206 protein-coding genes, 3 tRNA genes and 3 pseudogenes (3 of these 212 running past the window's edge) are annotated in these 228246 nt (G+C 72.4%); 76 read left to right on the top strand and 136 right to left on the bottom strand.

The annotated features are described in order from the left end of the window. On the bottom strand, nucleotides 1-8 hold the start of the coding sequence (locus tag ABD340_RS03695; RefSeq protein WP_344586953.1) for an ABC transporter ATP-binding protein. 697 nt of this gene lie to the left of the window's left edge; 8 of the gene's 705 nt are visible here — the first part of the coding sequence; it begins with the start codon at nucleotides 6-8; the stop codon falls past the left edge of the window. Then, nucleotides 1-1827, bottom strand: the 5' portion of a protein-coding gene (locus ABD340_RS03690) for an ABC transporter permease subunit (protein WP_344586952.1). Its footprint begins 9 nt before the window's first position; the window shows 1827 of its 1836 coding nt (coding positions 1-1827); the start codon lies at nucleotides 1825-1827; its stop codon lies beyond the left edge, outside the window. Before ABD340_RS03690 ends, ABD340_RS03695 begins: the two co-directional genes overlap by 17 nt. After that, on the bottom strand, nucleotides 1824-2684 hold the full coding sequence (locus ABD340_RS03685; RefSeq protein ID WP_344586951.1) for a branched-chain amino acid ABC transporter permease: 861 nt from the start codon (nucleotides 2682-2684) through the stop codon (nucleotides 1824-1826). The genes ABD340_RS03690 and ABD340_RS03685 overlap by 4 nt, the downstream gene beginning before the upstream one ends. 14 nt (nucleotides 2685-2698) lie before the next feature. Next, on the bottom strand, nucleotides 2699-3421 hold the full coding sequence (locus ABD340_RS03680) for an ABC transporter substrate-binding protein (RefSeq protein ID WP_344586950.1): 723 nt from the start codon (nucleotides 3419-3421) through the stop codon (nucleotides 2699-2701). Further along, nucleotides 3422-5212, bottom strand: a complete 1791-nt coding sequence (locus ABD340_RS03675) for an urease subunit alpha (protein WP_344586949.1) — start codon at nucleotides 5210-5212, stop codon at nucleotides 3422-3424. Further along, nucleotides 5209-5820, bottom strand: a complete 612-nt coding sequence (ureA, locus tag ABD340_RS03670) for an urease subunit gamma (RefSeq protein WP_344586947.1) — start codon at nucleotides 5818-5820, stop codon at nucleotides 5209-5211. Before ureA ends, ABD340_RS03675 begins: the two co-directional genes overlap by 4 nt. A gap of 121 nt (nucleotides 5821-5941) precedes the next feature. On the opposite strand from ureA, the gene ABD340_RS03665 reads away from it, so the two are divergent. Next, the gene (locus tag ABD340_RS03665) at nucleotides 5942-7129 is read left to right on the top strand and encodes a PucR family transcriptional regulator (protein WP_344586946.1); all 1188 of its coding nucleotides are present in this window, start codon (nucleotides 5942-5944) and stop codon (nucleotides 7127-7129) included. 20 nt (nucleotides 7130-7149) lie between these two features. Here the strand turns inward: ABD340_RS03665 and ABD340_RS03660 are convergent, their stop codons facing one another. The 12 genes from ABD340_RS03660 to ABD340_RS03605 form a co-directional block, all read right to left on the bottom strand. Beyond that, on the bottom strand, nucleotides 7150-7344 hold the full coding sequence (locus tag ABD340_RS03660; protein WP_344586945.1) for a ferredoxin: 195 nt from the start codon (nucleotides 7342-7344) through the stop codon (nucleotides 7150-7152). A 25-nt stretch (nucleotides 7345-7369) separates the two neighbouring features. After that, on the bottom strand, nucleotides 7370-8512 hold the full coding sequence (locus ABD340_RS03655) for a cytochrome P450 (RefSeq protein WP_344586944.1): 1143 nt from the start codon (nucleotides 8510-8512) through the stop codon (nucleotides 7370-7372). Between the two features lie 254 nt (nucleotides 8513-8766). Continuing rightward, entirely contained in the window at nucleotides 8767-10851 is a 2085-nt protein-coding gene (locus ABD340_RS03650; RefSeq protein ID WP_344586943.1) for a WD40 repeat domain-containing protein, read from the bottom strand. 42 nt (nucleotides 10852-10893) lie between these two features. Then, nucleotides 10894-11841, bottom strand: a complete 948-nt coding sequence (locus tag ABD340_RS03645; RefSeq protein WP_344586942.1) for a PDR/VanB family oxidoreductase — start codon at nucleotides 11839-11841, stop codon at nucleotides 10894-10896. Next, the gene (locus ABD340_RS03640; RefSeq protein ID WP_344586941.1) at nucleotides 11838-13181 is read right to left on the bottom strand and encodes an acetyl-CoA carboxylase biotin carboxylase subunit; all 1344 of its coding nucleotides are present in this window, start codon (nucleotides 13179-13181) and stop codon (nucleotides 11838-11840) included. Before ABD340_RS03640 ends, ABD340_RS03645 begins: the two co-directional genes overlap by 4 nt. Next, nucleotides 13181-13654 carry an acetyl-CoA carboxylase biotin carboxyl carrier protein gene (locus ABD340_RS03635; protein ID WP_344586940.1) on the bottom strand — a complete coding sequence of 158 codons (474 nt, stop codon included), beginning with the start codon at nucleotides 13652-13654 and terminating at the stop codon, nucleotides 13181-13183. The genes ABD340_RS03640 and ABD340_RS03635 overlap by 1 nt, the downstream gene beginning before the upstream one ends. Then, nucleotides 13651-15312: an acetyl-CoA carboxylase, carboxyltransferase subunit beta gene (accD, locus tag ABD340_RS03630; protein ID WP_344586939.1), complete on the bottom strand. Its 1662-nt coding sequence runs from the start codon at nucleotides 15310-15312 to the stop codon at nucleotides 13651-13653. Before accD ends, ABD340_RS03635 begins: the two co-directional genes overlap by 4 nt. After that, nucleotides 15309-16919, bottom strand: coding sequence for a PfaD family polyunsaturated fatty acid/polyketide biosynthesis protein (locus ABD340_RS03625; RefSeq protein WP_344586938.1), 1611 nt, complete (start codon nucleotides 16917-16919; stop codon nucleotides 15309-15311). The genes accD and ABD340_RS03625 overlap by 4 nt, the downstream gene beginning before the upstream one ends. Then, on the bottom strand, nucleotides 16916-19030 hold the full coding sequence (locus ABD340_RS03620; protein WP_344586937.1) for a hotdog family protein: 2115 nt from the start codon (nucleotides 19028-19030) through the stop codon (nucleotides 16916-16918). The genes ABD340_RS03625 and ABD340_RS03620 overlap by 4 nt, the downstream gene beginning before the upstream one ends. Then, entirely contained in the window at nucleotides 19027-25200 is a 6174-nt protein-coding gene (locus tag ABD340_RS03615; protein WP_344586936.1) for an SDR family NAD(P)-dependent oxidoreductase, read from the bottom strand. Before ABD340_RS03615 ends, ABD340_RS03620 begins: the two co-directional genes overlap by 4 nt. After that, nucleotides 25197-25769 carry an SGNH/GDSL hydrolase family protein gene (locus tag ABD340_RS03610; RefSeq protein ID WP_344586935.1) on the bottom strand — a complete coding sequence of 191 codons (573 nt, stop codon included), beginning with the start codon at nucleotides 25767-25769 and terminating at the stop codon, nucleotides 25197-25199. The genes ABD340_RS03615 and ABD340_RS03610 overlap by 4 nt, the downstream gene beginning before the upstream one ends. Before the next feature lie 11 nt (nucleotides 25770-25780). Next, nucleotides 25781-26968 carry an NAD(P)/FAD-dependent oxidoreductase gene (locus ABD340_RS03605; protein ID WP_344586934.1) on the bottom strand — a complete coding sequence of 396 codons (1188 nt, stop codon included), beginning with the start codon at nucleotides 26966-26968 and terminating at the stop codon, nucleotides 25781-25783. A 172-nt stretch (nucleotides 26969-27140) separates the two neighbouring features. Between ABD340_RS03605 and ABD340_RS03600 the strand changes: the two genes are divergently transcribed. Further along, nucleotides 27141-27659: a PaaI family thioesterase gene (locus ABD340_RS03600; protein ID WP_344586933.1), complete on the top strand. Its 519-nt coding sequence runs from the start codon at nucleotides 27141-27143 to the stop codon at nucleotides 27657-27659. A 48-nt stretch (nucleotides 27660-27707) separates the two neighbouring features. On the opposite strand, the gene ABD340_RS03595 is transcribed toward ABD340_RS03600, so the two are convergent. From ABD340_RS03595 to ABD340_RS03585, 3 genes are read right to left on the bottom strand one after another with little or no spacing between them, the layout of a single operon-like run. Next, nucleotides 27708-29303 carry an AMP-dependent synthetase/ligase gene (locus ABD340_RS03595; RefSeq protein ID WP_344586932.1) on the bottom strand — a complete coding sequence of 532 codons (1596 nt, stop codon included), beginning with the start codon at nucleotides 29301-29303 and terminating at the stop codon, nucleotides 27708-27710. Nucleotides 29304-29316: 13 nt separating this feature from the next. Continuing rightward, a complete protein-coding gene (locus tag ABD340_RS03590; RefSeq protein WP_344586931.1) occupies nucleotides 29317-30243 on the bottom strand; it encodes a LysR family transcriptional regulator in 927 nt (308 codons plus the stop codon). 7 nt (nucleotides 30244-30250) lie between these two features. Then, nucleotides 30251-31168, bottom strand: a complete 918-nt coding sequence (locus ABD340_RS03585; protein WP_344586930.1) for a LysR family transcriptional regulator — start codon at nucleotides 31166-31168, stop codon at nucleotides 30251-30253. 180 nt (nucleotides 31169-31348) lie between these two features. Between ABD340_RS03585 and ABD340_RS03580 the strand changes: the two genes are divergently transcribed. Continuing rightward, a complete protein-coding gene (locus ABD340_RS03580; protein ID WP_344586929.1) occupies nucleotides 31349-31828 on the top strand; it encodes a PaaI family thioesterase in 480 nt (159 codons plus the stop codon). A 6-nt stretch (nucleotides 31829-31834) separates the two neighbouring features. Here ABD340_RS03580 and ABD340_RS03575 read toward each other — a convergent pair whose 3' ends face one another. Genes ABD340_RS03575 through ABD340_RS03550 form a run of 6 tightly spaced genes read right to left on the bottom strand, consistent with a single transcriptional unit; the run spans nucleotide 31835 to nucleotide 36707 of the window. Next, on the bottom strand, nucleotides 31835-32671 hold the full coding sequence (locus tag ABD340_RS03575) for an acyl-ACP desaturase (RefSeq protein WP_344586927.1): 837 nt from the start codon (nucleotides 32669-32671) through the stop codon (nucleotides 31835-31837). A 20-nt stretch (nucleotides 32672-32691) separates the two neighbouring features. After that, the gene (locus ABD340_RS03570) at nucleotides 32692-33522 is read right to left on the bottom strand and encodes an SAM-dependent methyltransferase (RefSeq protein ID WP_344586926.1); all 831 of its coding nucleotides are present in this window, start codon (nucleotides 33520-33522) and stop codon (nucleotides 32692-32694) included. Next, a complete protein-coding gene (locus ABD340_RS03565; RefSeq protein WP_344586924.1) occupies nucleotides 33519-33773 on the bottom strand; it encodes an acyl carrier protein in 255 nt (84 codons plus the stop codon). Before ABD340_RS03565 ends, ABD340_RS03570 begins: the two co-directional genes overlap by 4 nt. Nucleotide 33774: 1 nt before the next feature. Then, nucleotides 33775-34272, bottom strand: coding sequence for a PaaI family thioesterase (locus ABD340_RS03560; RefSeq protein WP_344586923.1), 498 nt, complete (start codon nucleotides 34270-34272; stop codon nucleotides 33775-33777). Further along, a complete protein-coding gene (locus ABD340_RS03555) occupies nucleotides 34272-35063 on the bottom strand; it encodes a ferritin-like domain-containing protein (protein WP_344586922.1) in 792 nt (263 codons plus the stop codon). The genes ABD340_RS03560 and ABD340_RS03555 overlap by 1 nt, the downstream gene beginning before the upstream one ends. Nucleotides 35064-35075: 12 nt before the next feature. Continuing rightward, nucleotides 35076-36707 (bottom strand): fatty acyl-AMP ligase, encoded by a 1632-nt coding sequence (locus tag ABD340_RS03550; RefSeq protein ID WP_344586921.1) that lies wholly within the window; start codon nucleotides 36705-36707, stop codon nucleotides 35076-35078. A gap of 176 nt (nucleotides 36708-36883) precedes the next feature. Here ABD340_RS03550 and ABD340_RS03545 point away from each other — a divergent pair, with 176 nt between their 5' ends. Genes ABD340_RS03545 through ABD340_RS03535 form a run of 3 tightly spaced genes read left to right on the top strand, consistent with a single transcriptional unit; the run spans nucleotide 36884 to nucleotide 40273 of the window. Continuing rightward, a complete protein-coding gene (locus ABD340_RS03545) occupies nucleotides 36884-38104 on the top strand; it encodes a cytochrome P450 (protein WP_344586920.1) in 1221 nt (406 codons plus the stop codon). A 19-nt stretch (nucleotides 38105-38123) separates the two neighbouring features. Further along, nucleotides 38124-39326, top strand: a complete 1203-nt coding sequence (locus ABD340_RS03540) for a cytochrome P450 (RefSeq protein ID WP_344586919.1) — start codon at nucleotides 38124-38126, stop codon at nucleotides 39324-39326. A gap of 44 nt (nucleotides 39327-39370) precedes the next feature. Then, nucleotides 39371-40273, top strand: a complete 903-nt coding sequence (locus ABD340_RS03535; protein ID WP_344586918.1) for a LysR family transcriptional regulator — start codon at nucleotides 39371-39373, stop codon at nucleotides 40271-40273. A 174-nt stretch (nucleotides 40274-40447) separates the two neighbouring features. Here ABD340_RS03535 and ABD340_RS03530 read toward each other — a convergent pair whose 3' ends face one another. The 8 genes from ABD340_RS03530 to ABD340_RS03495 all read right to left on the bottom strand — a co-directional run bounded on the left by ABD340_RS03530 (nucleotide 40448) and on the right by ABD340_RS03495 (nucleotide 45481). Further along, a complete protein-coding gene (locus ABD340_RS03530) occupies nucleotides 40448-41338 on the bottom strand; it encodes a JmjC domain-containing protein (RefSeq protein WP_344586917.1) in 891 nt (296 codons plus the stop codon). 69 nt (nucleotides 41339-41407) lie between these two features. Further along, nucleotides 41408-42610 (bottom strand): MFS transporter, encoded by a 1203-nt coding sequence (locus tag ABD340_RS03525; RefSeq protein ID WP_344586916.1) that lies wholly within the window; start codon nucleotides 42608-42610, stop codon nucleotides 41408-41410. 46 nt (nucleotides 42611-42656) lie between these two features. Beyond that, nucleotides 42657-44318, bottom strand: coding sequence for a B12-binding domain-containing radical SAM protein (locus ABD340_RS03520; RefSeq protein WP_344586915.1), 1662 nt, complete (start codon nucleotides 44316-44318; stop codon nucleotides 42657-42659). Continuing rightward, nucleotides 44299-44556: a hypothetical protein gene (locus ABD340_RS03515; RefSeq protein WP_344586914.1), complete on the bottom strand. Its 258-nt coding sequence runs from the start codon at nucleotides 44554-44556 to the stop codon at nucleotides 44299-44301. Before ABD340_RS03515 ends, ABD340_RS03520 begins: the two co-directional genes overlap by 20 nt. 68 nt (nucleotides 44557-44624) lie before the next feature. Next, nucleotides 44625-44780: a hypothetical protein gene (locus tag ABD340_RS03510; RefSeq protein ID WP_344586913.1), complete on the bottom strand. Its 156-nt coding sequence runs from the start codon at nucleotides 44778-44780 to the stop codon at nucleotides 44625-44627. Nucleotides 44781-45261: 481 nt separating this feature from the next. Next, a tRNA-Thr gene (locus ABD340_RS03505) sits at nucleotides 45262-45335 on the bottom strand. A 1-nt stretch (nucleotide 45336) separates the two neighbouring features. After that, a tRNA-Phe gene (locus tag ABD340_RS03500) sits at nucleotides 45337-45408 on the bottom strand. A gap of 1 nt (nucleotide 45409) precedes the next feature. Then, nucleotides 45410-45481: transfer RNA gene (locus ABD340_RS03495), tRNA-Gln, on the bottom strand. 244 nt (nucleotides 45482-45725) lie between these two features. Here ABD340_RS03495 and ABD340_RS03490 point away from each other — a divergent pair. Beyond that, complete coding sequence (locus ABD340_RS03490) at nucleotides 45726-48095, top strand: SpoIIE family protein phosphatase (protein ID WP_344586912.1); 2370 nt, start codon at nucleotides 45726-45728, stop codon at nucleotides 48093-48095. Between the two features lie 55 nt (nucleotides 48096-48150). Continuing rightward, the gene (locus ABD340_RS03485; RefSeq protein WP_344586911.1) at nucleotides 48151-48762 is read left to right on the top strand and encodes a dihydrofolate reductase family protein; all 612 of its coding nucleotides are present in this window, start codon (nucleotides 48151-48153) and stop codon (nucleotides 48760-48762) included. A gap of 18 nt (nucleotides 48763-48780) precedes the next feature. Here the strand turns inward: ABD340_RS03485 and ABD340_RS03480 are convergent, their stop codons facing one another. Further along, nucleotides 48781-49371 carry a hypothetical protein gene (locus tag ABD340_RS03480; protein ID WP_344586910.1) on the bottom strand — a complete coding sequence of 197 codons (591 nt, stop codon included), beginning with the start codon at nucleotides 49369-49371 and terminating at the stop codon, nucleotides 48781-48783. Beyond that, on the bottom strand, nucleotides 49368-49637 hold the full coding sequence (locus ABD340_RS03475) for a hypothetical protein (protein WP_344586908.1): 270 nt from the start codon (nucleotides 49635-49637) through the stop codon (nucleotides 49368-49370). Before ABD340_RS03475 ends, ABD340_RS03480 begins: the two co-directional genes overlap by 4 nt. Nucleotides 49638-49810: 173 nt before the next feature. Here ABD340_RS03475 and ABD340_RS03470 point away from each other — a divergent pair, with 173 nt between their 5' ends. From ABD340_RS03470 to ABD340_RS03455, 4 genes are all read left to right on the top strand, one after another. Next, entirely contained in the window at nucleotides 49811-50956 is a 1146-nt protein-coding gene (locus tag ABD340_RS03470; RefSeq protein ID WP_344586906.1) for an NDMA-dependent alcohol dehydrogenase, read from the top strand. A 70-nt stretch (nucleotides 50957-51026) separates the two neighbouring features. Continuing rightward, nucleotides 51027-51932: an LLM class F420-dependent oxidoreductase gene (locus ABD340_RS03465; RefSeq protein ID WP_344586905.1), complete on the top strand. Its 906-nt coding sequence runs from the start codon at nucleotides 51027-51029 to the stop codon at nucleotides 51930-51932. Nucleotides 51933-51955: 23 nt separating this feature from the next. After that, a complete protein-coding gene (locus ABD340_RS03460) occupies nucleotides 51956-52834 on the top strand; it encodes an SDR family NAD(P)-dependent oxidoreductase (RefSeq protein WP_344586904.1) in 879 nt (292 codons plus the stop codon). 103 nt (nucleotides 52835-52937) lie between these two features. Beyond that, nucleotides 52938-53699 (top strand): SDR family NAD(P)-dependent oxidoreductase, encoded by a 762-nt coding sequence (locus tag ABD340_RS03455; RefSeq protein WP_344586903.1) that lies wholly within the window; start codon nucleotides 52938-52940, stop codon nucleotides 53697-53699. A 44-nt stretch (nucleotides 53700-53743) separates the two neighbouring features. Here ABD340_RS03455 and ABD340_RS03450 read toward each other — a convergent pair whose 3' ends face one another. From ABD340_RS03450 to ABD340_RS03410, 9 genes are read right to left on the bottom strand one after another with little or no spacing between them, the layout of a single operon-like run. Next, nucleotides 53744-54910 carry an acyl-CoA dehydrogenase family protein gene (locus ABD340_RS03450; protein ID WP_344586902.1) on the bottom strand — a complete coding sequence of 389 codons (1167 nt, stop codon included), beginning with the start codon at nucleotides 54908-54910 and terminating at the stop codon, nucleotides 53744-53746. 7 nt (nucleotides 54911-54917) lie between these two features. Beyond that, nucleotides 54918-55643, bottom strand: coding sequence for an enoyl-CoA hydratase-related protein (locus ABD340_RS03445; protein WP_344586901.1), 726 nt, complete (start codon nucleotides 55641-55643; stop codon nucleotides 54918-54920). Further along, the gene (locus tag ABD340_RS03440) at nucleotides 55640-56935 is read right to left on the bottom strand and encodes an amidohydrolase family protein (protein WP_344586900.1); all 1296 of its coding nucleotides are present in this window, start codon (nucleotides 56933-56935) and stop codon (nucleotides 55640-55642) included. Before ABD340_RS03440 ends, ABD340_RS03445 begins: the two co-directional genes overlap by 4 nt. A gap of 10 nt (nucleotides 56936-56945) precedes the next feature. Continuing rightward, nucleotides 56946-57266 (bottom strand): hypothetical protein, encoded by a 321-nt coding sequence (locus ABD340_RS03435; RefSeq protein ID WP_344586898.1) that lies wholly within the window; start codon nucleotides 57264-57266, stop codon nucleotides 56946-56948. Next, complete coding sequence (locus ABD340_RS03430) at nucleotides 57263-57694, bottom strand: hypothetical protein (RefSeq protein ID WP_344586897.1); 432 nt, start codon at nucleotides 57692-57694, stop codon at nucleotides 57263-57265. The genes ABD340_RS03435 and ABD340_RS03430 overlap by 4 nt, the downstream gene beginning before the upstream one ends. Continuing rightward, nucleotides 57691-58401 carry an ABC transporter ATP-binding protein gene (locus tag ABD340_RS03425; protein WP_344586896.1) on the bottom strand — a complete coding sequence of 237 codons (711 nt, stop codon included), beginning with the start codon at nucleotides 58399-58401 and terminating at the stop codon, nucleotides 57691-57693. Before ABD340_RS03425 ends, ABD340_RS03430 begins: the two co-directional genes overlap by 4 nt. Then, nucleotides 58398-59123 carry an ABC transporter ATP-binding protein gene (locus ABD340_RS03420; protein ID WP_344586895.1) on the bottom strand — a complete coding sequence of 242 codons (726 nt, stop codon included), beginning with the start codon at nucleotides 59121-59123 and terminating at the stop codon, nucleotides 58398-58400. The genes ABD340_RS03425 and ABD340_RS03420 overlap by 4 nt, the downstream gene beginning before the upstream one ends. After that, a complete protein-coding gene (locus ABD340_RS03415; RefSeq protein WP_344586894.1) occupies nucleotides 59107-61218 on the bottom strand; it encodes a branched-chain amino acid ABC transporter permease in 2112 nt (703 codons plus the stop codon). Before ABD340_RS03415 ends, ABD340_RS03420 begins: the two co-directional genes overlap by 17 nt. Further along, complete coding sequence (locus tag ABD340_RS03410; protein ID WP_344586893.1) at nucleotides 61218-62588, bottom strand: ABC transporter substrate-binding protein; 1371 nt, start codon at nucleotides 62586-62588, stop codon at nucleotides 61218-61220. Before ABD340_RS03410 ends, ABD340_RS03415 begins: the two co-directional genes overlap by 1 nt. Before the next feature lie 295 nt (nucleotides 62589-62883). On the opposite strand from ABD340_RS03410, the gene ABD340_RS03405 reads away from it, so the two are divergent. Together ABD340_RS03405 and ABD340_RS03400 are read left to right on the top strand one after the other, a co-directional pair. Further along, nucleotides 62884-63921 carry an NAD(P)H-dependent amine dehydrogenase family protein gene (locus ABD340_RS03405; RefSeq protein WP_344586892.1) on the top strand — a complete coding sequence of 346 codons (1038 nt, stop codon included), beginning with the start codon at nucleotides 62884-62886 and terminating at the stop codon, nucleotides 63919-63921. A gap of 62 nt (nucleotides 63922-63983) precedes the next feature. Beyond that, nucleotides 63984-64823: an acyl-CoA thioesterase gene (locus tag ABD340_RS03400; RefSeq protein WP_344587143.1), complete on the top strand. Its 840-nt coding sequence runs from the start codon at nucleotides 63984-63986 to the stop codon at nucleotides 64821-64823. Here ABD340_RS03400 and ABD340_RS03395 read toward each other — a convergent pair. The 3 genes from ABD340_RS03395 to ABD340_RS03385 are packed head-to-tail and all read right to left on the bottom strand — an operon-like array spanning nucleotide 64813 to nucleotide 68310. Beyond that, entirely contained in the window at nucleotides 64813-65733 is a 921-nt protein-coding gene (locus tag ABD340_RS03395) for an ArgK/MeaB family GTPase (protein WP_344586891.1), read from the bottom strand. The two genes, ABD340_RS03400 and ABD340_RS03395, sit on opposite strands and share 11 nt — an antisense overlap. After that, entirely contained in the window at nucleotides 65730-66884 is a 1155-nt protein-coding gene (locus ABD340_RS03390; RefSeq protein WP_344586890.1) for a thiolase family protein, read from the bottom strand. The genes ABD340_RS03395 and ABD340_RS03390 overlap by 4 nt, the downstream gene beginning before the upstream one ends. Then, the gene (locus ABD340_RS03385; protein ID WP_344586888.1) at nucleotides 66877-68310 is read right to left on the bottom strand and encodes a class I adenylate-forming enzyme family protein; all 1434 of its coding nucleotides are present in this window, start codon (nucleotides 68308-68310) and stop codon (nucleotides 66877-66879) included. The genes ABD340_RS03390 and ABD340_RS03385 overlap by 8 nt, the downstream gene beginning before the upstream one ends. A gap of 66 nt (nucleotides 68311-68376) precedes the next feature. Here ABD340_RS03385 and ABD340_RS03380 point away from each other — a divergent pair, with 66 nt between their 5' ends. Continuing rightward, the gene (locus ABD340_RS03380; RefSeq protein ID WP_344586887.1) at nucleotides 68377-69138 is read left to right on the top strand and encodes an SDR family NAD(P)-dependent oxidoreductase; all 762 of its coding nucleotides are present in this window, start codon (nucleotides 68377-68379) and stop codon (nucleotides 69136-69138) included. 113 nt (nucleotides 69139-69251) lie between these two features. Here ABD340_RS03380 and ABD340_RS03375 read toward each other — a convergent pair whose 3' ends face one another. From ABD340_RS03375 to ABD340_RS03325, 11 genes are read right to left on the bottom strand one after another with little or no spacing between them, the layout of a single operon-like run. After that, nucleotides 69252-70019: an enoyl-CoA hydratase/isomerase family protein gene (locus ABD340_RS03375; RefSeq protein ID WP_344586886.1), complete on the bottom strand. Its 768-nt coding sequence runs from the start codon at nucleotides 70017-70019 to the stop codon at nucleotides 69252-69254. 1 nt (nucleotide 70020) lies between these two features. Continuing rightward, entirely contained in the window at nucleotides 70021-71121 is a 1101-nt protein-coding gene (locus ABD340_RS03370) for an acyl-CoA dehydrogenase family protein (RefSeq protein WP_344586885.1), read from the bottom strand. Then, a complete protein-coding gene (locus tag ABD340_RS03365) occupies nucleotides 71108-72043 on the bottom strand; it encodes an acyl-CoA dehydrogenase family protein (protein ID WP_344586884.1) in 936 nt (311 codons plus the stop codon). Before ABD340_RS03365 ends, ABD340_RS03370 begins: the two co-directional genes overlap by 14 nt. Next, a complete protein-coding gene (locus ABD340_RS03360; RefSeq protein WP_344586883.1) occupies nucleotides 72021-73424 on the bottom strand; it encodes a class I adenylate-forming enzyme family protein in 1404 nt (467 codons plus the stop codon). Before ABD340_RS03360 ends, ABD340_RS03365 begins: the two co-directional genes overlap by 23 nt. Beyond that, a complete protein-coding gene (locus ABD340_RS03355; RefSeq protein ID WP_344586882.1) occupies nucleotides 73421-74488 on the bottom strand; it encodes a CaiB/BaiF CoA transferase family protein in 1068 nt (355 codons plus the stop codon). Before ABD340_RS03355 ends, ABD340_RS03360 begins: the two co-directional genes overlap by 4 nt. Then, complete coding sequence (locus ABD340_RS03350) at nucleotides 74485-75441, bottom strand: LLM class F420-dependent oxidoreductase (protein WP_344586881.1); 957 nt, start codon at nucleotides 75439-75441, stop codon at nucleotides 74485-74487. The genes ABD340_RS03355 and ABD340_RS03350 overlap by 4 nt, the downstream gene beginning before the upstream one ends. Before the next feature lie 46 nt (nucleotides 75442-75487). After that, entirely contained in the window at nucleotides 75488-75925 is a 438-nt protein-coding gene (locus ABD340_RS03345; protein ID WP_344586880.1) for a cobalamin B12-binding domain-containing protein, read from the bottom strand. Next, nucleotides 75925-77505, bottom strand: a complete 1581-nt coding sequence (locus ABD340_RS03340) for a methylmalonyl-CoA mutase family protein (RefSeq protein WP_344586878.1) — start codon at nucleotides 77503-77505, stop codon at nucleotides 75925-75927. Before ABD340_RS03340 ends, ABD340_RS03345 begins: the two co-directional genes overlap by 1 nt. Continuing rightward, the gene (locus tag ABD340_RS03335; protein ID WP_344586877.1) at nucleotides 77502-78965 is read right to left on the bottom strand and encodes a FadD3 family acyl-CoA ligase; all 1464 of its coding nucleotides are present in this window, start codon (nucleotides 78963-78965) and stop codon (nucleotides 77502-77504) included. Before ABD340_RS03335 ends, ABD340_RS03340 begins: the two co-directional genes overlap by 4 nt. Further along, nucleotides 78962-80140 (bottom strand): amidohydrolase family protein, encoded by a 1179-nt coding sequence (locus tag ABD340_RS03330; protein WP_344586876.1) that lies wholly within the window; start codon nucleotides 80138-80140, stop codon nucleotides 78962-78964. The genes ABD340_RS03335 and ABD340_RS03330 overlap by 4 nt, the downstream gene beginning before the upstream one ends. 36 nt (nucleotides 80141-80176) lie before the next feature. After that, nucleotides 80177-81715 carry an AMP-binding protein gene (locus tag ABD340_RS03325; RefSeq protein ID WP_344586875.1) on the bottom strand — a complete coding sequence of 513 codons (1539 nt, stop codon included), beginning with the start codon at nucleotides 81713-81715 and terminating at the stop codon, nucleotides 80177-80179. 62 nt (nucleotides 81716-81777) lie between these two features. Between ABD340_RS03325 and ABD340_RS03320 the strand changes: the two genes are divergently transcribed. The 3 genes from ABD340_RS03320 to ABD340_RS03310 are packed head-to-tail and all read left to right on the top strand — an operon-like array spanning nucleotide 81778 to nucleotide 84191. After that, a complete protein-coding gene (locus tag ABD340_RS03320; protein WP_344586874.1) occupies nucleotides 81778-82755 on the top strand; it encodes a 2Fe-2S iron-sulfur cluster-binding protein in 978 nt (325 codons plus the stop codon). A gap of 34 nt (nucleotides 82756-82789) precedes the next feature. Further along, entirely contained in the window at nucleotides 82790-83506 is a 717-nt protein-coding gene (locus ABD340_RS03315) for an enoyl-CoA hydratase/isomerase family protein (protein WP_344586873.1), read from the top strand. Beyond that, the gene (locus ABD340_RS03310; protein ID WP_344586872.1) at nucleotides 83499-84191 is read left to right on the top strand and encodes an alpha/beta hydrolase fold domain-containing protein; all 693 of its coding nucleotides are present in this window, start codon (nucleotides 83499-83501) and stop codon (nucleotides 84189-84191) included. The genes ABD340_RS03315 and ABD340_RS03310 overlap by 8 nt, the downstream gene beginning before the upstream one ends. On the opposite strand, the gene ABD340_RS03305 is transcribed toward ABD340_RS03310, so the two are convergent. Next, nucleotides 84184-85620 carry an aldehyde dehydrogenase family protein gene (locus ABD340_RS03305; protein WP_344586871.1) on the bottom strand — a complete coding sequence of 479 codons (1437 nt, stop codon included), beginning with the start codon at nucleotides 85618-85620 and terminating at the stop codon, nucleotides 84184-84186. The two genes, ABD340_RS03310 and ABD340_RS03305, sit on opposite strands and share 8 nt — an antisense overlap. A gap of 270 nt (nucleotides 85621-85890) precedes the next feature. Here ABD340_RS03305 and ABD340_RS03300 point away from each other — a divergent pair, with 270 nt between their 5' ends. The 9 genes from ABD340_RS03300 to ABD340_RS03260 are packed head-to-tail and all read left to right on the top strand — an operon-like array spanning nucleotide 85891 to nucleotide 93021. Beyond that, a complete protein-coding gene (locus ABD340_RS03300; RefSeq protein ID WP_344586870.1) occupies nucleotides 85891-86697 on the top strand; it encodes a TauD/TfdA dioxygenase family protein in 807 nt (268 codons plus the stop codon). Then, nucleotides 86694-87398, top strand: coding sequence for an SDR family NAD(P)-dependent oxidoreductase (locus ABD340_RS03295; protein WP_344586868.1), 705 nt, complete (start codon nucleotides 86694-86696; stop codon nucleotides 87396-87398). Before ABD340_RS03300 ends, ABD340_RS03295 begins: the two co-directional genes overlap by 4 nt. Continuing rightward, nucleotides 87395-87922 (top strand): carboxymuconolactone decarboxylase family protein, encoded by a 528-nt coding sequence (locus tag ABD340_RS03290; RefSeq protein WP_344586865.1) that lies wholly within the window; start codon nucleotides 87395-87397, stop codon nucleotides 87920-87922. The genes ABD340_RS03295 and ABD340_RS03290 overlap by 4 nt, the downstream gene beginning before the upstream one ends. Nucleotides 87923-87956: 34 nt before the next feature. Then, complete coding sequence (locus ABD340_RS03285) at nucleotides 87957-89228, top strand: aromatic ring-hydroxylating oxygenase subunit alpha (RefSeq protein WP_344586864.1); 1272 nt, start codon at nucleotides 87957-87959, stop codon at nucleotides 89226-89228. Next, nucleotides 89215-89535, top strand: coding sequence for a hypothetical protein (locus ABD340_RS03280; protein ID WP_344586862.1), 321 nt, complete (start codon nucleotides 89215-89217; stop codon nucleotides 89533-89535). The genes ABD340_RS03285 and ABD340_RS03280 overlap by 14 nt, the downstream gene beginning before the upstream one ends. Then, nucleotides 89535-90770: a metal-dependent hydrolase family protein gene (locus tag ABD340_RS03275; RefSeq protein ID WP_344586861.1), complete on the top strand. Its 1236-nt coding sequence runs from the start codon at nucleotides 89535-89537 to the stop codon at nucleotides 90768-90770. The genes ABD340_RS03280 and ABD340_RS03275 overlap by 1 nt, the downstream gene beginning before the upstream one ends. Then, complete coding sequence (locus ABD340_RS03270) at nucleotides 90754-91167, top strand: nuclear transport factor 2 family protein (RefSeq protein WP_344586860.1); 414 nt, start codon at nucleotides 90754-90756, stop codon at nucleotides 91165-91167. Before ABD340_RS03275 ends, ABD340_RS03270 begins: the two co-directional genes overlap by 17 nt. After that, nucleotides 91154-92242 carry an acyl-CoA dehydrogenase family protein gene (locus tag ABD340_RS03265; RefSeq protein ID WP_344586859.1) on the top strand — a complete coding sequence of 363 codons (1089 nt, stop codon included), beginning with the start codon at nucleotides 91154-91156 and terminating at the stop codon, nucleotides 92240-92242. The genes ABD340_RS03270 and ABD340_RS03265 overlap by 14 nt, the downstream gene beginning before the upstream one ends. Then, on the top strand, nucleotides 92239-93021 hold the full coding sequence (locus ABD340_RS03260) for an acyl-CoA dehydrogenase family protein (RefSeq protein ID WP_344586858.1): 783 nt from the start codon (nucleotides 92239-92241) through the stop codon (nucleotides 93019-93021). Before ABD340_RS03265 ends, ABD340_RS03260 begins: the two co-directional genes overlap by 4 nt. A 74-nt stretch (nucleotides 93022-93095) precedes the next feature. Here ABD340_RS03260 and ABD340_RS03255 read toward each other — a convergent pair whose 3' ends face one another. The 3 genes from ABD340_RS03255 to ABD340_RS03245 are packed head-to-tail and all read right to left on the bottom strand — an operon-like array spanning nucleotide 93096 to nucleotide 95934. After that, a complete protein-coding gene (locus ABD340_RS03255) occupies nucleotides 93096-93887 on the bottom strand; it encodes an enoyl-CoA hydratase (RefSeq protein WP_344586857.1) in 792 nt (263 codons plus the stop codon). A gap of 50 nt (nucleotides 93888-93937) precedes the next feature. After that, nucleotides 93938-95086, bottom strand: a complete 1149-nt coding sequence (locus ABD340_RS03250; RefSeq protein WP_344586856.1) for an acyl-CoA dehydrogenase family protein — start codon at nucleotides 95084-95086, stop codon at nucleotides 93938-93940. Continuing rightward, nucleotides 95083-95934 carry an acyl-CoA dehydrogenase family protein gene (locus tag ABD340_RS03245; RefSeq protein ID WP_344586855.1) on the bottom strand — a complete coding sequence of 284 codons (852 nt, stop codon included), beginning with the start codon at nucleotides 95932-95934 and terminating at the stop codon, nucleotides 95083-95085. Before ABD340_RS03245 ends, ABD340_RS03250 begins: the two co-directional genes overlap by 4 nt. Before the next feature lie 168 nt (nucleotides 95935-96102). Here ABD340_RS03245 and ABD340_RS03240 point away from each other — a divergent pair, with 168 nt between their 5' ends. Next, nucleotides 96103-96783: a TetR/AcrR family transcriptional regulator gene (locus tag ABD340_RS03240; RefSeq protein ID WP_344586854.1), complete on the top strand. Its 681-nt coding sequence runs from the start codon at nucleotides 96103-96105 to the stop codon at nucleotides 96781-96783. Nucleotides 96784-96841: 58 nt separating this feature from the next. On the opposite strand, the gene ABD340_RS03235 is transcribed toward ABD340_RS03240, so the two are convergent. The 4 genes from ABD340_RS03235 to ABD340_RS03220 all read right to left on the bottom strand — a co-directional run bounded on the left by ABD340_RS03235 (nucleotide 96842) and on the right by ABD340_RS03220 (nucleotide 100993). Then, entirely contained in the window at nucleotides 96842-97891 is a 1050-nt protein-coding gene (locus ABD340_RS03235) for a phosphotransferase family protein (protein ID WP_344586853.1), read from the bottom strand. Continuing rightward, a complete protein-coding gene (locus ABD340_RS03230; RefSeq protein ID WP_344586852.1) occupies nucleotides 97888-99240 on the bottom strand; it encodes an acyl-CoA dehydrogenase family protein in 1353 nt (450 codons plus the stop codon). The genes ABD340_RS03235 and ABD340_RS03230 overlap by 4 nt, the downstream gene beginning before the upstream one ends. Nucleotides 99241-99374: 134 nt before the next feature. Further along, nucleotides 99375-100055 carry a TetR/AcrR family transcriptional regulator gene (locus ABD340_RS03225; protein ID WP_344586851.1) on the bottom strand — a complete coding sequence of 227 codons (681 nt, stop codon included), beginning with the start codon at nucleotides 100053-100055 and terminating at the stop codon, nucleotides 99375-99377. Nucleotides 100056-100174: 119 nt separating this feature from the next. Further along, nucleotides 100175-100993 carry an NAD(P)-dependent oxidoreductase gene (locus ABD340_RS03220; protein ID WP_344586849.1) on the bottom strand — a complete coding sequence of 273 codons (819 nt, stop codon included), beginning with the start codon at nucleotides 100991-100993 and terminating at the stop codon, nucleotides 100175-100177. 263 nt (nucleotides 100994-101256) lie between these two features. Here ABD340_RS03220 and ABD340_RS03215 point away from each other — a divergent pair, with 263 nt between their 5' ends. The 4 genes from ABD340_RS03215 (at nucleotide 101257) to ABD340_RS03200 (ending at nucleotide 104447) form a co-directional block, all read left to right on the top strand. Next, nucleotides 101257-102117 carry a mycofactocin-coupled SDR family oxidoreductase gene (locus ABD340_RS03215; RefSeq protein ID WP_344586848.1) on the top strand — a complete coding sequence of 287 codons (861 nt, stop codon included), beginning with the start codon at nucleotides 101257-101259 and terminating at the stop codon, nucleotides 102115-102117. A 25-nt stretch (nucleotides 102118-102142) separates the two neighbouring features. Then, entirely contained in the window at nucleotides 102143-102334 is a 192-nt protein-coding gene (locus tag ABD340_RS03210; RefSeq protein ID WP_344586847.1) for a ferredoxin, read from the top strand. A gap of 95 nt (nucleotides 102335-102429) precedes the next feature. Beyond that, nucleotides 102430-103800 carry a cytochrome P450 gene (locus ABD340_RS03205; protein WP_344586846.1) on the top strand — a complete coding sequence of 457 codons (1371 nt, stop codon included), beginning with the start codon at nucleotides 102430-102432 and terminating at the stop codon, nucleotides 103798-103800. A 191-nt stretch (nucleotides 103801-103991) separates the two neighbouring features. Then, nucleotides 103992-104447 carry a MarR family winged helix-turn-helix transcriptional regulator gene (locus ABD340_RS03200; RefSeq protein WP_344586845.1) on the top strand — a complete coding sequence of 152 codons (456 nt, stop codon included), beginning with the start codon at nucleotides 103992-103994 and terminating at the stop codon, nucleotides 104445-104447. Here ABD340_RS03200 and ABD340_RS03195 read toward each other — a convergent pair. Genes ABD340_RS03195 through ABD340_RS03175 form a run of 5 tightly spaced genes read right to left on the bottom strand, consistent with a single transcriptional unit; the run spans nucleotide 104419 to nucleotide 109385 of the window. Continuing rightward, on the bottom strand, nucleotides 104419-105300 hold the full coding sequence (locus tag ABD340_RS03195; protein ID WP_344586844.1) for an NAD(P)-dependent oxidoreductase: 882 nt from the start codon (nucleotides 105298-105300) through the stop codon (nucleotides 104419-104421). The two genes, ABD340_RS03200 and ABD340_RS03195, sit on opposite strands and share 29 nt — an antisense overlap. Next, nucleotides 105297-105716: a carboxymuconolactone decarboxylase family protein gene (locus ABD340_RS03190; RefSeq protein WP_344586843.1), complete on the bottom strand. Its 420-nt coding sequence runs from the start codon at nucleotides 105714-105716 to the stop codon at nucleotides 105297-105299. The genes ABD340_RS03195 and ABD340_RS03190 overlap by 4 nt, the downstream gene beginning before the upstream one ends. A gap of 14 nt (nucleotides 105717-105730) precedes the next feature. Next, entirely contained in the window at nucleotides 105731-107152 is a 1422-nt protein-coding gene (locus tag ABD340_RS03185; RefSeq protein ID WP_344586842.1) for an aldehyde dehydrogenase family protein, read from the bottom strand. A 28-nt stretch (nucleotides 107153-107180) separates the two neighbouring features. After that, on the bottom strand, nucleotides 107181-108359 hold the full coding sequence (locus tag ABD340_RS03180) for an acyl-CoA dehydrogenase family protein (RefSeq protein WP_344586841.1): 1179 nt from the start codon (nucleotides 108357-108359) through the stop codon (nucleotides 107181-107183). Between the two features lie 3 nt (nucleotides 108360-108362). Then, nucleotides 108363-109385 (bottom strand): acyl-CoA dehydrogenase family protein, encoded by a 1023-nt coding sequence (locus ABD340_RS03175; RefSeq protein ID WP_344586840.1) that lies wholly within the window; start codon nucleotides 109383-109385, stop codon nucleotides 108363-108365. Between the two features lie 451 nt (nucleotides 109386-109836). Between ABD340_RS03175 and ABD340_RS03170 the strand changes: the two genes are divergently transcribed. The 3 genes from ABD340_RS03170 to ABD340_RS03160 are packed head-to-tail and all read left to right on the top strand — an operon-like array spanning nucleotide 109837 to nucleotide 112069. Then, a complete protein-coding gene (locus ABD340_RS03170; protein ID WP_344586839.1) occupies nucleotides 109837-110775 on the top strand; it encodes a cyclase family protein in 939 nt (312 codons plus the stop codon). Nucleotides 110776-110816: 41 nt separating this feature from the next. After that, nucleotides 110817-111203, top strand: coding sequence for a DUF427 domain-containing protein (locus ABD340_RS03165; RefSeq protein WP_344586838.1), 387 nt, complete (start codon nucleotides 110817-110819; stop codon nucleotides 111201-111203). After that, nucleotides 111200-112069: an acyl-CoA thioesterase gene (locus tag ABD340_RS03160; RefSeq protein ID WP_344586836.1), complete on the top strand. Its 870-nt coding sequence runs from the start codon at nucleotides 111200-111202 to the stop codon at nucleotides 112067-112069. Before ABD340_RS03165 ends, ABD340_RS03160 begins: the two co-directional genes overlap by 4 nt. A gap of 49 nt (nucleotides 112070-112118) precedes the next feature. On the opposite strand, the gene ABD340_RS03155 is transcribed toward ABD340_RS03160, so the two are convergent. From ABD340_RS03155 to ABD340_RS03135, 5 genes are all read right to left on the bottom strand, one after another. Beyond that, on the bottom strand, nucleotides 112119-113015 hold the full coding sequence (locus tag ABD340_RS03155) for an LLM class flavin-dependent oxidoreductase (protein ID WP_344586834.1): 897 nt from the start codon (nucleotides 113013-113015) through the stop codon (nucleotides 112119-112121). Next, entirely contained in the window at nucleotides 113015-113716 is a 702-nt protein-coding gene (locus tag ABD340_RS03150) for a TetR/AcrR family transcriptional regulator (RefSeq protein ID WP_344586832.1), read from the bottom strand. Before ABD340_RS03150 ends, ABD340_RS03155 begins: the two co-directional genes overlap by 1 nt. Nucleotides 113717-113874: 158 nt before the next feature. After that, nucleotides 113875-115359: a class I adenylate-forming enzyme family protein gene (locus tag ABD340_RS03145; RefSeq protein ID WP_344586831.1), complete on the bottom strand. Its 1485-nt coding sequence runs from the start codon at nucleotides 115357-115359 to the stop codon at nucleotides 113875-113877. Nucleotides 115360-115500: 141 nt separating this feature from the next. Further along, on the bottom strand, nucleotides 115501-115977 hold the full coding sequence (locus ABD340_RS03140; RefSeq protein ID WP_344586830.1) for a hypothetical protein: 477 nt from the start codon (nucleotides 115975-115977) through the stop codon (nucleotides 115501-115503). 14 nt (nucleotides 115978-115991) lie between these two features. Then, nucleotides 115992-116600, bottom strand: a complete 609-nt coding sequence (locus ABD340_RS03135; protein ID WP_344586829.1) for a TetR/AcrR family transcriptional regulator — start codon at nucleotides 116598-116600, stop codon at nucleotides 115992-115994. Nucleotides 116601-116791: 191 nt separating this feature from the next. Between ABD340_RS03135 and ABD340_RS03130 the strand changes: the two genes are divergently transcribed. The 3 genes from ABD340_RS03130 (at nucleotide 116792) to ABD340_RS03120 (ending at nucleotide 118772) form a co-directional block, all read left to right on the top strand. Further along, nucleotides 116792-117223, top strand: a complete 432-nt coding sequence (locus ABD340_RS03130; RefSeq protein WP_344586828.1) for a pyridoxamine 5'-phosphate oxidase family protein — start codon at nucleotides 116792-116794, stop codon at nucleotides 117221-117223. A gap of 44 nt (nucleotides 117224-117267) precedes the next feature. Further along, complete coding sequence (locus ABD340_RS03125) at nucleotides 117268-117981, top strand: carboxymuconolactone decarboxylase family protein (RefSeq protein ID WP_344586826.1); 714 nt, start codon at nucleotides 117268-117270, stop codon at nucleotides 117979-117981. 224 nt (nucleotides 117982-118205) lie between these two features. After that, the gene (locus ABD340_RS03120) at nucleotides 118206-118772 is read left to right on the top strand and encodes a TetR/AcrR family transcriptional regulator (protein WP_344586825.1); all 567 of its coding nucleotides are present in this window, start codon (nucleotides 118206-118208) and stop codon (nucleotides 118770-118772) included. Between the two features lie 182 nt (nucleotides 118773-118954). Here ABD340_RS03120 and ABD340_RS03115 read toward each other — a convergent pair whose 3' ends face one another. From ABD340_RS03115 to ABD340_RS03080, 8 genes are all read right to left on the bottom strand, one after another. Beyond that, a complete protein-coding gene (locus ABD340_RS03115; RefSeq protein ID WP_344586824.1) occupies nucleotides 118955-120133 on the bottom strand; it encodes an amidohydrolase family protein in 1179 nt (392 codons plus the stop codon). 119 nt (nucleotides 120134-120252) lie between these two features. Then, nucleotides 120253-121458: a CaiB/BaiF CoA transferase family protein gene (locus tag ABD340_RS03110; protein WP_344586823.1), complete on the bottom strand. Its 1206-nt coding sequence runs from the start codon at nucleotides 121456-121458 to the stop codon at nucleotides 120253-120255. Next, nucleotides 121455-122891 carry an aldehyde dehydrogenase family protein gene (locus ABD340_RS03105; protein ID WP_344586822.1) on the bottom strand — a complete coding sequence of 479 codons (1437 nt, stop codon included), beginning with the start codon at nucleotides 122889-122891 and terminating at the stop codon, nucleotides 121455-121457. The genes ABD340_RS03110 and ABD340_RS03105 overlap by 4 nt, the downstream gene beginning before the upstream one ends. A 167-nt stretch (nucleotides 122892-123058) precedes the next feature. Continuing rightward, nucleotides 123059-124207, bottom strand: a complete 1149-nt coding sequence (locus ABD340_RS03100; protein ID WP_344586821.1) for an acyl-CoA dehydrogenase family protein — start codon at nucleotides 124205-124207, stop codon at nucleotides 123059-123061. A 55-nt stretch (nucleotides 124208-124262) separates the two neighbouring features. Continuing rightward, nucleotides 124263-125270, bottom strand: a complete 1008-nt coding sequence (locus ABD340_RS03095; RefSeq protein ID WP_344586820.1) for a phosphotransferase family protein — start codon at nucleotides 125268-125270, stop codon at nucleotides 124263-124265. A gap of 200 nt (nucleotides 125271-125470) precedes the next feature. After that, nucleotides 125471-125983 carry a DoxX family protein gene (locus ABD340_RS03090; protein WP_344586819.1) on the bottom strand — a complete coding sequence of 171 codons (513 nt, stop codon included), beginning with the start codon at nucleotides 125981-125983 and terminating at the stop codon, nucleotides 125471-125473. Between the two features lie 24 nt (nucleotides 125984-126007). After that, a complete protein-coding gene (locus ABD340_RS03085; RefSeq protein WP_344586818.1) occupies nucleotides 126008-126961 on the bottom strand; it encodes an alpha/beta fold hydrolase in 954 nt (317 codons plus the stop codon). Then, entirely contained in the window at nucleotides 126958-128628 is a 1671-nt protein-coding gene (locus ABD340_RS03080; RefSeq protein ID WP_344586817.1) for a thiolase C-terminal domain-containing protein, read from the bottom strand. Before ABD340_RS03080 ends, ABD340_RS03085 begins: the two co-directional genes overlap by 4 nt. Before the next feature lie 121 nt (nucleotides 128629-128749). On the opposite strand from ABD340_RS03080, the gene ABD340_RS03075 reads away from it, so the two are divergent. Further along, nucleotides 128750-129928 carry an NAD(P)/FAD-dependent oxidoreductase gene (locus ABD340_RS03075; RefSeq protein ID WP_344586815.1) on the top strand — a complete coding sequence of 393 codons (1179 nt, stop codon included), beginning with the start codon at nucleotides 128750-128752 and terminating at the stop codon, nucleotides 129926-129928. A 34-nt stretch (nucleotides 129929-129962) separates the two neighbouring features. Here the strand turns inward: ABD340_RS03075 and ABD340_RS03070 are convergent, their stop codons facing one another. Then, complete coding sequence (locus ABD340_RS03070; protein WP_344586813.1) at nucleotides 129963-130766, bottom strand: NAD(P)-dependent oxidoreductase; 804 nt, start codon at nucleotides 130764-130766, stop codon at nucleotides 129963-129965. Between the two features lie 102 nt (nucleotides 130767-130868). Then, entirely contained in the window at nucleotides 130869-131279 is a 411-nt protein-coding gene (locus ABD340_RS03065) for a VOC family protein (protein WP_344586812.1), read from the bottom strand. Nucleotides 131280-131440: 161 nt separating this feature from the next. On the opposite strand from ABD340_RS03065, the gene ABD340_RS03060 reads away from it, so the two are divergent. After that, complete coding sequence (locus ABD340_RS03060) at nucleotides 131441-131695, top strand: DUF1876 domain-containing protein (RefSeq protein ID WP_344586811.1); 255 nt, start codon at nucleotides 131441-131443, stop codon at nucleotides 131693-131695. Between the two features lie 47 nt (nucleotides 131696-131742). Here the strand turns inward: ABD340_RS03060 and ABD340_RS03055 are convergent, their stop codons facing one another. Beyond that, nucleotides 131743-135900, bottom strand: a complete 4158-nt coding sequence (locus ABD340_RS03055) for a Pls/PosA family non-ribosomal peptide synthetase (protein WP_344586810.1) — start codon at nucleotides 135898-135900, stop codon at nucleotides 131743-131745. A gap of 497 nt (nucleotides 135901-136397) precedes the next feature. On the opposite strand from ABD340_RS03055, the gene ectB reads away from it, so the two are divergent. Continuing rightward, a complete protein-coding gene (gene ectB, locus ABD340_RS03050; protein WP_344586808.1) occupies nucleotides 136398-137654 on the top strand; it encodes a diaminobutyrate--2-oxoglutarate transaminase in 1257 nt (418 codons plus the stop codon). Nucleotides 137655-137680: 26 nt separating this feature from the next. Beyond that, entirely contained in the window at nucleotides 137681-138355 is a 675-nt protein-coding gene (locus tag ABD340_RS03045) for an HAD family hydrolase (RefSeq protein WP_344586806.1), read from the top strand. Here the strand turns inward: ABD340_RS03045 and ABD340_RS03040 are convergent. From ABD340_RS03040 to ABD340_RS03015, 6 genes and pseudogenes are all read right to left on the bottom strand, one after another. Further along, nucleotides 138341-139258 (bottom strand): FAD:protein FMN transferase, encoded by a 918-nt coding sequence (locus ABD340_RS03040; protein ID WP_344586805.1) that lies wholly within the window; start codon nucleotides 139256-139258, stop codon nucleotides 138341-138343. The genes ABD340_RS03045 and ABD340_RS03040 overlap by 15 nt on opposite strands. Nucleotides 139259-139270: 12 nt before the next feature. After that, nucleotides 139271-139726 (bottom strand): FMN-binding protein, encoded by a 456-nt coding sequence (locus ABD340_RS03035; protein ID WP_344586804.1) that lies wholly within the window; start codon nucleotides 139724-139726, stop codon nucleotides 139271-139273. 34 nt (nucleotides 139727-139760) lie between these two features. After that, nucleotides 139761-141380, bottom strand: a complete 1620-nt coding sequence (locus ABD340_RS03030) for a ferredoxin reductase family protein (RefSeq protein WP_344586802.1) — start codon at nucleotides 141378-141380, stop codon at nucleotides 139761-139763. Nucleotides 141381-141518: 138 nt separating this feature from the next. Beyond that, nucleotides 141519-141743, bottom strand: a pseudogene (locus ABD340_RS03025) (helix-turn-helix domain-containing protein); the annotation flags it as partial. Between the two features lie 250 nt (nucleotides 141744-141993). Next, a complete protein-coding gene (locus tag ABD340_RS03020) occupies nucleotides 141994-142905 on the bottom strand; it encodes a hypothetical protein (protein WP_344586801.1) in 912 nt (303 codons plus the stop codon). Continuing rightward, the gene (locus ABD340_RS03015) at nucleotides 142898-143488 is read right to left on the bottom strand and encodes an IS607 family transposase (RefSeq protein ID WP_344586800.1); all 591 of its coding nucleotides are present in this window, start codon (nucleotides 143486-143488) and stop codon (nucleotides 142898-142900) included. The genes ABD340_RS03020 and ABD340_RS03015 overlap by 8 nt, the downstream gene beginning before the upstream one ends. 296 nt (nucleotides 143489-143784) lie before the next feature. On the opposite strand from ABD340_RS03015, the gene ABD340_RS03010 reads away from it, so the two are divergent. Beyond that, entirely contained in the window at nucleotides 143785-144882 is a 1098-nt protein-coding gene (locus ABD340_RS03010) for a CapA family protein (protein ID WP_344586799.1), read from the top strand. 6 nt (nucleotides 144883-144888) lie between these two features. Here ABD340_RS03010 and ABD340_RS03005 read toward each other — a convergent pair whose 3' ends face one another. The 10 genes and pseudogenes from ABD340_RS03005 to ABD340_RS02960 all read right to left on the bottom strand — a co-directional run bounded on the left by ABD340_RS03005 (nucleotide 144889) and on the right by ABD340_RS02960 (nucleotide 155526). After that, nucleotides 144889-145656 carry an FkbM family methyltransferase gene (locus ABD340_RS03005; protein ID WP_344586798.1) on the bottom strand — a complete coding sequence of 256 codons (768 nt, stop codon included), beginning with the start codon at nucleotides 145654-145656 and terminating at the stop codon, nucleotides 144889-144891. Nucleotides 145657-145740: 84 nt separating this feature from the next. Continuing rightward, nucleotides 145741-147918, bottom strand: a complete 2178-nt coding sequence (locus ABD340_RS03000; RefSeq protein ID WP_344586797.1) for a serine/threonine-protein kinase — start codon at nucleotides 147916-147918, stop codon at nucleotides 145741-145743. Between the two features lie 26 nt (nucleotides 147919-147944). Continuing rightward, nucleotides 147945-150041: an outer membrane protein assembly factor BamB family protein gene (locus ABD340_RS02995; protein WP_344586796.1), complete on the bottom strand. Its 2097-nt coding sequence runs from the start codon at nucleotides 150039-150041 to the stop codon at nucleotides 147945-147947. Nucleotides 150042-150314: 273 nt separating this feature from the next. Continuing rightward, a complete protein-coding gene (locus ABD340_RS02990; protein ID WP_344586794.1) occupies nucleotides 150315-151172 on the bottom strand; it encodes an SAM-dependent methyltransferase in 858 nt (285 codons plus the stop codon). Nucleotides 151173-151259: 87 nt separating this feature from the next. Next, nucleotides 151260-152004 (bottom strand): annotated as a pseudogene (locus ABD340_RS02985) (Hsp70 family protein); the annotation flags it as partial. Between the two features lie 170 nt (nucleotides 152005-152174). Next, the gene (locus ABD340_RS02980) at nucleotides 152175-153329 is read right to left on the bottom strand and encodes an acyl-CoA dehydrogenase family protein (RefSeq protein WP_344586792.1); all 1155 of its coding nucleotides are present in this window, start codon (nucleotides 153327-153329) and stop codon (nucleotides 152175-152177) included. 83 nt (nucleotides 153330-153412) lie between these two features. Then, nucleotides 153413-154051, bottom strand: a complete 639-nt coding sequence (locus ABD340_RS02975; protein ID WP_344586791.1) for a 4'-phosphopantetheinyl transferase family protein — start codon at nucleotides 154049-154051, stop codon at nucleotides 153413-153415. Further along, nucleotides 154048-154899, bottom strand: coding sequence for a metallophosphoesterase family protein (locus ABD340_RS02970; protein WP_344586790.1), 852 nt, complete (start codon nucleotides 154897-154899; stop codon nucleotides 154048-154050). The genes ABD340_RS02975 and ABD340_RS02970 overlap by 4 nt, the downstream gene beginning before the upstream one ends. A 23-nt stretch (nucleotides 154900-154922) precedes the next feature. Continuing rightward, nucleotides 154923-155285, bottom strand: a complete 363-nt coding sequence (locus ABD340_RS02965) for a hypothetical protein (protein ID WP_344586789.1) — start codon at nucleotides 155283-155285, stop codon at nucleotides 154923-154925. 79 nt (nucleotides 155286-155364) lie between these two features. Further along, entirely contained in the window at nucleotides 155365-155526 is a 162-nt protein-coding gene (locus ABD340_RS02960; RefSeq protein ID WP_344586788.1) for a hypothetical protein, read from the bottom strand. A gap of 175 nt (nucleotides 155527-155701) precedes the next feature. Between ABD340_RS02960 and ABD340_RS02955 the strand changes: the two genes are divergently transcribed. The 6 genes from ABD340_RS02955 (at nucleotide 155702) to ABD340_RS02930 (ending at nucleotide 160904) form a co-directional block, all read left to right on the top strand. Then, nucleotides 155702-155932, top strand: coding sequence for a DUF397 domain-containing protein (locus ABD340_RS02955; RefSeq protein WP_344586787.1), 231 nt, complete (start codon nucleotides 155702-155704; stop codon nucleotides 155930-155932). Nucleotides 155933-156018: 86 nt separating this feature from the next. Continuing rightward, nucleotides 156019-156864, top strand: coding sequence for a helix-turn-helix domain-containing protein (locus ABD340_RS02950; protein ID WP_344586785.1), 846 nt, complete (start codon nucleotides 156019-156021; stop codon nucleotides 156862-156864). A gap of 67 nt (nucleotides 156865-156931) precedes the next feature. Continuing rightward, nucleotides 156932-157129 (top strand): DUF397 domain-containing protein, encoded by a 198-nt coding sequence (locus ABD340_RS02945; RefSeq protein ID WP_344586784.1) that lies wholly within the window; start codon nucleotides 156932-156934, stop codon nucleotides 157127-157129. A 385-nt stretch (nucleotides 157130-157514) separates the two neighbouring features. Continuing rightward, a complete protein-coding gene (locus ABD340_RS02940) occupies nucleotides 157515-158333 on the top strand; it encodes an ATP-binding protein (RefSeq protein ID WP_344586782.1) in 819 nt (272 codons plus the stop codon). Between the two features lie 150 nt (nucleotides 158334-158483). Beyond that, nucleotides 158484-159467, top strand: a complete 984-nt coding sequence (locus ABD340_RS02935) for an alpha/beta hydrolase (protein ID WP_344586781.1) — start codon at nucleotides 158484-158486, stop codon at nucleotides 159465-159467. Between the two features lie 135 nt (nucleotides 159468-159602). After that, complete coding sequence (locus tag ABD340_RS02930; RefSeq protein ID WP_344586780.1) at nucleotides 159603-160904, top strand: protein kinase domain-containing protein; 1302 nt, start codon at nucleotides 159603-159605, stop codon at nucleotides 160902-160904. Nucleotides 160905-160916: 12 nt separating this feature from the next. Here the strand turns inward: ABD340_RS02930 and ABD340_RS02925 are convergent, their stop codons facing one another. The 5 genes and pseudogenes from ABD340_RS02925 to ABD340_RS02910 form a co-directional block, all read right to left on the bottom strand. Next, nucleotides 160917-161741, bottom strand: coding sequence for an IclR family transcriptional regulator (locus tag ABD340_RS02925; RefSeq protein WP_344586778.1), 825 nt, complete (start codon nucleotides 161739-161741; stop codon nucleotides 160917-160919). After that, complete coding sequence (locus tag ABD340_RS02920) at nucleotides 161738-162055, bottom strand: hypothetical protein (RefSeq protein WP_344586777.1); 318 nt, start codon at nucleotides 162053-162055, stop codon at nucleotides 161738-161740. The genes ABD340_RS02925 and ABD340_RS02920 overlap by 4 nt, the downstream gene beginning before the upstream one ends. Before the next feature lie 37 nt (nucleotides 162056-162092). After that, nucleotides 162093-162470: pseudogene (locus ABD340_RS47870) on the bottom strand (hypothetical protein); the annotation flags it as partial. A gap of 184 nt (nucleotides 162471-162654) precedes the next feature. Then, on the bottom strand, nucleotides 162655-164718 hold the full coding sequence (gene ligA, locus ABD340_RS02915; protein ID WP_344586776.1) for an NAD-dependent DNA ligase LigA: 2064 nt from the start codon (nucleotides 164716-164718) through the stop codon (nucleotides 162655-162657). Between the two features lie 106 nt (nucleotides 164719-164824). Next, on the bottom strand, nucleotides 164825-165928 hold the full coding sequence (locus ABD340_RS02910) for an epoxide hydrolase family protein (RefSeq protein WP_344587142.1): 1104 nt from the start codon (nucleotides 165926-165928) through the stop codon (nucleotides 164825-164827). A gap of 180 nt (nucleotides 165929-166108) precedes the next feature. On the opposite strand from ABD340_RS02910, the gene ABD340_RS02905 reads away from it, so the two are divergent. The 4 genes from ABD340_RS02905 to ABD340_RS02890 all read left to right on the top strand — a co-directional run bounded on the left by ABD340_RS02905 (nucleotide 166109) and on the right by ABD340_RS02890 (nucleotide 169717). Continuing rightward, entirely contained in the window at nucleotides 166109-166585 is a 477-nt protein-coding gene (locus ABD340_RS02905; RefSeq protein WP_344586775.1) for a MarR family winged helix-turn-helix transcriptional regulator, read from the top strand. 120 nt (nucleotides 166586-166705) lie between these two features. Beyond that, the gene (locus tag ABD340_RS02900; RefSeq protein WP_344586774.1) at nucleotides 166706-167230 is read left to right on the top strand and encodes a PadR family transcriptional regulator; all 525 of its coding nucleotides are present in this window, start codon (nucleotides 166706-166708) and stop codon (nucleotides 167228-167230) included. 4 nt (nucleotides 167231-167234) lie between these two features. Then, nucleotides 167235-167975: an ABC transporter ATP-binding protein gene (locus tag ABD340_RS02895; protein WP_344586773.1), complete on the top strand. Its 741-nt coding sequence runs from the start codon at nucleotides 167235-167237 to the stop codon at nucleotides 167973-167975. Further along, nucleotides 167972-169717 carry an FtsX-like permease family protein gene (locus ABD340_RS02890; RefSeq protein WP_344586771.1) on the top strand — a complete coding sequence of 582 codons (1746 nt, stop codon included), beginning with the start codon at nucleotides 167972-167974 and terminating at the stop codon, nucleotides 169715-169717. Before ABD340_RS02895 ends, ABD340_RS02890 begins: the two co-directional genes overlap by 4 nt. Nucleotides 169718-169732: 15 nt before the next feature. Here ABD340_RS02890 and ABD340_RS02885 read toward each other — a convergent pair whose 3' ends face one another. Next, nucleotides 169733-169939: a hypothetical protein gene (locus tag ABD340_RS02885; RefSeq protein WP_344586770.1), complete on the bottom strand. Its 207-nt coding sequence runs from the start codon at nucleotides 169937-169939 to the stop codon at nucleotides 169733-169735. Nucleotides 169940-170007: 68 nt separating this feature from the next. Here ABD340_RS02885 and ABD340_RS02880 point away from each other — a divergent pair, with 68 nt between their 5' ends. Continuing rightward, a complete protein-coding gene (locus ABD340_RS02880) occupies nucleotides 170008-170478 on the top strand; it encodes a hypothetical protein (RefSeq protein WP_344586769.1) in 471 nt (156 codons plus the stop codon). Nucleotides 170479-170481: 3 nt separating this feature from the next. Beyond that, the gene (locus tag ABD340_RS02875; RefSeq protein WP_344586768.1) at nucleotides 170482-174867 is read left to right on the top strand and encodes a HEAT repeat domain-containing protein; all 4386 of its coding nucleotides are present in this window, start codon (nucleotides 170482-170484) and stop codon (nucleotides 174865-174867) included. 145 nt (nucleotides 174868-175012) lie between these two features. Here ABD340_RS02875 and ABD340_RS02870 read toward each other — a convergent pair whose 3' ends face one another. Next, the gene (locus tag ABD340_RS02870; RefSeq protein ID WP_344586766.1) at nucleotides 175013-175702 is read right to left on the bottom strand and encodes a TetR/AcrR family transcriptional regulator; all 690 of its coding nucleotides are present in this window, start codon (nucleotides 175700-175702) and stop codon (nucleotides 175013-175015) included. A gap of 78 nt (nucleotides 175703-175780) precedes the next feature. Here ABD340_RS02870 and ABD340_RS02865 point away from each other — a divergent pair, with 78 nt between their 5' ends. Beyond that, entirely contained in the window at nucleotides 175781-176713 is a 933-nt protein-coding gene (locus ABD340_RS02865; protein WP_344586765.1) for an alpha/beta fold hydrolase, read from the top strand. Nucleotides 176714-176746: 33 nt separating this feature from the next. Here ABD340_RS02865 and ABD340_RS02860 read toward each other — a convergent pair whose 3' ends face one another. The 3 genes from ABD340_RS02860 to ABD340_RS02850 all read right to left on the bottom strand — a co-directional run bounded on the left by ABD340_RS02860 (nucleotide 176747) and on the right by ABD340_RS02850 (nucleotide 179771). Further along, entirely contained in the window at nucleotides 176747-177148 is a 402-nt protein-coding gene (locus tag ABD340_RS02860) for a hypothetical protein (RefSeq protein ID WP_344586764.1), read from the bottom strand. Nucleotides 177149-177249: 101 nt separating this feature from the next. Next, nucleotides 177250-178500 carry a tetratricopeptide repeat protein gene (locus tag ABD340_RS02855; protein ID WP_344586762.1) on the bottom strand — a complete coding sequence of 417 codons (1251 nt, stop codon included), beginning with the start codon at nucleotides 178498-178500 and terminating at the stop codon, nucleotides 177250-177252. Beyond that, the gene (locus ABD340_RS02850) at nucleotides 178419-179771 is read right to left on the bottom strand and encodes a DUF7779 domain-containing protein (protein ID WP_344586761.1); all 1353 of its coding nucleotides are present in this window, start codon (nucleotides 179769-179771) and stop codon (nucleotides 178419-178421) included. The genes ABD340_RS02855 and ABD340_RS02850 overlap by 82 nt, the downstream gene beginning before the upstream one ends. A 756-nt stretch (nucleotides 179772-180527) precedes the next feature. On the opposite strand from ABD340_RS02850, the gene ABD340_RS02845 reads away from it, so the two are divergent. The 3 genes from ABD340_RS02845 (at nucleotide 180528) to ABD340_RS02835 (ending at nucleotide 184026) form a co-directional block, all read left to right on the top strand. Continuing rightward, on the top strand, nucleotides 180528-181241 hold the full coding sequence (locus tag ABD340_RS02845; protein ID WP_344586759.1) for a TetR/AcrR family transcriptional regulator: 714 nt from the start codon (nucleotides 180528-180530) through the stop codon (nucleotides 181239-181241). Between the two features lie 260 nt (nucleotides 181242-181501). Continuing rightward, nucleotides 181502-182425 (top strand): ABC transporter ATP-binding protein, encoded by a 924-nt coding sequence (locus ABD340_RS02840; protein ID WP_344586758.1) that lies wholly within the window; start codon nucleotides 181502-181504, stop codon nucleotides 182423-182425. Continuing rightward, nucleotides 182422-184026 (top strand): ABC transporter permease, encoded by a 1605-nt coding sequence (locus ABD340_RS02835; RefSeq protein ID WP_344586757.1) that lies wholly within the window; start codon nucleotides 182422-182424, stop codon nucleotides 184024-184026. The genes ABD340_RS02840 and ABD340_RS02835 overlap by 4 nt, the downstream gene beginning before the upstream one ends. A gap of 31 nt (nucleotides 184027-184057) precedes the next feature. Here the strand turns inward: ABD340_RS02835 and ABD340_RS02830 are convergent, their stop codons facing one another. After that, entirely contained in the window at nucleotides 184058-184996 is a 939-nt protein-coding gene (locus ABD340_RS02830) for a LysR family transcriptional regulator (RefSeq protein WP_344586755.1), read from the bottom strand. 116 nt (nucleotides 184997-185112) lie between these two features. Between ABD340_RS02830 and ABD340_RS02825 the strand changes: the two genes are divergently transcribed. From ABD340_RS02825 to ABD340_RS02815, 3 genes are read left to right on the top strand one after another with little or no spacing between them, the layout of a single operon-like run. Next, on the top strand, nucleotides 185113-186417 hold the full coding sequence (locus tag ABD340_RS02825) for a CitMHS family transporter (RefSeq protein WP_344586754.1): 1305 nt from the start codon (nucleotides 185113-185115) through the stop codon (nucleotides 186415-186417). A 45-nt stretch (nucleotides 186418-186462) separates the two neighbouring features. Next, on the top strand, nucleotides 186463-187803 hold the full coding sequence (locus ABD340_RS02820) for an acyclic terpene utilization AtuA family protein (protein WP_344586752.1): 1341 nt from the start codon (nucleotides 186463-186465) through the stop codon (nucleotides 187801-187803). Next, a complete protein-coding gene (locus ABD340_RS02815) occupies nucleotides 187784-188122 on the top strand; it encodes an AtuA-related protein (protein WP_344586751.1) in 339 nt (112 codons plus the stop codon). The genes ABD340_RS02820 and ABD340_RS02815 overlap by 20 nt, the downstream gene beginning before the upstream one ends. On the opposite strand, the gene ABD340_RS02810 is transcribed toward ABD340_RS02815, so the two are convergent. Together ABD340_RS02810 and ABD340_RS02805 are read right to left on the bottom strand one after the other, a co-directional pair. Next, the gene (locus tag ABD340_RS02810; protein ID WP_344586750.1) at nucleotides 188113-188772 is read right to left on the bottom strand and encodes a maleylpyruvate isomerase family mycothiol-dependent enzyme; all 660 of its coding nucleotides are present in this window, start codon (nucleotides 188770-188772) and stop codon (nucleotides 188113-188115) included. The two genes, ABD340_RS02815 and ABD340_RS02810, sit on opposite strands and share 10 nt — an antisense overlap. 188 nt (nucleotides 188773-188960) lie before the next feature. Next, nucleotides 188961-189593 carry a TetR/AcrR family transcriptional regulator gene (locus ABD340_RS02805; RefSeq protein ID WP_344586749.1) on the bottom strand — a complete coding sequence of 211 codons (633 nt, stop codon included), beginning with the start codon at nucleotides 189591-189593 and terminating at the stop codon, nucleotides 188961-188963. Nucleotides 189594-189771: 178 nt separating this feature from the next. On the opposite strand from ABD340_RS02805, the gene ABD340_RS02800 reads away from it, so the two are divergent. Both ABD340_RS02800 and ABD340_RS02795 read left to right on the top strand, forming a co-directional pair. Continuing rightward, on the top strand, nucleotides 189772-189960 hold the full coding sequence (locus tag ABD340_RS02800; RefSeq protein ID WP_344586747.1) for a hypothetical protein: 189 nt from the start codon (nucleotides 189772-189774) through the stop codon (nucleotides 189958-189960). A gap of 110 nt (nucleotides 189961-190070) precedes the next feature. After that, the gene (locus ABD340_RS02795; RefSeq protein WP_344586746.1) at nucleotides 190071-191132 is read left to right on the top strand and encodes a PP2C family protein-serine/threonine phosphatase; all 1062 of its coding nucleotides are present in this window, start codon (nucleotides 190071-190073) and stop codon (nucleotides 191130-191132) included. Between the two features lie 42 nt (nucleotides 191133-191174). Here the strand turns inward: ABD340_RS02795 and ABD340_RS02790 are convergent, their stop codons facing one another. The 3 genes from ABD340_RS02790 to ABD340_RS02780 all read right to left on the bottom strand — a co-directional run bounded on the left by ABD340_RS02790 (nucleotide 191175) and on the right by ABD340_RS02780 (nucleotide 193952). Beyond that, a complete protein-coding gene (locus tag ABD340_RS02790; protein ID WP_344586745.1) occupies nucleotides 191175-191837 on the bottom strand; it encodes a potassium channel family protein in 663 nt (220 codons plus the stop codon). Continuing rightward, nucleotides 191830-193197 carry a TrkH family potassium uptake protein gene (locus ABD340_RS02785; protein WP_344586744.1) on the bottom strand — a complete coding sequence of 456 codons (1368 nt, stop codon included), beginning with the start codon at nucleotides 193195-193197 and terminating at the stop codon, nucleotides 191830-191832. Before ABD340_RS02785 ends, ABD340_RS02790 begins: the two co-directional genes overlap by 8 nt. 299 nt (nucleotides 193198-193496) lie before the next feature. Beyond that, entirely contained in the window at nucleotides 193497-193952 is a 456-nt protein-coding gene (locus tag ABD340_RS02780) for an SPW repeat protein (protein WP_344586743.1), read from the bottom strand. A 256-nt stretch (nucleotides 193953-194208) separates the two neighbouring features. On the opposite strand from ABD340_RS02780, the gene ABD340_RS02775 reads away from it, so the two are divergent. The 7 genes from ABD340_RS02775 to ABD340_RS02745 all read left to right on the top strand — a co-directional run bounded on the left by ABD340_RS02775 (nucleotide 194209) and on the right by ABD340_RS02745 (nucleotide 201259). Continuing rightward, nucleotides 194209-195360, top strand: coding sequence for a S1 family peptidase (locus tag ABD340_RS02775; RefSeq protein WP_344586741.1), 1152 nt, complete (start codon nucleotides 194209-194211; stop codon nucleotides 195358-195360). Between the two features lie 195 nt (nucleotides 195361-195555). Further along, on the top strand, nucleotides 195556-197337 hold the full coding sequence (locus tag ABD340_RS02770; protein WP_344586740.1) for an LTA synthase family protein: 1782 nt from the start codon (nucleotides 195556-195558) through the stop codon (nucleotides 197335-197337). Nucleotides 197338-197477: 140 nt separating this feature from the next. Next, entirely contained in the window at nucleotides 197478-198794 is a 1317-nt protein-coding gene (locus ABD340_RS02765) for a DUF6777 domain-containing protein (RefSeq protein WP_344586739.1), read from the top strand. Between the two features lie 244 nt (nucleotides 198795-199038). Beyond that, nucleotides 199039-199497 carry a hypothetical protein gene (locus ABD340_RS02760; RefSeq protein WP_344586738.1) on the top strand — a complete coding sequence of 153 codons (459 nt, stop codon included), beginning with the start codon at nucleotides 199039-199041 and terminating at the stop codon, nucleotides 199495-199497. A gap of 237 nt (nucleotides 199498-199734) precedes the next feature. After that, complete coding sequence (locus ABD340_RS02755; protein WP_344586737.1) at nucleotides 199735-200091, top strand: GNAT family N-acetyltransferase; 357 nt, start codon at nucleotides 199735-199737, stop codon at nucleotides 200089-200091. Between the two features lie 53 nt (nucleotides 200092-200144). Beyond that, nucleotides 200145-200720 carry a CGNR zinc finger domain-containing protein gene (locus ABD340_RS02750; protein ID WP_344586736.1) on the top strand — a complete coding sequence of 192 codons (576 nt, stop codon included), beginning with the start codon at nucleotides 200145-200147 and terminating at the stop codon, nucleotides 200718-200720. After that, on the top strand, nucleotides 200720-201259 hold the full coding sequence (locus ABD340_RS02745) for a GNAT family N-acetyltransferase (RefSeq protein ID WP_344586735.1): 540 nt from the start codon (nucleotides 200720-200722) through the stop codon (nucleotides 201257-201259). The genes ABD340_RS02750 and ABD340_RS02745 overlap by 1 nt, the downstream gene beginning before the upstream one ends. Nucleotide 201260: 1 nt before the next feature. Here ABD340_RS02745 and ABD340_RS02740 read toward each other — a convergent pair whose 3' ends face one another. The 8 genes from ABD340_RS02740 to ABD340_RS02705 all read right to left on the bottom strand — a co-directional run bounded on the left by ABD340_RS02740 (nucleotide 201261) and on the right by ABD340_RS02705 (nucleotide 209792). Then, the gene (locus tag ABD340_RS02740) at nucleotides 201261-201710 is read right to left on the bottom strand and encodes a hypothetical protein (RefSeq protein WP_344586734.1); all 450 of its coding nucleotides are present in this window, start codon (nucleotides 201708-201710) and stop codon (nucleotides 201261-201263) included. Nucleotides 201711-201808: 98 nt separating this feature from the next. Further along, nucleotides 201809-203176 (bottom strand): serine/threonine-protein kinase, encoded by a 1368-nt coding sequence (locus ABD340_RS02735; protein ID WP_344586733.1) that lies wholly within the window; start codon nucleotides 203174-203176, stop codon nucleotides 201809-201811. Nucleotides 203177-203457: 281 nt separating this feature from the next. Further along, the gene (locus ABD340_RS02730) at nucleotides 203458-204639 is read right to left on the bottom strand and encodes an ABC transporter ATP-binding protein (RefSeq protein WP_344586732.1); all 1182 of its coding nucleotides are present in this window, start codon (nucleotides 204637-204639) and stop codon (nucleotides 203458-203460) included. A gap of 8 nt (nucleotides 204640-204647) precedes the next feature. After that, nucleotides 204648-205484 (bottom strand): carbohydrate ABC transporter permease, encoded by an 837-nt coding sequence (locus tag ABD340_RS02725; protein WP_344586731.1) that lies wholly within the window; start codon nucleotides 205482-205484, stop codon nucleotides 204648-204650. After that, a complete protein-coding gene (locus ABD340_RS02720; protein ID WP_344586730.1) occupies nucleotides 205481-206410 on the bottom strand; it encodes a carbohydrate ABC transporter permease in 930 nt (309 codons plus the stop codon). The genes ABD340_RS02725 and ABD340_RS02720 overlap by 4 nt, the downstream gene beginning before the upstream one ends. Before the next feature lie 59 nt (nucleotides 206411-206469). Next, nucleotides 206470-207813: an ABC transporter substrate-binding protein gene (locus ABD340_RS02715; protein ID WP_344586729.1), complete on the bottom strand. Its 1344-nt coding sequence runs from the start codon at nucleotides 207811-207813 to the stop codon at nucleotides 206470-206472. Nucleotides 207814-208182: 369 nt separating this feature from the next. Next, entirely contained in the window at nucleotides 208183-208875 is a 693-nt protein-coding gene (locus tag ABD340_RS02710) for a GntR family transcriptional regulator (protein ID WP_344586728.1), read from the bottom strand. A 29-nt stretch (nucleotides 208876-208904) separates the two neighbouring features. Next, nucleotides 208905-209792 carry a dihydrodipicolinate synthase family protein gene (locus ABD340_RS02705; RefSeq protein ID WP_344586727.1) on the bottom strand — a complete coding sequence of 296 codons (888 nt, stop codon included), beginning with the start codon at nucleotides 209790-209792 and terminating at the stop codon, nucleotides 208905-208907. A 154-nt stretch (nucleotides 209793-209946) separates the two neighbouring features. Between ABD340_RS02705 and ABD340_RS02700 the strand changes: the two genes are divergently transcribed. From ABD340_RS02700 to ABD340_RS02685, 4 genes are read left to right on the top strand one after another with little or no spacing between them, the layout of a single operon-like run. Next, nucleotides 209947-211293 (top strand): MFS transporter, encoded by a 1347-nt coding sequence (locus ABD340_RS02700; protein ID WP_344586725.1) that lies wholly within the window; start codon nucleotides 209947-209949, stop codon nucleotides 211291-211293. Next, a complete protein-coding gene (locus ABD340_RS02695; protein WP_344586724.1) occupies nucleotides 211290-212312 on the top strand; it encodes a dihydroxyacetone kinase subunit DhaK in 1023 nt (340 codons plus the stop codon). The genes ABD340_RS02700 and ABD340_RS02695 overlap by 4 nt, the downstream gene beginning before the upstream one ends. After that, on the top strand, nucleotides 212312-212923 hold the full coding sequence (locus ABD340_RS02690) for a DAK2 domain-containing protein (protein ID WP_344586723.1): 612 nt from the start codon (nucleotides 212312-212314) through the stop codon (nucleotides 212921-212923). Before ABD340_RS02695 ends, ABD340_RS02690 begins: the two co-directional genes overlap by 1 nt. Further along, a complete protein-coding gene (locus tag ABD340_RS02685; protein ID WP_344586722.1) occupies nucleotides 212920-214311 on the top strand; it encodes an FAD-binding oxidoreductase in 1392 nt (463 codons plus the stop codon). Before ABD340_RS02690 ends, ABD340_RS02685 begins: the two co-directional genes overlap by 4 nt. Here ABD340_RS02685 and ABD340_RS02680 read toward each other — a convergent pair. Genes ABD340_RS02680 through ABD340_RS02670 form a run of 3 tightly spaced genes read right to left on the bottom strand, consistent with a single transcriptional unit; the run spans nucleotide 214286 to nucleotide 220055 of the window. Further along, the gene (locus ABD340_RS02680; protein ID WP_344586721.1) at nucleotides 214286-216529 is read right to left on the bottom strand and encodes a serine/threonine-protein kinase; all 2244 of its coding nucleotides are present in this window, start codon (nucleotides 216527-216529) and stop codon (nucleotides 214286-214288) included. The genes ABD340_RS02685 and ABD340_RS02680 overlap by 26 nt on opposite strands. Then, nucleotides 216526-217938 carry an outer membrane protein assembly factor BamB family protein gene (locus ABD340_RS02675; protein ID WP_344586719.1) on the bottom strand — a complete coding sequence of 471 codons (1413 nt, stop codon included), beginning with the start codon at nucleotides 217936-217938 and terminating at the stop codon, nucleotides 216526-216528. Before ABD340_RS02675 ends, ABD340_RS02680 begins: the two co-directional genes overlap by 4 nt. Next, entirely contained in the window at nucleotides 217935-220055 is a 2121-nt protein-coding gene (locus ABD340_RS02670) for an outer membrane protein assembly factor BamB family protein (protein ID WP_344586718.1), read from the bottom strand. The genes ABD340_RS02675 and ABD340_RS02670 overlap by 4 nt, the downstream gene beginning before the upstream one ends. 883 nt (nucleotides 220056-220938) lie before the next feature. On the opposite strand from ABD340_RS02670, the gene ABD340_RS02665 reads away from it, so the two are divergent. Beyond that, nucleotides 220939-221475, top strand: coding sequence for a hypothetical protein (locus ABD340_RS02665; RefSeq protein WP_344586717.1), 537 nt, complete (start codon nucleotides 220939-220941; stop codon nucleotides 221473-221475). On the opposite strand, the gene ABD340_RS02660 is transcribed toward ABD340_RS02665, so the two are convergent. The 4 genes from ABD340_RS02660 to ABD340_RS02645 all read right to left on the bottom strand — a co-directional run. Then, the gene (locus tag ABD340_RS02660) at nucleotides 221451-222758 is read right to left on the bottom strand and encodes an ATP-binding protein (protein ID WP_344586716.1); all 1308 of its coding nucleotides are present in this window, start codon (nucleotides 222756-222758) and stop codon (nucleotides 221451-221453) included. The genes ABD340_RS02665 and ABD340_RS02660 overlap by 25 nt on opposite strands. A gap of 155 nt (nucleotides 222759-222913) precedes the next feature. Further along, complete coding sequence (locus ABD340_RS02655) at nucleotides 222914-225562, bottom strand: AAA family ATPase (RefSeq protein WP_344586715.1); 2649 nt, start codon at nucleotides 225560-225562, stop codon at nucleotides 222914-222916. A gap of 78 nt (nucleotides 225563-225640) precedes the next feature. Next, nucleotides 225641-227398, bottom strand: coding sequence for a DJ-1/PfpI family protein (locus ABD340_RS02650; RefSeq protein ID WP_344586714.1), 1758 nt, complete (start codon nucleotides 227396-227398; stop codon nucleotides 225641-225643). A gap of 321 nt (nucleotides 227399-227719) precedes the next feature. Beyond that, on the bottom strand, nucleotides 227720-228246 hold the 3' portion of the coding sequence (locus ABD340_RS02645) for a response regulator transcription factor (RefSeq protein ID WP_344586713.1). Its footprint extends 79 nt past the window's final position; the window shows 527 of its 606 coding nt (coding positions 80-606); its start codon lies off the right edge, out of view; the stop codon is at nucleotides 227720-227722.

The raw sequence follows: 228246 nt of genomic DNA, 5'->3' as shown, positions 1-228246 counted from the left end.
GTCAGCATGCGTCCGCCCTAGGTAGCTGCTCAGGACCCGCTCGTCGGCCCGGATCTCGTCGACGCTGCCCTCGGCCAGGACGGCCCCCTTGTGCAGCACCGTGACCGGGGCGCCCAGTTCGCGGATGAACTCCATGTCGTGCTCGACGACCACCACCGTGCAGTGAGAGGACAGCCTCTTCACCAGTTCCGCGACGAGACGGGTCTCCTCACGTGTCATGCCGGCGGTCGGCTCGTCCAGCAGGACCACCGCGGGGCGGGCCGCCAGCACCATTCCGATCTCCAGCAGCTGCCGGTGCCCGTGGGCGAGCTCGGACGCGGGGCCGTCCGCCCGCGCCGCCAGGCCCAGCCATCCGGCCATCGCCCGCGCCCGCCGGTCGGCCTCGCGCACCGAACGGCAATCGGCGTACGCCGCCAGCCACAGGTTCTCCAGGACGGTCGCTTCGAGGTAGACGCTGGAGACCTGCGTCTTGATCCCCACGCCCAGCCGGGCCCGCCGGAAGGCCGGCCGCCCGGTGATGTCGGCGTCACCCAGGCGGATCGTCCCGCTCGTGGGGCGGTTCCTCCCGACGAGCAGGGAGAACAGGGTGCTCTTGCCGGCGCCGTTGGGGCCGACGATCGAGTGGATCCGGTGCGCCTCGAAACGCAGGGAGACACCGTCGGTGGCGACCAGCCCTCCGAAGCGCTTGACCAGGTCGTGCGTGCTCAGGGTGGCGGCCCTGCCCTCGTCCCGCGGGAGCGGCGGATCACCGTCGATCGGCTGGATCGCGGTATCGGCGTCCGCGGCGGCCCCGTCCCGGGCACGCAGCCGGCGGACGAGGCCGGCCAGCGTCGGCACGAGCCCGGCGGGAACCACCAGGACCACCAGGATCAGGACCGCGCCCAGCACGATCGGCCCGAAGTCGCCGCCGGCACCACCGAGCGCCGAGGTCAGCGGCTCCACCAGCACGACGCCGGCGAGCCCGCCGAGCAGCGACTGCCTCCCCCCGACCAGGACCCACACGACGACCATGGTCGACTGGGCGAGACCGAAGACGGACGGATCGATGTAGAGGGCGCTCGCGGCGTACAGGGCACCGGCGAGGCCCGCCACCACGCCGCCGAGCGCGAAGGCCGTCAAGCGCACGCGCCGCGGGTCGTAGCCGAGCAGTTCGGTCCGCTCCCGGTTGCTCGCGGTCGCGAGCACGACGCGCCCGAAGGGCCTGCGCATCAGCGTCCGGAGGCCGACGGCGACCAGTGCGGTCACGATGACGACCAGCTGGAACGTCGCGATGAGCGGCAGGCCGTCCGGCGCCCAGGGAACGGTCAGGGCCGAGGTCGCGAGCCCGTTGTATCCGCCCAGTGCCACGGAGCCGATGTGGTATTTCGGGTCGGACAGGCTGCCCATCACCGTGAGCAGCAGCAGGGAGAAGGCCAGGGTCACGATCGCGACGGGAAGCTCGCTCAGCCGGCCGTAGAAGACGAAATAGCCGATCGACGCCGCGGCGAGCCCGGCGACCAACGCCGCACCGGCGACCGCCGAGACCGATTCGCCGGTCATCGGAAGGAGGTTGCCCGCCAGCACGCCGTAGGCGTAGGCGCCGATGCCGAAGAGGGCGCCCTGGGCGAAGCTGAGGATGCCGGCCTTGCCCCAGACCAGGACGAGGCTCAGCGCGAGCAGCCCGTAGACGGTCCAGGTGGTGAGCCGCTGGGCGGCGGCGTCTCCGAGCGCGCCGGCGGCGAAGGCGGCGGCGAGGGCGATCACGAGGATGCCGGGCGTGCCCGACGCGAGCCGCAGCACGGCGGCGCGGCGGCCGGCGGAGGCGCCCTGGGCAGGATGGCCGGTCACAGCGTCGCCTTCCGGAACCGGCCCGAGATCCCGTCGGGCAGCAGCCGCAGGATGACGGTGGCCGTGGCCAGCAGCGCGGCCGTCCCCAGCAGCGGCGTGGACGCCAGGCTGACGACCTGGCGGACCGCGCCGAGCAGGCCGGCCGCGGCGACCATGCCGGTGACCACGGCGGGACCGGCGAGGACGACGCTGATGAAGGCCGACGAGATCAGGGGCACGCCCATCGTCGGCACCACGGCCAGCACCGGCGCGAGGAACGCGCCCGCGACGCCGGCCAGCGCCGCGCCGAGGCCGAACGTCAGCGCGTTGACCCGGGCGGTGTCGACCCCGAGGTCGCCCGCCATGTCGCGGTTCTGCATGGTGGCGCGGGCCAGCAGCCCGTACCGGGTGCGGCGGAACACCAGCAGGACGAGGCCGACCAGGCCCGGCGCCGCGATGATCAGCACGATGCTGTACCACCCGATCGCGTAGCGTCCCGCGTGGACGCTGCCGAGCGGGGTGGCGATGCCGCGTGGGCTGCTGCCCGCCTGGAGCGTCATGGTCTGCTGGAGTATCAGGCTCAGCCCGAAGGTGACCAGCAGCGTGCTCTCGATCCGGCGGCCGTACAGCCTGCGGATCAGAAGCCGCTCCGTGACGATGCCGGCGGCGCCGGTGAAGGCCGGGGCGGCGAGGATGCCGGCCCAGAGCGGAAGTCCCGTCTGGACGGCGAGCACCGCCGTGAAGGCGCCGAGCATGATGAACTCGCCGTGCGCCATGTTGATGACGCCCATCATGCCGAAGATGATCGAGAGGCCGAGCGAGACCATGATGAGGCCCGCCATGTCGTAAAGGATGTTGACCGCGAGGTTGCCGAGCATCGCCCGCACTCCTTTCAGGGGGTGAAGGCGCGGTTCAGGGAAGGGTTCTTGACCAGGTCGCACACCGACTTCTCATAAACGGGGGCCTGATTCGGGATCGTCTTGACGAGGTCGAACCCGCGCCGGTCGTTCACCCTGCCGAGGGTGATGTCCTCGACCACGTGGTGGGACCGTCCGTCCAGGGTGACCTTGCCGGCCGGTGAGTCGATCGAGACCTGGCCGGACTCGACGGCCTTGAGCACCTTGTCCCGGTCCAGGCTGCCCGCCTTGTTGACGGCGGCGGCCCACAACTGCCAGCCGTTCCACTCCGAGACCGCCAGGTCGGTGATGTACGGCTGGTTCGCGCCATGGGCGCCGGCGAACTTCTTCAGGAATTCGGCATTGGCGGGGTTCTTGAGCTCCTCGTAGTAGTTGTAGGAGGTGATGACCCCCTTGGCCTCCGCCGGACTGAGGATCTCCTGTTCGTTCCCGAGCCCGAAGGACGGTGAGACGATCTTCATCTTCGCGTTGAGCCCCTTGGCGGTGAATTCCCGGTAGAAGGGAACATGGTTGGCGCCCACGAGCACGGAGACGATGACGTTCGGAGCCTGCTGCTGGATATTGTTCAGCGTCGCCGCGAAATCGCCGCTGTCGAGCGAGATGAACTCCTTGCCGACGACCGTGGCGCCGAGCTCGCGCGCGTACTTCTCGATCCACTGGGCGGAGATCCGGCCGTAGTTGTAATCCGCGGCCACCACCTACATCTTCTTGCCGAGATTCTCGGCCGCATAACCCATCAGCGGCTTCAGGAACTGCGACGCGGTCTCACCGGTGATGACCTGGTTGCGGTCGCACACGCCGCCCTCGTAGAGGCTGTTGTAGAAATAGAGCGGCAGGTCGGTGGCGGCCGGGACGGTGGTCTCGACCCCGTCGACGAGCACCGGGCCCGGCGTCCGCGGCACCTCGACCCTCGGGGCCGCCGTGTTGTGCAGCATGTCCGCCCTGGTCAGGCCGCGTGCGGAGCGCACCGGCGCGTACGTCAGCCCACGCGGAAGGGCAGCGGAGGCAGTGCCGTCGGAGAGCGCGGCCGCCGCGACGAAGATCCGCGAAAGCCGGGCCGGCGCGTCGCCCAACGCTCCGAAGTACGGACGGTACCGGCGCGGCTGGGTGAGCCTGGTCGAGCCCGAGCCGGAGCCGGCGTTGCCCCAGGCGACGAACCCGCCCTTGATGACCAGTTCCGGCTTGGCCCCGAACCAGGCCGGATGCCACAGCACCAGGTCGGCCAGATGTCCCGGCCGGAGCGTGCCGACCTCGTGCGCCAGGCCGTGCGCGATGGCCGGATTCACCGTGATCTTGGCCAGGTAGCGCAGCACCCGCTCGTTGGCCGGATCCTCCGCACCCCCGTGCCCGGCCCGCAGCGCCTGGACGTGGGCGAGCTGCCAGGTGCGCCGGGCCGTCTCGGCGATCCGGCCCATGCCCATCGAATCGGAGTTGACGATGCTGATGGCGCCGAGGTCGTGGAGCACGTTCTCGGCGGCGATGGCGTGGCTCCGAATGCGCCCGCGCGAGATCGCGACGTCGGTTTCGACGTGCTGGTTCTGGCGGTGCACGGTCATGGTCATCGGGAAGAGCTCGGCCGCCGTGTTCACCGTGTACGGGACCGTGGGCGTGGTGGAGGAGGCCAGGATGCTCCGCTCGGAAAGGATCTCCAGCAGGTCGGGGTGACCGCCGCCGCCCTCGACGTGGTAGGCGTGGACGGTCCGTCCCCGCGTCGCGTCGACCGTGTCCCGCAGATAGCCGGACTCGTTCAGCGAGTCGGTGTGCAAGGCGACCGGCAGGTCGGCGTGCTCGGCGGTGTCCAGGCAGGTGTCGATGATCCGGGGGGTGGCCCCGAAGTCCTCGTGGATCTTGAAACCGCCGGCCCCGGCCAGCACCGACCGGTCCAGCACGGCGCGGGAACTGGACGAGCCCCGGGCCAGGAACGCCACGTTCAGCGGGGTCCCCCGCCATGAGGACATCAGGGTGTGCAGGTTGTTCTCCGGATTGCAGCCGATGTCCCACACCCCGCCCAGGCCCATGCCGACGATCGTGGTCACCCCCGCCGCGAGCGCGGCGGGCCCGACCTCCGGCGAGGAGAGATGGACGTGGCTGTCGACGATGCCCGGTGTGGCGATCAGCCCCTCCCCGGTGACCACCGCGGTATGCGAGTCGATCGCGAAGTCCACCGGCGCCATGTCCGGGTTGCCGCCCCCGCCGACCGCGACGATGCGGCCGTCCTTGACGCCGATGTCCGTCTTGCGCACCCCGAGGACCGGATCGATCAGGAGCACGCTGGAGACCACCAGGTCCAGCGCCGACATCCGGTCGGAGTGCGGCGAGGCGAGCAGGCCGTCCCGGACCGTCTTGCCGCATCCGCCGAGGAGCTCGTCGCCGGGGACGCCGTCGTCGGCCTCGACCTCCACCCACAGGCAGGTGTCGCCGAGCCGGACGCGGTCCCCCGTGGTGGGGCCGTAAAGGGCGTTGTACGTGCGCCGGTCGACCCTTGTCATACCGCCGTCTCCCGTTCCGCCGGACCACGCCGGCCCTCCACTAGTCGGACCTCCCGTTCGACGCCGGGCTCGAAGGCCAGCGCGGTGCCCGCGGCGATGTCCAGCCGCATCCCCAGCGCGGCCGCCCGGTCGAACTCCAGGGCCGCGTTCGCCTCCGCAAGCGGGTAGTGCGACGACACGTAGATCGTCCGATCGCCGGTGTTGCGCACCGTGAGCATCAGCCGCCCGCGGCCGGCATTGATCTCGACCGGCCCTTCCGCGGTCCGCACCGCCCCGGGCCCGGCCCCGCCCCCGCGCGCGCCGGCCGGAGCGATGGGATCGTCGATCGCGACCAGCGAGGTCCCGCTGGGGAAGAGCGCCTCGACCTGGATCGTCGGGATCATCGACGGCACCCCGTCCATGACCTCCTCCGGTGACAGCGCGGCCCGGCCGGCCGCGATGACCTCCTCCAGGCTCAGCCCGGCCCAGGCGGCCTCCAGGACCTCGTCGCAGATGATGGCGATCGCCTCCGGCGTGTTCAGCCGCCGCCCCCGCGCCCGGCGGCGCCGCGCGAGTTCGGCGACGGCGAACATCTGGACCCGCTCCAGCTCGCGAGGAGTCAGATGCACTGCTACAACCTCCTGGCCACACACGACCCGATTGCGGATCTTCCGTTCTCCCACGATCCCGGAAGGTGAAAGCGGCGGCCAACGTTGAATCACCGCCAATGCAGCCTCTAGGTTTGTGCAGATGCACACCCCGGTCTCATCTGCCCCTCCCCCGGCCCCCCGGGTCATCGAACTCGCCGTCGACTGCCTCGACGGCATCGACGGCCTCATCGGGGAGTGGATGGAGGTCGTGCGACCGGTACGCGCCGCATACGGCGACCTCGTCCCCGACCAGGAGCTCCACGGCGCCGCGGTGCACGCCTTCGAGCTGGTGCTGCACACCGTGGCGGGCCTGCCCGTGCCGGACGAGGTCACCTCGGTGTCGGAACGCGTCGGGGAGCGGCGTGCTCGGCAGGGGGTCCCGCTCGAAGCCCTGCTCGACGCCGCCCGGCTGGACTTCCGCGTCGTGTGGACCGCGCTGGTCGAGCGCGCCGGCCCTTCCGACATGGCCGAACTGGCGTCCTCGGCCTACCACGTCTGGGAGGCCGTCGAAGGGCACGTGACGGGCATCCTGCGGGCCTACCAGCGGACCGTCCTGGAAATGGGCCGCCGGGCCGCCGACGAGCGCAGAATGTGGTTCGCCCGCCTCCTGGACAACGGCGGCCGCAGTCCCACCGTCGTCCGCGACGCCGCCCTGGCGCTGGGCTTCGACCTGAAGGCCGACTTCCTGTGCGCGGTCGCGGCCGCCCGGGACGGTGCGCGGCTGCTGCGTGCCACGGCGGCCCTTCGCGCCACCGGCGCCGTGCTGCAGCAGCAGCCGGCCGTCTCGGACGAGGTGCTCGTCATCGGCCTGGGACCCCGCATGACTCAGCGAACGGTCCTGGATCATCTCCAGGACGTACCGTGCGGCCTGTCACCGGTCATGAACGGACTCGCCTCGGTGCCCCGTGGAGTCGTGCTGGCCACCGCCACCGCGCGCGTCCTCCCGGCCGACGCGACCGGCCCGCGCGGACTGGAGGACAGCTGGCTGGACGTCCTGGTCCACCGCACCGGGGACCTCGCGGGCGACCTCGCGGACCAGGTACTCGGCGCGCTCGACCCCTCGGCGGGCCCCGATTCGGAGGCCCGCCGGCTCCTCGACACCGCGCGGGTGCACCTCGCCGGTACCGGATCGATCGCCGACACCGGCGCGGCCCTCTTCCTCCACCGCAACACCGTCCAGCACCGTTTCAAAAGGTTCCACGAGCTCACCGGCCGGGACCTGCGACGCCCGCAGGACGCCGCCCTGGTCGCGCTCGCCCTGCGGGCCAGAGACCAGAGCGGCGCATAGCCGCGCCCTGGCGGACCTCGTCATTCCTCGATCGTGATGGCCAGTGCCGGGCACACTTCTACGGCATGCCGCACGTCGTCGGCCTGCTCGGAGGATGGATCCTCATCGAGGAGAACGACGATGCCGTCCTCTTCGCGCTGGTCGAAAACCCTATCGGCCGCCATGACGCATTGCCCGGAGCCAATGCACTTGTCCTGATCAATGGTCACCTTCACGGGATGCTCCTTGCTCGCCTTGGTGTCACCAGGTCACGGGCAGTTCATGGACGCCGTAGATGAACGCGTCATGTTTGAACGGGATGTCGTCCAGCTGAGTGGCCAGGCGAAGGGTAGGGATGCGTTTATAGAGGGTGCCGTAGACGACTTGGAGTTCCATGCGGGCCAGCGGCTGGCCGAGGCACTGGTGGACTCCGAAGCTGAAAGTCACATGGCGGCGAGCGTCACGGCGCAGGTCCAGCCGATCCCCGTCGGGGAACACCTCGGGGTCGCGGTTGCCCATGTCGTTGAGGAGGATCATCCCCTCGCCGGCGCGGATGGTCTGGCCGGCGATCTCGATGTCCTCCAGCGCGACGCGGCGCATCCCGAGGTGCGGGATGTTCAGGTAGCGAAGCAGTTCGTCGACCGCGCCGGCGACCGGTTCCGGATCGTCGGCGTCGCGCAGCAGGGCCAGCTGGTCGGGGTGTTCCAGCAGGGCCAGAGTGCCCAGGGCGATCATATTCGCGGTCGTTTCGTGCCCGGCGAACAGCAGCAGGACTGCCATCGCGGCAGCTTGCTGCCGGGTCAGCGCGCCCTGCTCTACCTTCTCTCCCAGTTCGGACAGCAGCGCCTCGTCGGGATCGCGGCGCTTGGCGTCCAGCAGGTCGCCGATGTAGGCGAACAGCCGCTGGTGGGCTTCGGCCCGCTGCGTCGGCGTCGAGGAGCGCATGATGACGGCTTTGCTGTTCGCCTGGAAGAAGTCGTGGTCTTCGTAGGGAACGCCGAGCAGTTCGCAGATCACCAGCGAGGGCACCGGCAACGCGAACGCCTCCACAAGGTCCGTCGGCCTCGGGCCCGCCAGCATGTCGTCGATCAGGCCGTCGACGGTCTTCTGCACGGCCGGGCGCATGGCCTCGATCCGCTTGATGGCGAACGGCGCGGTGACCATCCGGCGCAGCCGGGCGTGCTCGGGATCGTCCATGTTCATGAAACTGAGAAGATGGCTGTCGTCGGCGGGTTCCTGGCCGTCGACGTGACCGGTTTCATCGTCGCCGTCCCCGTGCGGGACGTCCGGCCCCGGGTAGCCGGGGAGGGTGGGGTCGACACTGACCCTCGGGTCCGCCAACAGCGCCCGTTGCTCGGCGTACCTCGTCACCGCCCACGGCGTGCTGCCGTCACGCAGCCGCACCCGCGTGAGCGGCCCTTTCTCCTGCAGGGCGCGAAACGCAGGCGGCGGATCGAACGGGCATCCTTTCGCCCGGGGCATGGGAAATTCCGGAAGCTCCCCGCTCTCGCCGGACGAACTGGTCGTGCTGGTCATGACTTTCCCCCAAGTCCTGTCTGTTCGCATTCGGGACGAGCCGCCGATCTTGACCAGGTCGTCCTGAAGTGTAACGAGTCAGGGACACAGCGTTCGGTTCACGCTCGACTGCCGGTGCCGGGTCACCAGCAGTCGACGTCGGCTCCTGTCGTGATGATGCGGAGGGCGGCGAACGCGGCGGCGGGGCGGTCCGAGCCGTTGACGCCGTACTGGTCGGGCAGGGGGAGGACGGGGAGCAGGTCGAGGACGGCACCGACGTGGCCCAGCTCGGTGGCCTTCCTGACCAGGTCGGCCGTTTCGTGGTCGCGGCGGACGAGGGGGATCTTGAGGAGGTCGGTGTGGGCCTGCTTGAGAGTCTCCACGTCCTCGGCCGCGGATTCTCCGGTGCGGCGGGCCTCCGCCAGGGAGTCCTTCACCCACACGTTGTGGCGCTCGCCGTAGAGTTCCAGCAGGTCGGGCAGGACGTGGCGGACGAGCAGGCGCACCGCCTGCCAGTCCTCGAACCATCCTGCGCGCAGGAGCTCCTCGGCCCTGCCGGTCTCGCCCCGGCGCAGCAGGTAGCCGAGGTAGGGGACGTCGTCCCTCCAGACGGGGACGCCCGTTCCCTCGTCCAGCAGCGCGCGGGCCTCGTCCTCGCGGCCGCACTCGGTGAGCGCCCAGATCACCGGCAGGCGGTCGCGCCAGGCGTCGGACGACGGGATCGCCTCGCGCGCGCGGCCGAACCAGCGGTCCGCGCGGGACGTGTCGCCCAGGGCCGCGCAGGCGCCGCCCACCGCCCCTGCGACGGCGGCCCTCCCCCGCCACATGGTCTCGATCTCGTCGTCGGTGTGCGGGAATCCGGTCCGGTCGCCGAGGATCATCGCCACCTCCGCGGCGGCGTGCGGGCGGTTCTCGTCCCGCTGCTTGGCGACGAGGTCAAGCGCCTGACGCACCTCGCCGCGGCGGGCGCGGATGACCGCCGCGCCGCGCAGCACCTCCTCGGCCCAGATCTGCTGCGGCGACTCCGTCTCGTCGTAGGCCGTCTCGAAGGTGCGGAACAGGTCGTCCACGGTCCCGGCGTTCGGCGGCGGCCAGCCGCGCGTCGCGGGGAAGGGCAGTCCGGGGCCGCGGAAGGACGCCAGGCGCTCGCGGTCCGGCGGCGGCAGGTGGTCGACGGCGGCGATCGCGTCGGGGACGACCTCCAGCCCGCCCCACTCCGCGGGCCAGGCGAACCGGCGGCCGACGGCCCAGCAGAGGGACGCCGGCAGGAGCGTCGCGTACTCGTCGTGCTCCGTGGGCGCGATCACGACGCCGGACGAGAAGGCCGCCGCCCAGGTGTCCGGGTCGAAGGCGTACGTCGGGTCCCGCGGGAAGTCCTCCGCGAGGTCGCGGCCGTCCAGTTCCAGCGGACGGGGCCCGGACGGCCGGAGGTTGAAGTGGTGACAGCCTATGAACGCGCCGTCGGTGCGGTTGAAGTAGAGCGCGGTCGCGGAGGTGGAGACGACGATGTCGTCGGCGCCCCACAGGACGCCGGTCGCGTCGGTGGGTGCGAAGTGCAGCACGTCGGTCTTCTCCGCGCCGTCGCCGAGGGTCCAGATGTCGATCTCATCCGCGGTGGTGAGGCAGGCGCCCTGCCTGGCGTCGGGTGACCAGGCCCATGCGCGGGGGGCCGAATCGAGGTCGTAGAGGTGCCGGCCCGCCGCGTCCAGGATGGTGACGCCGTCCGCTTCGAGGACCGCGCGGCGTCCGTCGGACGACAGGGCCGAGGAGGCGGGGGCGGGCGCCCGCACCTGCTCGTCGAGCGCGCCGCCCGCGCCGAAGGGGTCCCACGTGCCCTTGCCGGTGAGGACGCGCGTGCCGTCCGAGGACCATCGGATCTGGTCGGCGCCTTCGGGAACGTCGATGACGTTGACGCAGCGCCCTTCGGGAACCTCCCAGATGGCGAGGGCGCCACCGGCCGTCGCCAGCCAGCGGCCGCACGGGCTCAGCGCGCAGGCGGTGAGGGGCCCGGAGTGGACGTCCTGGTGGAACAGCACCGCGCCGTGCTCCTTGAGCCGCCCGGTCGTGTACCGGTGCGCGTCCTTCACCAGGCCGTAGTGCCTGTCCTGCAGACCGGCGAGGGCGGCGCGCAACGGCGGCAGGTCGCGTTCGGGGGTGAACGAGTCCCAGTCCGCCGCCTGGAGCGCCTCCAGGAAGGCTTCCGCCTCCAGGTCCTTCTCGATCTTCATGATGCGCGATCGTAGGGCCCGGGACCGACAGCCCGTCACTCTTCACAAGTCCAGGACCAGGCGCGGGGTCTTGGCGCGGGAGACGCACACCAGGATGGACGTGCCCGCGGCGCGTTCGGCCTCGCTGAGCACGCTGTCGCGGTGGTCCGGCACGCCGTCGAGCACCCGGGTCTCGCAGGTGCCGCAGGTTCCTTCCTCGCATGAGGTCATCACCTGCACCCCCGCCTGCTCCAGCACCGCCAGGAGCGACCGGTCGGCGGGAACGGACAGGGTGCGGCCCGAGGCGGACAGTTCCACCTCGAACGCCGACCGCGGCTCGGGCGCCGGGACGGACTTGGGTGTGAAGCGCTCGATGTGCAGGGCGCCGGGAGGCCAGGACGAGCACGCCTTCTCGATGGCGGCGAGCATCGGTTCGGGCCCGCAGCAGTAGACGGCGGTGTCCGGGAGCGGGGTGCCGAGCTCGGCGTCGAGATCGATCAGGCCGCCCGCCCGGATGGCGACGCGCGGGCCGTACCGGCCGGTCAGGTCGGTGCGGAAGGCCATGGACGCCTCGCTGCGCCCGCCGTACACGAGGCGCCAGGGAGCCCCGCGCGCGGTGGCGGCCGCGAGCATGGGCACCAGCGGCGTGATGCCGATGCCCCCGGCGAGGAACAGGTAACGCCCGGCGGGCACGAGCGGGAAGTGGTTGCGCGGCCCGCGAACGCCGACCGTCGCGCCGGGGGCCAGGCCGTGGGCCAGCACCGATCCGCCTCTGCCCCGCGGTTCGAGCAGGACGGCCACGAGATGGCGGGAACGGTCGGCCGGGTCGCCGCACAGGGAGTACTGGCGTACGACGTCGCCCATGATCAGGTCGATGTGCGCGCCGGGTTCCCAGGCCGGCAGCGGCGCGCCGCGGGGGTCGCGCAGGTCGAGCAGCGCCACTCCCTCGGCGATGATCTCCCGGGCGTGCAGCCGCATCTCGTTCACGCCGGCGTTCACGTCCGCGTTCACGTGCTGCTCCCGACGAGCGAGGTGTCGTGCGTGGCGGCCCTGAAGCGGGGATCGTCCAGGAGATCGTGCAGGAACCCGGCGGTGACCGCCACGCCCGGGCCGCGCACGACCAGCTCCGAGAGGGCCGTGCGCATCCGCGCGATGGCGGCCGGACGATCCGGCGCCCACACGACGACCTTGGCCAGCAGCGAGTCGTACGCGGCGGGTACGCGGTAGCCCGTGTGGGCGTGGGTGTCGACCCGGACGAAAGGCCCGCCCGGCAGGGAGACCTCGGTGAGCTCGCCCGGCGTGGGCGCGAACCCGCGCGCGGGATCCTCGGCGTTGACGCGGCACTCGATGGAGCATCCGTCGAAGGCCACGTCCGCCTGCTCGTAGCCGAGCTTCTCCCCGTCCGCGACGCGCAGTTGCTCTGCCACCAGGTCGAGGCCGGTGACCATCTCCGTCACCGGGTGCTCGACCTGCAGCCTGCAGTTGACCTCCATGAAGTAGTAGCGCCCGGCGGCGTCGACGAGGAACTCGAACGTCCCCGCCCCGACGTACCCGGCGGCCAGCGTGGCGCGCAGGGCGGCCTCGCCCATCTCGGCCACGATCGCCGGGTCGAGGCCGGGCGCCGGCGACTCCTCGACCAGCTTCTGGTGGCGCCGCTGGACGGAGCAGTCCCGCGCGCCGAGGTGGACGGCGTGGCCGTACCGGTCGGCGAGCACCTGGATCTCGACGTGCCGGGCCGACTCCAGGTAGCGCTCGACGTAGACCCGGCCGTCGCCGAACACGGCCTGGGCGTTCGCCCTGGTCTCCCGGTAGGCGGCGTCGAGCTCGCCGGGGTCGTGGACGATGCGCATGCCGCGTCCGCCGCCGCCCGCCACCGCCTTGATGATCAGGGGATAGCCGATCTCGCCGGCCAGCCCGGCGGCGTCGCCGGCGCTCTCGACGGCCTCGGTGCTGCCCGGCAGGAGCGGGAGCCCGGAGTCGACCATCATGGCGCGGGCGGTGGCCTTGTCCCCGAGGCGCCGCATCACCGGCGCGGGCGGGCCGACGAAGACGATGTCCTCGTCCTCGCACACCTCGGCGAAGTCGGGGTTCTCGGAGAGGAACCCGTATCCGGGATGGATCGCGTCGGCGCCGGTCATGCGGGCCGCCTCGATGACGGCGGGAATGTTGAGGTAGCTGGACCTGGCGGGCGCGGGCCCGATGTGGACGGCCTCGTCGGCGAACGCCACCACGGCCGAGTCGCGGTCGGCCGTGGAGTAGACGGCGACGGTGCGCAGGCCGAGGCGCCGGCACGTGCGGGCGACGCGGAGCGCGATCTCGCCCCGGTTGGCGATGAGCACGGTGCCGGCCATCAGGCGATCTCCGCCGGGAGCAGGGCGAGCAGCGGCTGGCCGTACTCGACGGCGGTGGCGTCGGCGACGAGCACCTCCAGCACCTTCCCGGCCCGGTCCGCCGTCACCGGGATCATGAGCTTCATCGCCTCGATGATCCCCACCTGCTGACCGGCCGAGACGTCGTCGCCCACGGCGGCGAAGGGCGGCGCGCCGGGTTCGGGTGCGTGGTAGAACACGCCGACGGTCGACGCGGCGATCTTCTCGACGCCGCCGTCATCGACGCCGCCGTCATCGATCACGGCGGGCGCGGGCGGTCCGGCGGGCGCGGCCGCGCCGCCCGCGGGTTCGTCCCAGTCGATCTCGATCGAGGCGTCGCCCGAGGTGATCCGCACCCGGCTCGGCGGGTGCGCGGTCGCGGTGGCCAGCGCGACGGCGTGCTCGCGCAGGGCCGACAGCACCTGTTCGGCGGGGGCGGAGGCGGGGGTCGTCACGCGGTCTTCCTCTCGGTCGCGGGTACGGCGCCGAACCCGCGGAATCTGGCATGCCGGTCGACCACGAGGTTCATCGCGTCCAGGGGCATCAGGTCGCGCAGCGTGGCGGTCAGGGCCCGCCGCAGCGCCGCGGCGGCGGCGTGGGCGGCGCCGGCGCCGCCCTCGGGCTCGGGCACCACGCCGTCGATCACGCCCTGTTCGAGCAGCTGCCGGGCGTCCACCCGCAGCGCCTCGGCGGCGCGCGGCGCGGCCGCGGGGTCCTTCCACAGGATCGCCGCGCAGCCTTCCGCGCTGATCACCGAGTAGACGGCGTTGGCGCACATCAGCACCCGGTTGGTCACGGCGAGCGCGAGCGCGCCGCCGCTGCCGCCCTCGCCGGTGACGACGGCGACCGTCGGCACGGGCAGGCCGGCCATCAGACGCAGGTTCTCGGCGATCGCGACGGCCTGGCCGTCCTGCTCGGCCTCCAGGCCGGGGTAGGCGCCCGCGGTGTCGATGAGCGTCACCACCGGCAGCCCGAGCTTGGCGGCCAGCCGCATGAGCCGGGCGGCCTTGCGGTATCCGGCCGGGGCCGGCATGCCGTAGTTGCGCCGGACGAGCTCGGCGGCGGTGCCGCCCTTCTGGGTGCCGATCACCATGACGGGGATGTCGCCGAGCCGGGCGAGTCCGCCGACCATGGCCGCGCAGTCGGCGCTCCGGCGGTCGCCGTGCAGCTCGACGAACCCGTCGGTCATCATGGCGATGTGGTCGAGCGTGGACGGCCTGCCTAGGTCCCGCGCGGCGCGCACGGCGTCCCACGGGTGCAGTTCGGGCAGCGCGCCGGGATCGGTGATCACGGCGGGTTCCGGGGCGTCGGCCACCGGGGCGTCGGCGGGACGCCGGGTGGCCACCGACAGCAGCGCGGCCAGGGTGGGGCGCAGCCGGTCGCGCGGGCTGATCACATCGACGATCCCGTGCTCCAGCAGGTACTCGGCGGTCTGGAACCCTTCGGGCAGCGACTGCTTGATGGTCTGCTCGATGACCCGCGGCCCGGCGAACCCGAGCCGCGCGCCCGGTTCGGCGACGATGATGTCGCTGAGCGTCGCGAACGAGGCGGCCACGCCGCCGTAGGTGGGGTCGGTGACCACGGTGACGGTGAGGACGCCCGCCTGGTCCAGCTGCGCGAGCGCCTGGCTGGTCTTGGCCATCTGCATCAGGGAGAACACCCCCTCCTGCATCCGCGCGCCGCCCGACGCGGTCACGATGATCAGCGGGGTCCGCCGCCGCAGCGCCAGCTCGGCGGCGAGCGTGATGGATTCGCCGACGGCCGTGCCCAGGCTCCCGCCCATGAAGCCGAAGTCCATCGCCGCGACGACCACGGGATGCCCGCCGAGGGTGCCCCGCGCGCAGGCCACCGCCTCGTCCAGCCCGGTGCGCTCGCGCGTCCTGCGCAACCGTTCCCGGTACGGCTCGCTGTCCTCGAAGTCCAGCGGGTCCGCGTCGGGCACGGCGAAGGCGAGCGGCTCCATCGACCCCTCGTCGAGGAGGCGGCCGAGTCGTTCGGGGGCGCTCAGCGGCGCGTGGTGCCCGCAGTGCGGGCACACTCGGGCCGCGCGCTCGAACGCCCGGCCGTAGACCATTTCCCGGCAGCCGGGACACAGCAACCAGTGCGAGCTCATCGCGGACTCCCTTCGAGAACGGCGGCGGATTCAGGACCGGACACGGGGTCGGACGCGGGGTCGGACGCGGGGACGGGACGGTAGGCGGTGCCGCGCGCCGGCAGCCGCACACCGGCGAATCGCAGCCCCGCGACCCGGCTGTGGAATGCGGCGCCCCGCATGATCTGCGCGGCGAGCTCGGCCACGTGGCGGTTCTCCACGGGCGCCAGCCGGCTGCCCGCGGCCCAGGAATTGAACGCGCCCATCGCGGGACCGCACCAGACCTGGTAGTCGGGCGCCCGGCCGGCCTCGCCGGCCATGCTCCACCGGGACGAAAGGCCCAGGTACCAGCGGAAGACCAGTGCCATCCTGCGTTTGGGGTCGCCCTCAGCCCGTTCGATCTGGGCCGGGTCGCGATCCGAGAAGTAGTCGACCGTGTCCCGCCAGACCTCGTCCAGCGGACGCCTGAAGATCCTGGTCTCCAGCTCGGCGCGCTGGGCGGAGGGGATGTCGTCGATGCCGCCGCAGGCCCGGTACAGCTCGTACAGCTTCTTCGCCCGCCCGGGGAACATCGTTCCGCGTTTGAGGACCTGGACGTCCACGCCGAGCTCGAACATGTCCGACGACGGCGCCATCTCGCAGTCGGTGACGTCCGCGGCGGCCAGCAGCCGCTTCACCGCCGGGGACTGCCCCGACTCGACGGCCGCCTGGTTGATGGAGCCGGTGACGACGTACGCGGCGCCGAGCGCGAAGGCCGCGAACGCCGCCTCCGGGGTGCCGATGCCGCCCGCGGCGCCGACGCGCACGGGGTGCCGGTAGCGCAGCTCGGCCTGCAGGGCGTCGCGCACCCGCAGCAGCTCGGGCAGCAGGACGGCCAGCGGCCGCCGGTCGGTGTGCCCGCCCGAGTCGGCCTCCGCCGTGACGTCGTCGGCCATCGGCACCCGCCGCGCCAGGTCGGCCTGCTCCGCGGTGATCTCGCCGGCGGCGACCAGATCGTGCAGGATCGGCTCGGGCGCCGGCCTGATGAAGCGCTCGGCGACCTCGGCGCGCGACACCTTGGCGATCACCCGGTGCCCGGTCCGGACCGCGCCGTCCGGCCCTCGGCGCAGGCCGAGGACCCGGTACCGGACGATCTGCGGGGTCAGGTCCAGGAAGGCCGAGGCCTCCACGCACCGCACCCCGTGCCGCAGGCACAGGTCCACCGTGGACCTCTCCAGCGCCGGTTCGCTCGGGCTGTGGATCAGATTGCACGCGAACGGCGCGCCGCCCGCCTGCCGGCTGATGTCGGCGAGCGCGGCGTCCACCGTGGCGGGCGCGTTGGACGCGGCGCCGTACGAGGCCAGGAAGCCCGCCCTCGCCATCGCCGTCACCAGCGGCACCGAGGCGATGCCGTTGGCCATCGCGCCCGCCATGTAGGCGTGCCGCACGCCGTGGTCGCGGCGGAACGAGGCCGAGCCGAGCCGGTCCGGCGCGACGGGCGGCGCGGCGGCCAGCACCCGCGAGCCGGCTGCGCGGGCCGCCCGCTCGTCACCGGTGACGGCCATGCCCTCCCGGTCGACGACGAAGCAGGGACGGTCCAGGTCGGCGAGGACCGCGTAGATCTCGTCGGGGACTCTGGCCAGGGTCATGTCCGGGCTCCTCGCAGCTCCACGCCCACGTTCTCGAGGCCGTAGATCCTCAGGTGCGGCTTCCACACGTTCGCGTCGGCCACCACGCGGACGCTCTCGTCGTCCTGGATCACATCCTTGATGTGCGCCTCCACGGTCATCTGCCCGTCGGAGGCCAGGATCTGGCCGCGGTACCGCCAGCTCATCGGCAGGCCCGCGGGAAGGACGAACCGCGCGTCCACCAGGTGGGCGGCGAGCCCGGAGTCGACCAGCCACTCCTGAAGGGCCTGGACGACCGCTTCCACGCCGAGCGAGCCCGGCATGACCGGATCGAGATGGAAGTGCCGGCGGAAGAACCAGTCCTGTCCGCTGATCGGGCGGACCGCGCGCAGGTAGCCGCGGCCGTGCTCGCCCGCCCCGTCGGCGACCTCGATCTCGTCGAGCAGGTGAAGGTGGCCGGTCGAGCCCGCGGGCCCCACCTTGATCGTGCGGGTCGCTGGCGGCCGCTCCTGGCGCTCCAGCCAGGTCGGCACGTACGCCCCGCCGTCCAGTCCCGTCTGGTTGGCCAGGGCCTGCTCGGAGAAGAACCCGAACAGCGACTCGCCCTTGTAGAACGGCTCGCCGTCCACGCTCAGCTCGTACGCGAAGTTCTGCAGCACCGCCCCGCTGAGCACGCTCGTGCCGAGGAGCTCCGAGCGCTGCCTGATCGTCTTGTCGCGCAGATCGACCTCGCGCAGCACGGTGGCGGTCCCGTCGAGGTTCCGCAGGCTGTAGTCCTCCTCCGGGTCGGTGAGCGTGGCCCCCAGGTAGTAGCCGAGCAGCAGGGCGGACTGGAGCGACGTCTCCATGTAGATCACGTTGGGCATGGAGGAGTTGGCGGTCTCGAGGTAGTACCAGGAGTCGGCCGGGGAGTCGTACTCGCTCTCTCCCCGGGCGTGGTCGAGCCGGTGCCTGGTGCCCTCCACCCGCATCAGCCGGTCGCACAGGCGCAGGCCGCCCGCGGGCATCCGGGTGGCCCGCCGCCCCGCCGTCCGGGCGAACTCGGGACCGAGCGTCACCGCCAGGTCGCCCCGGGAGCTGTGGATCATGTGGAACTCGCCCAGGAGGGCGCGCTCGCCGGCGGCGTTCTTGCGGCCGAGGAAGCCCGGGACCACCCCGCCCTCGCCGGGGCCGACCGGGACGCCCTCACCCTCCCTGATCTCCAGCCGCAGGCCGTGCACCCGGGCGACCGTCGCGCCGCCCGCGCGCAGCTCCGCCTCCGCGGTCAGCCAGGGCCGGGGGATCAGGTCCACGTCGGAGATCTCGAGCTCCAGCTCGTGCTCTCCCGGCTCGATCGGCCCGACCAGCTCGACCTCGCAGCCGCGCGGCGCGAACGCCGTGCCCGCCAGGCACAGATGCAGGCCCAGGTTGAGCGCGAAGACCTGCGCCGCCTGGGCGGCGGCCTCGGCCACCGCCCGCACCGCGTCCGACGCCGCACCGGGCAGCGCGCACGCCGCGCGCATCCGGCCGTGGTGCCAGCGGCCCGCGCGCCTGGTGGTCTCACCGACCTCGACGAGCATCCCGTGGCCGGTGGTGAACAGCCGGATTCCGGGATTGCAGCCGTCCTGGTCGTACGCGGCGCCGAAGACCCCGGCGACGTCGCCCGACCGCAGCCGGTCGAGGTCGTCCGGGCCGAGCCGCTCGGCTCCGGTGCGGGCGAGCGGCTTGAACGCGCCCTCCGTGGTGGCGGGTCGAGGGAGCTCGCGCGGCCTCGCCTCGATGGGGGTGGCGACGATGGCGAGCCCGTCGCCGCCGGTCCGTTCCATGGTCACCACGAAGGTTCCCAGGACAGGGGCGACCGCCCGGGGCCGGGCGAGGTCGGCGGCGGGCACCTCCGGCATGGGCGCGGTGGTCAACGCCGCGACGCGCAGTCGCTGCAGCGCCTCCTGCGCGGCCAGCGCGGAGGCGTGCGCCGTGGCCACGCGGTCCCGCAGCCTGCCCGCCACTCTCGCCACGGCGTCCGGGCCGCGCACACCGGAGGGACCGGGCCGTGCCGGGCGGGCGGGCTGCGGCTCGACGTCGAAGGCTCCGACGTCGAAGTGGAACGCCTCGCCCTCGAACGCGAGCAGGTCGTCGTCCGCGGTCGTGGTCATCGGGCCTTCTCCGTTTCCGCGGCGACACCGCGCCGCCGCACCGCCTCGGCGAACTTCGCCCGCATGTCGGGCGTCGCCACCACCGTCACATCGGTGAGCCGCTGCAGGACGCGGCCGTCCGCGTCGCGGACGGAGACGTCCACCGTGACCGTCATGGGCGCGTCACGCAGGTTGTCCACGACCACGACGAACGGCGCGCCGCCGGGCAGCGGCTCGAAGAACTCCCAGCTCTTGAAGGCGAGCGGCAGGCAGCCCGCGTCCATGAACCACACGCCCAGCACCGCCGCGGCCTGGAGGACGACGTCCCCGAGCACCGGGCTGTGCAGCGCACCGGCATAGGCGCCGCGGGCGAGCGGAGGGTCGGGCAGCCGGCACTCGGCCACCAGCCTGCGGGGCTCGCGCTCCAGCAGCCTGCGCACGCCCTGCAGGAGCGGCCCGTGGAAGAGGTCGGCGTCGGCATAGGCGCGCAGGCCGTTCTCCTCGCCCTCACCGAGCGCGTACCCGGTTTGGCCGGACGGCGCGGGAGCGGGCGCGGGACTCGGCGCGAGGACGAACGTGCCCCGGTAGTGCGACTGGGGCGCGGCGTCGACGTTGGAGAGCACGGCGGCGGTGACCACCAGCCGCCCGTCGGCGTCGCGTTCGCCCGGTTCCGCCGAGAGCCGGTACGCGGGCTCCTCGGATCCGTCGAACACCACGCCGCGCTGCACGTCGAACCCGCGCGCCTCGATCACGCTCAGCCCGGGATGGGCCCGCTCCAGCGTGTAGATCATCCAGCCGAGCGCGGCCGAGGCGGGCAGCACCGGGTGCTCGCCGATGCGGTGGTCCCCGATGATCGGTGCCTCGCCCAGCCCTGTCAGGTCGCGCCGGGCCAGCAGTTTGCGGCCCGGCCCCGCCTCCGGCGGCGCGGCCAGCGCCCCGGCCTGGCCGATCAGCACCTCGACGTCGTCGTGGCGGCCGGCGGAGAACTGCTCGGCGAACCTCGCCGCGCCCTCGTCGAGCGGCAGCAGCGCCACGCCCCGGGCGCGGAACACCTCCCGCAGATCGGGCGTGACCATGCCGCCGTCCCACGCGCCCCAGTCGATGGCCGTGACCCGCCGCTCGGGCGCGGCACGCTTCCAGCTCGCGGCGAGCCGCCCCAGGGCCTGGTTGGCCACGGCGTAGTCGGCCTGGCCCGCGTTGCCGTAGACCCCGGCGACGGAGGCGAACAGCACGACATGGCGCAGCGGCGCGGTGTCCAGAGCGTCCAGCACGGCGCGCAGGCCGGTCAGCTTCGCCCCGAGGACCGTGCGGACGTCCTCGGGCGTCTTGTCGGCCAGCAGCGCGTCGGCGAGCGCGCCCGCCCCGTGCACCAGCCCGGTCACCCTGGGCGCGTCGTCCGCCAGCGCCGCCTGCACGGCATCGGCGTCGGTGACGTCCACGGCGATGTAACGCGCCCGCGCGCCGGTGGCGTCGACCGCGTCGAGCGTCTCCTGGATCTCACGTCGGGCGAGCAGCTCCCGGAACCGCCGTTCGACGTCCCGGGGAGCGGGGACCGCGCCGTCGGCGCGCATGGACTCGATCAGCTCGGCCTTGAGCTCCGGCTCAGTCACTCCGGTGGTCCAAGCGGGCACGGCACCGTGTTCGGTGCGGCCGAGCAGGATGAACTCGCCGCGTCCTCCCGAGGCCAGGGCCCGCACGCAGGCCGCGGTGACGCCGCGCGCCCCGCCGGTCACCACGATGACGTCGTCATCGGCCAGTTCCCCGGCCGCGCCGTCGCCTTCGGCGGCGACCAGCCGGGGCGTACGGCGCGAGCCGCCGGCGTCGACGGCGACCTCGGCCGTGGCCGTGTCGGCGTCCTCGATCTCGGCGAGCACCTGCTCCCACGCGGCGCCCGGCGACAGGTCCACGACCCTGGAGAACACCTCGGGCCGTTCGTGGCGGAGCGTCTTGACCAGGCCCGCCACCCCTCCGTGCAGCGCGGCCGCGGGGTCTTCGGTGCCCTCGTGGCCGAGCGCCCCGTCCAGCCGGGTGACCGCGACGAACGACGCCCTCGTGCCCTCTCCGGCGACCTCGGCCAGCCGTCCGGAGATGTGCTTGGCCAGCAGGATCGTGTCCGCGAGCGACCGCACGTTCGGGTGCCACGAGCCGCTCCCGGAAAGGACGGTCAGGCACAGGTCGACCCTGCCCGCCTCGGCCAGTTGCGCGGCGAAGTGCCGCTCGACCGCGGCACCGTCCCAGTCGGACAGACCGGCGCCGGGCGGCCGCGTCAGCTTGACGACCCGCCAGCCCTGGCGCTCCAGCTCCTCGGCCAGTTCATCCCCGTCCCCGTCGATGACGGCGACCGGCTCGTCGGCGTACGCGCCTTCCGCACGGTCGACCGCGGGAAGCGGGACGAGCTCCAGCCGCAACCGCTCGATCCCGGTCGGGCCGGCCTCCCGGACAGCCGGCGCCGTCCGCTCCCCCGCCGTGGCGAACTCCACGATGTCGGCCAGAGTACGAAGCTCACCCACCTGCGCCGGAGTGATGACCGGCAGCCCCGGAAACGCCTCCTGCAACGCCCCCAGAATCTGCACACGCTTGATCGAGTCGATCCCCAGATCAGCCTCAAGATCCATCGTGGGATCGACCAGCTCAGTGGGATACCCGGTCTTCTCCGCGACCACATCGACCAGCGCGGAAAGCACATCACCCGACGCAGGCGCAGACGCGCCTACCGGCTCTCCTGCCTCAGAGGCGAACTCCACGATGTCGGCCAGAGTACGAAGCTCACCCACCTGCGCCGGAGTGATGACCGGCAGCCCCGGAAACGCCTCCTGCAACGCCCCCAGAATCTGCACACGCTTGATCGAGTCGATCCCCAGATCAGCCTCAAGATCCATCGTGGGATCGACCAGCTCAGTGGGATACCCGGTCTTCTCCGCGACGACATTGATGAGCGTGGAGAGCACGTCCGCCGCGGGTGCCGCCGCTACCGGTTCGGGCTCGGGGGGTGGGGAAGGGAGCAGCGCGGGCGCGCTCGACGCTGCGCCCGGGTCGGCGGCGGCAATGGGGACGGGAGGCTGCTCGGGCACCGGTGCCGGTGCCGGTGCCGGTGCCGTGCGGGTGAACTCGATCTCGGTCAGCGCGGAGAGGATCTCGTTGACCCGGACGTGCGCGTCGCCGATCGCGAGGCTGTGCTCGGTGATGGCCTCGACCGCCGAGTGCGTCGCCGGGTCTTCGGAGCGGCGCAGGGCGTCGACCAGGCCGTCGGCGATGCGGAGCTGGCCCTCGACGTACCGGGTGTGCAGGTCCAGGTGGCGGTCGGCGACCTCGCGGAGACCGTCGGCCGGGGACGCGGCGGGCATTGGAGAAGGAGAAGGAGTGGGAGCGGGCACGGCGGGTCGAGGGGGAAGGGCTACCTGGTAGGAGCCGTCCAGTGCGGCCTCGTAGGCGGCCTTGCGGTCCTCGGGGACGAAGTCGCGGCCGTTCAGCGTCACGGTCATGCCCGTCGGGTCGGCCCGGGGCAGGGGGTCGGCGTCGAAACGGTTGATGTCGCTGAGGGGTACGCCGAGCACGGCGAGTCGGACGGCGGCGCGCTTCAGCGCCAGGTCTCCGTCGACCTTGGGGCCCAGGTCGGTGGCGATGGCGATGACGTCCTCGCCGAGGGTGCGCTCGGCGAGCCGGGTCAGCACGGACTTGGGGCCGAACTCGACGAACACGGTGCAGCCGGCGTCGCGCATCCCGGTCAGCACGTCCACGAACTCGACCGGCTCGCGCAGTTGCTCGGCGAGGGTCGCGCGGTTGGCCTCCACGTCCGCGTCGTAGGCGGCGCCGGCGGAGTTCGCGAACACCGGGCTCTCCGGCGCGCGCACGTCGACCCCGGACAGCGCTTCGCGGAAGGCCTCCACCGCGTGCTCGACCCGGTCGGTGTGGAAGGCGGCGGCGACCGGCAGCGGCTTGGCGTCGATGCCGCGCCGCTCGCACTCGGCGGCGACCGCGGCGACCGCGGCCGTGAGCCCGCCGACGACCACCTGGTCGGGGGCGTTGTGGTTGCAGAGCGCGACCTCTGGGTGCTCGCTGAGCAGGTCGAGGACCGTCTCGCGGCTCGCCGGGACGGCCAGCATGGTGCCGGCGTCGAAGCCGGGCTCCTGCGGCGGCTCCATCGCCAGGCCGCGCGCCCGTGCGAGGGAGAAGTACGCGGCGTCGTCCAGCGATCCCGCCGCCCACAGCGCGGTGAGCTCGCCGAAGCTGTGTCCCGCGTACGCCGAGCAGGTCAGGCCCAGTGCGGTCAGGAAGCGGAACTGTCCGGCGGCGAGGGCGCCGATGGCGGGCTGGGCGAGCGAGGTGCGGCGCAGGGCCTCCTCGCGTTCGGCGGGAGTCTCGCCGTCGAAGGAGGCCGGCGGGAAGACGACCTCGGCGAGGGTCCGGCCGCCGTCGGCGAATGCCGCGTTGGCCTCGTCGAAGGCGCCGCCGACCAGGGGGTTGTTCAGGACGGTCGTGCGGCCCATGTCGACGTACTGGCTGCCCTGCCCGGCGAATAGGGCGCCGATCCGGGGGTCGGGCAGCGCGGTCCGGCGGTAGTGCACGCCTGCCGGGTGCGTCCACGCCGGGGCGTCGAGGTCGGCGGTGAGCCGTTCGACGGCCAGGTCGCGCAGCCGGTCGGCGTCGTCGAGCGCGGCGAACCCCACCCGGGCGTGGCCGGACGGGACGGGCCCGGTGGACGGGGCGGCGCCCGAGCGCAGCAGGTCGAGCAGTGCGGCAGGGTCGGGGGCGTGCCACAGGTGCGCCCGGGCGGTGCTGTGCTGAGTGCGGATGCGCGCCCGGTCGGCGTCCGCCTCCTCCACGACGACGTGGAAGTTCGTGCCGCCGAACCCCATGGCGGACGCGGCCGCCCGCCGGACGGGACGGCGCGGGTCGGTGATCCACGGGCGGGTGGAGGTGTTGAGGTAGAAGCCGGCGTCGGCGAGGTCGATCGCGGAGTTGGGCCGGTCGACGTTGATCGTGGGCGGCAGCGTCTTGTGGTAGAGCGACAGCGCCAGCTTGATCAGGCTGGCCGCGCCTGCGGCGCCCTTGGTGTGCCCGATCTGCGACTTCACGCTGCCGATCGCGGCGAACCGCTTCTCGGTCGAGGCCTCGCTCAGCAGTTCGCTCAGCGCGGTCAGCTCGGTCTTGTCGCCGACGCGGGTGCCGGTGGCGTGCGCCTCGAACAGCCCGATGGACGCGGGCGAGCAGCCGGCGTCGTCGTACGCGCGGCGCAGCGCGACCGCCTGGCCTTCGGCGCGCGGCGCGTAGATGCTCTTGTACCGGCCGTCGCTGGAGGCGCCGATGCCGCGGATCACGGCGTACACCCGGTCCCCGTCGCGCTCGGCGTCGGCGAGCCGCTTCAGCGCGAGCATGCCGATGCCCTCGCCGACCAGGGTGCCGTCGGCGTCGTCGTCGAACGGGCGGATCCGGCCCGATCGGGAGAGCGCCTGCGTCTTGCTGAAGCACATGTACCCGAAGATCGAGTTCTCGGTGTCGCAGCCGCCGGTGATCATCATGTCGGCCCGGCCGGAGGCCAGCTCGTTCACCGCGACGTGCACCGCCGACAGGGAGCTGGCGCAGGCCGCGTCCACGGTCATGTTCATGCCGCCGAGGTCGAGCCGGTTGGCGACCCGGCCGGCGATGACGTTGCCGAGCAGGCCGGGGAAGGAGTTCTCCTCCCAGGGCGGGAACGCCTCGACGTAGCGGGACGCGATCTCCTCGGCGTCCTGCTCGCTCAGGCCGCAGCTGCGCACCACCGACTTGAGCACGGGGGTGCTCAGCCGCGCGGCCAGCGGATGCGACAGCGTGGTGGGCCCCGCGACCCCGAGCACCACGCCGGTGCGGGCCGGATCGTACCAGTCGGAACCGGTCGCCCTCGCGTCGCGCAGCAGGTCGCGGGCCACCATGAGGCTCAGCATCTGGACGGCGGTGGTGACCTCGAGCTGGTTGGGCGGAAGCCCCCATTCGAGCGGGTCGAACGCCACGTCGGGCACGAAGCCGCCCCGCGTGCTGTAAGTCTTGTCGGGCGCGTCCGGATCGGGGTCGTAGTAGTCCTCGACCCGCCAGCGGGAGGCGGGCACGTCCTCGACGCAGTCGGCGGCGTCGACGATGTTCTGCCAGAAGTCGCGGTGGTCGCGCGCCATGGGGAACAGGCCGGCGACGCCGACGATGGCTATCTGGTTGTTCACTGCCGTCCTTCGAGCAGGGCGGCGAACTCCGCCGCGATGACCTGGTGTCCGGCCGGGCTCGGGTGCATGCCGTCGGGGGCCCACATCGCGGGGTCCCTGGTCAGAGCGGTGTCGACCATGTCGTAGCAGAGCACGCCCAGCTCGGCGGCGAGCTTGTTCATGAAGTCGTTGGCGTCGGCGAACCGGAGCCGCAGGGCGCGGCGCTTGCCGTCGGACAGCCCGGGGACCTTGCCGGGGATGTCGGGCCAGTTGATGGTGAAGACCCGCGCGCCGCGCAGCGTGAGGCTGGTCAGGGTGTGCCGCAGGTTGCCGCGGAAGACCTCGGGGTCGAAGTCGCGGGCCACCAGGTCGTTGCCGCCGACGGTGACGCCGTACAGCGGCGCGTCGCAGCTCAGCGCCTGGGCGAGCTGCCGGTCCACGACGTCCTGGGTCGTGGCGCCGAAGGCGCCCAGGTTGCTCACCTCGCGCAGGTCCAGCCGCTCGGCGAGCTGCGGGACCCAGCCGCGGAACGTGCCGTCGGGCAGCGTGTCGCCGCCGCGGCCCTCGGCGAAGCTGTCGCCGATGGTCATCAGCTCGATCGTCACTTCGCGGCCCCGATCATCCGGGCGACGTTCTCCGGGGCGAAGAACCGCTCGCCGGTGATGGCGCCGGCGATGAGGTTGAAGAAGTCGCGGGCGTACTCGGGCTCGCGGCCGAGCGCGTTGAACACCGCCTCCAGCTCGGGCGGCAGCTTCAGCGCGCCGATCGTGGCCGCGAACTTGAACGCCGAGAGCGTGCGCTCGTCGCGCTCCCGCTCGTAGTCGGCCAGCGCCTCGGCCATGGGGCGCTCCCCCGCCAGGCCCTCGTGCAGCCGGTCGGCCAGCAGCTCGGCGTGCACGAACGCGTCGCTGATGCCCTGCCCGGTGATGGGGTCCTTGTGGTAGCCGGCGTCCCCGACCAGTGCCCAGCCGGGACCGTGGGAGCGGCGGTAGTAGTTGTCGGGGTAGCGGATGCCGTGGAAGGGCTCGGTCCGCTCGCCGCCGCCCGCGATCTGCTCGGCGATGTCGGGCACGACGTCCTTGACGACCTGCAGGAAGTTGCCCTCGACGTCGCTCCGGAACTCGTCCCAGCGGCTCAGCGGCTTCATGATCGCGATCAGCGTCCCGCCGTCGCCGGTGGGCCACGCGCCGACCTGCTGGTCCACCCCGATGCGGCTGTGGAAGTGGATGTCCAGGCCGGACCAGTAGGAGTAGTAGACGAACGACTCGGCGGGCAGGCTGCGGTAGATCTCGGCGCCCGCCTGACGGGCTACCAGGGAGCCGCTGCCGTCGGCGCCGATGACCACGCTCGCCCGGTCCCGCGTGCCGTCGGCACCCTGGACGCCCGCGACCCGCCCGTCCTCAACGATCAGTTCGCGCACGGCGTGGCCCTGCCGGACCTCGGCGCCCGCCGCGTCGGCGGCTTCCAGCAGGATCGGGTCGAGCACGGTGCGCCGGGGCGCGTAGGTGACGTCGATGCCGTCCAGCGGGTCGGCGAAGCCCTCGATCAGGGAGTCCCGGTAGGAGATCGTCATCCGCCGCATGGGGGTGACACCGGTGCCCGCGAGGGTGTCGAGCAGGTCCCACTCCTTGAGCTTGCGGAGGCCGTACTGCTGGATGTAGTGCGTGGACACCGTGTCGCTCGGCTGGGTCACCTTGTCGACCAGCAGGACGCGGTGGCCGCGCCGGGCGAGCAGCATGGCCACGGGAGACCCCGCGCACCGCGCGCCGACGACAATTGCGTCATACATTGCTTGACTCCCACGATCGCCGCAATATTCTCGCTTTTTCTTTATAATGAGCGGCGGAGCGGGGTTCAATGACTATCTGCCGTTCCAATCGCGCCATTCACATCGGGGTGATTCCCGTAGTGTGCAGCACCGGTTAACCCGCTGTTCCCGAATGCTGCCGGAGATTATGGGCATGCCCCCAAAGAGTAAGTTCTCAGCGGAGATCCTGCAGGCGCAGGCGGCATTCGCCGGCGGCGCGGCCGACTACGAGCGGATTCGCCTGATGGTCGATTCGGTGGTGCCGTTCAACAACCACGTCGGCGTCCGGGTGACCGAGCTGGCGCACGCGCGGGCGGTGGCCGAGGTCGCCGACAGGCCCGAGATGCGCAACCACCTCGGCACCGTCCACGCCGGCGCGATGTTCCTGGCGGCCGAGGTCGCCTGCGCGGGCGCGTTCTCCGGCGCGGTCGCGCGGCGCTTCGCGCAGGTGCAGAGCTTCGTGCTGCGCGAGAGCAAGGTCAGCTTCCTGCGCCCGGCCTCCGGCCGGATCAGGGCCATCGGCACGGTGGACGAGGCGGTCGTCGAGTCGATCCTCGCCGGGACGGGCGACTCCCGTCACGAGATGACGGGGAAGGCCTTGCTGCACGACGACCAGGACACCCTCGTCGGCAAGGTGGACCTCGACTACGTCTGCTGGATGAAGGGCGCCTGACCGTTCAGGCGCCCTTCGCGCTCAGTCCATACCGGTCAGTCGAGCCGGTCAGTGCAGGTACATGGCTTCGATGTGCGCCGCGTACTCCTTCTCGATGACCGCGCGCCGCAGCCGCAGTGACGGGGTCAACTGGCCGCCCTCGACGGTGAAGTCGCCCTCCAGGACGCGGAACCGCCGGATCGACTCCGCCCGCGAGACCAGCGCGTTGGCGGAGTCGACCGCGGCGGCGATCTCGGTGTCCAGGTCGCTTCCCCGCCACTCGCCGAGCGCCGTCCGGTCGAGCGTCACCAACGCGGTGACGAACGGTCTGCCTTCGCCGACGACCATGCAGTTGGACACCAGCGGGTGCAGCCGCAGCCGGTCCTCCAAGGGCGCCGGGGCGACGTTCTTGCCTCCGCTGGTGACCAGGATCTCCTTGCGCCTGCCGGTGATGCGCAGATAGCCGTCCTGGTCGAGCTCGCCCAGGTCGCCCGTGCGCACCCACTCGTCCGGAGCGCCCCCGGCATGGTCCGGCCAGTAGCCGGGGGAAACCTGGGGACCGCGGACCAGGATCTCACCGTCCTCGGCCACCGCGACCGTCGTGCCGGGCACCGGCCTGCCGACCGAGCCGGGCCGGTTGGCCGACGGGGCGCTCATGGTGACGGTCGAGGTGGTCTCGGTCAGGCCGTACGCGCCGAGAACGGTCAGCCCCGTCCGGGTGAAGAAGTCCAGTGTGGAGGCGTCGAGCGAGGCGCCACCGCAGATCATGTGCGTGAGCCTGCCGCCGAGGAGGCCGCGCACCCACGCTCCGGCCTCGCCGTCCGGCCCCTCCCCGACCCGCGCCCGCGCCGCCTTGCGGATCTTCTCCAGGATGTACGGGACGCCGACCAGGAACGTCGGCCGGAACGACGGCAGCGCGGACAGGAGGGCGTTGGGGCTCCCCACCAGCCCCGTCCTGGTCCCGGCGGCCACGCAGCCGAAGAGCACCACCCGCCCGTACACATGCGCGAGCGGCAGGAACAGCAGCGTGGACGGCCGGTCCCCTCCATCCGTCCCGCGGAAGAGCTCGGGCAGCAGCGCGACCACGTTGCCCGCGGCGGCGAGGATGTTGCGGTGGGTCAGCACGCAGCCCTTGGGCGTTCCGGTGGTGCCGCTGGTGTAGACGATGGTGGCGATGTCGTCGGCGCCGACCTCCGCTCTCCGTTCGTCGACGACGGCGTCGGGCAGGTCCACCCCGATGCCCTCGGCGGGTTCTCCCAGGGTCCACACCCGGACCTCACTCCGGACCGCACCGGCCACGAGCGCACGCTTGTCCGGGACGGTGAAGCAGGCGGCCGGCCGGGCGTCGCGCAGCACGGCGTCGATCTGCTCGGCCGAGGCCGTGGGATAGATCGGCACGGTGATCGCGCCGACGCTGAGCACCGCGAAGTCGGCGACCGCCCACGCCACGCTCGTCGGGCCGAGGACCACCACCCGGTCGCCGCGCCGCACACCTGCCGCGATCAGTTCCTTGGCCTGGGCGCGGACCATCCCGGCGAACCGCCCGCAGGTCACCTCGTCGAGCACCGCCCGGTCGGGGTCGGCGTGCGCCCAGGCGTACGCCATGTCGGTCAACGTGTCGTCGTCGGCGATCTCCACCAGCGCCTCGACCGAGTATTCCCGCACTGTCGGCTCCTGTTCATGAGGGGGCATGGGTTTCCCTGTCGTTCGTCGCCGCTCCGGCCGTGCCCGGGCCTCGGAGGCAGCGCAGGAACACCGCGACGGCCCCGGTGGCCGTCCCGGTCCGCCAGACCGCGTGAACGGGCAGGCTGGGGGTGGGATCGGCCAGCGGCACGGTGACCAGCCCGGCGCGGACGCTCTGGTCCCACCGGGGAGCGGAGGTGAAGCCCACGAGCCCCCGCGCGCGCACCATGACGGCGGTGGCGAGCGGGTCGTTGCTCTCCTCCGCGACGTCGAGCCGCGTCCCGGTCCGCGCGGCGACCGCCTGGATCTCGTCGTACATCGCGGGGCACTGCTCGCGGCCGAACAGCACGCAGGACTGCCCCGCCAGCTCGCGGAAACTCACCCTCCCCCGGCGTGACCAGGGGTGCTCCTCGCCCACCAGGGCCATCAGGTCCACCCGCTGGATCTGCGTCGACCGCCATCCGGGCCGCGACGGCGCGCCGAACACCAGCGCGACGTCCAGCCCGCCGTCGGCCAGGGCGCGCAGTTGCGGCCCGCTCTGCGCGCTCTTCAGATCCACCCGCAGGCCCGGGTGCTCGGCCCTGATGCGCCGCAGCGCACCGAGCAGCACCAGTTGGCCCGCGGCGAAGTTGAAGCCGACGCGGAGCCCGCCGCTGCGGCCCTCGGCGACCGACCGCGCCGTCTCGACGGCGACGTCGGCCAGTTCGAGCACCCGCCTGATCTCGCCGCGGAACGCCTCGCCGGCGGGGGTCAGCCGGACCGGCCGGGACGAACGGGACACCAGCTCAAGGCCGAGATCCCGTTCCAGCCCCTTGATCTGGAGGCTGACCGAGGACTGTGCGACGCCCAGCCGGTCCGCGGCCCTGCTGAAGTTGTGCTCCTCGGCCACGGCGAGGAACGAGGCCATCTGCTGGAACTCCACGGGACCCCTACCTCGCCTGTCCGGTGCTTCCCTGGAGCACGGACATCTCGTCCAGGCAGCCCAGCAGCGCGCGCGTGGGCGACGGGCCCTGCCCCGGGCGCCACACGACGTGCAGGTCCACGGCGGGCGCGGGCGCGGTGAAGGGGACCGCGACCGATCCCAGACCGCCGGCCGCGGCGTGCTCGCCGCGATGGCGGGAGACGAACGCGACGACCGGCTGGGTCGCGACCACCAGGGCGGTGGCGTTGAGATCGTCCACGTGGTGCGCGACGTCGAGCCGGATCCCGCGGCGGTCGGCGGCGGTGAGGATCGCGTCGTACATGGCGGGGTTCTGTTCCCGGGCGAACAGGATGCAGCGCTGCCCGGCCAGGTCGGCGAAGTCGACCCTGGGCAGGCGCGCCCAGGGATGCCCGGCGCCGACCAGGGCCACGATCGGCACCTCCATCATCCGCCGGTGCCGCAGGCCCGCGGCGGTGGGCCTGCCATGGCCGAACACGAGGTCCAGCTCACCGGCCGCGAGGGCGGCCTGCGCCACCCCCGACCGCATCTCCGACAGCTTCACGGTGATCCGCGGATGCCGCTCGTGCATCCGGGCGAGCACCTTGGGCAGGATCATCTGCCAGGCCGAGAAGTTGTAGCCGACCCGGACGGTCCCGTGGCGGCCTGCCGCGGCCTCCCGGGCGGCCTGCGCGGCACCGTCCATCCGCTGGACGATCACGCGGGCGTGGTCGCGGAAGACCTCGCCGGCGGGCGTCAGCCGCACCTCGTGCGACGTCCTTTCGAGCAGGGTCACGCTCAGTTTGCGTTCGAGTCTTTGTAGTTGCTGGCTCAACGAGGGCTGAGTGAGATGGAGCTTGGCGGCGGCTCTGCCGAAATGCAGTTCCTCGGTCAGGGCGAGGAAGGAACGAAGGTGGCGGAACTCCATTACGACCTCCCAGGTCCTCACCAGGCTGGCGCAGCCGCGGGTAACGATGGGGGCGGGCGGGAGCGAATTATCGGTGAAATGAAACTCTCACCGCAATCACGCGATCGGAGTTCCGCATCACCGGTATTCCGCCACGTGGCATTCACCCGGCGTCCATTCGTTCCTGCTCGAATCCGACCCATGAACGCGAACCGGACCGCCGCCCGCATCCACGAACTGCGCACCGTGCTCGACCAGGGGATCCGCGAGGGGCTCGGAGTCGGCGCCTCGCTCGGGATCGACGTGGAGTCCCTTGAGGAGGGGCTCGCGGTGTACGTCCTGGACGCCAACCCGGCCACCATCAACGCCCTGTTCACCGTGCACGGCGGTGTCCTGGCCACGCTGATGGACACCGCCATGGGCAGCGCCGTGTTCACCACCCTCGAAGACGGCGTCGGGTACACGACCCTGGAACTGAAGGTGAACTTCACCCGGGCGGTCGCCCTGGGCCTGGACCGCGTCGCCGGCGGCTTCGTCCCCGACCCGGAGACCGACCGGCTGACCTGCGTGGCCCGGACCGTGCACGTGGGGCGCCGCACGGCGACGGCCGAGGCCCGGATCACCGACCCCAAGGACAGGCTGATCGCGCACGGCTCGTGCACCTGCATGATCCTCCGTTGATCCGCGTCAGCGGGCGAGGGCGCCGCACTCGCCGATGAACCCGGTCAGCTCGGTCAGACGGTCGGACTTGGCGTCCACGGCCCGGTCGATCACCTTGATCAGGTGCTCGTAGGCGCCGGTGTGGTCGTAGCTCGCCACGTCGGCGATCTTCAGCGCCCAGCGCCAGTAGCCGCGCATGGTGTCCGCGAGCGGCATGCGGAACGCCGCGATCACGTCCCGGATCGGCTCGACGGCCGCGTCCCCCTGCGCGCGCAGGTACCGGCCCACCATGTCGGCCATGAACGTGAAATGGCGGGCCTCGTCCCTGGCGAGCCGGGTCAGCACGGCTCCGAGCACCGGGTCGCCGGAGACCTCGCGCAGGTGCTGGTAGTAGATCTGGGTCGCCTTCTCCTGGACGAGGGCGTAAGCGAAGAACTGCACCGGGTGCTCGTAGGGCAGGTCGAACCGCTTCCGCCCCTCCGCCGCCAGCTCGCCCCGGAGCAGGTCACGGTTTGCCATGCCGCTCGCCCGCTGGTAACGGGCGAGCGCGCGGGCGTGCGTGTCCTCCTCCGCCGCCCAGCGGACGGTGAAGTGGTACAGCTCCCTGTTGTGCTCGAACTCGGCCGGGTCGACGGTGTCGTCGACGGGGAAGCTGCGGTGGTAGACGTCGAAGTAGCCGGGCAGATGGTCTTCGATGATGGTGACGAACTGGACCGCGGAGCGCTGCCCCTCGGTCAGCCGGCCCGCGTCCGCCGCCGTCCAGTCGAAGGCGGTCTCCACGTCCCAGGCGCGGGCCGCGGACGTGGCGGCCATGAAGCCGTCCACGGCCTCGGCGACGTCGGCGGGATCGAGCAGCTGCTGCACGGGTTTCTCTCCGATCGGGGTCAGCGGGAGTTGCGGCAGGTCAGGGCGTAGTGCTTGGTGGTGTAGCCCCAGCCCGCGTTGGCGATCTCCAGGTAGTGCCGCAGCCGGCCGGCCAGCCCCGGGCCGAGGGCGTCGAGCTCGGCGGCCGCGGCGTCCACGTTCGCCAGCCAGTCGTCGATCGTGCGGCGGTAGTGGTCGGTGAGGTCGTCCACCGCGACGATCGTGAACCCGGCGCCCTCCGCGGCGGCGACCAGCTCCGACAGCGGGCGCATGTCGCCCCAGCCGAAGATCTCCTCACGGACGAAACCGGTCCCGGCGCGCCGGTCGAACGCCGCGTGCGCGGCCGCGCTCCGGAAGCAGCTCTCCGACACGTACAGCGTGCCCTTGCGGCGCAGGACGGCGCGGGCCTTGCCGAACACCGCGTCCAGGTCGGGCATGTGCACGATCGACCCGAGCATGGTGACCGCGTCGAACGACCGCTCGGGCAGGTCGAGGTCCTCGAAATGCCCGACCCGGGTGCTCACCAGGTCACCGACCCCGAGCTCGGCGGAGCGGCCGGCGATGTAGTCGTGCTGGCGCGCGGCCGGGCTCACCCCGAGCGAGGCGCAGCCGTACTCGCGGGCCATGAACAGGATCAGCGCGCCCCAGCCGCAGCCCACGTCGAGCAGCCGCTCGCCGCCGTCCAGGCCGAGCCGTCCGGCCACGAACCGCAGCTTGTGCTCCTGCGCCTCGGCCAGGGAGTCGCCGTCGTCGAGATACAGCGCCGAGCTGTACTTGCGCAGCGGGTCCAGGAACCGGCCGAAGATCTCGGGGTCGAGGTCGTAGTGCTGGTTGGTCTCCGCGACGGTCACGCCGGCTCCCGCAGGGACTTGTCGACCACGAGGGCGACGTCGCGGACGGTGGCGACGCTGAACACGTCCTCGTCCTCCAGCTCGATGTCGTAGGCGCGCTCGATCTTGGCGATCATGCGGAGCACCTTCACCGAGTCGACGCCCGCGACGCCCCGCAGGTCGAGGTCGGGTCCGAGGTCGGCGACGGGCAGGCCGGTCTCGGCCGCGGCGATGTCGGTGATCGTCTGGATCAGCTCGTCGAGGGTGTGCATTTCAGGCTCCGTTCGCGGTGAGTGCTTGAGTGAGGAGGGCGACCTCGTCGTCGCCGAGCGTGAGCTGGTCGCGCACGTCCTGCAGGGTGAACGGCTGGTAGGTGGCGGTGGCCGTGGCGCACATGTCGCCCTCGGCGTCCACCACCTCCGCCGAGGCGTGGATCAGCGGCGCCTCGGGCCCGTCGTGCAGCCGGGCGACGCACACGTAGTCGCGGTCGACCAGCAGCGGCGCGACGAACCTCGTGCGGAGGGAGACGGTGAAGGCGGTGCGGCGGCGGTCGAGGACGATCAGGTTGCCCATGGTCTCGTCGCAGATCACGCCGACGAGCCCGCCGTGCACCACACCCGGATAGGACTCGAATCCCCGGTCGAGCCGGAACCGTGCCTGGACGCCCTCCGGGTTCGGGGTGAAGGTGAGGCCCAGCCCGGCGGGGTTGTGCGGGGAGCAGCCGAAGCAGCGGTAGTCGGGCAGCACCGACCACGGCACCTTGATGCCCATCAGGCGGCCAGCGCCTCGGCGAGCGCCCGGCGGACCTTGCCGTTGGTGCTCAGGTCGAGTCCGGTCATGCCGCCGAACGTGCGCCGGACCTTGCCGTGCAGCGTGTCCAGCTCCCCTTCGGCCGCGACCTTCTCCAGGAACAGCTCGAAGCCGGTGTCGATCGTCTCGTGCTCGCCGAGCTCGGTGATGCCCGACTTGAAGGTGCTCACCGGGTGCTTGATCTTCGCCTCGGAGCTGTATACGTACAGCGTCTCCAGGACCGAGGGCAGCTCCTCGGGCCGCACCGCGAGCCGCTGCGTCGCGTAGTGGATGAACTCGCGCGCGTGCGCGGCCTCGTCGCGGCTGGCGTTCAGCAGCAGCGTCCTGAGCACGGGCTCGGTCACCCAGCCGGAGACCGCGCGGTACACGTGGTTCACGGTCAGCTCGGAGATGATGTTGGTGGCGAGGGTGGCCGACGGCGTCGTCCCGGGCGCGTACGGGTCCAGCATCAAGGCCACCGCGCGGTCGTCGACGGCCTCGCCGACGGCGGCCAGCCACGCGCGGAACGCGTAGTGGTGCTGGACCTCCTGCTGGCCCCACACCACGGCGAACGTGGAGAAGTCGTAGTCGTCGGCGAACTCGCGGAGGAAACCGTGCACCGCGGCGATGACGTTGGACTCCCCCATCGTCGCGCTCTTGGCGAGGGTCACGTACTCCGGGCGCACCTGGTCGCGGTCGATCGTGTCGAGTTCGAGGTCGCCGAGCTTCCAGTGCTGGCGTTCGTAGTGGCGGAAGACGTCGAAGCTGTGCACCGAGACTCCTAATCAGGGAACTGGGACGAGCAGGTCGCGGGCGGCGAGGCGCCGGACCTTGCCGCTGCTGGTGCGCGGAATGGAACGCGGCGGCACCAGGTGGACGGTGACCGCGGCCAGGCCGAGCTCGGTGCCGATCCGCGCGGCCAGCCCGGCCCGCAGGGCATCGGCCTCGGCGCCGGTCAGCGTGGACTCGGCGATGACGAGCATGGACTCCGAGCCGTCCGGCGCGGCCACCGCCACGCACCGCCGGCGGAAGACGCCGGGGACCTCGCGGGCGACGGCCTCGACGTCCTGCGGGTAGACGTTCGCCCCCCGGACGATGATCATTTCCTTGCGGCGGCCGGTGACGAAGACCTCGTCCCCGCGCCGGTAGCCCAGATCCCCGGTGCGCAGCCAGCCGTCCGCGAAGTCGTCGGCCGTCGGCGCGGGCAGGTAGCCGGGTGTGACGGGCGCGCCCTGGATGAGGATCTCCCCCACCTCGCCGTCCGGCCGGTCCGTCCCGGTGTCGGGGTCCGTGATCCGCAGCCGGACGCCCGCGACCGGCCGGCCCACTCCGGCGATCGCGCGGGCGCCGGCGGCGTCCCTCGCGACGGGTACGGCCAGGCCCGTGGCGGTGAGTTCGGCGCGGTCCACCCACTCGAACAGCGGCGCGCGGCCCAGCGGGGGGAACGTGACCGCGAGCGTGGCCTCGGCCATGCCGTAGACGCCGAACATGGCCTCCGGGGCGAACCCGGCGGGCGCGAACCGGTCGAGGAAGGACTGGACGGAGCCGTGCGAGATGGGCTCGGCGCCGTTGAAGGAGATCCGCCAGTGCCGCAGGTCGAGCTCGGCGGCCTCGTCGGGCAAGACGGCGCCCAGGAGCTGGTCGTACCCGAAGTTGGGCATCGCGCTGATGGTCGCCCCGCTCGCGGCGAACTCGCGCAGCCACCGGGCGGGATTCTTGACGAACGACAGCGGCGACCAGATGTGCGCGGGGATGCCCGCGAACACCGCCGAGAGCGTCCCGAACAGGCCCATGTCGTGGAAGAGCGGCAGCCAGAAGCCGCCTCCGTCGCCCGGCCCGAGGCCGATGCCCTCGCTGATGGCGGTCAGCCCGCTCATCACGTTGCGGTGGGTGAGGCGCACGCCCTTGGGACGCGCGGTGCTCCCCGAGGTGAACTGGACGATCGCCAGGTCGTCGGGCCCGACGGCGGGCAGCGCCGCGCTCCCGGCGTCGTCGGGCCGCGCCGAGGTCTCGATCGCCTCGACCCCCGGGAGCAGGCCGGCGAACGTGTCGGCGGCCCCGAAACGGTGCGACACGATGACCCGGCGCATACCCGCCGCCTCGGCGATGGCGGCCAGCCGGTCGTGCCCGCCCGCCCCCATCGGCAGCGGCATCGGGGCGGCCGCGCCTCCGGCGGCGAGCACCGCGAACAGGCCGACCAGGAACTCCGGCGCGTTGGGGCAGAGGATGCCCACCGGCTCGCCCCGCCCCACCCCGCGCGCGGCGAGGGCGCCGGCCATCGACCGCGCGTCGCGGTCCAGCTCCCGGTAGGTGATGGTCTCCGACTCCGTCCAGAACCGCGCGGACACCGCGGCGTGCGCCGCGGCGACCTCCCGCAGCCGGGCGGGCAGCGTCTCACCATTCCATGCGGAATCCATGCCTTCGACCCCAGCAGCCATGCGTGGCCCCGAAATGAATGACCAGTAAATAAAGGCCGCGATCGGGGATCTTGCAATTGCGTGATAGGCAACGCTCATTCCACATTGCCCGCCGCGGGCGCCGCCCCCGATTATTGCCGGACGACGACACGCCCACCGAAATTCGGAGCGGTGAAATGAATCCGGATGTTCAGCAGGCCGTCATCGACAGCGTCGACCCGCGCTGCCGGCACGACCCGTACCGTGCCTACCGGGTGCTGCGCGACGAGGGCGCCTTCGTGCCCGGGCCGCTCGGCGCCCGGCTGGTGCCGCGCTACACCGAGGCGGCGGCGATCATGCAGGACCCGCGATGGAGCCACGCCGAGGAAAGGGAGCTGCTGCACGCCGAGAGCGACGTCGAGCTGCCCGCCTCGTTCCTGTGGATGGAGCCTCCGGACCACACCCGGCTGCGCGGCCTGGTCAGCAAGGCCTTCACCGCGCGCACCATCGAGGGCATGCGCGGCCGGGCGGAGCGGCTGGTCGCGGACCTGATGGACAAGATCCTCGCCGCGGGCGAGGTGGACCTGCTGGAGGCGCTGGCCTACCCGCTGCCGCTGACCATGGTGTGCGAGCTGCTCGGCGTGCCCGCCGACGCGCACGAGGCCATCCGCTCGATGTCGGGCGGCATCGCGCGGGGCCTGGACCCGGACGCGCTGCTGTCGCCCGAGGAGCTGGCGGCGCGCACCCGGTCGGTGCACGAGTTCACCGGGTTCTTCGGCGACCTGGTCGAGCAGCGGCGGGCACGGCCCCAGGACGACCTGATCACCGCGCTGGTCCAGGCCGAGGCCGCCGGGGTCCGGATGACGACCACCGAGCTGCTCGGCACCCTGCTCATCCTGGTCGTGGCCGGCCACGAGACCACCGTGAACCTCATCGGCAACGGGGTGCTCGCGCTGATCCGCGACCCCGGCCAGTTCGACCTGCTGCGCGCCGAGCCCGGCCTCGCCGCGGCCGCCGCCGACGAGATCCTCCGGTACGACGCCCCCGTCCACCTCACGACCCGTACGGCACGGGAGGAACTGACGGTGTCCGGCCAGGAGTTCGCCCCGGGCGACAGCGTCATCGTGCTCCTCGCCTCCGCCAACCGGGACCCCGAGGCGTTCCCCGGCGCGGACCGGCTCGACCTGACCCGTTACGCGAGCGGCCGCCAGGACGCGAAGACGAAGCGGCACCTCTCGTTCGGCCTCGGCCTGCACTACTGCCTCGGTGCTCCGCTGGCACGGCTGGAGATGGAGGTGGCCATGCGCGCCATCGCCGAGCGGGTCTCCGCGATCACCCTGCTGAACGACCCGCCCCCCTACCGGCCGAACCTGGTCGTGCGCGGCATGTCAGAACTGCACGTCCGGGTCGAAGGCTGACCGAACGAGGAGGAACACCGTGTTCACCTTTTCCGATCCCGCATACCGCACCGACCCCTACTCCCTCTACCGCAAGGCCCGCGACGAGGCCGCGCTGATCCCGTTCCACCTCGGCGACGTGCCGGTCACGCTGGTCACCCGGTATGAGGAGTGCGCGGCCGTCCTGACCGGCTCCGACTGGGGTCACGGCTACTCCGCGGGCATCAGCCCGTTCCGGGACGCCGTCGCGGCCATCCCCGGCTCCTTCGTCCGGATGGACCCGCCCGAGCACGCCCGGCTGCGCGGGCTGGTGAACAAGGCGTTCACCCCGCGGACGGTGGCCGAGATGGTGCCGCTCGCGAACCAGGTGGTCGACGAGCTGGTGGACGCGGCCGTGCGGCGCGGAAGCCTCGACGTGCTGAACGACCTGGCGGTGCCGCTCGCGGTGGCGATGATCCCCGGCCGCCTGCTCGGCGGCGACCTGGCCGACGGCGAGCGGTTCCGCCGCTGGCAGCTGGCCATCGCCCGGGGCAGCGACCCCGACACGCTGCTGCCGGAGGAGGACATCGAGGCCAGGACGCAGGCCGCCCGGGAGTGCATGGGGCACTTCGCCGAGCTGATCGCCCGCAAGCGCGCGGAGCCCACCCCGGACCTGCTGAGCGAGCTGGTCGCGGTGGAGCAGGAGGGCGACACCCTGACCGAGGCCGAGGTGGTGGGGCTGTGCGTGCTGCTGCTGGTCGCCGGGATGGAGACCTCGATCAACCTGATCGGCAACGGCATGCTCGCGCTGCTGCGCAACCCCGGCCAGCTCGCGCTGCTGCGCGAGCGCCCCGAGCTGATCCCCGCGGCCCTGGACGAGATGCTGCGCTACGACGCGCCGACCCAGTTCACGATCCGGGTCGCCCTGAACGACACCACCGTCGGCGGGCGCGAGTTCCGGCGCGGGGACGGGGTGATCGTGCTGACCGCGTCGGCGAGCCGCGACGAGCGCGTCTACCCGGACGCCGACGCGTTCGACGTCACCCGTTACGCCGGGACCAGGCCCGCACGCCGCCACCTGGGCTTCAGCCTCGGCGTCCACTACTGCGTCGGCGCACCGCTGGCCCGTATCGAGGCCGAGGCGGCGATCCGGACGCTCCTGGACCGCGCACCCGAGCTGACCCTGGCGACCGACGAGGTCGAGTACCAGCCCAGCCTGATCCACCGGGGCATCCTGTCGCTGCCGGTCACTGTCACGACCTGATCCGTTCACCGGTTGCACGCCCGCCCCCGTTAGCCTCGGCCACCGTGGAACTGCGTCACCTCATCTCGTTCCTCGCCATCGCCGACGAACTGCACTTCGGCCGCGCCGCCGCCCGGCTCCACCTGGCCCAGCCCTCGCTGAGCCAGCACCTGCAACGCCTGGAGCGCTCGGTCGGAGTCGAGCTGGTCTCCAGGAACTCGCACGAGGTACGCCTGACGCCCGCCGGAGAGGCCTTCCGCGAGGTCGGCCAGGACATCGTGATCAGGGTGCAGCGGGCCCGGGAGGCGGCGGTGTCCGCGGCGGCGGGCCGTACCGGGACCATCAGGGTCGGTTACAACTTCCCCGCAGGCCAGCGGGTCCTCCCCGGCACGCTGGCCCGCTTCAACGCACGCCACCCCGGCATCGGGCTGGACATGGTCAGCATGCGGACGGGCCCGCAACTGGACGCGCTCGCCCGGGGACGTCTCGATGTCGCCATGGTCTACGGCCGGCCCGCGGCCGCCGGGATGCGGAGCCGTCTCCTGCTGCGCGTGCCGCTGGTGGCGGTCGTGGGCCTGGAGCACCACTGGGCCGGCCGGGAGGACGCGGCGTTCGTGGAGCTGGCAGGCGAGGAGTGCATCCTGTTCCGCAGGACGCAGTCGGCGGCGATGTACGACGCGATCTTCGCGGCGGCGCGGGCCAGCGGCATCGAGCTGAACGTCGCGGAGGAGGTGGACGACCCGGGCGCCACGGCCATCGTCGCCGCCGTCAAGCCGGTGGTCGGCTTCGCCTCCGCGGTGCGCGGCAGGTTCGGGGCCGCCGGCCGGGGCGGTCCGCGCACCACGTCGGTACGGCTCTACGCCCCGGTGCCCATCCTGGACCTGAACGCGGTGTGGAACGCCGACCACCGCCCGCTGGTGGGCGCCCTCCTCGACTGCCTCCCGGCACCCGACCCACTTCAGACCTGACCGGACGAAGGCGTCCAAACGGGTCAGGTTCACCTGCCGCGTCAGCTGAGTACGCCGACTGCCAGTCTCGGACTGGCTGTCACGTCCGGTTTGCGCGAGGAGCCTCGCCACGGCCGGTCCTGCAGGCGGCAGCGTTGGCCCGTCCGCCAAGGCGTTTCGTCGTGCTGGTCGGAGTCACCGGCCGGCGATGTCGCGCAGTCTTACGTCTCCGGTCCGGTACTGGGCGCTGATGAACTCCTTCACCAGAGCGTCGGCATCGGAATTCTCGAACTCGTCCAGGATTTCAAGATAAGCGGACTGGGTCTCCTCCAGAGTTGCGGATTCTCGCATATTTCGCAACGTGTTGATGAGGGCGACGCGGAGCATGTGCGCGGGTGAAACGTAATTGATGCCGAAAGACAGATGGATCGAGAGAGTGCTGGGATCGGCGGACGCGGCGTGGCCCCAGCCTCGCGGGATGACCAGGGTGTCCCCCACCTCGAGTTTCACTTCGGCCGACAGTGACTCCGGTGCGGGGCGTGTGTCGTCGTCTTCGGTCCAGCCGTGCGGTGGGGCGTCGTAGAGCCGCCAGATCTTCGTTCCCTCGGTCTGCACCACGACGACGTAGTCGTCTCGGTCTCTGTGCTGGTGGAAGCCGCTGGTGCCGGGAGGGGTGAGGAAGATCATCGTGTTGAGCGAGGCGACCATGGCCTCGACCGTTTCCAGCGACATGCGCCGCAGGTTCTCCTCCCACAGCTCCGGACAGCTGAGAACCATCGTGTGGCCGTCTTTGACGAGGAGCCGCGCCTTGTCCGCCGATATCAGGAACGGCCATCGTCTGCCCTGGACTTCCACATCGGAGGACATGAGGGACAAGGGAGCCGCGCTGTTGTCCCGGGAAAAGGAGACCGCTGCCGTGGTGATCTGGCCCCGGTCGAGCCAGGTGTCCACCCGTTCGGCGGTGACGCGGTATTCCGGCGACAGGGCCACGCGGGCCGCCAGAGGGCCGTCCGGGCGCTCGGCGGCCGTGGTCGCAAGGAGTTCACTTACCGACACATGCGTCGTCACGGCTCGTAGATCACGCATGTCACGGTCCTTTCGGCTCCAGCGGTGTTCATCCCCTCGGCCCCTGGGTGAGGCGCAGGGAGCAGGCGATCACGACTTGCCTTCCGGTACCAGTGCGGTGGTGCGACTGAGAGCGACCACCACGCCGACGGCGGCCACGGCGGCGGCCAGGGAGCCGAAGATCACCATGGTGCCGGCGGCTCCGAACACGGCGACGGCCGGGGCACCTGCCATGGCTCCGCCGATGGAGGCCGTTTGAACAAGCGCCCCGCTCGCGGCGAAGGCGCGTCCTCGGAGTGCTTCGGGGGTGCATAGCCGGATCACGACCCCTTCTCCCGCGTTGCTCATTCCGTTTCCCACGCCTCCGATGACGGCCGCGGCCAGCGCGAGCGGGTAGTTTCCGGCCAGCCCGATTCCCAAGACCCCAAGGCCGAGCATCAGGTTGCCCGCCGCCAGCAGTTTTTCCTCACGTCCTCGGCTGAGCTTCGATGTGAATGCCTGGATGCCGATGAGTTCGCAGACGGAGTACAGCGCTTCATAGACGCCGAATCCGACGGCGCCGACGGCGAAGTCGTCAGCGAACCGGTAGGGGGCGGCGACGTTGTCGGCCAGGGCGATGCCGGCGGCCAAGGCCGTCAGCGGGATGGCCAGGCGCAGGACCGGCTGGCGCACCAGGAAGCGGAATCCGGCCTCGACGGAGTCGCCGACGCCGCCATCGCCGCCGGGCGGACCGCTGGGCCGTCGGCGCGCGCCGACGGTGGTCAGGGCCAGCGCCAGGATGAGGAAGCTGGCCGCATTGATCAGGAGCGCGGCGCGGGTCTCGCCGGCCACGCTGACGAATCCGCCGATCGCGGGGCCGCCGATGGAGCCCAGGGCCCTGCCGGTGCTCAGCCGTGCGTAGCCGCGTGTGGCGTGCTCCTCCCCGGTGATGTGCGGCACGAGGGCGCCCGCCGCCGGACGTTCCACCGCCGCCTGAGTGCCCAAGAGCGCGACCAGCGCGACGATGGCGATCGGGCTGCTCGCCATGCTCAACGCCACGCTGACGATCGCTTGGCCGATGCTCACGACGATCAGAAGCGCCCGTGCTTCCAGGCGGTCGACGAGCCATCCGGCCAGTGCCCCCATGAGGATGAACGGGGTGAGTTCGGCGAGTAGCAGCGCGGTCACCCAGCCGCTGCCGTCGTGACGCAGGTGCAGGACCATGGCCAGGAACGCCGCCGTGGTGCCGAGCATGGAGAAGCCGTAGGCAGTGGTGACGACCGCGAGGTCCCTGCGTGGACGCCTACTTCTCACCGAGCCTCCGGCCTCGGGACGAGTGGAGTACAGCCGACTCGCTCGCTCATTGGTACGCGGCCCCGGAAACCCGCAGGGCGCGGTCGAGTTCGTCCCGCTCCAGACCGAGTCGGTCGCTCAACCGCTCCAGCGCCTCGGCCGCTGAGGCGATCAGGTCGTCAAGCGTCGTCGTGCGGCGTCCGAATCCGTGCAGGCCGATCTCCTCGAGCGTGTCGGGCTTGCTGCCCGCGGCGAGCTGATCCACCAGGCGGCGGAAGAACATCACCGGCGCGTGCCGCAGCGTGATGCTGTCCAGTTGCAGGCAGGACAACTCCGTCCACGGCCCGGTGCGGCGGCGAAGGCATTCCACGGCACGGGGGTGCTTGAGCAGGGTCTCGCATTTGGCCAGGAGTTGGTCGATCCTCCCCTGGTACCGGCTCTGGAATTCTTGGGCCGACCTCCACCAGGTGCGCAGTTCCGGGCGTTCGAACAGGTCCGCCGTGTCCGGCAACATGCCCGTCGGGAAGGGCTTGCGCCAACGTTGCTCGTAGAACTGGCGAATGGGCGTGCCCTCGTACAGCGCGAGGCTGGTGTAGAAGTGCTCATGGGGGTAGTGGTCGAGGAAGTGACGTTCGATGAAGGCCATGTTCAGCCGCAGGTCCTCGACGGTGCTCGCCGGGTCGACCATGATGAAGTCGAGTGCGATTTCGACACCGGTGCGGGTCAGGAACGACACGGCCGCGTCGTTGACATCGGGATCGACGCCCTTGGCGAGACGTTCCAGCACGCTCGGCGAGGCGCTCTCCACGCCCAGTTCGATGAATCGAAGTCCCAGCGGAAGCATGTCCCGGATCACGTCCTGGGCTTTGAGCACCTGATTGACCCGGGTGCCGAAGCTGAAGGTGATGCGGTCGTCGGCTTCGTGGAGCGCCCGGACTATTTCCAATGCCCGCATGGCCTGCACGAAGAAGTTGGCATCGCTGAAGTAGACGTGCCGGTAGTCGACGCCGTCGTGCCGCCGGAAGAACTCAAGCTCCTCGACGACGCTCTCCGGACTGCGCGAACGGTAACGTCGTCCGATGGTGAGGACTCCGCAGAAACTGCAGTTGTAGGGGCAGCTGCGCGAAGTGTTGATCGTCAGCGCGGGGCGCAGTTCGTCGCGGAGGCCGTCGTAGAAGTGAAGCCGACCGTACTCCCGGTCGGTGATGAACTCCGCCGCGGGAAACGGCAGGGCGTCGAGATCATCGAATGCCGGCATCTCGGGGTTGGCCCGGACCTCGCCGGCCTTGCGCCAGGTGAGGTTGGGGACCGCGGCCAACTCGTCGCCGGCCTCCAGGCACCGGACCAGCTCCAGCGCGGGATGTTCGCCTTCCTTGCGCACGACCGCGTCGATGTCGCGGTGGTCGCGGATGATGACCTCGTGGGTGGCGGTGGCCTGCGGGCCTCCCATGATGACGAAGCAGGAGGGGTTGCGCCGCTTGATCTGGCGGGCCATCTCGAGGGCGATGTGGAACGACTCGTTGTACACGGACATGCCGACCAGATCGTGCTCCCAGAGCCGATAGTCCTCCACCAGCCGGGTGGGACCCGTTGTCGAGTCGCCGAAGTCGAAGCCGGTGGACGGGTAACCGTGCGATTTCAGGAACGCCATTATGTAGGCGAGGCCGATGGGGATGGACTTGCGGCGGTCGGCGAACCCGACCGAAGGGTTAAGAAATGCGATCCGCATCAATGCCGTCCATGTCTTCGCTGGGTCTGATCACACCTCGGGCGATCAGCAGTTGCACGAACGCCCGGCCGTCCTCCGGCAGGTCTGCGATATCGCAAGTCCCGGTGGCGGCCAGGTCGCGCCACAGCGCGCTCCCGCGCTGATTCAGCCGAACCGCCGCTCCGTCGTCGCCGAGGCCCGGGATGTACACGCCACCGCATTCATCGAGATAGGGCATGGCAATGGTGTAATGTGTCATACCAGGAAAGTCTCCGATAGAAGGTCGCTGCGGAAGGGGAAGCCCCTTTCGCAGCGACCGGGGTCAAACTAGTAGCGCTTGCCGAGCATCTTCGTGTAGGTGGCGCTACCCATCTCCACAGCGGAGAAGCCCGGAGCCTCCTCCTGCTCGCGCTGGAGTTCGTCCTCGACCAGGTCGCGCAGCGACTTGCGTTCCACGCTGACGGACTTGCGGTCCACGCTCATACCGATTCCCCCCTCCCGGGTGTACGGCCGTCCGAAAAGACAGAAGCACAATCCAGGCGACCTAAGCGGTTTCTCGTGGGGCCGATCCTCCGTGACGCTTCACTCGCTGTCAACCATGATCTTGACATCCCAAATATACGGCTATCTGCTCACATTGTCGCCCTATCCAACGGCAGGCGGTCCGCCATCTCGAGATCATTCTTCTTCGCGGGCTGATTATGTGTCGATATGTCAGCCTCTAACTCACCGGCGGTGTATCCGAAGGGAACACAATGTTGTCCGGGCTGGCAAGCTTCTACTTCACCGGACCACACCTACCCTCGCGCCGGAAGCCTCGCCCAACAACAGGGCCATAGCCCGTGCGGAGCCTGAGAGCCGGGTACGTGACGTTCCCATCACCTGAAAGTTTTCCTCTGTTCAAGAGGTGTACACCTGCGATGATCAACCCGCTACCGGTGTTTTCGCTGGTCAGAGGGGTAGGAGCCTTCGGCCGGAATCGAACCGGCGACCTACCGCTTACGAGGCGGTTGCTCTGACCGACTGAGCTACGAAGGCGTGGCCCCTCGAGGAATCGAACCTCGGCCTCCTGGGCTTCAACCAGGCGCTCTTCCAACTGAGCTAAAGAGCCGCTGAGGAACCAGGATTCGAACCTGAATCGCCGCGTCCAGAGCGCGGTGTGCTGCCGGTTGCACCATTCCTCACCGATCACTCACCACTGTGCCCGGCCGACATAATTCGCAGCAACCCAATATTCCCGCTGCTGCGAGCGGGGTTCGCGGGGTGGGAGGGGCGTCAGGGAGGAGCGGTCGTCCACTGGGGCGGGGCGTTCGCGGCATGGGGCCGCGCCCGTCTCGTCTGGTTTGGCCAGGCGGCTTCCGGGCATGGCCGAACTCGACGTCGCTGGCGTTCGCTCCCCCTGACCCACCGGGTTGACGCCATGCGACCGTGGAGATCATTGTGGGCCATAAGCCGGGTGCCGACCTCACGGCGATCATCGACCCGCGGGGCATCGTGACGGGGTGGAGCGAAGGGGCCCGGCGGCTGACCGGCTACGCGCCCGAGGACGTCGTGGGCCGGCAAGCGACAGACCTGCTCGTCGAGGACCCGCCTGCACTGCATGTGCCGGCCGCATTCAGTGGCGTGGTGGACCTGCGGCACCGGGACGGGCACACCATCCGGTTGGCCGTCCGGACGTGCACTGTCATGGACGGGGACGGCAGACCGCAGGCGTTCGTGCTCATCGCCACGGAGCCGACGGTGGGCGAGCAGGTCATCCAGCAGGCGTCCATCCCGATGGCCGCCTACGACACCGAGCAGCGTTATCTGTGGGTCAACGAGGTGGGTGCTTCGGTGATGGGGGTCGGCAAGGAGGCGTTGCTGGGGAGGCACTTCGGGGACATCTTGCCGGGGGAGCCTTCCACCCAGGGGTTCCTGGAGTATCAGCGCAAGGTGATCAGGACCGGGGCCCCCGCCCGCTACGAGAGCTATGCCCGTGCTCCGGCCGAATCCCGGGAACACGCCTGGAACCTCGAGATGTGGCCGGTCCTGGACGCCTCAGGGGAGGAGGTCTTCGCGGTCGGCCTGGTCGCGTTGGACAGCAGCGAGCAGTACTGGGCCCGGCGGCGGCTGGCCCTCCTGAACGAGGCCGCGGCCACCATCGGCAGCACCCTGGACGTGGTGCGGACCGCTGAGGAACTGGTGGAGGTGCTCGTCCCGCGGTTCGCCGACTTCGCCAGCATCGACCTGCTCGACTGGGTGCTGAGAACGGAGGCGCCCGAAGTGGCGGACGGGCGCGCCGGCCTCGTGCTGCGGAGGGTCGCGCACCGGTCCCCCACCGAAGGCACGCCGGAGGCCGTCGTCGGGCTGGGCGAGGTGGACGCCTACCCGCCGTTCTCACCGCCCGCCCGGGCGGTGGCGGACGGGCAGCCGGTGCTCAGCGGGGCCGCGGAACCGGATTTCGACCGGTGGATCGCCGGTCACGCGGGGCGGATCTCGAAGATCCGCGAACACGAGGCGAGCGTCCATTCGCTGCTGGCGGTGCCGCTGCGGGCCCGGGGCACCACGCTCGGCGTCGCGGTGTTCGTCCGCGCGCTGAACCCGAACCCCTACACCGGCGACGATGTGGCGTTCGCCGAGGAACTCGCGAGCCGAGCCGCCGTCTGCGTCGACAATGCCCACAGGTTCACCCGGGAACGGGCGACCGCGCTCACCCTCCAGCACAGCCTGCTGCCCCAGCACCTGCCCGGGCAGGCCGCGCTGGAGGTGGCCCACCGCTATCTCCCGGCAGGTTCCCTGGCGGGAGTCGGCGGCGACTGGTTCGACGTGATCCCGCTGTCCGGCAGCCGGGTCGCCCTGGTCGTCGGGGACGTGGTGGGGCACGGCATCCACTCCTCGGCGACCATGGGACGTCTCCGCACCGCGGTGCGGACCCTCGCCGACGTGGACCTGCCGCCGGACGAGCTCCTCACCTACCTCGACGATCTGGTCATCCACCTGGCGAGCGAGGACAGCGACGAGGACGTCGCGGAGCTGGGCGGCACCTGCCTGTACGCGGTCTACGATCCGGTCTCGCGCTGCCTGTCCCTGGCCAGCGCCGGGCATCCGCCGCCGGCGGTCCTGCAGCCGGGCGGCACGGCGCGGCTGGTCGAGATGTCGACCGGGCCGCCGCTCGGGGTCGGCGGCCTGCCCTTCGAGGCGACCCGGCTCGAGCTGCGCGAGGGCTCCCTGATCGCCCTCTACACCGACGGGCTGATCGAGGGCCGTACCCGCGACGTCGACCGCGGCACCGCCGAACTGTGCCGGACACTGGCGCTTCCCGCCGACTCGCTGAACGCCGTTTGCGACAGGATGCTGAAGACCCTGCTGCCCGAGCGGCCCGGCGACGACGTCGCCCTGCTGGTGGCCCGGACCCGTGCCCTGGACGCCGGCCAGGTCGCCGCCTGGGACGTGCCGCCGGACCCCGCCCAGGTGGCCACCGCCCGGCAGAACGCCACCGCGCGGCTGAGCGAGTGGGGGCTGGACGAGGCCGGCTTCGTCACCGAGCTGATCGTCAGCGAGCTGATCACCAACGCCATCCGGTACGGCGAGCCGCCCATCCGGCTGCGGCTGATCCGCGACCGCGCGCTGATCTGCGAGGTGTCGGACGCCAGTTCCACCTCGCCGCACCTGCGCCGGGCCCATGCCTACGACGAGGGCGGCCGCGGTCTGCTGCTGGTCGCCCAGCTCAGCCGGCGCTGGGGCAGCCGGCAGACCGGCGCCGGAAAGACGATCTGGGCCGAGCAGTCACTGCCGGCGCCCGTCCCGCCGGGCCGATGAGTTCGCCGGCGCTCGCGTGTCCATATGGGTACACGGACCACGAAGGGAGCAGGCAATGGAGATCACCTTGGCGGTGTTCTTGACGTTGGACGGGGTGATGCAGGGCCCCGGGATGCCGGACGAGGACCGCAGCGGCGGTTTCGAGCACGGCGGGTGGCAGTTCCCCTATGCGGACAAGGAGCTCTACCGAGCCACCGCCGACTGGTTCGCCAGGGCCGACGGGTTCCTCCTGGGCCGGAGGACCTACGACATCTTCGCGGCCTACTGGCCGACGGTCACCGACCCCGACGATCCGATCGCGTCCCGTCTCAACACCCTTCCCAAGTACGTCGTCTCCACCACCCTGGACGAGCCCGGCTGGAACAACACGACCGTCGTCAAGGGCGTCGAGGAGGTCGCGGCGCTCAGGAGCAGGCCGGGCCGGGAACTGCAGGTCCACGGCAGTGGCCGCCTCGCCCAGACGCTGCTCGACCACGGCCTGATCGACGAACTCCGGTTGTGGACCTACCCGGTGATCCTGGGAAGCGGCAAGCGCCTCTTCGAGCCGGGCCGCGTCCCGGCCGCGCTCAGGCTGGTCAGCTCGGAGGCGACCGGCTCCGGTTCCGTGCTCAGCGTGTACCGGCCGGCGGGCAAGCCGGCATACGGCGACTTCACCCGGGAGGCCTGAGCACCGGCGTCCATCCGCTCAGGAGCCGGGCTCGGCGGGTTTGTCCAGGGCGCGCTTGTAGTAGGCCCAGGGCGAGTCGAAGTCCGAAGGGACGATCAGTTCCCAGCCCTGTTCGTCCATGGCGCGCCGGCGGCGGCGCGACGGCCACCACATCCGCCGGTGCTCCCACCGGTGCGGTGACGCCTCGACGAGATGGAAGAGGTACCCGTAGTCGACGACGTGCCATCCGCGGCGGCCTTCCCGCTCCAGCGCCTCCATCTCGTTGAAGGCGTTCAGGGGCTTGAGCACCCTGCGGGGCGGGGCGTCGCCGGAGTCGGGCCGCCCGCGGCCGGCGGCCGGGGCGCCGAAGCGCTGCTGCGCGGCCTGGCGGCTGATGCCCAGCAGCTGTCCGAGGGCCTCCCAGCTGTGCCCCGCGGTTCGGGCGCCGGTGATGGACTGGCGCAGCAGCCGGCCGGCCTCCTCCGCGGCGACCCGGGACGCGGTGACCATGAGCAGATGGGCGTCGGGGTCGCTGTCGAGTTCTTCGCGTCCCCGCGCGCAGGCGGTCAGGACGGCTTCGGCGACGGCCTCGCGGATGGCGCTCGCCTGCTCTTCCGTGAGGGTGTTCAACGGTCGCCGGGGACGGGCGGGAACGGTTCGAGCTCGTCCAGCCTCGCCTCGTCGGAGTCGGTGGCGGGACCGGACGAGCGCTCGCGCGACGCGAGGGCCGCCGTCACCGCGCCCAAGATGAACGTCGCGAGCGCGACCCCGACGAACAGGCTCCACAGAAGCCAGCCGCCGAACGCGGACTGCGCCAGGAGAAGGAGCGTCGTCAGCGACAGCAGAAGGCAGAAGGTCCCCGATCCAGCGGGCGGGATACGGACATGTCGATTCATGGCGTCAAGAATTCCTTGACATCGGCACCATGTCAACCTTTCCTTGACATCACGCGCGGGCCGGAGCCCTAGGCAGCGGCGTGGCGGACGGTCAGGATGTGGTCTACGACGCGGCCGCCGCCAGGCGGCCGGCGGCGTTCGTTTGTGATCGGCCCGTCGATTGAGGAGGCACCGTGCAGACACGAGCGGCGATCCTGTGGGAACCCCGCACCGAATGGAGCGTCGAGGACATCGAGCTCGACGACCCCAAGGCGGGAGAGGTCAAGGTCAAGCTCGCGGCGTCCGGCCTGTGCCACTCCGACGAGCACCTCGTCACCGGGGACATGGTCCTCGACCCCGAGACGGCGGCGCTGCTCCAGCTGGAGCAGTTCCCGGTCATCGGCGGGCACGAGGGCGCCGGCGAGGTCGTCGAGGTCGGTCCCGGCGTCACCACGCTGAAGGAGGGCGACCACGTGGTGCTGTCGTTCGTCCCGGCCTGCGGGCGCTGCCCGGCGTGCGCGCAGGGCCGGCAGCACCTGTGCGACCTGGGCGCCCTGCTCCTCGCCGGGCGGCAGGTGGGCGACCTCACCTCGAGGCACCGCTCCAAGGGCGGCAAGGACCTGGGGATCATGTGCTGTGTCGGCACGTTCGCGCCGTACACGGTCGTCAGCGAGACCTCCTGCGTGAAGATCGACGACTGGCTCCCGCTGGACAAGGCGGCCCTGGTCGGCTGCGGCGTCACCACCGGGTGGGGCTCCGCCGTCAACGCCGCGGGCGTCCGGCCGGGCGAGACCGTGGTCGTGATCGGCCTGGGCGGCATCGGCATGAACGCCGTGCAGGGCGCGGCCATGGCCGGTGCCCGGCACGTCGTCGCGGTCGACCCGGTCGACTGGAAGCGGGACAAGGCCGCGACGTTCGGCGCCACCCACGCCGCGGCGTCCATCGAGGAGGCCGCGGCGAAGGTCGGCGAGCTCACCTGGGGCGCCAACGCCGAGAAGGCGATCCTCGCCACCGGCGTGGCCACCGGCGACCTCGTCGCCCCGATGATGGCGCTGGTCGGCAAGGGCGGCCGCGGTGTCGTCACCGCGGTCGGGCCGATCCTCCAGGAGGACGTCAAGCTCAACCTGTTCGACATGACGTTGCAGCGCAAGGAACTGGTCGGCTGCATCTTCGGCAACGCCAACCCGCGCCGCGACATCCCGCGCCTGCTGCGCCTGTACGAGGAGGGCAGGCTCAAGCTGGACGAGCTGGTGACCGCCACCTACACCCTGGACGGCGTCAACCAGGGCTACCAGGACATGCGCGAGGGCAAGAACCTCCGCGGAATGATCACGTACTGAGCGGGACCTGCTCGCCGTGTCGCCCTCGAACATGAGAGGATGGTTCTCAAATAGCGAGAGGTATCCTCTGATGATGCGCTTCATCTTCCACTACCCGGAGACGAGCGGGCTCGAGGGCGACGTTCTCGACGCCGGACCGCTCGGCGAGGTGGCGGCGGCGGCGGAACGGGCGGGCTTCGACGGGTTCTCGCTCAGCGAGCACCCCGTGCCGGGGGCGCGCTGGCTGGCCTCGGGCGGGCACCAGACGCTCGACCCGTTCGTCGCGCTCGGCCACGTGGCCGCGGTGACCGAGCGGCTGCGGCTGCTCACCTACCTGGCGGTCTCCCCCTACCGCAACCCGTTCCTGCTCGCCAAGACCGCGGCGACCCTGGACAAGCTCTCGGGCGGACGCCTCATCCTCGGGCTCGGCACCGGATACCAGAAGAGCGAGTTCTACGCCCTGGGCGTCGACATGGACGAGCGCAACGCCCTGTTCGACGAGGCGCTCGAGGTGCTCCCGCTGCACTGGAGCGGCGAGCCGTTCAGCTACCAGGGCCGCCACTTCAGCGCGCGCGAGGTGATCGCCCGGCCGCGCCCGGTCCAGGACCCCATCCCGATCTGGATCGGCGGCAACTCCCGGCTGAGCCGCCGCCGCGCCGCCGAACGGGCACAAGGATGGATGCCGATGACCGGCGGGTCGCAGCTGAGCACGACGGCGCGCACGCCCGCGCTCGGCTCGCTCGGAGACCTGTCGGCCGCCATCGCCGAGGTGCGCGAGTCGGCGGCGGCGGCCGGCCGCTCGGACCGGATCGACGTGCTGCACTCCTACCAGGGCGAAGGGATCCACACGCCCGCCGTCGAGCCGGACCGGCACCGGGAGGCGTTCGCGGAGATCGAGAAGGCCGGCGCCACCTGGACGGTGGTGTCGAGCGGCACCGATACCCTCCCGGCCACGCTGGAGTTCCTCGACGCCTTCGGCTCGACCTACCTCTCGTGACGACCGGAGGGAGCGCGCCTCTCATGGGATGGTTCGAGGAACGCGGCGGCCTCGGCGGGACCGTCGCCGTCGTCACCGGGGGCGCGGGCGGGCTCGGCGAGGCGATCGCCACCGACCTGGCCGCCAACGGCGTCCGGCTCGCGTTGATCGACATCGACGGCGAAGCGGTCGGCGGCCTGCGCCGCACGCTGGACGGGCAGGGGGCCGAGGCGATCGTCCACCACGGCGACGCCCGCGACCCGGACGCGCTGACCGCCCTGTTCGAGGCGGTCGACGAGCGGTGGGGCCGGCTCGACACCCTGGTCAACGTCGTCGGCGGCACCTTCCGGGCGCCGTTCCTCGACACCAGGCCCAAGGGGTGGGACGCGCTCCTGCGCGTGAACCTGCTCCACGTCCTGCACGCCTGCTCGCTCGCGGCGCCGCGGATGCGGGCGGGCGGCCGCGGCGGCAGCATCATCAACCTCACCAGCGTCGAGGCCCACCGCGCGGCACCCGGTTTCGCCGTCTACGCGGCCGCCAAGGCCGCCGTGGAGCATTTCGCGCGGACGCTCGCCGTCGAACTCGCCCCCGACGGCATCCGGGTCAACAACATCGCCCCGGACTACACGCCGACCCCCAACATGGCGAAGCTCTCCCGCGGTGGCGGCGACAACGCGCTGTCGACCCCGGCCGGCGTCCGCGTCGCCATCCCCATGGGACGGCCCGGCGTGGTCACCGACGTCTCTGGCTGTGCGGTGTTCCTGGCGTCGAGGCTGTCCGCGTACGTCACCGGGTCCACCCTCCACCCGGACGGGGGCACGTACGCGTCGGCGGGCTGGTTCAACTGGCCGGACTCGGGCTGGGGCAACCACGCCCCGTCCCGCCTGCTGGACCACTTCGCCCACGGAGCCGAGGAGGGCTGAGGACCGCGGCTCGGAACCACGCCCGAAATATCAATCTGAGCTAGGCAGAATGCTATTCTCTTCATAGAGAACGTCCTATCGGGCGTTGTGCGGGAGGGAAGCGATGGGATACGCGGCGGAGCTGTTCGATCTGACCGGCAGGGTCGTCCTGGTGACCGGGGGCAGCCGGGGCCTGGGCAGGGAGATGGCCTTCGCCGCCGCCCGCTGCGGCGCGGACGTCGTCATCGCCAGCCGCAAGCGCGACTCCTGCGTCGCCGCCGCCGAGGAGATCGAGCGGGCCACCGGCCGGCCCGCGATGCCCTACGGCGTGCACGTCGGCCGCTGGGACGAGCTGCCGGGCCTGGTCGACGCCGTCTACGAGCGCTTCGGCAGGCTCGACGCACTGGTCAACAACGCCGGCATCTCACCGGTGTACGACTCGCTCGCCGAGGTCACCGAGAAGATGTTCGACTCGGTCGTGAACCTGAACCTGAAGGGCCCCTTCCGGCTCTCGGTCCTGGCCGGTGAGCGGATGAAGGCGGCCGGCCGCGGCTCGATCGTCAACGTCAGCTCCACCGGGTCGATCCGGCCCGGCCCGGCCATCGTCCCCTACGCCGCCGCCAAGTCCGGCCTCAACACCCTCACCGAGGGCCTGGCCAAGGCACTGGGGCCGCAGGTCCGCGTCAACACGCTGATGGCCGGGCCGTTCGCCACCCAGGCCACCCGGGGCTGGGACCGCGACGGGCTCGCCGAAGGCGTGCGCCCGCACGCGCTCCAGCGCATCGGCGAGCCCGCCGAAGTCGTGGGTGCCGCCCTCTACCTGATCTCGGACGCCTCCAGCTACACCACCTCCGCGACGCTGCGGGTCGACGGAGGGATCCCCTAGGGCACGCCCGGCCCCGCCCGCCGAACGCGGGGCGGGGCCGGGCGTCACCAGCCGAGACGTCCGGCGCCCGACACCAGCGACCTGGCTATGACCAGCCGCTGGACGTCGTTGGTCCCCTCCCCGATCGCCATGAGGGGAGCGTCCCGGTACAGCCGCTCGACCACGAACTCCGCCGAGTAGCCGTAGCCGCCGTGGATGCGCATCGACTCCAGCGCGCTCTTGATGGCCACTTCCGAGGCGTACATCTTGGCCATCCCGGCCTCCATGTCCACCCGGCCGCCGGTGGCCTCGGACCGGGCCGCGGCCCAGTACGTCAGCAGCCGGGCGGCCTGGATCTCGGTGGCCATGTCGGCGAGCTTCAGCTGGATGGCCTGGAAGTCGGAGATCGGCCGGCCGAACGCCTCCCGCTCGCGCGAGTAGCCGAGCGCCGCGTCGTAGGCCGCCTGGGCGACCCCGACCGCGCGCGCCGCGATGTTGATCCGGCCCACCTCCAGGCCGCCGAGGATCTGCTGCATGCCGCGGCCCTCCTCGCCGCCCAGCAGGTTCTCCACCGGCACCCGGACCCCTTCGAGGACCAGTTCGCTGGTCTCCGGCCCCTTGTACCCGAGCTTGGGCAGATCCCTGGTGACCTTGAACCCGGGCGAGGACGTGTCCACCAGCAGCACCGACAGCGCCCGCGGGGACCGCTCGCCCTTCCCGGTCCGCACCAGGACGGGCAGCACGCCTGCGACGCGCGCGTTGGTGATCCAGGTCTTGGCGCCCGTCACGACGTAGTGGTCGCCGTCCCGGACGGCCGTCGTCGCGATCCCCTGCAGGTCGGTGCCCGCGCCCGGCTCGGTCAGGCAGATCCCCGACCGCAGCTCGCCGGTCGCCATCCGGGGCAGGTACCGCTCCTTCTGCCCGTCGGTGCCGTTGCGCGCGACCAGCCAGCAGGCGACCGAGTGCGGGCCGAACAGCCCGGCCGCGCCCAGCCAGGCGCGGGCGATCTCCTCGAACGCCAGCGCGTAGGAGACCCGGTCGGCGGCCAGGCCGCCGTACTCCTCGGGCACGTTGAGCCCGAACAGCCCGAGCTCCCGCAGCCGCTCGACGATCTCCGCCGGGTACCGGCCGGTCCGCTCCCACTCGGGGGCGACGGGCATGATCTCCTTGTCGGCGAACTCCCGCAGCGTCTGCCGGAACAGCCGCTGCTCGTCGTTCAGCTCGAAGTCCACCGTTCGGTCACCTTCCTGTCCATGCCGGCGGCCTGCGTTCGGCGAACGCACGTGCCCCCTCCTCGGCGTCCGCGCTGCCGAAGACCGACTCGACCTCGGCGGGCGTGCACCAGCGCCGCTCGCGCATCAGCTTCTTGGTCATCGCGACCCCCAGCGGGCCGTTCGCGGCGATCCGCTCGGCCAGCGCCAGCGCCTCCGGCACCACCCGGCCGGCCGGGACGACCCGGTTGACCAGCCCGAACTCGTGGGCGCGGGCGGCGGTGACCGGATCGCCGGTCAGCCCCATCTCCATCGCGACGGCCGTGGGGACCCGCTGCGACAGCAGCGTTCCGCCGCCGCCCGCGAACAGGCCCCGCTTGACCTCGGTCATCCCGAGCCGCGCGTCCTCGGCCGCGACCACCAGGTCGCAGGCCAGCAGCAGCTCGAAGCCGCCGGCGAGCGCGGAGCCGTTCAGCGCGGCCACCACCGGGGTCTGGATCCCCCGGTGGTAGAACCACAGCAGCTTCTTGTAGTCGGCCCCGCGGGCGAACGCCTTCAGGTCGAGCCCGGCGCAGAAGACGGTGCCCGCCCCGGTCAGGACGACCGCCCGGACCTCCGGATCGGCGTCGGCCGCCCGGAGCACCACGGTCAGCCCGTCCATCAGCGCGGGATCGAGCGCGTTGCGGGCCTCGGGCCGGTTCATCGTCGCCACCAGCACGTTCCCGACCCGTTCGGTCAGGACGACATCGCTCATTGGGCGGCTTCCACCGCCCGCCGCGCCCGGTCCCGGTAGCCCTCCAGCTTCTCCGAGGGCGTGATGACGCGGTGGCTGAGGGCCTGGATGGAGACGTCGTGGCCCTCGGCCGCCTTGCGCAGCGCCCCGACCGTGGCCTGCTCCCGCGGGACGTGGGCGAACGGGTCGAAGGAGTACCAGCGCATGGCGTTCTCGTGGGTCATCTTGTCGATGTCGGAATCGGACACCTCGCACCGCACCAGCACCTCGTGCAGTTCCTCGGGCGCGCCCGGCCACATCGAGTCGCTGTGCGGGTAGTCGGCCTCCCAGCAGATGTTGTCGATGCCGATGTCGTGCCGCAGCCGCACCCCGAGCGGGTCGCTGATGAAGCAGGTCAGGAAGTGCTCGCGGAACACCTCGCTGGGCAGCCTCCCGCCGAAGTCCTGCAGCGTCCAGGTGGCGTGCATCTCGAAGGTCCGGTCGACCCGCTCCAAGAAGTACGGGATCCAGCCGGTCCCGCCCTCCGACAGCGCGATGCGGATGTCGGGGAACTCCTTGATCACGCGAGACCACAGGAGGTCGGCGGCGGCCGACACGATGTTCATCGGCTGCAGGGTGATCAACACGTCCGGCGGCGAGTCCACGGCCGGCACCGCCAGCCGGCCCGAGGAGCCGATGTGCACGTTCAGCACGGTGCCGGTGTCGCACAGCGCCCGCCACACCGGGTCCCAGTGCTCGCTGTGGAAGCTCGGGTAGCCCATCGCGGCCGGGTTCTCGCTGAAGGTCAGCGAGTGGCAGCCCTTGGCCGCCACCCGGCGGATCTCCTGCGCGCAGGCCTCCGGGTCCCAGATCACCGGGAGCGCCATCGGGATGAACCGGCCGGGGTGGGCGCCGCACCACTCGTCGATGTGCCAGTCGTTGTAGGCGCGGACCAGCGCGAGCGAGAAGTCGGGGTCCTCGGTGGCGAACAGCCGGGCGGCGAAGCCGGGGAAGGACGGGAAGTTCATCGACGCCAGAATGCCGCCGGCGTTCATGTCCTTGACGCGCTCGTGCACGTCGTAGCAGCCGGGGCGGATCTCGTCCAGGCCCGCCGGCTCCATGCCGTACTCCTCCTTGGGCCGGCCGGCGACCGCGTTCAGCGCCGCGTTGGGGATCACCGTGTCGCGGAACCGCCACACGTCGGTGCCGTCGTCCCGGTGGATCAGCTGCGGCGCCTCGGCCTTGTACCGCTCCGGCAGGTGGTTCACGAACATGTCGGGCGGCTCGATGATGTGGTCGTCGACGCTGATCAGGATCATGTCGTCGCGTTTCATGGCGTTCCCTTCAGTCGGAGGCGGGCAGGGGTTTGGCGGCCTTGAGGGTCATCGGGACGCCGTCGCAGCTCAGCTCGCCCGGTCCCGAGGAGACACAGAGCAGTTCGAGCGTCGCCGCGGCGTTCACGTAGCGCTTGCCGATGAGGGTGACGGCGTCGCCCGGGTCGGACGACGGCTGCTGGGCGGAGGATTTGCCGGGGACCATCGGGCTGCCGCCGCAGGTGATCTCGGGCCGCTCCTGTCCGGGAGCGCGCACGACGACCACCCGGGTGCTGCAGACGGCGCTGGCGAGCTGTTCACCGGGGCGCAGGGCCGGGGCTGGTGAGGTCATGGGCGGGTGTCCCTTTCGATCAGGCGGTCGGCGAGCAGGGTGAGGTCGTAGGACTGGCGGGCCATCCAGAACCGCAGGAACCCGGTCAGCGAGTACCGCACGAAGAGCGCGGCGCCCACGACGCTCCCGGCGACGCCGCCGAGGGCGAGGGCCAGGGCGTCGCGCTGGACGAGCGGGTCCCGGGTGCTGTGCGCCATCAGGAAGGCCGCGACGCCCAGCACCGGTCCCAGCGCCATCAGCGTCGCGCCGAGCCGCAGCCAGAGGCCGGCGCGGGCGGCGGCCGGGTCGGGGATCTTGAGTTCGGCCAGCTCGCGGACGAAGCGGTCCGCGCGGGTCTCCTCCGCGGCGCTCCCCGCGGGAGTCCCGGTCTCGGCGGCCTTCGTGCCGGTCGAGGGTGGCTGTGTCGAGGGTGTCTCGGTCGAGGTCATGCGGAGCTCCCCAGGTAAAGGGCCGACAGTTCGGTGCGCAGTTCGCCGGGGGCGCCCTGCCGTTCGATCCGGCCGCGCACCAGGACGGCGGCGTGATCGGCGATGTCCAGGACGGCGGCCGCGAACTGCTCGACCAGCAGCACGGCGACGCCCTGCCGGGCGATCTCGGTCACCTGCTCGTAGAGCCGGCTCACGATCAGCGGGGCCAGCCCCATGGACAGCTCGTCCAGGAGCAGCACGGCGGGGTCGGTCGCCAGGCCGCGGGCCAGCGCGAGCATCTGCTGCTCGCCGCCGGACAGGGTCCCCGCGGTCTGCCCGGCGCGTTCGGCGAGGGCGGGGAAGCGGGCGAACGCCGTCTCCTCGACCTCCTCCCGGCCGCGCCCGGTGAAGGTCATCATCAGCAGGTTGTCGCGGACCGACAGGTTGGGGAACACGCCCCGCCCCTCGGGGATCAGGCAGACGCCCTTGCGCGCCAGATCGTGCGGGGCCGCGCCGGTCACGTCCCGGCCGCCCAGCAGCAGCCGGCCCGACGCGGGGGGATGGATGCCCGCCGCGACCCGCAACGTGGTCGTCTTGCCCGCGCCGTTCGGCCCGAGCAGCGCCACCACCTTGCCCGCGGCGACGCCCAGGTCCACCCCGTGCAGGACGGTGATCTGCTCGTACGCGGCGCGCACGTCGCGCAGTTCGAGCAGGGGGCGGTCGTTCATGCGTCCCCCAGGTAGGCCGCCAGGACCTTCTCGTCGTTCCGGATCTCCGCGGGCGGGCCAACGGCGATGACCTTGCCGAGGTCGAGCACGTGCACCTCGTCGCACACGCTCATGACCAGGCCCATGTCGTGCTCGACCAGGACGACGGCGGTCCCGTCGTCGGCCAGCGAGCGCAGCAGGGCGGCGAACCTCTCGGTCTCCTCGCCGTGCTGGCCGGCCGCCGGCTCGTCGAGGAGCAGGAGCCTGGGCCGCACGGCCATCGCCCGGCCCACCTCGACCAGCCGGGCGACGCCGGTCGGCAGCGTGTCGGCGGGGCTGTCGGCGGAGCCGGCCAGGTCGAGCCGGTCCAGGATCTCGGCGACGGCGCCGTCCGCCCGGCGGCGCTCGGGCCCCAGCTCCGCGGCGACGAGCAGGTTGTCGCGGACGCTCAGCCGGCCGAACAGCTCCAGCCGCTGGAACGTCCGGGCCAGCCCGTGCCGGGCCCGGCGCATGGGGCCCAGCCGGGTGACGTCCCGGCCGTCCAGGACGACCCGTCCCGAGGACGGCCTGCGCAGCCCGCACACGACGTCGAACAGGGTGCTCTTGCCGGCCCCGTTGGGCCCGATCAGACCCGTGACGCGGCCCTGCTCGGCGGTCATGGCGACCCCGTCCAGAGCTCGGTTGCCCCCGAAGGAGACCACCACTCCGCGCACTTCCAGCGCCACGCTATCCGGCGACGGCACGGCCCAGCACCTCCCCGTCCTCCGCACGCCAGGGGCGCCGCACGCCCCACCATTCGACCGGGACCTCCGGCTCGGCGGCCGGGGCCGCCTCCCTCCGCGTGGCGTGGCTCTGCACGATCCGCGCCCCGACCAGCAGGGCGACGAAGAACGTCCACCCGTTGATCAGCTCGGCGAAATGCAGCAGCCAGCCCGCCGCGACCAGGCCGAGCAGCGCGGTCAGGGCGGTCCGGTTCCTGCCGAGCGGCTCCCAGCCGGCGCGCATCATGGGCAGCACCCCGTCCGGGTGGCGGCTGATCCCGATGCCGACCAGGGCGGTCAGCAGCGCGATCGGGTTCTGGGTCCACGGGGCCACGCTGACCAGCACCTGCGGGCCGACGAAGGACGCCCCGGAGAACACCCCGTTCCCGACCCGGCCCAGTCCGCCGATCACCGCGATCAGGAAGATCGGCAGGCCCGCCACCAGGTTGAAGTTCTCGGCCGTGACGGACCTCAGGTGCATCCCGTACAGCGCGCCGCCGAGCCCGGCCAGGCCCGCCGACAGCGAGAACACCATCAGCTTGGCCAGCAGCAGGTTGCCGCCGAGGGTCGCGTAGGCGGCCTCGCTGTCGCGCAGCGCGATCAGCCGCCGCCCGAACGCGCCGCGGCGCAGCGCCGCCACCCCGAGCACGGCCAGGGCCAGCACCACCGCGGCGAGCACCATGATCTCCCGGGTCTCGTCCGCCTGGAACCCGAGCAGCCGCGGCCCGGCCATCTCCACCGACCCCTGCTGGAACAGCCCGATGCGCACGCCGAACAGCTCGAACGAGGGAAGCGTGAAGATCCACCGGTCGAGGACGATCGTGAAGGCGGCGGTCCCCAGCGCCAGGTACACCCCCGACAGGCGCAGTGCCGGCAGCGCGATCAGCGCGCCGACGACGGCCGACACCAGGACCGTGGCGCCGAGCGCCCACACCTCCCCGTTCGCGCCGAGCTGCGCCCACACGACCGCGCCGATCCCCGCGATGCTGAACTGGCACAGCGAGACCTGGCCGGCGTACCCGGTCAGCGGCACGTACGACAGGGCGACGATGCCGAGCGCGAACATCGACCCGTAGGTGATGGCCTGCTCGTCGCCCAGCGTCGTCGCCAGGAACAGGCCGCCCGCGACGATGCAGACCGCGAACACCGCCGTCCCGCGCACCGGCGGCACCGGCACCTGGATCAGCTTGCGGTCCCGCCCGCGCAACCGCCGGTGCGGGAACAGCAGCAGCACCGCGAACAGCAGCAGCGCGGGCGCGGCCAGCCGCAGCCCCGGCAGGAAGTCGTTCTGCGGCAGGTAGCCGGTCAGGTAGCTCTCGGTGCAGCCGACGACGACCGCGCCGAAGAAGGTGAGCGGCAGGCTGCGCAGCCGGCCGAAGATGGCGGAGGCGTAGGCGCTGACGATCAGCAGCGAGAGCATCTGGGCGTCCAGCGCGACGGTCGGCGCGATGAGGATGCCGCCGATCGCGGCCAGCTGGGTGCCGAGCATCCACGCGACCCGGTTCGCCCGGACCGGGTCGGCGCCGGTGAGCCCGACCAGCGCCCGGTCGTCGACGGTCGCCCGCATCTCCGCGCCGGTGCGCGTCCGATACAGCAGCGCCCACAGCCCGGCCGCGACCGCCACCGCGACGACCATGGTGAGAGCCTGGTGCCAGGTGACCACCGCGGGGCCGATGCGGATCGGCGGCCGGTCGACGAAGAACGGCGAGAGCGGCCGGGCCTCGTTCGGGTCCCAGATCCAGCGCGCCACCGCGATGAACCCGCTCAGCAGCGCGACCGTGATCACCAGGCGCTGCGCGTCGCCGAGGGCCTGGGCGTCCCGCAGCACGAACCGTTCCAGCAGGAGCCCGAAGACGGGGGCGAGCACGAGCAGCACGATCGCCAGGGCCACCGGGGCCGGCAGGCCCCACCCGCCGGTCAGCTGCCAGTAGGCGAAGGCCGCCAGCATGCCGGTCGCCCCGTGGGCGAAGTTGAACACGCCGGTCGTGGTGTAGGTGAGCACCAGACCGCTGCCGATGACGGCGTAGATCGCGGCGGTGCTCAACCCCACCACACCGAAAGCCAGGAACTGCTCCATCACTTGAAGTCGCTCATGCTCTTGCCGACGTCGGGGAGGGTCACCGGCTTGGGGTAGGTCCCGGTGTACTTGTACGGGGCCGAGTTGCAGCGGTAGACGCCGTTGTCGGCCTTGAAGTCCGTGGTCTTCCAGCCCTTCGAGGTCGCCTTGACGGCGTTCCAGCACTTCGGCGGGGCGTCCTTCACGGACGGATCGATGGGGGCGATCAGGCCGCCCGCCGTCCACCGCTTCTCCTTCTGGGCCGCCTCGTAGACGCACTTGCGGGTGAGGCCGTCGCCGCAGCTCGCGGCCGCCTTGGCGAAGAGCAGCCAGGTCGAGAACGCGCGCAGCGCCGGCTGCGTCGGCTCCTTCCCGGGAGCGTACTTGTGGAACAGATCGATGAACTGCTTGGTCGCGGGGTTGCTTGAGGCGCTCTCCAGCGGGTGCATGCCGCTGAGGTCGGCCATGACGTTCTGGAAGTCGAGCGTCTTGCCCGCGATCTTGATGAACGCCGCGTTGTAGGCGCTGGCGTTGGCGTCGATCCAGTCGAGCTTGTAGTTGATGTTGGTCAGCGCCTGCATGAGCTTGGCGAGGCTGGCGAAGTCGCCGTTGAACACCAGGGCCTTGACGCCCTTGTTCTTGATGGACTGGGCGTAGGGCGTCCAGTCCGAGACACCCGACGGCGGGTACAGGTCGCTGTAGGCGACCTTTCCGCCGGCGGCGGTGAGGGACTCCTTGCCCTGCTCGGTGATGATCTTCGGACCGGGGCTGTCACCGGAGATGAAACCCAGGGCGCTCGCCGAGGACGGGTACGCCTCCTTCACCAGCCACCGCCAGAAGCCGTCGTAGCGGCTGTAGGAGGGGCCGACGCCGAGCGGGTAGACCTGCAGGTCCGAACCGTTGGCCTCGAACTGGACGGTCTGGCCGGCGAAGTCGGGCAGCAGGCACGACAGCCGCTCCTTGACGCCCGTGCCGTCGAACGCCGAACCGCCGCCGACCAGCGCGAAGTCCTCCCGGCACGACTCCAGCACCCGCTGGCGGACCTCGAACAGCTTGGCGTCGCGGGTGTTGGAGACGAGCTTGCGGCCGTTGATGCCGCCCGCCTCGTTGCACCAGGACGTGAACACCTTGGCGGTGTCCACGAACTCCGACTTCTTGGTGAAGCCCATGTCGGTCAGGGTGCCGACCTCGATGGTGTCGGCGGTGACGCCCTGGGCGGGGGAGCTCTTGGCGTCACCCGCGTTGCAGATGCGCTTGAGGTCGCCGAAGTCGTAGGACACGGCCTTGGCGGTGCCGGTGGGTGACTCCTCTGTACTGGAGCCGCTGCGGGCGCAGCCGGCGGCCAGCAGGGCGACCGCTATGAGGGCGGCGAGGCTCTTCTGCGGTTTCACGGATCTCCTCCTCGGTATCCCCCGGCCGGCTGGTGGGTCAGACGGTCACGCGCGCGCCCTGTGTGCGGCGGGCGGTGACGGCGGCCTGGCGGACCGAACAGTCCCAGGTTGCGGAGTCCGGCGGCGTCCCATCAGGCAAGCTCCTCTCGGTATGAGGAAACTAGCTTTTCACTTGGTGAGAATCAACCATGCGTTCAGCAGAACGATGATCCGCTATCGTCGCCGCTCGCGGTTCGGTATTGACCATCTCATCCATGAAGAATAGCGTTCTCGCCAAGGGAGATCGGGAGGACCCATGTCCGAGGCAAGGCTCGACGTCGTCCAGTGGGCCACCGGGAACATCGGGACGCGCGCGCTCCGCGGGGTCATCGAGCACCCGGCCCTCAACCTGACCGGCGTGTACGTCCATTCGGCGGACAAGGCGGGCACCGACGCCGGGCCCCTGTGCGGGCTCGGCGAGACCGGGATCAAGGCCACCCGCAGCATCGAGGAGGTCCTCGGCCTGGGCGCCGACTGCGTCCTCTACATGGCGGCGGCCTGCGACTTCGACGAGGTCTGCCGGCTGCTGGCCGCGGGGGCGAACGTCGTCACGACCAGGGGCGAGTTCCACCGTCCCGAGAGCATGGACCCGGCGGTCCGCGAGCGGGTCGAGGCCGCCTGCGAGGAGGGCGGCACCTCCATCCACAGCACCGGGAGCAGTCCCGGATTCATCACCGAGGCCGTCCCCCTGGTCCTGAGCTCCATCCAGCGGCGGCTCGACGGCCTGACGATCAGCGAGTTCGCGGACCTGTCGCGACGCGACTCGCCGGACCTGCTCTTCGAGGTGATGGGCTTCGGGAAGCCGCCCGCCGAACTGGACGAGCGCCGCCTGTCCCACGGGAAGACCAGCTTCGGCCCCTCGCTGGAAGTGGTCGCCGACGCCCTGTCGATGCCGCTGGACTCGATAGAGGCGGGCGGCGAGGTCGCCACGGCCCGGCAGCGGACCCGCATCGCCGCCGGGACGCTGGAGGCCGGCACCGTGGCCGCGCAGCGGATGACGGTGTCGGGCATGCGCGACGGCCGCGCGGTGGTGCGCTTCCGCGCCCTCTGGTACTGCACCACCGATCTCGACCCGGCGTGGGACGTCCGCGAGACCGGCTGGCACATCGCGGTCGACGGGGACGCGCCGCTCGACATCGACATACGCTTCCCCTTCCCGCTGGAGCGGATGGCCGAGACCTCGCCGGGCTACACCGCGAACCGCGCCGTCAACGCCGTGCCGTTCGTCTGCGCGGCGGCGCCGGGCATCCGCACGTCCCTCGACCTCCCCCAGATCCACGCCGTGCTCGGCTGAGCGCAGGCCGGTGCCCCCGTCCCCCGCCTCCCTCTCCCCCGCCCGGAGCGCCCGTGAACGACATGTGGAACGACCTGCTCGACTGCCTCGACCTGCACGACCTCACCCCGGGCGGGGAATCCCGCGGGGCGTCGGACGACGGCGGGCGGCCCCCGGCCCACGCGGTCTTCGAGGGGCGCAACCAGAAGCTGGACTACCACCGCGTCTTCGGCGGGCAGATCCTGGGCCAGTTCGCCCGCGCCGCCGTGCTCGCCTGCCCGGGCAAGGCGGTCAAATCGCTGCACGTCCTCTTCCCCCGGGCGGGCCGATCCGATGAACCCCTCCGGTTCGAGGTCGAGCGCCATCACGAGGGCGGCACCTTCGGCACGCTGGGGATCGCCGCCCGCCAGTCGTCGGGAATCGTGGCCACCGCCTCGGTGTCCCTGCACGCGGCCGAGGACGGACCGGACCACCAGACCGTCCCGCCCGTCCCCGCGCCGCTCGGCGAGGAGCACCGGGTCGAGTTCGACCTGATCCCCTGGGAGACCAGGGCGGACGCCGATCTGAACTCCCCGAAGTCGGCACCGCCCGACCTCGGCATCTGGATGCGCACCCCGAAGGTCGACGCCGGGCTCGCCCCGGCGCTGACGGCCTACGCGACCGACCTGAACCTCATCGGCACGGCGCTGCTGCCCGTCGAGAACGTGAGCCAGCAGGACGCGGGCAAGGCGTTCACCTCCGCCGTCACCTCGCACACGCTGTGGTTCCACCGGCCGTTCCGCACCGAGGACTGGCTGCTGCTCCACCAGCACAGCCCGATCCTGGCGCACGGCCGCTGCTTCGGACGCGGCGACGTCCGCACCGAGGACGGCGCCCTCGTCGCCTCCTTCGCTCAGGAAGCCCTCCTCCGGTTCACCGGGTGAGCCGGCCGGCCGGCCCGCGCGGGTCGCCGAGCAGCCGGTCGGCCGCGGTGTAGGCATCGTGGCGGCCGTCGGCGACGGCCTCCGCCAGGTCCGCCAGGCCCGGGTGTTCGCGCAGGCGGCTCTGGGCCAGCGAGAGGATCTGGGCGCGGGCGCGGGCCGTCCGGCGCTCGCGGGTGTCGGCACGGTGGTGGGCGTCGATCGCCGCCACCAGCTCCGCGAGCCCCTCGCCCTTCGGGGCGACGAGCGTGAGCACCCGGGCGCCGGTCTCGTTGCGCAGGTCGCGGACGGTCTGCGCGGCCCCGTCCCGGTCGGCCTTGTTGACCACCAGCAGGTCGGCGACCTCCAGCAGGCCCGCCTTCGCGGCCTGGACGGCGTCCCCGGCCCCCGGGGCCAGCACGACGACGGCCGGGTCGGCGACCGCGGCGATCTCGATCTCCGACTGCCCGACGCCGACCGTCTCCAGGAGGACCAGGTCGTAGGAGAGGGCGGCGAGCACCCGCACGGCGGCGGGCACCGCCGCGGCGAGCCCGCCCAGGTGGCCGCGGGCGGCCAGGGAGCGGATCAGCACACCGGAGTCGGTCGTGTGCGCCGCCATCCGGATCCGGTCGCCGAGCAGCGCGCCGCCGCTGTACGGCGACGACGGGTCGACGGCCAGCACCGCGACCCGCAGCCCCCGCTCGCGGTACGCCCCCACGAGCGCCGCGATGGTCGTCGACTTGCCGGCTCCCGGCGGTCCCGTCACCCCCGCGACCCGGACGGCCGGAGCCGGGCCCAGGGCGGCCAGCACCTCATGGCGGCGGTCGCCCTCGACCAGGCTGAGGAGCCGGCCGGCCGAGCGGAGCGAGCCGCCGCGCGCCGCGGCCAGCAGCTCCGGGACGCCCGCGGGCGCCGCCCGGCCGGGCCCGGTCACGGTGCCGGGACCTCGATGACCGTGGCCGACCCCATCCCGCCGCCGGCGCACATCGCGGCCACGCCGACGCCGCCGCCCGTGCGGCGCAGCTCGTGCACGAGCGTCACCAGCATCCGGGCGCCGGTCGCGGCGACCGGATGACCGAGCGAGCAGCCGCTGCCGTTGACGTTCACCCGGTCGGGGTCGATGCCCAGCAGGCCGATGGTGGCCACGCACATCGCGGCGAACGCCTCGTTGATCTCGAACAGGTCGACGTCGGAGAGCGCCAGCCCGGCCCGGGACAGCGCCTTGGGGATCGCCTTCACCGGCGCCAGTCCCGTCTCGGCCGGGTCGACGCCGACCGACGCCCAGGACCGGACGGTCGCCAGCACCGGCAGGCCGGCGCGTTCGGCGCCCCGGTCGCTCGCGACGACCAGTGCCGCCGCGCCGTCGTTGCCGCCGCAGGCGTTGCCCGCGGTGATGCTGAACCCCTCGATCTCCGGGTGCAGCGGCTTCAGCGCCGCCAGCCTCTCCAGGCTCGTGTCGCGGCGCGGGTGCTCGTCCACCGCGAAACGCCCGTGCGGCGTGTCGATCGGGACGACCTCGGCCTCGAAGCGCCCCTCGTCGATGGCCCGCACGGCGTTGCGGTGCGAGCGCAGCGCCCAGGCGTCCATCTCGGCGCGGGTCACGCCCGCCTTGACCGCCGCGTTCCAGCCCACAGTGATCGACATGTCGATGTTCGGCGCGTCGGGCTGGTCGGGATGGGTGGGCGGGGTCCAGGGGTCGGCCCAATCGCCGTCCATCTGGAAGCGGGACTTGGGCGCGGTCGACGCCGAGTTCACCCCGCCCGCGATGACGAGTTCGTCCATGCCGGCCCGGATGCTCGCGGCGGCCCCCTGGACGGCTGCCTGGCCCGCCGCGCAGTGCCGGTTGTGGGCCAGCCCCGCCACCGAGGTGAGCCCGGCGGTCAGCGCGGCGTGCCGGGCGACCACGCCGCCGCCGTAGAGCCCCTCCCCCAGGATCACGTCGTCGACCGACTCCGGATCGAGGCCGTCCGCCGCGGCGGCGACCACGTGGTGGGCCAGGTCGTAGGCGGTCGTGTCGCGCAGCGTCCCCTTGAAGGCGGTGCCGATGGGAGTGCGCAGAGCGGACACGATGACGGCTTCAGGCATGGGTGTTCTCCAATTCGGCCTGCAGGACGCGGCGCAGCACCTTGCCGGTGTCTGTCTTGGGCAGCCGTGCGCGGAAGACGACCGTGTCCGGGGTCTTGGACGAGCGGAGCCGCTCCCTGACCCACCGCCGGATCTCCTCCGGCTCGCCGTCGCCCGCGACGACCGCGACGAGCCGCTGGCCCCACTCGGGGTCGGGGACGCCGACCACCGCCGCCTCCACGATCCCCGGATGGGCCAGGAGCACGTCCTCGATCTCCGCGGGGGCGATGTTCTCGCCGCCCCGGATGATGGTGTCGTCGGCGCGGCCCTCGATGAACAGGTAGCCGCCCTCGTCGAGCCGTCCCCGGTCCCTGGTCGGGAACCAGCCGCCCTCGTCCAGGGTGCTCCGCCCGCCGTACTCGCCGGAGATCTGCTCGCCCCGCACGAACACCAGCCCGGTCTCCCCGGTCGGGAGCGGCTCGCCGTCCTCGCCGCGGATCTGGAACTCCACGCCCGGCAGCGGCCGGCCCACCGACGACAGGCGGGCCCGGACCAGCGGATCGTCCGACGCCAGCGCCTTGCGGTGGTCCCCGGGCCCCAGGACGGCGATCGACGACGCCGTCTCCGTAAGCCCGTAGGCGTTGACGAATCCGGTCCCGGGGAACACCTGGAGCGCCCGTTCCAGGACGGGCCGCGGCGTGCGCGCACCGCCATAGGCCAGGCTGCGCAGGGTCGGCGTCCCGGCGTCGTCGCCGTCCACCGCGGCGACGATGCGCGCCAGCATCGTCGGCACCAGGAGCGCGTGCGTGATCCCCTCGCGCCGGACCGTCTCCAGCCACTCCCCCGCGTCGAACGCCGGCATGTAGACCACCCGGCGGCCCGTGTAGAGGTTGGTGAGGAGGTTGGCCAGCCCGGCGATGTGGTAGGGCGGGACCGCCACCAGCGCCGCGTCGTCCACGCCGGCCGAGGCGAACTCCAGGGTGTTCAGCACGTACGCGAGCAGGTGCCGGTGCCTGAGCACCGCGGCCTTCGGGGCGGCGGTCGTCCCGCTCGTGTAGAGCAGCACCGCGACGGCGTCGCCGTCCGGCTCCGGCGCCTGCCCGGGTGCTTCTTCAGGTTCTTCTCCGGGCTCGCCGGGTTCGACGAGGGCGTCGAGGTCGGCGGGGTGCAGCTCCAGCGCGCCGGGATGGCGTGACCGCAGGTCGGACAGCTGCTCCTCGCCGAGCCGGTAGTTGAGCGGGACGAACGGGACGCCCGCCAGGGCCGCGCCGAACAAGGCGACGGGATAGGCGGGGTGGTTGGCGCCCAGGTAGAGGACGGCCGGGCGGCCGCGGAACCGGCGCGCGGCGGCGCGGGCGAGGCCGCGCAGCTCGGACGCGGTCAGCGAGCGGCCGCCCGTGGTCACCGCCGCCCGGTCGCCGGCCGAGACCGCCATCTCGAGGAGCATGCCGATATTCATGAGAATGCTATTCTCTCGCACAAAGATCCTTCCTTGCAAGAGAGGGAAACGTCCATGCAGATCAGCGGAAGTTCCGCCCTGGTGGTCGGCGGCGCGGGCGGCCTGGGTGAGGCGACCGTCCGCCGCCTGCACGCGGTGGGCGCGAAGGTGGTCGTCGCCGACCTGGCCGACGAGCACGGCAAGGCGCTGGAGGAGGAGCTGGGCGTCCGGTACATGCGGACCGACGCCACCAGCGAGGACGACGTCCGCGCGGCGATCGAGGCGGCCGCGGCGGCGGGGCCGCTGCGGATCTCGGTGGACGCGCACGGCGGCCCGGCGACCGGCGGGCGGCTCGTCGGCAAGGACGGCACGCCGCTGGATCTCGACGGTTTCCGGAAGACCCTCGAGTACTACCTGACCGCCGTCTTCAACGTGATGCGCCTGGCCGCCGCCGCCATGGGCCGCCAGGAGCCGGTCGACGGCACCCGCGGCGTCATCGTGAACACCGCGTCCATCGCCGCCTACGAGGGCCAGACCGGCCAGATCCCCTACGCGGCCGCCAAGGGCGGGGTGGTCAGCATGACCCTCGTCGCCGCCCGGGACCTGTCGCCCCTGGGCATCCGGGTCGTCACCATCGCCCCGGGCACGTTCCTGACCCCGGCCTACGGCACGGCCGGCGACAAGCTGGAGGCGTTCTGGGGACCGCAGGTCCCGCACCCCATGCGCATGGGCCGCTCGCCCGAGTACGCGGCGCTCGTCGAGCACATCTGCGAGAACGACTACCTCAACGGCGAGGTCGTCCGCCTCGACGGCGCCCTCCGGTTCCCGCCGAAGTAGCGGCCCGCACCGGCGCCGCGCACAGGGACGCCGGTCGCGGGGACGCCGCCCACCGCGGGCGCACGCGGAGGCCGCGGTGGGCGGACGGGGGCGCCGCGGGCCCCCGTCCCTCCTCACCCCTTGCCCGCGGTCAGCTCGGCGATGATCGCGCGGAAGTCCTCGCTCTGGAAGGACAGCTCCTCGGCGGTGGTGGCGAAGTCGAGCGTGGCCAGCACCGCGCGTTCGACCTGGAGGTTGAGCAGCCGCTTGGTGCTCTCGACCGCCTGCCGCGGCAGTTTGGCGATCCGCTCGGCGCACGCCACGGCCTCGGCCAGCGGGTCGGCCACGACATGGTTGGCCAGCCCCATCTCCAGGGCGCGCTCGGCCTTGATGCGGGCACCGGTGAAGGCGTACTCCTTGGCCAGGTGCAGGCTGGTGTGCAGCGGCCAGGTCAGCGGCCCGCCGTCGGCCGCGACGAGGCCGACCTGCACGTGCGGGTCGGCGAGGTAGGCCGACTCGGCGAGGTAGACCACGTCGCTGAGCGCGACCAGGCTGCACCCCAGCCCGACGGCCGGGCCGTTGACGGCGGCGACCAGCGGCACCCGGCAGCGCACCATGCCCAGGACCAGGTCCCGGCCGTGGGCGATGGACCGGGCCCGCAGGTCGCCGTCCTGGCGCAGCTCCTCCAGGTAGGCGAAGTCCCCGCCGGCCGAGAACGCCCTGCCGTTCCCGGTGAGGACGGCGGCGCGCGCGTCCCGGTCCTCGCTCAGCCGGGGCCACAACCGGGCCAGCCCGGTGTGGAGGGCGTCGTTGACGGCGTTGAGGTCGTCGGGGCGGTTCAGGGTGATGATCCTCAGCGGGCCGTCCGCACGGACCTCGATCTCATCCGGCATGTCGTACATGTCAGGCTCCCAATCCGAGGATCCGCGACGCGATGATGTTCTTCTGGATCTGCGACGTCCCGCCCATGACGCTCTGCGCGCGGCTGTAGAGGTAGGCGCCAAGCAGCTCGGGGTCGCGGGTCCCGCCCACCGCGAGCGCCGCATGGCCGACCGACTGCTCGACCCAGGTCATGAGCAGCTTGTCCAGCGAGCCGTCGGGCCCGTGCGCGACGCCGTCGAGCCGTTCCGACAGCCGCCGCCGCACGTGCAGGCGGAGCATCTCGGTCTGCACCGACGCCCAGGCCAGCTCCGCCCGGGCGTCCGCCCCGGCGGCGCCGTCCGTGCGGGACGCCAGTTCGCGGACGAGCTTGCCGTACCGGGCCGAGAAGCCCAGCTCGGCGGGTTCGCGCTCGTGCCCGACGACCGTCATCGCCAGCGCCCACCCCTCCCCCGGCGCGCCGACCATCTGGTCGGCCGGCACCCTGGCCCCGTCGAACAGGACCTGGCCGAACTCGGTGGTCACGCCGCTCATCATGCGGAGCGGGCGCTGCTCGATGCCCGGCTGGCGCATGTCGACGACGAACGCCGAGATGCCCTTGTGGCGGGGCACCTCCGGGTCGGTCCTGGCCAGCAGCAGGCACCAGTCGGCGACGTCGGAGTAGCTCGTCCAGATCTTGTGCCCGCGCAGGACGTACTCCGCGCCCTCCAGGGTGGCCGCCGTCGACAGGGACGCCAGGTCGGAGCCGGCGCCGGGCTCGCTGAACCCCTGGCACCAGCGCTCGGTCCCGTTGATCATTCCGGGCAGGAACCGCCGCCGCAGCTCCTCGCTGCCGTGCCGGCCCAGCCCCTGGACCAGGTAGCCCAGGCTGGGCCGCGGCGGCGCGCCCGCGCGCGCCAGCTCCTCGTCGAGGATGACGTCGTAGACGGGCGGCAGCTCGTGCCCGCCGTACTCGCGCGGCCACGACAGGCCGAAGAAGCCGGCCTCGTAGAGCGCACGGTGCCATTCGCCCTGCCGTCTCCAGTAGTCGTCGCCCGAGGTCGGGAACGTCCCGGCGCGTTCGGCGAGCCAGGAGCGCAGCCGCTCCCGGAAGGCCGCCTCCTCAGGCGAGTCACGAAAGTCCAAGGTCGATCTCCTCCAGGGCGACGGGGAACAGATCGGCGGACGTCAGGGCCCGCCGCAGGTGCACATGGGCCAGGCACTCCCAGGTGTTGCCGATCCCGCCGTGCACCTGCACGGCCGTCTCGCAGACGGTCCGGGCGGCCCGCGCACAGTAGAGCTTCGCGACGCGGGCGGCCCGGACCGCCTCGTCCGGCGCCAGTTCGTCGACGGCCCAGGCCGCGTGCCGCAGCACGCTCACCGACCCCTCGATCAGGGCGAGCCCCTCGGCCAGCAGGTGGGCCACGGCCTGGTACGACCCGATGGTCCTGCCGTACTGCTCGCGCACCTTGGCGTACTCGCAGGCGAGGGCGTGCGCGCCGCGGGCCGTCCCGAGCAGGTCCGCGCACGTGACCACCAGCGCCAGCGCCCGCCACCGCCCGGCCGCCTCCGCCGCCAGTTCCCCGGCCGGTTCGAGCGGGCCGAGCACCTCGGCGCCGCGCCTGGTGAGGTCGGCCCCGGGGACGAGGGCGCCGACCCGTCCGGCGAGGACACGCGCGCCGTCGAGGGAGAGGGTCCGCGCCATCCCGCGGGCGTCGAACGCCTCGGCGTCCACCGCGATCGTCAGCGGGCCGGGGCCGGGGCCGGGGCCGGGGCCGGGTCCGGGTCCGCCGCCGGTGCCCGTGCGCAGGTCGTCGGCCAGCAGCGGGCCGAGGAGCGGGACGTCGACCAGCCCGCGCCCGAACTCCTCGACGACGATCGCCGCCTCCACGCCGGACGCCCCGTCGGAGCGCAGCGAGCGCCAGCCGGTCGCGGCGACCGCCTTCTCCAGCCGCTCCACGCGCTCGGCGTCGTCCAGGTCGTGGACGGAGCCGGGGCCCAGCTCGCCGGCGAGCCGGGCGGCCGCCTCGCGCAGTTCCCGCTGTTCAGTCGTCAGTCTGGCGTCCATGACGCTCCTTGAGTAGTCGGCGCAGCACCTTGCCGGAGGGCAGGCGGGGGATCTCCGGCACGAACACCACCCGGCGCGGCCGCTTGTAGGAGGCCAGCCGCTCGCCGACGCGCCCGATCAGCTCCGCGGGCTCGACCGGGCGGCGGACCGTGACGGCCGCCACGATCACCTCCCCGTCGGCGGCGTCGGGGACCCCGAACACGGCGCAGTCGGCGACGTCGGGATGCCCGTGCAGGACGGCCTCGACCTCGGCGGGCGCGACCTGGAACCCGCGCACCTTGATCATTTCCTTGGCGCGGTCGGTGAGCCGCAGCCAGCCGTCGGCGTCGATGGCGCCGACGTCGCCGGTCCGGTACCAGCCCTCGCTCAGCGCCTCGGCCGTCGCCGCCTCGGGCAGGTATCCGGCCATCAGCGACTCCGACCTGGCCTGGATCTCCCCGATCCCGCCGGGCGCGACCGGCTCCCCGGTCTCCAGCGACACCACCCGCAGGCTCACCCCGGGAACGGCGCGGCCCGCGCTGTCCAGCCGCGCGCCCTCCAGCGGGTTGCAGGCCAGGACGGGCAGCTCGCTGGCCCCGTAGGCGGGGACCCAGCCGACGCCGGTCCGCCGGGTGACGGTCTCGGCGACGTCCGGCGTCACCGGCGTCGCGCCCCACATGATGTAGCGCAGCGACGACAGGTCGTACGACTCCAGCTTCGGATGCGAGGCCAGTGCCAGCGCGATCGGCGCGACGGCCATCTCCACGGTGATCCGGTCGGCCTCGATGTGGTGCAGCATCCGCTCCAGGTCGAACCTGCGGTGCAGCCGCATCCAGGCGCCCGTCTCCAGCACGGTGACGATGTTCAGCAGCCCGAGGATGTGCGAGGGCGGGGTGGTGATCTGGATCCGGTCCCGCCCGGTCAGCCCGAGGGCGTCCCGCCAGTGCCCGACGGCCGCGCCGATCGAGGCGTGCGTGTGCCGGACCGCCTTCGGCAGCCCGGTCGTCCCCGAACTGAACACCAGGAGGGCGTCGGTGTGCGGGTCGGGCTCGGCGTACGGCCCGCCGCCCGGCGCGATCGGCTCGTCCAGGTGCAGCATCGGCATCAGCCCGGCCAGCACCGGATGGTCGCCCACGGCGTGCGCGGGCTCGGTGACGGCCAGGGCGTGCTCGGTCTCCCCTTGCTTCCACGCCGGGCTGAGCAGCACGACGGCGGCGCCCAGCCGCCAGATCGCCAGTACGGCGAGCACGAACTCCGGCCTGTTGGAGGACATGAGCGCCACCCGGTCCCCCGCCTGGACCCCGCGCCGCGCCAGCGTCCCGGCCAGCCCGTCGGCCAGCGCCTCCAGCCGCTCCCTGCTGTATTCCCGGTCGTCGAAGACCAGGACCGCCCGCCCGCTCACGGCCCCTCCCCCGCGATCGCGCCGGTGAGCCCGCCGTGCTCGCCGAGACGGGGCGGCGGGCGGTAGTCCGGTTCGTGGCCCGCGACCCGTACCGGGCTGCCGACCAGCCGGAAGTCCCCGGCGGTCACGACCGCCTCGGGTGCCTCGGCCAGCGCCTGCGGAAGCGTCCGCACCGCGGCCGCCGGGACGCCCAGCGGACGCAGCCGCGACTCCCACCCGCGCGCCGTGTCGGCGCCCAAGGCCCGTGTCACCAGGTCCAGGACCTCCTCGCGCCGCGCCGCACGCTCGGCCATCGACGCGAAGCCGCCGATCCCCGCCTCCGCGCAGAAGGACTTCCAGAAGGCGTCATGGGTGATGAACAGGGCGAGATGCCCCTCGGCCGTGGGGAACAGCTGGGCCGGGACGTAGTACGAATGCGCCCCGTTGGGCAGCCGCCGCGGCTCGACCCCGTCGTTGAGGTAGGCCGCGGCCCGGTAGTTGAGCTGCGAGAGCATCACGTCCCGCAGCGACACCTCGACCTGGCCGCCGCGCCCCGAGACGAGCTGGGCCAGCAGGCCGAGCGCGGCCGTCAGCCCCGCGGAGTTGTCGGCGGAGGAGTAGCCCGGCAGCGTCGGCGGCCCCTCGGGATCGCCGGTGAGCGCCGCGACGCCGGTCGCCGCCTGCACCACGTAGTCGAAGGCGGGCTCGTCGCCCGCCGCCAGGCCGTAACCGGTGATCGCGACGCAGACGATCCGCTCGTTCCACCCGCGCAGGTCCTCGTAGGTGAGCCCGAGCCGCCGGATCGCCGACGGCTTCAGGTTGACCAGCAGCGCGTGCGATCCGGCGACCAGCTCGCCCAGGCGGGCGCGGCCCGCCGCGGCGGTCAGGTCGAGGCGGACGCTGCGCTTGCCGCGGTTGAGGCTGGCGAAGTAGGCGTCGCTCACCTGCCGCGACAGGTCGCCGCCCGGCGGCTCGATCTTGGTCACCTCGGCGCCGAGGTCGGCCAGCATCATCGTCGCGTACGGTCCCGCGAGGATGTGGCCGGCCTCCAGGATCCGGACGCCCGCCAGCGGTCCGGTGCTCATCGCAGGTCCGCCGCGATCCCGGCGAGCACGTCCCGGGTGCGGTGCTTGGAGGCGACCAGCTCGTCGCGGTCCGCGCCGATCGGCAGGAGCCGCACCGACAGGTCGGTGACGCCGGCGTCGGCGAACCGGCGGAACCGGGCCGCGATGGCCTCCTCGTCCCCGGCCGCGCACAGGTCGCCGACGTCCTTGGCGTCGCCGTAGTCCAGCAGCCGCTGGTAGTTCGGCGAGATCTCCGCCTCGCCGAGGATCCGGTTGGCGCGCTCGCGGGCCGCGTCCACCTCCGACGGCCGGCACAGGCACACCGGGATCCCCGCGACGACGCGCGGGGACGGCCGCCCCGCCGCCTCGGCCGCCTTGGTGATGCGCGGCACGACGTGGTCGGCGACCGCGCGCTCGTCGGCCATCCACAGCACCGTCCCGTCGGCCCGCTCGCCCGCCAGCGCCAGCATCACCGGGCCCAGCGCGGCCAGCAGCACCGGCAGCGGCCCCACCGGGCCCAGGCCGAGCGGGTTGTGCACGGTGAACGACCCGTTCTCCACGTCGACCGGGCCGGGGCCGGTCAGCGCCGCGTCCAGCACGTCCAGGTAGTCGCGGGTGAGCCCGGCCGGCCGCTCGTAGGGCAGCCCGAGCATGTCCCGGACGATCCAGTGGTGCGAGGGCCCCAGGCCCAGCGCCAGCCGGCCGCCCGCGGCCGCCTGCGCCGACAGCGCCTGCCGCGCGAGCGCGATCGGGTGCTGGGCCTGCAGCGGGACGACCGCCGTGCCCAGTTCTATCCGCTCGGTCCGGGCGCCCATCAGCGCCACCGCCACCAGGGCGTCGAAGTCCGTCGGAATCTGCGGGATCCACGCCGAGTCCAGCCCGGCGCCCTCCGCCCACAGCACGTCCTCGATCATCCGCGCGACCTTCCGCGCGGAGTCACCCCGCTCCGGCCCGATCATCACGCCAACCCGCACGGTCCCTCCAAGTCCTTGGTCTCCGAGATCTGAATGTGTCCGGGTGTCAGGGCGGGGCGGGCGCGGCGGCCAGGGCGCCGACCTCGGCCACGATGGCCTCGAGCGGCGTGCCCGTCGGGAAGACCGCGGCGGCGCCCGCCTCCTTCAGCGCCGGGACGTCGGCCGCGGGGATGGTGCCGCCGACGACCACGGCCATGTCGCCGGCATCCGCCGCGCGCAGCGCCTCGACGGTGCGCGCGGTCAGCGCCACGTGCGCTCCGGACAGGATGCTCAGGCCGACGACGGCGACGTCCTCCTGGAGCGCGATCGCCACGATGTCGTCGACGCGCTGCCGGATGCCGGTGAAGACGACCTCGAAGCCGGCGTCGCGCAGCGCCCGCGCGACGATCTTGGCACCGCGGTCGTGGCCGTCCAGCCCGGGCTTGGCGACCAGGACGCGGCCCGGCTGCGAAGGCGCTCCGGAGGAGGCGGGAACGTCGGCCATCAGAACACCACCGGCTGCTGGAACTCGCCCCAGACCGCCTTGAGCGCGGCGACCATCTCGCCGACCGTGCAGTAGGCGTTGGCGCAGTCGATCAGGGGACCCATCAGGTTCTCGGTGCCCTCCGCGGCACGGGCGAGGTCGGCGAGGCGGGCGCGGACGGCCGCCGCGTCGCGTTCGGCCTTGACCTTGGCGAGCCGTTCGAGCTGCCGCTCCCGCCCCTCGGCGTCGAGCTCGTAGGTCGCGAGGGCCGGGGCGGGCTCGTCGGAGGTGAACCGGTTGACACCGACGATCGGCCGGGTCCCGTCCTCCATCTCCCGGTGCAGGCGGTACGCCTCGTCGGCGATGAGGCCCTGCAGGTAGCCGTCCTCGATCGCGCGGACCATGCCGCCGTGCCGCTCGAGATCGTCCATGATCTCGACGATCCGGTCCTCGGTGGCGTCGGTGAGCGCCTCGACGAAGTAGGAGCCGCCCAGCGGATCGACCACGCGGGCCACACCGGTCTCCTCGGCGAGGATCTGCTGGGTGCGCAGCGCGAGCGTCGCCGACTCCTCGCTGGGCAGCGCGAACGGCTCGTCCCACGCGGCGGTGAACATCGACTGCACCCCGCCCAGCACCGAGGCCATCGCCTCGTAGGCCACGCGGACGACGTTGTTGCGGGCCTGGGGCGCGTACAGGGACGCCCCGCCCGCGACGCAGCCGAAGCGGAACATCGACGCCTTGTCCGAGGTCGCCCCGTACCGCTCCCGGACGATCGTCGCCCAGCGCCGCCGCCCGGCGCGGTACTTGGCGATCTCCTCGAAGAAGTCGCCGTGCGTGTAGAAGAAGAAGGAGACCTGCGGCGCGAACTTCTCGATCGTCATCCGGCCGCGGGCCAGGACGGTGTCGCAGTAGGTGACGCCGTCGGCGAGCGTGAACGCCATCTCCTGCACCGCGTTGGCGCCGGCGTCGCGGAAGTGCGCGCCCGCCACCGAGATCGCGTTGAACCGCGGCACCTCGGCGGCGCAGAACTCGATCGTGTCGGCGATCAGCCGCAGCGACGGCTCGGGCGGCCAGATCCAGGTGCCGCGCGAGGCGTACTCCTTGAGGATGTCGTTCTGGATCGTCCCGGTCAGCCTGGCCCTCGGGACCCCCTTGCGCTCGGCGGCCGCCACGTAGAACGCCAGCAGGATCGCCGCCGTCCCGTTGATGGTGAAGCTGGTGCTGATCTCCTCCAGCGGGATCCCGGCGAAGAGGATCTCCGCGTCGGCGAGGGTGTCGACCGCGACGCCGACCCGGCCGACCTCCTCGCCGACCTCGGGGTCGTCGGAGTCGTACCCGCACTGCGTGGGCAGGTCGAGTGCCACCGACAGACCGGTCCCGCCCTGCTCCAGCAGGTAGCGGTAGCGGCGGTTGGACTCCTCCGCCGTGCCGAACCCGGAGTACTGGCGGAACGTCCACAGCTTCTTCCGGTAACCGGAGGCGAAGTTGCCGCGCGTGAAGGGGAACTCGCCCGGTCCGGGGGGCTCGGCGCCCCGGTCCGCCGGTCCGTACACCGTCCGGAGGGGGATGCCGGACGAGGTCCGGACGGAATCGTCGCTCATGAGGGCTCTTCCTTCATGAGTTCGTCATTGATGAGCTCGTCCTTCATGACCTTGCCGGTGGCGTTGAGCGGCAGCTCCTCCAGGAACCTCACGGACCTGGGCACCTTGAAGCCGGCCATCCGGTCGCGGCTCCAGGCGACGAGCTCCTCCTCGGTGACCTCGCCCCGCCGGACCACGAAGGCCCTGCCGACCTGGCCGAGCCGTTCGTCCGGGACGCCGACGACGGCGGCCTGCGCGACGGCCGGATGCTCCATGAGGAAGCTCTCGATCTCGGCCGGGTAGGCGTTGAAGCCGCCGACGATGAACATGTCCTTCTTGCGGCCGACGATGCGCAGGTGACCGCGCTCGTCCTGGGTGCCCAGGTCCCCGGTGTGCAGCCAGCCGTCGGCGTCGACCGCCTCGGCCGTGGCCCGCGGGTCGTCGAGGTAGCCCTTCATGACGGTGTAGCCGCGGATGAGGACCTCTCCGTCGGGGGCTATCGCGGCCTCGACCCCGTCGCACGGCCGGCCCACCGTGGCGGCGATGTCCTCGAACGAGTCGCCGGGCCGGGACGCGGTGGCGGTGCCCGCCTCGGTCAGGCCGTACCCGGTCATGATCGTCTGGAACGGCAGCTCGGTCACGACCCGGCGGATCAGCTCCACCGGGATGTCCGCGGCGCCGGTCACCGCCGCGCGCAGCGACGACAGGTCCCACTCGCCCTGCGCCTGCGCCTCCAGCAGCGAGTGGTACAGCGTGGGCGGGCCGGGCAGCATCGTGATCCGCTCGCGTTCGATCAGCTCGAGCACGCGGTCCACGTCGAAGACCGGCACCGGGTGGACGGTGGCCCCGCGGATCATGGACGCGACGCAGCCGGCCTTGTACCCGAAGATGTGGAAGAACGGGTTGACGATCATGTAGCGGTCGCCCTGCCGCAGGTCGGCCAGGTCGCACCACTCGGCGTACAGCCGCAGCGTCTGGGCGTGGGTCATCATGACGCCCTTGGGCCGCCCGGTCGTGCCCGAGGTGAACATGATGTCGCAGACGTCGTCGCCGCGGCTCGCGCGCTCGAACGGCGAGCCGCCGGCCAGGAAGCCGGACTTGATGTCGATCGTCGGCACCCCGGGCGGGCCCTCGTAGTCCTGGTCGAGGAAGCCCTTCTGGACCAGGACCAGCCGGGCCCCGCTGCGGCGGATGATGTCGTGCGCCTCGGCGGCCTTGAAGCGCGTGTTGACCGGGACCAGCACGCCGCCGGCGGTCAGCAGGCCGAACGCCGCGATGATCCACTCCGCCGAGTTCGGCGCCCAGATCGCCGCCCGGTCGCCCTTGCCGATCCCGGCCTCCGCGAACGCGCCCGCGGCGACGCGGACGCGGTCGGCGAGGTCGGTGAAGGTGAGCCGGAGCGGCCCGTCGACGACCGCCTCGGCCGAGCCGAAGCGGTCGCCGGCGCTGAGCACCATCTCTGGGATGCTCTCCCAGGTCATACCGACATCATGCGGGCCAGGTTGCCGCCCATGATCTTGGCCTTGTCGGCCTCGCCCAGGTTCTTGAGCTCCTTGATGTAGCTCGCCGGGTCGGCCAGGCCCTCGGGGTGGGGGTAGTCGGAGCCGAACAGCACCCGCTCGACGCCGAGGACGTCGGACAGCTCGGCCATGTCCTCTTCCCAGAACGGGCTGATGTGGATGTTGCGCCTGACCGCCTCGATCGGGTTCTCGCCGAACTCGTGCGGCATCTTCTTGTACGTGTCGGCGAGGTTGCCGAGCAGCGGCTGCAGCCAGGAGGCGCCGTTCTCGATGACCGCGATCTTCAGCTCGGGGAAGCGGGTCAGCGCGCCGTGGCAGACCAGCGACGCCACCGCGTCCTGGATCGGCCGCCACTCGTTGAGCTGCCGGAAGGCGTTCGGCTTGAAGGGCAGCATCTCGTTCCGGTGCCCCTCCCAGTCGCTGGCGTACCGGGCGTAGCCGCTGTCGGAGGAGTGCAGGCCGACCACCACGCCGGTCTCCACCACGCGCTTCCAGAACGGGTCGAACTCCGGCAGCGCGAACGAACGCGGGCCGCGGAAACCGGGCACCGGCGCCGGCCGGACCAGGATGGCCTTGGCGCCGCGCTCCACGCACCAGTTCAGCTCGTCGATCGCCTTCTCCACGATCGGGAGCGTGATGATGGGCGTGGTGAAGATGCGGTCCTTGTAGTTGAACGACCACACCTCGAAGAGCCACTGGTTGAGCGCGTGGATGACGGCGTGGATGAGTTCCGGGTCGTCCCGCATCCGCTCCTCGATGAGGCTGGCCAGCGTCGGGAACATCAACGTCCGCTGGATGCCCTGCTCGTCCATCAGCTCCAGCCGGGGCGCCGGCTCGCGGAACGCGGGGATCGACTTCATCGGCTCGCCGAAGATCTCCCGGCGGGTCTTGCCGTCGGGGTTCCCCACCCGGAAGTACTCCTCCATCGCGCCGGGACGGGCGACCACCTCGAAGGTGGGGTTGGGGATGTACTCGCTGATCTGGCCGCGAATGGCGATCTTCGTCCGGCCGCGCACCTGCACGTACTCGATCGCGCCGTCGTACTCCTTGGGGAGGTGCCTGGTCAGCGCCTCCTGCGGCTCGTAGAGGTGGTTGTCCGCGTCGAAGAGCGGATAGGGCAGTTCACGTGACGGCATCGAGATCCTCCCTTGCTTGATTTGAGAAGACTATTCTCAACTCTGTCGGGCTGCAATATTGCGGCGGAGAACGTACTTCTGAACCTTGCCGCTCGCGGTGCGCGGGAAGTCCTCGACGGCGTGCAGCTCCTCCGGCCACTTCTGCCGCGCCAGGCCGGCCCGCTCCAGGTGGGCCCGCATCCCGTCGATCGTGGGCGCCGCGCTCCCAGGCCGGAGCCGCACGAAGGCCGCGGCGTGCTCGCCGAGCCGCGCGTCCGGGGCGGCCACCACCGCGGCCTCGGCGACGCCGGGCATGGCCAGCAGCGCCTCCTCGACCTCCAGCGCGCTGATGTTCTCGCCGCCGCGGATGATGACGTCGGACTTGCGGTCGGTGATGGTGAGGTAGCCGTCCTCGTCCAGCACGCCGATGTCGCCGGTGCGGTACCAGCCGTCCTCGTCGAAGACCGCGGCGGTCAGGGCCGGATCGGTGTAGCCGACGCACAGGTCCGGGCCGCGACTGAAGATCTCGCCGTCGCCGGCCAGCCGGATCTCCACGCCGGGCATCGCGTCCCCGTCGGTGAACAGCCGCTTGTCCTCGGGCGCGGTGTACCGGGAACCGGTGATCGAGGGGTGCTCGGTGCTGCCGTACGAGCGGAACACCGTGATGCCCAGCCCGGCCAGCCGGGTGGTGACCGCCGCCGGCACCGCCGCGCCGCCGAGGCCCGCGTACTTCATGCTCGCCAGGTACTCCGGCTTGAAGTCGGGGTGGTCCAGGAGGCTCGTCATGAAGTACGCGGCTCCGCCCCCGACCGAGAGCCCGTCGCTCTCCATCAGCGCCAGCGCCTGCCCCGGGTCCCACACGTCGGTGAGGTTCACCGCCGTGCCGTCCAGCACCGGGATCAGGAAGGCGTTCACCATGCCGATGAAGTGGCCCACCGGCGCCGCGGTGAGCTGGGGCGACCGGTCCGGCGGGTAGAGCCCGGCGAGCTGGCGCGTCTCGAACCCGAGCGTCCGGTGGCTGTGCACGACGCCCTTGGGGTCGCGCGTGGTGCCCGAGGTGAACGCGATCAGGGCCGGGGCCGCGGGGTCCGCCGCGACCGTGCCCGCCATGGGCTCGGCGGCGAGCAGGTCGTCGAAGTCGCGGCCCACCACGCCGACGACGGGCACGTCCGCCGACAGCTCCGGCCGGTACTCCATCCGCCCGAACCGCTCGGCCGTGACGAACACGCGGGGCTTCACCGCGTCCAGGATGTAGCCGACCTCCTTACGCCCGTAGAAGTGGACGATCGGCACCACCACCGCGCCGAGCAGGGACGACGCCCAGAAGACGGCCGCGGCCTCCATCCAGTTGGGGAGCTGGAAGGCGACCGCGTCACCGGGGCCGACGCCCCGTTCGCGCAGACCGCCGGCGAGCCGGCGGGCGACCAGCTCGACGTCGCGGAAGGTCCCCCGCCACGGCCGCACGGCCGAATGGACGGCGAATCCGGCCTGCGGCGCGGCCGCGAGCCCGCGGGCGAGCAGGTCGCCGATCGTGTCCCGGGTCCACCAGCCCTCGGCCTCGTACCGCTTGGTCAGCTCTTCGGGGACGGTCCGCATGTGCGCACTCCTTCCACAAACGATAATTGCACTCTCGCATGAAGAGAAGCTAGATTCCACCTATGGCGCGAGACCATGGCTTCCATCCGGTCCGGATCAAGCGGATCGTCCAGGAGACGGCGGACGCGCGCACGTACGTGCTCGACGCGCCGTTCCCTTACCGGGCAGGCCAGTTCCTGACCCTCCAGGCCTGCGGCACCCTGCGCAGCTACTCGATGTCGAGCTCGCCGGACACCGACGACGAGCTGATGACCACCGTCAAGCGCGTCCCCGGCGGGCTGGTCTCCAACTGGATGCACGACCACCTGGCGGCCGGCGACCGGCTCTCGGTCACCCTCCCCGCCGGGGTGTTCTGCCTGCGCGACACCGCCGCGCCGCTGGTGGCCCTCTGCGGGGGCAGCGGCGTCACCCCGATCCTGTCGCTGGTCAAGAGCGCGCTGGCCACGACCGGCAGGCGGGTGCGGGTGCTGTCGGCCAACCGGGACGCCGACGCGGTCATCTTCCGCGCGGCCCTGGACGAGCTGGCCGCGCGCCACCCGGACCGGTTCGAGATACGGCACCATCTGGACACCGCGAACGGATTCGTCACCGCGGACCAGGTCCGGGACTTCGCGGGAGGCGACCGGGACGCCGACTTCTACCTCTGCGGGCCCGAACCGTTCATGGACCTCACGGAACGGGCGCTGCTCGACCACGGCGTCGACGCCGAGCGGATCCTCGTCGAGCGTTTCGAGCACTCCTCCGACACCCCGGCCGGGGACGAGAAGGAGGGCACGGTCACCATCGTGCTGGACGGCGCGCGCCGCACCGTCCCGCAGCATGTCGGCGAGACCCTCCTGGAGAGCGCCCGCCGCGCCGGCCTCACCCCGCCCTTCTCCTGCGAGTCGGGCAACTGCGCGACGTGCATCGCCCAGATCACCAAGGGCGAGGCCAAGATGCGCGTCAACAACGCGCTGGAGGACGACGAGATCGCCGACGGCTGGATCCTCACCTGCCAGGGCGAGCCGGTGACCCCCGAGGTCACCGTCGTCTACGAATGAGCACCCACGGGAATAGGCGACCACGGAGAGCCGCATGGTAGATCTTGAGCTGGAGCAGGGGCTGGCGGTCATCACGATCAACCGCCCGCGGGCCCGCAACGCGATCGCTCCGGCCACCATGGACCGGCTGGAGGAGGCGCTGGACGCCGCGGCCGGTGCGCTGGCCCTGGTCATCACGGGCGCGGGCGACCGGGCCTTCGTCTCCGGCGGCGACCTGAAGGAGCTGGCCGCGATCCGGACCGAGGACGAGGCGATGGCCATGGCCCTGCGGATGCGGGGCATCTGCGACCGGCTCGCCGCCTTCCCCGCACCGGTGGTCGCCGCGCTGAACGGCCACGCCCTGGGCGGCGGGGCCGAGGTCGCGGTGGCCGCCGACATCCGCGTCGCCGCCGCCGGCATCAGGATCGGCTTCAACCAGACCGCGCTGGCGATCATGCCCGCCTGGGGCGGCGCGGAGCGGCTGGCCGCCCTGGTCGGCCGGGGCCGGGCGCTCATGCTGGCGGGCGCCGGCACCCTGCTGGACGCCGCCGAGGCGCAGCGCGTCGGGCTGGTGGACCAGGTCCTGCCGCGGGAGTCCTTCGAGACGGGGTGGCGGACGCTGGCCCGGTCGCTGGCCACCGTCCCGGCCGGCGAGATCAAGCGGGTCATCGCGGGACCGCCGTCCGCGGACGCGGCGGCGCGGGCCTTCGCGCGCCTGTGGGTGGCCGACGAACACTGGGAAGCCGCGGAGAGGGTGATGAAGCGTGCCTGACGTTCTACTCGAAGAGGGGCCCTCGGGCCTGACCGTGCGCCCGCGCGACGGAGCCGGCGGGCAGGTCGTCCTGTACGTGCACGGCGACCGGCACTTGTCGGGCGCCCCCGACACCGCGCTCGACGCGGCCGGCCATCTCGCGCTGCGGACGGGCGCCACGATCCGCTGCGCCCGCTTCCGCGCGACCTTCCCCGCCGCCCTCGACGACGTCCACGCCGCGCACGAGGCCTGCGGGTCCGCGGGGCCGGTCGCGGTGGCCGGCTCGGGTGTCGGGGCGGGGCTCGTGGCCGCGCTGCTGGTGCGGCTGCGCGACTCGGGGGCGCCCATGCCGCGCCGCGCCACGCTGGTCTCGGCGCTGCTCGACCTCAGCCTGCAGGCGGCGAGCCTCCAGCTCAACGCGGCCGCCGATCCGGGCTTCGACCTCGCCGAACTGCGGCGGCGCGTGGCGGGTTACGCCGCGGGCACGGCCCCGACCGACCCGCTGCTGAGCCCGCTCTTCGCGAACCTGCACGGGCTGCCGCCGATCCAGCTGCTGGTGGCCGGCACCGATCCCCTGCTGGACGACTCGCTGGCGTTCGCCGCCCGCGGCGCGCGCTCCGGCGTCGCCGTCGACCTGCAGGTACGCCCCGACGCGGCCGCCCTCCGCGCCGAGGCCCTCCCTGCCATGGCGGCCTTCATCAGGTGACCGGCTCCCCGAAGGTCTTGATCTGCAGGAACTCCTCCAGGCCCTGGACGCCCATCTCGCGTCCGACGCCCGACTGCTTGTAGCCGCCGAACGGGGCGTTGGGACCGAAGAAGTTGCCGCCGTTGATGCTGAACGTGCCGGTGCGGATCCGGCGTGCCACCGCGAGCGCCCGGTCCCGGTCGCGGCCGTGCACCGCGCCGGACAGGCCGTAGATCGAGTTGTTGGCGATGCGCACGGCGTCGTCGTCGTCCGCGTAGGGGATGACCGCCAGCACCGGCCCGAAGACCTCCTCCTGCGCGATCTCGCTGTCCGGGTCCACGCCGCCGAGCAGGGTCGGCGCGTAGTGGAAGCCCGGCTCGGCCTTCTCGCCGCCGGTCACCAGCGTCGCCCCGGCCGCGACGGCCCGCTTCACCATGCCGTCGACCTTGTCGCGCTGCCGCTCGCTGATGAGGGGCCCCATGAAGGTCTTGGGGTGCGTCGGGTCTCCGTACCGGACCTTGCCCATCGCGGCCGCGGCCTTCGCCACGATCGCGTCGTGGTGCTCGCGCGGCACCAGCAGCCGGGAGGTGAGCGCGCAGCCCTGCCCGGCGTGCACGCAGATGGTGAAGGCGGCGAGCATGGCGGTGGCGTCGAAGTCGGCGTCGTCGAGCACGATCATCGCCGACTTGCCGCCCAGCTCCAGGAAGACCCGCTTGACGGTGCGGCTGGAGGCGGCCATGATCCGCCGTCCCGTCTCGGTGGAGCCGGTGAAGCTCACGATGTCCACGCCCGGGTGGGTGGTGAGCAGCTCTCCGACCTCGGCGCCCGAGGAGGAGACGACGTTGACCACGCCGGGCGGGATGTCGGTGTGCTCGGCGATCAGCTCGCCCAGCGCGAGGGTGACCAGCGGGGTGTCGGGCGCGGCCTTGAGCACGACGGTGCAGCCCGCCGCGAGCGCGGGGGCCAGCTTCGCCAGTGCGAGCTGGTTGGGGTAGTTGTACGGCAGGATGGCGCTGACGACGCCCCCGGCCTCCTTCTCCACCCAGCGGCGGTGGCGCGCCCCCTGGTACTCGATCTCGCCGATCTCCTCGCGCATGGGGTGGGTCCGCAGCAGGTCGGCGTAGTAGCGGACGATCTCCAGGGGGTCGTCCAGCTGGGCGCCGTGGGTGAGCATCCGGGTCGCGCCGGCGTCGGCGATCGTCAGCTCCCGCAGTTCCTCCTTGTGCTCGACCAGGGCCTCGTACAGCCGGTCGAGGCCGCGGATCCGGGCCGGCACGTCGGTCGCCCAGCCGGTGGTGTCGAAGGTGCGCCGGGCGGCCTCGATCGCGGCTTCCGCCTGCTCCTTCGAGGCGTCGGGGGCCTCCCCGATCACCTCGCCGGTCGCGGGGTTGCGGGAGGGGTAGGTCCGTTCTCCCTCGACGAGCTTTCCATCAATGAGCAGGCGCTTCACGGCGGCACCACATTTCCGTCCTCGGCGGCTCCGGCAACCGGCCCCCTGCCCTTGCGGCGCTCCAGGCGGCCCCGGGCACGGACGGGCCGGCCTCTGAAAAGTACATTCTCCAAACATGCGAATCAAGCATTCGGAAATGAGAACAGCTACATCGGAGGTCGCCCCGGCGCGACCGCGACACCGCCCCGGCCCCGGCCCGGCACCGCCCGGGGCTTTCGGATGGTCGGACGCCGAGAGTATGATTCTCCCATTCGGAAGGGAGATTTCCACATGATGGAGACGAGAGCACTGTCCCCGAGCCTGGGGGTGGCGGTCTCCGGGGTCGAGGACCCGTTCGACGACACCCTGATCAGCCGGTGCCTCGAGGCGCTCAAGTGGCGCGGCGTGCTGCTCGTCCGCGGCCTGGACCTGGACGACGCGGGGCAGCTCGCCTTCAGCCGGAAGCTGGGCGAGGTCGTGGCGCTGCGCGGACGGGAGATCTTCACGGTCTCGCTGGACCCGTCCAAGAACCCCATGGCCGAGTACCTCAAGGGCACCTTCGACTGGCACCTCGACGGCACCAGCGACGAGGTGCCGATCAAGGCCACCACGCTGACCGCCCGGCACGTGGCCATGGTCGGCGGCGGCACCGAGTTCGCCAGCACCTACGCCGCCTACGAGAACCTGTCCGAGGCGAATCGCAGGCGCTACGACGGGCTGCGCGTGGTGCACAGCTTCGAGGCGGCGCAGCGCCTGGTGAAGCCGGACCCCTCCGAGAAGGAGCTGGCGGGCTGGCGCAGCGTGCCGACCCGCGAGATGTCCCTGGTGTGGGAGCGCCGTGACGGCCGCCGGTCCCTGGTCATCGGCGCGACCGCCGACCACATCGTCGGCATGGACCCCGCCGAGAGCAGGGCGCTGCTGGACGAGCTGCTCGAATGGTCGACTCAGCCGCGCTTCTGCTACACGCACGACTGGGCGGTCGGAGACCTCGTGATGTGGGACAACACCGGGATCCTGCACCGCGCGCTGCCCTACGACGCGTCCTCGCAGCGGACTCTGCACCGCACCACCATCGTGGGCGAGGAGGCGTTCGCTTGAGGACCGCCGTCGTGACCGGCGGCGGCTCGGGCATCGGCCTGGCCATCGCCGAGCGGCTGTCCGCCGACGGGCACCGCGTCGCCGTCCTCGACCTCAAGCCGACCGGGGACTTCTTCGCGCGCGGCGCCGACGTCACCGACCGCGCCCAGGTGGAGACCGCGCTGGCCGACGTCCGGGAGCACCTCGGCCCGATCGGGATCCTGGTGAACGCCGCCGGACTGGAGGGCTACAAGCGGTTCGCCAACCTGACGTTCGAGACCTGGCAGCGGGTGCTCGACGTCAACCTCAACGGCGTCTTCCACTGCGTCCAGGCCGCGCTGCCGGACATGACCGAGGCGAAGTGGGGCCGGATCGTCAACATCTCCTCCTCCAGCGCCCACTCGGGCCAGCCGTTCATGGCGCACTACGTCGCGGCCAAGTCGGCCGTCAACGGGCTGACCAAGTCGCTGGCGCTGGAGCTGGGCCCGCTCGGCATCACCGTGAACGCGGTGCCGCCCGGGTTCATCGACACCCCGATGCTGCGCAGGTCCGAGGAGCGCAAGCTGCTCGGCGGCACCGTCGAGGACCACATCGCGCGCACGCCGGTCCGGCGCGTCGGCCGTCCCGAGGACATCGCCGCGGCCTGCGCGTTCCTGGTGTCCGAGGACGCCGGCTACGTCACCGGACAGATCATCGGCGTCAACGGAGGACGCAACACATGACCCCCCGACTGCCTCCCGTCCCCTACGAGGACTGGCCCGCCGGCGCTTTGACGACTCCGGACGGCCGCAAACTCCCCCCGTCCAACGCGCTGGGGCTGTTCGCCCATCACCCGGCACTCGCCAAGGCGTTCATCCGCTACAACGACCATCTGCTGATCGGGTGCAGCCTGCCGACCCGGGACAAGGAGCTGGCGATCCTGCGGGTGGCCTGGCGGCGGCGATGCAGGTACGAGTGGGCCTCGCATGTGCGCTTCGCGCGGAAGGCCGGTGTGACCGAGGAGGAGATCACCGAGGTGCGCGTGGGCGCCCGCACACTCATCAACCGCGCCACCGACGAGCTGGACGGCGGGCGCCCGCTGTCGGACGAGACCTACGCGGAGCTGGCCAAGGGCTACGACGAGCGGCAGCTCCTGGACTTCGTCTTCACCGTGGGCACCTACGGCCTGCTGGCCCTGGCCTTCGAGACCTTCGGCGTCGAGATCGATCCGGGACGCACTGACGAGAATTTCGATAGCATCAACTGAGAATGCTATTCTCTTCCGAGAAAGGGGTGTGACCATGCCGCACTTCCCCAAGCCGTCCGCGGGCAGCTGGACCGAGCAGTACCCCGAGCTGGGCACGGCGCCGGTGAACTACCGGGACTCCATCGACCCGGCCCACTACGAGGCCGAGCGCGAGGCGATCTTCAAGAAGACCTGGCTGAACATCGGCCGGGTGGAGCAGGTGCCGCGCGTCGGCAACTACTTCACCAAGGAGCTGGCCGTCGCCGACACCTCCATCGTCGTCGTGCGGGGCAAGGACAAGGAGATCCGCGCCTTCCACAACCTGTGCCGCCACCGCGGCAACAAGCTGGTGTGGAACGACTACCCCGGCGAGGAGGTCAGCGGCACCTGCCGCCAGTTCACCTGCAAGTACCACGCCTGGCGGTACGACCTCGAAGGGGCCCTGACCTTCGTCCAGCAGGAGAGCGAGTTCTTCGACCTCGACAAGAGCGAGTTCGGCCTCAAGCAGGTCCGCTGCGAGATCTGGGAGGGGTTCGTCTTCATCAACCTCGACCAGGACGCGGAGCCGCTGAAGCAGTACCTCGGCGACCTGGCCAAGGGGATCGAGGGCTACCCCTTCCACGAGATGACCGAGGTCTTCAGCTACAAGGCCGAGATCGGCAGCAACTGGAAGCTGTTCATCGACGCCTTCGCCGAGTTCTACCACGCGCCCGTCCTGCACCAGAAGCAGGCCACCAAGGAGGAGGCCGACAAGCTCCTGGGGTACGGCTTCGAGGCGATCCACTACGAGATCAAGAGCCCGCACTCGATGATCTCCACGTGGGGCGGGATGGCGCCGCCCAAGGACCCCGGGATGGTCAAGCCGATCGAGCGGGTGCTGAGGAGCGGCCTGTTCGGCCCGTGGGAGCGCCCCGACATCGAGGGCGTCGCGCCCGACCGGCTGCCGCCCGGGCTCAACCCGGCCGGGCACCGCGCCTGGGGCGTGGACTCCTTCCACTTCTTCCCCAACTTCATGCTGCTGGTGTGGGCGCCCGGTTGGTACCTCACCTACCACTACTGGCCCACCGCGGTGAACCGGCACATCTTCGAGTCGAAGCTGTACTTCGTCCCGGCCAAGACGGCGCAGGAGCGGCTCCAGCACGAGCTGGCGGCGGTGACGTTCAAGGAGTACGCGCTCCAGGACTCCAACACGCTGGAGGCCACCCAGACGATGCTCAAGAGCCGGGCCGTCCTCGACTTCCCCCTCAACGACCAGGAGATCCTCCTCCGTCACCTGCACAAGGTGGCCGGCGACTACGTGAAGGAGCACACCCATGCTGCCGGCTGACTTCGCGGCGCTCGAGCCGTACGGCGACTGGGTCCTGCCCGGCGAGCCCGAGCGGTACGCCAAGCGGCTCGCCAGTTCGATGGAGGAGATGCAGGCGTTCTACGACGCGGCGTTCCCCCTGCTGGAGCCGGCGACCGAGCACCTCGGGAAGTTCGCCATCGACGACCTGCCCGAGCCGGAGCGCAACCTGCTGCTCCTCATGTGCTCGCTGGTGATGGTGTCGTTCCCGGTCGAGGTCTGGAAGCAGGCGCGGGTCCCCGACAGCGGCGCGGCCTACCTCGACGTGATCGCGGAACCGCGGATCTGATGGCGCTCACCCTCGAGGCGGCGCGCGTCCTGCACGTCGAGACGGGAGAGATCGAGGCGCCGGGCCGGGTCACCGTCGACGGCGACCGCATCACCGCGGTCGGCGGCGGCCCCGCGGGCGACGGCGGGGCGGGCGAGGTCCTGGACCTCGGCGACGTCACGCTCCTCCCCGGCCTGATGGACATGGAGGTCAACCTCCTCATGGGCGGCCGGGGCGAGACGGCGCTGCTCTCCCCCGTCCAGGACGACCCGCCGCTGCGGATGCTGCGCGCGGTGGGCAACGCCCGCCGCACGCTGCGGGCCGGCTTCACCACCGTCCGCAACCTCGGCCTCTTCTGCAAGACCGGCGGCTACCTGCTGGACGTCGCGTTGGGCAAGGCCATCGACGCAGGCTGGGTCGACGGCCCCCGCGTCGTCCCGGCCGGCCACGCGATCACGCCGACCGGAGGGCATCTGGACCCCACGATGTTCGCCGCCTACGCGCCCGGGATCATGCCCCTCTCGCTGGAGGAGGGCATCGCCAACGGCGTGGAGGAGGTGCGCAAGGCCGTCCGGTACCAGGTCAAGCACGGCGCCAAGCTCATCAAGATCTGCGCGTCGGGCGGGGTGATGTCGCACACCGGCCTCCCCGGAGCGCAGCACTACTCCGACGAGGAGCTGCGCGCCATCGCCGACGAGGCCCACCGGCGCGGTCTCAAGGTGGCGGCGCACACCCACGGCGCCGACGCCGTCCGCTCGGTGGTCGAGGCGGGCATCGACTGCATCGAGCACGCCTTCCTCATCGACGACCCGACCCTCGACCTCATGGCCGAGCGCGGCACCTGGCTGGTGCCGACGACGGCGCTGACCGAGGGGATGGACCTGTCCCACGCGGCGCCCGAGCTGAAGGCCAAGGCCGCGGAGATCTTCCCGCGCGCCCAGACGGTCATCGCCCGGGCGGCCAAGGCGGGCGTGAAGATCGCGGCCGGCACCGACGCGCCCGCGATCCCGCACGGGCGCAACGCCACCGAGCTGGTCGCCATGGTCGAGCGCGGGATGACGCCGCTGCACGTGCTGCAGTCCGCGACCGTCAACGCGGCCGAGCTGATCAGCGCCGACGACCGCGGCCGGATCGCCGAGGGCCTCCTCGCCGATCTGATCGCCGTCCCCGGCGACCCCGTCGAGGACATCTCGGTGACGACCGAGGTCCGCTTCGTAATGAAAGGAGGGAAGGTCTTCCATGACAAACGCGGTTGAGGACGTCATCGAGATCCAGCAGCTGCTGGCCAAGTACGCCGTCTCGATCACCAAGGGCGACATCGACGCGCTGCTGGAGGTCTTCACCCCCGACGGCACCTACAGCGCGTTCGGCGAGGCCTACCGGCTGGACGAGTTCCCCGCCCTGGTCGAGTCCGCGCCCAAGGGCCTGTTCATGGTCTCCCCGCCGCTGCTGGACGTCCGGGGCGACGAGGGCACCGGCGTGCAGAACCTGTGCTTCATCGACCACGCGTCCCACGACATGCGCATCGGCTACTACAACGACACCTACCTCAGGACCCCGGACGGCTGGCGGCTCCGCACCCGCGCCATGACGTTCATCCGCCGCAACGGCGAGCACAACTCGGGCCGCCCGCACTCCCATGCGCGTCGATGAGTTCCGGACGGGGCTGCGGGCGTGGCTCGACGAGCACGACCTGCGCCCCGTCCACGACGGGGGGCTCGACGGGGAACTGGCCCAGCTCTCCCGGGTTCGCCGGGCGCTGTTCGAGGCGGGCTGGATGCGCCGGGGCTGGCCCGAGCACGCCGGGGGCCTCGGCGGGCCGGTGATCCTGCGCGCGGTGCTCGGCGAGGAGGTCATGGCGCGCAACCTCGCCGATCCGGGCCTCTACACGCTGATCGAAGTGCTGGCGCCCACGCTGATCCGGTACGGGTCCCCCGATGCGGTCGCGTTCGTCCCGACGCTGCTGGCCGGCGAGGAGACCTGGTGCCAGGGGTTCTCCGAGCCCGGCGCGGGAAGCGACCTGGCCGCGCTGAGCACCCGCGCCGTCCGCGACGGCGACGCGTGGGTGATCGAGGGGCAGAAGGTGTGGACCTCCCTGGCCCAGTTCGCCGAGCGCTGCGTGCTGCTGGCCCGCACCGGCGGCCCCGGCCACCGGGGCATCTCGGCGTTCCTGATGGACATGGACAGCCCGGGGATCACGGTGCGTCCCATCAAGACCATGCACGGCAGGGACGAGTTCGCCGAGGTGTTCCTCGACGGCGTCCGCGTCCCGGCCGCGCGGATGCTCGGTGCCGAGGGGCAGGGCTGGGAGATCGCGATGAGCATCCTCCCCGACGAGCGCTCCTCGTGCTTCTGGCAGCGGATCACCTACCTCTACACCCGGCTGGACCGGCTGCTGGCGGAGGCGCCCGCCGCGTCCGAGCGGCAGATCGGCGAGGCGTATCTGGACCTGCACGCGGTGCGGTCGCGGTCCCGGCTCACCCAGCACCGCCGCGACCGGGGGGAGACGCTCGGCGCGGAGACCTCCATCGACAAGGTCCTCCTCGCGACCGCCGAGCAGTGCCTGTACGACACCGCGCGGGAGGCCTTGCCCGGGGTCGTCGAGTACGGCTCCTCGTCCTGGCAGGAGGAGTACCTCTACTCCCGCGCCGCCACCATCTACGGGGGCACCGCCGAGATCCAGCGCAACATCATCGCCAAGCGGCTGCTCTCCCTGGGGGACGAATGATCGACGCGTCCGATCTGGCCCTGCTGTCCTCGGGCCTGCGCTCGGCCATGGAGACGGAGGCTCCCGACGGCCTGGACGCCGCGCTCGTCGAGCTGGGCTGGCACGACCTGCTGGAGGAGGCCCCGGACGAGGCGGTCGCGCTGGTCTTCGGCCTGCTCGGCGAGACGGGCGCGCACGCGCCCGTGCTCAACGACGTGCTGCTGCACTCGATGAAACGCCCGCTCGGCGGCGTGGTGGCGCTGGCGGAGAGCGGCCTGGCGTTCGGCCGCCCCTGCGTAGCCTCGGACGGGCTCGACCCGGCGCTGGGCCTGTGCCGGGTGGAGTGGGAACCGCTCGGCGCGGAGGCCCTGGCGGCGGGCCGCCGGGCGCTGGGCTTCCAGCTCGTCGGCGCGGCTCGGGCGGCCCTGGAGCTGGCGCGGGAGCACGCGCTGGCGCGGACCCAGTTCGGGCGGCCGGTGGCCTCGTTCCAGGCGGTCCGGCATCGCCTGGCCGAGACCCTGGTGGCGCTGGAGGCGGCGGAGGCCGCGCTGGGCCACGCGTCCGATCCCATGACCGCCAAGCTGGGCAAGGCCCTGGCCGGGCGGGCCGGCCTCACGGCCTCCCGCCACTGCCAGCAGGTGCTCGCCGGGATCGGGTTCACCGCCGAGCACCGGTTCCACCGGTTCGCGCGGCGGATCCTCATCCTGGACGATCTGCTCGGCTCGGCGTCGGCGCTGACCGCGGAGATCGGCGGGGACCTGCGCGCCGCCGGCCGCGCGCCCCGTCTCGTCGACCTCTGAGATCCCGAGGATCGGCGAAGGTGCGGTGGGACGCCGGGCGTCCCACCGCACCTTCGCCGTTCACGCTTGCCGTTTCACTGCGTCTTGAGCTTCTTCTTCATTTCGTCGAGGCGGACCAGGACGGGGAAGCCGTCGACGCTGAGGGCGTTGCCATGCCCGGTCTGGTGCACGTCGAAGACCGATTGGATCGCGGCGTAGAACCCCTGGACGTCGAGGGTCTGGTTGACCGCCCGCTTGGCCTGCCGCAGCGCGAACGGGTGCATCTTGGCGATCTGCCCGGCCAGCTCCATCGCGGCGCCTTCCAGCTCCTCCAGCGGCACGACGCTGTTGACCATGCCGATCCGCTCGCCCTCCTCGGCGGTGACGGCGCGGCCGGTGAACAGGATCTCCTTGGCCTTGCGCGGGCCCAGTTCCCAGGTGTGGCCGTGGTACTCCACCCCGCCGATGCCCATGTGCACCACCGGATCGGAGAACTCGGCGTTCTCGGCCGCCACGATCAGATCGCACGGCCAGCACAGCATCAGCCCGCCCGCGATGCACTTGCCCTGCACCGCCGCGATCGACGGCTTCGGCACGTTCCGCCACCGCAGCGTGTACTCCAGGTAGCGGCGCGACTCGACGCTGTAGATCCACTCCAGGGTCATCTTCTCCGGGGCCCACTCGCGGTCCTTGAGGTCGTGCCCGGCCGAGAAGTGCTTGCCGTTGGCCTTCAGGACGATGACCCGCACCTCGTCGTCCGCGGCCGCGCGGCTCCACGTCGCGTCGAGTTCGTCCAGCAACTCGCCCGTCTGCGCGTTGGCGGCCTCCGGACGGTTCAGGGTGATGACCGCCACGCGGTCCTTGACCTCGTACAGGATCTGGTCCATGTCCGCCTCTCCTGCCTCTCCTTGGCTGGTTCTCTCCTGGCCGGTCCGGGTCACCTGGGCAGGCCGAGGATGCGCTCGGCGATGATGTTCCGCTGGATCTCGGAGGTGCCGCCCGCGATCGTCCCGGCGAAGCTGCGCGTGTAGCGCTCGAACCAGCTGGAGGTGAAATCCTCGAAGTCCATGTGGTTGAACGGGGCGGTCGCCGCGGGGTGGACGAGCCCGTCGGGCCCGCGTTCCTCCAGCGCGTGCAGGCCGGCGGTCTGCGCGGCCTCGGAACCGAGGAGTTTGAGCAGCGACAACTCTGCCGGATCGCGTTCGCCGCCAAGCTGCCGGTAGCCCAGCAACCGCAACGCCTGCAGATCCATCTGCAACGTCGCGTACCACTCCTGGTCGCTGCGCGCGTCCCGGAGCAGGTCCTCCAAGCGCTCGGCGAAGCTCAGCCACAGCATGGTCCGCTCGTGGCCCAGCGAGCCGTGCGCCACGGCCCACCCCTTGTTCAGCGGCCCGATCAGGTTCTCGCGCGGTACGCGCACGTCGGTGAAGAAGACCTCGTTGAAGTCCAGGTCCTCGGGGTCCGCGATGGAGCCGAACGGCTTTCGCACCATGCCTTCGGTCTCGGTGGGGATGAGCAGGACGCTGATGCCCTTGTGCTTGGGGGCGTCCGGATCGGTGCGCACGAACGTCAGCAGCACGTCCGCGTGATGCGCCCCCGACGTCCACACCTTCTGCCCGTTCACCACGAAATGGTCGTCCTCAAGGACGGCGCGCGTGCGCAACCCCGCCAGGTCCGAGCCGGCCCCGGGCTCGCTCATGCCGAGCGCCGCGGTGATGTCGGCCCGGAGAATCGGGACGGCCCACTTCCGCTTCTGCTCCTCGGTCCCGAAGGTCAGGATCGAGGCCGCGATGATGCCCAGGCCCTGCGGGTTGAAGCTGTGGTAGATCCGCCGTCTGGACAGTTCCTCGAGATGGGTCAGCTGCTGCGGCAGGGTGGCGTCGCGTCCGCCGTACTCGGGCGGATTGCCCGGCAGCAACCACCCCGCGTCGAACAGCTTGCGCTGCCACCGCCTCGCCCACCCCGGCACGTCCGCGCTGGACCGGGCGCGCGGGACGGCCTCTTCCTCGCCGGGCAGGTTCGCGTCCAGGAACTCCGAGAAGTCGGCGCGGAACTTCTCCAGCTCGGGGTCGGTGGTCAGTTTCACGCGAGGAGCGCCTTCCTGTGCACGGACGCGGTCCCCAGCAACAGGTCACATGCCTTGGCCCGCTTGAGATGGAGCTGCAGCTCGTGCTCCCAGGTGAACCCCATCGCCCCGAACAGCTGCAGGCCGTTCCGGAACACCACCCGCTGGCACTCCCCCGCGGCCGCCTTCGCCATCACCGCCGCCCTGCCCCGCCCCGGATCATCCTCCGCGATCGTCAACGCGGAGAAGTACGCCAGCACCCGGGCCCGCTCGATGGCCACGTACATGTCCGCGGCCTTGTGCTTCACCGCCTGGAACGACCCGATCGGCACATCGAACTGCACCCGCTGCTTGACGTGCTCCACCACCAGGTCCAGGATCCGCCGGCACGCGCCGACAGTGGTGATCGCCAACCCCATCAGGGTGAGGTCGGGAACCCCCGCGACCAGGTCCCGCGCCTCCACATGGGCGACGTGCAGCCTCGGGTCGAAGACGTCCACCCGCTCGGCCGCCACATCCGCGCCCTTCAGCACGACGACGCCGTCACGGGTCAGCAACGCGACCTCGTCCGCCCTGTCGGCGTCCAGGACGAACCGCCCCGTCCCGTCGCAGACCCCTGTGCCCGCCCCCTCGGGCAACCGGCCCGCCAAGGGGGCGAACCACGTCGCGGTGGCCAGGAAGGGGGTCGGGTCGGCGACATACCCCAGCTCCTCCAGCACGATGGCCAGCTCCACCGGAGGGGCCTCCAACCACCCCAGCTCCCGATACCGCGCCCACAACCGCTCCTCCGGCTCCGACCGCAGCCCCGCCACCGTCTCCCGGACCATCCGCTGCAACAGCCGCTGATCCTCGTCCAACTCAACATCCATCGGCGACCTCCACGACAGCGCACGCAGGAAGGCGAGCGGCGCGATAGTATCATTCTCATTATAGGGTAGTAAGCGTCTCAAGTATGCAAGCAACGATTCCGCAAAGTGCGACGGTCCCATCCCCGGAGCCGTGTACTCCTACCGAAGAAGTGGAATAACGTTCTGTCCGTGACCGAAGCCTCCGAAGGTCCCGCCTGGCGCCGGCGCGCCGTCGAGCGGTCCATCCGTGCCGTGCGGCAGCGTGCCGAGCAACGGGTACAGCGCTTCCTGGACACCGCCCAGGAGGTCATCGCGGAGAAGGGAACGACCGACTTCACCGTCCAGGAGATCGTCGACCGGTCAGAGCAGTCGCTGCGCAGCTTCTACCAGCACTTCAACGGCAAGCACGAACTGCTTCTGGCACTGTTCGAGGACGCGCTCGCCAGGTCGGCGGCCAACATCCGGGAGACGGCCCTCGCCAAGCGGGACCCGTTGCAGCGTCTCAAGGTCGCGGTGGAGATGCTGTACGAGTCGTCCCGCCCCGACCCCAACGTCCAGCGCCCGCTGTTCAACGACTTCGCCCTTCAACTCCTGGTCAGGCACCCCACCGAGGTGGCGGCCGCGCACCTGCCCCTGCTGGTGCTCTTCACCGAGCTCATCGAGGACGCGGCCAAGGAGGGCGCCATCTCCGCGGACCGGCCGCGCCGCGTCGCCGCCCTCATGATGCAGACCACGATGTTCACCGCCCATGCCAACGGCTCCACCTTCAGCGACCATTCCACGCCGCTCACAGCGGAAGAGGTGTGGCGGTTCTGCCTCGGCGGGATCTCCGGTCAGCCCGGCGGGCCGCACCCGGACCGCGAGGAATAGGAGAGACCGGAGGCAGGCCGATCGCCTCGCGCCGGGGTGCGAGGCGATCGGACCGGGCTCATCCCTGGGAGATCTCCTGCTCCGCCTTGGCCCATAGCCATTTCGCGTAGCCGTGCAGGCCCTCTCCGGTCGGACGGTGCATCCTGCCGTTCAGGGCGCGGAAGTAGCTGCCCTCCAGGAGGGCGGCGAGCCGGAAGCACGCCAGCACCTGGAACCACCGGAACCGGGAGACGTCCCTCCCGGTCAGTTCACCGTAGTGCGCGACGAGTTCGGCGCGGCCGGGCATGCCCTCCCAGGGTTGCAGCTGCGGGTCGCTGCCGGGCGGGTCGCCCTTCTCCCGCCACGCGGTGAGGATCCACGCGAGGTCGAGCAGGGGGTCGCCGAGCGAGGCCATCTCCCAGTCGACGATCGCCGCCAGCCGGGGCGCGTCGTGGCGGACCATCACGTTGGCGAACTGCAGGTCGCCGTGCACGATCCCGACCGCCGCGGTCTCCGGGCGGTTGGCCTGCAACCACTCGCTGACGGGGCCGACGAGCGGCGACTCGTTCTCGCGGTACTCGGCGGACTCGCGGTAGCCCTCCAGCATCTTCAGGTAGCGGGGGGTCTGGCGCTCCGCCCAGCCGTCCCTCTTGCCGAGGTCGCCCAAGCCGACCGCGTCCGGGTCCACCGCCGCCAGCTTCGCGGCCCCGGCCACCATGTCGAACGCCATGTCCCGCCGCCAGCCCGCGTCGGTGCCGAACGCGCCGGGAAGCCGCCCCCTGGGAGTGAAGCCCTCGATCTTCTCCAGGACGGAGAACGGCACCCCGAGCACGCCGTCGTCGAGGCTGCCGCCGTACCGCCGCGGATGCGGCACGTCCGTGCCCGCCAGGGCGGTCAGGACGCGGGACTCCCGGGCGAACGGGCCCGTGGCGTCCGGGCGCGCGTGCGGTCCCGGACGGCGCAGTACCAGTTCGGTCCCGTCGGCCCGGACCATCGAGTAGAGCAGGTTCTGCGCGCCGCCGGTCAGCGGGCCGAGCGAGGTGACGGGACCCTCGCCGGGAAGGCCGGCGTCGCGCACCCAGTCGTTGAGCCGGTCCAGGTCGACCAGCGACGCCGGATCGTCGCTCATCGGGCGCCCGCCGCCTCGCCCAGCGTTCCGGCGAGCTTCTCGCGGGCCGCCGCCAGGCGCGTCGGGATGTGCTCGGAGCCGAACAGCGGATCCTCGGCCGGGACGGCGTCCTTCAGCAGCAGCCGGGCGACGACGTCCTTGTGCGCCTCGGTCGGGCCGTCCGCGACCCCCAGCACCGGACCGCCCTGCCACATCCGCATCAGCGGCAGCTCGTTGGAGACCCCGAGGGCCCCGTGCAGGTGGACGGCCCGGTAGATGACGTCGACGAGCAGCCGCGGCGTGGCCGCCTTGACCGCCGAGATGTGCAGCCGGGCCGCCCTCTTGTGGTCGGGGTCGCCGGTCTCGACCGACTGGTCGACCTGCCAGGCGGCGTGCAGCACCTGGAGGCGGAACTGCTCGATCTGGATCCAGGAGTCGGCGAGCGCGTGCCGTACGGTCTGCTGCCGCGACAGGGGCTCGCCGCGCGTGGTCCGGCTGGCGATGCGCTCGGTCATCATCTCCATAGCGCGGCGGCACTGGCCGATCGTGCGCATCGCGTGGTGCAGCCGGCCGCCGCCCAGGCGCGTCTGCGCGATGGTGAAGCCCGTCCCCGGCTCCCCGAGCAGGTTCTCCGCCGGGACCCGGCAGTCGGTGAAGCGCAGGTAGCCGTGGACGCCCTCGCCGACCGGCTCGCCGGACAGCCCGGTGCCGCGCACCATCTCCATCCCCGGCGTGCCGCGCGGGACGATGAACATCGACGATCCGCGGTGGACCGGCACGTCGGGATCGGTGATGACCATGGCGATGACGAACGCGGCGTGCGGGTAGTTGGAGGCGAACCACTTCTCGCCGTTGATCACCCAGCCGTCCCCGTCGCGCACCGCCCGGCAGGTGAAGCCGCCGGGGTCGGCGCCGCCCTGCGGCTCGGTCATCGCGTAGGTGGAGACGATGCGCCCGTCCAGCAGCGGTTCGAGGTACTCCGCGCGCTGCTCCGCGGTCCCGTAGTGCGCGAGGATCTCCGCGTTGCCCGAGTCGGGGGCCTGCGTCCCGAACACCATGGGCGCCCACTGGGACCGTCCGAGGATCTCGTTGAGCAGGCCCAGCCTGACCTGGCCCATGCCCATCCCGCCGAGGGACGGCGGCAGGTGCGCCGCCCACAGGCCCTGCTCCCTGACCTGGTCCTGGAGGGGCCGGACGACGTCCAGGAAGACCTTGCTCTCACGGTCGTAGGGGTCGGCCGTGCCCGGGTACAGCACGTCGATCGGCTCGATCTCCTCCTGCACGAACCGGGCGACCCAGTCGAGCTTGGCCTGGTAGTCGGGGTCGGTGCTGAAATCCCACACGCGGCAGTCCTCTCTTCCGGCGGGCACGCCCGCCCCTCCCCGTGTTCAGAATGATGATCTGAAGATAACAGAATGCCGTTCTCGGATCCAGAAAGGTCACTCTGCCCAGGTGAGAAGGTTGGGAGGGTTGATGCGGAGGCCTCCCGGCCGGTGCGGGCCCCTCAGCCGGCGTCCGCCGAGGCCTTCACCCCGGCGAGCAGGAACGCGACCAGGCGGTCCAGGTCGTCATCGGACGGCACCTGCGCCTTGAACAGGTAGAACTGCATGGCGGCGACCGCCGCGCCGGCGACGGTGCGCGCGGCGTGCAGCGGTTCCCGTGCCCCGAGCTCGGCGGCGGGCTCGGCGAACAGCTCCGCCAGCGACTCCACGAGGGCGACCGAGGCGTGCGGCGCGTCCGGCGACACGGCGGTGGAGTTGCTCAGCACGGCGCGGGTCTTGGCGGCCAGGCCGGTGTCGGACGCCTGCTTCATGATCGCCTCGACCCCGGCGCGGAGGCGCCGCTCGGGGTCGCGGGCGGACGCGATCCGGTGCCGGACGTAGCCGACCACGGTCCGCGCGCCCTGATCGACGATCGCCTCCACCAGTTCGTCCTTGCTGGCGAAGTAGCGGTAGAAGGAGTCGTTGGACAGCCCGGCCGCCGCCACGATGTCGGCGACCCGCGGGCCGCGCCGGCCGCTGGCCTCCACCATCAGGGCCAGCCCCGCCTCCATGAGCGCGCGGACGTCGGACTGCGCGACCTCCTCCACCACCGAGACCCGGCGGCGGACCGCCCGCTCGGCGAGCGTCCGCTCGGCGAGCGTCCGGCCCGCCCGGCCACGGTCGGCACCTCTGTCGGAAGGCATGCGGCATCCTCACGCTCTGTCGACGGGCCGGGCGGCCGCCCGCCGCCCGTCCACCCAGTACGTGGAAATGATATTCCCCCGGCAGAGAACCATCATGCCATCCGCCCTCCGGGCCGGCCTCAGCGCCGGTGGCCCATCACCTCCAGGGCGGCGTCGGCGGCGTCCAGCACCACGCCCGCCGGAACACCGGCCGCATCGGCGATGTCGGCGAGCAGCCGGACGTCCTTCTGGAGCAGCGGCCCGGCGCGTTCGCCCATCGCGTCGAGGGTCGCGCCGGCGGCGGCGACCCTGGTCAGCGCGAAGCTGGCCGCACTTCCGTGGGAGAGGACCCCGGCCAGGCGGGTGGCGTCGATGCCCAGGCCCCGCCCCAGCTCCAGCAGGCCGGCCGCGGTACCGAGCTGGGCCGTGAAGAGCAGGTTGTTGAGCAGCTTGGCGACCTGCCCGGCCCCCAGGTCGCCGAGGTGGACCACGGGATCGCCGTAACTGGCGAACACCGGGCGGCAGCGCTCGACGGTGTCGGTGTCCCCGCCCACCATCACCAGGAGGCGCCCCTCGGCCGCGGCCGGGCCGCCGCCGCTCACCGGAGCGTCGACCAGCGCGACGCCCCGCTCGGCCGCCCGCGCCGCCATCCGGCGGCAGGTGTCGGGGTGGACGGTGCTGTGCACCGCGATCACCCCGCCCTTCCCCAGCCCGGCCAGCACCCCGGTGTCGCCGGTGACGACCTCCTCCACATCGGCGTCGCCGACGACGCAGAGGCAGACCAGATCGCTGGCCGAGGCCAGCTCGGCGGGCGAGGCGGCCGCCTCCGCGGACGTCCCGCCGAACGGCTCCAGCGTGGCGGACCGCCGCGCCCACAGCGTCGTCGGATGGCCCGCTTCGATGATCCGCCGCGCCATGGGGGCGCCCTGGCTGCCGAGTCCGATGAACCCCACGCGCATCAGCGGGCCTCCCCCGGGGTCTCGGCGGCGACTCCGTGCGCCGCGACTCCGTGCGCCGCGGCTCGCTCGGCAGGCTCGGTCATGGTCGCTCCGCTCATGGACGCTCCTTCCGGGACCGGAGAATGAATCGTAGTTCATTACTCTTGAACTCTCTTCACTGAAACTGAATCATTGCCTAACAGACTGGCTGCGCGTACGGCGGCACCGCATCCCGTTCAGCGACGCGGGCCGGGCAGCGGCTCACAGACGGAAGGACAGCGGACATGGGACGTGTTGAAGGGAAGGTCGCGTTCATCACCGGTGCGGCACGCGGCCAGGGCCGCAGCCACGCGGTGCTGCTGGCGGAAGAGGGCGCCGACATCATCGCCGTCGACATCTGCCGGGACTTCGAGACGGTCGGGTACCCGCTGTCCGGCCCCGACGACCTCAAGGAGACCGTCCGGCTGGTCGAGGACCTCGGACGGCGCATCGTGGCGGTGCAGGCCGACGTGCGCGACGCCGGGCGGCTGCGCGAGGCGCTGGAGCAGGGCGTGCGCGAGCTGGGCCGGCTCGACATCGTGGTGGCGCAGGCGGGCATCGCGCCCACGCACGGCAGCCCGCCGCTGCAGGCGTGGTCGGACGTCATCGACGTCAACCTGATCGGGACGATCAACACGATCCAGGTCGCCATCCCACATCTGACCGAGGGCGCCTCGATCATCGCGACCGGCTCGACGGCGGCCCTCATGAACCACGGCATCGTCCAGACGCCGGGCTCGAACCCCGGCGGGGCGGGCTACGCCTTCACCAAGCGCACGCTGTCGGCCTACGTCCACGAGCTCGCGATCAACCTCGCCCCGCTCAAGATCCGCGCCAACGTCGTGCACCCGACGAACTGCAACACGCCGATGCTGCAGAGCGAGCCGATGTACCGGTCGTTCCGCCCGGACCTCGAGCACCCCACCCGCGAGGACGCCGAGCCGGCCTTCCACGTGCAGCAGGCCATGCCGGTCCCGCACATCGAACCGCGGGAGGTCAGCGAGACCGTCCTCTTCCTCGCGTCGGACGAGTCCCGTTACGTGACCGGAATGCAGATGCGGGTCGATGCCGGCGGTTACCTCAAGTGGCACGACTACCACGTCTGACCCCGCCTCCAGGAAAGGAACCCACGTGAAGGTGCAGGTCGATTCGGAGCGCTGCCAGGGCCACACGCTCTGCGCCATGATCGCCCCCGACAGCTTCGAGCTCAACGACGTCGACGGCCACTCCTCCCCCGTCCGGCAGGACGTCCCGGCCGACCAGGAGGGCCAGGTCGCCGAGGCCGTCAACTCGTGCCCGGAGCGGGCGATCTCCATTTCCTGAGCGCACGGCCCGAGCACAAGGCTTGAGCACGAGCCTGAGCACCCGCCGGCGACCGCGTCCGGCTTTCCCACCACTTGCAAGGAAGGGACGACCCCGTGAGCACGGAGGACGTCGGCAACGGCGACGAGCGCAAGAAGCGGAGATACCGGTTCGACCGGCACACCCCCGAATACCACCGGCAGTTCGAATCGATCACCCGGGAGATGCAGGCGCAGTGCCCGGTCGCCTGGTCGGACACCTACGACGGGCACTGGGTCGCCAGCACCTACCGCGCCGTCTTCGATCTCGCCCGGTCCGCCGAGTACCTCTCCAACGACCATGACGTCAAGGGCGAGCGGCGCGGGTACCGGGGCATCACCATCCCCTCCGCGCCCCGCGGCAAGGGCATGCGGGGCGGTTTCCTGGAGATGGACCCGCCCGAGCAGCGCTACTACCGGCAGACGCTCAACCCCTACCTGTCGCCCGCGGCCATCAAGCGCTGGATCCCGGTGATCGACGAGCTGGTGCGGGCCTGCCTGGACGAGAAGATCGAGGAAGGGCGGATCGACTTCGTCGAGGACCTCGCCAACGTCGTCCCGGCCGTCCTGACCCTGGCCATGATGGGCATCCCGCTCAAGAAGTGGGAGATGTACAACGAGCCGGCCCACGCCGGTGTGTACACGCCCCACGACTCGCCCGACATGAAGCGGGTCGTGGAGATGCACATGGCGATGATGAAGGACCTGGCCGCCTCGATCGTGGAGGTCCGGGAGAACCCGCGGCCCGGTCTGGTGGACGCGCTCGTCAACGCCGAGATCAACGGTCAGACGCCCCCCGACGACGAGCTGGTGGGAGTGCTGGGCCTGCTCATCGGCGGCGGTTTCGACACCACCACGGCGCTGACCGCGCACGCGCTGGAGTGGCTGTCGGAGAACCCGGCGGAGCGGGAGCGGCTGAGCCGCGAGCGGGACACACTGCTGGACCCGGCGACCGAGGAGTTCCTGCGCTTCTATACTCCGGCGCCGGGCGACGGGCGCACCATCTCGGCCGACTGCCGGATCGCCGACACCAGCTTCGAAGAGGGCGAGCGGCTGTGGCTGTCCTGGGCGATGGCCAACCGCGACCCCTCGGTGTTCCCCGAGCCGGACAGGATCGACCTGGGCCGCAAGGGGAACCGGCACACCGCGTTCGGGCTGGGCATCCACCGCTGCATCGGCTCCAACGTCGCCCGCACCGTGTTCAAGCGCATGATCATCCAGGTGCTCGACCGGATGCCCGACTACCGGTGCGACCCCGAGGGCGCGGTGCACTACGACACCATCGGCGTCATCAACGGCATGCGGAACCTGCCGGCGACGTTCACCCCCGGCCCCAGGGTCGGCGCCGGGCTCGATGAGACGCTGGAGGTCCTCCAGCGGTCGTGCGACGAGCAGCGGCTGGCGGAACCCGTCACGACCCGCAAGTCGGCGGCGAAAGTGGAGGACTGACCTCCCGGCCGGCCGTCCGGAGCCGAGAAGGGCCGCCCGCTTTCGGCGAAGCGGGCGACCCTTCTCACCGGCGTGCGGTTTGATATGCACAATGCACACGATATGTGCCATGCATATCAACTGTGATAGACCTACTGCTGACGGATGCGGGGCCGGGAACCGGACGCAGGAGAATCCGGAGGAGGCCTGACATGGGCGATCCCAGAGGGCGGATCGAGTACGAGACGATGCTCATCGGGCGCCACCGCGACATGATGGTGCCGCACGCCACCCACGGCGACCGCCGTCTGGACCGCAGCGCCTACCTGCTCCTCAGCCGCATCCGGGTCGAGGGCCCGATGTCCATCGGACAGCTCAGCGAGGCGTTCGGCCTGGACGCCTCCACGCTCAACCGGCAGACCTCCGCCATCCTGCGGGCCGGGCTGGTCGAGCGCATCCCCGACCCGCAGGGCGGCATCGCCCGCAAGTTCCGCATCACCGACGAGGGCCTGCGCCGCCTCGAACACGAGCGCGCGGAGAACCTCCAAGGGCTGGAGAAGGTCCTGGCCGGCTGGACGGCGGAGGAGATCTCCGCCTTCGCCGATCAGCTCACCCGGTTCAACACCGACATCGAACGCCTCACCGGGCGTCCCTGGCCCCGTTCCTGAGCACGCCGTCGACGAAGGGGAAGATGCGCGTGAAGTCGGCGCCCGGCTCGGCCGCGGCGAACCCCTCCCACAGCGACGTCGTCACCGACCCGATCGAGGCGGGGCCGTCCTGCTCGCGGACGGCGTCCAGGTAGAGCCGCACGTCCTTGAGCATGAGCGAGTTGGTGAAGCCGGAGGCGTAGCGGCCGGTGAGCACGTGGTCGGGGAACTTGTCCCGGCTGGCCGCGCTCTGGCCGCTGGCCCCGTTCAGCACCTCCAGCATCGTGCCCATGTCGAGCCCGGCCGCCACGCCGAAGGCGACCGCCTCGCTGGTGGCCGCCAGCGCCGTCGCCGACAGGAAGTTGTTGGCCACCTTCAGGGCCTGGCCCAGCCCCGGCCGGTCGCCGACCCGGTGGCGGCGGTCGCTCAGCCCGGCGAGGACGGGCTCGACCCGTTCGCAGGCGCCGTCGGAGCCGGCGTACATCACCGCGAGCGTGCGGGCCCGCGCCCCGGCCGGGCCGCCCGACACCGGCGCGTCGACGTAGCCGATGCCGCCGCGGGACAGCGTCCCGGCGACGTCCCGCGCGGCGCGCACCCCGATCGTGGAGGTGTCGACGACATGGGTGACGCGGCGCCCGGGCGCCGCGACGATCTCCTCGGCGACCTGCTCGCAGACCGCGCCGTCCGGCAGGCTGAGCACCACCACGCCCGTCTTCGCGGCGACCTGCGCCACGTCGGCGGCGGAGGCGGCGCCCTCCGGCGTGCGCTCCGGGCCAGCGGCGTCGTAGGCCACCACCTCGAAGCCCGCGCCGACCAGGTTCGCCGCGAGCGCGCCGCCCATGTTGCCCAGGCCGACGAAACCGACCGCGGTCATCGCGGGGCCTCCTCGCGCGATTCCCGCAGGGCCCGCACGGTCCGCCTGGCGGCGACCCCGGCCGGCGCACCGCAGTAGCCGGCGATCTGGAACAGCAGTTCGTCGATCTCCGCGTCGGTGACGCCGGCCCGGTGCGAGCTGCCCGCGTGCAGGCGGAACTCCTCCATCCGTCCCAGCGCCGCGGTCATCGCCATCACCAGCAGGCTCCTGTCCCGTGGCGTGAGCGGCCCGCCCCGGGCCCACGCCCCCCAGGCCATCGAGGTGATGAAGTCCTGGAACTCCCGGCTCGCCGGGTCGGGGTCGGCGGTCATGCCGTCGACGTAGGCGTCGCCGAGCACCGCCCTGCGCATCGCGCGGGCGGCCCGCAACTCGTCGGGCTCTCGTTCCTCGGGCTCTTGTTCATCCGGCTCTCGCATGGGGCCTCCCAGGCTCAGTGGAGGGACAGGCTGACGGTCTTGATCTGGGCGTACTCGTGGAGCGCCTCGACGCCCTTCTCCCGCCCGTATCCGCTCGACTTGAACCCGCCGAACGGCGTCTCGATGCCGAGCGCTCCCCCGTTCACCGCCACCTGGCCCGCCTCGATCCGCTCGGCGAGCCGCAGGCCGCGGCCCGCGTCCCCGCTCCAGACGGCGGCCACCAGCCCGTAGTCGGTGTCGTTGGCGAGGGCGAGCGCCTCGTCCTCGCCGGTGAACGGCATCGTGACCAGGACGGGCCCGAAGACCTCCTCGCGCGCGATCCGCGCCCCTGCCGGCACCCCGGCGTAGACGGTCGGGCGCACGTACTGCCCCTCCGCCCCGGGGCCGCCGTCATAGGCTCCCCCGCCGGTGACGGGCACCAGGCCCGCGGCCCCGGCCTCGGCGAAGTGGTCCAGCACCTTGCCGAACTGCGCCTCGGTGATGATCGGGCCGAAGTCGACGCCCGGCCGGAGCCGCTCGACCGCCTCGGCCACGGCCGCGACCACCTCGTCGTGCACCGCGGCCTCGACCAGGAGCCGGGTGGTGGCCGAGCACACCTGGCCGGCGTTCATCGCCACCGCCTGGACGGCCGCGGCGACCGCCCGGTCGAGCGCGGCGTCCGCGAACACCACGATCGGCGACTTGCCGCCCAGTTCGAGCGTCAGCGGGACGAGCCGCCCGGCGGCGATCCCGGCCAGGTGGCGGCCGGTGGCGACGGATCCGGTGAAGGCGATCCGGCGCACCCCCGGATGGGCGGCCAGCGGCGTCCCCACGTCGGGGCCGGTGCCCGTCACCACGTTCAGCAGCCCGTCCGGAAGGCCGGCGTCGCGGGCCAGCCGCGCCAGGCACAGCGTCGAGGTGGAGGTCAGCTCGGAGGGCTTGGCCACGACGGCGTTGCCGGCGGCGAGCGCCGGGGCCAGCGCGCGGCACGCCTGGTTCAGCGGCAGGTTCCACGGCGTGATCGCGGCGACGACGCCGTAGGGCTCCAGCCGGGTGTAGGTGTGGTGGCCGGCGCCCTGGTCGATCGTGCGCCCGTGGTGGGCGCGCAGGACGCCCGCGTAGTAGCGGAAGTAGGCGGCCGACATGTCGACCTCCACGCGGAGCTGGGCCGGGACCTTCCCCGTGCACGCCCGCTCCCGCTCCATCAGCTCGGCGGCGCCGGCCTCGATCGCGTCCGCCACCGCGTGCAGCGCCTCGGAACGTTCCGCCCCGGAACACCGCGCCCAGTCCGGCTGGGCCGACGCCGCCGCCGCGACGGCGTTCCCGGCATCGGCCTCGGAGCCGGCGGCGATCTCGTCGCCGGGCCGGCGGGTCGCCGGATCCAGCGTGGGCAGGTAGGCGCCCGTCGCGGGCCGCACCGCCTTGCCGCCGATCCAGTGGTCGTGCCGAACGGCCATCCGCCCTCCCTCTCGCAGATGTGCCCGGTCAGCCGCCGGGCCGGTGCCGGGGCAGGCCGAGGCGGCGCTCGGCGATGATGTCGCGGAGGATCTCGCTCGTCCCGCCGTAGACCGTGGTGACCACGGCCGCCCGGAAGTCGTGTTCGAACATGCCGCCGGCCGGGGCGCCGGGCGCCTCCGGCGCCAGCACCCCCTCGACGCCCAGGATGTCGAGCGCGTCGCTGTAGTGCCGCTGGGCCATCTCGCTCCAGAAGAGCTTGCGCATGGACCCTTCGGGACCGGGGACCCCGCCCTTGGCGGCGTGCCAGTTCATCCACTGCCCCAGAAGCCGCGAGACTTCCTCGTCGACGCGTATCCTGCCGATCCGCTCGGCGACCAGGGGGTCGTCGAGGACGGGGGTCCCGTCGGGACGGCGCGCCTCGCGCGCCCAGACGGTCAGGTCCTCCGACAGGGTCTGGTCGACGGACTGGGGGCTGGCCACGCCCCGCTCGTACACCAGGGCCACCCGCATGACGTTCCAGCCTTCGTCGACTCCGCCGACGCGGGCCGAGTCCGGCACGCGCACGTCGGTGTAGAAGGTGGCGTTGGTGACCTGGCCGCCGAGCGTGTGGATCGGCTGGATCTCGAAGCCCGGCGCGTCCGTCGGCACCAGGAACAGCGTCAGCCCCTTGTGCTTGGGGACGTCGGGGTTCGTGCGGGCCAGGACGAAGACGTGGCTGCTCACCTGCGCGGTGCTGGTGAACATCTTCTGGCCGTTGACGACCCACCCGTCGCCGTCCCGGACGGCGGTGGTCTTGGCCGCCGCCACGTCCGAGCCGGAGTCCGGCTCGCTGTAGCCGAGCGCGATCATCATGTCGCCGCGCAGCGCGGCGGGCAGGAACTCGCGCTTCTGCTCCTCGGTCCCGGCGTGCTGGATGGTGTAGGTCACCATGGTCGTCGTCGCCCACCCGTCGAAGTGCAGGCCCCGCTGTTTGCACTCGTCGAAGACGGCGCCGGCGAAGCCGGGGTCGACATCGCTTCCGCCGTACTCCGGCGGACGGCCGGCGGCGAGGATGCCGTCGCGGGCGAGCAACGCGTGCAGGGCCATCGTCTGGTGGCAGCCGGTGCGGTGCTGCTCCTCGGCCCACTCGGGCCGCACGTTGGCCTCCACCCAGGCGCGCGCCGCCTCGCGGTGCGCGGCGAGCTCGTCGGACTGCCAGAAATCCATCGGTCACCCTTCGGACAGGCGGCGGGGCAACTGCGCGTAGAGGGCCCGGGGGTCGCCCGCCGCGAGGGGCCACGCCTTGGCACGCCGGAAGTACAGCTGGATGTCGTACTCGAGGGTGTAGCCGTAGCCGCCGTGGAAGTGCAGGCTGTCGGACGCCGTCCGGAACGCCGTCTGCGCGGCGAACAGCAGTGACATCGTGGCCAGCACGCCGGCCTCCGGCAGGCCCGCGTCACGCGTCCACGCCGCCTTGTAGGCCAGCAGCCTGGCCCCTTCGAGGGCGGTCGCGTTGTCCGCCAGGCGGTGCTGGACCGTCTGGAAACCGCCGATGAGGACGCCGAACGCCCTGCGGTCCAGGACGTAGTCGATGCCGAGTTCGAGCGCCCGGGACGCGATCCCCACGAGGGCCGCCCCGGTCAGCAGCTGCCAGTGGCGCACCGCCCGGGTGTGGGCGGCGACGGCCTCCTCGCCCTTGGCGAGGGCGATCGCCCCTCCCGCGTCCAGGCGGCGGTCGGCGATCGGCATCGCGCCGAGGTTGGGGACGGCCTCGGCCGGCCCGTCCCGCAACGGCACGGCCAGGAGTTCCTCGCCGCACAGCACGACGACCAGGTCCGCCACCGCGCTCGCCGGGACCAGCCGGGCGGTGTCCCCGGCGACCGGGTGCAGCGCCAGCGTCGCCAGCGACTCACCGGCGACGGCGCGCGACACCAGTGGTTCCAGCTCGGCGCCCCCGGCCGCCGAGGCGAGCGCGAGGTTGGCCACGGCGGCCTCGATCAGCGGCACCGGTGCCAGCGACCGCCCGACGCTCTCCGCGGCGATGGCCAGCTCGACCCATCCGGCCCCGCCCCCGCCCCGGTCCTCGGGGACGGCGATCGCGGGCAGCCCCATCTCGACCGTCTTTCGCCACAGGGCCGGGTCGAACCCGAGCGGCTCGGCGGCCCGGACGGTCTCGGTCGGCGACTCCTTGTCGAAGAACTCGCGCAGGGCGGCGCGCAGCGCTTCCTGATCGTCGGAGAAATCCAGGTCCACGTACGGCTACCTCCGCGACGCACAGCCGCCCGGACTTCTCCAAGGCGGCCGACTCGACGTTACGGGCAAGGCGACAATACTCCTTCCAGTATACGAGAGCAATATTCTCGCCACCGAGGTCCCCTTGCGCCACAGCCTGGGCGAACCTCGGCCGATCTCCCACACCGCACACCGAGAACGATCTTCTCCCGACTTATGGACATAAGAACTTCTCCTGGATACCGTGAGTTTCCGATGACTTGGAGAAGTGAATTCTCATCTACAGCAAGTCAGCTTGCGATCCGCCCGACCGCGCTGCTCGCCGAGAACGTCTGGCGGTTCTGCCTGACGGCGCTGCGCGGACCCGAACCGGCCCCCGCCGCCGAGCCGGGCTGACGTCCCGGCCGGACACCCGCGGAGCGCCGGCGAGCAGGACATTCCCATTGGACGAGGTGAGCGGGAGGCTCGACCGATGCCGGTGATCGACATGGACGGCGTCCGGGCGCTGGGACGCGAGCTGAGCAACTGGGGGCGCTGGGGCGACGACGACCAGCGCGGCACGCTCAACCTGATCACGCCCGAGCGGACGGCCGCGGCCACGGCGGCCGTCCGGCGCGGCGCCTCGTTCTCGCTCTCGGTCCCCGCCGACGAGACCGGCCCGTACGACCTGCGCACCAGCGGCCGCTTCAACCCCATCCACACGATGACGCGGTACCGCGGCGACAATCCGCGGTACGGGCCGCAGGACTTCCAGTCCTCGGAGGACATGCTGATCATCGGGACGCACTCCTCGACGCACTTCGACGCGCTCGCCCACCTCTGGTACGACGAGCTGCTCTACAACGGCCGGCACCACCACGACGCGGTGACGTCCCTGGGCGCCGCGCGCAACTCGATCCAGAACCTGGTGACGGGCGTCGTCTCGCGCGGGGTGCTGGTGGACATGCCGCGCCTGCGCGGCACCACCCACCTCGCCCCCGGGACCCGGGTCGGCCCGGCCGACCTCGACGAGGCGCTCGGCGCGGCGGGCGTCACGCCGAGGCCGGGCGACGTGCTGCTGCTGCGCACCGGCACCTACCCGCGGGAGCGGCGCGGCCTCGAGGTCGAGCCCGGCGCGTCGCCGGGACTGAGCTGGGAGTGCGCCCGCTGGATCCGCGAGCACGGGATCGCCGCGGTGTGCGCCGACAACCTGGCCGTCGAGGCGCTCGGCGCGAACCCCGGCGGCCCGATGATCCCCTTCCACATGGTCGCCATCCGCGACATGGGCCTGCTCCTCGGCGAGATGTTCGACTTCGAGGACCTCGCCGACGACTGCGCGGCGGACGGCGTCCACGAGTGCCTGTTCATGGCCTCCCCGCTGAACATCCCCGGCGGCGTGGGCTCCCCCGTCAACCCCATCGCGGTCAAATGAGCGCGGACGGCACATCCCCCTCGGCACCTGTCCCGGCACCTGTGCGGTCCCTGTACCACCAGCGGCCGGACTACCGCGTCGATCTGCTCGCCCGTACCAACGTCATGACCGCGTGGCTGGGCGAGACCCGGCTGGCCCGCAGCGACCGCTGCCTGATCGTCGACGAGCAGGACCACGGGCTGGCGGTGTACTTCCCCAGGGACGCGGTCGACTTCTCGCGCCTGGAACCGATGGACCACCACACCGTCTGCCCGTTCAAGGGCCGGGCCGACTACTGGCGGGCCGCGGGCGGCGACGGCCCCGGCATCGCCTGGAGCTACCCGGACCCGTTCCCGGAGGTCGTCCGTCTGGCCGGGCACCTCGCCTTCGACCAGGACGAGGTCCGCGTGACCATCGGCAAGGGCACCTTCACCGGAGTGCGGCCATGACCGGGTCGTCCCTGGAGCGGATGCTCGCCATCTTCGACGTGGAACCGCTCGACTCCACCCTGACCCGCTTCGGAGGGGACAGCGACGGCGGCGGCCGGCAGGTGGTCGACGGCAGCCAGATCCTCGCCCAGTCGCTCGTCGCCGCGAGCAAGGCCCTCCCGGGCAGGACGGTGCGCTCGGCGCACGCGCTGTTCGTCGCCGTGGCCGACCCGTCCAGGCGGCTGGAGTTCACGGTGACGCCGGTACGCGCGGGGCGCTCGTTCGCCGGCGCGTCGGTCACGGCCGCGCAGGGCGACCGGACCTGCGCGGCCGGCACCGTGCTGCTGGACCACCCGCAGCCCGACGTCATCCGGCACGACCGGTGGACCGGTCCGCCGGTCGCCGGGCCCGAAGCCGCCGAGCCCGTCGACATGCCGCTGCCGGGCCGGGAGCTGCGCATCGAAGGCATCGAGGACTACGGCAGCCCCGACGAGGTCGGGCCGCCGGTCATCGACGCCTGGCTGCGCTACGACACCGTGCCGCGACGCGACGAACTGCGCCGCGCCCTGCTGGCGCACTTCACCGGCCACCTGTCCATCTCCGCCACGATGCGGCCCCACCCCGGGATCGGCACGTCCCAGGCGCATCACACGGTCTCGACCGCGCCCATGGGCATCGGGGTGACCTTCCACGACCCCGTGGGCTGGGACGGCTGGATCCGCTACCACCACGAGAGCACCTTCGCCGGAGCGGGCATGAGCCACGTCCGCGGCCAGGTCCTCACCGAGGACGGGCGGCTCATCGCGTCGTTCACGCAGGAGGGGATGATCCGGGCCTTCGACCGCCGCGGATCGGCGACCTCGAAGCCGGTGGAGTCCCGGCTGTGACGGCTTGAGGTCCCCCTGTCCGGGGCGTGCCGGTCACACCGCGCGCGAGTCAGCGCACCCGGGCCCCGCCCACGGCCGCGATGACCTCCCCGAACGCCTCCAGGGTCGCCGGACGGGCGAAGTCGGTGAACCAGACGTAGAACCGCTCCACACCGCGGTCGGCGAGCGTCCGGAAGTGCGCGGTCAGCTCACGGGCGCTCCCGGTGGCCATCCCGGTCTCCCCCGCCATCCCGCCGAACCGGCGCCGCGCGGTCCCGACGACTTCGTCACGGTCGGCGCCGGGCGCCACGAACGTCACGAACTGCTGCACCGACACCCTCGCCGCACCGGCCCGCGGCCGCAGCTCCTCCAGCCGGCCGAGCGTGTCGACGGGCAGGTTCCACCAGTCGGCGTAGGCCGCCACCAGCTCCAGCGTGCGCGGCCCGGTCCCGCCGATCAGGATCGGGATGCGCCCCAGCGGGGCCGGCAGCGCGCACACGTCCCGCAGCGTGTGATACGTCCCCTCGTAGTCGACCCGCTCCCCCGACCACAGCCGGCGGAGCACCTCCAGCGTCTCGGCCAACCGGGCGACCCGCACCTTGGCGGCGACGTCGCCGGTGCCGTACGCCTCGATCTCCGCCGCGACCGAACCCCAGCCCAGCCCGAGTTCGAAGCGCCCCCCGGAGGCGTGGTCGAGGGTGACCGCCTGCTTCGCCAGCACGGCCGGATGCCGGAACGCGTCGCAGAGCACCAGATGTCCCACCGTCAGCCGCTCGGTGCGGGCGGCCAGCCAGGTGGCGGTCACGACGGCCTCGAACATCGGCGTGCCGGGGGCGCCGGGCGGCTCCAGATGGTCCATGAGCGCCATCCCGGCGAAGCCCGCCCGCTCCGCCGCGCCCGCCCGCGCGACGATCTCCTCCATCGGCATCCGCATCTGCGGCAGGTAGAGGTGGAATTCGGCCGCCATCACACTCCCAACGTTTCCGGGCCGGGCGGTTCCCCGGCCACGGCGAAGGTCTCCCGGACGAACCGCAGGAACTCCTCGGCGTCGATTCCCGCGGGCTCCTCGCTGATGACGGGGTCCATCAGGGTGAACCCGTCGAGCAGCGCGCAGCACAACCGCGCCAGGGCCGGCGGGTCGCCCGGGCGGATCGTGCCCTCCCGCTGCCCCTCCTCGATGACCTTCGCCTGGAGGGCGACGATCTCGGCGTAGAAGTCCTTGTAGACCTCGGGGACGCCGGCGGCGCCGGACCGTCCGCCGATCTTGGTCATCTGGGCGTGCAGCTGCGCCCAGGCGGGGTAGGCCCGCCGGTGCTCGACCTGGGCCCGCACCATCGCGATCAGGCGCTCGCCGGCCGGCGCCCGCTGCGCCGCGATCCGCTCCAGCTCCTCGCGCTGCCCGGACCCGCGCCGCATGAGCACCGCCAGGTAGAGGGCGTCCTTGCTGTCGAAGAACGAGTAGATCGAGCCGACCGAGAACTCGCAGATGTCGGCCACGTCCTTGAGGTTGGTCTCGTAGTAGCCGCGCTCGGCGAAGAGTCCCTCGGCGGTCTCCAGCAGCTGCTCGCGGCCCAGCTCGATCCGCTGCCGGCGGCGTATCTCGCGGGGGCTGAGCCGCTCCGCCGCGCCTTCGCCGCTCTTGACCCCAGCGGCCTTTCCGCTCGTCACACGCACCTCCTGGCCTTCCGCCGCACGGCCGCTGGACGCGGATTCCGGTGATCTGAACCCGGCACCCTTCGACTGAACCGCCGCTCAGTCTAAGTCACGCGAGGTTCGACCGCCCGGCAGAGGAGGAAGGGAGGTGGAGGTGTCGGTGCGGCGCGGGCTCAGCCCTCTCGCACCATGTCCACCAGTTCGCGCCGCAGGACCTTGCCGGTCGGCGTCGTCGGCAGCTCGTCGAGGACCACGATCTGGTCGGGGGTCTTCGAGCCCCGCAGGCGCTCGCGGACCCACTCCCGCAGCACCGCCGCCTCCACCCGCAGCCCCGGCCGCGGGACGACGAACGCCGCGATGCGCTGCCCCCACTCCAGATCGGGCACGCCCGCCACGGCGCATTCCAGGACGGCCTCGTGGCGGGCGAGGACGTCCTCGATCTCGGCCGGGGCGATGTTCTCCCCGCCCCGGATGATCGTGTCGTCGGCCCGTCCCCGGACGAAGAGGAAGCCGCCCTCGTCGAGGTAGCCCCGGTCGCGGGTGGGGAACCAGCCGTCCTCGCGGACCACGCTGCCCGCCTCGACGTACTCCCCCGCCACCTGCTCGCCGCGCACGACGATGTCCCCGACCTCGCCGGGCGGGCAGGGCCGGCCGTCCGCGCCGTGCACCTCGATCTCCACCGACGGCAGCGCCCGGCCGACCGATCCCAGCCGCGCGCGGACGGCCGGATCGGAGCCGGCCGCGGCCTCGCGGTGGTCGTCGGGGCCCAGCACCGCGACCGACGAGGCGGTCTCGGTCAGCCCGTAGGCGTTGACGAAGCCGGTCTCCGGGAACCGCCGCAGCGCCTCGGCGACGACCTCTTCGGCGATCTTCGCGCCGCCGTAGGAGAGCGAGCGCAGGCGCGCGGGCCCCGTCCGTCCCGACGCCCGCAGCTCGGCGACGATCCGCGCCAGCATGGTCGGCACCACCATCGCGTGCGTCACCCCCTCCCGCTCGACGGTGTCGAGCCACCCGGCGGCGGTGAAGCGGTCGAGGTAGACGATCCGGCGGCCGGAGTAGAGGTTGGACAGCGCGTTCGCGACCGCCGCGATGTGGTACGGGGGAACGCTGACCAGGGTGGCGTCGGTCTCGGCCACGGACCCGAACTCGACCGAGCCCAGGACGTAGGCGGCCAGGTGCCGGTGCCGCAGCACCGCGCTCTTCGGCGCCGCCGTGGTGCCGCTGGTCATGAGCAGCACGGCGATCGCGTCGGGGTCGGGCTCGTGCGAAGGCTGCGGCGCCGGCCGGTCGGCGGGCAGCCGCAGGAACTCCTCGACGCCGATGGTGCGCGCCCCGGGTGTGCGCTCCGGGGTGTCGGTGACGACCAGCGGAGCGTCCTGGCGGCTCATCACCTCGGCGAGCTGGTCGGCGCTGAGCCGGTAGTTCAGCGGCAGGAAGGGGACTCCGGCCAGGGCCGCGGCGAACAGCGCGACCGGGAAGACGGGGCCGTTGCCGCCCAGGTAGACGAGCCGGTCCGCGCCCGTGGCGGCGACGTGCGCGCCGCCGGCCGTGGCCCTGGCGCGCAGGCCGGCGCCGGTGAGCCCGTCCTCCCGGTCGCCGACCAGGACGCGGTCGGCCATTCCGTCGGCGACCATGTCGAGGATCATGGCCAGGTTCATCGGAGGCCCCTCCCCGGGACGGGAATCATACTCTCTTAAAATGAGAGTATTACTTGCACGCTGACCGTCGCAACGGGCCCGTCCGGCCGCGCAGGCGCGGCACAGACGGGAACGGAGCGTTCCACACCCCGCGGAGCGGGATCAGGAGCCGCCGGACGCGCGGAGCGATTCACCGCTCCGGAACGTCTCGGTGGCGGTGCCCCCGTCGCAGGACGAGGCCGCGGCGGCGGCCAGGGCGTGCGCCTTGAACGCCCGCGCGGCCACGCTCAGCCGGTGCCGCACCGAACCGACGCCACCGCCGAGGTCCGCGGTGTCCTGGTCGCCCCAGAGCCGCACGTCGGCCAGGCCGTCGTCGATGGCCTTGAGCACGATCCGCCGCACCCGCGCGTCGGACCCGCACGAGTCGGCGCCGGCCGCGATGGCCCGCGGCGGCCAGGGCCCCTGGACCGGCGACGACAGCGCGCACTCCAGGTCGACGGCGCGCGCCCCGAGGATCCGCAGCGGCCGCGGGTCGCCGTGGTCCGCCGTGAGCACCAGGACCTCGCCCCCGGCCATCACATGGTCGAACAGCCAGCCCCCGGCGAACCGCACCGCGTCGACCATGTTCGGCGCGACCACCAGGATCCGGGGCCTCAGGGACTGTCCGGCGACGGAGCGAGCTGACGGGCGAGCGATCCGGTGTACTCCTTGAACACCTGGGTCAACGGAATCGAAGGGTCGAGCAGCCATATTGACTCCATCCCATTGATAAAGGCGACGATCTCCAAGGCCTTCACGGCCGGATCCAGGTCTGTGCGGTAGCGGCCCGTGCGCTGCCCCTCGCGGATGAGCCTCGCGACGGCGTCGACCCCGCCTCGGTGCCTGTCCAGGAGACGAGCGTGCAGGGGGGCGTCGGGATCGACGTTCTCCATCATGAGCACGGCGAACATGCAGACGAGATCGGGCGCCTGCCGCATCCGCTCGGCGACCCGCGCCACCTCCACGACGAGGTCGCCGGAGAAGTCGGCGTGGGCCCGGTCGTAGGCGTCACGCGCGTCGATCGCCGCGTGGAGCAGGTCCTCCTTGGAGGCGAAGTGGTGCAGCAGCCCCGCCGGCGTGACCCCCGCCTCCCGGGCGATCTGCCCGAGCGTGATCCCGCGCCACCCGTGCCGGGTCAGCAGGCGCTGCGCGGCGACCAGGATCTGCTGCCTCCGGTCCTCGCCTTTGGCGAGGAGGGCGGCGTAGGGACGTTGATCGGACACGGCGCTCCGCTCACCTCGCTGCACTCACCTACTGAACATAAAGTAGGTTGGTTTCGGAGCTGTGACAAGGGTCACGTACCTGTAACCGGCGTTCCCCTCCCGCCGTTCGGAAACTAGCTTCTCAGAAACAGAGAAGTGAGTACACAGGAGGAGTGGCCGTGGTAGGGCAACGCAGAGGAAACGCCATCGCCATGACCGGGGAGGAGCGGGACGCCTTCCTGCGCGACCAGCCGGTCTGCCGGGTCGCCACCGTCGGGCCGGACGGGCGGCCGCACACCAGTGCCCTGTGGTTCGTCTGGGACGGGACGGCGCTGTGGCTCAACTCGCTGGTCCGCAGCCGCCGCTGGACCGATCTGACCCGCGACCCGCGACTCAGCGTCATCGTCGACGACGGGGGCGCCGACTTCATGCGCCTGCGCGGCGTCGAGCTGCTCGGGGACGTCCAGATCGTGGGCGAGGTACCCCGCAAGGGCGAGCCCGCCGAGGAGCTCGGCGCCCCCGAGCGGCTCTTCGCCGACAAGTACGCGGGCGGGAGGGACTTCGCCTACGACGGCCGGCACGCCTGGCTCCGGCTCGCCCCGGAGAAGATCGTGAGCTGGGACTTCGGCAAGCTGCGCCGCTGAAGGTTGACGCCACCGCCACCCCCATGGAAACCTGACACTCGAAGTTGGAGAATAATATTCTCGCGACCGGCGGCAGCGCCGGCCCGATCCTCGCCGCCGACGCCGGAAGGGACCCGATGATGCGCCCGTCCTCGCCTCCGAACGACATCCGGGACGAGCACCGGCACCGCGGCCACGCGCGCCCCGCGCCGGTCGTCCCGCCGGTCGTCCCGCCGGCCGCCGGTCCGCGCGGCGAGGGGGGTGCGGGCGACGCCCTCGCCACCCTCGTCCGGCATCCCGATCTGGCCGAGGCCGTCCTCACCGTCAACACGCACATGCTGCTGCGCTCCACACTGCCGCCCCGCCTGCGCGAACTCGCGATCCTGCGGGTGGCCCGGCGCCGCGGCTGCGAGTACGAGTGGAACGAGCACGTCGGGCTCGCCGCCGAGGCGGGCCTGTCGGAGGCCGAGATCGAGGCCGCCGGGCGGGGCGAGGCGGCCGACGCGCTGGACCTGGCCGTGCTCGACGCCGTCGACGAGCTCGACGACGACTCGGCCCTGTCCGGCCGGACCTGGGCCACGCTCGGCGAGCATCTCGACGAGCACCAGCGCATGGACCTGGTCTTCACCATCGGCACCTACTGCATGCTGGCCATGGCCTTCAACACCTTCGGCGTCGAGCCGGGGGACGCGCGCCGGAAGGGGTCCCGCCGCACGGCGGCGGGCTCGAACGGGCGCCTGACCGGGGCCGCGGACTTCCGGTCCGGCGCTTCGCGCTGAATTCGCGGATCGTGACGGTTCTCACTTTGGGAGAGTAAGAATCTCGTATTAATTCAGGCAGAGGCGATCGGAGCTCATGTGGCCTACCGGTACCGTGCAGTAAGGTTCTGCATATGGCGCAGAGGACGGACCCGCCCGTGAGCACGACGAGCGAAGAACCGGCTTGGAAACAGCGAGCGGTCGAACGCTCCACCAAAGCCGCGAAGCTCCGCGCGGAGCAGAGGGTGCAACGCTTTCTCGACGCGGCTCAGGCGATCATGAGCGAGAAGGGCACCACCGACTTCACCGTGCAGGAGGTCGTCGATCGCTCCCGTCAATCGCTGCGCAGTTTCTACCAGCACTTCGACGGCAAGCACGAGCTCCTGCTGGCCCTGTTCGAGGACGCCCTGCGCCGGTCGGCCGACCAGATCCGCGCGGCGGCGTCCGGCCATTCCGACCCGCTGGACCGGCTCAAGGTCGCCGTCCAGTTGCTGTACGAGCTCTCCCGGCCGGACCCGGCCGCGCAGCGCCCGCTGTTCACCCACTTCGCCCCGCAATTGCTGATCTCACATCCCACCGAGGTGAAGGTCGCGCACGCACCGCTGCTGGGGCTGTTCACCGAGCTGATGACCGAGGCCAAGTCCGCCGACCGGGTCCGCGACGACCTCAAGGCCCATCGCGCGGCCGCCCTGACGATGCAGACGGTCATGTTGGTCGCCCAGGCCAACGGCGGATCCACCGACGAGCACCCCCACCCCATTACCGCCGACGAGGTCTGGGATTTCTGCGCGAGCGGCTTCGCAAAGAACTAGACGATTAGCCCCTTACCGGTACTGGAGAGCTCGTTTTACGAGCGTGGCCGTCCCCGGCGGGGCGGGGCGGCCCGGGCCGAGGAGCCCTTCCTGACGAGCACGGCCCTGGCCCCGCTCCACCGGGTGGTCCCGCCGGCCTCAGCCGCCCTGTTCAGGGAGCCGGCCGGCGGCGGTGTCCCTTCTCACGCGCCGATCAGCTTGGCCAGGTTGCCGCCCATGACCTTGGCCTTGTCGGCCTCGCTCAGCCGCGTCAGCTCGTCGACGTAGGTGACCGGGTCGGCCAGGCCCTCGGGGTGGGGGTAGTCGGAGCCGAAGAGCACCCGCTCGATGCCGATGAGGTCGCCGAGCTCGGCCATGTCCTCTTCCCAGAAGGGGCTGACGTTGATGTTGCGCTTGACCGCCTCGACCGGGTCCTCGCCGAACTCGTGCGGCATCTTCTTGTAGACGTCGGCGAGGTTGCCGAGCAGCGGCTCCACCCATGAGGAACCGTTCTCGATGACCGCGATCTTCAGCTCGGGGAAGCGGGTCAGCGCGCCGTGGCAGACCAGCGAGCCCACCGCGTCCTCGACGGGGCGCCAGCTGCCCAGGGTCCGGAAGGCGTTCGGCTTGAACGGCAGCATCTCGCGCTGCTGCCCCTCCCAGTCGCTGGCGTACCGGGCGTAGCCGCTGTCGGAGGAGTGCATGGCGACCAGCACGCCGGTCTCCACGACGCGCTTCCAGAACGGGTCGAACTCCGGCAGCGCGAACGAACGCGGACCGCGGAAACCCGGAACCGGGGCGGGCCGGATCAGCACCGCCCGAGCGCCGCGCTCCACGCACCAGTTCAGCTCGTCGATCGCCTTCTCCACGATCGGGAGCGTGATGACGGGCGTGGTGAAGATGCGGCTCTTGTAGTCGAACGACCAGGTCTCGTGGAGCCACTGGTTGAGCGCGTGGATCACCACGTGGGTGAGTTCGGGGTCGTCCCGCATCCGCTCCTCGATGAGGCTGGCCAGCGTCGGGAACATCAGCGACTGCTGGATGCCCTGCTCGTCCATGAGCTCGAGGCGGGGGGCGGGCTCGCGGAACGCGGGGATCGACTTCATCGGCTCGCCGAAGATCTCCCGGCGGTTCTTGCCCTCGGGGTTGCCCACCCGGAAGTACTCCTCCATCGCCCCGGGACGGGCGACCACCTCGAATGTGGGGTTGGGGATGTACTCGCTGATCTGACCCCGGATCGCGATCTTCGTCCGGCCGCGCACCTGCACGTACTCGACCGCACCGCTGTACTCCTTGGGGAGGTGCTTGGTCAGCGCCTCCTGCGGCTCGTAGAGGTGGTTGTCCGCGTCGAAGAGCGGATACGGCAGCTCACGCGACGGCATGAGATCCTCCTTTGTCAATTTAGAGAATGATATTCTCCCTCCTTGTATATATCAATATTCGTCACACCGCCGCCGGTGGCGCCCCGGGCCGGGCGAGGCCCGGGGCGCCACCCGCGCGATCAGGTGACCGCGCCCGCTTCCTTGAGCGCGATGATGCGCTCCCAGTCCAGGCCGAGCTCCATGAGGACCTCCTCGGTCTGGGCCGCGAACTCGGGGGCCGGGCCGAGCCGGGGCGCGGTGACGTCGAACTGCACCGGGTTGGCGACCAGTTCGAGCTCTCCGGCGGGGAGGATGTACTCGTTCGACCGGATCTGTGCGTCCTCGCCCACCTGCAGGGAGTCCTGGACGGGGGCCCACGGCCCGGCAAGGGTGGCGAAGCGCTCGGTCCACTCCGCGAGGGTGCGCCCGGCGATGGCCTCGCGCAGGATCCCGACGGCCTGCTCGGTGTTGGCCGCGATCAGCTCCGCGGTGGCGAAGCGGGGGTCGTCGGCCAGCTCGGGACGCTCGATGTGCCGGCACACGTCCGCCCAGAATCTGGCGGGCTGCAGCATCACCAGCGACAGGAAGCGGCCGTCGGCCGTCCGGTACAGGCCGGACAGCGGGTTGGTCGGCGAGCCGTGCGAACCCGGGACGGGCGCCACCCCGGGCTCGTCGAGGTGCTGGGACAGCCCGACCAGGTGGCCCATGGCCCAGAGGCCGCTGCCGAGCAGGGAGACGTCCACGACCGAGGCCTCGCCCGTGCGCTCCCGCCTGAACAGCGCGGCCGTGATGCCCCCGGCGAGGTTGGTGCCGGAGATGGTGTCGCCGTAGGCGGGTCCGGGCGGGCCGATCATGCCGTCCACGTTGGGCGGGGTGATGCTGGCGGCGGTGGAGGCCCGGCACCAGAAGGCGGTCATGTCGAATCCGCCCCGCTCGGCCTCCGCTCCGCGCGGGCCGAGCGCGCTGCCCCGCGCGTAGATGATCCGCGGGTTCAGCTCGCGGATGTCGTCGACGTCGATGCGCAGCTTGCGGCGGGCCGCGGGCAGGAAGCTGGTGAGGAACACGTCCGAGCGCCGGACCAGCTCGTCCAGCACCTCCTTGCCCTCCGGTTTCGCCACGTCGAGGCCGAGGCTGCGCTTGCCGCGGTTGGCGTGCTCGACGTTGGGGTTCGGGTCGCCCTCGACCTTCATGGTCCCGGTCTGCCGGAGCCCGCGCTGCGGGTCGCCGTTGACGGCGTGCTCGACCTTGATCACGTCGGCTCCCCAGTCGGCGAGCACGGCCCCCGCCGACGGGACGAAGCCGTACATCGCGACCTCCAGGATCCGGACGCCTTCGAGCGGCCTCACGCGACCACCACCGCGAGGGTCCTGCGCTCCTGGAACTCCTCCAGGCCGGGGACGCCCATCTCCCTGCCGATCCCCGACTGCTTGAACCCGCCGAACGGCGCGTCGGGCGCGAACCACGCCCCGCCGTTGACCCCGACGGTGCCCGACCGGATCCGGCGCGCCACCGCCAGGGCCCGCTCCTGGTCGCCGCCGTACACCGCGCCGGACAGGCCGTAGATCGAGTCGTTGGCGATCCGCACCGCGTCGTCGTCGCCGTCGAACGGGATGACCGCCAGGACCGGCCCGAAGACCTCCTCCTGCGCGATCTCGCTCGCGGGGTCGACGCCGCTCAGCAGCGTGGGCTTGTAGTAGAAGCCCGGGTCCACCTTCTCGCCGCCGGTGACCAGCGTGGCGCCCGCCTCGACGGCCCGCTTGACCATGCCGTCGACCTTGTCGCGCTGCCGCCCGCTGATGAGCGGCCCCATGTAGGTGTTCGGATCGGACGGATCGCCGCAGCGCACCTGCCCGAGGCCGGCCGCGACCTGCTCGACGATCGCGTCGTGGTGCTCGCGCGGCACCAGCATCCGGGACGTGATCGCGCAGCCCTGCCCGGAGTGCGAGCAGACGGTGAAGGACGCGGCCATAGCGGCCATGCCGAAGTCGGCGTCGTCCAGCACGATCATGGCGGACTTGCCGCCCAGCTCCAGGAAGACCTTCTTGACCGTCCCGCTGGCGGCGGCCATGATCCGGCGGCCGGTCGGGGTCGACCCGGTGAAAGTGATCATGTCTACCCCGGGATGGGTGGTGAGCGCCTCGCCCACCGCGACCTCGGGGGAGGTCAGCACGTTGACCACCCCGGGCGGGATCTCGGTGTCGGAGGCGATCAGCTCGCCCAGCGCCAGCGTGATCAGCGGCGTGTCCGGAGCGCCCTTGAGCACCACCGTGCACCCGGCCGCCAGCGCCGGGGCCAGCTTGGCCAGGGCGAGCTGGGTCGGGTAGTTGTAGGCGGTGATCGCGGTGACCACGCCCGCGGGGAGCTTCTCCACCCAGCGGCGATGGCGCCGGCCCCGGCTCTCGATCTCCCCGAGGTCCTCGGTGTCGGGCAGGCCGGCCACCAGGTCGGCGTAGTAGCGGACGAGCTCGATCGGCTCGTCGAGACCGGCGCCGTAAGTGCTCACGCGGGGCGCGCCCACCTCGGCGATGGTCAGCTCCCGCAGGTCCTCCTTGTGCTTGTGCAGCGCCTGGTACAGCTGGTTCAGGCACTTGACGCGGAACTCGCGGTCGGACGCCCAGCGGCCGGTGTCGAAGGCGCGGCGGGCGGCCCCGACCGCGGCCTCGGCGTCGGCGACCGTGGCGTCCGGCGCCTCGCCGAGCACCTCGCCCGTCGCCGGATTCAGCGACGTGAACGTCCTCTCCGCTTCCACGAGCCGCCCATCGATGAGCAGACGTTTCACAGCCACACCACCCGTCCACCGTTTGCGTGCATCAGTGGTCGAAAACTACATTCTCAAACTTAGTAAATCAAGTATTCATAGCGGAGAACGACATCCCGACAGAGCGCGTCTCCGCAGGCACGGCCGGTGCCGACGCGGGAATGCGCCTAAAGGCGGGTCGAAATGTGTTACCTGGGCAGGCCGAGGACGCGTTCGGCGATGATGTTCCGCTGGATCTCGGAGGTCCCCCCGGCGATGGTTCCGCCGAAGCTGCGCGCGTACCGGTCGAACCAGCTGGCGGCGAACACGTCGAGGCCCATGTGGTTGAACGGCGCGGTCGTCGCGGGATGGAGCAGGGCATCGGCCTCGCGTTCCTCCAGCGCGTGCAGGTTGCCCGCCTGCACGGCCTCGGAGCCGAGCACCTTGAGCACCGACAGCTCCGCCGGATCCCGGTCGCCGCCCAGCTGCCGGTAGCCCAGCAACCGCAACGCCTGCAGGTCCATCTGCAACGTCGCGTACCACTCCTGGTCGCTGCGCGCGTCCCGGAGCAGGTTCTCCATCTGCTCGGCGTAGCCCAGCCACAGCATCGTCCGCTCGTGGCCCAGCGAGCCGTGCGCCACCCTCCATCCCTGGTGCAGCTCGCCGATCAGGTTCTCCCGGGGCACCTCGACGTCGGTGAAGAACACCTCGTTGAAGTCCAGGTCGTCAGGAGAGGTGAGGGACCCGAACGGCCTCCTGACCAGGCCTTCGGTCTCGGTGGGAATGATCAGGACGCTGATGCCCTTGTGCTTGGGGGCGTCCGGATCGGTGCGCACGAACGTCAGCAGCACGTCCGCGTCATGCGCCCCCGACGTCCACACCTTCTGCCCGTTCACCACGAAACGGTCGTCCTCGAGAACGGCACGCGTCCGCAACCCCGCCAGATCCGAACCCGCGCCCGGCTCGCTCATGCCGAGCGAGGCCGTCATATCGGCCCGCAGGATGGGGACGGCCCACTTCCGCTTCTGCTCCTCGGTCCCGAAGCTCAGGATCGAGGCCGCGATGATGCCCACGCCCTGCGGATTGAAGCTGTGGTAGACCTGCCGTTTGGACAGCTCTTCCCGGTGCGCGAGTTGCTGCGGCAGGGTGGCGTTGCGCCCGCCGTACTCGGGTGGATTACCCGGCAGCAACCAGCCCGCGTCGAACAGCTTGCGCTGCCACCGCCTCGCCCACTCCGGCACATCCGAGCTCGATCGCGGCCGCTCGGCGGCCTCCACCGGATTCGGCAGGTTGTCGTCCAGGAATTGCGAGAACTCGGCGCGGAATTTCTCGACCTCGGAATCGCTGACCAGTTTCACAAGACGAGTACCTTCCTGTGCACGGGCGCGGTTCCCGACAACAGGTCGCACGCCTTCATAGCCGGGTCGTCGCGGCCAGCTCGGCCGCCTCGGCCGCCATCCGCAGGACGATGTCCCCGAAATAGCGTTGCTTGGGGTTGTCGGACTCGCCCTTCACCACCCGGGCGTAGCCGCCCTCCAGCACGATCGCCATCTTGAACCGGGCCAGGATCACGTAGTAGTCGATCTCACTGACGTCCCTGCCGCTGACCTCGGCGTAGTGCTCGATCAGGGCGGCGCGGTCCGGCATGCCGGTGTAGTCGACGTAGAGGTTCCGGTCCTCGCCCTCGTCGGGCCAGCTCATGATCACCCAGGCCAGGTCCAGCAGCGGATCGCCGACCGTGGCCATCTCGAAGTCGACCAGGGCTGCCAGCCTGGCGGGCGCGCCGTGGTGGAACATCACATTGGCGAACTGGTAGTCGCCGTGGATGATCCCCGGTTCCCAGTGGGAGGGCCGGTGGCCGCGCAACCACTCGGCGGCGGCGTCCAGGCCCGGGATCTCCCGGAACTCGAACTTGCGCAGGTGGGCCAGCCAGCGGTCGACCTGCCGGTCGTGGAACCCGTCCGGCCTGCCGAACCCTTCCAGGCCCTGCGCCCGCCAGTCGACGTTGCCGAGCCTGGCGATCCCGTCCACCAGCTCGTAGGCGAGCGCCGGCCGCAGGGACGGGTCGCTCTTGAACGGTTCCGGCCAGCCGCCGTCGTCCATCGGGGACCAGCCGTCCACGTGCCTCATGAGGTAGAAGCACGATCCGATCACGCCGGTGTCCTCGCAGAGGGCGATGGCCTCCGGGTGCGGGACGTCGGTGCCGTTGAGGGCGTTCAGCACCCGGTACTCGCGGAGCATGGTCGCGTCGCGGCCCTCCGGGGCCGCCCGCGGCGGCTTGCGCAGGATCATCCGCCTGCCGCCGCGACTCACCCGGTAGATCTCGTTGGAGGCGCCGCCTGAGAGGCCGGAGGCCTCGACGGGTTCGCCGGGGGCGATCCCCTGGGCGTCCATCCAGCGGGCGAGCGATTCGATGTTCACGGGCTTCTCCAACCGCGTCCGGGCCGGCGGCAGAGGCCCCGGCGCCGCGCGGCCCGGGCGACCTCGGTCGCGCCGGGGCTCCGCGCCGCCCGCCATCCCAGCTGGTGCATGCTCCAGAGAATAGCATTCTCAATTCTAGGGAGTAAGCGTCTCCGAAGCTGGAATGAGCGATTACTGGCGCGGAGCCGCCGGCCGGGCGGTCAGGCGCCCGAGTCGGCCTTCGCCGGGACGGGCCGCCAGAACGTGGCGAGCAATCCCGCGGTCGCCACCACGCCCACGCCGAGCGCGATACCGCCGCCGGCCCAACCGGTCACCTCGATGCCGGCCGCGGCGTCCACCGACGCCTCACCCGGGCCGAGCATGGCGAGCGCGAGCGTCGTCACCGCGAGGACGAGCACGTACTCGTAGCCGTCCTTGAAGACGAAGAAGCCGTTGCCCCGGTGCGCGAGCAGGCCCGCGACCAGCATGACGGAGATGACCGCCGCGCAGGCCAGCGGCGTCAGGAGCCCGACCACCAGCAGCACGCCGGCGCCGATCTCGGTGACCACGCTCATCCACGCCTGCAGCGTTCCATGCCGCAGGCCCAGACCGCTGAACCAGCGCGCGGTCCCCTCGATGCGGCCACCGCCCTTCCAGTGGTTGACCCCATGCACGATCATGGTGATGCCCACCACCGCCCGCACGAGCAGCACGGCGACGTCCACGTCCGTCATCTTTCCTCCCAGCGCGACGATCGGTCAGCGTCCCGGTGCCGCGGCGTCGTCGGCCGCCGCGGCCCGGTCCCCCGCCGGTCCCGCGTCCACACGGGCCAGCACGCACTCCTCGACGAACGAAAGTACCTTCAGGTGATAAGCCGCCGCCGACCGGGCCAGGCTCAGGTTGTGCGGGCCGTGCGCCTGCCGGTCGACGACGACCCGGGGCGAGGCGGTGAACATGGCCGCCATTTCGGCCATGGCCTGCGGGTTCGGATCCCATACCAGCTCGTGGTCGCCGAGGCAGTACCGCACGGGGACGCGCACCCGGGCCGCGACGCCGGGGAACTCCTGCGCCCAGGTGCGCACCTCGACCGACTCATAGCCGGGAGTGGGCGAGACGATCGCGGCACGTCCCACGACGTCCTCGGGATAGAGGCGCTCAGGCGTCCACAGCAGATCGCGCAGGCCGAACCGCCCGCCATCGGACTGGGGCCGGTCCTCCAAACGCGCTCGCAGGATCTCCACCGAACGGGGGTGGTGGCGTCGTCCGGTGCCGGCGAGCTCCACCCCGAGCAGGCCGGCCCCGCGCTCGTCGGCGGCCATCCGGAGGGCCAGCACCGAGCCCAGTGAATGCGCCATCACGAACACGCCCGCGCCGCGGCCGCGCGACCCGATCAACCGGTCCACCGCCGCGTAGGCCAGATAGACGCGGCGCTCGGCGCGGGTCATCCGATCGGCATGGGACGCGGAGGCGCCGTAGCCCGGCCGGTCCAGCGCGATGACGGTGAACCCGAGCGCCGCCCCGGTCCGCAGCAGCGACTGCGCCGGCAGGCCCGGGACGTGGAAGTACGCCGCCCGCGCCGCGCCGCCGTGCAGTGCCACGATGACGGCCCGCGGCCGCTCCACCTCGCGGAACAGCGCCGACATCGGGATCCCGCCGACATCGACGACGCGCGATTCCACCACGCCGGCCGTCGTCGCATCGCCCGAGCTCACGCGTCCGTCCTGAACAGGATCGCCCCGCCCGGTGTGAGACCGCCGCTGCTCACCGCGGCGACGCGGGCGCCCGGCACCTGCCTCGGCCCGCCCTCCCCGCGCAGCTGGACGATCGCCTCGTGGACCAGCCCCATGCCGTGGGTCCGGCCGTGGGAGAGCTGGCCGCCGTGGGTGTTCAGCGGGAGCATCCCGTCCCGGGCGATGTTCTTGCCGCCGTCGAGGAAGTCCTTGGCCTCGCCGATGCCGCAGAAGCCCAGCGCCTCGATCCAGGACAGGCAGTTGATGGTGAAACCGTCGTAGAGCTGGGCCACGTCGACGTCGCCGGGACGCAGCGAGGTGCGCGTCCAGAGGTGGGCGGCGGGGCCGAGCACCTGGGGCTCGTGCGTCAGCGTGCTCTGGTCCCACTCGATCCGCTCGAGGATCTGCGTGCCGACGGCCTCCACCAGGACGGGCGGCTTGGCCAGGTCCCGCGCGGCGTCCACGGCCGACACGATCACCGCGACGGCGCCGTCGCAGGGCACGTCGCAGTCGTAGAGCCCGAACGGGGTGGTGATGGGACGGGCGCCCAGGTAGTCGTCCATCGTCATCGGCTCGCGGTAGATCGCGGCCGGGTTGAGGGCGGCGTTCGCCCGCTGGTTCAGCGCGATCCAGCCGAGCGTCTCGCGGGTGGTCCCGTACCGGTGGAAGTGCCGCTGCGCGTTCTGCGCCAGGGTATGCGCCGCCGACGTCGCCCCGAAGGGATGGAACCAGCTCCCGTGCCCGCTCACCCTGCCCCGGCCGCCCGTGCCGATCCGCCCGCTGCGCATGAGCTCGGTGTGCGTGGCCTCCCACAGCGTCCGGAAGCACAGCACGTGGCGCGCCAGCCCGCCGGCCACCGCCAGCATCGCCGCGATGAGCGAGCCCCCGGGCCCGAACGTCTCGGCGCCGCCGTTGTACCAGGTCGGCCGGATGCCGAGGGCGGCCTCCAGCGCCGTCACGCCGCCCTCGCCGAAGCCGCCGGTGTCGCCGCCGCCCGGGTAGGTCGCCAGGCCGTCGATGTCGTCCAGGCCGAGGCCTGCGTCGGCGACGGCGCGCTCGCACGCCTGGACGGTCAGCGAGAGCGGCGGGACCATCAGGCGGCGGCCGATCTCCGAGCTGCCGATGCCGCTGACGGCCACCCTGTCCTCGAACTTCTCCGGGGTGGCCATCGGACGCACGTGGCGCCACATCTGGGCGGGCTCGATCTCGTCCGACGGGAGCGGTGCGGGCTCCGCCCGCTCGGGCGCGGGCCGGAACAGCGGCAGCCAGACGTCCTCGACGTGCTCGAAGACGACCTCCATCCGCATGCCCAGCTCGAGCCGTTCGGGGTCGCACTCGACCACGTTGGTCGTGAGCCGGACGCGCGGGTCCTCCTCGATCGCCACCTGCGCCACGACATAGGGCGCCGGCAGCCCGGGCATGCCGAACCTGTGGTTGACGGTGAATCCGACGAGGGTCGCGTGACCGGACACCGCACGCACCCGCAGGCCGTCGCCGCGGCAGTGGCGGCAGACCGGCTGCGGCGGGTGGATCAGGGCGGTGCAGGACTCGCACTCCTGGAAGCGCAGCCGGCCGTCCGCGCCGGACGTCCAGAAGAACTCGGTCTCCGGTGTGATCAACGGCAGGGGACGCCCCGGCGCTCCGCTCACATCGCCTCCTGACAAGATGGCCGAGCCTGAATGCATCATTCTGAACTATAGTTCAATTTCTGTATCACCCATTCAGTGAGGCTTCGCGCGGCATCGGGGCCCAGGACGGGAGGCCGGAGCCATGGGATCGATGCGGAGGGTCGTCGTGGTCGGCGGCGGCGCCGCGAGCGTCGCCGCCGTCGAGACGCTGCGCCGCGAGGGGTACGACGGGTCGCTGACCCTGCTCTGCGGGGAGCCGATCCTGCCCTACGACCGTCCGCCGCTGTCCAAGCAGGTCCTCACCGGCACCTGGGACCGCGGGCGGACCCGGCTGCGCGAGAGGAAGGACTACTCCGACCTCGGCGTCCGCTTGCTCCACGCACGGGCACGCGGGCTCGACCCCGGCCGCCGCACCGTGCATCTGGACGGCGGTTCCGGCCTGGAGTACGACGGCCTGGTCATCGCCACCGGGGTGCGCCCGCGCCGGCTGCCCGGAGCCTCCCGCCCCACCGGCGGGGTGCACGTCCTGCGCGACCGCCCGGACGCGACCGAACTCCGCACGGCGTTCGAGGCCGGGGGCAGGGTCGTCATCGTCGGCGCCGGCTTCCTGGGCATGGAGGTCGCGGCCGCCGCCCGCGGCATGGGGCTCGACGTCACCGTCGTCGAGCCCTTGGCCCACCCCATGCTCCGCCAGGTCGGCCCCGAGGTCGGCGCCGCGGTCGCCGGCCTCCACCGCGACCGCGGCACGAACCTGCGCCTGGGCGCCGGCGTAGGCCGGATCCTCGACGAGGACGGCCGGGTCGCGGCCGTCGAGCTGTCCGACGGCACCGTCCTGCCCGCCGACTGCGTGCTCGTCTCCATCGGAGCCGAACCCGAGGTGGGGTGGCTGGAAGGCTCCGGGCTGCCGCTCGGCGACGGCGTCGAGTGCGACGAGTTCTGCCGGGCGGCCCCCGGGATCTACGCGGCGGGCGACGTCGCCTCGTGGCCCAATCCCCGGTACGGGCTCCGGATGCGGCTGGAACACCGGATGAACGCCACCGAGCAGGGAACCGCCGCGGCGCGCAACCTGCTGCACGGCGACGTGAAGCCGTTCTCCCCGCTCCCCTACTTCTGGACGGATCAGTACGACGTCAAGATCCAGGCCCACGGTGTCCTTCCGGCGGACGCCGAGGTGACCTTCGAGGAGGGGACGGTCGCGGACGGCAGGTTCGTCGCCGCCTACCGCACGGGCGGCCGGCTCATGGGGGTACTCGGCTGGAACGCACCCAAGCTCGTCCTGCCCTTCCGAAAGCTCCTGCTCGAGCAGAAGGCGGCCCGGTAGGCCGCGCTCCGAGGCCTCGGGCGGCACGGCACGATCATCGATGCGCGGCGGCCAGGGACTCGAGCGCGGCCCGCAGCGCGCCGAGGTCGCCGCCCTCCTCCGCGGCGACCTTCCTGACGACGTCCACGTCCTTGGCGATGAAGCCGCCGGTCGCCGCGGCGAACGCCGCGACCGACCCCCTGGCCTGGACGCCGGTCAGCGCGCGGCTCGCGGAGCTCCCGTGCAGGAGCGCGCCGAGCAAGACCTCCTCGTCCAGCCCCCACTGCCGCCAGAGGCGCGCCGCGTCCGCCAGCAGGCCGATCTGGGAGGCGAACAGCGCGTTGTTGACCAGCTTCACCCGCTGCCCGGCGCCCGTCGGGCCGACGTGCAGGACCGGGTCGCCGTAGGCCCCGAGGACCGGCCGGAGCCGCGCCACGGCGCTGTCGGCGCCGCCGACGAACAGCGTGATCCGCCCGGCCGCCACGTCGTGCGGTCCCCCGCTGACCGGGGAGTCGATCACGTCGATGCCGTGCTCGGCGGCACGGGCGGCGATGGCCTCGGCCGTCCGCGGGCTGCCGGTGGTGTGGACGACGAGCGCGGATCCGGCCGGCATCCGCGCGAGCAGCGGGCCGTCGAGGCAGACGTCCCGCACCTGCCCGTCGTCGAAGACGCACACCAGCACGGCGTCGGCGCCGTCGGCGACCGCGGCGGCATCGGCGACGGCCTCCAGCCCGTCCGCGCCGAGCGCCGCGCGCGCCTCGGGCGATCTGGCCAGCACGCGGACCTCGTGGCCCGCACCGGCGAGCCGTCCCGCCATGGGACGGCCGATCCTCCCGGCGCCGATGAATCCCAGGCGCATCGCGGCTCCTTCTCGCGGACGGTCAGGCCACAGCGATGCTAACCACAGTCACCTGTATGAGCAATGAGTCAATTCAATGAATCAGCGTTCAAACCGTCCGGCTCAACGCGACTCCTGGATGCGGACCATGTTGCCCGCGGGGTCGCGGAAAGCGCAGTCGCGAACCCCGTACGGCTGATCGGTCGGCTCCTGGACGACCTCGGCGCTGCCCTCCCGCACCCGCTTGAAGGTGCCGTCGAGGTCGGCGGTGGCCAGGACGACGGAGGCGTAGGTGCCCTTGGCCATCATCTCGACGATGGTGCGGCGCTCGTCGTCGGTGACGCCGGGGTCGGCGCCAGGCGGGTACAGGACGATGGACGTGCCGGGCTGGCCGGCGGGACCGACCGTGATCCAGCGCATCCCGCCGTACCCCACGTCGTTGCGGACCTCGAAGCCGAGGGTGTCGCGATAGAAGGCCAGGGACGCGTCCGGATCGTCATGCGGGAGAAAGCTCGCGTGAATGGTGATGTCCATGGAGATCAGGCTAGGCGCGGCTCCGTAAGCCGCGCTTCTCCATTCCTGCCCGGTCTGGTCACCTGTGCCGCCGCGGCCTCGGCTGATCCTCACCCGAAGTGCCCGGCGACCTTGGCGGGAACGCTCGGGGAGGCGGATGCTGGAGGTGGGGGGTGACAATCATGAGGGACAAGCAGTGGACCGCGCAGGTCTTCATCAACGAGCGCGGGAACGACACGCACGTACGCGCCGTCCTGACCACCCAGGACGGCACCACCATCGAGGGCACGGGCCACGCGCGGCGAAATCCCGCCGACCCGGCCGTCCCCGAGATCGGCGACGAACTGGCCGTCGGACGAGCCTTCCTGGACATCGGTCACCGGCTGGTGGCGTTGGCCGGGATCGACATCGAAGAGGCCCAGAGCATCGGTCAATGAATGGCGGAGTCCCGCCCCGGCCTGCGCGGCCACCGGTGACGGTGAGATCACAAGGGGCGGCCCACGGCGGCCGCGTGCGGTGCGAGCAGGCCGGCGGGATTCCCGCGCCACCGCACGTTCACGGGCACTTCCTCGCCCTTCATGAGGAACGAGTCGGCGTCGAGCGACGACCCGCCCGCCATGGTCACGCCGTAGTGGACGAAGGCCTGCACCCCCACCGTGCAGCCGGCGCCGATCGCGGTGCGGCCGGATTTGAAGACGCCCTCCTCCAAGGAGTGGCACTGGATCACGCTGCCCGCGTTGAGCGTGGCGTGATCACCGATGGTGACCAGGGTCTTCTCCGGCATCGAGCAGCCGTCGTCGAAGACCCGGCGGCCGATGTGCACGCCCAGCATGCGCGAGATCACGTTCCTGAACGGGGTGCCGTTGAACATCTGGCGCCCGCTCAGCTTCCACATGCGTTCGTGCCACCAGAAGTACGGCTCGTAGATCGAGCACAGCCGCGGCCGCAACGATCCGAACCGCAGTAAGGCACGCTCGACCAGCACGCCGTAGCCCACCATGAACACCAGGGTCGCCAGGAACGCCGCGGTGATCATCTCCGCCTCGAAGCCGCGCCGCAGCTCCTCGGCGATCAGCCACATCAGGGTCACCACGAAGACCGCGAACCACCTCAGCAGCAGGAACAGGCCGATCGTGGCGAGGTTGTAGCGGTTCTTGCCGGCCAGCCGCCGGCGGAACTCCTCCCCCGTCTCCAGGTGCTCGAACTCGTGATCGCGCCGCACCGACCGGGGGATCTCGAAGCAGGGCGAGCCCAGCAGCCCCATGTCCTCCCGGACCTTGCCGTCGACGGGCACCGCCACCTTCGTGCCGAGCAGGACGTTGTCGCCGACGCGGGCGTCCACCGGGAAGGCGATGTTGTTGCCGAAGAAGTTGCGCGCCCCGATCCTCACCTCCGCCACCCGGAAGGACGTGCTCGAGAAATCCGCGTTGATGATCCACAGCGAGTCCGACACCATGGTGCCGCTTCCCACCGTGGTCAGGTAGGGCGAGTGGTGCAGCAGTTCGGTGCCGAAATTCGTGCCGGTCTGCACGATCGGGCGCGTGAAGTGATATCCGAGGGCGCGCAGGTAGTGGACGATATAGGAGCTGTCGCCGAACAGGCCGGTGTAGAACTTCGCATTCGTCAGGCGCTTGACGCTCATCTGGGCCCAGAAGCGGATCCCGTAGAGCGGGTAGATCCGGTCCCGCTTGACCAGAAGGGGCAGGAGTCGGGGCACGGTGACCACGAACGCCAGCCCGGTGAGCACGCCGCCGAAGAACAGCACGGCCGACAGCACCAGGGCGTCCCGGTAGAAGATCGGGCTGCCGAGCCCTCCCGGATACGGCCGCGGCACCTCGTTGAGCAGCGGGACGTGCGTGAACACGCTGATCAGCCCGATGACCGCCAGCGGCCCGGTGATCGCGAGCAGCAGGAACAGCTGCAGGAACCCGTAGACGAACCTCCTCAGGGTGCCGCAGCGCGCCGGGGCGACCGTCAGGTGCTCGCCGCCGCTCCGCCGGGCCGGGCAGCCCTGCCAGCGTTCCCCCGCGGGCACGGCCTGGGACTCGTGCAGGGACGAGGCGTGCCCGAGCCGGGCGCCGTCGCCCATCGAGGTGCCGATGTCGAGCACGGTCTGCTCGCCGACGAACACGTCGCCGCCGAGGGTGATCGGGCCCGTTCTGATCACGCCGGCGTCGGCGCGATACCCGGACATTGCGCACCGCTCCCGGATGATCGTCCCGGGCCCGATGGTGAGCAGGTCGGTGCACAGGGGGGTCCTGGAGAAGACCACGGCGCCGCGGCCTATCCTCGCCCCCAGCATCCGCAGGTACAGGACGTAGAGCGGCGATCCGGTGAAAAGCATCATGGGGCTGGCCCGGACCAGCGTCTTGACCGTCCAGAAGCGCACGTACGACAGGCTCCAGACACGGATCTCCCGGGGCTTCCAGCGGCCGATGAGCACCCATTTGGCCAGGACGGGCAGCGCGCACAGATAGCCGAAGAACGCGCTGCCGTACAGCAGGCCCCGCAGGTAGAGGTCGAGGATTCCCGGGGCGTCGACGACCCACCGGTAGCCGAGGAGGACTCGGGCGCCGACGTAGGTGGTCCCGAGGAACAGCAGCAGCTGCAGGAGGCCGCACAGCAGGTATTCCGGCTTGCGCGCCCACGCGTGCTCCTTCACCGCCGTCGCGCCGGGCGCCGCCTCGGCCGGCGGTGCGGCGGGCGGTCCGGCGGGCGCCTCCGCGGGGGCGGGCGCGGCGGCGTCCAGCGTCGCCGCCAGCTTCCTGATCGTCGGATTGTGGTAGACGTCCGAGATCGACACCGCCGCCAGGTCCGCCCGTTCCCGCAGCGCCGCGCAGAAACGCGCCATCAGCAGCGAATTGGCGCCCAGATCGGCGAAGAAATCGCCGTCGGCCGGCACGTGCTCCAGCCGCATGACGCCGGACAGGACGCCGGCGAGCAGCCGTTCGGTGCCGCTCTCCGGAGCGGCACCGCCGTCGGCGGCGCTCCGCGGGCCCATGGGTGCGGGGAGCCGGCCGCGGTCGACCTTGTCGCTCGGCAGCGTCGGGATGGCCTCGAGTTCCTCGAAGTACACCGGCACCATGTATCCGGGCAGCCGCTCCCGCGCCCGCCGGTGCAGGCTGTCGCGGTGGGCGGCGCCGTCGCCGTGCCCGTCTCCGTGCCCGTCTCCGTTCCCACGGGTGTAGTAGGCGACCAGTTCGGTCATGCCCGGCTCGGGCTCGTAGGTGCCGACCACCGCCTGGGCGATCCCCGGCACCTCCGACAGGACCGACTCGATCTCGGCCAGCTCGATCCGGTATCCGCGGATCTTGACCTGGGTGTCGATGCGCCCGAGGTACTCGATCTCGCCGTCGGTGTTGACCCGGCCCAGGTCGCCGGTGCGGTAGATCCGGCCCGACGCGTTGTGCTCGATGTCCAGGAAGTCGGGGACGAACCTGCGCCGGGTCAGGTCCTCTCGGTTCACATAGCCCGCGGCCAGGCCGACCCCCGCGATGCCGATCTCCCCCGTCCGGCCGGGCTCCAGGGCCCGGTCCTCGGCCGGATCAAGGATGATCACCGAGTAGGTGGGCAGCGGGACGCCGATGGTCACCGGCCGGTCGGGGTGCAGCGGCGTCCAGGTGGCCGTGACGGTGGCCTCGGTGGGCCCGTATACGTTCAGGAACCGGCGGCCGGGCCGGTGCCATCGGGCCACCAGGTACTGCGGGCACGCCTCGCCCGACACCAGCAGGAAGCGCAGGCCGGGCAGGTCCGGGTCGAGGGTCGCCAGGAGCGTCGGCACGCAGCACAGCGCGGTGACCCGGCCGTCCCGCAGGAACGCGCTCAGCTCGGCGCCGACCAGCGCCGGCCCGCTCGGCCTGGGCACCAGGGTCGCGCCGGCGATGAGCGGCACCCAGATCTCCTCGACGGAGAAGTCGAACGCGATCGTCATGCCCTGGTACACCCGGTCGGCGGGCTCCAGCCCGTAGACCTCGACCGCGACCCGGACGAAGTTGCAGATCGCGGCGTGCCTGACCGCGACGCCCTTGGGCCGTCCCGTCGAGCCCGAGGTGTAGATGATGTAGCACAGGTCGTCGACCGGGGCGCCCCGCTCCGTGCCCGTGAGGCGGTGGCCGGGCAGGCCGGCGACGTGCGGCTCCGCCTCGTCGAGGCACAGCACCTCGGCGCCGGCCGGCCGCAACCGCTCGCGCAGCTGCGCGAGCGACAGCACGACCCGCACGCCCGCGTCCCGCACGATGTACGACAGCCGTTCGGCCGGGTAGCCGGGGTCGAGCGGCACGTAGGCGGCGCCGATCTTCAGGACGGCCAGCATCCCGACGTAGGAGTGCACGGCCCGGTCGAACAGCAGCCCCACCCGGTCACCGGGGCCGAGCCCCAACGCCAGCAGGTGGCGGGCCAGCCGGTTGGCCCGCGCGTCCACGTCCTCGAAGGTCAGGACGGCGCCGCCGGCGTCGACGGCCGGATGGCCGCCGGCCCCCTCGGCTCGCAGCCGGTCGCAGCGTTCCTCGAAAAGGTGATCCAGGCGCTCCCCCGCCCGCCAGCGCGTCCCGTGCTCGTGGCCCGCGCCGACCAGGACATGGTCCGATGTGAGCTGGCCGACCGCCTCTCGCGGGGCGGTCCGGCCGATGCTGTTCACCGTCATCCTCATTCCCCATACCGGTAATTCATCTATTACCATTCGTGCCGATGTCGGCTCCCCTGAGTACGGTTCCCACCGAGACCATTGCGAGTCTAGTTGCCCTGACCGAATCCAACGCCTGACCACATCCCACAAAGCACTGTTCAGCGGAGATGTAAAGCATGATTTGACTCTTGCTATCACCTTACTTTTCCTGGTCTTTTACAGCTGCCCCAAAGCGCCGCCCCGACGTGGCGAAGAAATGACCGATGCCGGGTGTGTCGATGGCGCCGGGTCCGCGCCGGCGGATCGGCGGCCGGTCTCCGCGAGGCCCGTTCCGCCCTGTTCCACGGGGCCTCATGGATCTCCGAATCCACTTCCCACAGGGCCTGGACAACGCGGTGAGGTACGCTGGCGGAACGGTGCCACGGAGGCGCCTGTCAGCACGGCATTCGCGGTTTCCCGCGGCGGCCATGGAACAACCCGATCATGGGTGGCAGGTGATGATCGAGGTGCTTGTCATGGATGTTTTCGAACTGCTCGAGTCAGAGGTCCGGAGCTATTCCAGGAACTGGCCGGCGGTCTTCGACACCGCTCGGGGAAGCCGACTGTACGACGAGGAGGGGCGCGCGTTCCTGGACTTCTTCGCGGGCGCCGGGGCGCTGAACTACGGACACAATCACCCGCATCTCAAAAACCGGCTTCTGCGCTATCTGAGCGCCGATTCCATCGTGCACAGCCTGGACATGCGCACCGTGGCCAAGCGCCGGTTCTACGAGGCGTTCCAGCGGATCGTCCTGGGGCCGCGCAAGCTCCAGTACAAGATCCAGCTGCCCGGTCCGGCCGGCACCAACGCGGTCGAGGCGGCGCTGAAGCTGGCGCGCAAGTACACCGGCCGCCAGACGGTCGTCGGCTTCACCAACGCCTTCCACGGAATGTCCCTCGGCTCGCTGGCCGTCACGGGCAACGCGATGAAGCGCGGGGGCGCGGGCGTGCACCTCGGGCACACCGTGACGATGCCCTACGACAACTATCTGGGCCGGCGGCCCTCGCACCTCCCGCTGCTGGAGCGCATGCTCGAGGACAGCGGCAGCGGGCTGGACTGGCCCGCGGCCGTGATCGTCGAGACGCTGCAGGGCGAGGGCGGGGTGCACGTGGCCGGCGCGCAGTGGCTGTGCGACCTGGCCGACCTGTGCAAGCGGCACGACCTGCTGCTCATCGTGGACGACGTCCAGATGGGCTGCGGCCGGACCGGCCCGTTCTTCAGCTTCGAGACCGCGGGGATCGTGCCCGACATCGTCTGCCTGTCGAAGTCCCTCAGCGGGTACGGGCTGCCCATGGCGCTCACCCTGCTGCGTCCCGAGCTGGACGTGTGGGCGCCGGGCGAGCACAACGGGACCTTCCGCGGCGCGGATCCGGCGTTCGTCACCGCCGCGGCGGCACTGGACTTCTGGACCGGGGAGGGCCTGGAGGCCCAGACCCGGGCCAAGGGCGAGCTGGTCCGGGAGTCGCTCGACCGGATCGCGGCCGGGCACCGCGACGTGATCGCCGAGATCCGCGGCCGCGGCCTGGTGTGGGGCGTCGCCTTCGCCGACCCGACCCTGTCGGCGGCGGTGGGCGAGGCCGCCTTCGAGCGAGGCCTGCTGATGGAGACCTCGGGCCCGGAGGGCGAGGTGGTCAAGCTTCTCCCGCCGCTCACCAGCACCGCGGACGAGCTGGCCGAAGGGCTGGAGATCCTCGCCGATTCCGTGGACGCGGCCTGCGAGCGCATGCGCTGACCCGCGCCGCGCCCTAGGGTTGCGGCATGGTCGAGGCGGTGCTCTGGGACGTCGACGACACGATCTTCGACTTCTCCGGCTCGGAGCGGACGGGGCTGCTGCGGCATTTCGCGGCCGAGGGGTTGCCGTCCGGCGAAGCGGCGCTGGACCGCTGGCACCGGATCACGGCCGAAGGGTACGCGCGTCTGGCGGCCGGGGAGCTGACCTACGGGCAGCAGCGCCGCGAGCGCGTCCGCGCGTTCGTGGAACGACCGCTGGCCGATGCCGAGGCGGACGCCTGGCACGACCGGTACGTCGCGTTGTTCGAAGCGGCGTGGACGGCGTTCCCCGACGTGGCGGCGGTGCTCGGCGCGCTGCCCTACCGCCAGGGGATCCTGTCCAACTCCAGGGCCGTCCACCAGGAGCGCAGGATGAGAGCCCTGGGGCTGCGGCACCACTTCGAGGTGCTGCTGTGCTCCGACGGGCTGGGCTGCGCCAAGCCGGACCGTTCGGCGTTCCTGGCCGCCTGCGCGGCCCTGGGGCTGCCTCCGTCCCAGGTCGCCTACGTCGGAGATCAGCTGGACATGGACGCGGTCGGCGCGCGCGACGTGGGGCTGCTGGGCGTCTGGCTCGACCGGGCGGGCTCCGCCGCCCCCGTCCCCGGCGGCGTGCGGCGGATCACCGCCCTGGGCGAGTTGCCCGCGCTCCTAGCCTGCTCCTAGCCGCTCCTGGCCGATCTCAGCCACCACTGACGCTGATGGAGACCGCCACGCCGAGCCCGGCGGCCAGAGCCATGGTGACGAGGATGAGGAAGAACTTGTGCATGGGACTGCCTTTCGGGGGTCGCGTGCCGGCGGCTCGTCCGCGGTCCCGTCCTCGATCACGGGGAACCGGTCGGAACGGTAGGCGTGCCCGTCGCGGGTGACGGCGGCCGACTGGTAGCCGGAGTCGTCGGCGAGCCGGGCGAGCCAGAGGAGCCCGTCGGCGCCCATGGCCATCGCGGCGGTGGCGTAGGCGTCGGCGAGGGCCAGGTCCGGGCCGGTGACGGTGACCGACCGCAGCGCCCGGGCCGGTTCGCCCGAGTGCGGATCGATCACGTGGTGGCCGCGCTCGTACGTCCCGGAGGTGGCGATCGCCAGGTCCGTCGCGGCCAGCACCCAGGCCACCTTGTCGTGCTCCCACGGGTGGCGGACCCCGACGCGCCACGCGCCGCCGGACGGCGAGCGGCCCCGGCAGCGGATGTCGCCGCCGGCGTTGACGCAGTGGTTGAGGGAACCGGCGCGGGCCAGGCGCGCCGAGGCGACCTCGACCGACCAGCCCTTGACGTAGCCGGACGGGTCGAGCCGTCCGCTCGCCCGCGCGTCGAAGTGGCCGCCGGTCCGCCGGTGCAGCGACGCGCAGGCGTCCAGCACGGCGCGCGTGTCCGGTGAGCAGTCCGCCACCGCCAGCTCGCCGGCGTCGAGCCGGCTGACCTCGCTGTCGGCGCGGTAGGTGCTGAACCGCCGGTCCACCTCGTGCAGCCAGTCGCAGGTCTGTTCGACGAGGTCGGCGAGGGTGCGCGACGGGAGCAGGTCGGCGATGTCGATGGTGACCGCCGTGCCCATGACGTGCTCGATGTGGTACATGCCGCGGCCCGGTCAGGCTCTCGCCGCCGCGAGCGCGGACTGCAGCGACGCCTTGAACGAGCCGCTGGTGTAGGTGGCCCCGGAGACGGCGTCGATCTGGGCGCTCTGCGCGGCCAGGGTCTCCTGCCGGAGCAGCGGGATGGCCCGCTTGTTGACCCGGATGGTCATGGCCGCGTTGGTGGCGTGGGTGGCGGTGAGCCCGGTGATCTTCCCGCCGGCCACCTTGATGGTGACCTGGATGGGGCCGTGCGGGTTGACCGAGGCCGTCCCCCGGAACACGCCGTCCTTCAGTTTGCCGCCGCTCGCTCGGCCGCCCTGGTTCGCGGGCGGGGCGGCGCCCAGGTCGCCCGTCCCGCCCGCGGTCTGACCGGTCGCGGTGTCGGCCGCGTAGCCCGCCCCGAACTTGACGGCGAGGAGCAGGGCGGTCCCGCTCAGCGTGCCGGCGACCGCCGCGGTGGTTCGGCGCATCACGTCCCTCCAGGTGGTCGATCGAGAAGTCGGTTCAGAACTCGAACGGGTCGAGGTGGATCTGCCGGCGGCGTACCCGCAGCCGCCGCAGGGTGGCGGTCGCGGTCTCGACCATCCCGGCCGGGCCGCACAGGTACACGTCGCGGTGGCGGACGTCCGGGACCAGCTCGCGGAGCCCCTCGGGGGTGAACAGGTGCCGCGGTTCCGGGTCGTCGCGCGAGCCCAGCACGTAGCGCAGCGTGATGCCGCGCCGCTCCGCCAGGCCGCGCAGCTCGTCGCCGAAGACGATCCCGGCGGCGTCGGAGGCCCGGTAGATGACCACGGTGTCGCCGGGGAGCTCGTCCATCAGGGCGCGGATCGGGGATATCCCGCTGCCGCCGGCGATCAGCAGCGTCTTGCGGCGCATCCGGTGGCCCGCGGTGAAGGTGCCGGAGGGGCCGGCGGCGAACACCCGGACGCCCGGCCGCATCCGGCGCAGCGCGCCGGTGTACCCGCCGACCGCGCTGACGGTGAGCCGCAGCCACTGCTCGTTGGGGGCCGCCGACAGGGAGAACGGATGCGACTGCCACCAGGCCCCGCCGGTCAGGAACCGCCAGCGGAAGTACTGCCCGGCCCGCGCCTCCAGCCGGTCCAGCCGGCGCCCGGCCATGTAGATCGAGAACATCGACTCCGACTCCGGCACCACCTCGATGACGCGGAGCCGGTGCCGCAGGTTGAACCACAGGGGCTCGACGACCCGGCCCCAGACCAGGCAGGCGATCACCAGGGCGTACAGGGCCGTCCAGAACCAGCGGCCGAACCACTGCTGGGAGAGCTCGGCCCCGTTGGCGAACTGGTGGCCGTAGCCCAGGATCAATACCGCGTAGGTGGCCAGGTGCAGCCAGTGCCACAGCTCGTAGGGCAGGCGGCGGCGCAGGCCGCGGATCGCCAGCGCGCTGATCGCGACCATGATCCCGACGGCGGCGAACGCGCCGACCATGCCGTCGTAGTCGGTGAACAGGGTGACCGTCTGGTCGATGACGGTGCCGTTCTCGACCAGCGCGTAGCCGACCGTGGTGTACCCGGCGTGCGCCAGGATCATCACCAGGAGCCAGGCGCCCAGGCGGCGGTGCCAGCGCATCAGGTCGTGGCCGCCGACCCAGGTCTCCAGCCACGCGACCCGGCTCATCATCAGCACCTGGACGAGCAGCAGGTACCCGCCGATCAGGCCGGTGACCCGCCCCGCGGCGGTGATGATCTCGGGCCGCTCGTCGAACGCGCTGGGCGGGGTGTTGAACAGCCACAGCGCGACGCTGGTGGCCAGCAGCGCCCAGAACAGCAGCACCACCAGCAGCCGGTTGCCGGCGATCCTCACCCCGGGCGCCTCCCGCCGCGCGGGCGGGGCGGCCGGAGCGGCCAGGCGCTCCCGCGGGAGCGCGTGCCGGGAGTAGCGCGGGGTGACGTCGGCCGGACCGGCGGTCCGGCCGCCCAGGAGATCGGCCGCCAGGGGCGTCGTCACGTTCTCCGGGGGCGCGGCCGGTCGCGCGCCCGGGTCCGGCGGCGGTGGCCATGCCAGGTCGGGGACGGCGTGCACGGCCGTCCGGCGCCGGTCCCAGTCGCCGCCGTACGGCTCGCCGAGGTAGGCCGCCCCGCTCGCCCTCAGGCTGTCGTCCATCACAGGTGCCGGCGGCCGGTCGTGGGTACCGTCTTTCCTGCCTGCACGCGATCCTCCGTGAGGTCTCGGATCCCGCCCGGTCTCCGGCGGCGTCCTGACGACATGTCGTACGGCGGGCCGCGGCGTACGGTTCACCGGTCAGGAACCCGAACCGCTCCCCCGTTCCGCGTCGTGGGCGAGGATCGCGAGCTGGACGCGGTTGCCGAGGTCGAGTTTGGTGAGCGCGGCGGAGATGTGCGCCTTGACGCTGCCCACGGAGATGAACAGCCGTGCGGCGATCTCGGCGTTGGACAGGCCCTCCGCGACGGCGGCGGCGACGTCCCGCTCCCGGTCCGAGAGCGCCGCCAGCCGGCGCCGGGCGCGGGCGTCGGTCGCGGACCCGGCGGCGACGTGCTTGGGCAGGAACCGTTCCTAAGCAGTGTCCGGGAGTGGGTCTTTTGCCCATGTCCCGGAACTGCGCGCATCCCGAACGGTGTTGGATGCGCTGGTTCCCCGCGCTCTCGTTCCCGTCGTCCGGCGGCATGCATCGTGTGCAGGCTCCGTGACGTGGTGGCGGGGTTCCTCGCGTCCTGGGACACTGCGATCGGCCTGGACGGTCCGATGCCCAGCGCCATCACTCTGGTGGCGCTGGGGCGGTGCCGTCCGTCGCCGGATCGGGTGTCCGAGGGCGCGTCGCCCGATGGCGATGCTCCAGGTGGATGCGGTAGGCGACGGCCCGGTTCTGCCCGATGCGGTCGCGCCACTCCTGGCCCCGGTGCGCGAACGCGACCTTGGACGCGAGCACGTACCGGCCATGCCCGGCGTTGGCGTGGTGGGCCAGCGGTGCGGGCAGCTTGATACAGACCTGCCCGTCGGGTGTGACGCGGATGGTCTCGTTGCCCAAGCGTTTGCCGGACTCGCCGTCAGCGGCCAGGAACCACCGCTCGGCCTCCCACCGCTCGCGCCACCGGGCCTCGGTCAGCCCGGCGGCTTGGAGGTTATGCCGGGTGTTCAGCAGCCGTCGGCCGCCGCGCACGAGGTGGACGACACCGGCCTCCCGCTCGGCGCGAGCGACATCGAAGCGGTGTTCCAGGATCGCCAGGCGCCGGGACTTGTGGAACCACTCGTGCTTGGAGCGGTATCCCGCCACAGCCCTCTTGGTGCCCTTCTCACCAATCGGCAGCGAAAGGCGGTACCTCAGCGTGCGCACACCCGCTTCCAGGCCCTGGACATGTGCGAGCTGGCAGCGGCGCGACAGTGCCCACTGGTCGTGCGTGGCCTTGGTGATCGACCCGGCCCAGCGCGACGACGACCCGGCCGTCAGACCCTGCTTACGGGCCGCCCACGCATCCGAGTCGTGCTCCAGGCCAGCGCGGCAGCGGGCCTTGAGATCGGTGGAGGCCAGGCGTCCCAGATGCCCGCCGACCAGGCACAACACCTGCTCATCCGCGCCGGTGAGGTGCTTGAGCCGGTCGCGTATCGCCACCCCGTTGGGGCCGGGCACGACGAACGGCGCGTCGATGTGGCGGAGCCGCTTCTCACTCATCGGCGGCAGCCGCCTCAAGAGCCCTGTGGGCGCGGCTCTTCGCCGACCCGCGGCCGTACAGGCGGGCGCAGAACCAGGTCAGCGCCTCCACCATGTCGCGCTCCAGGTCATGGTCGACGTCGTCGTCGACCTCAGCCTCATCGAGGACGACGAGTCGGCGCCCGGACGCGGACAGGGCGGCCTCGATGAGTTCGACGTTCATGCGGCCGAGGCGGTCTTTGTTTTCCACCGCCACGGCGGTCACCTTCGAATCGGCCAGCAGACGACGGGCCGTCGTACGCCCACCGTCCATGCCGGAGGCGATCTCCGACTCGACCCGGATGACCGTGTGTCCGGCCTTCGCTGCCCACTCCGACAAGCGTGCGATCTGCCGCTCCAGATCGGCCTTCTGATCACGACTGGAAACGCGCGCGTACAGCCCCACACCGCCGATCACCGGCGGTGAGGTGTTCGCATCGATGTTCACCAGGATCGTGCGCGGCCCCACTCGCTCCGCGGGGACCGGCAGCGTGCCCTCACGGAACCAGCGGTACGCGGTACGTGGAGCGATCCCCTGCGCCCGCGCCCAGTCCGTCAGGTTCATAACACGAGATCCTGCAGTACTCGTGACATCTAAAAGGCACTCGTGAACACTCAGCCCACAGCAGTTCACAGCCCCTCTCGTCGGCCGGGTGCCTCCCAGTGGCGGGCGGGTGGCGGCCCGGATCTTCTCGATCAGGAGATCCCGGGAATGTCGCGATGGTCCAGGACATTCGGGACGGGTGGCCGGTTGTCGCCAGGGGTGAAACCGAACGGCGGCCCGTCGCGTCGCGGCCTCCCGGAGCGCCGGTGCCGGGCCGCCGGCGCCGGGACCGGGGAAGCGCCGCCTATGCTGGGGTCATGTGCACCGAGCAGGTGACACTGCTGCTGTGCGGCGACGTCATGCTCGGCCGCGGCGTGGACCAGATCCTGCCGCATCCGGGCGACCCGGCGCTCATGGAGGGCTATGTCCGGGACGCCCGCGACTACGTGACGCTGGCCGAGGTGGAGAACGGCCCCATCCCGTCCCCCGTCGACTTCGGCTGGCCCTGGGGGGACGCCCTGGCGGCCATGGACGAGGCCGCCGCCGACGCCCGAGTGCTCAACCTGGAGACCAGCGTCACCCGCAGCGGACGGTTCGCGCCCGGCAAGAGCGTGCACTACCGGATGAACCCCGCGAATCTCCCCTGCCTGGCCCGGGCCCGCCCGGACGTCTGCGCGCTGGCGAACAACCACGTCCTGGACTTCGGCCGCGAAGGGCTCGCCGAGACGCTCGATTCACTGGACTCCGCCGGGCTGCCCGCCGCGGGTGCCGGCCCCGACCGGGAGCGGGCGTGGCGGCCCGCGACCGTCGAGACCGGCGGCGGCCGCGTGCTGGTCCTCTCATGCGGCATGGAGTCCAGCGGGATCGCCCCGCACTGGGCCGCGGCCGGCGGCCGTTCCGGCGTCGCCTTCACGACGGAGCGGTCCGCCGCCCTGATCTTGGAGCGGGTGCGGCGCGCCAAGCGGGCGGGCGACATCGTGGTGGTCTCCGTCCACTGGGGCTCCAACTGGGGGTACGACATCCCCGATCAGCAGGTCCGCTTCGCGCACGCGCTGCTGGACGGCGGGGCGGACATCGTCCACGGGCACTCCTCGCACCACCCGCGCCCGATCGAGGTGTACCGCGGCAAGCTCGTCCTCTACGGCTGCGGCGACCTGATCAACGACTACGAGGGCATCCCCGGGTACGGGCGCTACCGCGACGAGTTGCGGCTGCTGTACGTGGCCTCGGTGCGGCCGGATTCGGGCGAGCTGGCCGGGTTGCGGATGGTGCCGCTGCGGGCCCGCCGGATGCGGCTGGTCCGGGCCTCGGACGAGGACGCCGGCTGGCTGCGGGCGTCCCTCGACAGCGCCGGGCGCCCGTTCGGCACCCGGGTCGGGCTGGAGCCGGACAGGATCCTCACCCTGGCGGCGTGACCGCGCCTACCGGTCCCCGTCCGGCCGCCGGAGGCGCGCGTAGACGTCACCGGAGCGGCCCATCGGGCGGATGCGCTCCAGGATCCTGGTCAGCTCGGCGGCGTCGAACCAATGCTCGCGGACGAACCGCATCGTCTCGACGGGCGAGTAGTTGTAGAGGTAGCCTCCCGCGCTCGCACCGAGCCGTTCCACGGTCTCCAGCACCTCCATGGAGGCGTCGTGCGCCGAGGGCACGTACTCGAACGAAAGGGCGCGCAGCGGACGGCTGAGCCCCGCCAGCACGTCGGCCTCGAAGCCCTCGACATCGATCTTGCAGAAGGCCGGCTCGCCGTGCGCCTCGATGAGGTCGTCCAGCGTCGTCACCTCGACCTCGACCGAGCGGTCCCAGCGCACGCGGGCGAAACTGCGGTCCCTGGTCACCGAATCGATCCAGCCGGGCGACATCGAGGAGACCGTCGGCGTCGCGGTGGACAGCGCCAGCCGCGCCTGTCCGGGCCGCGCCCCGGCGGCCCCGGGCACGATGGTGACCCCCTTGTCGCGGCCGAAGAACAGCCTGAGCACGCTCAGGCAGTCGGGCTGCGGCTCGACCGCGATCACCCGGGCCCCCAGGCGCCGCCAGACGCGCACCCGGCCGCCCACGTGGGCGCCGATGTCGAAGGCGAGATCGCCGGGGCCGAGGAACTGGCCGTACAGGCGCCGCGAGCGTCCGTGCTTTCCCGGGACGCCGTAGTACATGACCAGTGAACGTGCGATTCCCCAGGCGCGGATCAGCATTCGCCGACCTTACCGCGCGGAGCCGCCTCCCAAGGGCGAACACGACCAAGATCGATTCCTGCGCGTCCGGGTCGCGCTCATACGTCAGTCGCCCGGCGGGCGGAGCGCGCAGACGAGCGTGCTTCCGACGGTGCAGTACACCGTGGAGCCCAGGGCGCTGAGCCCCTTCGCGGACGACATGGAGTCCTCGGGGACGTCGTCCTTGCCCAGCCGGTAGCGCGGGCGCCCGGTGACCAGGTCGAAGCCGTGCACGCCGTCGACACCGGCATGGAAGACCACGTTCCCGGCGATCATCGGCCGCTCCCCGAAGCCCTTGCCGACCGTCCGCCGCCATCGGACCCGCCCGGTCGCGGCCTCCAGCGCGGTCAGCGTCTCCTGGCCGTCGGCCAGGAACGCCAGCCCGCGGCCGAGGACCGGGGTCCGGTGCTCCTGGAAGGCCGCGGAGCCGACAGCGCTTGCGGTGCCGAACCGCCAGCGCTGCCGCCCGGTTCGCGCGTCCAGGACGGTCAGGCCGGTCTGGCCCCCGACATAGACGGCGTCCCCGGCCATCAGCGGGGGCAGCACGCCGAGTTCCGCGGAAGGGGGCCCGGCACCGCCGTCCGGGGCATCGGCCTGCCGCCATCGGGGCCGGCCGGTCGCGGCGTCGAACGCGTGCACACTGCCGTCCCCGGCGACGAGGGTCACCACTCCGCCCGCCACCGCCGGGGTCGTGGCGGGGAGGCGCTCGGCCACCCGCCGCCGCCAGCGGGCGCCCCCGGTCGCGGCGTCGACCGCGTACAGGAACCCGCCCTGATCGGCGAAGTAGCAGGTCCCACCCGCCTGCGCCACGTTGCCCTGAACCATCTCCGAGCGGTACCGCCACCGTTGCCGGCCGGTCGCGGCGTCGAAGGCGAACAGGCCGTAGCTGCCCGTGCCGTCGCTGCCGGCGAGGCAGAAGGCGCCGGCCGCCGCCACCGGGACGGGCGCCGTCGCGAAGGTCGACAACCCGGCCGACCACAGCCGCCGGCCCGTCGCGATGTCGAACCCGGTGAGGGCCGTGCTCAGGCCGCCGATGTCGCACACCAGGCCCGTCCCGCCCACCACGGCCAGGGGCGATCCCTGGGTCGCGGAGAAGGCGCCCTCCCAGCGGCGCTCGCCCGTCCGCGGGTCGAACGCGAACGTCCTGGCGTCGCCTCGCTCGGCTCCGACGGCCAGCACGGTGCCCGCCGCCGCCATCGTGCCGCCCCGCACGGTCAGGTCGCCGGGAAGGTCGAACGTCCAGCGGAGCGGCGAGTCGTCACGCGCCAGGAGGACCCCTGCGGTGCCGCCGCCCGCCGTCAGCAGGACCGCGGCGCCGCCCGCGCCCAGGGCCAGGAACGTGCGGCGGCCCGGGCCGCGCGACACGGGCTCGGCACCCCGCTGGGCGACGGCGTGGGCGACCTGCGGCGGAAGCCAGTGCGTACCGTCCGGGGGCGCCGCGGCGCCGCCCGCCAGGGACCGCAGCAACTGCCCGGGATCGGGCCGCCGCGCCGGGTCCTTGTCCAGGCAGGATGCGATCAGGACGCGCAGCCCCGGGTCGCCGATCGCGCTCAGGTCGGGCTGAAGGTGGATGACGCGGTAGATCACCTCGTGGACGGCGCCGCCGCCGAACGGCCCGGAGCCGGTGAGCGCGTAGGTCAGGACGGCGCCCAGCGAGAACACGTCCGCGGCGGGCCCCGCGGGCTCTCCGGACGCCTGCTCGGGCGACATGTACGCGGGCGTGCCGAGCGTCGCCCCGGTGCGGGTCAGGGCGCTGGCGTCGCTCGCGCGCGCGATGCCGAAGTCGATCACCCGCGGGCCGGCCGGGGTGAGCATGACGTTGGCCGGCTTGAGGTCGCGGTGCACGACCCCGGCCCGGTGGATGGACAGCAGCGCCTCGGCCAGGCCGGCCCCCAGCGCACGCGCGGCCGGCGCGGGCAGCGGGCCGTGCGCGGCGACCGCGTCCTGCAGGGACAGGCCCGGCAGGAACGCCGTCGCCAGCCACGGCTGCGGCGCGTCCGGGTCGGCGTCCAGCACCGCGGCGGTGTAGGCGCCGTCGACCGCCCGCGCCGCGGTGACCTCGCGCCGGAACCGGGACCGGAAGTTCGGCTCGTCCGCCAGCGCCGGATGAATGATCTTGACGGCGACGGCCCGGCCGCCGGGCGAGCGGGCGAGCAGGACCTGGCCCATGCCGCCCGCCCCCAGCCTGCCCGTAACCCGGTAGGGGCCGACCCGTTTGGGGTCCGCGGGCCGTGTCGCCGGCATGGATCCTCCCGTTCGCGATGGAATGCTCAGCCGGACGGCGGCACGGTGCCGGGACCGCCTCGGACGTCGAGCGCGTACAAGTAGCCGTCCTTGCAGCCGAAGTAGACGATCCCGCCCGCCACCACCGGGCTCGACTCGGTTCCCTTGGCGGCCCGGAACCGCCAGACCACGCGGCCGGTGGCGGCCTCGACGGCGTACAGGGCGCCGTCGGAGTAGACGCCGGCCGAGACATAGAGCATCCCGCCGGCCAGCGCCGGGTCGCCCTGCACGTGCCCGTCGATCTGCTTCTGCCAGCGCATGGTGCCGTCGGCGGCGGCGAGGGCGAAGACGTTGGAGTCCCGGTCGCCCACGAAGACCAGGCCGTTCGCCACCTGCGGCCGCGCCGTGACGGGTCCGGCGGTGGCGTAGGCCCAGCGGCGCTCGCCGGTGCGGGCGTCGATGGCGTGCACCTGGTTGCCCTGGAAGTCGCCGCAGTACACGACGCCGCCCGACACGACGGCCCCGCCGGCGCCCTTGCTCATCCGGTACTCCCAGCGGACCCGCCCGGTCGAGGCGTCCAGCGCGGCCAGGCTCTTCGAGCGCGGCACGTACAGGACGCCGCCGGCGGCCGTGCGGTGCGAGACGTAGCTGGTGCCGCCGCGGCTCTGCCACCGGGGCGAGCCGTCGTCCGCGCCGAGCGCGTGGACGGGATCGTTCCCGGCGAAGACCAGTCCCCCGGCGACGAGGGTGTTGGTGCCGGTCCGGCCGGCCGGCCGCCGCCATTTCACCCGGCCGGTCCGGGCGTCGACGGCGTGCACGTCGCCGTCCGAGCCGCCGACGTAGACGACGCCGCCCGCGACGGCGGGCCAGGACGAGACGCGGGCTCCGGCGGAGTACCGCCAGCGGGGCCTTCCCGTTCTGGCGTCGAAGGCCAGCAGGTCGCCCTTCTCGCTGCCGACGAAGACGGCGCCGCCCGCGACCGCCGGGCTGGAGATGAGGTACTCGTCCCCGGTGAAGCGGCGCCAGAGCACCTTCCCTTCACCGGTCGGCTTGGGCGAGGGCGGCGCCGCGCCCGCTCCCGTGACCGGACGGGCCGGTGCGGGCGCCGCGGGTTCGTCCTCCGGCCAGAGGAGCGCGGCGGCTCCCGCACCGGCGAGCGCGGTGGCGGCACCGGCCCCGCCCAGCGCCAGGACGCGGCGCCGGGTGAACGCGCCGAGACCGCCCTCGTACAGCCGCGTCCGCCCGGCCGCGATCACCGGGGTCTCCGCCCCGGCCCGCGCGATCGCGGCGGCGACCGGCTCCGGCAGCCAGCCGAGACCGTGCAGGTCGGTCTCCTCCGGGACGAGCGGCGCGAGCAGTTCCAGCAGCCGCTCGGGCGTGGGCCGGGCACCCGGGTCGGGCGCCAGGCAACCGGCGGCCAGCTCGCGCAGGCCGGGATCGGGGACGGCGCCCAGCCGGGGCGGCTCGTGGACGGCGCGGTAGACGAGCAGGTGCGGCGGGCCCTGGCCGTACGGTCCGGTCCCGGTCGCGGCGAACACCAGGACGGCGCCCAGCGCGAAGACGTCGGCGGCCGGTCCGGTCCGCTCGCCGCGCGCCTGCTCGGGGGCGATGAAGCCGGGCGAGCCGATCGCGTGCCCGGTCCGGGTGACCGCACTGGCCTCCGTGGCGTGCGCGATGCCGAAGTCGATCACGCGCGGGCCGTCGGGGGCGAGCATGACGTTGGCGGGTTTCAGGTCGCGGTGCACGACCCCGGCGCGGTGGACCGACACCAGCGCCTCGGCGAGCCCGGCGCCGAGCGCGAACACCGCCGGCGCCGGCAGCGGCCCGTGCGCGGCCACCGCCTCGTCCAAAGGCAGGCCCGGCAGGAACGCGGTGGCCAGCCAGGGCGGATCGGCGCCCGGATCGGCGTCGACGACCGGGGCGGTGAACGCGCCGCCGACCGAGCGGGCCGCGGCGGCCTCCCGGCCGAACCGGCGCCGGAAGTCGGCGTCCTCGGCCAGGTGCGCGTGGACGACCTTGACCGCGAGCAGGAGCCCGCCGGGCGAGCGTCCCAGGTACACCTGCCCCATGCCGCCGGCGCCCAGCCGGCCCAGCAGCCGGTGGCCGCCGATCCGCCGGGGATCATCGGGCCGCAGAGCCTCCATCCGCCGTCGCCACCTCCCCGCACCGCCGGTACGGCGCCCGCCGCCGTACCGAAACGACCTTTTACAGCAGACGCCGCGGACCGCACGCGGGTTCGGCACGGAAAGATCTCAATCTCGGACGGTGACCGGGAGCCTACCGGCCGAGCCGGTCGGCGCGGCCCCGCAGGTAGCGCTGCTCGGGAAGGCCGGTGGTCAGCCCCCGCCGCGATCTCGGCCGCGCGTTCCGGGCCGGCGCAGTCGATCACGGGAGCAGAACCTCGCTCCGCCAAACCGCTAAGGCTTGCGCGCCACGCCGCCGTACCAGCTGACCTCCGCGGCGGGCGGGCGCGGGCCGGCGCCGTCCGGACGCCATTCCGACACCAGCACCACTCCCGGCTCCACCAGTTCCAGCCCCTCGAACGCCAGCTTGGCGAACTGGTCCCTGGGGCGCGCCTGGGCCGGGACGCCGCCGTTGCGGTAGGCCCGCTCCAGGCCGCCCACGCCGTCCGGGTCGAGTTCGGGCGTGACATGCGAGGCGACGAGGTAGCTGCCCGAGGGCAGCGCGTCCAGCAACGTCCGGACGATCTCGGCGGGCCGCTCCTCGTCCACGATGAAGTGCAGGATCGCCACCAGCATCAGCACGACCGGCCGGTCGAGGTCGAGGGTCTCGGCGACCTCCGGCGAGGCCAGGATGGCGCCCGGGTCGCGAAGGTCGGCGTGGATATAGGCGGTCCGGCCCTCAGAGGTACCGCGCAGCAGGGACCGGGCGTGGGCGAGCACGATCGGGTCGTTGTCGGTGTAGACCACCCGGCAGGCGGGATTCTCGCGCTGCGCCACCTCGTGCACGTTCCCGGCACTGGGGAGGCCGGTGCCGATGTCGAGGAACTGCGTGACGCCGGCCTCGCGCACCAGGTGGCGGACGGCGCGGGCAAGGAACGTGCGGTTCTCGCGAACCGCCGTCCGCACGGAGGTCCAGCTCTGCTCGGCGACCTCCGCCGTCTCCCGGTCGGCCGGGTAGTTGTCCTTGCCGCCGAGGTAGTAGTCGTACATCCGCGCGGAGTGGGCCTTCGTGGTGTCGATCGGGGGCGCGTCCGAGACCGGCCGCGAGGCCGCGCTCGGAAGCTCCCACGCCTTCTTGCCGTCCTCGGACATCCCGGCCGTCCCCTCATATGACCACTGCCGCCGGGACGATCGTATTGCCCCCAGGGGACCAATGAGACGAATCGCCACGCCCAATGATCAGCTCGCGGCGCCGCGCCGCCCGGCGTCCTCGTCCACGACCTCCGCGTCGACCACGTCGTCGTCCGGACGTGCGCCGTCGCCCGCGGTGTTCTGCGCGTACATGGCCGCGCCCATCTTCTGGCCGACGGCCTCTCGGTGGCGGTCTTGACGGCCTCGACGTCGGCGCCCCCCAGGGCCTCGCGGACGTCGGCGACGGCCTTCTCGACCTCGGTCCCGGTCTCCGCGGGGATCTTGTCCTCGTTCTCCCGCAGGAACTTCCCGGTCGAGTAGGCCAGGGTGTCGGCCTGGTTGCGGACCTCGGCCTCCTCCTTGCGCCGGCGGTCCTCCTCGGCGTACTCCTCGGCGTCGCGCATCATCTTCTCGATCTCGTCCTTGGGCAGCGCCGATCCCCCGGTGATCGTGATCGACTGCGCCTTGCCGGTCGCCTCGTCCCGGGCGGCGACCTCGACGATGCCGTCGGCGTCGATGTCGAAGGCGACCTCGATCTGCGGCACGCCGCGCGGCGCGGGCGCGATGCCGTCTTCACCAGCTCGCTGACCGCCGGCATCCGGGTGGAACCGCCCACCAGCACGACCTGGTCGATCCCGTCCACGCCGATCCCGGCGTCCTTGAGCACCTGCTTGAACGGCGCCTTGGTCCGCTCCAGCAGCTCAGCGGTCATCCGCTGGAACTCCGCCCGGGACAGCTTCTCGCCCAGGTAGGACTCGGCGTCGCGCTTGAGCTTCTGCAGCACGAACGCGCTGATCTGCTGCGGCGTGAAGGGCTTGTCGTCGATCTTGGTCTTCCAGTCGGTGCCCATCTCGCACTTGACCGACCGGATGGTGCGATCGAGCACACGATCGCCCAGAGCGAAAACGCCCGTGCCAGCGGCCGCGGGGCCGCCGGAACGGGCGTCGTGCGCTGTCGCGGGGGCTACGGAAGGCCGCCCCGGGAGATGAGCTGGCGGACGATCACGTTGCGCTGGATCTCGTTGGTGCCCTCGCCGACGATCATCAGGGGCGCGTCCCGGAAGTAGCGCTCCACGTCGAACTCGGTGGAGTAGCCGTAACCGCCGTGGACGCGCACGGCGTCCAGCGCGATCTCCATCGCCGTCTCCGAGGCGAACAGCTTGGCCATCCCCGCCTCCATGTCGCAGCGCTCGCCGCTCTCGTAGCGCTCGGCGGCGTGCATCAGCAACCGGCGGGCCGCGGTGAGCTTGGTGGCCATGTCGGCGAGGTAGTTGCCGACGGACTGGTGCCGCCAGATCGGCTTGCCGAACGACTCGCGCTCCTGGGCGTACCGGAACGCGTCGTCGAACGCGGCGCGGCCCACGCCGGTGGCGCGCGCGGCGACCTGGATCCGGCCGATCTCCAGCCCCTTCATCATCTGCGCGAACCCCTTCCCCTCGGCTTCGCCGAGCAGCGCCGTGCGCGGCACGCGGCAGCCGTCGAAGGACAGCTCGCAGCTCTCCACGCCCTTGTAGCCGAGCTTGGGCAGATCCTTGGAGACGGTGAAGCCGGGCCCCTTCTCGACCAGGAGGATGCTGATGCCCGAGTGCGCGGGCCGCGCGTCCGGATCGGTCTTGCACAGCAGCGCGACGACCTGCGAGCGGCGGGCGTTGGTGATCCAGGTCTTGGCGCCGTCGATGACGTAGCCGTCGCCGTCGCGGCGCGCCACCGTCCGTATGGCCTGCAGATCGGATCCGCCCCCCGGCTCGGTCAGCGCCATCGTCGCCCGGATCTCCCCGGTCGCCATGCGCGGCAGGTAATGGCGCTTCTGCTCCTCGGTGCCGAAGGCGAGGAGCAGCTTGGAGACGACGGTGTGCCCGCCCATCGCCCCCGCAAGGCTCATCCAGCCGCGCGCGAGCTCCTCGGTGACCAGCGCGTAGCAGGGGGTGGAGACGGCCGCCTCGCCGTACGGCTCGGGGACGGCCAGCCCGAAGACGCCCATCGCCTTCATCCGGTCGATGAGCTCGCCGGGATAGGTGTCGGAGTGCTCCAGCTCGCGGGCCGCGGGCCGGACCTCCCGGTCGACGAAGTCGCGGACGGTCTCGACGATGGCGCGCTCCTCGGCGCTGAGCCCGAACATGGTCACCCCTTTGCCATAAGAAAGACCCCTATAAAATATATGATTTCTACCCGGCGGGAAAGACCCGCCGGTCGACCGGCCCTTCAGGCGCGAACGGCGATCGCGGTCACGGCGAGGCCGCCGCCGGTCGCCCACCGTCCCCTGTACTCCCGGTACGGCGCGCCGCTCGCGAGGATCTCGGCCCGGAACGTCCCGTCGCGGCCGAAGGTGAGGGACGCCTCCTCGAACCCCAGCCACCGGCCGGTGGCCGGGAACCACGCCTTGTAGACCGACTCCTTGGCGCTGAACAGCAGACGGTCCCAGTGAACGCCCGGCACGGCGCGGCGCAGCCCGTCCAGCATCGGCAGCTCCTCCTCGCGGGCGACCGCTTCGAGCACCCCGTCGGGCAGCGGGCCGTGCGGCTCGGCGTCGATGCCGAGGGCGGCCAGGTCGGCGGACCGGGCGACGGCCGCCGCGCGGTAACCGTCGCAGTGGGTCATGCTGCCGACCACGCCGTCCGGCCAGCGCGGCGCGCCCTTGTCCCCCGGCATGATCGGAACGGCCGGCAGGCCGAGCCCGGCCAGCGCCCGCCGGGCGCACCAGCGGGCCGTGGTGAACTCGCGGCGCCGCTTGTCCACGGCCCGCGCGACGGCGGGCTCCTCCTCGGGCAGCAGGACGGCGTCGGGCGGATCGTCGTAGGCGGCGGCGGTGGCGACGCCCGCGGGCAGGATCCGCTCGATCATCCGGCCTCCACCGCGGCGGGCGCGGCGGCCGGGAGGATGCGGCGCGGCCCGTGGGGGCGCTCGCCGCGCTTGCGCCACTCGCGCGGGTAGCCGACCGACACCTCCTCGAAGTTCACCCCGTCGCTCCACATCGTGCGGGGGATGTGCAGGTGCCCGTAAACCACGGTCACCGCGCCGAACCGCACGTGCCAGTCGGCGGTGCGCTCGCTTCCGCACCACTGGGCGAACTCCGGGTACCACAGGACCCGGGTCGGGTCGCGGGTCAGCGGGAAATGGTTGACGAGCAGCGTGCGGGCGCCGGGCGGCAGCTCGGCCATGCGCCCCTCGGTGTAGGCGATCCGGGCGTCGCACCAGGCGTCGCGCGACGGGTACGGGTCGGGATGCAGCAGCACCTCGTCGGTGCACACCACGCCCGCGTCGTAGGCGATCTTCAGCGCCTCCTCCTTGGTGGAGGCGCCCTCCGGCCGGAAGGTGTAGTCGTAGAGGACGAACAGCGGTGCGACGGTCACCGGCCCGTCATCGCCCTCCCACACCGCGTAGGGGTCCTCCGGGGTGAGGACGCCCAGCTCCCGGCACATCTCGACGAGCCGCCGGTAGCGGGCCTCGCCGCGGAGCTGGACGGGGTCGTCCTTGGGCGTCCACAGCTCGTGGTTGCCGGGCGCCCAGATCACTTTGGCGTAGGCTCCGCTCAGCGTCCGCAGCGCCCATTCGACGTCGGCGAAGTACTCGGCGACGTCGCCGGCGACCACGAGCCAGTCACCGTCGTCCTCGGGCCGCAGCCCTTCGACGAACGCGCGGTTGTCGGCGAATCCGACGTGGATGTCACTGATCGCGTAAAGACCACTCACCCCAGCGATCCTAAGCGCGTCGCTCAGTGCCGGTCGCGGTCCTGGTGGCCGCCCGCTTGGGCGATGATCCACTCGGTGGTGACCTGCACCCGGGCGATGCGGCGCTCCAGCCTGGTGCGGGCGGGCCGCCGGTGCTCGGGGACGCGGTGCTCGGAGACGCGGTGCTTGGGGACGCGGCGTGCGGGGGCCATGCTCGCCTTCCCGCCGGCCATGTCGAGCGCCAGCTCGGCCAGCCGGGCGCCGGCGCCGGCGAGGTCCCTCAGGGCACGGCCCTCGGCCTGCGCATCGGGAGTGTCGAGCACGCAGGCGAACAGCGCTTCGACCTCGGCCATCTGCGCGCCCAACCGCAGCAGTGCCCGATCATCGGTCTTCCGTATCTCGCCCACGATTCCATGGTGAGCGAAGGGGGGGACAGAACGCACCCGGGTTTTCCCGGGCTGCGCTTTCGAATCGGCATCGGCCCGGTCAGCCCACGAGGTCGCGGCGCGGCGGTCCGACCCGTTCGGCGCGCAGCGCGGAACGGCGCATCTTCCCGGCGTCGTCGCGCAGCGGGAAGTCGGCGAACTCCACGCTCCGGGGCCGCTTCATCCGCTCCAGCCGGTCCGCCGTCCCGCCCCCCAAGATCATCCGGTGCTGCCGGCGTAGGAGCGGCCCGCGATCGGGGCATCGGGCGCGGCGCCCAACACCCGGGCCCGGTGATTGTTCCCGGAGGACAGCGCTTCCCGTTTCATAATCGGTGCGTCACAGAACGTGGCCCGGAGGCCGCATCGAGGCGGCGGACGGCGAGAGAACGGAGCGAGCGATGGCCAAGCCGACCAAGCCGGCCGCCGATGAACTGGGCGTCGACCTGCGAAGCCTCGACTGGCAGCGGGCGCCGGGCGGGGAGGGCGCGATCGAGATCGCCTTCACCGGACCGTGGGTCCTGCTCCGGACCGGAGGGGACGGCGGTCACGTCTCGGTGTTCGACCACCACGAATGGGACTGTTTCCTCCAAGGTGTCAAAGCGGGCGAGTTCGACCGCGCCGCGACCTGAAAAGTCACGGCCCTTTCGTTCTGTGATTCACAAATTGGGCAAGAGTTATGCTGGGAACGATCGCATGTCAAGCGAGGGAGTCCTGGTTGAGTGAGGCCCGCGGAGCCACCGTCGCCAAATGGCGGCTCTCCCGGCGATTGAAATCCCTGCGCGAGGAGGCCGGCTACACCGCCAACCAGGTTTGCGACCGGCTGGACTGGGGCCGCGGCAAGGTCGGCCGGTTCGAGGCCAACAACTGGGTGCGGCCGGAGCTCAGCGACATCCGCGACCTCGCCCGCGTCTACGGCCAGGTCGGCGGCGACCTGGAGGAGCTGGAACGGCTCGCCTCCCTCGCCCGCGACCGCGCCTGGTGGCGCGACCACGCCGACATCTTCCCCAACGAGTTCCCCGGCTTCGAGGCCGACGCGGCCGCGATCCGGGTCCTCACGCCCCTGGTCGTGCCGGGGCTCCTGCAGACGCCCGCCTACACCCGCGAGCTGTTCGCCTCCGGCAGCAAGTCCGCCGAGTGGCAGGCGCGGGCGCTCAAGGCGCGCCGGCGGCGCCAGCGCATCCTCGACCGCGACGACGGCACCGCGCCCGAACTGCTCGCGATCATCACCGAGGCGTCCCTGCTCTACCGCTGGGGCGAGCGGGCCGAGCGGCGCGAGCAGATCGGCCATCTCGCCGAGATGAGCCGGCGTCCCAACATCGAGATCAGGCTGCTGCGCTTCACCGAGGGCCTGCATCCCGGCATGTCGACCCTGGTCAACCTTTTCCGGTTCGCCGGGGAGCCCTCGATGGTCTTCCTGGAGAACGACGTCGCCATCCAGGACAGCATCACCCCCGAGATCGTGGAGGCCTATGAGCAGACCCTCGAACGCGTCCGCAAGGCGGCGCTCGACCCGGCCGCGACCACCGAACACCTCGACGAGCTGAAGCACACCCTCGACTGAGATCCGTGCAAGTGAAGTCCCAAGACCCCGCATGCCCTCCCGGGCGGGGGTCGGAGCTGGAGTGGAGATGGACCTGTCTCAGGCCGAATGGTTCAAGGCGACGGCGAGCGCCTCCAGCAACGGCGGCTGCGTGGAGGTCGCCGATCTGGGCGACGCGACCGCGCTGCGCGACAGCACCAGACCGGACGCCGGCGTGCACGTCGTCGACCGGGCCGCGTTCGCCGCGTTCCTCGCGGACGTGCGCGCGGGGCGCTACGACCTGTGAGGGACGCGGCGCGCTGACGGTTCGGCGCCGGCCGGGCGGCACGCCGGCCGGCCGCGCGAGATCCCCCAGGGCTGCCCCCCTGGGGGATCTCCGCGTTTCGCGCCCGTCTCAGGCAGCACCACCGTACAAGCCCTGCACAGGAGCCCATTTTGGGCTATTACAGGATACTCTCTGAACTTTGCCGGTCACCCTATTTTGTGCCGTTTTGCAACTTTCAGCGAACGTTTCACCGCTCACCTTGGAAAGTTTCCTTCACTTCGCGGGAACCCCGGCGAAATGTGCGACCATAACTGTGAATCACAGATAGCGACTCGCGAACGTGGACGCCCATAGCCCGAAATATCCGGTGTGCTGCGATGGTGGCGACGGACAGCGGAGGCGAGCAATGACGGAGGCCGAGCCGGGATTCCCGCCCGCACGCACCCTGGATCGCGGCGGCTGCGCGGCGATGCGCCTCCCCCCGGACGAGTCCATCGCCCGCGTGGCGCGCGCCGGCACCGCCGCGACGCTCAGCGGGTTCGGGCCCGGCCTCCCGCCCGGCACCATCGACGACGCCGTCCTCCTGGTCAGTGAGCTGGCCACCAACGCGCTCCGGCACGGCCTGCCGCGGGCGCCCGACGGCGATCCCTCGCCCGCGCACCCGATCGAGCTGTGGATCTACGCGCGCGAGGCCGGCCGCGACCGGCAGCACTCCGAGCTGGTCGTCAAGGTCTTCGACGGCACCCCGCACTGGCCCGCCCCGGCGCCCGCCGCCCCCGACACCATGGGCACGCTCCTCGAGCACGGCCGCGGCCTGGTCGTCGTCGACGCGCTCAGCGAGGGCCGCTGGGGGCACCACCTGTCCCGGTCGCGGCTGAGCGATCCGGCCGTGCCCGGCAAGGCGACCTGGTTCGGGCTGCCCATCCCGCCGCTGCACCGCACCGTGCATACCGGCGCGGCGCACGCCGCCGAAGACCTGCACGCACTGCTGGCCCGGCGCGGCCTGCGCCGCCTCATCCGCCGCAACGAGCGCGGCGTCTCCGTGCTGTCGGTAAAGGAGAACCTCACCGTGTGGTGCGAGGCGGGATCCTTCCAGTGGCGCGTCCCCGGCGGCGGGTCCACGCGGCTGGCCCGCTCCGACATCACCGAGGCGTGCGAGCAGATCGTCCAGCTCCACGAGACCCTGACCTACGAGCGCGCGGCCGGTCTCGACCGAACCGGTTGACCGTACCGGCAGCGCCGCGCCTTCGGCGCCCGGCCGCCGACCGGCGGAGGACGCCCGCCGCGCGGTCCTGTCGCGCTCCCCCGCCCGGAGGCGGGAATAGGATCCGTCGAACCGACCGCACGCGCGACACTTCCCACGCGAGGAGAAGCGATGACCACCCCGACCACGCCCGCTCCTCCGCCCCCGCCGTTCGATCCGGAACTGGCCACCGCGCTGGAGGCCATGGGCGCGGCGCCGTCCTCGATCACCCCCGACCTGCTTCCCGCCCTCCGCGGGGGCGAGGCGCCGGCCCCGGTCACCGACGAGGAGCTGCGCCGGGACGGCGCGTTCGACATCGTGGAGCGCGCCGTGCCCGGCCCCGCGGGCGCGCCCGACATCTCCCTGCTCATCTGCACCCCCACCGGCTTCGAGGCGCCGCTCCCGGCCGTCTACTACGTGCACGCCGGCGGGATGATCCTCGGGGACAACCGGCTGGGCGTCACCGAGGTCCTGGACTGGGCGCAGGAGCTGGGACTGGTGGTCGTGTCGGTCGAATACCGGCTCGCGCCCGAGCATCCGCACCCTGCCCCGGTCGAGGACTGCTACGCCGGCCTGCTCTGGACGGCGGAGCACGCCGCCGAGCTGGGCGCCGACCCCGAGCGGATCATCGTGGCCGGCACCAGCGCGGGCGGCGGGCTGGCCGCCGCGCTCGCCCTGATGGCACGCGACCGGGGCCGCCCCGCGCTCGCGGCGCAGCTGCTGATGTGCCCGATGCTGGACGACCGCAACGACAGCGTGTCCAGCGTCCAGATGGCGGGCCACGGGGTCTGGGACCGCACGTCCAACGACACCGGCTGGTCGGCGCTGCTCGGCGACGCCAGGGGCGGCCCCGGGGTGTCCCCGTACGCGGCCCCGGCGCGCGCCGAGGACCTTTCGGGGTTGCCTCCGGCGTTCATCGACGTGGGCTCGGCGGAGACGTTCCGGGACGAGGACGTCGCCTACGCCACGGGCCTGTGGCAGGCCGGGGGCCGGGCCGAACTGCACGTGTGGCCCGGCGGCTTCCACGGTTTCGACATGATGGCGCCGCAGGCCGCGCTCTCCCAGGAGGCCCGTGCGGCACGGCTCCGCTGGCTCCGCCGGCTGCTGGAGATCTGACGCCCTCGCGCCGCGCACCCCGGCCGTCCAAGCGGTTCGAACCTGTTTACCGATGGATGCGTACTCCTTGGCGGTTCGTGGTGAGGGCTGCCGCGTCCCACGCATGGCCTTGGGTATGGCACAGGGGTGAGGGCAGTGGAACCAGGACTCAGACTGACCGAACGCTACCGGCTGGTCGAGCGCCTGGACGGCGGCGCGACCCGTGAGGTCTGGCGCGCCTGGGACGAGGCGCTCAACCGTCCGGTGGCGGTGCGGCACGCGCGTACGAAGGAGCGGGTGGTCGGCGCGGTCCGGATCACCCACCCGGCGTTCGTGACGATCTACGACTGCGACCGGACCCGCAACGGCGACGGACGCCTGGTGTCCTACGTCGTGACCGCGTATCTGGACGGCGAGACCCTGGCCGAACGGGTCGCCCGCGAGCCGCTGCCCCTGCCCGAGGCGCTGGAGTGCTGCGCGCAGGTCGCGGCGGGACTCGCCGCGGCGCACGCGGCGGGCGTGACGCACGGTGACCTGCGCCCGGAGAAGGTCTTCCTCACCCTGGACGGGGTGCGGATCGTGGACCTCGGCATGGCCGACGGCGCCCCGGCGGACACCGCGGCCGTCGAGGAGGAGAAGGCCGCGGACGTGCTGGCCCTCGGGACGCTGCTCGCCGTCTGCCTCCCGGAGTCCGGCCCCGCGGACGGGGAGGCCGCGCCGGAGCGGCCCGAGGAGGTCGCGCGGCTCGCCTCGCGCTGCCGTTCGAGCGACCCGGCGCAGAGGCCCACGGCCACGGCCGCGGCCGCGATCCTCGCGAGCGCGCAGGAGAAGTTCCCCCTGCCGCCGCGGGACCCGGTTCCGCCGGCCGGCGGTTCCGCCGCGCCGTTCGCCGCCACGACGGTCCTCGTCCCGGAGGGCGCCATGCCCCCGGGACGCCCGCAGGAGCGCCGGCTCCCGGCCCCCGACGGCGACGGCAAGGGGCCGGTGTTCCGCGTGGCGGTCACCGTGACGCTGGCCGCGGTGGCGCTGGCGGCCGTCCTCGTGATCGCCGACGGCGGTTCGGATCAGCAGGGCGCCGCCCCGGGGCAGGGCCGCTCCGCGGCGCCGCTGCCGCCGCCCACGCCGGCCCCCGCGCCGACCGATGCCGCGCCCACGGGCGCCCAGCCGCAGACGGGCCCGCCCGCGCCGGCGCCGTCGGTGATCGAGACGCTGGGACGGTTGCAGCCGATCGTCGACAGCGGGCAGGCTTCGGGCGCGATCCGTTCCGACGTGGCCGTCGACCTGAACAACTTGATCACCAACCTGCGCAACGACCTGGCCTCCGGGCGCACCGCCGACACCCAGCTGAAGCTGGTGCAGCTGCGGGAGAAGATCGCCACCCGGCTGCGCGAGCGCGCCCTCGACGACGACGTCGCGGCCCGCATGACCGACGTGCTGTCCAGCGCCGCCGCGCCCTGAGCCGCCGCCCCCTCAGCCCGCTCCGGTGACCGAGTCCCGAAGCCAGGTCCAGCCGCGCCGGATCTCCTCGGCGGCGTCGCGGACCAGCGCCCGGTAGCGGTCGACGGCCTCGGGCGTGAACCGGTAGCGGGGGCCGCAGACGCTGATCGAGCCGTGCACCTCCCCGTCGGGCCCGATGAGCGGGGCGGCGACCGAGCCCGCGTCGGCCTGCCGCTCGCCCAGCGAGACCGCCACGCCGCCGGCGGCGATCGCCGCCAGCTCCTCGCGCAGCGCCGCCTCGTCGGTGACCGTCCGCTCGGTCAGCGCGGCCAGCGGCCGGGACAGCACCGCCTCCCGGCGCTCGGCCGGCAGGAACGCCAGGATGACCTTGCCGGAGGAGCCGGCGTGCAGCGGGAACCGGGTGCCCAGATCGACCGTCATCTTGATCTCGCGCGGGCTCTCGAACTGGTCGAGGTAGACCCGCTCGTCCCCGACCAGCCCGGACAGCGTGGTGGTCTCGCCGGTCTCCTCGCGCAGCCGGCGGAGCACCGGGGTGGCCGCGACGCGGGCGTCGAAGCGGCGGAGCGCGCTGGCGCCCAGCGCCACGGCGGCGGGCCCGAGCCGGTAGCCCGCCGCCCCCTCGTCGGTGGCCAGCACCTCCCGGGACACCAGCGACTGCAGGATGCGGTAGACGACCGCCTTGGAGATGCCGAGCTCGCGGCTGATCGCGCTCACGCCGAGGTAGCGCGGCCCCCCGGCGAACAGCAGCAGCACGTCGGCGACCCGCGCCGCCGCCTCGGTCCCGACGTTGTCGGCGCCGGGGGCGGTCTTCCGCATGGTCGTGCTCCGGTTCGTCACATTGAAATCCTAAGGCGGATCGGACGGCGCGGACGGGTCACCGCCCGCGCCGCAGGCAGCGGCCCACGGGGTCGCCGATGATCGCGCCGTCGGCGTACACCCGGTGGCCGCGCACTCTCCTCCGAGGGCAGGTGAATGGGCGTCGCCGCGAGGGCGCAGGGCGTCGCCCACATGGGCATGCCGGGCAGCTCGCGGGAGGTCCGCACGGCGTCGTCGATCAGCCCGGTCCGTTCCGGCAGCCAGGACTTCAGCAGCGCGACCAGCTCGGCCTCGCCGAACGGATGGTGGTCGGCGTCCCCGACCGGGTCGGGCACCTCCCGGACGGCCCGCGTCCCGTCCTCGAACCCCGACCGTGACGCGGGCGGCGCGCTCGCCGGGCAGCCGCGCCGTCAGGTCCTCGGCGGCGACGCCCTGGACCCGCCGGGCCAGGGCCGCCACGTCGGGACGGTCGAGCGGCGAGCCCGGCCCCACCTCCCCGGTGAGCGCCGCGACGGCCACGACATAGGGCGTGGAGAACATCGCCGACAGCCGGTTGTCCCAGCCGGTGCGCGTCAGCCCGGCGCCGAGCGCGGTGCGTCTCGACGAGGATCTCCGCGATCGGGCGGGCCGCCGGACCGGCCTCCGCGGCGAGCGCGAGGACGGCGTCCGCGGCCGGGTGGGTGCACGAGCAGGACGCGTGTCGGGCCCGATGACGCCGAGGATCTCTCTCTCGGCGACCTCGAAGTCCACCTCCGCCAGGGCGTGCAGCCCGCGGAAGGCCTTGCCGAGCCCGTCGCGCGGACGATCAGGCTCTGTCGCATGGCGTCCAGGCGCGCCTCGGGGCGGCGTGGTCGAAGGCCGGACCAGGCCGTCCTCCCCCACTCGGCGTTGTGCGCGCCTGGACGCCGCTCGCGACGAGAGCCGCGGATCGCGCTCAGAGATGGTCGGCCACGCGGGCGGCGAAATCCTCGGGGGTGGTGACCTCGACGCCTAGCTTTTCGGCCTTGGCCTTCTTGGAGCCGGCCTTCTCGCCCGCCACCAGCAGGGACGTGCGGGCCGAGACGGACGAGGAGGCGCGGCCGCCGGCCCGTTCGATCAGCTCGTTCATCTCGTTGCGGGACAGCTCGGCCAGCGGGCCGCTCATCGAGCCGGTGACCACCACCGACATCCCGGCCAGCGGCCCCTCGGCTTCGGTCTCGGCCTTCGCGGCGGGGGGCGTGGCGCCGGGCTCGGTCATGTTGACCCCGGCCGCGACCAGCTTGTCGATCAGCGGGGCCAGCTCGGCGATCTCCTCGACCAGGACCGGTGCCTTCTCCGGGCCGATCCCGTCGACCTCCTGGAAGGCCTCGGCGTCGGCGGCGCGGATGTCGTCCATGGTGGCGAAGTGGCGGGCGATCCGGCGGGACATGGAGCGGCCGGTGCCGCGCACGCCGAGGGCGCAGAAGACCTTGTTGAGCGGCTTGGCCTTGGCGCCCTCGATGGCGGCGAGCAGGTTGTCGGTGCTGGTCTCGCCCATCCGCTCCAGTTCCAGCAGCGGCGCCCGCTCCAGCGTGAAGAGGTCGGCGAAGTCGCTGATCAGGTCGGCCTCGACCAGCTGGTCGATCCGGTTCTCGCCCAGCCCCTCGATGTCGAGCTGGTCGCGGCCGACCGCGTACCGGACCGAGGCGATCGCGTGGCAGGCCCGGCCGCGCACGCAGCGCCAGCGCTTCTGGGAGTCGTCGATGGCGTCGCCGCAGCGCGGGCACGCCTCGGGGATCGGGATCGGCTCCTCCTGGCCGGTGCGCAGGTGCGCGACCGGCGCCTCGACCCGCGGGATCACGTCACCGGCCTTGTAGACGGTGACATGGTCGCCGATCTTCAGGTCGCGGCGGGCGATGTCGCCGGCGTTGTGCAGGGTGGCGTAGGTGATGACCGACCCGTCGACCTCCACCGGCTCCAGCACGGCGCGCGGCGCGATGATGCCGGTGCGGCCGACGTTCCACTCCACCCCGACCAGCTTGGTGATCTTCTCGGTCGCGGGCAGCTTGTAGGCGATCGCCCAGCGCGGCGCGCGCGAGGAGTTGCCCGCCGCGCGCTGGTCCGCGGCCAGATCGGCCTTGATCACGATGCCGTCGATGCCGAACTCCAGCTCCTGGCGGAGCCCGGCGATCAGCTCGACCTGCTTCTGGATCTCCGGAAGCCCGGTGCAGGTGATCCCGGCGACCGGGGTGACCGCGGTGGTCCGCGCGCCCCACCCGGCGATCAGCGTCATGATCTCGCTGTGCGCCAGCTCCAGCAGCCGTTCGCGCAGGTCGTGGGCGGTGCCGTCGAGGGGCAGCGCGCCGTAGGCGAAGAAGGTCATCTCGACCTGGTAGTCGCGGTCGCGGGCGCGCAGCGAGCCCGCGGCGGCGCTGCGCGGGTTGGCGAACGCCGGGTTCCCGGCGCCCGTGCGGGCGGCGTTGGCGTCCTCGAACTGGGCACGGGTCATCAGCACCTCGCCGCGCAGCTCCACGGTGACCGGCTCGGCCAGCCGCCCGGGCAGGCCGGTGACCATGCCGATGCCGTGCGAGACGTCCTCACCGGCCGCGCCGTCGCCCCGGGTGACCAGCTGGACCAGCCGGCCGTCCCGGTAGCGGGCGGAGATCGCCAGGCCGTCCAGCTTGGGCTCCACGCTCCACACCGCGACCTCGCGGTCGATCCGGCGCTCCAGCCCGCCGATCCAGCCCTCCAGCCCCTCGGCCGAGAAGACGTTGTCGAGGCTCAGCATCGGGACGGTGTGCGGCACGTCGCCGACCACCGCGCCGCCCGCGACCTTGCCGGTCGGCGAGTCGGGCAGGACGTGCTCGGGATGCTCGGCCTCGTAGGCGGCGATCCCCCGCACCAGTCGGTCGTAGGCGTCGTCGTCGAGCGAGGAGTCACCCTCGCCGTAGTACGCCGCCGCGGCGGCGACGGCGGTCTGCACGGCATCGGCGTAGGCGGCCTGGTCGCCGATCTCGGTACGCGCTGGCGTCTCGGTCATGGGTTCATCATCTCGCGTGCCTCTGACAGAACTGGCACGTCAGCCCTGCAGCGAAGCCGGTTCTCGCTGTGCTGAAAGGGGCCGCCGCTTTCGCGGCCAGCAGTGTCTACTGGGCGACCCGGTCGTCGTACTTGATGTGGGCAAGGAAGAAGTCCCGGACGTCCTGTGCGAGTAGCTCCGGTACCTCCATCGCGGCGAAGTGGCCACCGCGGTCGAACTCCGACCAGTGCCTGATGTCGTACAGCCGCTCGGCCAGCGGTCGCACCGACTGCGTGATGTCGTGCGCGAACACCGCCACGCCAACCGGTACCGGGCACGGCTCGATCCGCCGCGGAGCCTCGCGGTGCAGCCGCGCCGAGGAAGCCGCGGTGGCGGTCAGCCAGTACAGCGAGATGTCGGTGAGCATCCGCTCGTCACTGATCTGCGAGCGGGGGTCGGTCCACTGTGCGAAGCGCTCGGCGATCCAGGCCAGCTGGCCGACCGGCGAGTCGGTCAGCGCGTAGCCGACGGTCTGCGGGGTGGTGGCCTGCAGAGCCTGGTACGGCGGACGATTCGCCATCAGCTGCCTGACCTTGTCCAGCCGGGCTTCATCCGTTTCGGACAGTTCAATGTCGGCTTCCGGGACCGGCCGGGTCGGCAGGTAGTTGACGTGCACCCCGACGACCCGCTCGGGTGCCACCGCGCCGAGCGCCGATGAGATGCCCGAGCCGAAGTCGCCACCCTGCGCGCCATAGCGCTCGTACCCCAGACGGCGCATCAGCTCAGCCCAGGCCCGCGCGACCCGGACGATATCCCAGCCGCGCTCGTGGGTCGGCCCGGAGAAGCCGTACCCCGGGATGGACGGAATCACCAGGTGGAAGTCGCGCGACAGCGGCTCGATCACGTCGAGGAACTCCAGGAACGAACCGGGCCAGCCGTGGGTGAGGATCAGCGCGAGCGCGTCCGGTTTCAAAGATCGCACGTGGACGAAGTGGATGTTCTGGCCGTCGATCTCGGTGGTGAAGTGCGGAAGCTCGTTGAGCTTGGCCTCGTGCTCGCGCCAGTCGTAGCCGGTGCGCCAGTATTCGGCCAGTTCCTTGAGCCGTGCCAGCGGGAAGCCGTAGTCCCACCCGGCGTCGGCGACCTCGTTGGGCCACCGGGTGCGGGAGAGCCGGTCGGCCAGGTCGTCGAGGTCGGCCTGGGGGATGTCGATGCGGAACGGCTTGATCATGGTCTCGACCAGGGCATCGATTCCCTGTACCGCACCGCTGGCAGTGGCGACCGAGTCGGTGGGCTCATGACGGTCGACGTGATCCATGACTTTCCCTCATATCATTGGTGGTTCCAACGTTGGCTTCACCAATCATAGAACATTCGTGGGCCGAACCAACAAGTCGGTAGGCTGGCGGTCATGATGACGGGCGACCAAGCGCCACCCATGCGCCTCAAGTGCGCCCCGAGCTGGCTGATCAACCAGGCCTCCGCGCACAGCCACCGCCTGGTGACCGAACGGTTCGCCGCTGCCGATGCCCGCGGCTACCACTACCGGCTGCTGGCCGCACTGGCGGAGTTCGGTCCCGCCAGCCAGGCCGAGCTGGGCCGCCGCACGGGCGTCGACCGCAGTGATGTCGTCGCGGCACTGAACGAACTGGCCGGCAAGAAGCTGATCGAGCGCTCACCAGACCCCACCGACCGCAGGCGGAACATCATCACCATCACCCCCGAAGGGGGTCATCACCTCTCACACCTCGACGGCGTGCTGGCTCAGATTCAAGAGGACCTGTGCGCCCCGCTCTCGCACACCGAACGCGAGGAACTCATCCGGCTGCTGACCCGCATCGTCGACCACGCCAGAGCCCGCGCCCCGGAGTCTCTCCTCGGGAAGTAGTCGAAACCTCTCCACATCGTCAGGAACCGGGGCGGCGGAGGCCGATGGCCGGACGGCCGCGCCCGTTTCGCTTGACCCGGCCCATGGTTAACGGTTAGCTATGGCTCTGTCGTCAGGGAGGTGCGCGCCGTGCAGGACGTGGTGCTCGCGCTGCTGGCCAAGGAGCCCTCGCACGGGTACGAGCTGCGCGCCCGGCTGCGGCGGGCGCTCGGCCCGCTGGGCGAGGAGCTCAACGCCGGCCAGGTGTACGTGACGCTGCGCCGTCTGGAGAAGGCGGGGCTGGCGGAGGCACGGGTGGCGGCCCAGTCCGACCGGCCCGACCGCAAGGTCTACGAGCTGACCGCCGCGGGCCGGGACCGGGTGGCCGAATGGCTCACCGACGTGGGCTGGAGCCGTCCCGCGCCGACCGAGTTCCATCTGAAGCTGGTGGCCGCGGCGGTGTCCAGGCTGGCCGACCCGGTGGCGCTGGTCGACGCGCAGCGTCGCGAGCTGCTGCGGCGGCTGGCCGAGGCGCAGCGGGCCGCGCTGGAGCTGCCCGCGGGCTCGGACGCGGCGCTGCTGCTGGAGGGCGCCGTGCTGCGGCTGCGCGCCGACCTGACCTGGCTGGAGTCATGCGCCGAGCACTGGTCGGCGAAAGGGGATTGAGGACGTGGAATACACCCTGTGGGCACGCGGCCTGCGCAGGTACTACGGCTCCGGGACGGGGCTGGTGCGCGCGGTCGACGATGTCGATCTGGTGGTCGCGCCGGGCGAGACGGTCGGGATCGTCGGCCCCAGCGGCTGCGGCAAGTCGACCCTGCTGCAACTGCTCGGCGGGCTCGACCGTCCCGACCGCGGCGAACTGTGGCTGGGCCGGCGGCGGCTGGACGGGCTCTCGGAGACCGCGGCGGCGCGGGTGCGGCGCCGCGGGATCGGCTTCGTGTTCCAGTCGTTCCACCTGGTCGACGAGCTGACCGCGCGGGAGAACGTGGAGTTGCCCGCGCTGCTGGCCGGGACGCCCCGGCGGGCGGCGCGGCGCCGGGCCGAGGAACTGCTCGGCCGGGTGGGGCTGAGCGGCCGCGCCGGGCACCTGCCCGGCGCGCTGTCGGGCGGGCAGCGGCAGCGGGTGGCGGTGGCGCGGGCGCTGGCGAACGATCCCGGGCTGCTGCTGGCCGACGAGCCGACCGGCAATCTCGACAGCGCCGCCGCGACCGAGGTGCTGCGGCTGTTCGCGGCGCTGCGCGCGGAGGGCCGCACCGTCGTCATCGTCACCCATGACTCCCGGGTCGCCGGCACCGCCGACCGGCTGATCACGATGCGCGACGGCGCGTTCGCCGACGAGACCGTGCTCACCGGGCGGGGCGGCCGGCCCGCTTCCGGGCTGGGCGCGCTCGCGGGGCTGGACCTGTGACCGGGCCGGTGCTCGGCACGGTGCTCCGGCTGACGCTGCGCGACCTGCGCCGGCGCCGGGCGCGTGCGGCGCTGCTGCTGGTCGCGATCGCCGCGACGACGACCACGCTGACGCTGGGCCTGCTGGTGCGGGACGTGGCCGACGAGCCGTGGGAACGCACCCGCGCGGCCACCGCGGGGCCGGACGCGGTCGCGACCGGCGACGCCCGGACCCTGGCCGCGCTGGCGAAGGAGCAAGGCGTGGCCGCCGCCGGCCGCCCGTACCCGACCGTGACCGGCGGCCTGCGGGTACGGGACGTCACGGTCAACGCGATGGTGCAGGGCCGCGAGATCGCGCCCGCCGCGCTCGACCGGCCGCTGGTCACCGACGGCCGCTGGCTGCGTCCCGGCGGGGTGGTGGTCGAGCGGGCGTTCGCCGAGGCGCTGCGGGTCCGTCCCGGCGACCGGGTGACGATCGCGGGACGCGCGTTCACCATCGCCGGGATCGCGATCACCAGCGGGCGGGTGCCCTACCCGTCCGCCACGCCCGGCCTGGTCTGGCTGACCAGGGCCGAGGCCGCGCGGCTGCCGTCCCCCGCCGGTACGCCGCGGCGGTACACCATGCCGCTGCGGCTCGCCGAACCCGGCTCCGCGCCCGCCTTCGCCGCCCGGCACAAGGGCGTGCGGTCCTGGCAGGACATGGGCGCCTACGCCACGGCGGAGCTGCGGCTGGCCAACGGCGTGCTTCTCGGCGGCTCGTGGGCGCTGGCGATCCTCGCGGCGATGAGCGTCGCGCTGCTGGTCGGCGGACGGCTGGCCGAGCAGGGCCGGCGGGTGGGGCTGCTGAAGGTCGCGGGCGCCACGCCCGCGCTGATCACCGCGGTCCTGCTGGCCGAGCACCTGGCGGTGGCGGTCGCGGCGACGGCCGTGGGCGTCGCGGCGGGCTGGGCGGCCGCGCCGCTCCTCACCGGCCCCAGCACCGGGCTGCTGGACGCCGGTACGCCCGCGCCCACGCCCGGCACCGTCCTGCTGGTGCTGGCCGTCGCGGCGGCGATCACGGCGGCGGCGACGGCGGTGCCCGCGCTGCGCGGCGCCCGGATCAGCACGGTGCGGGCGCTGGCCGATCCGGTGCGCGGTCCCCGCCGCCGGTCCCGCCTGGCCGCCGCGTTCGCGCCGCTGCCGGTGCCGCTGCTGCTGGGCGCGCGGATCGCCGCACGCCGCCCGCGCCGCACCGTCCTGGCCGGGCTCAGCCTGGCGGTCACCGTCGCGATGGTCGTGGCGGCGCTGTCCATGAGCCGGGACGTGGCCCGCAAGGACCGCGTGCTCCTCGGCCCCGACTTCGTGCCCGGCGCGGGCAACCCGGTCACCGAAAGGCTGAGCCAGATCGTGCTGGTGCTGGCGCTGGCGCTGGTCCTGCTCGCCGCCGTCAACGCCGTGCTCACGGCCTGGACGACCGCGCTCGACAACCTGCGCGCCACGGCGCTCGCCCGGGCCCTCGGGGGGACGCCGCGGCAGGTCACCACCGGGCTGGCGGCGGCGCAGCTGGTCCCGGCCGGGTTCGCCGCGCTGGCGGGCATCCCGCTGGGCCTGCTGGTGGACGCCGCCGCGCGGGCGGCCGGCAACTCCCCCGCCGGGACGGGTGTCCCGATGCTCTGGCTGGCCGCCACGGTTCCCGCGACGCTGGCCGTGGTCGCGCTGCTGACGGCGGTGCCGGTCCGGTACGGCGCCTCCCGCCCGGTCGCCGCGGCCCTGGAGGCACGCTGAGCGCACCGGGTCCGCTCAGGAGGTGGAACCGGTGCCCGCCTCCGCGGCCGGCCGGTTCAGGGCCGGCAGCGCGGCCGCGATCGCGGCGCGGTCGGCGGCGGCGGGCAGGCCGGCCAGCAGCTCGGCCAGGCGCTTGGCCTGGGCCTGCCGGCGGCTGGCCGGCTCGGTGATCCGGCGGGGACCGAAGCGTTCCAGGTCGGCCAGGACCGAGAGCGTGGTCATCGACAGGTCGCGGGGCAGCGCGAGGGTCGAATTCGCTTGGCCGCCGGGTCGTCCGGAAGGATGTCCGGATGATCCCTCCGCATCCACCGCGCCGGCTGCGTTCTCAGGCCGTCCGCATCGGCCTCGTGAGCGCGCTCTCGCTGGCCGTGGCGGCCTGCTCGTCCGACACCACGCCGTCCGCGACGGGGTCGCAGACCGTCTCCCCCGGGACGGCCAGCCCAGCCTCGACCCCCGACCCGGACGAGGACGACGAGGTAACCGCCTACTGCGTCCGCGGCCCCGACGGCACCGTCCCTGACGAGGAGCCCGAGTCCGGCTACCGGGTGGTGGACGAGGACCTCTGCGACGACGACGACCTCGGCGATGACACGGCGGTCGGATCGCACGCCAGCTACTTCTGGTACTACGGCGGCCGATACCGCGCCGGCCGGGTCTCCCGCGGAAGCCTCAAGGCCCCGTCGAGCGGCACCATCTCCACGCGGTCCGGCCAGACGGTCCGTGCGGGCTTGGGCGGCGGCGGTTCGCGCAGCGGCGGCTGACCGGTGGCGGCGACTCTGGGAGAGCTCGTACGGCTGGTCGAACGGCTCGAGAGCGGCGACGGCGGCGCGGAGGCCGCCGCGTACGCCGCGCGGCTTCCCCGGGAACCGCTCTCGGACGCGGCGCCCGAGGAAGCCCTCGCGCTGGCACGGCTCCATCTGCTGTTGCGGCGGCACCTGCGGGACCGGCCGTGGCCGCGGTGGCGGGAGGCCGTCCTGCCCGAGCCGGTGCGCATCGCGTGGCTGCGCGCGGAGATCGCCGAACGGCCCGAGACCGTGGCGCGGGAGCCTGCCGACGAGCCGCTCTACCAGGCCGTGCACGGGCTGCGGGCGACGGACGTCGACGAACCCGAGCGGCTGGCCCGCGTCCTCTTGGACGGGCATGACCCGGCCCTGCTCGCCGAGGCCCTCCGCATCACGCGCGAGGCCGTGCGGGCGGCCCTGCTCGCTCCGTCCCGGGCCAGGCCGATCCTGCTGGAGACGGCCGCGCGCGACGGCGCCGCACCGGCCGCCTCATCGGCACGGAAGGCCGCTCTGCACGAGCTCGCCGAGCCCTGGGCGGCCCTGGAGCCGCTGCCCGGCGCACGCCTGCGCCGGATCCTCGACACCGCGCCCGACCCCGACGTGGCCGCCGCGGCGATCGAGGTCGCGGCGCGGCACAGGCATCGCGACCTGCTCCTGGACGTCGCCACCGACGCGCGGCGGCCTCCGGGGCTTCGGCGGCGTTCGCTGGAGCTGGCCGGGGGCACGGCGGACCGCGAGGACGTGCCCGTCCTGGTGGGCATCGCCGCGCAGGACCCGCTGCTGCTCGCCGGTCCGGCCGTCCGGTGCCTGCTGGGGATGCACCGGCGCGCCCTTTTCCCGTCCGGTGCGGACGTGCCCTCGATCGTGGGGCTCGTCCTGGCCGATCATTCGGTGCCCGCGCACGAGCCCGCCACGTTGCTGTTCACGTGCCGGAACGAGACGCTGCGAGAGCTGGCCGGGGCGCCGCCCGGCGACGCGAGCTGGCCCCGGCGGCTGGAACTGCTGGTCGCGCTCGCCGAGCAGGGCACCGGCGACCTGCCGATCGGCGAGACGATCGCCGGCCTGCTGCCCGCCGCGCCCGATCCCGAACCGTTCCTGGAGGCGATCCGGACGCTGCGGCACGCGCCCGCCGAGCGCGCCGTGCTCGCGGTACTGCCCCGGTCCCCCGATGCCGCACTGCGCGCTCTCGAAGCCGTGGGCGGATCGGACACGGCCGCGGCGCTCCGCACGGGGTTGGGACTGGACGGAACGGCCATCGCCCCGCATCTGCGGCCCGTCCGCCACCGGGCCCTCGCGCTGCTCTGGCATCTCACCGATGACGCCGGGGAGCGGAGCGCGCTGCTGGCCCGGCTCGACCCGCGCGACCTTCCCCGCGGGATCCGGTCCGACCTGGGCTGGTCCGACGCGCGCGAGCTGGAACTGCTGCGCGCCGGGCTCGATCCGGACGAGCCGGTGGAAGCCCTGTGCCTGCTGGCTCGGAACGGCGACGCGGGCACGCTCCCGGCCATCGCCGACCTGCTGCTGCGCGTGGTGTCCGACCTCGCGGCGTCCAGGGCTCCGGACGACGCCGCCGTCCAGAACGTGGAGCCCCGGGTGCCGGACAAGGTACCGGCCGCGATCCGCGACCTCGGCGGCCGACTCCACACGCGCGGGAAGATACGACCGCACTGCCTGCTCGACGCGACCGGTCCCACGGAGGCGGGCGAGGCGCTCGTCGCGACCATGGCCCTGGACCTGCTGGACGAGGCCGGGCTCACCGCGCCCGAGCGATCGATCCTGCTGGAGCTGCTCCAGCACGTCCCGTCGTACGGAGGGATCCGCGCGCGAGTGCATCGGCTGCTGCGCGACCGCGACCGGCACGTCCGCAAGCACGCCATCGCGCTGCTCGCCCGGGATGCCGGCGGCGCGGACGCGCGGGCGCTGTCGGCCGGCCTGATCGCGCTCACGGCCGCGCGCGACGAGCAGACCGTACGGCAGGCGGTGCTGGCGCTCGGGCACGCGCGCGCGAACTGGGCCGCGCCGACGCTCGCGGCGTGCCTCCGCCATCCCAACATGAACGTGAAGAAGGCCGCCGCCACGGCGCTGGCCGACGCGGGCTCGCAGGAGGCCGTGCCCGAGATGCTGTCCTGGCTCGGCGGCCACGACAATCCGGGACTGGCCGAGGCGCTCGCCAGGGCGCTGCGGGCCGTGCTCGGCGACGGCTACGCCGCGACGCTCGTCGCCGCCGCGGACAGCGCCGGTGACGAACGCACCCGCATCCTGCTGATGCGCGGCCTGGAATGCGTGCTCTCCAGGCGCGCGGTCGACGCTCTCGCCGTCCAGGGCTCGGCCGCCGGGCGGACGCTCGCCGAACGCCGGGTCCCGCCGCGCGGCCGCGCGGCCGACAGCGACGTCGAGGCTCTGGAAACGCGCGGCTGGGACGACGGGACCGCGCGGCGCCTCGTGCTCCGGGACGACCTCGCCGCCGAGCGGCTCGCGTCCCTGCGGCCGTTCCTCGACCGCTGGCTGGAAATGGCCGCGGCGGGGACCGACCGCGCTCCGGTGCTGCGCTTCATCCTTCGGCTCTGCCCTCCTCCGTGGAGCGGGCAGGAGCTGGAGTCCTTCGCCCGTTCGGCGACGACGCTGGTCACCGGCCTGGACGGGGTCGGCGACGCGCATCGTGAAGGTCTTCTCGCCGTGATCGAAGAGGCCGCGGCACGCCTCACCGCCGCGGACGCCCAGGAGGTGGCGGCCCGGCTCCGTGCGCTTCCGCCGGAGGCCGCGGGCGGCCGCTCGCTGCTGACGCTGCTGCGGCGCTGCGGCGCGGTGCCGACGCGCGCCGACCTGGAGAGCGCTCTGACGGCGGCGCGGAAGGGGCCCAATCCGTGGCTCGCCGAGGAGGCCGTCCTGCGCGAGGCGTTCGTCCCGGGCCACCGGGACGCGCCTTCCGAGCCCGCCGTGCATGAGTGGCGGGAAGACCTCGAGGCGGCGGCTCGCACGCCAGGGGCGCTCCAGCGTTTCCGGGACGCGGACGCGGGCGGTCATCCGGTCGGTTCGCGAGATCGGCTCGCCGCCTTGGCCGCCGTCTATCCGACCGCCGGCGAGACCGTGCGGGGCCCGCTGCTGGAGTGGATGCTGCGGCTCCAGCCGATCGGCGCGCCCGCATGGACCCTCGGCGAGGACGCGCGCCGCGGCGCACCGCCCGCTCGCCTGCCCGGTTCGGACGATCTGGACCAGCCGCGTTCGGGGGCGCAGCGCGAACGGCTGCTGGCGATGCTGGACGACCCCGCGCGGGAGCGTCGCCACGCCGCGGCCCGCGCCCTTCTCGGCTGGCCCGAGCCGGAGATCGGCCGCGCCGTCCTGCGCGCCTACCTGCACGGCCGAATCGATCCGCCCGCCATCCCCGCGCAGGCGCGTGACCTCGCGCCCGCGCTGACGTCCATGAGCGAGGCCGAGCTGAACGAACCGGCCACCGACACGGCGCGGGAACGCATCGCCCTCGTGGCCGCCCACCTGCGCCCCACCGCACTCGCCCGCCTCCTCCCGCTGCTGCTGTGCTGGCGGGAGAACGGCGCACCGGCCACCCGCGCGGCGGTGGCACGGGCGTTGCACCGCGCCGACCCCGACCTGCTGTCCGACCTCCTGTCCGAACGTCTCGACGCCGGGGAGTGGGGCGTGCTCGGCCTCATCACCGGCCGTCCGCTCCTGCGCACCCCCGCCCTGGCCCGCGCACGCGAGCGGCTCATCGCCGAGGGGCGCGACGACCTGGCCGAACGGCTCCTGCTCGTGGACGGCCCGCTCCGCGATCCCGACGCCGCACGGGAGGACGCCGCCGCGCTCGCCGCCCTCCGCACCCGGCGGCCTCCCGCCGAGCACGGAGCCGGGCCTTCGCGGGAGTCGCTGTTCGACCTCGCCCGCACCGGCACCACCGAACAGGCCCGGCGGGCTCTCACCCTGCTCGCCGAACGGCACGACGAGCGGCCGCCCGGCCACCGCGACCCCGGGTTCGAGGAACTGCTCGCCGAGGCGATCGGCCGTCCCGAGGCGCGGCTCCGCCTGCACGCGCACCGCATCTCCCGAAAGGTGCTGGACCGGTCGTCCTACCTGGAACAGACGTCCCGGCTGTTGGAGGACCCGCGCCCCGACATCGTCCGTTCGGCGATCAGAAGCGTGTCGCACGCGGCGTGGAAACCGGCGATCCCGGCGCTGGTCGGCCTGCTCTCGCACGCCCGGCCCGCCGTCCGCCGCGCGGCCGCCGACGGGCTGGCGCTGTACGGGGAGCCGGCCGCCCGCGCGCTCCGGCACGCCGCCGGCCGCGCCCGTCCCGACCGCCGCGGCCTCTACACCGACGTGCTCGACAGGATCGCGGCCGCGCCGTCACCCGAATAGGCCACGAAACCGTATTGCGCGGAGGCGGCCGCAAGCCGGTACCCGTGCACTCCCCCGCCCCGGCGCCCGCGATGGTCGTCCAGGGGGCGCTCATGCTCGGCTTCCTCGGTGCGATGGCCCTGGTCCGCTGAGCCGGGCGCCGCGCTCAGCCGATGAGGCCGGCCAGGACCCGTCGGATCAGGCGTTCGAAGAGCGCCTGGTGGTCCTCGTGCGGGCCGGGGACCTGACGTGCGACCAGCCCCGCCAGCAGCGGGTGCCGCCCCTCCGCGACGACCTGCGTCAGGTGCGCCGCGTACGCGGCCTGCCGCTCGGTCGGCGAGCTCCGCTCCTGGAGCTCGGTGCGGGCGAACAGCGAGGCCAGCCCGTTCATCACCGCGATGGTCTCCATCTTGGCCTGCCCGGTCATCGACTCCGCCGGCTCCAGCGCGCGCAGCCCGTGTTCGAGGTAATCGATCGCGCACGGGCCGAGCCGCTCGGGTTCGGGCGGCACGTCCAGCATCCATGGGTGGCGCAGTTGGGCGTCCTTGGTGTGCATGGCGAGCACGGCCAGGTCCTCGACGGGGTCGCCGGCGAGGGGGCCGGACAGGTCGATCTCCCCGGCCACCGCGTCGATCATCAGGTCGACGAGGTCGTCGCGGCCGCCGACGTAGCGGTAGAGGGACGCGGGCCCGGTGCCCAGCTCCGCCGCGACCCGGCGCATCGACACCGCGGCCAGGCCCTCGGCGTCGGCCAGCGCGACGGCCACGGCGGTGATCTGGGCGCGGGTGCGCACGGGCGCGGGGCCGCGCGCGCCCCGTTCCGGACGGTCCCACACGGTCCCCGGTTCATCGGGCACGGCCCACCTGTCCTTCCTCACGACGGATCCCCTATCCTAGAAACTGCGAACATCGATCGCAGTATTGGAGGCCGTGCCGTGACCGCATCACAGAAGGCCTGGAGCCCGGTCCGCTGGGCGAAGAACGGCGGCGTGCAGATCGCCTACGACCGGTTCCTGGCCGCCCCCGCGGACGGGGAGCCGCTGCTGCTGCTCATGGGGCTGGGGACGTCCCGCAGGTGGTGGCCGGACGGCTTCTGCGCGGCGCTGGCCGCGCACGGCTTCGCGGTGGCGCGCTACGACCAGCGCGACGCCGGCGAGTCCACCCACCTCCAGGACGCCCCGGCCCGCAATCCGATCGCAGCCCTCACCGGAAAGCGCCGCGAGATCTACACCGCCGAGGACATGGCCGATGACGCGATCGCCGTCATGGACGCGCTCGGCTGGGAGTCCGCGCACCTGCTGGGCGCCTCCCTCGGCGGCGCCGCCGCACAACGCGTCGCGCTCCGCCATCCCGACCGCGTCCGCACGCTGACCTCGTCGTCCGCGGTCCCCGGCGACATGGCGGGGGTGCGGACGCTGCGCTACATCCGCCTCGGCACGCTGGCCAAGCTGGCCCGCCTGAAGTTCCCCGACACCCGCGAAGGGGACGTCGAGGCGGGGGTCGCCCTCGCCCGCATGCTGGCCTCCCCCGCCCGCCCCTTCGACGAGCAGGCCGTGCGGGCACGGATCGAGAGCAGCCCCGACCCCGGGGTCCGCGACCAGAAGGCGCAGAGCCGCCAGATCGGCGCCCGGTGGCACGGACCGCCCGTCTCCAGCCTCCGCACTCCGACGCTGGTGCTCCACGGCGAGGACGATCCGCTCATCCGTCCCGCCGCCGCCCGCAGGATCGCCACGACGGTCGCGGGCTCCAGCCTGGCCATCCTTCCCGGTGTCGGGCACGACCTGCCCGAGCACGCCTGGCCGGACGTCGCCGACCGGGTGCGCCGCCACGCCGGGCTCGGCCAGCGGCGCACCGCACACCGCGCCTAGGGCGTGTCTTACGGATCTACGTTAAGACACGCCCTAGAGGTGGTGGACGATGTCGGGCAACATGGCCGGGCGCAGCGGGCCGTGCAACGCGAACACGAACAAGGTGACCGGGACCCCGGCACGGTAGGCGGCCACCGCCCGGTGGGTGCCGTCCAGGACCACCTCGCGTCCGGGCACCACCCGCAGCACCGGCAGGACGAGTTGCACCGGCTCCCGCTGGTCCCGGAATCCGCGCACCAGCGCGTCCAGCTTGCGCCGCCGTTCCGGGTCCCAGGTCACCGGCTCGCACGCCGCTTCGCGGACCCGCTTGAACACGGCGCCGGGATCATTCCATTCGGCCTGGTCACCGGCCCGAGTGGCATACCAGACGGTGCACAGCTCCCCCAGGAGTTCCTGGGAGGAGCCGAAGTGCTCGTCCACTGCGAACCCGTCCATGCCGTCCAGCACGATCTGCGCGCGGACATGCCCGGTCAGGAAGGTCTCCTGGAACTGCTCGACGTCGATGTCGCCTCCTCTGCACGCGTTGGGTCGATGCCTCAGATCCGAGCGCGGATGCGTTCGGCCCGTCCGCGCATGGCCGCGGCCTCGTCGACCGGCAGGCCCGGCAGCGCCGCGAGATCGAGGAGGATCTGGACGAGCTTGGGGTGCTCGGGCCCGTACCGCTCCTCGTAGATCCGCCGGGACCGGTGAAGCGCCCCGGCGGCCTCGGCGGCCTCCCCGCGCGCGGCCAGCAGGGCGCCGTGGTCGGCCAGTATCTCGGCGGCATAGGGATGATCGGGTCCGTAGAGGCTTTCGTAGAGCGCGCACCCGGCGAGCATCAGCGCGTCGGCCCGGGCCGCCTCGCCCTCGTGGAACAGCGCGACCGCGTACACCCGCTCGGCCGCGACCGTGCTCGGATGGTCCCCCAGCGCCTCCCGGTAGGCCGCCACAACCGGCGCGAGCAGCCGCGCCGCCGCCGCGAAGTCGCCGAGACCGCACAGGGCGGCGCCGAGCGCCCGGCGCTGCTCCATGACCTCGAAGTGCTCCTCGCTGTAGCGCGCCGCGAGGACCGCGCCGACCTCGACGAGGCGGTCGCGGGCACGGCACAGCAGCGCGCGGTCGCCGAGCACGGCGCCCATCTCCTGCTCGATGTAGGCCATCCGGCCGAGCGCGACCAGCGTCCGGTCGTCGGCGTCGCCGCGGGACTCGCGCTGGACGGCGACACCGCGCTCCATCAGCCGCAGCGCGGCACGGAACGCGCCGCGCCGCCACAGGACCGTGACCCGCAGATCGTCGGCCTCGATCCGGCGGTGATCGCCCTCGGGCACGCCGGCCGCCACCAGGAGCCGGTGCGCCCGCTCCGCCGCCCGCTGCGCCTGCGCCAGCTCGGAGAACTCCACCAGGATCCGGCACCGCCACATCAGGAACGCGTGCAGTCCCGGATCTTCGGGACCGGCGATCTCCTCACGGACGCCCTGCGCCGTCTCGACCGCCGTCCGGGCGGCGCCGAGCTCGGCCAACCGGTAGAGCAGGGCCGCGTGGCACAGCTTGGTCTCCGCCCACTGCGGGCTGCGCCGGCCGTGCACGCGTTCGCGCAGCTCCAGTGCCGTCTCGACCGGCTCCCTGGCCTCCCGGTAGCCGGACCGTTCGACAAGGTAGCGACCAGCGCGGTGGAAGAGCTCGCCGAACACCGCCTCAGCGCGTCCCGTGACCGGGTACCCGCGGCTCAGCCCGCGGTAGTTGCCCTGGACGGCCAGGACGTGCGCCAGCAACCGCGCGCAGTCCGGCCACCGCGCGCTGTCGTCCACCGCGCGCTGTCGTCCGCCGCCTGGGGGAACCGCCGCTCGAGCAGGATCGCCGCGGCCTCCAGCCATTCCGCGGCGTCCGCCGGCTCCATGTCCAGCCGCACGACCGTCTGCACCAGCCGGTGGACCTGCACGTGCTCGGCGTCGACGCCGATGAGCGAGTAGCGGGCCAGCCGCTGCACGGCCAGGTCGTACGACAGCGGATCGCCGGTGATCGCCGCCAGCCGCCCGCGCGCCCCGTCCGCCGGTCCGCGCAGGAGCCCGCGCGGGATCCTGACGGGCGCCAGCATCGACCACAGGCGCATCAGGTCCAGCGTCTCCGGCACGTCCTCCCCGGCCCTGGCCAGCGACAGGTTCCAGGTCATCGCGACCGGCTGCACATGGTCATCGGGACGGAACCGGGACAGCACCTGCTCCAGGGAACCGTCCAGCAGCCGCAAGTACTCGCGCAGCGGCAGGGCCGCCTGCCGGGAGTAGGCCGCCGCGTGCGCCAAGGCGAGCGGCAGGCGGCCGAGCGCGTCCGCGATGGCCTGTGCGGAGCGGACGTCGTCGTCGCCGGTCCGCTCGCACAGCAGCCGCACCGCCGCGCCCGCCGCCATGGGCCGCACCTCGAAGCGCCGCTCCGGGTCCGCCGGCCCGGCCCAGTCCGAGCGCCGCGAGGTCACCAGCACGTGCCCGCCGCCCCCGGCGGGCCAGTGCCGGACCGGCTCGGCGCCGGCGTTGTCGTAGATCAGCAGCCAGCGGCCCCGGCCGCACAGCGCCCGCCACAGCTCGTTGATCATCCGGTCGGCGTCGGCCTGCTCGGGGACGCCCAGTTCCGCCGCCAGCCGCAGCAGCCCGGTCCGCAGGTCGGCCGACCGCTCGGCGGTCAGCCACCACACGATCTCGTAGTGCCGCCGGAACCGGTGCGCGAAGTTGACCGCGACGCTGGTCTTGCCGACGCCGCCCAGCCCCCACACGACGGCGACGCGCACATCGTCGTGCGCGTCGCCTCGCACGAGGGCCGCACGCAGCCGGCGCAGCAGGTCCTCGCGTCCCAGGAAGCCCGGCTCCGGCGGGCCGAGGTTGGTGATGGCGGGGCCGTCCTGCGGGTAGGGCACCCCATCGCCGGACGGCGGCTCCGCCCCGGCCGGGAGGTCGGCCTCCGCCAGCGCCCCGCGGGCGACCAGCCCTCGCACCAGGGCCGCGCAAGCCGCGCTCTCGGGCAGCCCGGCGATGTCGACGATCGGTCCGGGGCCGGGGACGGACGGCGCCGCGCACTCCTCGACCCGCACTGCGACCAGCCGTTCCGGGGGCCCGTGGCGTCCGGCTCCCGCCCGGCGATCTCGGTCGTGGACGAGAGCACCATGACCTCCCACGCCTCGGCTGCCGGTGGCGGGTGCGGAGGCGGGTCCTCGGGGCGGCCGTCCCGGGACCGCATCTCCACCCGGGTGCGCGACGCGTGCGAGAGCGCGGCCGACAGCCATCGGGCGAAGGCGAGGTCGGCCGGATGGAAGGTCACGGCCAGCACCCGCACGGGCGCGGCCGGGTCGCCGGTGCCCTCGCCGCCGTCCTGGCCGCTCCCCTGGGGCAGGCGCCGGGATCGTCCTTGCAGGAGGCCCAGGTAGGTACCGCCCGCGGTGACGGCCGAACTGAGGATCCCGAGCGCGAGCGGCCCGGCGCCGGCCGACGGCGGCACCTGGGCGGCGAACCCGGCATAGGTTCCGAGGCTCGCTCACCCCGCCCGTCGACCTCCATTTAAGACGCGCGAGACCTGCCGCCCGATCTTCGGATGGCCCGATATCGAACACCGTTCGGCTTTGCGGAGCGGCAGGGCGGGCACTCGACTGGTCAGGCCCCTCCGGACGAGCCTCCGGCCCGGCCGCCTCCGGGTCCGCTCCGGGACATATGGAGCGTCCGTATCCGCTGCTCGAAATCGCGGTCCACGTCCGGTTGTCTCAGAGGCCGGACGGGTATACAACTGTATTGGAAGCTGAACATTTGTATTGGGCGGCGTCGGCTTGCGGCGCTGTCTCGCAGGAGGCGGCACGATGGCGGAGGGCAGTGCGGGCGGCGGCGACACCGGAGCGACGGGCCCCGCCCCACGCGACCTGTCCGCCGAGGACCTGACGGCACGCGCCCGGATCAGGGACGCCGCGCTGGACCTGTTCGCGGAGCACGGGGTGCGCGGCACCACGATCAGAGGGGTCGCCGCAGCCGCCGGTGTGTCACCCGGTCTCGTCCAGCACCACTTCGGCTCCAAGGAGGGGCTGCGCAAGGCGTGCGACGAGCACGCCTGGGACATCCTGCGCACCAACAAGTTCAAGGCACTCGAAGGCGGCATGGACGACCCGCAGTTCATGGCCACCGCGATGGCGACAAGCCTGCGCATGCAGCGCTACATGGCGCGTGCCCTGGTCGACGGATCGCCCGGGGCGGCGGCGCTGTTCGACGAGGCCGTCACGATGACCGAGGCGATTCTGCAGGAGCCCTGGCCGGGCATGAACAAGCCCAACACCTCCGACGTCCACGCCTACGCCGCCACCGTGGTCGCGCTGGTGTCCGGCGTGATGGTGCTGCACGAACACCTCTCCCGCGTGCTCGGCGCCAACACCCTGACCGTGGAGGGGTACCCGCGCATGGCCAAGGCCATGGTGGAGATCCTCGCCGACGACCTGCTGACCCCTGAGCTCATCGAAGGGACCTTGGCCGCGCTGCGCAAGGCGGCGGACAGGGCCGACACGGGCGGAGACGGCGGTGCCTAGCATGCGGACTCCAGCGCCCCAGGCGCTCCGCCCGGCGCCCGGTTCGCCGGCGGTCGTCCGCGGCGTGGTCCCGGCGTGCATCTCGACCACGGACGCGGCGGCGCGCAAGGCCGACTCCGACCCTCCCGCACCGTCCCGGCGGACCCGGTTCCGCCCTCGGCCTCATTCCCGCGCCTGACCGGCACCCGGCTCCCATCGACGAATCGGCGAAGGGGGTGGCGGTCGCGTGCTCTCAAACCCATCCAGACGAGGTGTCCCGCATGGCTTCACCCATCACCAAAGACACGCCCATCTCCGTCGCGGGCCTGGTCAAGACGTTCGGCCGGACCCGTGCCCTGGACGGTCTCAACCTGACCGTCCGCAGCGGCGAGGTGCATGGTTTCCTCGGTCCGAACGGGGCCGGGAAGTCCACCACCATCCGCGTCCTGCTCGGCCTGCTGCGCGCCGACGCCGGCACCGCCACCCTCCTGGGCGGCAACCCCTGGCGCGACGCCACCCGACTCCACAAACGCCTCGCCTACGTCCCCGGCGACGTCACCCTCTGGCCCAACCTCTCCGGCGGCGAGGTCATCGACCTCCTCGGCCGCATGCGCGGCGGACTCAACCCACGCCGCCGCGCCGACCTCCTCGAACGCTTCGAACTCGACCCCAAGAAAAAAGGCCGCACCTACTCCAAGGGCAACCGCCAGAAAGTCGGACTCGTCGCCGCCCTCGCCTCCGACGCCGAGCTCCTCATCCTCGACGAACCCACCTCCGGCCTCGACCCCCTCATGGAAGAGGTCTTCCAGGAGTGCATCAGGGAGGAGCGCGAGAGCGGGCGCACGGTGCTGCTGTCCAGCCACATCCTGTCCGAGGTCGAGGCGCTCTGCGACCGCGTCACCATCATCAGGAACGGCTTCGCGGTCGAGACCGGGACGCTGGCCGACCTGCGCCACCTGACCCGCACGTCCATCGACGCCGAGCTGGCCGCGCCGCCCAACGGGATCTCCGCGCTGCCCGGCGTGCACGACCTGGTGGTGGACGGGACCCGGGTGCGCTGCGAGGTCGACACCAGCCGGCTGGACGAGGTGCTGCGGCAGCTCACCGACACCGGGGTGCGCAGCCTGGTCAGCCAGCCGCCGACACTGGAGGAGCTGTTCCTGCGCCACTACAAGGACGAGGTGCCGGAAGGGGCCGCGCGATGACCGCGCTCGTCGGGACCGGCGGGATGGTCCGGCTGATGCTGCGCCGCGACCGGTTCCTGCTGCCGATCTGGGTCCTGTTCCTGGGCCTGATGCCGCTCAACTTCGTGGCGGCGATCGAGGAGCTCGCCCCCACGATCGCCGACCGCGTCAGCTACGCCCGCACCACCGGGAACAACCCGACGTACCTGGCGCTGTACGGTCCGCTGAACGACATCGGCGTCGGCGGGATCGTCGCACAGCGCTCCGGGTTCATCCCGGTGATGATCGCGCTGATCTGCGCGCTCACCGTCATCCGGCACACCCGCACCGAGGAGGAGGCGGGGCGCCGCGAGCTGCTGGGCGCCACCGTCGTGGGACGCGGCGCGGCCCTGGCCGCCGCCCTCCTGGTGACGATGGCGGCCAGCGTCGTGATCGCGCTGCTCCTCGTCCTCGGCATGGCCGCCCAGGGGCTGGGGTTCGGCGGGTCGCTGGCGCTCGGGCTGCAGTTCGCGCTCATGGGCTGGGTGTTCGCCGCGGTCGCCGGGGTGGCCGCGCAGCTGTCGGAGGGCGCCGGGGCCGCGCGCGGCATCGCGATCGCCGTGCTGGGCGTCTCGTTCGTGATCCGGCTGGCCGCCGACGTCGGCGGTGCCGGGAACGGGCTGTCGTGGCTGTCGTGGCTGTCCCCGCTGGGCTGGGGCAACCGGCTGCGCGCCTACGGCGACGAGCAGTGGTGGGTGGCGGCGCTCCCCCTCCTGCTGACGGCCCTGCTGGTGGTGGCGGCCGCGAGACTGTCGGCGCGGCGTGACGTCGGGGCCGGGCTCGTCCCGCCGCGGCCGGGCCCGGCGACCGCGTCGCCGCGGCTGCGCGGCGCGTTCTCGCTGGCCTGGCGGCTGCACAGCCGGCCGATGTACGCCTGGCTCGCCGGTTTCGCCGCCCTCGGCGTGGTGTTCGGCGGCGTCGCCGGCGGCATCGAGGAGATGCTGAACGAGAACCCCGAGGTGAAGGACATCTTCGAGCGGCTCGGCGGCTCGGGCACGCTGGTGGACGTGTTCTTCTCCGGGATCATGAACATGGTCGGCCTGTTCGCGGCGGGGTACGCGGTGTCGGCGACGCTGCGGCTGCGCTCGGAGGAGACCGCGCTGCGCGCCGAGCCGCTGCTGGCCACGCCCCTCGGCCGGGTCCGGTGGGTCGCCTCCCACCTGGCCTTCGCCTTGCTGGGCTCCGCCGCGGCGCTGGTGGTCGCCGGGCTCGCCATGGGCCTGACGCACGGCCTCAACGAGGGGGACGTGGGCGGCACGGTGCCCAAGCTCGTCGGCGCGGCCCTGATCCAGCTGCCGGCGGTGTGGCTGCTGGCGGCGGTGGCGATCGCGTTCTTCGGGCTGCTGCCCCGGCTCTCCGCGGCCGGGTGGGGCGCGCTGGCCCTGGCCACCCTGGTGACGATGTTCGGCAGCATGCTCCAGTTCGACCAGTGGCTGCTGGACATCTCGCCGTTCACCCACATCCCCAAGCTGCCGGGCGCCGAGGTCAGCCCGGCCCCGCTGGTCTGGATGGGGGCGGTCGTCCTGGCACTGGGCGCGGCCGGGCTCGCCGGGTTCCGCCGCCGGGACCTGACCACGGGCTGACCCGGGCCGGCCGGCACGGGCGGGTGGACGCTCAGCCGGGCGTCCACCCGGTGCCCTCGGCGAGCTCCGGATCCAGCTCCGGGGGCTCGGCCAGGAGATCGAAGAAGTCCTGGACGGCCGGGGCCCGGGGCCGCCGCGGGTCGTACACGACGCCGATCGGGCGGGTGAGCACGGGGCCCTCCAGCGGCCGCCGCTCCAGCCGGGCGAACTCGATCAGCGGCAGCACCAGGCCGGGCACCGCGGACACTCCGAGCCCGGCGGCGGCCAGCCCGGCCACGGCGGCGATGTTGCGGGCCTCGGTGATCGGCCCGAGCCGCACCCCGGCCTCGCGCAGCGCCCGGTCGGTGAACGCCCGGACGCTGCTGGCCCGGTCGAAGGCGATGAACTCCTCCCCGGCCAGTTCGGCCCAGGCGACCGGCTCGTCCGCGCCGCGCGCGCCGAGCCGGTGGCCGGCGGGGAAGACGCAGTGGAACCGGTCGGCGGCGATCCGCCGGAAGCCCAGCGCGCCCGGCGGCTCGGTCAGCACGGTCACCGCCAGGTCGACCCGGCCGGCACGGACCCGGTCCAGGACCTGGCCGAGCAGCCCGTCCTCGATCTGGATCCGCACGTCCGGGCGGCCGTCCCGGAACCTGGACACCGCGCCCGGCAGCAGCGTCGCGGCCAGCGAGGGCAGGGTGGCGATCCGGACCAGCCCGCGGGTGCCGGCCAGGAAGCCGGCGAAGTGGTTGATCCCCCGGTCGAACTCGTCCACGACCCGTTCGGCGACGGCGGTGAACTCGCGTCCCGCGGCGGTCGGGATGACCTGCCGGGTGGTGCGCTCGAACAGCGTGACGCCGACCCGGCGCTCGACGTCGGCGACGGTGCGGCTCAGCGACGACTGGGCGAGCCGCATCCGCTCCCCCGCCGCGGTGAAGCTGCCCTCCCGCGCGACGGCGAGCACGACCCGCAGCTGCTGGATGGTCAGGTCCACGCACTCTCCCCACGCCATGCGTTGAACACATCAATCCATGTGCGATTGATGTTGGACTTACAAGAGTGCCGTGGATCACACTCATGGGCAACCTTGAGCCGGATCAGGAGGTTTCCATGGTGGCCACGCTGGGCTTCGTGACCATCGGGCTGTTCCTCGCCCTGACCGTCACCCGGAGGGTGTCGGTGCTGCTGGGCCTGGTGCTGGTGCCGATCGGCACCGCGCTGATCGGCGGCTTCGGCGGCGAGCTCGGAGACATGATCGCCAAGGGGGTGGTCAAGGTCGCCCCGGTGGCGATCATGATCACCTTCGCGGTGCTCTACTTCAGCCTGATGATCGACACCGGCCTGTTCGACCCGGCGATCCGGCGCGTGCTGCGCTGGGCCAAGGGCGACCCGATGCGGATCACCGTCGGCACCGCGGTGCTGACGCTGATCGTCGCGCTGGACGGCGACGGCGCCTCCACGTTCCTCATCACCGTGTCCGCCCTGCTGCCGATCTACCTGCGGCTGGGGATGCGTCCCCTGGTACTGTCCGGCGTGGTGTGCCTGGGCGCCGGGGTGATGAACCTGGTGCCCTGGGGCGGCCCGACCGCGCGCGCCATGGCCGCGCTCAAGCTCGACAGCTCCGACCTGTTCGTGCCGGTGCTGCCGGCGATGATCGCCGGGATCGCGTGGGTGCTGCTCGCCGCGTTCCTGATCGGGCGCCGGGAACGGGCCCGGCTCCAGGCCGAGGGACGTCCGGAGATCGACCTGGAGGCAGGCGGGCCGGACGCCCCCGCGCCGGAGGCGGCCGGCGGGCGGGACCCGCGGATCTGGTTCAACCTGCTGCTGACCGTCGTTCTGATCGTCGCGCTGGTCATGGAGCTGATGCCGCTGGAGGTGCTGTTCGCCATCGCGTTCGCGCTGGCGCTGCTGGTCAACCGGCCGACCTGGGCGGCGCAGCAGGCGCTCCTGGAGAAGCACGGGCCCAACGTCGTCCTGGTCACCACCATGATCTTCGCGGCCGGGGTGTTCACCGGCATCCTGTCCGGCACCGGGATGATCAAGGAGATGGCCGAGGCGCTGGTATCGGTCGTCCCGGACGGCGGCGGCGGGCTGCTGCCCGTGCTCACCGCCGTGACGGGCATGCCGCTGAGCCTGGTCTTCACCCCGGACGCCTACTACTACGGCGTGATGCCGGTGCTCGCGGAGACCAGCGCCGGGCTGGGCGGCGACCCCGCCGAGATCGGCCGCGCCGCCATCCTGGGCCAGATGACCACCGGGTTCCCGCTCAGCCCGCTCACCGCCTCCACCTTCATCCTGATCGGGATGACCAAGGTCGAGCTGGGCTCCCACCAGCGGTTCATCTTCGCCTGGGCGTTCGGGACCACGCTGGTCATGACGGCCGTCGCGCTGCTGACCGGCGCCATCTCGTTCTGACCCGTCCATCACGCAGATCGGGGGATCACCTTGTCACCAGGCAGGATGCGAATAGGCAGCGGCGCGGGCTTCGGCGGCGACCGGATACCGCCCGCCGTCGACCTGGTCGAGCACGGGCGGCTGGACGCCCTGGTCCTGGAGTGCCTGGCCGAGCGCACCATCGCGCTCGGCCAGCGCCGCCGCCTGGCCCACCCGGACCAGGGGTACGATCCGCGCCTGCGCGCCCGGCTGCGGGCGCTGCTCCCGCCCGCGGTCCGGCACGGCGTGCCGCTCATCAGCAACATGGGCGCGGCCAACCCCCGGGCGGCGGGCGCCGCGGCCCGCGAGACCGCCCGCGAGCTGGGGCTGGACGGCCTGCGGATCGCTGTGGTGACGGGCGACGACGTCCTCGACCGGATCGACCTCGGGGCCCCCGCCCTGGAGGACGGGCGGCCGCTGGAGGAGCACGGCCCGGTCATCTCCGCCAACGCCTACCTGGGCGCCGGCGCGCTGCTCCCCGCGCTGGACGCGGGCGCCGGCCTCGTCCTCACGGGCCGCGTCGCCGACCCGTCGCTGTTCCTCGCGCCGCTCGCGCACCGGCTCGGCTGGGACCTGGACGACCCCGCGCGGGCCGCCGCCGGGACCCTGGTCGGCCACCTGCTGGAATGCGCCGGCCAGATCACCGGCGGGTACTTCGCCGATCCCGGGCACAAGGAGGTCCCCGACCTGGCGCACCTGGGCTTCCCGTTCGCCGAGGTGTCCGCCGCCGACGGCTCGGCCGTCATCGGCAAGCTCCCCGGCACCGGCGGGCTGGTCTCCCGCGCCACCGTCCGCGAGCAGCTGCTGTACGAGATCACCACCCCGACCGCGTACCGCACCCCGGACGTGGTCCTGGACCTGCGCGGCGTCACCGTCGAGGAGACGGGGCGGGACCGCGTGCTGGTCCGCGGCGCCGCCGGGCGCCCCCGGCCGGACACGCTGAAGGTCAGCGTCGGCTACCACGCGGGCCACCGCGCCGAGGCGGAGATCTCCTACGTCGGGCCGAACGCGCGCGCCCGCGCCGAGCTGGCCGGACGGATCGTCGCGGCCCGGCTCGCGCCGGCCGGGCTGCGACCGCGGCTGGACCTGATCGGGTCCGCGCCGCTCGGCCGGCCGGCCCGCTCGGGCCCGGCCGCGGCCGACGACGAGTGCCGGCTCCGGGTCGCGGCGCTCACCCCGGCCCCCGAGCGGGCCGAGGACATCTGCCACGAGGTCGAGGCGCTCTACACCAACGGCCCGGCCGGCGGCGGCGGGGTGCGCACGCAGATCACCGACGTGGTCGGCATCGTGTCCACCCTGCTCCCGCGCGACGCGGTCACCCCCGCCACCGAGATCCTGGAGGCGTCCCGTGCGTGCGATCCTGCATGACATCGCCCACGCCCGTACCGGCGACAAGGGCGACACCTCGACGCTGTCGATCTTCCCCTACCGCGACGAGCACTATCCCGACCTGGTGCGCGAGCTGACGCCCGAGGTGGTCCGCCGGCACCTGGGCGCGCACATCCGGGGCGAGGTGATCCGCTACGAGCTGCCGAACCTGTGCGCGCTGCACTTCGTCTGCCGGCAGTCCCTCGACGGCGGGGTGACCACCTCGCTCGCGCTGGACGCCCACGGCAAGGGGCTCAGCTCCCGGCTGCTGTCCCTGGAGATCGACATCGCCGACCCGGGCCCGCCCGGTCAGGCGTAGACGTTCACGCCCGCGTCCACGCCGAACACGGCCGGGTCTTCGCGGCCGGTGCCGACCAGGAGGAACGTCAGCGGGTCGCCGCGCAGCTCCGGCCCGCCCACGCCGACGGGGAACGCGTCCAGGCCGTCGAGGGCCAGCCGCGCCGGGCCCCAGCCGCGCCGTTCGAGCTCGATCCGCAGCCAGCGCAGAGCCGCCTCCAGCCCCGGCCCGCGGTCGGACGGCAGACCGAGCGCGGCGCGGATGTCGTCGGCGTGCACGAACGTGTCGTGCCACAGGCTCAGGACGCCCTCGCCGACGCTGCGGTCGGGCACCGGGCTCGGCCGCAGCCAGGCCGCGTCATCGAGCCGTTCCAGCATGGTGCGCAGCCGTCCCGCGTCCTCGCGCAGGTCGCGGGCCAGGTCCGCCGGCGCCCGGTCGCGATACGCCCGCGCCTGCTCGTCGGCGGTACGGGTGCCGATGGTCAGCTCGAGCGTGTCGGCGACGCCGCCGAACACGTGCCCGGCCGCGTCCCGGACCTCCCAGCCGGTACAGCGCGTACCGGTCTTCCACTGCGGGCCCGACAGCCCGTCGAGGAGGTCGGCGAACGAGGCGTACTCGGCGATCAGGCCGTCGACGGTCTCACGTCGCGGCGGGCTCAGAGTCGGTGTCATCAGGATGCTCCGTTCATCAGCGCCGCCGCCGGTCCGGCGATCGGCTCCAGGTATTCGGTGAGGTCCAGCGCCCCGAAGCGCACGACGATGTGATCTGTTTCGGAATTTACATACATGCAGTATGTATGTCAATGCTCATGCCTCGAGACGGTACCCGGGGCTTCCCCGGAATCGGCTGGATCAGCAGGTCAGGCGGTGTGGGCGCAGCCGGGTTCGGCCCGGCCCGCGATCCCCGCGAGCATCGCCTCCAGCTGCGCCACCGTGTCGCGCAGCACCGCCGGCGGATCCTCGGCGCGGGCGATGTCCAGCGCGCTCTCGCACAGCCCCCCGTACAGCAGCGAGGTCAGCGGATCGAGCGGACGCTCCGGCAAGCAGCCCGCCTCGATCGTCAGGGCCAGTCCGGTGCGCATCTGCTCCTTGCACCCGGCCTGGATGTCGCGCATGACCGTCCAGCCGAGCGCGCCCGGCGCCTCGACCAGGGTGATGCGGCGTACGGCCGGGTCGAGCGACGCCTCCAGCATGGCCCGGCACCCCGCCAGCAGCCCGTCCCAGCGGTCCGGCTCGGCCCGGAACGCCTTCCGCACGACGAGGGCCAGCTCCTCCTGCTCGGCCGCGTAGACCTCGCGGAAGATCTGCTCCTTGTTGTCGAAGTGGTGGTAGAACGCGCCGCGCGTCACCCCCGCGCGGTCACAGATCGCGCCCAGCGAGGTGCCCGCGAACCCGCGCTCCACGAAAAGCTCGCGCGCCGCCGCGACCAGCGCGGCCGTCGTCGCCCTGGTGCGCTCCTGCTGGGTGCGGCGCGTCCCCGCCTTCGCGACCACCTGACCATCCCCTCCCGACGACCTGCACCGAGACTAAGGGAACGCGCCGCGTGCGGGCAGATCCGTTCTCCGGTCGCGCTCGCCACCTGGTGTACATGCGAAGGTCAACGGGCGACCATCGGCGGAGCCTAGTCTTACGTCCTGAGAGCCCGGCCTTCCAACGCCCCCTGGAGACACGATGCCGACCAGGATCCTGTCCGCCCTCGTCAAAGGCGTTCTCGCCATCGTGGCGGCGCTGACGCCCGCCTCCGTCCCGGCCGTCGCCGCGGTCGCGGTCATCGGCTCCACCGTCGCCGTCACGGCCGGCTGCGCCGAGGTCTCCGACGACGATGACGACGGCGATGACGACGGAGGCGACGACGACTGAACCGCCCCGGGCGGTCGGTTCCCGACAGCGCGTCTCAAGTGCGTCTTTGACCGTAGAAATGACACTATGGTGCGGGGGCAGCGGGGACGTTCTGGAGATCGGGAGCATTGGTGGCGTCGACCTCACGGGGGCGTGGCGAACCGTTCCTGCGGCTGCTGCCGTTCGCGGTCATGAGCGTCGTCGCGGCCCTGGAGCTGATCGAGGGCACCGGGACGGGCTACCTGCCCCTGCTGTCCCTGGGCCCGGCCTTCGCCAGCCTCACCGGCGGAATGCCGCGCGCCGCCGCGGTCGGCGCCCTGGCCCTGCTGATGTGCGCGACGCTGGCGGCCCACCACGACATCATCGGGACCCGGGCGAACAACCTCACCCTCGTCTCGATCACCGGGGTGACCGCCGCGGGCATGCTGGCCAGCGCGATCAGGATGCGCAACGAGCGGGAGCTGGCCGACATCCGGACGGTCGCCGAGGCCGCCCAGCGGGTGCTGCTGCGTCCCGTGCCGCGCCGGGTGGGGCCCGTCCACGCGGCCGTCCGCTACATCTCGGCCGCCGCCCGGGCGCGCATCGGCGGCGACCTGTACGAGGTCGTCACCACCCCCAAGGGCGTGCGCGTGATCGTCGGGGACGTGCAGGGCAAGGGCCTGGGCGCGGTCGAGACCGCCGCGGTCGTGCTGGGCGCGTTCCGGGAGGCCGCCTACGACGAGGAGGATCTGCACGGCGTCACCGCCCGCCTGGAGAAGGCCCTCACCCGGCACCTCACCAGCGAGCAGTTCGTGACCGCGGTGCTGGCCGAACTCGGCTCCGACGACCGCGTGCAGCTGGTGAACTGCGGCCATCCGCCACCGCTGCTCATCCGTCCCGACGGCCGGATCGACGCCGCCGAGCCGCCCGACGTCGCCCCACCCCTGGGCATGACGGCGCTGGCCGGCGGTCGCCCGCCGCTCTACGAGGTGCCCTTCACCGCGCATGACCAGCTGCTCCTCTACACCGACGGGGTGATCGAGGCGCGCAACGGCCGGGGCGAGTTCTACCCGCTCGCCGAACGGCTGGACGCGCTGCGGGCCACCGACCCGGAGCGGGCCCTGGACGACCTGCACGCCGACCTGCTCCGCCACGTGGGCGCCCCGATCACCGACGACGCGGCGCTGCTGCTCCTCCGCCGCCGCCGGCACTGATCGGCCCCGGCGGCGCCGGCACCCGCGTGTGCGGGCCAGGGGTCAGGCGCGCTCGGCGAAGCGCTCCACCTTCGCGATCGGCCCGGCCACGATGATCACGTCCCCGTACTCCAGGACCGTTTCGGCCGAGGCGTAGGTGAACTCCTCGTCGGGACGCTTGACGCACACCACCGTGACGCCGTGCCTGCCGCGCAGCCGGGTGGCGCCGAGCGGGACGCCGACGATCTCCCGGGGCGGCCGGGTCTTGGCCATGGCGAAGTTGCGGTCCACCGCGACGTAGTCGAGCATCCGCCCGCTGACCAGGTGCGCCACCCGCTCGCCCATGTCGTGCTCGGGCAGCACGATGTGGTGCGCGCCGATCCGCTCCAGGATCCGGGCGTGCTGGTGGCTGATCGCCTTGGCCCAGATGTCGTCGATGCCCAGCTCCACCAGCAGCGAGGTGCACAGGATGCTGGCCTCCAGATCCCCGCCGATCGCCACCACCGCCCGGTAGAACTCGGCCACGCCCAGCTCGCGCAGCGCCTCCATGTCGGTGGCGTCGGCGGCGACGATGTGCGTCAGCCGCCCGGCCAGACCCTGCACGGTCTTGGGCCGCTCGTCGATGGCCAGCACCTCGGTGCCGCGCCGGGCCAACTCCAGCGCCAGCGACGTGCCGAACCTGCCCATCCCGACCACCACCACGGGATCCCTTCCGATGTCAGCCAACGATGGGTCGCTCCTCCGGCAGCTCGTAGCGGCGGGTCCGTTCCCGCAGCGCCAGCGCGGTCCCCAGGGTCAGGGGGCCGATCCTTCCCACGAACATCAGCACCACCAGCAACGCGTGCGCCGCGGGCGGCAGCCCGGGGGTGATGCCGGTCGACAGGCCCACGGTCGCGAAAGCCGAGATCACCTCGAACAGCACCCGGTCCAGGGTGTGCGCGGTGAGCGCCATCAGCGCGAAGGTGGCGGCGACCACCGTCCCGATCGCCATCAGCACGATCACCATCGCCTGCCGCTGGGTGCTCTCGGGCAGTCGGCGGTGCCCCACGTTCACCCGGCTCTCCCCGCGCAGCTCCGCCCAGATCACGAACGCCAGCAGCCCGAACGTGGTAACCTTGATCCCGCCCGCGGTGCCGGCGCTGCCGCCGCCGATGAACATCAGCACGTCCATCACCAGCCAGCTCTCCGGCCGCATCTGCCCGATGTCCAGGCTGTTGAAGCCGCCGCTGCGCGGCATCACCGCGGCGAAGAAGCCCGCCTGCAGCCGGGCGCCGCCCGACAGCGCGCCCAGCGTGCGCGGGTTGCTCCACTCGCTGAAGATCAGCGCGACCGTGCCGACGGCCAGCAGCGTCGCCGTCATCCCCAGCGTGATCCGGGTCAGCACCGACCAGCCCGCGGGCCTGCGCCAGGACCGGGCCAGCTCGAACACCACCGGGAAGCCCAGCCCGCCCACGATCACCGCGAGCGCGACCGGCAGGCAGATCCACGGGTCGGCGGCGAAGCGGACCAGGCTGTCCGGCCACACCGCGAAGCCCGCGTTGTTGAACGCCGACACCGAGTGGAAGGCGCCCCAGAACACGGCCCGCCCGGCCGGGTGCCCGTACTCGGTCAGGAACCGTCCCGCCAGCACCGCCGCCACGACCGCCTCGCAGGCCAGGCTGAAGACCACCACGTCGCGGACCAGCCGCCGCACGTCCGCCATCCGCAGCGTCTTGGTCTCGGCCTGCACCGCCAGCCGGGCGCGCAGCCCCAGCCGGCCCGACACGATCACGGCCAGCAGCGTGGCCAGCGTCATGATGCCCAGCCCGCCGACCTGCATCAGGCATCCGATGATCACCAGGCCGAAGGTGGACCAGTGCGTCCCGGTGTCGACGGCCGCCAGCCCGGTGACGCACACCGCCGAGGTCGCGGTGAACAGCGCGTCCAGGAACCGGGCCGGCTCGCCCGACGAGGTGGCGGCGGGCAGCGACAGCAGCGCCGTCCCGATCAGCACCGCCAGGAGGAAGCCGCTGACGACGACCTGCGCCGAATGGTGGAACCGGCCGAGCGGAGCAAGCCTCGTCCGTGCGCGCGGCCTCTTCGCCACGCGCCGATTCTTCACCACGTGACCCGCGGCACCCCCCGGAACGGGATCGGCTCTCCAGCCGATCCGGCCTCCCGCCCCACGGCAGAAAACCGTACAGCAGGTGCCCTCACCGCACTGCCCGACACACCACCTTCAACGCCAAGAAACCCGGCTGAATCTCGACGAGAGAAAGCGGATCGGCCAAGGTCCGCGACAGACGGCTCAAACGGGGCCGGACAGATGCCGCAGCCCGCGGGAGGGGCCCGCGGGCCCCTCCCGGACGGCGTGCCGGTCACTCCCGGTCGGTCACTCCTGCCGGTTCACCTCTTGGTCGGCCTCAAGCGAGGTCCGCCCAGGTTCATGCGCGACCCGCCGAGGCTCATCGTGGCCAGTCCCAGGGCGAGAATGATCAGGCCGACGACGACGTTGCTCCAGATCGTCCGCGCGGTGGACATGTTCCCGCTGATGACCCACGGGGCGACGATGGTCCAGACGCCGAGCACGGGCGCCACCCAGGCGATCCCGTAGGTGCGGCCGAAGGCGAAGCTGAACCCCAGCCCCAGGCACGCCACGCAGAGCCCGGTGACCAGGTTGTTCACGGTGATCCCGGCCAGGCCGCCGAAACCGGCGATCCATGGCGAGAGCGCGAGATAGATCCCGCTGAGCAGAGTCAGTCCGTCCATCAGCTGGGCGACCGGGCTCGCGGCGGCCATCTCGTACCGAGCGCGCATCTCGGCAATGTCGGGGTGCCGCTCGATGTCTGTCGGGTGCGTCATCACGCACACCACCTTCCGATGCCAGGAACAGGGGTCTCCCATGCCTGGCCCGCCCTCCGCACGGCGGGCGAGTCGGACATCGATCCTTCCTCTTCAACGTTAAACCTGTTTCCCGCCGACGTCGCCCCGCCGCACGTGAAACTCCCTTCCACCGGCTGACCTGGGACGATGAACTTCTTTCAGGCAGGGCTGAACTTGGCCGCTCCATGGCTCCGTATCTCCCCCACGTAGATCGAAGACGGAGTTTGGAGGGCTCATGAGGCGTCGTCCCCCCGCGAGAAGAAGCCGCCTGCGCACCGTGGTCCGGGCCTCCGCGGTGGCCGCCGGATCGGCGGGGCTCGTGGCCGGCTCGCTGTACGCGGTCCAGGCCCAGGATCAGGAAGGTTCCACGCAGGAACGCCAGGCCGGGCTGGCCGGCACGCAGGCGCGGCAGCGCACGGGTCCGTCACCCGGCTCCCAGGGGGCGGCGGCCGCGAACAGGGCCGCGGCGCTGGCCCAGCGGCTCGGCGCGCGCACCACCGGCGCCTACCTCGACTCGGCGGGCCGCCCCGTCGTCACGGTCACCAACGCCACCGACGCCGCCGCGGTGCGCGCGGCGGGCGTCACGCCCAAGATGACCCAGCGCAGTCCCGCCTCCCTGAAGCGCCTCACCTCGACGCTGCAGCGGTCGCTGGGGACCACGGCGGGGACCGGCTGGGCCGTCGACCCGGCCACCTCCCAGGTGATCCTGTGGACCGACGGCTCGGTCACCGGGACGCGGATGGCCACCGTCCGCCGGACGGCCCAGCGGATGGGCACCGCGGTCCGCATGGTGCGCATCCCCGGAAAGCTGAGCGCGCTGGCCGCCGGCGGCGACGCGATCTTCGGCGGGGGCTCCCGCTGCTCGCTCGGCTTCAACGTCAAGCGCGCCGGGCAGGACTTCTTCCTCACCGCCGGGCACTGCGGCAACGCCGTGCAGGAATGGACCGCCGACCAGCAGGGGGCCCAGGCGGTCGGCACGACGGAGGAGAGCAGCTTCCCGGGTGACGACTTCGCGCTCGTCCGGTCGGCGCCGGGCGCCGCGGGCGAGGGCGAGGTCAACCTGTTCAACGGCCAGAGCAGGGACATCACCGAGGCCGGCGAGGCCGTGGTCGGCCAGCAGGTGGTGCGCAGCGGCAGCACCACCGGCGTGTCCACCGGCAGCGTCACCGCCGTGGACGCGACGGTGAACTTCCCCGAGGGCACGGTCACCGGCATGATCCAGACCACCGTGTGCGCGGAGCCGGGCGACAGCGGCGGCCCGCTGTTCAGCGGGACCACCGCCCTCGGGCTCACCTCGGGCGGTTCGGGCGACTGCCAGACCGGGGGCGTCACGTTCTTCCAGCCCGTGACCGAGCCGCTCGAGAACTTCGGCGCCGAGGTCTTCTAGCCACTCGGGTAGGTGGGGAGGGGCCTGGCATCCGGCGGCCAGGCCCCTCCGGCGCGCCAGGACGGGCACGTCCGCGGTGCGCTGAACCGCCGGTGGGGCAGGGCACGTACAGCCGGTGTCGCGGATCCGTGGTGCGGTACGGCGTTCGCGGTGTTCACGGGCAACATCGGGCTTCGCATGGGGAGGACCTCCGGGTTGAAGGAAGAGCTGATGGAGGAGGCGCGGCCAGAGCCCCTCGCGGGCGATGACGCCGGCGCTCTCCCGGACGACGGTGCCGCCGACGGCGTCGAGACCAACGCCGCGGACGGCGTCGAGACCGATGCCGCCGCGCCCGCCGACGAAGATCAGGCGGGGGACGGCGTTTCCGTCGTGCGCCGCGTCGCGACTTGGACGATCACCGTCCTGGCAGGCGTGTTCGTCCTCGGCGCCCTCGTGGCCCCGTTCAAGGTGGGACGCCTGGAGCCCGGTGCGTTCGCCCGCCTTCCGGTCGAGGGGCTCCTGCTCGTCGCCGTGGTCGTCCTGGCCCCGGCGCGGGTGCGCAGGCCGGTGGCGCTGCTCGCCGGCGCGGGGATCGGCCTGATGGCCGTCATGAAGGCCGTCGACATGGGCTTCTACCAGGTCCTCAACCGCCCGTTCGACCCCGTGCTCGACTGGGTGCTGGTCGGGTCCGGTGTGGAGTTCCTCGACCAGTCCGTCGGACGGGGCGGCGCGATCGCCGCCGTCATCGGGATCGTGCTGCTCATCGGCGCGGTGCTCTCCCTCATGGCACTGTCGGTGCTGCGCCTGACCCGCCTGGTGATCCGGCACAACGCGGCGGCGACCTGCGGGATCGGCGTGCTCGGGACCGCCTGGGTGGCCTGTGCCGCGCTCGGCGCGCAACTCGTCCCGGGGGTGCCGGTCGCGTCCAAGAACACCGCCGCGCTCACCTGGGCGCACACGCGGCAGGTGGCCAACAGCATCCGGGACAGGCAGGCGTTCGCGAAGCAGGCGGCCGTCGACGCCTTCCGCGACACGCCAGGCCAGAACCTGCTGGGCGGGCTGCGCGGCAAGGACGTGCTGCTGGCCTTCGTCGAGAGCTACGGGCGCAGCGCGGTCGAGGACCCGCGGTTCGCATCGCAGGTGGGCGCGGTACTCGACGACGGGAGCCGCCGGCTGCGCAAGGCCGGGTTCGCCTCCCGCAGCGGCTGGCTCACCTCGCCGACCACGGGCGGAGGCAGCTGGCTGGCGCACTCGACCCTGCTGTCCGGTTTGTGGGTCGACAACCAGCAGCGGTACCGCAGCCTGGTCTCCAGTGACCGACTGACCCTCAACAACGCCTTCCGCCGGGCGGACTGGCGGAGCGTCGCGTTCGTCCCGGGCGTCACCCGGGCCTGGCCGGAGGGGGATTTCTTCGGCTACGACCAGGTCTACAACGCCTATCAGCTCGGGTACCGCGGCCCGCCCTTCGGCTTCGCCACCATGCCCGACCAGTACACCCTCCAGGCCTTTCAACGTCTCGAACGCTCGAAACCGAACCACGCCCCCGTGATGGCGGAGATCCCGCTGGTCTCCAGCCACGCGCCCTGGGCGCCCCTTCCCGAGCTCGTCGACTGGAAGGACCTGGGGGACGGCTCGGTCTTCCGCCCGATCGCCAAGGCGGGCAAGAGGCGGGCCACCGTCTGGCGCGACCCCGCCCGCGTTCGCAACGAGTACCGGCGTTCCATCGAGTACACGCTCGGCTCCCTCATCTCCTACATGGAGAAGTACGGCGACGACGATCTCGTGCTCGTCTTCCTCGGCGACCACCAGCCCGTTCCCATCGTCACCGGGGAGGGCGCGAGCCGGGACGTCCCGATCACGGTCGTCGCCCGCGACCCGGCCGTCCTGGACCGGATCTCCGGATGGGGCTGGCAGGACGGCCTCAAGCCCGGCCCGAAGGCCCCGGTCTGGCCGATGCACACCTTCCGGGACCGCTTCCTGACCGCCTTCGCCCGGTAACCCGGCCCCGATCGACGTCCACCGCTCTTCATGGCTGGCGCACATTTTGCCCTCTTATAGCCGTCCAATTAAGCACAAATTCGGACGGGGCGGGATCACACCATGTGTTCGACAAACCAGCCCTTGAGGAGGAGAGAATATTGCGCGGGGTTCGCTTCCGGACCGTCGGCCAGCGCGTCACCCTTGGATCCCTGGCCGGCCTCATCGCCATCGGCGGCATCTCCACCGCCTTCACCGCCTTCTCCGAGGCCAACGCGGACACCATCACCCGCATGACCGTCGGCGACCCCGGCCCCAGCCCGTACACCCGCGCCGCCGACACCGACAAGATGCCCGGCCAGAAGCCCGGCGGCACCACCACGCCAGCCCCGGCCGGCGGCCAGACCACCACTCCCGACGGCACCTACAAGACCGACACGGCCGGCCCGGGGACGATGACCGGTCGGGCGAGCGGCACCGGGCGCAACACCCCGTGCGACCCCGGCAAGCTGGCGGCGTCCCTGCAGGCCGACCCCGCCAAGGCCGGCGCCTGGGCCGGCGCGCAGGGCATCACCGTCCAGCAGATCCCCGGCTACCTGTCCCAGCTCACTCCCGGCTACCTGACCAGCGACACCCTGATCGTCAACCACGCCTACACCGGCGGCAAGGACACCGGCACGCCCACCGTCCTCCAGGCCGGCATGGGCGTCCTCAAGGACCGCGACGGCACCCCCGTCGTCAAATGCAACTGCGGCAACCCGCTCACCAAGCCCAAGAAGGACTACTCCACCAAGGACGCCAAATACACCGGCCCCACCTGGTCCGGATTCGACACAAAGCGCATCACCAAAACCCCGCCCATCCGCCACAACAAAACCGACCAAGGCAAGGGCACCGGCGCCACGAAGAGAAAGCCGCGGACTCACGAGGAGTACGCCGCCTGGTGCAAGGGCGTGAAGGGGCCGGCACCTGACGTCGACTGCACCTCGCCCCCGAACAAGGGCAACACCAACCCCGGCAACAAGCCGGCCCCCGCGGAGAAGCAGCCGGGCACCACCGGCAACCAGCAGGGCACGCCAGGAAAGCAGCCCGGCACGACCGGAAGCCAGCCGGGCACCACGGGCAGCCAGCCCAGCACCACCAACGACCAGCCGGGCACCAGCGGAAGCCAGCCCGGCACGGGTAGTCAGCCCGGCACCACCGGCAGCCAGCCCAGCACCACCAACGACCAACCGGGCACCGTCGAAAGCCGGCCCGGCACCGCTGGAAACCAGTCAGGCACTTCCGGGAGCCGGTCCGGCACGTCCGGCAGCCAGCCGGGGGGTGTTGAGGGCCAGTCTCAGGGAGGCCCTGAGCAAGGCGCCGGTACTGACGGGGCGTCGCCTGGCAATCGGTCTGAGCAGGGCGACGCGTCCGGCCAGTCCGGAGACGTCGGCGGAACGTCCGTCGCCCCGCAGGCTCCGGCCGGAGGTGGGTGACAACCCGGACTGACGAGGAAAAGGCCCGGAGACCGCGCAGGTCTCCGGGCCTCTCCCTGTCGGTGCTCGATTCCCCGCAGCAAGTCCATCGTGACCGTCTCGTAGACGGGCTGCTATCGCCAGTGGAGACGCAGAATTCCACTGAGTCCGGCACTATTGGGGACGGTTACGCCAAAGGATTGTCATAGGGGTTGATGTGGGAGACGATCGCCGCGGCCGGGCACGGTGGAGGGGGCTCGTCACCGTGCTGCTCGCGATCTGGGCTTCGGGACTGACCGTGTCGTGCCAGGACGTCGAGAGGGCGGGCAACCGGGGGGCCGCGGAGAAGAACGGAACCGGGGAGTTGAGGTCCGACATCGAGCCGCTCGTGCGGCGTTTCGGCGACCTGAGCGGCTCACCGCAGGTGAGATGGATGTCGGGCACCTATGGAGACCCGCGTAATCCGGGGCCCTCGATGTATTGGATCGATGCCGTCATCACGCTCGATCCGGTGAAGGTCGCGCAGTTGACGGGGGCCTATGCCCCGGTTGCGGCGCAGGCCGCGCCGGACGTGGTCAAGGGCCTGCGACCGCACCTGCCGCCCGGCCCGTTCAAGACGAGCGAGGCGTTGGACACGGCCTTCGAGAAGCAGGAAGGCTGGGGCGTGACGGCGTATCTGGACACCGGGGCCAACATCCTGGTCCTGGTCGCGCAGGGGACCTAGGGCCTGTCTCGAAGTGGCCTCAGGTACCGCGCGAGCGCGCTACCTGGCCGGTGAGGCGATGCCGAAGGCGAGCATCACCGGGCAGATCGCGAAGCGATGTCGCGCTCGCACCAAGCACGGTCAGGGTGCGAGCCGCCAGGCGAGCCCCTGGGCCGGGATTGCATAAACACAGCCTGGGCAGCACAAAATCCCAGGTCGGAGGGGGAACTCGGCGGCGGGTCCGGGAATCGTGGATGTGTGGCGCCCTTCGGGCGGTTCCGCGAGGAGGCCCGGCAGGTCCAGGAACGGCATCCGCACGTCGAGCTCTACCTGGCCTGGTCGGGGCCGGCCGAGCCGATCGTCCTGCATCTCATCCGCACGCGGCCCGCGTACCGGGGCCGCGGGCTGGCCGAGGCAGCCCTCCTGGACGTCATGGCGCTGGCCGACCGTCTGCGGGTCCCGCTCCGCCTGACCGCCGAGCCGATCGCCGGAGACGACACCGATCCGCCCCGCCTCATCGCCTGGTACCGGCGGCACGGCTTCGAGGTCGTGCGGACGGCCCGTCCCGGCGACGCCGCGGTCATCATGCAACGCCCGGTCGGGCGCGGCCGGTGATCTTCGCAAAAATCCGATGCTGACGGTTGGAGGGCAGTGTTACCGTCAGCCTTGTGAGTGACCCGGAGTTTCCGATCCTCGGCACGGAGCCGTTCGCGGTGGAGCTGGCCAACACGCTCTACGGCAGCGGTGACCAGCGGATCGACTTCTTCCAAACGGCCGAGTGGATCGATCGGTGGTTCGCGCTGGTCGCGCCCGGGCACGGGCTCGCGGCGCCGGGGACGGCCGCCGCCCATGACGTCCGTGAGCTGCGCGACTGCGTGCACGGGCTGCTGTCGGCGGCGGTCGAGCGGCGGACGCCGGACATGGCGGTGGTGGAGCGGCTCAACGGGTTCGCCATGGCCGCGCCCACGCACCTCCGGCTGGAGTGGCCGGTGGACGGCGGACCGGCCGCGCGGCTTGTCGACACCACGACCGGTGCCGCGGCGATCCTGGGACGCGTCGCCCACTGCTGCATCGAGCTGCTGGCCGGGCCCCAGGCCGGCGGGTTGAGGCGCTGCCGGGGGCCGGGGTGCTCGCTGCTGTTCGTCAAGGACCACTCGCGCCGACGCTGGTGCCACCCCTCGTGCGGTCACCGCGACCGCCAGGCCCGCTACTACCGGCGCAGACTCGATCGGGCGGAGATCTGATGATCACTTGGCGCCGGGTCACCGAGGACGATTTCCCCTTGCTGCGACGCTGGCTGGCGCATCCGCACGTGGCGCGGTGGTGGAACCACGACACCACGCCCGAAGGCGTCGAACGCGACTTCGGCCCCACCGCCCGCGGCGAGGAACCCGCCGAGGACTGGCTCGCCTTGCTGGACGGGCGCCCGTTCGGGCTGGTCCAACGCTGCCGGTTGGCGGCCTACCCGGCGGAGCGGGAGGCGCTGGCCAAGGTCACGAGCGTGCCGGACGGCGCGATGGGCATCGACTACCTGATCGGCGAGGCGGCGGAGACCGGCCGCGGGCTCGGGTCACGGATGATCCGGGCGATGGTCGAGCGGACGTGGCCCGACTACCCGGACGCCACCTGCGTCATCGTTCCGGTGGCGGCGGGCAACCACGCGTCCTGGCGGGCCCTGGAGAAGGCCGGTCTGGCGCGCGTCGCGGAAGGCGATCTCGAACCGGACAACCCGATCGACGGACCGGCCCACGTCGTCTACCGGATCGACCGGCCCGGCCGGTAGCTCAGTCGTTCTTCACGGCGCGTGCGAGGCCGTCCCTGAACCAGGCGGGCCTGTTGGCCTCGCTCCGGGGGAAGTACTCCTGCTCGACGACGAAGGCGTGCTCCGGCGGCGGCGGGTTGAACGCGGGCTCCGCGGCCATGTTGTAAATCGTCCGAAACGAGCGCGGAGCTTCGAGAATGTAGCGGCAGGAGTACCAGGCGCCCGCGTCGGGGACGTACATCCCTTCCCGCAGCCGCGCGAACAGGTCCCACGCCCGGTCCGGCGGCTCCCACACCCGCATGGCCCCGTCGGCACCGGTCAGTCCCGTCGCCACGTGGCGGTGGCCGCCGAGCTGCCGGTAGTCGATGATGAGCTCCCGCCAGCCGTCCGGCATCGCGTCCACGACGAGGCCCGTCAGATCGTCCAGCAGTTCCCGCTGCTCGATTGGATCGAGCGGAGGCCGCAGTGCCATCGGTGGTACTCCCAAGCGCGCACGGTTACCTTGATTGACTCCGTGTTCGACTTGGAACGGTCCGCCGCGGTTCCAGTGACGGGCGCCACACGCGGGCCTCAGGTCCGGGCCCGGTCGAGGATCCGGAGGAGTTCGTCGGCGCGCTGCCGGGTGATGCCGTCTTCCCTGGTACGAGTCTCGATCTTGGAGCGGAGGCCGGCGAGGTCGTCGGGATCGGCGTCGGTGCCCATGTTCCGGATCACGTTGTGGAGGTCGAGGCCGACGTCGTCGCGGATCTGCCCGAGCCGGAGTCCCTGGTCGATGGAGCGCCTGAGGCTGCCGAGCACCTCGCCCACTCCCACCGGGGGCGGGGGCGGGGGCGCGGCCCTGGGCTTGGCCGGCGCGGACGACGGCCGGTCCGGCTTCGGCAAGGGCGGGGTGACGAGGTTCTCGGAGGAGGAGGAAGAAGGGCCGCCGCGGGTGGCGGACGGTGTTGGAGGGGCGGGGGGTGTGGGAGGCGCGGGGGCCGGGGGCCTGAGGAGGCCGGCCCGCGCGTCCCGGCCGGGGATCGTCTGCTGGACGACCAGTTGAAGGGTGAGGGCCGCCGCGACCGCCGCGGCCAGGCTCGCCGAAACGAGCCACCGGACGCGCAGTACGCCCTGCCCGGTCCGGCGGCGGTCACCGGGACCGGCCTTGGCCAGGCGTTCGATCGTTCCACACAATCGCGCGGCGGTGGGACGCAGCGCCGCTTCGGGCGCGAGGCATTCGGCGCAGAGTTCGGCCAGGCTCGAAGGCACATCGTCCGGAAGCGCGGGCGAGGTGCCGGTCGGCTCCGTTTCGCCGGTCAGCGCCTCCAGAAGCATCACGCCCAAGGCCCGCACGTCCTCCTGCTGTGCGGAGGCGACGGGAGTCTCCGCGCCGTGGACGGCGGCGGCGATCCCGACGTCGAGCAGCTTCGCGCCGGACTCTCCGAGGAGCACCGAACGCGTGGTGAGATGATGATGCGCGAATCCGGCGGCGTGGATATGGGCCAGGCCGGAGGCGATCGGGGCCGCGAGTGCCACGACCTCGCGCCAGCCGATGGGTCCGCTCTCGAGCCGCTCCGCCAGGATCTCGCCCTCGCACCACTCCAGCACGGCGAACGGCCGGATACCGCCGGGCCCCAGGCTCTCGCCGGCATCGTGGACGGTCACGATCCCCGGATGTTCCAGTGCGGCGGCGGCCCGGACCTTGGTGCGGAGCCTTTCGGCGAACGCGGCGCCCTGCAATGCCGGGTCGTGGAACACCTTGACCATGACTTCGCGGTCGAGCCGCTCGTCCACGGCGCGCCATGCGGCCGTCTCCGAACCGGTGTCGAGTTCCTGCTCCAGCCGGTAGCGCCCGGCCAGGCGCGGGGGCCGGGACCGCCGGAACGGCACGACCACGCCGTCCCCCGCGACCTCGGCGGAGGCGGAGGCGGCGCGGCGTGATCCCGCGGGCAGGTTCATGATCCAGGCGCGATCGCGCGGCGCACGGGGCTAGCGTCCCGCGCGCCCGCCGCGCGCGACCGGCCGTACCCGGCCGCCGGCCCCGGCGGGCGGCCGGATCGTGCTGGTACGGCGGCACGGCTTCATGAGGCGTCCTCTCCCGGGCGATGTCGCGGCGACCGCCCTGGTCCGATCGGACTGGACATTGCCGTCCCTTAGTACGCACCGGCATGCCGCACCGGTTCGGTGGAAACCCATGAAAACGCGGCGGCGTGGACTCAGTCCACCGGACACGCCTTAGGTCACGTCTTTGTGAGGTGCCGCTCGTCCTCCAGCCTGACCCCGCTCCCGGCGTCGAACCACAGGACGTGCCCGAAGTCGAACTCCACCGTGCACTCCTCCCCCGCGGCGAGGGCGGCCTCACCGGGGATGCGGGCGAAGTGCAGGTCGCGGGAGGCGGCGGCGCCGACCTCGGCCTCGGCCGCCTCCTCGGCCGGCCCGAACTTGAATCCGACGACCGTCTCGGCGCCGAGATGCTCGACGGTGACCACGTGGCCCCGCAGTCCCGTGCCGGACGGGCCGAGCCGCACCCGCTCGGCGCGGATCCCGAGCAGCACCTCGGAGCCGGCCGCCGCGGGCATGCCGTCCGGAACCGGCAGCGACTGGTCGCCGACCCGGATCCGGTCCCCGTCCACGGCCACCGGGACGACGTTCATCGGCGGCGAGCCGATGAAGCGGGCCACGAAGGTGTTGGCGGGACGGTCGTAGATCTCCTTGGGGGTGCCGTACTGCTGCACCACGCCGTCGTTGAGGACGATGATGCGGGTGCCCATCGTCATCGCCTCGACCTGGTCGTGGGTGACGTACACGAAGCTCTTGTCGACCCGCCGGTACAGTGCGGCGATCTCGGCGCGCATCGAGGTGCGCAGCTTGGCGTCCAGGTTGGACAGCGGCTCGTCCAGCAGGTAGAGGGCGGGTTCGCGGACCAGCGCGCGGGCGACGGCCACGCGCTGCCGCTGCCCGCCCGACAGCGCCTTGGGCCGCCGGTCGAGGTACTCGGTGAGCTCCAGCATCTCCGCGACGTCGGCGATCTTCCGCCGGATGTCCGCGCGCCGCAGCGCCCGGCGGCGCGCCAGCCGGCCGGCCACCGGGATGTGGTGCCACCAGCGGAACTCGTCCATGAGCAGGGGGAAGGCGATGTTGGCGCGGACGGTCATGTGCGGGTAGAGGGCGTAGGACTGGAACACGAAGGCCACGTTGCGCTGCTTGGGCGACAGGCCGTTGACCGGCTTGCCGTCGAGCCGCAGCTCGCCGCCGCTGACCTCGGTCAGCCCGGCGATCATGCGCAGCATGGTGGACTTGCCGCAGCCGGACGGGCCGAGCAGGACCAGGAACTCGCGGTCGGGCACCTCGGCGTCGAACTCGCGGATGACCTCGGTGCCCGCGTAGTTCTTGCGGAGATGGTCGAAGGTGATGACCGGCATGGGGGATCTCAGCCTTTCACGGAACCGGCGGTCAGCCCCGAGACGATCCGGCGCTGCACCAGGACGAAGAACACGACGGCGGGGACGGTGAAGAGGACCGCCGCGCTGAACACCGTGTCGAGCGGGGTGCTGTACTCCCCGATGAACGAGGCCAGCCCGGTGGAGGCGACCCACCTGTCGGCGTCCTGCATGAAGGTGGTGGCGAACAGGTACTCGTTCCAGCCGTCGAAGAAGGTGATCACCGCGGCGGCGGCCAGCGCGGGCGTCACCACCGGGACGACCACGATCCGCAGGACGGTGAGCGGGCCGGCGCCGTCCACCCGGGCGGACTCCTCGATCTCGTACGGCACGCCGTCGATGGCGGCCTTGAGGATCCAGACCGCCACCGGCATCGCGAAGGAGGTGTTGACCAGGATCAGCCCGTGCAGCTGGTTGAGCAGCCCGAGCGTGGCGAACAGCGAGTAGAGCGGGACGACCAGCAGCGCCTCGGGCAGCATCTGGGTGGCGAACAGCGCGAACCCCAGGACGCCGCGGCCGTGGAAGCGGTAGCGCGACAGGGCGTACGCCGCCATCGTCGCGATGATCAGGCTGAGCGCGCTGGTGCCGATCGCGACGATGGCCGAGTTGGTCATCCACCGCAGGAACGGCGTGTCGGAGGTGAGCACACCCAGCAGGTGCCCGGCCCGCGACAGGTCGGGCAAGGCGTCCTGGTCGCCGCGGAACAGCCGGTCGGACGGGGTGAGCGCGGTGTTGACCATCCAGTAGAGCGGGAAGGCGGCGGCCAGCGCGGTGGCGAAGGCCAGGACCATCCGGACCGTTCGGGACAGCCGACGGTTGCCGATCATGCGGCGCCTCCCGCGCGAAGCTCGGTGCGTTCCGATCGCCGTTCGGCGACGAAGTAGACGACGGTGACGGCCAGCGACAGCACCAGGCCGAGCACGCCGATCGCGGCGGCCATGCCGAGCCGGGAGTCGCTGAAGGCCGTCCGGTAGACGTTGATGACGAGGGTGTTGGTGGCGTCGGCCGGGCCGCCGCCGGTGAGCAGCCAGATGACCTCGAACCGGCGGAACGACCAGATCGTCATCAGCAGCGCCACCACGCGGAGCGTGGGCAGCAGCGCGGGCCAGGCGACCGCGCGGAAGGCCGAGAGCGCGTCGGCGCCGTCGATCCTGGTCGACTCGTACAGCTCGTCGGGGATGGACTGGAGTGCGGCCAGCACCACCAGCATGACCAGCGGGGTGACCTTCCAGATCGTCGCGCCGAGCACGGCGATCATCCCCACGGACGGGTCGGTGAGCCAGCCCTGCGCGCCGATGCCCAGCGCGCGGGTCGCCGAGTTGGCGACGCCGGTCTGGTCGTTGTAGATCCAGCGGAACAGCAGCGCGGCGGCCACGGTGGGCACCGCCCAGGGCAGTGTGAGCAGGACGCGGGCCAGGGTGCGTCCGGCGAAGGCTCGGTTGACCAGCAGCGCGGCGCCGGTGCCCAGGAAGAGCGATCCGGCGACGGTGCCGGCGGTGTAGACGAGCGTGGTCCACACCGACGACCAGAAGGCCGAGTCGGCGAGCAGCTTGGAGTAGTTGTGCAGCCCGGTGCCCTCGCCGCCGACCGGGTTGAGCAGGCGGGTGTCGGTGAAGCCGAGCTGGACGCCGCGCAGCAGCGGGATCGCGGTGAACACCAGCAGGTAGCCGGCGGCAGCGGCGGCGAAGGCGTAGGGGGCCCAGGTGATCACCCGTCCGCCGCGCGACTTGGTGGGTGGGCGTCTGGTCTTCATGGGGTGGGTCCTCGGTGGTTCTGCGGGTCGGAGGGACGGCCCGGGGCTGGGTCAGGGGGTCAGCGGGTCTCCTCCACGGCCTCGCGCTGGGCCTGGTCGAGGGCGGTCTCGGGGTCGGCGTCGCGGGTGAGGATCCGCTCGACCTGGGACAGGACGATGCGGCGGATCCGCGGGGTATCGCTGCCGAAGCCGTCCACGACGGGCTTGCGGGCCTTGGGGAGCGCGTCGTACACCGGCTTCACCCACGGCGTCGTGGCGAGCAGGTCCGCGGGGACCTCGATGTCCGTGCCGACCGTGGAGGGGTGGTTCACCCGCTGGAGGGCCTGCTGGCCCTCGGGCGAGTACAGCCACTTGAGGAAGTCGCGGGCGAGCGCCTTGTTCCGGGAGTGGGGGTTGATGCCGAGGCCCAGCGCGACGTACGCCGAGCCGCCGCCGCTCGGGAACGGGATCGCCGAGCCGCCGACCGAGCCGGTCGGGACGACCTTGTTGTCGTTCACCATCGTGCGCATGCAGGTGGCGCAGTCGATGATGAGCCCGACCTGGCCCGCGGCGAACTTGGAGCGGTAGGTGGAGGCGTCGTCGCCGAGGGAGAAGGCCGGCGAGTCGTACATCTTCTTGAACGCGGTCTCGGCGGCGACGTTCTGCGGGCTGTTGATCGTCAGCCTCTCGCCGTCGGACCAGCGGCCGCCGAACCCGTAGGTCCAGTTGGCGTGGTCGGACCACCAGATCGGCTCCTCGTTCATCTGGTGCCGTCCGGCGAAGCCGATCTTCCCGGTCCGCTTGTGGACGGTCTCGGCCGCCGTGAACAGCTCGTCGAAGCTCTTGGGCGGCGTCACCCCCGCCTGGTCCAGGAGCTTCTTGTTCCAGAAGAGCCCGTACGGCGACTGCTCCGACAGCAGGGCGAGCCGCTTGCCGCCGACGACGAAGTCGGAGGCGGCGGGCAGGAGCCTGGCCTCGGTGGCGGGGTCGAGGAGGCCGTCGAGCGGTTCGAGGGCGTCGGCCTCGGCGAGTTCGGGGAAGTAGGTGTCGGGGATGATGAACACGTCCGGGCCGCGGCCGGCGCCGATCTGCGTGCTCATCGTCTTCTCGTACTCGGCGCGGGTGACGGCCTGCTTGCGGATGGTCACCCCGGGGCGCCGGGCCGTGTACTTCGAGACGGCGGCCTGGAGCAGCTCTCCCCGGCCGGACTCCAGCCAGTGCCAGCTGGCGAACGTCAGCGTCCCGCCCTGCTCCGGTTTCGGGCCTTCGGCACCGCCGCGGGGGTTCGCGCAGCCGACGGCGGCGACGGCCAGCAGCACGCCGACCGCGAGCGCGCCTGCCGTGCGCCGGCGCGCCCCGCGCAGTCCGGCGCCCTTCACTCCAGGGCCGCGCCGTCCCGCATCGCGCTCACGAAAGCGTCTCACGGCCACTCCTCGCAATGCGATTGATATCCAAAGACTGATGTCTGATACACCAGATTTCGAGGAGCCTAGCACCGGGACGGGCCCTCCACCAGGGGTCGCTTACCGCTTCCGGTGGACGGCACCGTCCGCCGCCGCCCAGCTCAGGAAGTCGGCGCCGCTTCCCCGCCATCCCGCAACTCCGCCGGAAGCGCCGCGCGCGGAACGTTGGGCCCGCTGTGCTGCTGCGCGTCGACGCGCCCGCGTGCGACCGTCACCCAGGCGGGCCCGCCGAGCTCCCCGGCGGCCCGTCACGTGTGGTCTCTCCGGTATCGGACCACCACGCAGCGGCCTTAGAGCGGCCCCCGGCGCGGAACCGCTCAGACCGTGATGTCAGACCGTGATGGCCCGGGACTCCATGTCGGCCACCGTCCACTCCTCGACCTCGTCGAGATGGACGGCGGCGGCCTCCTGCGCCGCGGCGGCGTCGCGCGCCGCCATGGCGTCGAGTATCTGCAGGTGCCGGCGGGTCGAGCCGGCGGCCCGGTGCGGTCCGGTGGCGCCCAGCACGCGCAGCCAGGCGACGAACGGCTCGACCGACCCGCGGGCGCGCACCAGCCGCTCGTTGCCGGTGGCGGCCACGATCTCCCGGTGGATGCGCATGTCGCTGTTGAAGAAGGGGTCGAAGTCGCCCTTGTCGACGGCGGCGAGCGCCTCCACCGCCTCCGCGCGCAGGTCGGCGATCAGCCCGGCGGGCATCAGCGTGGTGGCCAGGCCCGTGGCCACCCACTCGATGCCCTTGCGGAGCTGGCACACCTCGTGCACGTCACTGACCCCGGGCCGGGCCACGAAGGTGCCCGAGCGCGGCCGGGTCTCGATGAGCTGGTCGTGCTCGAGCCTGGCCAGCGCGTCCCGCACCGGGGTGCGGGACACGCCGAACTCGTCGGCCACCGCCTGGAGATCCAGCCGGGAGCCCGGCGCGTAGACACCGGTCGTGATGCGGTCGCAGAGGATCCGGTAAAGCTGATCGGCGATGGACTCCACCACCAGAGACGGCTTGTCGGACGGACGCGCGGGCACGGCCACGGCTGTTTCTCCCTGCTCCTGTGCGAGGTCTAATCGATCAGATTAGCCGTCCGCAGCGCGGTCGCGATGCGATCGCGCTCGGCCTGCGTGGCCGGTGCAAACGGCTTGCGGGGCAGACCCCCGTTCCTGCCCTGCAGCTCGAGCGCGGCCTTCAGGGTGGCGGGCAGGTTGGGCCCGTCGATGGCGCGCCAGACGGTCAGGATCCGCTGGTGCAGGTCGAGCGCGCTCTCGTGGTCGCCGGCCCGCACCGCGTCCCACAGTTCCACCGACAGTTTCGGCGTGACGGTGGGGATCGCGGCCAGCGCGCCGTGCGCGCCGAGGACGAACGCCGGGTAGTGCAGGTCGTCCAGCGCGGCCAGGATCGTGAAGCGGTCGCGGACGCGGGCCAGCAGGTCGGCCAGCATGTGCATGTCGCCGCCGCTCTGCTTCACCGCCACCACCTGCGGGACGCTCGACAGCTTCTCGATGGTGTCGACCGGCACCAGCGCCCACGGCACCACGTTGTAGAGCACGATCGGCAGCCCGGCGGCCTCGCCGACCAGCCGGTAGTGCTCGACGGTCTCCTCCGCCGAGGGGGCGAAGACATAGTGGACCGGCGTGACCTGGAGCGCGTCGACGCCCGCCTCCTTCAGCGCGAGCGAGTAGCGGATCGCCTGCGCGGTGGAGTTCTGGATGACGCCGCCGATGACGGGGACGCGGCCGCCGACCTCGTCCACGACGACCTCGCAGATCGCCTTGCTCTCCTCCAGCGACAGCGCCTGCCCTTCACCGGTGCTGCCGCACGCGCAGATGGCGGTCACGCCGGCGCCGAGCAGGTACTTCACCTCGGCGCGCAACAGGTCGAGGTCGACCTGGTCGTGCTCGTCGAACGGGGTGACGACGGTCGAGATCATCCCGTGTAGGGCCAGGTCTTTCATGCACGTCCTCCTCGGGCTGCACGCCCTTGTCTAACATCTAGTGTCTGATACATTAGCGGCCTCACGAGGGAAGCGCCAAAATCTTCCCGCCACCGCCAGCCCCGGTGGCCCGTGACACCCACCCCTGAAGCACCACCGCAGAGGAGGCCCCCCTATGAGCCGTCCGGACAGAACGCAGGTCAGACGGGTCACATGGGCCAGCGCCCTGGGCACCACCGTCGAGTACTACGACTTCACCCTGTACGCCACCACGGCCGCGCTGGTCTTCAACGAGATCTTCTTCCCCGCGGAGAACGCGCTGGTCGGGACGCTCGCCGCGTTCGCCACCTTCTTCGTCGGCTACCTCGCCCGGCCGCTCGGCGGGCTCCTCTTCGGGCACTTCGGCGACCGGCTCGGCCGCAAGACGATCCTCATCATCACGATGGTGCTGATGGGCGGCGGCACGTTCCTGGTCGGCCTGCTGCCCTCCTACGACACGATCGGGATCTGGGCACCGGTGCTGCTGGTGCTGATCCGGCTGCTGCAGGGCCTCGGCATGGGCGGCGAGTACGGCGGCGGCGTGCTCATGGCGCTGGAGTACAGCCCGCGCGAACGGCAGGGCTTCTTCACCTCGCTCGTGCACATCGGCACCCCGGCGGGCGTGCTGCTCCCCGTCGGCATCGTCACCCTGCTCGACCTGTGGCTGCCCGACGGCGCCTACGAGTCCTGGGCGTGGCGGCTGCCCTTCCTGGCGAGCATCGTGCTGATCGCCCTCGGCGTCTACATCCGCACCCACATCGGCGAGAGCCCCGAGTTCGTCCGGGCCCGCGAGGAACGGGCGGCGCACGCGCTGCCGGCCAAGGAGCTGTTCCGCGGGCACACCGCCCGGGTGCTGCTGTCGATCATCGCGAAGATCGCCGAGAGCGGGCTGTTCAACGTCTACTACGTCGTCGCGATCGCCTACGTCACCGCCGAGCTCGACCAGCCCCGCGAGCCCGTGCTGCTCGCGGTGCTCATCGGCTGCGCCGCCGAATGCCTCACGCTGCCGCTGTTCGGCGCGCTGTCGGACCGGGTCGGCCGCCGCGCCGTCTACATCGGCGGCGCGGTCTTCCAGATCGCGCTGGTGGTGCCGTTCTTCCTGCTCGTCTCCACCGGCAACCTGGCGCTGATGATCCTGGCGATGACGCTCGGGCTGGGCATCGGGCACGGCGCGATGTACGGCGCGCAGGCCGCCCTGTTCGCCAACCTCTACCCGGTGTCGGTCCGCTACACCGGCCTGTCGGTCACCCAGCAGGTCGGCGCCACCCTCGGCGGCGGGCTGGCGCCGCTGCTCGGCACGGCGCTGCTGGCCGCAGCCGGCGGACACTGGACCTGGCTGGTGGTGTACGCGATCGGGATCGCGGCGCTGTCCAGCCTCGCGGCGAGCCGGCTCGGCGCGGGCGAGGCCGATCGGGCGCCCGCGCGGAACGGGCGCAAGACCGGTAAGAACACCTTCGACCCTTCTCAGGAGAGCGCGCTGTGACCTTCGCGAGCATGCCCTTCCATCCCGCCGGCGGAGATCCCGTCCCGCCCGCGCTGCGCGGCTTCGCCCGCGCGCACGCCGCCCTCGTCGAGTTCCGGGCCGACCCCGCCCACCTCGTCGCGCGGCACCGCGCCCCCGGACGCGCGGTCGGGCTGGTCTCCGGCGGCGGATCGGGGCACGAGCCGCTGCACGCCGGATTCCTGGGCCGCGGCATGCTCGACGCCGTCGCCCCCGGCAAGGTGTTCGCCTCCCCGCACAACCGGCAGGTCCTGGAGGCCAGCCGCGCCGCCGCGGGCCCGGGCGGGGTGATCCACGTGGTGAAGAACTACACCGGCGACCGGATCAACTTCGGCATCGCCGCCGAACGGCTGCGGCACGAGGGCATCGAGGTCCGCCGCGTCCTGGTGGACGACGACCTGGCCACCGACTCGGCCGACACCGGCACCGGGCGGCGCGGCACCGGCGCCACCATCGTGGTGGAGAAGCTGCTCGGCGCCGCCGCCGACACCGGCCTGGGCCTGGACGAGCTCGCCGCCCTGGGCGCCCGGTTCGCCGCGGCCTCCCGCAGCCTGGCCGTCGCCGCCCGCGCGCAGACCTCCCCGCACACCGGGCGGCCCGCGTTCGAGCTGGCCGAGGGCGAGCTGGAGTACGGCGTCGGCATCCACGGCGAGCGCGCCGCCAAGTCCGTGTCCCGGCCGCCGGTCGAGGAGCTGGCCGAGTCGATGCTGGACGAGTTGGTCGCCGGGCTCCCCGCGGGCCCCGACGAGGTCGTCGCCGTCGTCAACGGCCTGGGCGGCACCACGCTCCTGGAGCTGTACGGCCTGCACGACCTGGTCGCCGCCGGCCTTGAACGGCGCGGGCTGCGGCTGCACGACGCGCTGGTGGGCACGTTCGTGCCCGCCCTGGACATGGCCGGGTTCTCCCTCACCCTGACCCGGATGGAACCCGAATGGAAGGACTGGTGGGCGGCGCCCGCGATCACCCCCGCCTTCCCGCGCACGACCGAGGAGATCCGCTGATGACCGTCGACCAGGAAGGCGTCCTGCGCCGTTACGCGGCCGCCGTCGAGCGGGCGCACGCCGAGCTGACCGAGCTGGACCGGCACAGCGGCGACGGCGACTTCGGCGACAACCTGCGCGGCGGGCTGCGCGACGCGCTGCGCCGGTACGAGAAGTTCGGCGGCGCGCCCTTCGCCGCGCTTTCCGAGGTGTTCCTGGACGAGGTCGGCGGCACCAGCGGACCGCTCTTCGGCCTGCTGTTCAGCGAGCTCGCCCGCGCCCTGGAGGCCGACGGCTCCGTCCGGGGGTGGGCGGACGGGACCGCCGCCGGGCTGGCCGCGATCCAGCGCGTCGGCGAGGCCGAGGTCGGCGACCGCACGCTGGTCGACGCCCTCTCCCCCGCCGCCGGCGCGCTGCGCGAGGGCGGGGACAGCGCGTTCGCCCGCGCCGCCGAGGACGCGTCGAAGGCCGCCGCCGCCACCGCCGACCTGCGCGCCCGCATGGGGCGGGCCAGCTACGTCGGCGACCGCGCCAAGGGCGGCGCCGACCCCGGGGCGCTCGGCGTCGCCCTGCTGTTCCAGGCGATCGCCGAAGGAGCCTTCGAAAAGGGCGCCGCAAGGGGCGCCGAGTGACCGGGATCTTGGACGCCCTCGCCGAGCGGCTCCCGCCCGGCGCGGTCGTCACCGATCCCGACGTGGTGGCCGCGCACGGCAGCGACCACGCCCCGTTCTGCGCGTCCGGCACCGCGCTGGCGCTGGTCCGCGCGGCGAGCACGGCCGAGGTCTCGGCGGTGCTGGAACTGGCGTCCGAACACGGCGTCCCGGTGGTGCCGCAGGGCGCGCGGTCCGGGCTCACCGGCGGGGCCAACGCCGTCGAGGGCTGCCTCCTGCTGTCGCTGGAACGGATGGACGCCATCCTCGGGATCGACACCACCGAGCAGATCGCCCGCGTCCAGCCGGGCGTGGTCAACGCCGACCTGTCCGCCGCCGTGGCCGGGCACGGGCTCTACTACCCGCCCGACCCGGCGTCCTGGGAATGGTCGACGATCGGCGGGAACGCGGCCACCAACGCGGGCGGGCTGTGCTGCGTCAAGTACGGCGTGACGGCCGACTTCGTCCGCGGCCTTGAGGTGGTGCTGGCCGACGGCCGTGTCGTCCGCACCGGCCGCCCGACCGCCAAGGGCGTGGCCGGGTACGACCTGACCAGGCTCTTCGTCGGGTCCGAAGGCACCCTGGGGGTCATCACCGAGATCACGGTGGGCCTGCGTCCCGCGCCCGAGGCCCCGCTCACCGCCGTCGCGTTCTTCGCCTCGGCCCGCGCCGCGTGCACCACCGTCACCGAGCTGATGGCCTCGACCGCGCCCCGGCCGTCCATGCTGGAGCTGATGGACCGCGCGTCCGTGGACGTGGTGCGCCGGTACCGCGACCTGGGCTTCCCCGACGACGCCGAGGCCATGCTCATCATGCAGTCCGACCGCGGCGCGGGCCTGGCCCCCGGCGACCTCGACCGCTTCGCCGGGCTGGCCGCCGCGCACGGCGGGGACGCGCTGGTCGCCGCGGACGCGGCCGAGGGCGAGCTGCTGCTGGAGGCCCGCCGCAGCCTGGCCATCGCGCTCGAACGCGCCGGCTCCTTCCTGTCCGAGGACGTGTGCGTCCCCCGCGCCGCGCTCGCCGACCTGATGGAGGGCGTCGCCGCGATCTCGGCCCGGCACGGGCTCGCGATCACCTGCACCGGGCACGCGGGCGACGGCAACATGCACCCGACCGTCCTGTTCGACGCGGACGACCCCGACCAGGTCGCGCGCTCCGCCCGGGCCTTCGACGAGATCATGGAGCTGGGCCTGGCGCTCGGCGGGACGATCAGCGGCGAGCACGGCATCGGGCTGGTCAAGCGCGACTGGCTGGAGACAGAACTGGGCGCCGTCTCGCTCGACCTGCACCGCGGCATCAAGGACCTGCTCGATCCCAAGGGCATCCTCAACCCGGGCAAGGTGATCACGATGGAAGGCCGACGGCGATGACCGCGTCGACTCCGGCGAGGACGTACAGGGCTTCCCGGCCCGCGAGGACGGCGGCCGGGTAGCGGGTGTGGGGGCGCAGGTCGAGCCGCTGGAGGATCCGGCCGCTGACCGGATCGTGCGAGGTGACCTCCCGCTTTCCGGGGATGTGCAGGGTTCCGCCGGCCAGGAGGGGCTCCCCCGCGGAGGGGCCGGTCCGGTGTTCCCAGCGCACCGTGCCGTCGTCGGCCCGCAGCGCACGAATGCTCTCGGCACCGCGGACGAAGACCAGCCCGTGACCGACGGCGGGGGTGGGACGGCGGCGGAAGGCTCCCACCGCGTGGGGCGGTGCGCCGGTGGGGACGGCCCACCGCCGGTGGCCGTCGCGGGTGTCGAAGGCGTGCAGCAGCCCGTCGCCGGTGCCCAGGAACAGCGTGCTCCCATCGACGACGGGCATGGCCGCGCCGGGGACGGGCTCCGCCGGCTTCTCGCCGGTCCTCGGCCGCGGCCGGGTCCGCCAGCGCGCCGCGCCGGTGCGGACGTCCAGAGCGTCCAGGAGCCGGCCCTCGACGGAGACGTAGACGGTGTCGCCGGCGACGCGCAGGGTCGCGTCGGTGTCGCGCGAGGCCGGCCCGTCGGTCCCGGTGACCTGGTCATCGCCGGAGCCGGAGATCCAGCGTGCGCGGCCGCCGGCGGCGTCCAGCGCGTGCACGCGCAACCAGCCGTCCCGAGCCGACACGCTGACCACGTACACGACGCCTTTCTCCACGACGGGAGAGACCGGCCTGCCGTCGATCCGGCGCTCCCAGACGACCCGGCCGGTACCGGCTTCGTGGGCGTGGACGGTGCCGTTGTCGCCGGAGCCCGCGGCGGCACTGATGTCGAAGACCAGGCCGCCGCCGCGGGCCGTCGAGGGGGCCGGCCCCGGGAACGCGCGTTGCCGCGACCAGCGGACCGCGCCGCCGGCCGGGTCGACCTCGTGCAACCCCCGGCGGGTGCGGATCCAGATGCCCTCCGGAGAGGCGAGCAGCCCGCCGTCCTGCCGGTCGAAGGGGTCGATCGGGCGACGCCACCGGTACCGTCCCGTCGCGGTGTCCAGGCAGCACAGGTCCAGGCGTGCGGCACCCGAGGCCGTGACGACGGTCCGGTCAAGGAGCAGCAACCCGTCGCCCAGGACGGGGCCGAACTCGTCCGGGGTGACCACGGTCGTGCGGGCGACCCACAGCAGGGGTGCCTGGGGAGTCGGCTCATCGGTCACGAGGCGGACCATCGCGACGCCCGCGAGGGCCGCGGCACCCGTTTCCGCGACTCGCAGGAGCACCCGGCGCCGCCGCGGGCCGCGTGCGTCCCGCGGGACCGGGACGGCGGGCGCCGAACGGGTTCGGGCCACGATGTCCCGGCCCACGGTCGGGGGCAGCCAGGCCGTGCCCGAGATCCCGTCGCGGGACCGGGACAGGGCGGCGGCCAGCTGTTCCGGGCTGGGGCGCCGGGCGGGGTCTTCGTCCAGGCAGGCGTTGATCAACGCTGAAAGGGCCGCGTCCCCGTCGTCCGGGACGGATTCGCTCCGACCGTCCGGATCAAGCCGTTCCGCAGGCGGGCCGTACCGGAACGGAGCCGCCCCGGTGCGGCAGAACGCGAGGACCCCGCCCAGCGCGAACAGGTCGATGGCCTGGGTGACGGGCTCGCCGGTGAACAGTTCCGGTGCCATGTAGGCGGGCGTGCCGATCGGCGCCTCGCCGTCGTGAGGGATCGCATCCGCGCCGCCGGCGATGCCGAAGTCCACCACGCGCGGGCCGTCGACGGTCAGCATGATGTTGGCGGGTTTCAAATCGCGATGGACGACACCCGCTCGGTGCATCGCCTCCAGGGTCCGGGCGAGTGCGGCCCCGAGCCTTCGGGTGGCCTCGGCGTTGAGCGGGCCGTACCGCCTGACGGCCAGGTCGAGCGACAGTCCCCGGAGGTAGGCCGTGACCAGCCAGGGGCGGGGATCCTCACCGCTGTCAAGCAGCGGCGCGGTGTACGGGCCGCTCACCCGCCGCACGGCCTCGGCCTCCCGGGCGAAGCGGGCGCGGAAGGCGGGATCTCGGGCAAGATCGGCGTGGATGAGCTTCAGGGCCACCAGTTCGCCGTCGCCGGCACGGGCCAGGAACACCTGCCCCATCCCACCGGCTCCGAGCCGTCCGACGCACTCGTATCCACCGATCCTGTCCGGATCGCCGGGGCGCAGCGGCTCCACCGTCACCGTCCCGGGCCGAAGGCCAGGACGCCGGACTTCGAGAGTGCGTACACGCGTGCGCCGTCGGTGGCCAGTTCGGTGTTCCCGCCCAGCCCCAGGGCCCTGAGGTCGAGGCGGTGACGGACGACCCCGCTGGCCGGGTCGCAGGCGGAGACGGCGTCCCCGTCCGACACGTACAGCAGGCCGCCGCCCAGAATCGGGCCGCTGCGGGAAGTGTCGGCGCGCCGCTCCCACCTGGGCCGGCCGTCTTCGGAGCCGAGGGCGTACATGGTCGCGTCGACGCCGGTGCGACCGACTCTGACGTACACCAGGTGGTCTCCGGTGGCCTGGCGTGCGGGACCGGTGACCAGGTGCACGGACCGAGGCCGTCCGCCGGTGGTGAAGGCCCAGCGTTGCCGGCCTTCGCGCACGTCGAAGGAGCGCACCGCGCCGTCTCCCCCGCACAGGTAGACCGCCGTCCCGGCGACCACGGGCATGCCGCTCTCCGAATCGCCCGGCACGCCCGGCCGGGCCCGCCATCGGACCGTCCCCGTGGCGGCGTCCAGGGCGTGCAGGACGCCGCCCTGGGACGAGACATAGACGGTGCCGTCCGCATGGACCAGCGTCGATTCCAGCGCGTGATCCCGCTCGTCGAAGGGCTGCCACCAGCGCTGGCGCCCGGTGCGGGCGTCCAGTGCGTAGGCGAAGGTGCGCCACGCCGCGGAACCCGACGAACCGGTGGCGGTGCCGACCAGCAGACCGGCCGCGTGGATCGGGGCGTCCGCCGTCACAGCCCTCGGCTGGACGTGCGCCGTCCAGCGCGGCTTTCCGCCGGCCATCTCGTAGGCGTACAGGACGGGCCCTTCGGGTGTCGTGGCGGCGCTGTCCTCCTGACCGCTCTCATGGACGAGACCGGCTCCGACCGTCACCGTCGTCGCCCGGGATCCTGTCGTGTTCCGTATCCGCCGCCAGAGGAGGCGGCCGGTGTGAAGGTCCAACGCGTACAGAACCGCCCGTGTTCGCACCAGGACGACGGAGCCGGAGACCACCACGGTCTTCACGTCCGCGCCGGAGGGGCCCAGCGGTATGGACCACGAACGCCTGCCGGTGGCGGTGTCCAGGCACGACAACGCCGTCCGGCGGTTCCGCCCGCGCGCGGCGAACGGCCTCTCGATCAGCAGCAGCCTGCCCGCCGCGACCGGGCCGAAGAACCCGCCCACCGCCCGCTCCGTCTCGGCGGTCCACAGCAGTGCCCCGTCCGGAGCGGGGACGGCCACCGCGGCCGGATCCCGTCCGCGGCCGGCGGGCCATGTGATCGCGCCCCCGGCGAGTGCGGCCCCTGTCACGCCCGCGATCACGCGTCGCCGGCCCAACGGGGCCGCTGCCGCGGTCATGGCGGGCGCCGGCTTCACATCGCCGCGCGTCGTGCCGCTCACAGCCGGAAGGCGTAGAGGTGGGTGAGGTCGACGCACACGAAGACCCGATCCCGCCACACCTCCGGGTGCACCCGGGTCTGACGACCCACTGGACGGCTCCAGCGCAGGCTCCCGTCGGCCGTTTCGATCGCGTAAAGGCGGTCGCCGTCGGAACCGGCGTAGACCGCTCCGGCCGCCGCCGCCAGGGTGGCGCGCAGCGGCCCATAGGTGTCGAACCGCCACCGCGGACGTCCCGTCCCGGCGTCCAATGCGTGCAGGCGGCCGGTGTCGTCACCGGCGAGCACGAGACCGTCGGTGACCGTCACGCCGCTGGAGACCATGGCGCCGACGTCACGGCTCCAGCGCCGGGCGCCGCTGGCCGCGTCGATGGCGTGCACGTGATCGGCACCCGCCGTGTAGAGCAGGCCGCCCCGAACGGCGGGTGCCCCGGTCGCCTCGGCGAACCGCCACCGCACGGCGCGGGCGGCGGGGTCGACCGCGAACAGGCCTCCGGGCGCGACGTAGATGAGGCCGCCCGCGTACACCGGATCGAGTGCGCCCTCGACACGCCACCCCGCGGTCGTCATCGGGACGGGGGCGCTCCCGAAACGCCTGCGTCCAGCGTGGTCGACCCGGCGCATGCCGTTGACCGGGAACGGGTCGATGCCGTCGCCCGGAAACGGGTCCATGTTCTTGTCCGGGCCCGGCGTGACCAGCCGCACGTCCCATCGGCGCCGGCCCGTAAGGCGGTCATAGGCGACCAGGCGCCCGGCGCTGTCGCACACCAAGGTCAAGCCGCCCACCACGGCCGGGGTACCGGTCCTGCCGACGGTCGTGTTCGACCACTGCGGGAGCGGGGAGCCGTCGCTCGCCGCCAGGGCCCACAGCTGCCCATCGCTGAGCAGCACGGTCCCCTGCTCCATCACCGCGACACCTGAGAAAACCGGCACGCCTCGGCTGGCGGTCCATAGGACTCTGCCTTCTCCGCAGCTCAGCGCATGGATTCCTTTGGTGGAGCTCAGGTAGACCCTGTCCCCCGCGACGGTGGGCCGGTTGAACCAGTGCCGGTTTTCGGCGTCAGGGCTGGCGTAGCTCCACAGCGGCGATCTGCTGCGGGACGGCCGCCGGGGCCTGCCGACCGACGCGCCGTGCGCCACCGCCCCCAGAGGCGCCACGACGGCGGTGGCCGCGACCAGGGCGAGGACCGTCCGGCGGCGGGTGCGCGGCCCGAACCAGGAGCGGACGGCCGCCTGAGGCGTTCCGCCGGCCTCGGAGACGCCGGCGGCGACCTCCTGGGGCAACCATCGGACGCCGGCAAGGGCGGGCGCTCCCGCGAACCGTCCGGCGATCTCGTCGGGCGGCGGCCGGCGCCCGGGATCGCGGGCGAGGCAGCGTGCTATGAGCTCGGTGAGCTCCGGGTCGTCCAGGGCGGTCTCGAGGCCGTCGAGGCTCGGTTCCTGGAACTGGGTGCGGTAGAGCAGTACCTGAGCCGAGCCGGTGCCGAACGGGCCTTCCCCGGTGGCGGCGTAGACCAGCACCGCGCCGAGCGCGAAGACGTCGCCGGCGGCGTCCGAGCGCCGATCGCGGATCCGTTCGGGTGGAATGTAGCCGGGGGTGCCGAGCACCGCCCCGGGCATGGTGATCGTGTCGGTCCCGTCGGGACGGGCGACGCCGAAGTCCACCACCCGGGGGCCGTCCGAGGTGAGCACCAGGTTCGACGGTTTGAGGTCCCGGTGCAGCACGCCCGCGCCGTGGATCGCCGTCAGCGCCCTGGCCAGCGCCACCGCCAGCGCCCGGACCGCGGGCCCTGGCAACGGGCCGTGCAGCTCCACCGCCTGCCGCAGTGTGAGGCCGGGCAGGTAGGCCGTCGCCAGCCAGGGCTCGTCGGCGCCCAGGTCGTGGTCCACGATCGGCGCGACGTAGGCCGGGTCGATGCTGCCCGCGGCGTGGATCTCACGGGCGAACCGCTCGCGGCGGTCCGCCCGCTGAGCGAAGCGGGCGTGGATGACCTTCACCGCGACGAGATCCCCGGAAGCGGCCCGCCCGAGGAACACGCGGCCCATCCCTCCGGCGCCCAGCCGAGCGATCAGCTCGAAGCCACCGATCCGCGTCGGATCGTCCGCGCCCAACGGCTCCATTAAGCCTCCCTCGATCCGCAAACGGCGACGCGCGCTGCCCCAGTGGGAAGAATAGTCGGCTTCATTCCATGGACGGCAACTCGGCATGCCATGCCCGTTAATGCATGTTGGATGCTCTCGTGGACCGTTCTAACGGAAACAGCGCTTTCCCACATGGACGGACTACACGAGGTGCCGAGCGCCGTCGGCGACCACCGAATGGTCGGGTCACTTCAGTGACGACCGCATCCATGTCGCAGAGAACCCGCAGGCCGCGGCGGTCGATCCAAGCGACTCCACCATCCTCTCGACCTTTTCACTGAACCGACATCCAACCAATTTCCCGGTCCTGGCAGTGCTGGTGTACCGCGACTCCGAGATGGGTCCTCAATTGCGGCCCCACCTCGTGCCGGGTCGCGGAACGGTTGATCGCACCGGCGTATCGCAGCCTCACGCTAAGTTTGTTGAAATTTCCACATCAACTACCTGGCGGAACAAAAACTGCGGACTAAACAGCCTGCCAAGGAAAACCGGGCTGGGAAGGCGAACCCGGTCCGCAAGGAGCACCGCCCTCCTTCCTCCTGACAAAATCTTTTCCGCTCGACCGTGACGACCGACCCGCTCCGAAATATCACCCCTTCAGCGCGTTCAGCACCGCAACGGCGAGTTCGTCCGGATCGACGCATGTCCGGTCGGTGCATGTCCGGTCAATGTCCGGTCGCATGCCTGGTCCCGCCTCTCCCGGCGGTCGAAGCTTGGCAGGTAAGGCAGGCACGACGCTCGGCGTCACGAGGGAGAGAACAAGATGAGGATCGTCCGCGGTGCCCGAGGACCGCGCTCTCTGAACGACACCCGGGAATCGTGACGGGCCACCGGGATGAACCGCCGGGCGGGAGCGGCGATCGTGATCGGCGGATTCGCGGGAGTCGCCGTCACGACGGGGTGCGGCGTCTCCGCTCGGGCCGATGCGGAGGGGCCGGCTGGGCCGCCCTCCGCATCGGCGCGGACGTTCGACACGTTCGGCGACAACGGCCGGCTACGCGTCGTGAAGAAGAGCTTCGCCGAGACCGGCGGCCGTCACGGGATCCGCATGCTCTCCTACGGGCTCGTGATCGAGAACAGGAACACCCGGGCCGTGGCGTTCCCGACGTTCACCGTGGGCTTCACCGACGCCTCGGGCAGGCCGTTGGAGACCGTCGCCTCCGGGCGCACGCCGGAGCCGCCCAGAATCCTTCCCGGGGACCGTCAGGACGTGAACGGCGTCGTTGCCCGGACGGGCCCCGGGAAGGTGACCGGCATCAGAGTCGAGTTCGGCAGGACCAGATGGATCACGAGGAACCCGGGGGGCCGGTTCACCAAGCTCGCCGCCGGCCGGGTCGTCCCTCCCGGCCCGTCCCCGGAGTGCGGCGGCGCCGCTCAAGCTCGGCGGTCCACTGTCTGAGAGGCGTGGTCGCGGACCAGATCGTGGAACCGGTACCGGCGGGGAGCGGGCTCTTGCAGGAGATGGACGTCCATCAGGTGGTCCAGCAGCCGCCTCGACCGTGCGACGGTCGTGTCCAGCACGGCGGCGGCCGTCTCCGCGCTGAAGTCGGTCCCGGTGTGCGAACCCAGCAGCCGGTAGGCACGCCGCTGATCGTCGGGGAGCCTCTGGTAAGACAGGTCCAGGGCCGCGGTGACGCTGTGCCGTCCGGCCTTCAACTCGGCCAGCCGGTCGTCGTTCAGCCGCTCCAGGAGGTCTCTCACGCTCCAGGCGGCGTGCGACCGGAGCCGGACGGCGGCGATGCGGAGGGCGAGCGGGAGCCGCCCGCAGCGCTCGGCCGTCTCCCGCAGGGCGCCCGCCGGTGCGTCCGTGACGCGCTTCTCCCCGGCCGTGCGGGTGAACACGGCCACCGCCTCGTCCACCGGGAGGACGTCCAGAGACAGGGTCCGGGTGCCGTCCAGGCCGATCAGCCGCTGCCGGGCGGTGACGATGACCCGGCAGGTCGGGGAGGCGGGCAGCAGCGGGCGGACCTGGTCCTCGCCGGCGGCGTCGTCGAGGACCACCAGCACCCTGCGATCGGCCACGACGCCGCGGTAAAGCGCGGCACGGTCGTCGATGTGCGCGGGGATGCGCGCACCGGCGACACCGAGCGCGCGGAGGACCCGTTCGAGCGCGTGGGCCGGGTCGACCGGTGCCGTTCCCCGAGTATGGCCGTGCAGGTCCACGAACAGCTGCCCGTCGGGAAACCGGGGCGCGAGCCGGTGGGCGGCATGAAGGGCCAGCGCCGTCTTGCCGACTCCGGCCATGCCGTCGACGGCGACGACCGCCGCCGGGTCCTCGCTCTCGTGCCCCTCCAGCGCCGCCAGTTCGCGACCGCGGCCCATGAGCGTCGCCACGCCCGCGGGTAGCTGACGCGGGACGGTCACGACCAGGTCGTCGCGTTCGGGGCGAGCGGGCAGACCGCGTGCGACCGCGGCCAGCGCCGCCCGCTCCTCGCCGTCCAGTTCCAGCGCCTTCGCCAACAGCAGGATCGACGTCGCGCGAGGCTGCTGGAGTCTGCCGCTCTCCATCCGGCGAACGGTCCGGACGTTGAGGCCGGCCCGTTCGGCCAGCTGCTCCTGGGTGAGCAGCGCGCGTTCCCGCCATCCGCGCAGCAGCCCTCCGAAGAACAACGACGGCCCGGCGTCGCGATCTCGTATGACCTTCGTCAGATGGGACGCGGCCGATATGCGTTCGATGTTCACGACACCCTTGCCTTCCGCTTGAGCCCTCCGGTGAGATCCGCAGATACATCGAATGGGCCTTCCAACTGCTAGGACAACCCGTCGGACGAACTTGCACGGAATCGGACGCCCTGGAGGGGCCGCGGCCACCGGGCCCCGTCGCGAGGGCCGTGCCGTCAGAGGTAGAGGCCGATGTTCCCGGGCTCGTCCGCGGTGACCGGCCGCAGGTCGGCGGCGCGCAGCGTGGTGATCTCGCCGTCGTCGGGACGGTCGCCCTCGGTGAGCCGCTCCCCCTGGACCGCGATGGCGGCGTCCAGGAGGTTGCGCATGAGCCGGCCGTTGCCGAAGGACGGGCCGCGCGGGACGTCGCGGAGCAGTCCGCGGAGCCGCTCGGGGACGTCCGGGGCCAGGGTGAGGCCCTCCGCGGCGGCGAGGTGCTCGAAGATCTCCACGAGCTCGGCCTCGGAGTAGTCGGGGAACACCAGCCGCTTGGGGATCCTGGACTCCAGCCCGGGGTTGGCGGCGAGGAAGGCGCTCATCTCGCGCTCGTAGCCGGCGGCGATGACCACCAGGTCGTCGCGGTGGTCCTCCATGGCCTTCAGCAGTTCGGCGACCGCCTCGGAGCCGTAGTCCTGGTCCAGGGTGCTCTGGGTGAGCGCGTAGGCCTCGTCGATGAACAGCACCCCGCCCACCGCTCGCCGCACGACGCCGCGCGTCTTGGCGGCGGTCTCGCCGAGGTACTGGCCGACGAGCCGGGCCCGGGAGGCCTCGACCAGGTGGCCGGACGACAGCACGCCCAGGTCCTTGAAGAGGCGGGCGACCAGGCGGGCCACGACGGTCTTGCCGGTGCCGGGCCCGCCGGTGAACACCATGTGCCGGGCGGGCGCGGGGGTGGCGGGCAGCCCGGCCTCCCGGCGCAGCCGCGCGGCCTCGGCGCCCGCCGCGATCAGCTCGATCTCCTGCTTGACGGTGCCGAGGCCGGTCAGCGCGGCCAGTTCTGCCATCGGGTCGCCGGGCGTCGCGGCGGTGTCGAGCGAGGCGGGGATGTCGGCCCGCCCGGCGACGGGCTCCTCCCCCGGCGCGGTGCGCTCGCGGACGGCGTCCGCCACGGTGCCGGCGAGGTGGTGCGCCAGGCGGGCGTTGCGCAGGTTCCGCACCGGCGGCGTCCGGACGAGCAGTTCGCCCGCCGCGGTCAAGGCCTCCTCGTCCGCGCGCGCCCCGCGCTCGCGCAGGGCGCGGTCGAACAGCCCGGCGTAGCCCGCGGCGTCGAACGGGTGGGTCGGGACGACCTTGAACCGCAGCGCGAGCGCGGGGTTGACCTCGCGGAGCAGCGCGTCGCCGCCGGGTTCGCACAGCGCGACGAAGTGCAGGTCGTCGTGCACGTCGACGGCCCGGTGCAGCTCCTCCACGATGGCCTCGCCGCTGCGTTCGTCCCGGCAGACGACGTCCAGCCCATCGATGATCATCAGCCGTTTGCCGGCGCATTCGCGGGCGTCGTTGAACATGACCGTGGTGGCGGCGGAGACCTCCTTGGCGGCGAAGAAGTCGCCGGCCAGCCACAGCGGACGCTCGGTGATCGACCGTTCCGCCAGCAGCCGGACGATCTCCTGGGCGGTGTCGCGCTTGCCGGTGCCGTCCGGCCCGGTGAGCAGCAGCCGGACGGGCCCGCCGCCCGCGGCGATCTCCTCCAGCGCCGCGACGGCGTCCGGCTGCCCGATCAGTCCGGAGTCGACCTTCGCGGGCCGCGCGTCACCGGCGGGGGACGGCGTCCGGCGGAGCCCTTCGGCCAGCGGGTTGACCACGCGGCGGCGGGGGGCGAACAGGCGGCGGACGTCCACGGTGAACTCGCCGACCGGGACCCGCACCGGGTTCGGGGCGCGGGCGTCGCCGGGGAACCCCTGCACGGCGCCGGTGAACCGCACCGCCATGTCCAGCCAGCCGCGGCAGGCCTCGCCCGCGCCCGCGACGAGGGCCCTGGCCAGCCACGACCGGGTGGCGGTGCGCCAGTCCTCCGGGTCGAAACCGGCGCGCTCGGCGGCGAAGCGCGCGAGCAGCTCGGCGTAGGCGTCCTCGCCGACGACGGCCGCGAGCTCGGCGGGAACCTGGGTGAGCCCGCCCTGCAGCAGGAGGTGGACGAGCAGCTCATCGGTGCTCTCCTCGTGCGGCGCGATCCGCAGCAGGTGCTCGTGCACGGGCAGCAGCCCGGCGCACGTCCATTCCAGGTAGCCGATCGGCCCGGCGAGCTCGGGCAGCACCGCGACGGTCTCGTCGCCGGCGTGCGCGGCCCACGCGCCGGGCCGTTCCGCCGGGTGCAGGTCGGCGAATCCGGGCGGCGGGTCCTCGTACAGCTCCATCAGCGCCCGCCGCCGGGCCTCCAGCGGCGCCAGCCCGTCGAAGACGTCGAGCAGCTCGCGGTTCAGCGCCAGCGCGAGATCGAGGTCCGGCGCGTCCTGGAGCCAGTTGATCGGCAGGAAGGCACCGCCGCTGACGCCCCAGTCGATGACGGGGATCAGCGGATCGGGGCGCGTCCGGCGGTAGTGGCCGAAGAAGTTCCGTCCCAGCCGCGAGTGCGACCCGGCGATGACGGCCGACGCGCCGGTCAGGAACTCGGTCACCACGACGAGCTCGGCCACCACCAGCGGGGCGGGGTTCTCGAGGAACCCGTGCCGGTCGGTGGTCAGCTCCGCGCAGCGCGGGTCGGCGACCAGTGCGTCGACGCGGGCGCGGATCTCCTCGTACAGGCCGTCCGGGACGCGCCAGGGGCCGTATGAGTAAAGGTCCAGAAGCGGCTCATCGGAGACGAGCAATTCCAGATGTTCCGGCACCCGCTTTCCTCCCCAAAGCCCGCCGTACCGGCGCGAACAGCCTAGTACGGCGGGCGACCGTCGGTGTCCGGAAGGTGTTCAGGATCGGCGCGCGCGGGCCCGGCGCACCAGACGCGCGGCGACCAGGGCGACGGCGAGCCCGGCCAGGCCGAGCAGGAGCGGGCGCAGGGCGAGCGTCCACGGCCATGCCGGACCGGACAGCCCGAGCCCGGCGGTGGGGTACTCCAGGATCTTGCCGGTCCACTCCGCCGTGGGGACGTCCATGGTGCGGGCCATGCCGCGCAGTGCCGCGTCGAACCCGAAGCCCGGCCGTTCGTGCAGGTAGTCCACGGGCACATCGGCGCGGCGCGCGGCGGCGGCGATCCGGGCGTCGGGCCTGGCCGCGGCGCCCGCGCCGGGGACCACCAGCCGGTCGACGCGGCCCATGGCGTCCAGGTCGTCCCGTGGGATGAAGGTCAGGCCGTGGCGGGAGCGGACGCTGCCGTCATCAGCCGCGATCGCGAGGGTGCGGGCCGACTTGACCTCGGCGTACGGGTCGAACGCGGCGGCCAGCTCGATCTCGCCGACGCCGCCGGTGAGCAGCACCCCCACGGTGGTGCCGCTCGAGCGGTAGCCGAGGTTGAGCAGGTGCACGATGGCGTTGGACGGGGTCAGCTCCGCCGCCGGCAGGCTCGCGGGCTTCCCGGGTGAGTAGTGCCGCCAGCCGACGGCCCTGGCGGCGGCCGCGGCGGCGTCGGCGTTCACGAGCCGCTCGACCGCCCGCAGCGTCCCGTCGACCGAGGACAGCAGCCCGCCGGTGGTGATGACGTCGCCGTCGTCCAGGTAGCGGGTCCCGCGCCGCCACTTCACCTCGGGATGGTCCTCTTCGAGCTTGGGGAGCCGGTACCAGTGCGAGGTCGCGTCCCGGCCGTCGAGCACGCCGGCCTCGGCGAGCAGCCTGGCGCCGGTGCACACGCCCAGCAGCAGCCCGTCGCTCGCCCTGCCCCGCAGCCACGCGGTCACCTTGGCGTCGGCGGCGTCGTCCTCGGGCATGTCCGGGACGACGGTGACGTCCGGGGCCTTGCCGCCCAGCCGCTGGTCCAGTTGCGCGAAGCCGAGGTCGGGGACCAGGTCCAGCCCGCCGAGCAGGGGCAGCGGGCGGCGTTCGGGCGCGACGGTGTAGACGTTGAACGCGCCCGTGCTCGACAGGACCTCGAAGGGGACGAGCGTGTCGGCGATGTTGGCGCCGCCGTTCCCGACGACGATCACGGCCGTCGGCTTGCGGGGGTCGTGCGCCGGCGGGGTGGCGGCGGCGACCGCCGACGCGGCGGCCCCGGTCGCCTCGGGCTGTGTGTACCGGCTCGCCTCGTAGGCGTTGGCGCCGACGGCGTACACGGCGGCCGGGACGAGGAGGAAGGCCGCCAGGACGGCCGCGGCGCGGCCGAGCACCCGCACGACCCGCTCGCCCCGCCCGTGGGCCGCGGAGTACTCGTCGCGGCGGCGGAGCATGGCGGCGAGCATCGCCGGCAGCATCAGGACGTGCAGCAGCATCATCACCGAGTCGCCGGAGACGGCGCCCGTCCACAGCAAGGGCAGGAGCACCGCCAGCGGGGCGAACATGGCCGCGGCCATCTCCAGGGTGGGCGCCCAGCCGTGGCCGCGGTAGCGCATCCACGCGACCATGCCCAGCGACATGGTGAACGCCATCTCCAGCGAGCCGATCGCCGGATGCTCGGCGTGCGAGTAGTCCAGCCCGACGGCGCCGAGGACGGCGCCGAGCACGGCCCCGAAGACCAGCATCCCGACCATCATCGCCACGACCATCTCCAGGTAGTGGCGGGCGAAGCGCAAGTTCATCTCCAGCACTCCTGAAACGGGGGCGAAAGCACTGCCATGTCCCAAAAATTCTGGGTTGACCTGGATAAACGCGGCCAGTGTCAGGCGCATGACCTGCGTGTGGGGTTCGCAGCCGCGCAAGGTGCAGAATGCACGTCGGTCACCGGCGTTCGCCGGGCCGCTCACCTCGCGCGACGTGACGGACGGCGCCGATGAGGTCGCCCCTGGGCCCAGTATCGGCTCGCCGGAGGACCCGGCGTCAGTGCCGCGTGCACGACCCCGGCGTGCGGTCTGCATCGCCGGGCCCCTGCAGACCGCACGCCCGGCCGTGTGGCGGCGGGTCTACAGCCAGCCCGCCTCGTCGGCGATCCGCGCGGCGTCCACCCGGTTGCGGGCGCCCAGCTTGGTGACCGCCGACGCCAGGTAGTTCCGCACGGTCCCGTACGACAGATGCATGTCGGCGGCGATCTCCGCCGCGGAGGCGCCGGCCGCGTGCCGCCTGAGGACCTCGGCCTCCCGCGGCGAGAGCGGGTTGTCGGCCGCCTCCAGCGCGGCCACCGCGAGCTGCGGGTCGATCACGCGGTCCCCGGCGGCCACCCGCCGCACCGCGTCGATCAGCTGCTGGGACGGGGTGTCCTTGACGACGAACCCGGCCACGTGCGCGGCGAGCGCGCGGCGCAGCGTCCCCGGCCTGCCCAGGCCGGTGAGGATGAGGGTGCGGCAGTGCGGCAGCCGCCGGTGCAGCTCGGCCGCCGCGGTGAGCCCGTCCACGCCCGGCAGATCGATGTCGATCATCGCCACGTCCGGCCGGCTCCGCAACGCGGCGGGCACGATCGCGTCACCGGAGCCCAGCTCCGCGACGACCTCCA

This window comes from Actinomadura vinacea (assembly GCF_039532545.1).
Classification (GTDB): Bacteria; Actinomycetota; Actinomycetes; order Streptosporangiales; family Streptosporangiaceae; genus Spirillospora; species Spirillospora vinacea.
Note: the sequence above shows the minus strand (reverse complement) of the source record. Positions and strands in the feature narration are given on the sequence as shown.

Coding starts and splice junctions, on each gene's coding strand:
- ABD340_RS03685 (WP_344586951.1), bottom strand. CDS start 2,684: ATGCTCGGCAACCTCGCGGTCAACATCCTTTACGACATGGCGGGCCTC.
- ABD340_RS03675 (WP_344586949.1), bottom strand. CDS start 5,212: ATGACAAGGGTCGACCGGCGCACGTACAACGCCCTTTACGGCCCCACC.
- ABD340_RS03665 (WP_344586946.1), top strand. CDS start 5,942: ATGCACACCCCGGTCTCATCTGCCCCTCCCCCGGCCCCCCGGGTCATC.
- ABD340_RS03650 (WP_344586943.1), bottom strand. CDS start 10,851: ATGAAGATCGAGAAGGACCTGGAGGCGGAAGCCTTCCTGGAGGCGCTC.
- ABD340_RS03640 (WP_344586941.1), bottom strand. CDS start 13,181: ATGGCCGGCACCGTGCTCATCGCCAACCGGGGCGAGATCGCGCTCCGC.
- accD (WP_344586939.1), bottom strand. CDS start 15,312: ATGAGCTCGCACTGGTTGCTGTGTCCCGGCTGCCGGGAAATGGTCTAC.
- ABD340_RS03625 (WP_344586938.1), bottom strand. CDS start 16,919: ATGACCCTGGCCAGAGTCCCCGACGAGATCTACGCGGTCCTCGCCGAC.
- ABD340_RS03620 (WP_344586937.1), bottom strand. CDS start 19,030: ATGACCACGACCGCGGACGACGACCTGCTCGCGTTCGAGGGCGAGGCG.
- ABD340_RS03610 (WP_344586935.1), bottom strand. CDS start 25,769: ATGACCATCGGCGACAGCTTCGCCGAGGGCCGCGGCGGCGACACGCTG.
- ABD340_RS03605 (WP_344586934.1), bottom strand. CDS start 26,968: ATGTATGACGCAATTGTCGTCGGCGCGCGGTGCGCGGGGTCTCCCGTG.
- ABD340_RS03600 (WP_344586933.1), top strand. CDS start 27,141: ATGCCCCCAAAGAGTAAGTTCTCAGCGGAGATCCTGCAGGCGCAGGCG.
- ABD340_RS03585 (WP_344586930.1), bottom strand. CDS start 31,168: ATGGAGTTCCGCCACCTTCGTTCCTTCCTCGCCCTGACCGAGGAACTG.
- ABD340_RS03580 (WP_344586929.1), top strand. CDS start 31,349: ATGAACGCGAACCGGACCGCCGCCCGCATCCACGAACTGCGCACCGTG.
- ABD340_RS03565 (WP_344586924.1), bottom strand. CDS start 33,773: ATGCACACCCTCGACGAGCTGATCCAGACGATCACCGACATCGCCGCG.
- ABD340_RS03560 (WP_344586923.1), bottom strand. CDS start 34,272: ATGGGCATCAAGGTGCCGTGGTCGGTGCTGCCCGACTACCGCTGCTTC.
- ABD340_RS03550 (WP_344586921.1), bottom strand. CDS start 36,707: ATGGATTCCGCATGGAATGGTGAGACGCTGCCCGCCCGGCTGCGGGAG.
- ABD340_RS03545 (WP_344586920.1), top strand. CDS start 36,884: ATGAATCCGGATGTTCAGCAGGCCGTCATCGACAGCGTCGACCCGCGC.
- ABD340_RS03530 (WP_344586917.1), bottom strand. CDS start 41,338: ATGCGTGATCTACGAGCCGTGACGACGCATGTGTCGGTAAGTGAACTC.
- ABD340_RS03520 (WP_344586915.1), bottom strand. CDS start 44,318: ATGCGGATCGCATTTCTTAACCCTTCGGTCGGGTTCGCCGACCGCCGC.
- ABD340_RS03515 (WP_344586914.1), bottom strand. CDS start 44,556: ATGACACATTACACCATTGCCATGCCCTATCTCGATGAATGCGGTGGC.
- ABD340_RS03510 (WP_344586913.1), bottom strand. CDS start 44,780: ATGAGCGTGGACCGCAAGTCCGTCAGCGTGGAACGCAAGTCGCTGCGC.
- ABD340_RS03485 (WP_344586911.1), top strand. CDS start 48,151: ATGGAGATCACCTTGGCGGTGTTCTTGACGTTGGACGGGGTGATGCAG.
- ABD340_RS03475 (WP_344586908.1), bottom strand. CDS start 49,637: ATGAATCGACATGTCCGTATCCCGCCCGCTGGATCGGGGACCTTCTGC.
- ABD340_RS03465 (WP_344586905.1), top strand. CDS start 51,027: ATGATGCGCTTCATCTTCCACTACCCGGAGACGAGCGGGCTCGAGGGC.
- ABD340_RS03460 (WP_344586904.1), top strand. CDS start 51,956: ATGGGATGGTTCGAGGAACGCGGCGGCCTCGGCGGGACCGTCGCCGTC.
- ABD340_RS03455 (WP_344586903.1), top strand. CDS start 52,938: ATGGGATACGCGGCGGAGCTGTTCGATCTGACCGGCAGGGTCGTCCTG.
- ABD340_RS03445 (WP_344586901.1), bottom strand. CDS start 55,643: ATGAGCGATGTCGTCCTGACCGAACGGGTCGGGAACGTGCTGGTGGCG.
- ABD340_RS03440 (WP_344586900.1), bottom strand. CDS start 56,935: ATGAAACGCGACGACATGATCCTGATCAGCGTCGACGACCACATCATC.
- ABD340_RS03435 (WP_344586898.1), bottom strand. CDS start 57,266: ATGACCTCACCAGCCCCGGCCCTGCGCCCCGGTGAACAGCTCGCCAGC.
- ABD340_RS03430 (WP_344586897.1), bottom strand. CDS start 57,694: ATGACCTCGACCGAGACACCCTCGACACAGCCACCCTCGACCGGCACG.
- ABD340_RS03425 (WP_344586896.1), bottom strand. CDS start 58,401: ATGAACGACCGCCCCCTGCTCGAACTGCGCGACGTGCGCGCCGCGTAC.
- ABD340_RS03415 (WP_344586894.1), bottom strand. CDS start 61,218: ATGGAGCAGTTCCTGGCTTTCGGTGTGGTGGGGTTGAGCACCGCCGCG.
- ABD340_RS03405 (WP_344586892.1), top strand. CDS start 62,884: ATGTCCGAGGCAAGGCTCGACGTCGTCCAGTGGGCCACCGGGAACATC.
- ABD340_RS03400 (WP_344587143.1), top strand. CDS start 63,984: ATGTGGAACGACCTGCTCGACTGCCTCGACCTGCACGACCTCACCCCG.
- ABD340_RS03390 (WP_344586890.1), bottom strand. CDS start 66,884: ATGCCTGAAGCCGTCATCGTGTCCGCTCTGCGCACTCCCATCGGCACC.
- ABD340_RS03385 (WP_344586888.1), bottom strand. CDS start 68,310: ATGCTCCTCGAGATGGCGGTCTCGGCCGGCGACCGGGCGGCGGTGACC.
- ABD340_RS03380 (WP_344586887.1), top strand. CDS start 68,377: ATGCAGATCAGCGGAAGTTCCGCCCTGGTGGTCGGCGGCGCGGGCGGC.
- ABD340_RS03375 (WP_344586886.1), bottom strand. CDS start 70,019: ATGTACGACATGCCGGATGAGATCGAGGTCCGTGCGGACGGCCCGCTG.
- ABD340_RS03365 (WP_344586884.1), bottom strand. CDS start 72,043: ATGGACGCCAGACTGACGACTGAACAGCGGGAACTGCGCGAGGCGGCC.
- ABD340_RS03355 (WP_344586882.1), bottom strand. CDS start 74,488: ATGAGCACCGGACCGCTGGCGGGCGTCCGGATCCTGGAGGCCGGCCAC.
- ABD340_RS03345 (WP_344586880.1), bottom strand. CDS start 75,925: ATGGCCGACGTTCCCGCCTCCTCCGGAGCGCCTTCGCAGCCGGGCCGC.
- ABD340_RS03340 (WP_344586878.1), bottom strand. CDS start 77,505: ATGAGCGACGATTCCGTCCGGACCTCGTCCGGCATCCCCCTCCGGACG.
- ABD340_RS03335 (WP_344586877.1), bottom strand. CDS start 78,965: ATGACCTGGGAGAGCATCCCAGAGATGGTGCTCAGCGCCGGCGACCGC.
- ABD340_RS03330 (WP_344586876.1), bottom strand. CDS start 80,140: ATGCCGTCACGTGAACTGCCCTATCCGCTCTTCGACGCGGACAACCAC.
- ABD340_RS03325 (WP_344586875.1), bottom strand. CDS start 81,715: ATGCGGACCGTCCCCGAAGAGCTGACCAAGCGGTACGAGGCCGAGGGC.
- ABD340_RS03320 (WP_344586874.1), top strand. CDS start 81,778: ATGGCGCGAGACCATGGCTTCCATCCGGTCCGGATCAAGCGGATCGTC.
- ABD340_RS03315 (WP_344586873.1), top strand. CDS start 82,790: ATGGTAGATCTTGAGCTGGAGCAGGGGCTGGCGGTCATCACGATCAAC.
- ABD340_RS03300 (WP_344586870.1), top strand. CDS start 85,891: ATGATGGAGACGAGAGCACTGTCCCCGAGCCTGGGGGTGGCGGTCTCC.
- ABD340_RS03290 (WP_344586865.1), top strand. CDS start 87,395: ATGACCCCCCGACTGCCTCCCGTCCCCTACGAGGACTGGCCCGCCGGC.
- ABD340_RS03285 (WP_344586864.1), top strand. CDS start 87,957: ATGCCGCACTTCCCCAAGCCGTCCGCGGGCAGCTGGACCGAGCAGTAC.
- ABD340_RS03280 (WP_344586862.1), top strand. CDS start 89,215: ATGCTGCCGGCTGACTTCGCGGCGCTCGAGCCGTACGGCGACTGGGTC.
- ABD340_RS03275 (WP_344586861.1), top strand. CDS start 89,535: ATGGCGCTCACCCTCGAGGCGGCGCGCGTCCTGCACGTCGAGACGGGA.
- ABD340_RS03270 (WP_344586860.1), top strand. CDS start 90,754: ATGACAAACGCGGTTGAGGACGTCATCGAGATCCAGCAGCTGCTGGCC.
- ABD340_RS03265 (WP_344586859.1), top strand. CDS start 91,154: ATGCGCGTCGATGAGTTCCGGACGGGGCTGCGGGCGTGGCTCGACGAG.
- ABD340_RS03260 (WP_344586858.1), top strand. CDS start 92,239: ATGATCGACGCGTCCGATCTGGCCCTGCTGTCCTCGGGCCTGCGCTCG.
- ABD340_RS03255 (WP_344586857.1), bottom strand. CDS start 93,887: ATGGACCAGATCCTGTACGAGGTCAAGGACCGCGTGGCGGTCATCACC.
- ABD340_RS03245 (WP_344586855.1), bottom strand. CDS start 95,934: ATGGATGTTGAGTTGGACGAGGATCAGCGGCTGTTGCAGCGGATGGTC.
- ABD340_RS03235 (WP_344586853.1), bottom strand. CDS start 97,891: ATGAGCGACGATCCGGCGTCGCTGGTCGACCTGGACCGGCTCAACGAC.
- ABD340_RS03225 (WP_344586851.1), bottom strand. CDS start 100,055: ATGCCTTCCGACAGAGGTGCCGACCGTGGCCGGGCGGGCCGGACGCTC.
- ABD340_RS03220 (WP_344586849.1), bottom strand. CDS start 100,993: ATGCGCGTGGGGTTCATCGGACTCGGCAGCCAGGGCGCCCCCATGGCG.
- ABD340_RS03215 (WP_344586848.1), top strand. CDS start 101,257: ATGGGACGTGTTGAAGGGAAGGTCGCGTTCATCACCGGTGCGGCACGC.
- ABD340_RS03200 (WP_344586845.1), top strand. CDS start 103,992: ATGGGCGATCCCAGAGGGCGGATCGAGTACGAGACGATGCTCATCGGG.
- ABD340_RS03195 (WP_344586844.1), bottom strand. CDS start 105,300: ATGACCGCGGTCGGTTTCGTCGGCCTGGGCAACATGGGCGGCGCGCTC.
- ABD340_RS03190 (WP_344586843.1), bottom strand. CDS start 105,716: ATGCGAGAGCCGGATGAACAAGAGCCCGAGGAACGAGAGCCCGACGAG.
- ABD340_RS03185 (WP_344586842.1), bottom strand. CDS start 107,152: ATGGCCGTTCGGCACGACCACTGGATCGGCGGCAAGGCGGTGCGGCCC.
- ABD340_RS03180 (WP_344586841.1), bottom strand. CDS start 108,359: ATGGATTTCTGGCAGTCCGACGAGCTCGCCGCGCACCGCGAGGCGGCG.
- ABD340_RS03170 (WP_344586839.1), top strand. CDS start 109,837: ATGCCGGTGATCGACATGGACGGCGTCCGGGCGCTGGGACGCGAGCTG.
- ABD340_RS03160 (WP_344586836.1), top strand. CDS start 111,200: ATGACCGGGTCGTCCCTGGAGCGGATGCTCGCCATCTTCGACGTGGAA.
- ABD340_RS03155 (WP_344586834.1), bottom strand. CDS start 113,015: ATGGCGGCCGAATTCCACCTCTACCTGCCGCAGATGCGGATGCCGATG.
- ABD340_RS03145 (WP_344586831.1), bottom strand. CDS start 115,359: ATGAACCTGGCCATGATCCTCGACATGGTCGCCGACGGAATGGCCGAC.
- ABD340_RS03130 (WP_344586828.1), top strand. CDS start 116,792: ATGACCGGGGAGGAGCGGGACGCCTTCCTGCGCGACCAGCCGGTCTGC.
- ABD340_RS03115 (WP_344586824.1), bottom strand. CDS start 120,133: ATGCCGTCGCGTGAGCTGCCGTATCCGCTCTTCGACGCGGACAACCAC.
- ABD340_RS03090 (WP_344586819.1), bottom strand. CDS start 125,983: ATGACGGACGTGGACGTCGCCGTGCTGCTCGTGCGGGCGGTGGTGGGC.
- ABD340_RS03075 (WP_344586815.1), top strand. CDS start 128,750: ATGGGATCGATGCGGAGGGTCGTCGTGGTCGGCGGCGGCGCCGCGAGC.
- ABD340_RS03070 (WP_344586813.1), bottom strand. CDS start 130,766: ATGCGCCTGGGATTCATCGGCGCCGGGAGGATCGGCCGTCCCATGGCG.
- ABD340_RS03065 (WP_344586812.1), bottom strand. CDS start 131,279: ATGGACATCACCATTCACGCGAGCTTTCTCCCGCATGACGATCCGGAC.
- ABD340_RS03060 (WP_344586811.1), top strand. CDS start 131,441: ATGAGGGACAAGCAGTGGACCGCGCAGGTCTTCATCAACGAGCGCGGG.
- ABD340_RS03055 (WP_344586810.1), bottom strand. CDS start 135,900: ATGACGGTGAACAGCATCGGCCGGACCGCCCCGCGAGAGGCGGTCGGC.
- ectB (WP_344586808.1), top strand. CDS start 136,398: ATGGATGTTTTCGAACTGCTCGAGTCAGAGGTCCGGAGCTATTCCAGG.
- ABD340_RS03045 (WP_344586806.1), top strand. CDS start 137,681: ATGGTCGAGGCGGTGCTCTGGGACGTCGACGACACGATCTTCGACTTC.
- ABD340_RS03040 (WP_344586805.1), bottom strand. CDS start 139,258: ATGTACCACATCGAGCACGTCATGGGCACGGCGGTCACCATCGACATC.
- ABD340_RS03035 (WP_344586804.1), bottom strand. CDS start 139,726: ATGCGCCGAACCACCGCGGCGGTCGCCGGCACGCTGAGCGGGACCGCC.
- ABD340_RS03030 (WP_344586802.1), bottom strand. CDS start 141,380: ATGGACGACAGCCTGAGGGCGAGCGGGGCGGCCTACCTCGGCGAGCCG.
- ABD340_RS03020 (WP_344586801.1), bottom strand. CDS start 142,905: ATGAGTGAGAAGCGGCTCCGCCACATCGACGCGCCGTTCGTCGTGCCC.
- ABD340_RS03015 (WP_344586800.1), bottom strand. CDS start 143,488: ATGAACCTGACGGACTGGGCGCGGGCGCAGGGGATCGCTCCACGTACC.
- ABD340_RS03010 (WP_344586799.1), top strand. CDS start 143,785: ATGTGCACCGAGCAGGTGACACTGCTGCTGTGCGGCGACGTCATGCTC.
- ABD340_RS03005 (WP_344586798.1), bottom strand. CDS start 145,656: ATGCTGATCCGCGCCTGGGGAATCGCACGTTCACTGGTCATGTACTAC.
- ABD340_RS03000 (WP_344586797.1), bottom strand. CDS start 147,918: ATGCCGGCGACACGGCCCGCGGACCCCAAACGGGTCGGCCCCTACCGG.
- ABD340_RS02995 (WP_344586796.1), bottom strand. CDS start 150,041: ATGGAGGCTCTGCGGCCCGATGATCCCCGGCGGATCGGCGGCCACCGG.
- ABD340_RS02990 (WP_344586794.1), bottom strand. CDS start 151,172: ATGTCCGAGGACGGCAAGAAGGCGTGGGAGCTTCCGAGCGCGGCCTCG.
- ABD340_RS02980 (WP_344586792.1), bottom strand. CDS start 153,329: ATGTTCGGGCTCAGCGCCGAGGAGCGCGCCATCGTCGAGACCGTCCGC.
- ABD340_RS02975 (WP_344586791.1), bottom strand. CDS start 154,051: ATGATCGAGCGGATCCTGCCCGCGGGCGTCGCCACCGCCGCCGCCTAC.
- ABD340_RS02960 (WP_344586788.1), bottom strand. CDS start 155,526: ATGATCTTGGGGGGCGGGACGGCGGACCGGCTGGAGCGGATGAAGCGG.
- ABD340_RS02955 (WP_344586787.1), top strand. CDS start 155,702: ATGGCCAAGCCGACCAAGCCGGCCGCCGATGAACTGGGCGTCGACCTG.
- ABD340_RS02945 (WP_344586784.1), top strand. CDS start 156,932: ATGGACCTGTCTCAGGCCGAATGGTTCAAGGCGACGGCGAGCGCCTCC.
- ABD340_RS02940 (WP_344586782.1), top strand. CDS start 157,515: ATGACGGAGGCCGAGCCGGGATTCCCGCCCGCACGCACCCTGGATCGC.
- ABD340_RS02935 (WP_344586781.1), top strand. CDS start 158,484: ATGACCACCCCGACCACGCCCGCTCCTCCGCCCCCGCCGTTCGATCCG.
- ligA (WP_344586776.1), bottom strand. CDS start 164,718: ATGACCGAGACGCCAGCGCGTACCGAGATCGGCGACCAGGCCGCCTAC.
- ABD340_RS02910 (WP_344587142.1), bottom strand. CDS start 165,928: ATGATCAAGCCGTTCCGCATCGACATCCCCCAGGCCGACCTCGACGAC.
- ABD340_RS02905 (WP_344586775.1), top strand. CDS start 166,109: ATGATGACGGGCGACCAAGCGCCACCCATGCGCCTCAAGTGCGCCCCG.
- ABD340_RS02885 (WP_344586770.1), bottom strand. CDS start 169,939: ATGACCACGCTCTCGGTCCTGGCCGACCTGGAACGCTTCGGTCCCCGC.
- ABD340_RS02880 (WP_344586769.1), top strand. CDS start 170,008: ATGATCCCTCCGCATCCACCGCGCCGGCTGCGTTCTCAGGCCGTCCGC.
- ABD340_RS02860 (WP_344586764.1), bottom strand. CDS start 177,148: ATGGACGGGTTCGCAGTGGACGAGCACTTCGGCTCCTCCCAGGAACTC.
- ABD340_RS02845 (WP_344586759.1), top strand. CDS start 180,528: ATGGCGGAGGGCAGTGCGGGCGGCGGCGACACCGGAGCGACGGGCCCC.
- ABD340_RS02840 (WP_344586758.1), top strand. CDS start 181,502: ATGGCTTCACCCATCACCAAAGACACGCCCATCTCCGTCGCGGGCCTG.
- ABD340_RS02835 (WP_344586757.1), top strand. CDS start 182,422: ATGACCGCGCTCGTCGGGACCGGCGGGATGGTCCGGCTGATGCTGCGC.
- ABD340_RS02825 (WP_344586754.1), top strand. CDS start 185,113: ATGGTGGCCACGCTGGGCTTCGTGACCATCGGGCTGTTCCTCGCCCTG.
- ABD340_RS02820 (WP_344586752.1), top strand. CDS start 186,463: ATGCGAATAGGCAGCGGCGCGGGCTTCGGCGGCGACCGGATACCGCCC.
- ABD340_RS02810 (WP_344586750.1), bottom strand. CDS start 188,772: ATGACACCGACTCTGAGCCCGCCGCGACGTGAGACCGTCGACGGCCTG.
- ABD340_RS02800 (WP_344586747.1), top strand. CDS start 189,772: ATGCCGACCAGGATCCTGTCCGCCCTCGTCAAAGGCGTTCTCGCCATC.
- ABD340_RS02780 (WP_344586743.1), bottom strand. CDS start 193,952: ATGACGCACCCGACAGACATCGAGCGGCACCCCGACATTGCCGAGATG.
- ABD340_RS02775 (WP_344586741.1), top strand. CDS start 194,209: ATGAGGCGTCGTCCCCCCGCGAGAAGAAGCCGCCTGCGCACCGTGGTC.
- ABD340_RS02745 (WP_344586735.1), top strand. CDS start 200,720: ATGATCACTTGGCGCCGGGTCACCGAGGACGATTTCCCCTTGCTGCGA.
- ABD340_RS02740 (WP_344586734.1), bottom strand. CDS start 201,710: ATGGCACTGCGGCCTCCGCTCGATCCAATCGAGCAGCGGGAACTGCTG.
- ABD340_RS02735 (WP_344586733.1), bottom strand. CDS start 203,176: ATGAACCTGCCCGCGGGATCACGCCGCGCCGCCTCCGCCTCCGCCGAG.
- ABD340_RS02730 (WP_344586732.1), bottom strand. CDS start 204,639: ATGCCGGTCATCACCTTCGACCATCTCCGCAAGAACTACGCGGGCACC.
- ABD340_RS02725 (WP_344586731.1), bottom strand. CDS start 205,484: ATGATCGGCAACCGTCGGCTGTCCCGAACGGTCCGGATGGTCCTGGCC.
- ABD340_RS02720 (WP_344586730.1), bottom strand. CDS start 206,410: ATGAAGACCAGACGCCCACCCACCAAGTCGCGCGGCGGACGGGTGATC.
- ABD340_RS02705 (WP_344586727.1), bottom strand. CDS start 209,792: ATGAAAGACCTGGCCCTACACGGGATGATCTCGACCGTCGTCACCCCG.
- ABD340_RS02700 (WP_344586725.1), top strand. CDS start 209,947: ATGAGCCGTCCGGACAGAACGCAGGTCAGACGGGTCACATGGGCCAGC.
- ABD340_RS02690 (WP_344586723.1), top strand. CDS start 212,312: ATGACCGTCGACCAGGAAGGCGTCCTGCGCCGTTACGCGGCCGCCGTC.
- ABD340_RS02670 (WP_344586718.1), bottom strand. CDS start 220,055: ATGGAGCCGTTGGGCGCGGACGATCCGACGCGGATCGGTGGCTTCGAG.
- ABD340_RS02650 (WP_344586714.1), bottom strand. CDS start 227,398: ATGAACTTGCGCTTCGCCCGCCACTACCTGGAGATGGTCGTGGCGATG.